At 50.6% G+C, this 230,686-nt stretch carries 201 protein-coding genes, 3 tRNA genes, 3 rRNA genes, 4 pseudogenes and 1 riboswitch (2 of these 212 cut by a window edge); of the genes and pseudogenes, 125 read left to right on the top strand and 86 right to left on the bottom strand.

Features of this window, described 5'->3' with window-relative positions; all coding sequences use genetic code 11:
* The 7 genes from rsxC to bfr form a co-directional block, all read left to right on the top strand.
* Nucleotides 1-13, top strand: partial view of an electron transport complex subunit RsxC gene (gene rsxC / locus EBA_RS18010; protein ID WP_192375984.1) — the 3' end only. It extends 1,490 nt beyond the left edge of the window; only the last 13 of its 1,503 coding nucleotides appear in the window; its start codon lies beyond the left edge, outside the window; its stop codon occupies nt 11-13.
* The gene (locus tag EBA_RS18005) at nt 10-1,071 is read left to right on the top strand and encodes an RnfABCDGE type electron transport complex subunit D (RefSeq protein ID WP_192375983.1); all 1,062 of its coding nucleotides are present in this window, start codon (nt 10-12) and stop codon (nt 1,069-1,071) included. The genes rsxC and EBA_RS18005 overlap by 4 nt, the downstream gene beginning before the upstream one ends.
* An 8-nt stretch (nt 1,072-1,079) precedes the next feature.
* The gene (gene rsxG, locus EBA_RS18000) at nt 1,080-1,832 is read left to right on the top strand and encodes an electron transport complex subunit RsxG (RefSeq protein ID WP_192375982.1); all 753 of its coding nucleotides are present in this window, start codon (nt 1,080-1,082) and stop codon (nt 1,830-1,832) included.
* 111 nt (nt 1,833-1,943) lie between these two features.
* Nucleotides 1,944-2,654 (top strand): electron transport complex subunit E, encoded by a 711-nt coding sequence (locus EBA_RS17995; RefSeq protein WP_192375981.1) that lies wholly within the window; start codon nt 1,944-1,946, stop codon nt 2,652-2,654.
* Between the two features lie 3 nt (nt 2,655-2,657).
* Nucleotides 2,658-2,921, top strand: coding sequence for an RnfH family protein (locus EBA_RS17990; protein ID WP_192375980.1), 264 nt, complete (start codon nt 2,658-2,660; stop codon nt 2,919-2,921).
* A 3-nt stretch (nt 2,922-2,924) separates the two neighbouring features.
* Nucleotides 2,925-3,146 (top strand): (2Fe-2S)-binding protein, encoded by a 222-nt coding sequence (locus EBA_RS17985; RefSeq protein WP_192375979.1) that lies wholly within the window; start codon nt 2,925-2,927, stop codon nt 3,144-3,146.
* 1 nt (nt 3,147) lies between these two features.
* Entirely contained in the window at nt 3,148-3,612 is a 465-nt protein-coding gene (gene bfr, locus EBA_RS17980) for a bacterioferritin (protein ID WP_192375978.1), read from the top strand.
* A gap of 74 nt (nt 3,613-3,686) precedes the next feature.
* On the opposite strand, the gene EBA_RS17975 is transcribed toward bfr, so the two are convergent.
* On the bottom strand, nt 3,687-4,502 hold the full coding sequence (locus tag EBA_RS17975; RefSeq protein ID WP_192375977.1) for a PEP-CTERM sorting domain-containing protein: 816 nt from the start codon (nt 4,500-4,502) through the stop codon (nt 3,687-3,689).
* A gap of 205 nt (nt 4,503-4,707) precedes the next feature.
* On the opposite strand from EBA_RS17975, the gene EBA_RS17970 reads away from it, so the two are divergent.
* Nucleotides 4,708-6,012 (top strand): sigma-54 interaction domain-containing protein, encoded by a 1,305-nt coding sequence (locus tag EBA_RS17970; protein ID WP_192375976.1) that lies wholly within the window; start codon nt 4,708-4,710, stop codon nt 6,010-6,012.
* A gap of 11 nt (nt 6,013-6,023) precedes the next feature.
* Nucleotides 6,024-6,953 (top strand): HDOD domain-containing protein, encoded by a 930-nt coding sequence (locus tag EBA_RS17965; RefSeq protein ID WP_192375975.1) that lies wholly within the window; start codon nt 6,024-6,026, stop codon nt 6,951-6,953.
* Nucleotides 6,954-7,039: 86 nt separating this feature from the next.
* On the opposite strand, the gene EBA_RS17960 is transcribed toward EBA_RS17965, so the two are convergent.
* The 5 genes from EBA_RS17960 to EBA_RS17940 form a co-directional block, all read right to left on the bottom strand.
* Complete coding sequence (locus EBA_RS17960) at nt 7,040-7,831, bottom strand: elongation factor-1 alpha (RefSeq protein ID WP_192375974.1); 792 nt, start codon at nt 7,829-7,831, stop codon at nt 7,040-7,042.
* 91 nt (nt 7,832-7,922) lie between these two features.
* A complete protein-coding gene (locus EBA_RS17955) occupies nt 7,923-8,570 on the bottom strand; it encodes a c-type cytochrome (protein WP_192375973.1) in 648 nt (215 codons plus the stop codon).
* 2 nt (nt 8,571-8,572) lie between these two features.
* Nucleotides 8,573-10,192 carry a b(o/a)3-type cytochrome-c oxidase subunit 1 gene (locus tag EBA_RS17950; protein ID WP_192375972.1) on the bottom strand — a complete coding sequence of 540 codons (1,620 nt, stop codon included), beginning with the start codon at nt 10,190-10,192 and terminating at the stop codon, nt 8,573-8,575.
* Entirely contained in the window at nt 10,185-10,709 is a 525-nt protein-coding gene (locus tag EBA_RS17945) for a cupredoxin domain-containing protein (RefSeq protein WP_192375971.1), read from the bottom strand. The genes EBA_RS17950 and EBA_RS17945 overlap by 8 nt, the downstream gene beginning before the upstream one ends.
* 10 nt (nt 10,710-10,719) lie before the next feature.
* The gene (locus tag EBA_RS17940) at nt 10,720-10,872 is read right to left on the bottom strand and encodes a hypothetical protein (RefSeq protein WP_192375970.1); all 153 of its coding nucleotides are present in this window, start codon (nt 10,870-10,872) and stop codon (nt 10,720-10,722) included.
* A gap of 443 nt (nt 10,873-11,315) precedes the next feature.
* Between EBA_RS17940 and EBA_RS17935 the strand changes: the two genes are divergently transcribed.
* A complete protein-coding gene (locus EBA_RS17935) occupies nt 11,316-11,648 on the top strand; it encodes a hypothetical protein (RefSeq protein ID WP_192375969.1) in 333 nt (110 codons plus the stop codon).
* A 127-nt stretch (nt 11,649-11,775) separates the two neighbouring features.
* Here EBA_RS17935 and EBA_RS17930 read toward each other — a convergent pair whose 3' ends face one another.
* Nucleotides 11,776-14,001: a PKD domain-containing protein gene (locus EBA_RS17930; protein WP_192375968.1), complete on the bottom strand. Its 2,226-nt coding sequence runs from the start codon at nt 13,999-14,001 to the stop codon at nt 11,776-11,778.
* A 680-nt stretch (nt 14,002-14,681) separates the two neighbouring features.
* On the opposite strand from EBA_RS17930, the gene EBA_RS17925 reads away from it, so the two are divergent.
* Nucleotides 14,682-15,164 (top strand): copper resistance protein NlpE, encoded by a 483-nt coding sequence (locus tag EBA_RS17925; RefSeq protein WP_192375967.1) that lies wholly within the window; start codon nt 14,682-14,684, stop codon nt 15,162-15,164.
* A 58-nt stretch (nt 15,165-15,222) separates the two neighbouring features.
* Here EBA_RS17925 and EBA_RS17920 read toward each other — a convergent pair whose 3' ends face one another.
* Together EBA_RS17920 and mobA are read right to left on the bottom strand one after the other, a co-directional pair.
* Nucleotides 15,223-16,164, bottom strand: coding sequence for a hypothetical protein (locus EBA_RS17920; RefSeq protein ID WP_192375966.1), 942 nt, complete (start codon nt 16,162-16,164; stop codon nt 15,223-15,225).
* 81 nt (nt 16,165-16,245) lie between these two features.
* Nucleotides 16,246-16,854 carry a molybdenum cofactor guanylyltransferase MobA gene (gene mobA / locus EBA_RS17915; protein ID WP_192375965.1) on the bottom strand — a complete coding sequence of 203 codons (609 nt, stop codon included), beginning with the start codon at nt 16,852-16,854 and terminating at the stop codon, nt 16,246-16,248.
* A 17-nt stretch (nt 16,855-16,871) separates the two neighbouring features.
* Between mobA and EBA_RS17910 the strand changes: the two genes are divergently transcribed.
* From EBA_RS17910 to EBA_RS17895, 4 genes are all read left to right on the top strand, one after another.
* Nucleotides 16,872-17,330, top strand: coding sequence for a DUF302 domain-containing protein (locus tag EBA_RS17910; RefSeq protein ID WP_192375964.1), 459 nt, complete (start codon nt 16,872-16,874; stop codon nt 17,328-17,330).
* 28 nt (nt 17,331-17,358) lie between these two features.
* On the top strand, nt 17,359-17,754 hold the full coding sequence (locus EBA_RS17905; RefSeq protein WP_192375963.1) for a hypothetical protein: 396 nt from the start codon (nt 17,359-17,361) through the stop codon (nt 17,752-17,754).
* 75 nt (nt 17,755-17,829) lie between these two features.
* Nucleotides 17,830-18,357 carry a hypothetical protein gene (locus EBA_RS17900; protein WP_192375962.1) on the top strand — a complete coding sequence of 176 codons (528 nt, stop codon included), beginning with the start codon at nt 17,830-17,832 and terminating at the stop codon, nt 18,355-18,357.
* A 31-nt stretch (nt 18,358-18,388) separates the two neighbouring features.
* Entirely contained in the window at nt 18,389-20,146 is a 1,758-nt protein-coding gene (locus tag EBA_RS17895) for an LTA synthase family protein (RefSeq protein ID WP_192375961.1), read from the top strand.
* Here the strand turns inward: EBA_RS17895 and EBA_RS17890 are convergent.
* Nucleotides 20,082-20,723: an alpha-ketoglutarate-dependent dioxygenase AlkB family protein gene (locus EBA_RS17890; RefSeq protein WP_192375960.1), complete on the bottom strand. Its 642-nt coding sequence runs from the start codon at nt 20,721-20,723 to the stop codon at nt 20,082-20,084. The genes EBA_RS17895 and EBA_RS17890 overlap by 65 nt on opposite strands.
* Nucleotides 20,724-20,793: 70 nt before the next feature.
* Nucleotides 20,794-22,455, bottom strand: a complete 1,662-nt coding sequence (locus EBA_RS17885; protein WP_192375959.1) for a putative transporter — start codon at nt 22,453-22,455, stop codon at nt 20,794-20,796.
* 135 nt (nt 22,456-22,590) lie between these two features.
* On the opposite strand from EBA_RS17885, the gene EBA_RS17880 reads away from it, so the two are divergent.
* On the top strand, nt 22,591-23,157 hold the full coding sequence (locus EBA_RS17880; RefSeq protein ID WP_192375958.1) for a c-type cytochrome: 567 nt from the start codon (nt 22,591-22,593) through the stop codon (nt 23,155-23,157).
* 282 nt (nt 23,158-23,439) lie between these two features.
* Nucleotides 23,440-26,052, top strand: a complete 2,613-nt coding sequence (locus EBA_RS24760) for an autotransporter family protein (RefSeq protein ID WP_192375957.1) — start codon at nt 23,440-23,442, stop codon at nt 26,050-26,052.
* Between the two features lie 31 nt (nt 26,053-26,083).
* On the opposite strand, the gene EBA_RS17870 is transcribed toward EBA_RS24760, so the two are convergent.
* Genes EBA_RS17870 through EBA_RS17855 form a run of 4 tightly spaced genes read right to left on the bottom strand, consistent with a single transcriptional unit; the run spans nt 26,084 to nt 29,173 of the window.
* Nucleotides 26,084-26,602, bottom strand: coding sequence for a hypothetical protein (locus EBA_RS17870; protein ID WP_324615365.1), 519 nt, complete (start codon nt 26,600-26,602; stop codon nt 26,084-26,086).
* Nucleotides 26,603-26,614: 12 nt separating this feature from the next.
* Nucleotides 26,615-27,007 carry a hypothetical protein gene (locus EBA_RS17865; RefSeq protein WP_192375956.1) on the bottom strand — a complete coding sequence of 131 codons (393 nt, stop codon included), beginning with the start codon at nt 27,005-27,007 and terminating at the stop codon, nt 26,615-26,617.
* A gap of 8 nt (nt 27,008-27,015) precedes the next feature.
* Complete coding sequence (locus EBA_RS17860) at nt 27,016-28,488, bottom strand: ATP-binding protein (protein ID WP_192375955.1); 1,473 nt, start codon at nt 28,486-28,488, stop codon at nt 27,016-27,018.
* A 1-nt stretch (nt 28,489) separates the two neighbouring features.
* Nucleotides 28,490-29,173 carry a response regulator transcription factor gene (locus EBA_RS17855; RefSeq protein WP_192375954.1) on the bottom strand — a complete coding sequence of 228 codons (684 nt, stop codon included), beginning with the start codon at nt 29,171-29,173 and terminating at the stop codon, nt 28,490-28,492.
* Between the two features lie 178 nt (nt 29,174-29,351).
* Between EBA_RS17855 and EBA_RS17850 the strand changes: the two genes are divergently transcribed.
* The 4 genes from EBA_RS17850 to greA all read left to right on the top strand — a co-directional run bounded on the left by EBA_RS17850 (nt 29,352) and on the right by greA (nt 34,912).
* Nucleotides 29,352-29,792, top strand: coding sequence for a Spy/CpxP family protein refolding chaperone (locus tag EBA_RS17850; RefSeq protein ID WP_192375953.1), 441 nt, complete (start codon nt 29,352-29,354; stop codon nt 29,790-29,792).
* Nucleotides 29,793-30,035: 243 nt separating this feature from the next.
* Nucleotides 30,036-31,169 (top strand): glutamine-hydrolyzing carbamoyl-phosphate synthase small subunit, encoded by a 1,134-nt coding sequence (gene carA / locus EBA_RS17845; protein ID WP_192375952.1) that lies wholly within the window; start codon nt 30,036-30,038, stop codon nt 31,167-31,169.
* 17 nt (nt 31,170-31,186) lie between these two features.
* Nucleotides 31,187-34,402, top strand: a complete 3,216-nt coding sequence (carB, locus tag EBA_RS17840; RefSeq protein WP_192375951.1) for a carbamoyl-phosphate synthase large subunit — start codon at nt 31,187-31,189, stop codon at nt 34,400-34,402.
* A gap of 33 nt (nt 34,403-34,435) precedes the next feature.
* Entirely contained in the window at nt 34,436-34,912 is a 477-nt protein-coding gene (gene greA / locus EBA_RS17835) for a transcription elongation factor GreA (protein ID WP_192375950.1), read from the top strand.
* 43 nt (nt 34,913-34,955) lie between these two features.
* Here the strand turns inward: greA and yhbY are convergent, their stop codons facing one another.
* Entirely contained in the window at nt 34,956-35,222 is a 267-nt protein-coding gene (gene yhbY, locus EBA_RS17830) for a ribosome assembly RNA-binding protein YhbY (RefSeq protein ID WP_192375949.1), read from the bottom strand.
* Nucleotides 35,223-35,272: 50 nt separating this feature from the next.
* On the opposite strand from yhbY, the gene rlmE reads away from it, so the two are divergent.
* The 7 genes from rlmE to hsdR all read left to right on the top strand — a co-directional run bounded on the left by rlmE (nt 35,273) and on the right by hsdR (nt 43,296).
* Complete coding sequence (gene rlmE, locus EBA_RS17825; protein ID WP_192375948.1) at nt 35,273-35,890, top strand: 23S rRNA (uridine(2552)-2'-O)-methyltransferase RlmE; 618 nt, start codon at nt 35,273-35,275, stop codon at nt 35,888-35,890.
* Nucleotides 35,891-36,010: 120 nt separating this feature from the next.
* Nucleotides 36,011-37,927, top strand: coding sequence for an ATP-dependent zinc metalloprotease FtsH (ftsH, locus tag EBA_RS17820; RefSeq protein WP_192375947.1), 1,917 nt, complete (start codon nt 36,011-36,013; stop codon nt 37,925-37,927).
* 72 nt (nt 37,928-37,999) lie between these two features.
* Complete coding sequence (glmM, locus tag EBA_RS17815) at nt 38,000-39,340, top strand: phosphoglucosamine mutase (protein WP_192375946.1); 1,341 nt, start codon at nt 38,000-38,002, stop codon at nt 39,338-39,340.
* 54 nt (nt 39,341-39,394) lie between these two features.
* The gene (tpiA, locus tag EBA_RS17810; RefSeq protein ID WP_192375945.1) at nt 39,395-40,141 is read left to right on the top strand and encodes a triose-phosphate isomerase; all 747 of its coding nucleotides are present in this window, start codon (nt 39,395-39,397) and stop codon (nt 40,139-40,141) included.
* Between the two features lie 87 nt (nt 40,142-40,228).
* Nucleotides 40,229-40,567 carry a preprotein translocase subunit SecG gene (gene secG, locus EBA_RS17805; RefSeq protein ID WP_456085609.1) on the top strand — a complete coding sequence of 113 codons (339 nt, stop codon included), beginning with the start codon at nt 40,229-40,231 and terminating at the stop codon, nt 40,565-40,567.
* Between the two features lie 16 nt (nt 40,568-40,583).
* Nucleotides 40,584-40,668: transfer RNA gene (locus EBA_RS17800), tRNA-Leu, on the top strand.
* Between the two features lie 264 nt (nt 40,669-40,932).
* The gene (hsdR, locus tag EBA_RS17795) at nt 40,933-43,296 is read left to right on the top strand and encodes an EcoAI/FtnUII family type I restriction enzme subunit R (protein ID WP_192375943.1); all 2,364 of its coding nucleotides are present in this window, start codon (nt 40,933-40,935) and stop codon (nt 43,294-43,296) included.
* Between the two features lie 60 nt (nt 43,297-43,356).
* Here the strand turns inward: hsdR and EBA_RS17790 are convergent, their stop codons facing one another.
* Nucleotides 43,357-44,394, bottom strand: coding sequence for an IS110 family RNA-guided transposase (locus EBA_RS17790; protein ID WP_192375179.1), 1,038 nt, complete (start codon nt 44,392-44,394; stop codon nt 43,357-43,359).
* Nucleotides 44,395-44,756: 362 nt separating this feature from the next.
* Here EBA_RS17790 and EBA_RS17785 point away from each other — a divergent pair.
* The 3 genes and pseudogenes from EBA_RS17785 (at nt 44,757) to EBA_RS17775 (ending at nt 48,677) form a co-directional block, all read left to right on the top strand.
* A pseudogene (locus EBA_RS17785) lies at nt 44,757-46,220 on the top strand (N-6 DNA methylase).
* Nucleotides 46,217-47,284, top strand: a complete 1,068-nt coding sequence (locus EBA_RS17780; protein WP_192375942.1) for a PDDEXK nuclease domain-containing protein — start codon at nt 46,217-46,219, stop codon at nt 47,282-47,284. Before EBA_RS17785 ends, EBA_RS17780 begins: the two are co-directional and overlap by 4 nt.
* The gene (locus EBA_RS17775) at nt 47,274-48,677 is read left to right on the top strand and encodes a restriction endonuclease subunit S (RefSeq protein WP_192375941.1); all 1,404 of its coding nucleotides are present in this window, start codon (nt 47,274-47,276) and stop codon (nt 48,675-48,677) included. Before EBA_RS17780 ends, EBA_RS17775 begins: the two co-directional genes overlap by 11 nt.
* Before the next feature lie 274 nt (nt 48,678-48,951).
* Here EBA_RS17775 and EBA_RS17770 read toward each other — a convergent pair whose 3' ends face one another.
* Entirely contained in the window at nt 48,952-49,617 is a 666-nt protein-coding gene (locus EBA_RS17770; protein WP_192375940.1) for a hypothetical protein, read from the bottom strand.
* Between the two features lie 656 nt (nt 49,618-50,273).
* A complete protein-coding gene (locus tag EBA_RS17765; RefSeq protein ID WP_192374356.1) occupies nt 50,274-51,503 on the bottom strand; it encodes an IS256 family transposase in 1,230 nt (409 codons plus the stop codon).
* Between the two features lie 870 nt (nt 51,504-52,373).
* On the opposite strand from EBA_RS17765, the gene EBA_RS17760 reads away from it, so the two are divergent.
* The gene (locus tag EBA_RS17760; protein ID WP_192375939.1) at nt 52,374-52,586 is read left to right on the top strand and encodes a hypothetical protein; all 213 of its coding nucleotides are present in this window, start codon (nt 52,374-52,376) and stop codon (nt 52,584-52,586) included.
* A gap of 127 nt (nt 52,587-52,713) precedes the next feature.
* Here the strand turns inward: EBA_RS17760 and EBA_RS17755 are convergent, their stop codons facing one another.
* Entirely contained in the window at nt 52,714-53,556 is an 843-nt protein-coding gene (locus tag EBA_RS17755; protein WP_192375938.1) for a PEP-CTERM sorting domain-containing protein, read from the bottom strand.
* A gap of 492 nt (nt 53,557-54,048) precedes the next feature.
* Here EBA_RS17755 and EBA_RS17750 point away from each other — a divergent pair, with 492 nt between their 5' ends.
* The 4 genes from EBA_RS17750 to fba all read left to right on the top strand — a co-directional run bounded on the left by EBA_RS17750 (nt 54,049) and on the right by fba (nt 59,589).
* Nucleotides 54,049-54,987, top strand: coding sequence for a cytochrome-c peroxidase (locus tag EBA_RS17750; RefSeq protein ID WP_225616362.1), 939 nt, complete (start codon nt 54,049-54,051; stop codon nt 54,985-54,987).
* Nucleotides 54,984-57,056 carry a DAHL domain-containing protein gene (locus EBA_RS17745; RefSeq protein ID WP_192375936.1) on the top strand — a complete coding sequence of 691 codons (2,073 nt, stop codon included), beginning with the start codon at nt 54,984-54,986 and terminating at the stop codon, nt 57,054-57,056. Before EBA_RS17750 ends, EBA_RS17745 begins: the two co-directional genes overlap by 4 nt.
* Entirely contained in the window at nt 57,046-58,467 is a 1,422-nt protein-coding gene (locus EBA_RS17740; protein ID WP_192375935.1) for a sigma-54-dependent transcriptional regulator, read from the top strand. Before EBA_RS17745 ends, EBA_RS17740 begins: the two co-directional genes overlap by 11 nt.
* Nucleotides 58,468-58,578: 111 nt before the next feature.
* Nucleotides 58,579-59,589 (top strand): class II fructose-bisphosphate aldolase, encoded by a 1,011-nt coding sequence (gene fba / locus EBA_RS17735; protein ID WP_192375934.1) that lies wholly within the window; start codon nt 58,579-58,581, stop codon nt 59,587-59,589.
* 7 nt (nt 59,590-59,596) lie between these two features.
* Here fba and EBA_RS17730 read toward each other — a convergent pair whose 3' ends face one another.
* Nucleotides 59,597-59,776, bottom strand: a complete 180-nt coding sequence (locus EBA_RS17730; protein WP_192375933.1) for a hypothetical protein — start codon at nt 59,774-59,776, stop codon at nt 59,597-59,599.
* Nucleotides 59,777-59,985: 209 nt separating this feature from the next.
* Between EBA_RS17730 and EBA_RS17725 the strand changes: the two genes are divergently transcribed.
* The 4 genes from EBA_RS17725 to EBA_RS17710 all read left to right on the top strand — a co-directional run bounded on the left by EBA_RS17725 (nt 59,986) and on the right by EBA_RS17710 (nt 64,749).
* On the top strand, nt 59,986-60,411 hold the full coding sequence (locus EBA_RS17725; RefSeq protein ID WP_229427849.1) for a hypothetical protein: 426 nt from the start codon (nt 59,986-59,988) through the stop codon (nt 60,409-60,411).
* Between the two features lie 247 nt (nt 60,412-60,658).
* Nucleotides 60,659-62,938 (top strand): TonB-dependent receptor family protein, encoded by a 2,280-nt coding sequence (locus EBA_RS17720; protein WP_192375932.1) that lies wholly within the window; start codon nt 60,659-60,661, stop codon nt 62,936-62,938.
* Between the two features lie 680 nt (nt 62,939-63,618).
* Nucleotides 63,619-64,182 (top strand): HupE/UreJ family protein, encoded by a 564-nt coding sequence (locus tag EBA_RS17715; RefSeq protein WP_192375931.1) that lies wholly within the window; start codon nt 63,619-63,621, stop codon nt 64,180-64,182.
* Between the two features lie 198 nt (nt 64,183-64,380).
* The gene (locus EBA_RS17710) at nt 64,381-64,749 is read left to right on the top strand and encodes a hypothetical protein (protein WP_192375930.1); all 369 of its coding nucleotides are present in this window, start codon (nt 64,381-64,383) and stop codon (nt 64,747-64,749) included.
* 118 nt (nt 64,750-64,867) lie between these two features.
* Here EBA_RS17710 and EBA_RS17705 read toward each other — a convergent pair whose 3' ends face one another.
* The 5 genes from EBA_RS17705 to EBA_RS17685 all read right to left on the bottom strand — a co-directional run bounded on the left by EBA_RS17705 (nt 64,868) and on the right by EBA_RS17685 (nt 67,528).
* Nucleotides 64,868-65,362 (bottom strand): hypothetical protein, encoded by a 495-nt coding sequence (locus tag EBA_RS17705; protein ID WP_192375929.1) that lies wholly within the window; start codon nt 65,360-65,362, stop codon nt 64,868-64,870.
* A gap of 134 nt (nt 65,363-65,496) precedes the next feature.
* The gene (locus EBA_RS17700; RefSeq protein ID WP_192375928.1) at nt 65,497-66,117 is read right to left on the bottom strand and encodes a hypothetical protein; all 621 of its coding nucleotides are present in this window, start codon (nt 66,115-66,117) and stop codon (nt 65,497-65,499) included.
* The gene (locus tag EBA_RS17695) at nt 66,114-66,509 is read right to left on the bottom strand and encodes a copper resistance CopC family protein (protein WP_192375927.1); all 396 of its coding nucleotides are present in this window, start codon (nt 66,507-66,509) and stop codon (nt 66,114-66,116) included. Before EBA_RS17695 ends, EBA_RS17700 begins: the two co-directional genes overlap by 4 nt.
* 18 nt (nt 66,510-66,527) lie before the next feature.
* Nucleotides 66,528-66,938 (bottom strand): hypothetical protein, encoded by a 411-nt coding sequence (locus EBA_RS17690; protein ID WP_192375926.1) that lies wholly within the window; start codon nt 66,936-66,938, stop codon nt 66,528-66,530.
* 11 nt (nt 66,939-66,949) lie between these two features.
* Nucleotides 66,950-67,528 carry a hypothetical protein gene (locus EBA_RS17685; RefSeq protein ID WP_192375925.1) on the bottom strand — a complete coding sequence of 193 codons (579 nt, stop codon included), beginning with the start codon at nt 67,526-67,528 and terminating at the stop codon, nt 66,950-66,952.
* Between the two features lie 143 nt (nt 67,529-67,671).
* Here EBA_RS17685 and nikR point away from each other — a divergent pair, with 143 nt between their 5' ends.
* The 4 genes from nikR (at nt 67,672) to EBA_RS17665 (ending at nt 73,469) form a co-directional block, all read left to right on the top strand.
* A complete protein-coding gene (gene nikR, locus EBA_RS17680) occupies nt 67,672-68,133 on the top strand; it encodes a nickel-responsive transcriptional regulator NikR (protein WP_192375924.1) in 462 nt (153 codons plus the stop codon).
* Nucleotides 68,134-68,704: 571 nt separating this feature from the next.
* Nucleotides 68,705-70,060 carry a HupE/UreJ family protein gene (locus EBA_RS17675; protein WP_225616361.1) on the top strand — a complete coding sequence of 452 codons (1,356 nt, stop codon included), beginning with the start codon at nt 68,705-68,707 and terminating at the stop codon, nt 70,058-70,060.
* 111 nt (nt 70,061-70,171) lie between these two features.
* Nucleotides 70,172-72,352, top strand: coding sequence for a TonB-dependent receptor (locus EBA_RS17670; protein WP_192375922.1), 2,181 nt, complete (start codon nt 70,172-70,174; stop codon nt 72,350-72,352).
* Between the two features lie 10 nt (nt 72,353-72,362).
* The gene (locus EBA_RS17665; protein WP_192375921.1) at nt 72,363-73,469 is read left to right on the top strand and encodes a HupE/UreJ family protein; all 1,107 of its coding nucleotides are present in this window, start codon (nt 72,363-72,365) and stop codon (nt 73,467-73,469) included.
* Nucleotides 73,470-74,033: 564 nt separating this feature from the next.
* Here the strand turns inward: EBA_RS17665 and EBA_RS17660 are convergent.
* The gene (locus EBA_RS17660) at nt 74,034-78,191 is read right to left on the bottom strand and encodes a tetratricopeptide repeat protein (protein WP_192375920.1); all 4,158 of its coding nucleotides are present in this window, start codon (nt 78,189-78,191) and stop codon (nt 74,034-74,036) included.
* Between the two features lie 407 nt (nt 78,192-78,598).
* On the opposite strand from EBA_RS17660, the gene EBA_RS17655 reads away from it, so the two are divergent.
* From EBA_RS17655 to dapB, 10 genes are all read left to right on the top strand, one after another.
* A complete protein-coding gene (locus EBA_RS17655; protein WP_192375919.1) occupies nt 78,599-80,269 on the top strand; it encodes a TonB-dependent receptor in 1,671 nt (556 codons plus the stop codon).
* A 419-nt stretch (nt 80,270-80,688) separates the two neighbouring features.
* Complete coding sequence (locus EBA_RS17650; protein ID WP_192375918.1) at nt 80,689-80,994, top strand: hypothetical protein; 306 nt, start codon at nt 80,689-80,691, stop codon at nt 80,992-80,994.
* A 535-nt stretch (nt 80,995-81,529) separates the two neighbouring features.
* The gene (gene hrcA / locus EBA_RS17645) at nt 81,530-82,570 is read left to right on the top strand and encodes a heat-inducible transcriptional repressor HrcA (RefSeq protein WP_192375917.1); all 1,041 of its coding nucleotides are present in this window, start codon (nt 81,530-81,532) and stop codon (nt 82,568-82,570) included.
* 50 nt (nt 82,571-82,620) lie between these two features.
* Nucleotides 82,621-83,262: a nucleotide exchange factor GrpE gene (gene grpE / locus EBA_RS17640; RefSeq protein ID WP_192375916.1), complete on the top strand. Its 642-nt coding sequence runs from the start codon at nt 82,621-82,623 to the stop codon at nt 83,260-83,262.
* Between the two features lie 71 nt (nt 83,263-83,333).
* Nucleotides 83,334-85,268, top strand: coding sequence for a molecular chaperone DnaK (gene dnaK / locus EBA_RS17635; protein ID WP_192375915.1), 1,935 nt, complete (start codon nt 83,334-83,336; stop codon nt 85,266-85,268).
* Nucleotides 85,269-85,340: 72 nt separating this feature from the next.
* The gene (locus EBA_RS17630; RefSeq protein ID WP_192375914.1) at nt 85,341-85,682 is read left to right on the top strand and encodes a GrlR family regulatory protein; all 342 of its coding nucleotides are present in this window, start codon (nt 85,341-85,343) and stop codon (nt 85,680-85,682) included.
* Between the two features lie 50 nt (nt 85,683-85,732).
* Nucleotides 85,733-85,918, top strand: a complete 186-nt coding sequence (locus tag EBA_RS17625; protein ID WP_192375913.1) for a hypothetical protein — start codon at nt 85,733-85,735, stop codon at nt 85,916-85,918.
* A 36-nt stretch (nt 85,919-85,954) separates the two neighbouring features.
* Complete coding sequence (locus EBA_RS17620) at nt 85,955-86,179, top strand: addiction module protein (RefSeq protein WP_192375912.1); 225 nt, start codon at nt 85,955-85,957, stop codon at nt 86,177-86,179.
* 332 nt (nt 86,180-86,511) lie between these two features.
* Nucleotides 86,512-87,651 carry a molecular chaperone DnaJ gene (dnaJ, locus tag EBA_RS17615; protein WP_192375911.1) on the top strand — a complete coding sequence of 380 codons (1,140 nt, stop codon included), beginning with the start codon at nt 86,512-86,514 and terminating at the stop codon, nt 87,649-87,651.
* A gap of 3 nt (nt 87,652-87,654) precedes the next feature.
* Nucleotides 87,655-88,461, top strand: coding sequence for a 4-hydroxy-tetrahydrodipicolinate reductase (dapB, locus tag EBA_RS17610; RefSeq protein ID WP_192375910.1), 807 nt, complete (start codon nt 87,655-87,657; stop codon nt 88,459-88,461).
* Nucleotides 88,462-88,505: 44 nt separating this feature from the next.
* On the opposite strand, the gene EBA_RS17605 is transcribed toward dapB, so the two are convergent.
* Nucleotides 88,506-88,943 (bottom strand): NUDIX domain-containing protein, encoded by a 438-nt coding sequence (locus tag EBA_RS17605; RefSeq protein WP_192375909.1) that lies wholly within the window; start codon nt 88,941-88,943, stop codon nt 88,506-88,508.
* 198 nt (nt 88,944-89,141) lie between these two features.
* On the opposite strand from EBA_RS17605, the gene rapA reads away from it, so the two are divergent.
* Nucleotides 89,142-91,904: an RNA polymerase-associated protein RapA gene (gene rapA / locus EBA_RS17600; protein WP_192375908.1), complete on the top strand. Its 2,763-nt coding sequence runs from the start codon at nt 89,142-89,144 to the stop codon at nt 91,902-91,904.
* 53 nt (nt 91,905-91,957) lie between these two features.
* On the opposite strand, the gene EBA_RS17595 is transcribed toward rapA, so the two are convergent.
* Nucleotides 91,958-92,320, bottom strand: coding sequence for a PilZ domain-containing protein (locus tag EBA_RS17595; RefSeq protein WP_192375907.1), 363 nt, complete (start codon nt 92,318-92,320; stop codon nt 91,958-91,960).
* A gap of 151 nt (nt 92,321-92,471) precedes the next feature.
* Between EBA_RS17595 and EBA_RS17590 the strand changes: the two genes are divergently transcribed.
* Entirely contained in the window at nt 92,472-93,755 is a 1,284-nt protein-coding gene (locus EBA_RS17590) for a DEAD/DEAH box helicase (RefSeq protein WP_192375906.1), read from the top strand.
* Between the two features lie 60 nt (nt 93,756-93,815).
* Here EBA_RS17590 and EBA_RS17585 read toward each other — a convergent pair whose 3' ends face one another.
* Nucleotides 93,816-94,091: a cupin domain-containing protein gene (locus tag EBA_RS17585; protein WP_324615364.1), complete on the bottom strand. Its 276-nt coding sequence runs from the start codon at nt 94,089-94,091 to the stop codon at nt 93,816-93,818.
* A gap of 110 nt (nt 94,092-94,201) precedes the next feature.
* Here EBA_RS17585 and EBA_RS17580 point away from each other — a divergent pair, with 110 nt between their 5' ends.
* Nucleotides 94,202-94,861, top strand: a complete 660-nt coding sequence (locus EBA_RS17580) for an HvfX family Cu-binding RiPP maturation protein (RefSeq protein ID WP_223146708.1) — start codon at nt 94,202-94,204, stop codon at nt 94,859-94,861.
* Here the strand turns inward: EBA_RS17580 and EBA_RS17575 are convergent.
* A complete protein-coding gene (locus EBA_RS17575) occupies nt 94,803-95,129 on the bottom strand; it encodes a DUF2288 domain-containing protein (protein WP_192375904.1) in 327 nt (108 codons plus the stop codon). The genes EBA_RS17580 and EBA_RS17575 overlap by 59 nt on opposite strands.
* 88 nt (nt 95,130-95,217) lie before the next feature.
* Here EBA_RS17575 and EBA_RS17570 point away from each other — a divergent pair, with 88 nt between their 5' ends.
* Nucleotides 95,218-95,919 (top strand): TPR end-of-group domain-containing protein, encoded by a 702-nt coding sequence (locus tag EBA_RS17570; protein WP_192375903.1) that lies wholly within the window; start codon nt 95,218-95,220, stop codon nt 95,917-95,919.
* A 463-nt stretch (nt 95,920-96,382) separates the two neighbouring features.
* Here the strand turns inward: EBA_RS17570 and EBA_RS17565 are convergent, their stop codons facing one another.
* The 3 genes from EBA_RS17565 to EBA_RS17555 all read right to left on the bottom strand — a co-directional run bounded on the left by EBA_RS17565 (nt 96,383) and on the right by EBA_RS17555 (nt 102,399).
* Nucleotides 96,383-97,546: a response regulator gene (locus tag EBA_RS17565; RefSeq protein ID WP_192375902.1), complete on the bottom strand. Its 1,164-nt coding sequence runs from the start codon at nt 97,544-97,546 to the stop codon at nt 96,383-96,385.
* Entirely contained in the window at nt 97,539-101,612 is a 4,074-nt protein-coding gene (locus EBA_RS17560; protein ID WP_192375901.1) for a response regulator, read from the bottom strand. Before EBA_RS17560 ends, EBA_RS17565 begins: the two co-directional genes overlap by 8 nt.
* A gap of 241 nt (nt 101,613-101,853) precedes the next feature.
* Nucleotides 101,854-102,399 (bottom strand): DUF1415 domain-containing protein, encoded by a 546-nt coding sequence (locus tag EBA_RS17555; protein WP_192375900.1) that lies wholly within the window; start codon nt 102,397-102,399, stop codon nt 101,854-101,856.
* Nucleotides 102,400-102,413: 14 nt separating this feature from the next.
* Here EBA_RS17555 and EBA_RS17550 point away from each other — a divergent pair, with 14 nt between their 5' ends.
* Complete coding sequence (locus EBA_RS17550) at nt 102,414-103,235, top strand: thermonuclease family protein (RefSeq protein WP_192375899.1); 822 nt, start codon at nt 102,414-102,416, stop codon at nt 103,233-103,235.
* Nucleotides 103,236-103,251: 16 nt separating this feature from the next.
* On the opposite strand, the gene EBA_RS17545 is transcribed toward EBA_RS17550, so the two are convergent.
* The 4 genes from EBA_RS17545 to EBA_RS17530 all read right to left on the bottom strand — a co-directional run bounded on the left by EBA_RS17545 (nt 103,252) and on the right by EBA_RS17530 (nt 108,639).
* A complete protein-coding gene (locus EBA_RS17545; RefSeq protein ID WP_192375898.1) occupies nt 103,252-103,563 on the bottom strand; it encodes a hypothetical protein in 312 nt (103 codons plus the stop codon).
* A 459-nt stretch (nt 103,564-104,022) separates the two neighbouring features.
* The gene (locus EBA_RS17540; protein WP_192375897.1) at nt 104,023-104,217 is read right to left on the bottom strand and encodes a hypothetical protein; all 195 of its coding nucleotides are present in this window, start codon (nt 104,215-104,217) and stop codon (nt 104,023-104,025) included.
* Nucleotides 104,218-104,434: 217 nt separating this feature from the next.
* Nucleotides 104,435-105,046: a response regulator transcription factor gene (locus EBA_RS17535; RefSeq protein WP_192375896.1), complete on the bottom strand. Its 612-nt coding sequence runs from the start codon at nt 105,044-105,046 to the stop codon at nt 104,435-104,437.
* The gene (locus tag EBA_RS17530) at nt 105,043-108,639 is read right to left on the bottom strand and encodes a PAS domain S-box protein (protein WP_192375895.1); all 3,597 of its coding nucleotides are present in this window, start codon (nt 108,637-108,639) and stop codon (nt 105,043-105,045) included. Before EBA_RS17530 ends, EBA_RS17535 begins: the two co-directional genes overlap by 4 nt.
* A gap of 475 nt (nt 108,640-109,114) precedes the next feature.
* On the opposite strand from EBA_RS17530, the gene EBA_RS17525 reads away from it, so the two are divergent.
* From EBA_RS17525 to EBA_RS17515, 3 genes are all read left to right on the top strand, one after another.
* On the top strand, nt 109,115-109,927 hold the full coding sequence (locus tag EBA_RS17525) for a Crp/Fnr family transcriptional regulator (RefSeq protein ID WP_192375894.1): 813 nt from the start codon (nt 109,115-109,117) through the stop codon (nt 109,925-109,927).
* A gap of 88 nt (nt 109,928-110,015) precedes the next feature.
* Complete coding sequence (locus tag EBA_RS17520; protein ID WP_192375893.1) at nt 110,016-111,854, top strand: diguanylate cyclase; 1,839 nt, start codon at nt 110,016-110,018, stop codon at nt 111,852-111,854.
* A gap of 96 nt (nt 111,855-111,950) precedes the next feature.
* A complete protein-coding gene (locus EBA_RS17515; protein ID WP_192375892.1) occupies nt 111,951-112,460 on the top strand; it encodes an aspartate carbamoyltransferase in 510 nt (169 codons plus the stop codon).
* 300 nt (nt 112,461-112,760) lie between these two features.
* Here the strand turns inward: EBA_RS17515 and EBA_RS17510 are convergent, their stop codons facing one another.
* The 5 genes from EBA_RS17510 to EBA_RS17490 all read right to left on the bottom strand — a co-directional run bounded on the left by EBA_RS17510 (nt 112,761) and on the right by EBA_RS17490 (nt 116,238).
* Entirely contained in the window at nt 112,761-113,459 is a 699-nt protein-coding gene (locus tag EBA_RS17510; RefSeq protein ID WP_192375891.1) for an RNA ligase family protein, read from the bottom strand.
* Between the two features lie 3 nt (nt 113,460-113,462).
* Nucleotides 113,463-113,993, bottom strand: a complete 531-nt coding sequence (locus EBA_RS17505; protein ID WP_192375890.1) for a hypothetical protein — start codon at nt 113,991-113,993, stop codon at nt 113,463-113,465.
* Nucleotides 113,990-114,427 (bottom strand): AAA family ATPase, encoded by a 438-nt coding sequence (locus EBA_RS24755; protein WP_324615381.1) that lies wholly within the window; start codon nt 114,425-114,427, stop codon nt 113,990-113,992. The genes EBA_RS17505 and EBA_RS24755 overlap by 4 nt, the downstream gene beginning before the upstream one ends.
* The gene (locus EBA_RS17495; protein ID WP_223146706.1) at nt 114,406-115,386 is read right to left on the bottom strand and encodes an AAA family ATPase; all 981 of its coding nucleotides are present in this window, start codon (nt 115,384-115,386) and stop codon (nt 114,406-114,408) included. The genes EBA_RS24755 and EBA_RS17495 overlap by 22 nt, the downstream gene beginning before the upstream one ends.
* 348 nt (nt 115,387-115,734) lie before the next feature.
* Nucleotides 115,735-116,238, bottom strand: coding sequence for a YkgJ family cysteine cluster protein (locus EBA_RS17490; RefSeq protein WP_192375889.1), 504 nt, complete (start codon nt 116,236-116,238; stop codon nt 115,735-115,737).
* A 169-nt stretch (nt 116,239-116,407) separates the two neighbouring features.
* Between EBA_RS17490 and EBA_RS17485 the strand changes: the two genes are divergently transcribed.
* The 3 genes from EBA_RS17485 (at nt 116,408) to EBA_RS17475 (ending at nt 117,897) form a co-directional block, all read left to right on the top strand.
* Nucleotides 116,408-116,593 carry a hypothetical protein gene (locus tag EBA_RS17485; protein ID WP_192375888.1) on the top strand — a complete coding sequence of 62 codons (186 nt, stop codon included), beginning with the start codon at nt 116,408-116,410 and terminating at the stop codon, nt 116,591-116,593.
* 196 nt (nt 116,594-116,789) lie between these two features.
* Entirely contained in the window at nt 116,790-117,179 is a 390-nt protein-coding gene (locus EBA_RS17480) for a glycine zipper family protein (protein WP_192375887.1), read from the top strand.
* Between the two features lie 163 nt (nt 117,180-117,342).
* Nucleotides 117,343-117,897 (top strand): hypothetical protein, encoded by a 555-nt coding sequence (locus tag EBA_RS17475; RefSeq protein ID WP_192375886.1) that lies wholly within the window; start codon nt 117,343-117,345, stop codon nt 117,895-117,897.
* A gap of 54 nt (nt 117,898-117,951) precedes the next feature.
* On the opposite strand, the gene tpx is transcribed toward EBA_RS17475, so the two are convergent.
* The 13 genes from tpx to queF all read right to left on the bottom strand — a co-directional run bounded on the left by tpx (nt 117,952) and on the right by queF (nt 129,500).
* Nucleotides 117,952-118,455, bottom strand: coding sequence for a thiol peroxidase (tpx, locus tag EBA_RS17470; RefSeq protein ID WP_192375885.1), 504 nt, complete (start codon nt 118,453-118,455; stop codon nt 117,952-117,954).
* A 77-nt stretch (nt 118,456-118,532) separates the two neighbouring features.
* Entirely contained in the window at nt 118,533-119,924 is a 1,392-nt protein-coding gene (gene der, locus EBA_RS17465; RefSeq protein WP_192375884.1) for a ribosome biogenesis GTPase Der, read from the bottom strand.
* 4 nt (nt 119,925-119,928) lie between these two features.
* The gene (bamB, locus tag EBA_RS17460; protein ID WP_192375883.1) at nt 119,929-121,140 is read right to left on the bottom strand and encodes an outer membrane protein assembly factor BamB; all 1,212 of its coding nucleotides are present in this window, start codon (nt 121,138-121,140) and stop codon (nt 119,929-119,931) included.
* 28 nt (nt 121,141-121,168) lie between these two features.
* Entirely contained in the window at nt 121,169-121,825 is a 657-nt protein-coding gene (locus EBA_RS17455) for a YfgM family protein (RefSeq protein WP_192375882.1), read from the bottom strand.
* A 33-nt stretch (nt 121,826-121,858) separates the two neighbouring features.
* Nucleotides 121,859-123,145, bottom strand: coding sequence for a histidine--tRNA ligase (gene hisS / locus EBA_RS17450; RefSeq protein WP_192375881.1), 1,287 nt, complete (start codon nt 123,143-123,145; stop codon nt 121,859-121,861).
* Nucleotides 123,146-123,164: 19 nt separating this feature from the next.
* On the bottom strand, nt 123,165-123,926 hold the full coding sequence (gene pilW / locus EBA_RS17445) for a type IV pilus biogenesis/stability protein PilW (protein ID WP_192375880.1): 762 nt from the start codon (nt 123,924-123,926) through the stop codon (nt 123,165-123,167).
* Entirely contained in the window at nt 123,916-125,028 is a 1,113-nt protein-coding gene (gene rlmN, locus EBA_RS17440) for a 23S rRNA (adenine(2503)-C(2))-methyltransferase RlmN (protein ID WP_192375879.1), read from the bottom strand. Before rlmN ends, pilW begins: the two co-directional genes overlap by 11 nt.
* The gene (ndk, locus tag EBA_RS17435; RefSeq protein ID WP_192375878.1) at nt 125,003-125,434 is read right to left on the bottom strand and encodes a nucleoside-diphosphate kinase; all 432 of its coding nucleotides are present in this window, start codon (nt 125,432-125,434) and stop codon (nt 125,003-125,005) included. The genes rlmN and ndk overlap by 26 nt, the downstream gene beginning before the upstream one ends.
* Nucleotides 125,435-125,580: 146 nt before the next feature.
* The gene (gene secD, locus EBA_RS17430; RefSeq protein WP_192375877.1) at nt 125,581-127,428 is read right to left on the bottom strand and encodes a protein translocase subunit SecD; all 1,848 of its coding nucleotides are present in this window, start codon (nt 127,426-127,428) and stop codon (nt 125,581-125,583) included.
* A gap of 75 nt (nt 127,429-127,503) precedes the next feature.
* Entirely contained in the window at nt 127,504-127,854 is a 351-nt protein-coding gene (gene yajC, locus EBA_RS17425; protein WP_192375876.1) for a preprotein translocase subunit YajC, read from the bottom strand.
* Nucleotides 127,855-127,962: 108 nt separating this feature from the next.
* Entirely contained in the window at nt 127,963-128,823 is an 861-nt protein-coding gene (gene asd / locus EBA_RS17420) for an archaetidylserine decarboxylase (protein ID WP_192375875.1), read from the bottom strand.
* Nucleotides 128,820-129,104 carry an EscU/YscU/HrcU family type III secretion system export apparatus switch protein gene (locus tag EBA_RS17415; RefSeq protein ID WP_026603899.1) on the bottom strand — a complete coding sequence of 95 codons (285 nt, stop codon included), beginning with the start codon at nt 129,102-129,104 and terminating at the stop codon, nt 128,820-128,822. Before EBA_RS17415 ends, asd begins: the two co-directional genes overlap by 4 nt.
* Nucleotides 129,105-129,110: 6 nt before the next feature.
* On the bottom strand, nt 129,111-129,500 hold the full coding sequence (gene queF, locus EBA_RS17410) for a preQ(1) synthase (RefSeq protein WP_192375874.1): 390 nt from the start codon (nt 129,498-129,500) through the stop codon (nt 129,111-129,113).
* Nucleotides 129,501-129,792: 292 nt separating this feature from the next.
* Here queF and EBA_RS17405 point away from each other — a divergent pair, with 292 nt between their 5' ends.
* The 11 genes from EBA_RS17405 (at nt 129,793) to EBA_RS17350 (ending at nt 142,007) form a co-directional block, all read left to right on the top strand.
* Nucleotides 129,793-130,152 carry a hypothetical protein gene (locus EBA_RS17405; RefSeq protein ID WP_192375873.1) on the top strand — a complete coding sequence of 120 codons (360 nt, stop codon included), beginning with the start codon at nt 129,793-129,795 and terminating at the stop codon, nt 130,150-130,152.
* A 632-nt stretch (nt 130,153-130,784) separates the two neighbouring features.
* Nucleotides 130,785-134,285 carry a chromosome segregation protein SMC gene (gene smc, locus EBA_RS17395; RefSeq protein WP_192375872.1) on the top strand — a complete coding sequence of 1,167 codons (3,501 nt, stop codon included), beginning with the start codon at nt 130,785-130,787 and terminating at the stop codon, nt 134,283-134,285.
* Complete coding sequence (locus EBA_RS17390; RefSeq protein ID WP_192375871.1) at nt 134,285-135,022, top strand: cell division protein ZipA C-terminal FtsZ-binding domain-containing protein; 738 nt, start codon at nt 134,285-134,287, stop codon at nt 135,020-135,022. The genes smc and EBA_RS17390 overlap by 1 nt, the downstream gene beginning before the upstream one ends.
* A 70-nt stretch (nt 135,023-135,092) precedes the next feature.
* On the top strand, nt 135,093-136,892 hold the full coding sequence (lepA, locus tag EBA_RS17385) for a translation elongation factor 4 (protein ID WP_192375870.1): 1,800 nt from the start codon (nt 135,093-135,095) through the stop codon (nt 136,890-136,892).
* Nucleotides 136,893-136,904: 12 nt separating this feature from the next.
* Nucleotides 136,905-137,681 carry a signal peptidase I gene (gene lepB, locus EBA_RS17380; RefSeq protein WP_192375869.1) on the top strand — a complete coding sequence of 259 codons (777 nt, stop codon included), beginning with the start codon at nt 136,905-136,907 and terminating at the stop codon, nt 137,679-137,681.
* Nucleotides 137,682-137,783: 102 nt separating this feature from the next.
* On the top strand, nt 137,784-138,161 hold the full coding sequence (locus EBA_RS17375; RefSeq protein ID WP_192375868.1) for a DUF4845 domain-containing protein: 378 nt from the start codon (nt 137,784-137,786) through the stop codon (nt 138,159-138,161).
* Entirely contained in the window at nt 138,158-138,841 is a 684-nt protein-coding gene (rnc, locus tag EBA_RS17370; RefSeq protein WP_192375867.1) for a ribonuclease III, read from the top strand. Before EBA_RS17375 ends, rnc begins: the two co-directional genes overlap by 4 nt.
* Nucleotides 138,838-139,728, top strand: coding sequence for a GTPase Era (gene era / locus EBA_RS17365; protein WP_192375866.1), 891 nt, complete (start codon nt 138,838-138,840; stop codon nt 139,726-139,728). The genes rnc and era overlap by 4 nt, the downstream gene beginning before the upstream one ends.
* A complete protein-coding gene (gene recO, locus EBA_RS17360; protein ID WP_192375865.1) occupies nt 139,728-140,429 on the top strand; it encodes a DNA repair protein RecO in 702 nt (233 codons plus the stop codon). Before era ends, recO begins: the two co-directional genes overlap by 1 nt.
* An 89-nt stretch (nt 140,430-140,518) precedes the next feature.
* Complete coding sequence (pdxJ, locus tag EBA_RS17355; protein ID WP_192375864.1) at nt 140,519-141,262, top strand: pyridoxine 5'-phosphate synthase; 744 nt, start codon at nt 140,519-140,521, stop codon at nt 141,260-141,262.
* A gap of 4 nt (nt 141,263-141,266) precedes the next feature.
* The gene (locus EBA_RS17350; RefSeq protein ID WP_192375863.1) at nt 141,267-142,007 is read left to right on the top strand and encodes a PP2C family protein-serine/threonine phosphatase; all 741 of its coding nucleotides are present in this window, start codon (nt 141,267-141,269) and stop codon (nt 142,005-142,007) included.
* A gap of 35 nt (nt 142,008-142,042) precedes the next feature.
* On the opposite strand, the gene EBA_RS17345 is transcribed toward EBA_RS17350, so the two are convergent.
* The 4 genes from EBA_RS17345 to EBA_RS17330 all read right to left on the bottom strand — a co-directional run bounded on the left by EBA_RS17345 (nt 142,043) and on the right by EBA_RS17330 (nt 147,024).
* A complete protein-coding gene (locus EBA_RS17345) occupies nt 142,043-142,996 on the bottom strand; it encodes a sigma-54 interaction domain-containing protein (RefSeq protein WP_192375862.1) in 954 nt (317 codons plus the stop codon).
* A gap of 11 nt (nt 142,997-143,007) precedes the next feature.
* The gene (locus EBA_RS17340; RefSeq protein WP_192377328.1) at nt 143,008-143,733 is read right to left on the bottom strand and encodes a sulfite exporter TauE/SafE family protein; all 726 of its coding nucleotides are present in this window, start codon (nt 143,731-143,733) and stop codon (nt 143,008-143,010) included.
* A gap of 89 nt (nt 143,734-143,822) precedes the next feature.
* Nucleotides 143,823-144,746, bottom strand: coding sequence for a diguanylate cyclase domain-containing protein (locus tag EBA_RS17335; RefSeq protein WP_192375861.1), 924 nt, complete (start codon nt 144,744-144,746; stop codon nt 143,823-143,825).
* Between the two features lie 4 nt (nt 144,747-144,750).
* Nucleotides 144,751-147,024 (bottom strand): PAS domain-containing hybrid sensor histidine kinase/response regulator, encoded by a 2,274-nt coding sequence (locus EBA_RS17330; protein WP_225616356.1) that lies wholly within the window; start codon nt 147,022-147,024, stop codon nt 144,751-144,753.
* Nucleotides 147,025-147,120: 96 nt separating this feature from the next.
* Here EBA_RS17330 and EBA_RS17325 point away from each other — a divergent pair, with 96 nt between their 5' ends.
* Nucleotides 147,121-148,551, top strand: a complete 1,431-nt coding sequence (locus EBA_RS17325) for an IS1182 family transposase (protein ID WP_192374158.1) — start codon at nt 147,121-147,123, stop codon at nt 148,549-148,551.
* A 157-nt stretch (nt 148,552-148,708) separates the two neighbouring features.
* Here EBA_RS17325 and EBA_RS17320 read toward each other — a convergent pair whose 3' ends face one another.
* Both EBA_RS17320 and EBA_RS17315 read right to left on the bottom strand, forming a co-directional pair.
* Complete coding sequence (locus EBA_RS17320) at nt 148,709-150,427, bottom strand: PAS domain-containing protein (RefSeq protein ID WP_225616355.1); 1,719 nt, start codon at nt 150,425-150,427, stop codon at nt 148,709-148,711.
* A 142-nt stretch (nt 150,428-150,569) separates the two neighbouring features.
* The gene (locus EBA_RS17315; protein ID WP_324615363.1) at nt 150,570-151,511 is read right to left on the bottom strand and encodes a KamA family radical SAM protein; all 942 of its coding nucleotides are present in this window, start codon (nt 151,509-151,511) and stop codon (nt 150,570-150,572) included.
* A gap of 73 nt (nt 151,512-151,584) precedes the next feature.
* On the opposite strand from EBA_RS17315, the gene efp reads away from it, so the two are divergent.
* Together efp and epmA are read left to right on the top strand one after the other, a co-directional pair.
* Nucleotides 151,585-152,154, top strand: a complete 570-nt coding sequence (gene efp, locus EBA_RS17310; protein ID WP_192375860.1) for an elongation factor P — start codon at nt 151,585-151,587, stop codon at nt 152,152-152,154.
* The gene (gene epmA, locus EBA_RS17305; protein WP_192375859.1) at nt 152,151-153,131 is read left to right on the top strand and encodes an EF-P lysine aminoacylase EpmA; all 981 of its coding nucleotides are present in this window, start codon (nt 152,151-152,153) and stop codon (nt 153,129-153,131) included. The genes efp and epmA overlap by 4 nt, the downstream gene beginning before the upstream one ends.
* 97 nt (nt 153,132-153,228) lie before the next feature.
* Here epmA and EBA_RS17300 read toward each other — a convergent pair whose 3' ends face one another.
* The 3 genes from EBA_RS17300 to EBA_RS17290 all read right to left on the bottom strand — a co-directional run bounded on the left by EBA_RS17300 (nt 153,229) and on the right by EBA_RS17290 (nt 155,941).
* Nucleotides 153,229-153,504 carry a hypothetical protein gene (locus EBA_RS17300; RefSeq protein WP_192375858.1) on the bottom strand — a complete coding sequence of 92 codons (276 nt, stop codon included), beginning with the start codon at nt 153,502-153,504 and terminating at the stop codon, nt 153,229-153,231.
* A 289-nt stretch (nt 153,505-153,793) separates the two neighbouring features.
* Nucleotides 153,794-155,584: an aspartate--tRNA ligase gene (gene aspS / locus EBA_RS17295; protein WP_192375857.1), complete on the bottom strand. Its 1,791-nt coding sequence runs from the start codon at nt 155,582-155,584 to the stop codon at nt 153,794-153,796.
* A gap of 93 nt (nt 155,585-155,677) precedes the next feature.
* Nucleotides 155,678-155,941 carry an FmdB family zinc ribbon protein gene (locus EBA_RS17290; protein WP_192375856.1) on the bottom strand — a complete coding sequence of 88 codons (264 nt, stop codon included), beginning with the start codon at nt 155,939-155,941 and terminating at the stop codon, nt 155,678-155,680.
* A 113-nt stretch (nt 155,942-156,054) separates the two neighbouring features.
* On the opposite strand from EBA_RS17290, the gene pyrC reads away from it, so the two are divergent.
* From pyrC to hemJ, 6 genes are all read left to right on the top strand, one after another.
* Nucleotides 156,055-157,092: a dihydroorotase gene (gene pyrC / locus EBA_RS17285; protein ID WP_192375855.1), complete on the top strand. Its 1,038-nt coding sequence runs from the start codon at nt 156,055-156,057 to the stop codon at nt 157,090-157,092.
* A gap of 170 nt (nt 157,093-157,262) precedes the next feature.
* Nucleotides 157,263-158,843: an ArnT family glycosyltransferase gene (locus tag EBA_RS17280; protein WP_192375854.1), complete on the top strand. Its 1,581-nt coding sequence runs from the start codon at nt 157,263-157,265 to the stop codon at nt 158,841-158,843.
* 76 nt (nt 158,844-158,919) lie between these two features.
* Nucleotides 158,920-159,645, top strand: a complete 726-nt coding sequence (locus EBA_RS17275; protein WP_192375853.1) for a glycosyltransferase family 2 protein — start codon at nt 158,920-158,922, stop codon at nt 159,643-159,645.
* A gap of 50 nt (nt 159,646-159,695) precedes the next feature.
* Nucleotides 159,696-160,064: a lipid-A-disaccharide synthase N-terminal domain-containing protein gene (locus tag EBA_RS17270; RefSeq protein ID WP_192375852.1), complete on the top strand. Its 369-nt coding sequence runs from the start codon at nt 159,696-159,698 to the stop codon at nt 160,062-160,064.
* A gap of 125 nt (nt 160,065-160,189) precedes the next feature.
* Nucleotides 160,190-160,642: a hypothetical protein gene (locus EBA_RS17265; RefSeq protein WP_192375851.1), complete on the top strand. Its 453-nt coding sequence runs from the start codon at nt 160,190-160,192 to the stop codon at nt 160,640-160,642.
* 19 nt (nt 160,643-160,661) lie between these two features.
* Nucleotides 160,662-161,087: a protoporphyrinogen oxidase HemJ gene (hemJ, locus tag EBA_RS17260; RefSeq protein WP_192375850.1), complete on the top strand. Its 426-nt coding sequence runs from the start codon at nt 160,662-160,664 to the stop codon at nt 161,085-161,087.
* On the opposite strand, the gene murU is transcribed toward hemJ, so the two are convergent.
* Nucleotides 161,084-161,791, bottom strand: coding sequence for an N-acetylmuramate alpha-1-phosphate uridylyltransferase MurU (gene murU / locus EBA_RS17255; RefSeq protein WP_192375849.1), 708 nt, complete (start codon nt 161,789-161,791; stop codon nt 161,084-161,086). The genes hemJ and murU overlap by 4 nt on opposite strands.
* Nucleotides 161,788-162,789, bottom strand: a complete 1,002-nt coding sequence (locus EBA_RS17250) for an aminoglycoside phosphotransferase family protein (protein ID WP_192375848.1) — start codon at nt 162,787-162,789, stop codon at nt 161,788-161,790. The genes murU and EBA_RS17250 overlap by 4 nt, the downstream gene beginning before the upstream one ends.
* Before the next feature lie 95 nt (nt 162,790-162,884).
* Between EBA_RS17250 and lptD the strand changes: the two genes are divergently transcribed.
* From lptD to rnd, 5 genes are all read left to right on the top strand, one after another.
* The gene (gene lptD / locus EBA_RS17245; RefSeq protein WP_192375847.1) at nt 162,885-165,713 is read left to right on the top strand and encodes an LPS assembly protein LptD; all 2,829 of its coding nucleotides are present in this window, start codon (nt 162,885-162,887) and stop codon (nt 165,711-165,713) included.
* 7 nt (nt 165,714-165,720) lie between these two features.
* Nucleotides 165,721-167,007: a peptidylprolyl isomerase gene (locus tag EBA_RS17240; protein WP_192375846.1), complete on the top strand. Its 1,287-nt coding sequence runs from the start codon at nt 165,721-165,723 to the stop codon at nt 167,005-167,007.
* A gap of 6 nt (nt 167,008-167,013) precedes the next feature.
* Nucleotides 167,014-167,550 (top strand): DbpA RNA binding domain-containing protein, encoded by a 537-nt coding sequence (locus EBA_RS17235; RefSeq protein WP_192375845.1) that lies wholly within the window; start codon nt 167,014-167,016, stop codon nt 167,548-167,550.
* A 135-nt stretch (nt 167,551-167,685) separates the two neighbouring features.
* Nucleotides 167,686-170,238, top strand: coding sequence for a TonB-dependent receptor (locus tag EBA_RS17230; RefSeq protein ID WP_192375844.1), 2,553 nt, complete (start codon nt 167,686-167,688; stop codon nt 170,236-170,238).
* A 231-nt stretch (nt 170,239-170,469) separates the two neighbouring features.
* Nucleotides 170,470-171,618: a ribonuclease D gene (gene rnd, locus EBA_RS17225; RefSeq protein ID WP_192375843.1), complete on the top strand. Its 1,149-nt coding sequence runs from the start codon at nt 170,470-170,472 to the stop codon at nt 171,616-171,618.
* A gap of 103 nt (nt 171,619-171,721) precedes the next feature.
* Here the strand turns inward: rnd and EBA_RS17220 are convergent, their stop codons facing one another.
* The 3 genes from EBA_RS17220 to EBA_RS17210 form a co-directional block, all read right to left on the bottom strand.
* On the bottom strand, nt 171,722-175,819 hold the full coding sequence (locus EBA_RS17220) for an EAL domain-containing protein (RefSeq protein WP_192375842.1): 4,098 nt from the start codon (nt 175,817-175,819) through the stop codon (nt 171,722-171,724).
* Between the two features lie 26 nt (nt 175,820-175,845).
* Nucleotides 175,846-176,502: a TMEM165/GDT1 family protein gene (locus tag EBA_RS17215; protein WP_192375841.1), complete on the bottom strand. Its 657-nt coding sequence runs from the start codon at nt 176,500-176,502 to the stop codon at nt 175,846-175,848.
* A gap of 88 nt (nt 176,503-176,590) precedes the next feature.
* Complete coding sequence (locus EBA_RS17210) at nt 176,591-177,523, bottom strand: ZIP family metal transporter (RefSeq protein ID WP_192375840.1); 933 nt, start codon at nt 177,521-177,523, stop codon at nt 176,591-176,593.
* A 275-nt stretch (nt 177,524-177,798) separates the two neighbouring features.
* On the opposite strand from EBA_RS17210, the gene EBA_RS17205 reads away from it, so the two are divergent.
* The 3 genes from EBA_RS17205 to nadA all read left to right on the top strand — a co-directional run bounded on the left by EBA_RS17205 (nt 177,799) and on the right by nadA (nt 180,000).
* Complete coding sequence (locus tag EBA_RS17205; RefSeq protein ID WP_192375839.1) at nt 177,799-178,353, top strand: DUF2780 domain-containing protein; 555 nt, start codon at nt 177,799-177,801, stop codon at nt 178,351-178,353.
* An 83-nt stretch (nt 178,354-178,436) separates the two neighbouring features.
* Nucleotides 178,437-178,826 (top strand): hypothetical protein, encoded by a 390-nt coding sequence (locus tag EBA_RS17200; protein ID WP_192375838.1) that lies wholly within the window; start codon nt 178,437-178,439, stop codon nt 178,824-178,826.
* Between the two features lie 79 nt (nt 178,827-178,905).
* Nucleotides 178,906-180,000 carry a quinolinate synthase NadA gene (gene nadA, locus EBA_RS17195; protein ID WP_192375837.1) on the top strand — a complete coding sequence of 365 codons (1,095 nt, stop codon included), beginning with the start codon at nt 178,906-178,908 and terminating at the stop codon, nt 179,998-180,000.
* A 125-nt stretch (nt 180,001-180,125) separates the two neighbouring features.
* Here the strand turns inward: nadA and EBA_RS17190 are convergent, their stop codons facing one another.
* Nucleotides 180,126-180,359, bottom strand: a complete 234-nt coding sequence (locus tag EBA_RS17190) for a hypothetical protein (RefSeq protein WP_192375836.1) — start codon at nt 180,357-180,359, stop codon at nt 180,126-180,128.
* A 1,023-nt stretch (nt 180,360-181,382) separates the two neighbouring features.
* On the opposite strand from EBA_RS17190, the gene EBA_RS17185 reads away from it, so the two are divergent.
* Nucleotides 181,383-184,256 carry a diguanylate cyclase gene (locus EBA_RS17185; RefSeq protein WP_192375835.1) on the top strand — a complete coding sequence of 958 codons (2,874 nt, stop codon included), beginning with the start codon at nt 181,383-181,385 and terminating at the stop codon, nt 184,254-184,256.
* Between the two features lie 343 nt (nt 184,257-184,599).
* Here EBA_RS17185 and EBA_RS17180 read toward each other — a convergent pair whose 3' ends face one another.
* Entirely contained in the window at nt 184,600-185,043 is a 444-nt protein-coding gene (locus EBA_RS17180; RefSeq protein ID WP_192375834.1) for a cupin domain-containing protein, read from the bottom strand.
* 357 nt (nt 185,044-185,400) lie between these two features.
* Between EBA_RS17180 and EBA_RS17175 the strand changes: the two genes are divergently transcribed.
* A complete protein-coding gene (locus tag EBA_RS17175; protein ID WP_192375833.1) occupies nt 185,401-186,057 on the top strand; it encodes a methyltransferase in 657 nt (218 codons plus the stop codon).
* Between the two features lie 84 nt (nt 186,058-186,141).
* On the opposite strand, the gene ylqF is transcribed toward EBA_RS17175, so the two are convergent.
* Nucleotides 186,142-187,062 (bottom strand): ribosome biogenesis GTPase YlqF, encoded by a 921-nt coding sequence (gene ylqF, locus EBA_RS17170; protein WP_192375832.1) that lies wholly within the window; start codon nt 187,060-187,062, stop codon nt 186,142-186,144.
* 270 nt (nt 187,063-187,332) lie between these two features.
* Here ylqF and gap point away from each other — a divergent pair, with 270 nt between their 5' ends.
* Nucleotides 187,333-188,346, top strand: coding sequence for a type I glyceraldehyde-3-phosphate dehydrogenase (gene gap / locus EBA_RS17165; RefSeq protein WP_192375831.1), 1,014 nt, complete (start codon nt 187,333-187,335; stop codon nt 188,344-188,346).
* Nucleotides 188,347-188,355: 9 nt separating this feature from the next.
* Nucleotides 188,356-189,792: a pyruvate kinase gene (gene pyk, locus EBA_RS17160; RefSeq protein WP_192375830.1), complete on the top strand. Its 1,437-nt coding sequence runs from the start codon at nt 188,356-188,358 to the stop codon at nt 189,790-189,792.
* Between the two features lie 235 nt (nt 189,793-190,027).
* Here pyk and uvrD read toward each other — a convergent pair whose 3' ends face one another.
* On the bottom strand, nt 190,028-192,193 hold the full coding sequence (uvrD, locus tag EBA_RS17155; protein ID WP_192375829.1) for a DNA helicase II: 2,166 nt from the start codon (nt 192,191-192,193) through the stop codon (nt 190,028-190,030).
* Between the two features lie 102 nt (nt 192,194-192,295).
* Between uvrD and EBA_RS17150 the strand changes: the two genes are divergently transcribed.
* Nucleotides 192,296-192,532, top strand: coding sequence for a YgaP family membrane protein (locus EBA_RS17150; protein ID WP_192375828.1), 237 nt, complete (start codon nt 192,296-192,298; stop codon nt 192,530-192,532).
* A gap of 61 nt (nt 192,533-192,593) precedes the next feature.
* Here the strand turns inward: EBA_RS17150 and EBA_RS17145 are convergent, their stop codons facing one another.
* The gene (locus EBA_RS17145; RefSeq protein WP_192375827.1) at nt 192,594-193,034 is read right to left on the bottom strand and encodes an FxsA family protein; all 441 of its coding nucleotides are present in this window, start codon (nt 193,032-193,034) and stop codon (nt 192,594-192,596) included.
* A 72-nt stretch (nt 193,035-193,106) separates the two neighbouring features.
* Here EBA_RS17145 and cutA point away from each other — a divergent pair, with 72 nt between their 5' ends.
* From cutA to EBA_RS25025, 17 genes and pseudogenes are all read left to right on the top strand, one after another.
* On the top strand, nt 193,107-193,424 hold the full coding sequence (gene cutA, locus EBA_RS17140; RefSeq protein WP_192375826.1) for a divalent-cation tolerance protein CutA: 318 nt from the start codon (nt 193,107-193,109) through the stop codon (nt 193,422-193,424).
* A complete protein-coding gene (gene dsbD / locus EBA_RS17135) occupies nt 193,406-195,622 on the top strand; it encodes a protein-disulfide reductase DsbD (RefSeq protein WP_192375825.1) in 2,217 nt (738 codons plus the stop codon). Before cutA ends, dsbD begins: the two co-directional genes overlap by 19 nt.
* Nucleotides 195,619-196,146: a TlpA family protein disulfide reductase gene (locus EBA_RS17130; protein ID WP_192375824.1), complete on the top strand. Its 528-nt coding sequence runs from the start codon at nt 195,619-195,621 to the stop codon at nt 196,144-196,146. Before dsbD ends, EBA_RS17130 begins: the two co-directional genes overlap by 4 nt.
* Nucleotides 196,147-196,260: 114 nt before the next feature.
* Nucleotides 196,261-196,722 carry a type II 3-dehydroquinate dehydratase gene (gene aroQ / locus EBA_RS17125; protein ID WP_192375823.1) on the top strand — a complete coding sequence of 154 codons (462 nt, stop codon included), beginning with the start codon at nt 196,261-196,263 and terminating at the stop codon, nt 196,720-196,722.
* Nucleotides 196,712-197,143, top strand: a complete 432-nt coding sequence (gene accB / locus EBA_RS17120; RefSeq protein WP_192375822.1) for an acetyl-CoA carboxylase biotin carboxyl carrier protein — start codon at nt 196,712-196,714, stop codon at nt 197,141-197,143. Before aroQ ends, accB begins: the two co-directional genes overlap by 11 nt.
* Before the next feature lie 20 nt (nt 197,144-197,163).
* Nucleotides 197,164-198,507 (top strand): acetyl-CoA carboxylase biotin carboxylase subunit, encoded by a 1,344-nt coding sequence (gene accC / locus EBA_RS17115; protein WP_192375821.1) that lies wholly within the window; start codon nt 197,164-197,166, stop codon nt 198,505-198,507.
* 64 nt (nt 198,508-198,571) lie between these two features.
* Complete coding sequence (prmA, locus tag EBA_RS17110; protein ID WP_192375820.1) at nt 198,572-199,456, top strand: 50S ribosomal protein L11 methyltransferase; 885 nt, start codon at nt 198,572-198,574, stop codon at nt 199,454-199,456.
* Nucleotides 199,419-200,105, top strand: a complete 687-nt coding sequence (locus EBA_RS17105; RefSeq protein ID WP_192375819.1) for a zinc-ribbon and DUF3426 domain-containing protein — start codon at nt 199,419-199,421, stop codon at nt 200,103-200,105. The genes prmA and EBA_RS17105 overlap by 38 nt, the downstream gene beginning before the upstream one ends.
* 6 nt (nt 200,106-200,111) lie before the next feature.
* Nucleotides 200,112-201,308: a class I SAM-dependent rRNA methyltransferase gene (locus EBA_RS17100; RefSeq protein ID WP_192375818.1), complete on the top strand. Its 1,197-nt coding sequence runs from the start codon at nt 200,112-200,114 to the stop codon at nt 201,306-201,308.
* A 179-nt stretch (nt 201,309-201,487) separates the two neighbouring features.
* Nucleotides 201,488-202,015: a hypothetical protein gene (locus EBA_RS17095; RefSeq protein ID WP_192375817.1), complete on the top strand. Its 528-nt coding sequence runs from the start codon at nt 201,488-201,490 to the stop codon at nt 202,013-202,015.
* 186 nt (nt 202,016-202,201) lie between these two features.
* Complete coding sequence (gene xrtD / locus EBA_RS17090) at nt 202,202-203,803, top strand: VPLPA-CTERM-specific exosortase XrtD (protein ID WP_192375816.1); 1,602 nt, start codon at nt 202,202-202,204, stop codon at nt 203,801-203,803.
* Between the two features lie 80 nt (nt 203,804-203,883).
* Nucleotides 203,884-205,005, top strand: coding sequence for a GDP-mannose 4,6-dehydratase (gene gmd, locus EBA_RS17085; protein ID WP_192375815.1), 1,122 nt, complete (start codon nt 203,884-203,886; stop codon nt 205,003-205,005).
* A gap of 4 nt (nt 205,006-205,009) precedes the next feature.
* The gene (gene fcl, locus EBA_RS17080) at nt 205,010-205,984 is read left to right on the top strand and encodes a GDP-L-fucose synthase (protein ID WP_192375814.1); all 975 of its coding nucleotides are present in this window, start codon (nt 205,010-205,012) and stop codon (nt 205,982-205,984) included.
* A gap of 123 nt (nt 205,985-206,107) precedes the next feature.
* Nucleotides 206,108-206,257 (top strand): annotated as a pseudogene (locus tag EBA_RS17075) (transposase); the annotation flags it as partial.
* A 622-nt stretch (nt 206,258-206,879) separates the two neighbouring features.
* Complete coding sequence (gene tnpA / locus EBA_RS24965) at nt 206,880-207,137, top strand: IS66 family insertion sequence element accessory protein TnpA (protein WP_407663602.1); 258 nt, start codon at nt 206,880-206,882, stop codon at nt 207,135-207,137.
* Complete coding sequence (gene tnpB, locus EBA_RS17070) at nt 207,125-207,475, top strand: IS66 family insertion sequence element accessory protein TnpB (RefSeq protein ID WP_192375813.1); 351 nt, start codon at nt 207,125-207,127, stop codon at nt 207,473-207,475. Before tnpA ends, tnpB begins: the two co-directional genes overlap by 13 nt.
* Nucleotides 207,476-207,557: 82 nt before the next feature.
* A pseudogene (locus EBA_RS25025) lies at nt 207,558-208,085 on the top strand (IS66 family transposase zinc-finger binding domain-containing protein); the annotation flags it as partial.
* Nucleotides 208,086-208,189: 104 nt separating this feature from the next.
* Here EBA_RS25025 and EBA_RS24750 read toward each other — a convergent pair.
* The 3 genes and pseudogenes from EBA_RS24750 to istA form a co-directional block, all read right to left on the bottom strand.
* Nucleotides 208,190-208,672, bottom strand: coding sequence for an ATP-binding protein (locus EBA_RS24750; RefSeq protein ID WP_324615380.1), 483 nt, complete (start codon nt 208,670-208,672; stop codon nt 208,190-208,192).
* Nucleotides 208,673-208,683: 11 nt separating this feature from the next.
* Entirely contained in the window at nt 208,684-208,944 is a 261-nt protein-coding gene (locus EBA_RS24745) for an ATP-binding protein (RefSeq protein ID WP_324615362.1), read from the bottom strand.
* Between the two features lie 106 nt (nt 208,945-209,050).
* Nucleotides 209,051-210,595 (bottom strand): annotated as a pseudogene (istA, locus tag EBA_RS17050) (IS21 family transposase).
* 676 nt (nt 210,596-211,271) lie between these two features.
* On the opposite strand from istA, the gene EBA_RS17045 reads away from it, so the two are divergent.
* The 6 genes from EBA_RS17045 (at nt 211,272) to grxD (ending at nt 217,107) form a co-directional block, all read left to right on the top strand.
* Nucleotides 211,272-212,805 (top strand): 16S ribosomal RNA (locus EBA_RS17045).
* Between the two features lie 61 nt (nt 212,806-212,866).
* Nucleotides 212,867-212,943: transfer RNA gene (locus EBA_RS17040), tRNA-Ile, on the top strand.
* Between the two features lie 114 nt (nt 212,944-213,057).
* Nucleotides 213,058-213,133 (top strand) — tRNA-Ala (locus EBA_RS17035).
* Nucleotides 213,134-213,454: 321 nt separating this feature from the next.
* Nucleotides 213,455-216,350: ribosomal RNA gene (locus EBA_RS17030) — 23S ribosomal RNA — on the top strand.
* A gap of 195 nt (nt 216,351-216,545) precedes the next feature.
* Nucleotides 216,546-216,661, top strand: a 5S ribosomal RNA gene (gene rrf, locus EBA_RS17025).
* Together the 16S, 23S and 5S rRNA genes with 2 tRNA genes alongside form the textbook arrangement of a ribosomal RNA operon.
* Nucleotides 216,662-216,786: 125 nt before the next feature.
* The gene (gene grxD, locus EBA_RS17020; protein WP_192375812.1) at nt 216,787-217,107 is read left to right on the top strand and encodes a Grx4 family monothiol glutaredoxin; all 321 of its coding nucleotides are present in this window, start codon (nt 216,787-216,789) and stop codon (nt 217,105-217,107) included.
* 154 nt (nt 217,108-217,261) lie between these two features.
* Here the strand turns inward: grxD and rnt are convergent, their stop codons facing one another.
* Complete coding sequence (rnt, locus tag EBA_RS17015) at nt 217,262-217,888, bottom strand: ribonuclease T (protein WP_192375811.1); 627 nt, start codon at nt 217,886-217,888, stop codon at nt 217,262-217,264.
* Between the two features lie 91 nt (nt 217,889-217,979).
* Here rnt and EBA_RS17010 point away from each other — a divergent pair, with 91 nt between their 5' ends.
* Nucleotides 217,980-218,762: an MlaA family lipoprotein gene (locus EBA_RS17010; protein WP_192375810.1), complete on the top strand. Its 783-nt coding sequence runs from the start codon at nt 217,980-217,982 to the stop codon at nt 218,760-218,762.
* 67 nt (nt 218,763-218,829) lie between these two features.
* Here the strand turns inward: EBA_RS17010 and mtaB are convergent, their stop codons facing one another.
* From mtaB to EBA_RS16995, 3 genes are read right to left on the bottom strand one after another with little or no spacing between them, the layout of a single operon-like run.
* On the bottom strand, nt 218,830-220,116 hold the full coding sequence (gene mtaB, locus EBA_RS17005) for a tRNA (N(6)-L-threonylcarbamoyladenosine(37)-C(2))-methylthiotransferase MtaB (protein WP_192375809.1): 1,287 nt from the start codon (nt 220,114-220,116) through the stop codon (nt 218,830-218,832).
* A 3-nt stretch (nt 220,117-220,119) separates the two neighbouring features.
* A complete protein-coding gene (locus EBA_RS17000) occupies nt 220,120-220,485 on the bottom strand; it encodes a hypothetical protein (RefSeq protein ID WP_192375808.1) in 366 nt (121 codons plus the stop codon).
* A gap of 15 nt (nt 220,486-220,500) precedes the next feature.
* Entirely contained in the window at nt 220,501-221,730 is a 1,230-nt protein-coding gene (locus EBA_RS16995; RefSeq protein WP_192375807.1) for a nucleoside recognition domain-containing protein, read from the bottom strand.
* A 455-nt stretch (nt 221,731-222,185) separates the two neighbouring features.
* Nucleotides 222,186-222,266, top strand: a riboswitch (cyclic di-GMP riboswitch).
* A gap of 90 nt (nt 222,267-222,356) precedes the next feature.
* Here EBA_RS16995 and EBA_RS16990 point away from each other — a divergent pair.
* From EBA_RS16990 to EBA_RS16980, 3 genes are all read left to right on the top strand, one after another.
* A complete protein-coding gene (locus EBA_RS16990) occupies nt 222,357-223,322 on the top strand; it encodes a VPLPA-CTERM sorting domain-containing protein (protein WP_192375806.1) in 966 nt (321 codons plus the stop codon).
* A gap of 132 nt (nt 223,323-223,454) precedes the next feature.
* Complete coding sequence (locus tag EBA_RS16985) at nt 223,455-225,479, top strand: hypothetical protein (protein ID WP_192375805.1); 2,025 nt, start codon at nt 223,455-223,457, stop codon at nt 225,477-225,479.
* A gap of 67 nt (nt 225,480-225,546) precedes the next feature.
* Nucleotides 225,547-226,152 carry a cohesin domain-containing protein gene (locus EBA_RS16980; protein ID WP_192375804.1) on the top strand — a complete coding sequence of 202 codons (606 nt, stop codon included), beginning with the start codon at nt 225,547-225,549 and terminating at the stop codon, nt 226,150-226,152.
* A gap of 130 nt (nt 226,153-226,282) precedes the next feature.
* On the opposite strand, the gene purB is transcribed toward EBA_RS16980, so the two are convergent.
* From purB to mnmA, 4 genes are all read right to left on the bottom strand, one after another.
* Complete coding sequence (gene purB / locus EBA_RS16975) at nt 226,283-227,647, bottom strand: adenylosuccinate lyase (RefSeq protein WP_192375803.1); 1,365 nt, start codon at nt 227,645-227,647, stop codon at nt 226,283-226,285.
* A gap of 142 nt (nt 227,648-227,789) precedes the next feature.
* Nucleotides 227,790-228,494: an HNH endonuclease gene (locus EBA_RS16970; protein ID WP_192375802.1), complete on the bottom strand. Its 705-nt coding sequence runs from the start codon at nt 228,492-228,494 to the stop codon at nt 227,790-227,792.
* 1 nt (nt 228,495) lies between these two features.
* The gene (locus tag EBA_RS16965; protein WP_192375801.1) at nt 228,496-229,848 is read right to left on the bottom strand and encodes an AAA family ATPase; all 1,353 of its coding nucleotides are present in this window, start codon (nt 229,846-229,848) and stop codon (nt 228,496-228,498) included.
* Nucleotides 229,838-230,686 carry the 3' portion of a tRNA 2-thiouridine(34) synthase MnmA gene (gene mnmA, locus EBA_RS16960; protein ID WP_192375800.1) on the bottom strand. It continues 249 nt past the right edge of the window, so only the last 849 of its 1,098 coding nucleotides appear in the window; the start codon falls outside the window, past its right edge — the gene reads right to left on this strand; its stop codon occupies nt 229,838-229,840. Before mnmA ends, EBA_RS16965 begins: the two co-directional genes overlap by 11 nt.

The raw sequence follows: 230,686 nt of genomic DNA, 5'->3' as shown, positions 1-230,686 counted from the left end.
GGAAACAGTATGAGCAATAAACCGATTAGCGGGCCGCACGTTGCGGCTACCCGTCGCGTCGACCAAATCATGCGCTTGGTCATTATCGCCCTGGCGCCGGCGACGGCCTGCGGCGTGTTATTGTTCGGCTGGCCGGCGTTGTATTTGTTGGCGGTGACTGTGTTATCGGCCATGGCTTTCGAAGGCTTGTGCCTGAAGATGAAAGGTGTGGCGGCGGGACCTTATTTACGTGACGGCTCGGCGATAGTTACCGGATTATTGGTGGCGATGACCTTGCCGCCTTGGGCGCCTTGGTGGATAGGCGTGGTTGGCTCGGCGCTGGCGATTGTACTGGGCAAGCATGTATACGGCGGCTTGGGGCAAAACCTGTTCAATCCGGCCATGCTGGCCAGGGTGGCTTTGTTGATTTCCTTTCCAATCGAAATGACTACGTGGGCCAACGTATCGCCGTTGTTCACCGGGCCAGGTGTGATCGATAGCTTGGCGATAACCTTTGGTGGCTTGGAAAATCCCGATGCGGTGACCGGAGCGACAACGCTGGGTTGGGTTAAAACCGAGTTTTCGCAAAACCGCTTGTTGCCTGGCAGTTTGATCGAGTATTCCGGGTTTTTGGCGTTTCTTGGTTGGGAGCGCGGCAGTCTGGGCGAAACGTCCTCATTATTGTTGTTGGGCGGCGGTATCTGGTTGATGCGGCAAGGCGTCATCAAATGGCATATTCCAGTCTCTTTGTTACTGAGTATTTTATTGCTGTCGACGGTTTTTCGGGCCTGGGATAGTCAACACTATATGGGGCCCTGGGTGCATTTGAATTCCGGTGCAGTGATGCTGGTGGCGTTTTTCATCGCCACCGATTATGTCACTTCGCCGAATACGCCTTTAGGCCAGGTGATTTTTGGTGCCGGCTGTGGCTTGTTGATTTTTGTGATTCGGTCCTGGGGCGGTTATCCGGAAGGCACCGGTTTTGCGATTTTATTGATGAACGCAGTCACGCCATTGATCGATCATTATATTCGTCCGAGAATTTATGGCCGCTACCGTAATGGCAAGCCGCTCGATATTTCCAATTCCTGAGATCGGCCATGAATTCCGAACCCGCTAAAACTCCTCCAAAAGCGAACCAATATGTCGGGTACGCAGTGCGTACCTTGAAACGCTTTAAGCAAAATTTAGCTGTGTGGCTGGAGCCGGCGCATTTGGAACAATTGCGACCGCTATTACAGTATCAGGCCGGAGTGTTGGGTGGCTTCGCACTGTTGGCTGCGATTTTATTGGGTGTTGCGGATCTAGCGACGCGTGGTGTGATTGAGCAGCGTTTGCAGGAAGATCTAAAGGCTAATCTGGAGCAAGTCGTTCCAGCAGAGCTTTACGATAACGATTTACTGAAAGACAGCGTGCAGCTGCCTTCTGCCGACGCCAATCTGGGCGCGGAACAAACCGAAGTCTATCTGGCTAAAAAGCAAGGTGCGGTTAATGCCGTTTGTTTTAAATTCGTCGCACCTGATGGTTACGCCGGGCCGATCAGCTTAGTGATGGGTGTTGATAGTAAAGGCGAAATCCTGGGCGTGCGGGTTATCGCTCATGTCGAGACGCCGGGCTTAGGCGATAAGATAGAGGTGACCAAATCCAAATGGGTTCTGTCCTTCAACGGCAAATCTTTGAATAACCTGGCCGTCGAACAATGGGCGGTAAAAAAAGATGGCGGGGTGTTCGATCAGTTTAGCGGGGCGACGATTACGCCGCGCAAGGTCGTGCAGGCCATCAAACGGGGATTGGATTTTTATAAAGTGCATCAGGCGGAGTTGCTGGGGGCTGCTGGAAATTCCAGTCCATAGTTTTGATATATGTCGCCGTGGCGACGGAAATTTAGAAGTCGGTGCTCGGTGCTGCACTCCGAGCACAACCTCGCTCGATGCCAAGTTTGCTGAGTTTTTGGAGAAACCATCATGAATCTTTCGATTCTGTTTTCAGAGCAATATAGAAAAATCGCCCGCGACGGCCTGTGGGATAACAACGTGGTGCTGACTCAGAACCTGGCGTTGTGTCCTTTGCTGGCGGTGACTGGTACAGCTACCAACGGCTTGGGTATGGGCTTGGCAACCATGGTGGTGATGGTGGCCTCCAATGCCGCAGTGTCGGTGAGCCGGCATCTGATACCTTCGGAAATTCGTATCCCCATTTTTGTGTTGTTGATTGCCGCATTGGTCACCTTAGTGGATATTTTTCTGAACGCCTGGATGCACGAACTGCATAAGGTGTTGGGCTTGTTTATTCCGCTAATCGTCACCAATTGCGTTATTCTCGGCCGTGCTGAAGCATTTGCCTCCAAGCAACCGGTGATGCCGTCGATGTGGGACGGTTTGATGATGGGCGTGGGTTTTACTGCAGCGATGGTGGTGCTGGGGGCAATGCGGGAGATTAGCTCGGCCGGCACTTTGTTTGCAAACGCGTCGGTGCTGCTGGGTGAAAGTTTCCGGTTTTTGGAAACAACCTTGATCCCGGAATACAAAGGCTTTTTGTTAATGGCTTTGCCGCCGGGCGGTTTCATCATGTTGGGTTTCATGGTGGCGCTGAAACGGTTGTTTGACCGGAAAGCCGTCGCCAAGAGTACCGAACCTAGCATGATTGATGTGATTGTCTTGGAAGAAGGAGCGTAAACCATGAATGTGGGTGTATGTTATGCGCAGGCAGATAGGCAAATCTGGTTGAGATTAGAGGTGCCGGAAGGTAGTACCATCGCCGAAGCTATTGAATTGTCCGGCGTATTGACACAGTATCCGGAGATCGATCTGGAAAGCCAAAAAGTTGGGATTTTCGGTAAACTGGCTAAGTTGGATGCGCCGGTCAAGGAAGGCGACCGAGTGGAGATTTATCGTAAAATCACCGCCGATCCCGCGCAAGTCCAGCGGAGGCGGGCGGCCTAGCCTATGTACGTTTGTGTCTGCAAAGCCGTAACCGACAGTCAGCTTGATGCAGCTATAGATAGCGGGTTATGCTCGCGAAAACAGTTGCTTCAATGTTTCGGCGTCGGTGGCGATTGCGGTAAATGCAACAAGGATATTGCGCAAATTTTGGATAGAAAAAATGCATGTCGGCTATTGCAGGCTGCCAATGACGCACAACTAATCACTAAAACCCGGGAGATTTGACATGCAAGGCGATAAAAAAGTTATCGAATTTTTAAATAAAGCACTAGAAAATGAATTAACGGCCATCAATCAATATTTTTTGCACGCCCGTATGTTCAAAAACTGGGGCTTTCAAAAGCTAAATGAAAAGGAATATCACGAATCGATTGACGAGATGAAACACGCGGATCAATTGATCGAAAGGATTTTATTTCTGGAAGGTTTGCCCAATCTGCAAAGCCTGGGCAGATTGATGATAGGCGAAAATCCCAAAGAAATGCTGGAATGCGATCTTAAATTGGAACATCTGGCTTTGCCTTTATTGAGAGAGGCGATCGCTTATTGTGAAAGCATTAACGACTACGTCACCAGGGAATTGTTCGAGCACATTTTGGAAAACGAAGAAGAGCATGTCGATTGGTTGGAAACCCAGATGGACCTGATCGAAAAAGTCGGTATTCAAAACTATCTGCAATCGCAGATGTAATTACACCTCAGTCAAAAAACTGAGCGGGGCCGATTGCCAGCCCCGTTTAGATCCAATCAGACAATAGAGATCAGTTAAGCCCTGGCGAGCAGGTAGTTGTTCCTGCGCATAGAGAGAAAGCCCAGCAAGCCGGCCGACAACAGTAGGACAGAGTTGGGTTCAGGAACGGTACTTAGTATAGGGTCAACGGCTATCGCGTCGTTGGCGCAATTCATCGTCCACTGCACGTCAAACTTTCCCGAAAATCCGCTAAATGCAATTAGTGGTATCGACGCTTCGATCACATAGTGTTTGTCATCGTTAAAAATTCCCATGTTCTTAAATGGGTTGCTGGTGTATATCAGCTGTCCAAGGTTACTGACCAGGGTGCCGGTCTTGATTGATGTTGGATGGCTGGGGTCGGGGTTGCCGGGATTGTAGTTGCCACTAGTATCCCAAAGTCCATAGTCCCAGGCACTGACTCTGTAGATACTGCCGGCTTGGCTACCTGTTGTTTCCACGCCAAATTCAAATGTTCCGTCGCCACCGAAATCGAACGCAAAATCGCCTGCACCATAGCTATTATGGGCCGGGTCGTTTACGGTATTGGGAGATAGGCCGGTAACCAGCGCTAGATACAAATTAGTCGAGTCCATTGCGATGTAAAATGCTTCCGCATCGTAAGCTTGACCGCCGTAGCCGGGAAATAAACGCGCGCCGGAATGGCCGGTTTGATCTTCCACGGTGTATTGTGAGGCGGGTACTAGCGAGGGATTGGGAAGCCAATCGGCCTTATTGCCATTTTTATGTAACCCCCAGTCGGCGAGATCGCCGTCTATGGTTATGCTGGCTGCGTTTGCATTAAAGCTAAAACAAATGCTCATTAGTATCGGTAGGTGGCGAACTTTCATGGATGTCCCTTGATGATGAATAGGTTATCCTTACCGGTATAACAAGATTGATGCCAAGCGCTATAGGCCTTGGTTTGCGCCGTTTCTAGTTAAAATGGCCTTTAAGATGCTGACAACACTGGCAATAGTCATGACGACTTTGGCATAGTGACTTACAAGGGCTGTCAGTAGACGTTTCCAACTCAGAAAACATTGATAGGAATTTATGCCGCAAAGTGCTTTTACGCTGGAATCATTGCTGGAAACCCATGATCTACCGCTGATTATAATAGGCGCCGACTTACGTATCGTGGCGGTGAATCGTGCTTGGGAAAATAGTTTTGGCGTAATCCGAGAGAATATGGTCGGTCAACCTTGTTGTGTCGACGGTCGCGATTGTCGCCACCAACGCCTGTTTCAAACCCTGGAGGCTTATGCCGGGATCTTTGCCGACAAGATCGATTCAGGTTCCCAGCGCTTATTCAGTGCGCGCGGTTTTCCGTTGCTGGATGCTGATGCGACCTTATACTTGGGCGAAACGCTAACAGTGTTGAAAAAGGCTTCGGCTAGAGGCGACGACGAACCGGCTATGATTGGTAAGTCGACGGTATTTGCTCAGTACAAAGCCCGGCTGCAACAGGCGGCCGACACGCAAGCGCCAGTGCTATTGCTCGGCGAAACCGGCACGGGCAAGGAACTGGCTGCCGAGTTTGTGCATCGCCATTCCAAGCAGGCAGAAGGTGATTTTGTGATTGTCGATTGTACGATCCTCGGCGAAGAATTATTTGAAAGCGAATTGTTTGGGCATGAAAAAGGGGCTTTCACTGGCGCTATAACCGCAAAAAAAGGCTTGTTCGAATTAGCCAATAATGGCACTTTGTTCTTCGATGAGATAGGCGATCTACCGCTATCGCAACAGCCCAAACTATTGCGAGCTTTGGAAAGCGGTCAATTTCGACGAGTAGGCGGCACGTCGATGCACAAAGCCAATGTCAGGGTGGTTTGCGCCACACATAGAAATTTGGCCGATATGGTCAAAACCGGTCGGTTTCGCGAAGATTTGTTTTACCGGCTGTCGGTGTTTCCGGTCGAAGTGCCGCCATTGCGGCAGCGTAGACAGGATCTGCCATTGTTGATAGATCATTTTTTAGAGCAGTTGAGCATTAACGCTGATAGCGGCTATACGATCACGCAATCGGCCTTGATTAAGCTTATCCAGTATGGTTGGCCGGGCAATATTCGCGAGCTGAGAAACTGTCTGCAACTGGCGGCCGGATTGTGCCAGGATAAGAGCATTCAAGAAGCCGACATTTATTTCATGCAGCGCCAGGGTAATGTTGAGCCTGCCGATGACAGTAGACCTACTGGTGACGCACATCCCTTGCCGGTTAACAGTATGGCGCAGTTCGAGGCGGAGTTCATCAATAGCTTGATTAGCAAGTACCAGGGGAATCGCAAATTGATTGCGGCGGAAATGAATATCAGCGAACGCACGCTGTATCGTAAACTTAACCGACTTAATCTGACTTAGGCGGCGGAGCAATGATGGAATCCAACCTGATAAACTGGACGCTCGATAATATTGGCAGCCGGCAGCGGAATGGTTTAACCCCGCCGCGCGATATGCGCGAAACCATTGCTCAGATTAAGGCCTTGCCGCCCTTGCCGGGTAGCGCGTTGCGCATATTAAATCTGATCGCCGACCCCAGCGCCGATGCCCGTAAATTGGCGGACATCATCGAGCTGGACCCCTTACTGACCGCGCAAATTACCCGTTGGGCGAGTTCCGCGCTCTATGGTTATCGCGGCCAGATAACGACCGTGCACGATGCGATTAACCGCGTACTGGGATTTGATTTTGTATTGGATTTGGCGTTGGGTTTAGCGGTGCTGGCGCCGCTGAAATCGCCCAAGGAAGGACAGATTGGCACGCGGATGTTTTGGACCCATGCTTTGGCCAGTACCCGTTTGATGGGGCAGTTGGCCGCTGCCATGCCAGCCGCCGCGCGGCCGGAGCCGCAAGCCTTGTTTTTAGCCGGCTTGATGCACAATATCGGTTTCCCGTTATTAGGGCATCGTTTTCCTGAGGAATTTAGCTATTTGAGCGGCTTGATCAACGCTAACCCCAGTCTGGCGATTTTCAATCTGGAAACCTTCGCCTTTGGCCTTAATCATGCGGAAATTGGTGCTTGGCTAATGAATGTGTGGTCCATGCCGCGCATGATTACCGACATAGTCTATCACCATCACAACCCGTGCTATCGCGGCGAAAACTATCAACTTAATCTGTTGACGTTTTATAGCGATTGTCTGCTGGGACGCTTAGGAATAGGCGATGCGGCGAACCAGGTTTGTCCTGAAGACGTGCCGGAACTACTGGGTTTGGATGAGACGGTTTGTTTGGAAATACTCGACAGCCAGAATGACGAGCTAGTGAAAATTCTGGCGACTGCCGAACAACTTACCGATTAAATTAAGGCAGCGGCGTTTGCCTTACCGCTGTTAGTTTCAAGCGGGCGCTTAGTTAAATTATCCAGCGCCCTTCAGTCAATTTAGTATTAGTCGCGCAATATTGCATTGCGTCGGTCCGATTGTTTCAGAATGCCCCCCAGTATCCACATCTGATACATCGATACTGTCCACATAAAAGCAAAGGAAACGCCTAACCCGGCACCGGCGACGAACACCAATAAGGCAAAGTGCGGATTAAGTTTGGTCAGCCACCACGAGGCGATGTCGATCAGTAGAAACAAATATGGCATGACGATAGCCGGGTATTTATATTTGCAAGGCACACCGGTACTGAAGCTGAAAATAATGCCGACAAACATAAAAATAAAACTGATGCCGAACAAATGGATGTGCGAGAGTCGCGTTAGCGATTGAAACGTGGCGCCTTCATTCGATTCGGTGAGTTTTTTTAGTGTTCCGAATTTAGTGAAATCGGGTAGTGAACCCGCATTAACGCCATGACAGCCCGTGCAAAATTGATCGACAATAGGTTTGATGTCCTTGTTGTAAACCACTTCGTCGGCACCATCCCTGACCCATTGAATGATTTTGAAACGCTCCTGTTCCGGCGCATTGTATTTCATCGAACCGTTTAGTTTGGATTCCAATACTGAGCCGGAGCGGTCACCGTAGTAGCTGTAGACAATATCGTCCATCGACAAACCGAATTTGCCGTCGGCCATGCCGTGGGTAAACAAGATCTGGATGAGCGCCATCAGGTATCCGGCTGCTATCGTGGTTAAATAACCGGTGAACAAGAGTTTGATCGAGAGGCCGAAACTGATCAGATTAGCGCCTTTATAGGCATATTTAACGGGTGTTTCGTTGCGATCAGACATAGATGCTATTCCGGGTTATTGAGGATGGTATCGTTTAGCGCAAGACTTTAAGCGGGAAGCAAAAGTCCTGCCTCCCGTGCCAAGCATATTACTATTTTTTGATATTTTGGTAGTAATAACCCAGTTCGCTGATTTCGTTGTCAGTCAAGGCTTGAGCAATGATGCGCATCCGGCTATAGATGTCGTTGCGCCTTGCGCCGTCCTTAAATGCATGCAGTGTGGCGGAAATGTAATCGGCATTCTGGCCGGATAGTGCTGGAATGTCGACCACTTGGCCCTTGCCAGCACCACCATGGCACACTTCGCAAGGTGGTAGCACCCGCTCGCGACTACCGTTTTTAACCAAGGCTTCGGCGTTTTCATAGACCATCACCGTTCTCGATTGGAACGCAGGCGGTTGTGAGCCAAACCATGCCGCCAAATCGACAGCATCTTGCTTGCTGAGCGTTTTAGCCAAACCCGACATCATCGCGTTATCCCGACTACCATCTGCATAATCCTGCAATTGCTTGTATAAATAAGTCGGCAATTGCCCTGCCAGCGACGGGAAGGCCGCCGAGGTACTGATGCCTTTTTCGCCGTGACAGGCACTGCAAGTCTTGGCCAATTCCGCGCCTTTTTGCGGGTTGCCGGCTTTCACGAAATTTAACTGATCGGCGGTCCAGGCGACTTGTGAGGAAGGCTGGGCAAATGCCGCGCTTGGTAGCAATAAAGCTGCGCTTAGAATGAGTTTTTTCATAATCAGACCCCCCATCTGCCTGAACCAAAGGTTTCCATCAAGAAGAATTGCAGGATTGGATAACCGAAAGCAATCAGCATGAATACGCCGATGACGATATTCCATAAGGTGAAGCTGTTCAGATAGCCGGGCAAGTCCTTGACCGCATGAATCGGTTCCGCATATTCCACCTCACCCTGATAGCTTTCGCTGCCGAGATGCGTTTTATAAAGGTTGTAAACCAGCATGCCGGCGGAAACGACCAAAATCAAACCACCAAAAATCATGGTCACTTCGTAGGGTTCCCAGGAAATGGTTAATAGATTGTTGTAATTGACGCTATCGATGCGGCGTGGTTGACCGAGCAAGCCCAATATATGCCATGGGGTGGTCATGATAATCATGCCGATGAACCAGCTCCACAGTTGGGCGATGGCCATTGACGGGCAATACAACGGTTTACCGGTCAAAATCGGCCATAAATAATAGGCGATGCCGAAGTACATGATGATGGTGGTGCCGCCGAAGATCAGATGGAAATGTCCCGAAATCCAGGCGGTGTTGTGCACCATCGCATTCATAGCGTAACTGGCGTTGACCAAGCCGCCGAAGCCGCCGAAGATTAGCATCAACAAACCCAGGATAATCGCCAACACCATTGGGTTATTCCAAGGCAAGGCCGCAATCCAGCCGAACAAGCCCTTGCCGCCGTTGAGCCGGCCGGCGATTTCCAGCGAGGCTATGACCGTAAAGCCGGTGATGAAAGTCGGTAGAGTTACCACAAAAGTGCCGACTGCATGCAGGATTTTCCAGCCGTGTGCTTGTTCCGGATCCATATACAAGTGATGGAAACCGATAGGTAAACTAAACACCACCAGCAGGATGAACGCCGCTCTGGCCATCTCGTCGCTGAACAAAAAGCCGCCGGCTTGTTTGGGGACCAACGTATAGAACGCCGTGTAGGTTGGAATTAGCCAGAAATAGACGATGGGATGCAAGGTCCAGGCAAACAATGTGCGTGCCAGGCCGGCATCGATGGTATCTATCCAGCCTAATGCCCATGGAATCAACTGAAACAACACTTCGGCAGCGACGCCGGCGCTGGTCCATAGCCATAAGATCGCATTGGCTGTGGTGGCGAACATGGCCAGCGGCACAGGTTGATCCGGATTCGCCTTTTTCCATTGCATGTACATGACAATCATCGACACGCACCAGAACCAGGAGCCCACGACCAACAAGGTCGCGCCGATGTAAAATATCGGATGTGCCATCAGCGGCGGATAAAAGGTGAACAGTACCGACGCTTGGCCAAGCAGTAATGGCAAGGCTGCCAGTATTACGCCGATCAGAGAAACGCCGAAGCCGGTCCAGGCAAAGGTCTTGTTCCAAACCGGTAACTTTAACGAGGTGTTGGCCACATAATAGCCAAAGCCCATGATGAAAAATGTCGTCAATACAAAGCCCATCAACACACCGTGGGTACTGACTGAGGCGTAATAAACTTCTCTAGATTCCAGAAAGCCAAAAAAGCCGCTACGCTCGATGACCTGATACAGGCCCATCACCGCCGCCAGCCCAAAAGCGCCGAACGCCACCCAGAAGTGAGTCAGCGCCAATTTTTTTTCCACTGCGTTATCCATGATTTGCTCCCCCTTGTTTGTTGAGCGCTTCCCATTGCGCCTTGCTAACCACTTTGATATTGCTCCACATATGCGCGTGGCCCATGCCGCAATATTCGTTGCACAGCACTGGATAATCGCCGGCATGATGAAACGCGGTGATTACCTGGGCTACGTAACCGGGTACGATCATTGTGCTCATATTGGTCATCGGCATATGCACGCCGTGGATTACGTCCAGACTAACCCAGCGAAAGGTAATTTCGGTTTCGGCCGGCAGGGTGAGTTCTTTTGGATAAAAGCCGTAACGGCCGGCCACCATGCGCACGGTGACACTACCATTCGGATTGCGCTCCACCCCAAGTTTATCTTCGGCGAATTCTGCTGATAGATGCAGTTTGGCGGAGTCTATGGTTTCGACGTTACTCGGCGCGTGAATGCCGTGAAAAAACGCCGACCCCAGAATAACGGTGACGAACAATCCGGCTATCCCAAGAGAGATACCCGCCCAGTTTTTTTCCAGTTTATCGATATGCATGCAGCCCCCTTTAACCAATATGACCGCGCGGCAAAAATATGCCGTAATACATTAACAGCCAGGCCACGACCATGCCACCGCCGACGATCAACATCAGCGCCCAAGTGCCGACTGGTGAGCTTTGCAAAATTTCTTGACGTTCTTCTTCAGAGAGATTGTTCATATCCTTCCTTCTTGTATGCGTTTTGATAGGAATTATGTTGGCAACCAACGGCATGAACAGCAGGGGCTACGTCATTCTTGCTGATGACTTTACCATCCGATTGCTGAGGTAATCATACCCCTAGCGCCCGGCTAATCGAAAGCGATAAATCTAATGTTATTAATTGTTTGTAAGAATGTTATGCGAAAGTTTGCCAAGAACGTTGGGTTGGCGTAGGGCATTTGCTCGACAATGCCTATGTTCCTTGAAGGGTAGCATCGCAAGAAATTTATTTAGCGAGTGTTGAAGCGCAAAAAATTGGAATTGATAGTGTCGGCATGTCACTATTCGGGGAAAGTGATAGTTTGATCGTCAAAAAAACTATAAGGGCTGGTATGCGAGAAGCTTGATACGGAGTGATCGCAGGAGTCCTTCGGGTATTTCAATAACGAGTGATAACCACCATGAACCAGCCGATAGATGAACTTCAAGAATCCCCGCCCCGGCGTATGCAGCATCGCTTGCTTGGGTATTCGAATACTGCCTTATTGCTGGCGGCTTGTAATTTTGTTATTTGGATATTTATTTTATTTCCTATTTACGCCGCTACCGATGGTGTGTCGAGCAGCGATGGCTTACGCTTTTTGATTGCGGTTTTTATCGTGATGGATCTGGTTGGATTAGGATTGGCTTCCGTCGCCATGTTCAAATCAAAACTCCGAAAAACCATGGCTAACTATGGATTTGTCGTCAATATCGCCATGATCGGTTTAAATCTATCGGTGTTTCCGTTTTAAAAGCTGGTGCTGATAAATCAAAAAAGCCTGTAGTTAAACGCTACAGGCTTTTTTAGCCAGCTAACTGGCAATGGAGTATCGGTCCAATGAAAAAGGCGGAGTCTCCCCCTTTTTCGGCTTTAGTGCCTTACCAAGTCATTGTGACAACCGACTTAACATTTTTGGTCGGATTGTAGGTATATCCCGCCGCAGTAACGCTGTTTAGCGTATAGGTTGCGGAACCTCCAGTCATTTTCGTTGTGGTAGCAGTTTGAATAACGGTGCCTGTAGCATCGGTTTTATTGGTAACCGTACCTGAAACCGAACCGCTAAATGTACCTGTTACAGTGGCATTCGCTACCGGCTTGCCGTTGGAATCGATCAGTTTAACCGACATTTTTGCTTGCACGTTGGTAGCCTTAACGACTGTCATACCTATTGTAGGTACCCACATGGTTGGCAGAGGTGGCGCGGTGACCGTGATCTGCACCGTTTTGGTGTCGGTTAATTGATATTGATTGGTAACCAGCAATTTAACCGTGTAGGAGCCAACTGTCGTAAAGGTATGAGCTGGATTTGAACCAGTTGCACTAGTGTTATCCCCAAATGACCATTGATAGCCAGTGATGTTGCCATTTCCGATAGTGTTATTGGCTGAGAAATTAACCGTTAATGGTGCCGGACCGGTCAAGGCAGAAGCGGAGACACTGCCGACCGGCGGTTTGGCAGGGCTGGTGGGCACATAGTTGCCGGTGATTTGGTATTGACCCAAGCTGCCGTAGACAGGGTAGCCCGCATCGCCGCTTACTGCCGTACGACCTGAGCTGGCCACTGCCAAATAATACGTGCCTGCCGGTACTGATTGGTTGATAGCTGCTGTTAAAGTTGTTTCCGGCGCATTGGCAGCCACCACTGCACCGCTGGTGTTGTATAAGGTCAGCTTAATATCCAGGTTTGGGCCAACTGCTGCTGGGCTAGCTGTCAAATTAACCGTACCACCAGCGGTGCTGATCATAAACATGTCAGTATCTGCAGATGTTTCGATTACGCCAAAGGTCTGAATATTCAGCGCAGTTGCCGTGCCGATATTTGTTAAGGAACTGGCTGTGCTTAAGCTATTACCGTAATCGTCGCTTCTAGCCAGAATGCCGTAACTGGCAAACGTCCCAATATCATCCTGCTGATTATTGGCATTTGGATAGCTACCTGGATTCCATTGCGTCAGATTTTTGTAATAGCCCACGCCCATAATCGGTGCCCAACCTGTGACGCCGGTACCATGGCCCGCGTAATAGCCAGTGCTGGGTTTTTGGCCGTCGTGTTGCAGGCCCAGGTTATGGCCGGCTTCGTGAGAGACTGCTTCGGCGATGTATTTCTCGTTATTTGCCAAACCGTCTTGAAACACCCAGGCCGGTTGGTAATATGCATTGTTAACCAAGTTGACTACGCCTACATAGGCGATGCCGCCGCAACCGCAGTTAATCACGGTTTTAGTGACTACCACGCGTATTCCGTAGTTGGTGTCCGCCGCGCTGGTGCGGAATAAGGCGTCGTTAGTCGGTAGCTGGGTGGTCACGTCGACATCGAAAGCAATATAGTCTTCTGCCACTCGGTTCCACATACTAATGATATTGCTGCGTTCGGTATCGTCGAAAACGCCCGGGTTGCCGGTCAGGTCGTAAGCTGGCGCGTTAATGGTGGAAGCGGACCAAGCGGTGCCCTGAGCAACATGACCGTCGAAATCCAGATATATGGTTTTGCTTGCACCCGGTTTGCTGTGCAATAAAAACGCGTTTGCTAGTGCCGCTTTCGAGGCTATAGGCACCGGCGGATTGGTTGTAGCCGTTGTACCGGTAACATTTTCAGGTGATGCAAGATTGCCAGCTTGCGTTTGATTTTGCTGATCGGCGTTATTGTCCACATATAAGACTCTGCCGTTGCTATCGACTCGCATCGTGTCGTCTTCTTTAAGCATCTCCGCCAGCTTATCGGCGGTTAAACCGTAGCTTTCCGCGACTTTTGACAGATCGGTGCCCAAGATGTCGATAGCGTGTTGGCCTTGATAATTAATCGGCAATTCGAGCATCGCGCCTACACTTGACGGAGTAATAGCCGAGTTGCTGGCGATGGCAAGCGGATCTGTGCCGTCGCCATTGGCGCCGGTGTCGATAACTTGTTTGATTTTTCCTTGTTCGTCAATTTGCACCGTGTAGTTACGGCCTTGCATTACGGTGGAAACCAAATCGCGGTTTTGGTCGAGATCCTTGCCTATCAGCAAGGAAGTATTAGCGGAGAACGCCATTGTGGAAAAAAATAGTCCAGCGGAAATAGCGGATGCCAGAGCTTTGGGTTTTCTGAGGATATGAGTATTCATATCGGTCACCTTTGGAGTTTAACTTCAGTAAGCACACCAACCGAGCCAACTTACTGAAGCGAGATTACCTTGCGGCGTCTCGGGGTAAAAATAGTGGTACCGTTTCGGTACAGGTAATAAACGATTAAATTTTCTAATCGGGCGGCAATGTAACAGCAAAAAAAAACTTCTGTGAACGGGAGTCTAAGTTTTAAGTGTCACGTCAAAAAACGTCTATAAAAAATCGGGGCTAGCGCACAAAAACGTCCTAATCGCTTCTGGTAAGGAGCTCTATAAGTTCAAACTTAAGGTTATTGCATTGTCTGAATCAAGCTATGTGGGGTTTCAATTGAGTGGATACCGTTTCCGCTCAGATTATTAGCGCTTGAATGCGGTTGGCTGATGCTTTAATCGGCTTGTCTATACGGCTTAGCGATATGAAAGCGGTCAATCATCCCCAGCTATGCCACAATACACCGTTGGAATTATGCGCGTTTATAAGGGTGACTTTATAAATCAATGGTGTGCGCTATTGATCGGTTAAATGGCAACCGGCAAAAAGGTACTTATTGGTGATTGTCTTTATTGACATGCCAATTTTTCTACGCCGCTTCACGCGACAGAGTTTCAGCGAATAATGAATTTTCCGCGTGGTATCTACCCAATAATTATTATTATCGATGGTTTGTCCAGGAGCAAATATGCGAACAGTTAACTTAAAATTAAAAAAAAATCTGGTTTTTTTTCTCGTCATAGCCGCGTTTTCGGCTTATAACCCGGCGCTTGCCGAACCGGCCGCGGCCGACGATAAGGATACGCACCACGAACACAAAAGCCTCGATTGGCCGGGGATTTATAACGGCCTGACACCCTGTGCCGACTGCATCGGCGTGAAAACCTCGCTGGCTTTGAACAAAAATGGCAGTTATTTGCTGATGACCCAATTTCTGGGCAAATCGGAACGGGAGTTTACTGAAAAGGGCAAGTTTGCCCCGGGCGACAAAGCCAATACTCTGGTATTGACTCCAAAGAATGGCTCAGCTTCGCAGCAATATTTGGTTGAAAAGGACGTGTTGATTCAGTTGGATAGCAACGGCAATCGCATTTCCGGCAAGCTCGCCGATCGTTATATTTTGCGTAGAACCAGCGTCACAGATAAGCAGCCTGAACATTCAGGGCATTAATTTAGGTCTTATCCGGGTGCCCTCAGCCTTCCAAGCGGACATCCGGAAACTCGCATCGTTATGACGGCTTCTTCGCGTTTTTACGCCGGAAATACACAATTGCCAAAATCACAGTCAAAGCCAGCGCGCCAAGCATGAAGCGCGGTTCCACAACCTTTACCGAGTGATTCTCGTCCTTGAATTTGAATTTGGCCAGTACGCCCAAGGCCGGATCGTTAATATCAATTGCGATCGACTTGGCGGCAAGATTTAGAAATTGCACTTCGCTGCCATCGAAAGGTTTGTTATTGCGGGTATCGTTGCTGACCATGCCCGGATATAGCGGTGTTTCAGCCAGCTGAGCGATACTTAACTGCTTGGCGATTTCTTGCTCCAGTTCGCGGGTGGTTTTGCCGTCGGTTTTGATATGGATAGGTTTTTGATCGTCTATCTTGATTTCGATTTCGCCTTGCGAAGCGGTTAGGGCTTTTTTTGAAGAAAAGCCATCCAGATATTCCACATCCGCGCTAAACACCAAGTCCAGCGCTACTTGCACGCCGTCGGCACTGAAACTTTTATCGGCAAGATCGAAACGCAAGCCTTGGTTGCTGTAATCTCTGACCGTTACCGTCGTTAACGAATAACCGTTTTTGTTGGCTATGGTCAATTCCGCTTGCTCCGGCGGTTGGGTGATAGTGATGCCGCGCCAGTTTGGGTCCAGCTGAATCATGCCGTCCTTCATTGAAGTAAGCAGCTTTTTAGTGACGGCGGATGGTGCCGCTTCATCGAATTTATGCGCGTTTAAAAAACTCAAGCCGGTGGATCGATACAGTTCACCGTCATCGATGCGCCATTCCGCGGTGTATGAAAATAGCGAGTCGCTGGTTCGTCTGGGCATGCTGGTATGCATGCGCAATTTGTCTTGATCCGCCGGTGTTGTTACTGCATCGGCCGTTTGGCAGAGGAGCAAAGACGACACTAGGGACAAAGCGAGTGCGAGCTTGTGAGTAATAGGCTTCATTGCAATTCCGCGGAAAAAGCGCCACGTTAGCATAATCGAGCGGCGATGGGGTAGGCTGCCCCGATTGTCCCAGTTGGGGCGTTAGTCAACGGGCGGATTTGCCTGGCTGTTTTCCAATGCCGCCAATTCCGCTGGCGTATTGATATTGACGAATACTTGCGGCGTATCGCTGAAATCCACCTCGACCAGCAAATGCCGGTGAAACCATCCCTGCAGTTTACGCTCGCCGCTATGCAGATAATTCTGTAAATCAGTTTGCAGATTGGTTCTGAGTGCGGCAAAAACCGGATGTAAGCGTTCGCCGTCGGATGCCACGGCGATGTCCGCGTCCCGGCTTAGTAGCGCGTTGAGCAAGCGCTGCAAATGAACGGTTTCAACCAGCGGAGAATCGCACGGGGCTATCAGCAATATCGGATGTTGCGCCGCGTCCAGCGCCGCCAAAATACCGGCCAGCGGGCCGTCGAAACTCTGTTCCGCATCGCTGATGACCGGGTAGGCGAATTGCCGGTAGCGGTCTTGATTGCGATTGGCGCTGATCAATAACTCATCGACCAACGGTGCCATGGCGGCCAGCGCATAGCTTACCAAGGGCCGGTTATTGCACAGCAACAAGCCTTTGTCCTGCTCCTGCATGCGTCGGGCCATACCGCCCGCCAGCACCACGCCGCTTACTTTGTTTTGCCCGCTCATGATGATAAGCTTTGCCGATGTTTAAAAGAGTCGTCATTTTCGCAAGCCTGCCGTTGATTGCAAGTTGTACCGCGCAGCCTCTGCATACCGAAGAAGTGACGTATTACCAGGTCGAAACCAGCAAGCCATACGACGAGGTATTGGCTGAACTGGAAGTGGCGATTGCCGAGCACAATTTTCGTATTACCGGCCATAGCCGGGTGGGGAAAGTGATCCGCGATAGAGGCGCCATGAATTTTCCGGAATACGATACGGTCCAGTTTTGTAATCTGACGCTGGCTAAGGTCGTGCTGGAGATCACCCCGCATGCGATAGGCTATATGCCCTGTAATGTGGTGACCTATCAATTTGCAGGTAAAACCATCGTCAGAACCCATCTGTTACCGGAAGATACCGACAACCCGGCCTTGAACAAATTCGCCAAGGAAATGAACCCGCAACTGCAACAGATTGTCGATTTCGCCGCCGAGCAATAAATATCCCTATAACGAAAAAACGAGCACCATGAAAAAATCACTCTTCGCTACTCTTGCTGTTATCACGCTACTAAGCGGCTGCGCCACTACCCAGGAAAATTCAAAACCGGAAGCCGCTGCCGGCGAACAGGCAGTATCGGTCAATGATTATCCTACCCGTGATCGCGTCGAATATGTGCTGGAATGTGTTGCCAAACACGGCGGTCTCACTTATATCAGCCAATACGCCTGCGGGTGCAAAGTCGATAAAATTGCCGAAAAGCTCAGTTTTGAAGAGTACGAATCGGCCAAAACCTTTACCCAAATGCAAAAAACCCCTGGCGAAGCCGGCGCCGCGTTTCGCGATCCTAAACAATCCAAGGATTTGCGCAGCAAATTGAAAGACGCCGAAGCCGAGGCTGAAAAAGCTTGTTTCGTTAAGTAATCCGCACAGCCATGATGAAGCCGGCTTGGCTTTCATTATGGTTTATGTGGTCCTCGTCAAATCATCGCTACAGATATGTCCAACGCTGAGTTTTTTCTTTCCTACCCTAAATTCAAACTGGCGATACTGGCTTTGTTGACGCTGAATATTGGCATTTACGCAGCGCTGGATACGCTGACGACTGCGGTCGATGCGCTGGTTTGGGTGATATTGTTGGTGATGTTCGAACTGGAAACCGTCAAGGCCTCGCCGTTTAACGAGACTACCTTGCACGCTATACGGAATGGTTTGATCGTCGTGATTGCCTTGGTGTTCGGCAGCTACGTCCGCGATAACGAATGGCTGGATGTGAGCAACTCCTTGCTCTGGTTTGCATTGATTGTGTTACTAGAATTGGAAGTGCGTTGGCCGTCTTTGCTAGCGCGACACCGACGGCTGTTTTGGTTGATGACCGTGGCCGTGTTTGTGGGTTTAATCGGCATGGTCGTGGCTTGGCTAACGCAGTCGGATTGGCTGGATGCTTACGATGCATTGCTTTGGATCGCGGCATTCGGTGTGATCGAAGTCGATATTTTTCATTTCCTGCAGTTGACGCGGGATTGAGCGCAAGCCTATTTTCAGCTGTTTCCCGAGCATGAGCAAAGTTGTTCTGTTGCTTGTTTTACTTGCGCCTTTACTGCTGAAAGGCTGGTATGTCGATAATTTTATTTATCACTACACCGGCACCCGATTACTGGGATTTACTCAGGTTTTATTTAACGATGCGCTGATTTATGGCGGTATTTTGATATTGCTGTATTTGTCGCTTATGCCAACTATTATGCGCTGGCTGGCTGCGTTATTACGCCTAACAGCTTTACTGTTGTTTGCAGTTTATATTATCGATTACGCAATTATCGTTAATTTTAATACCCATTTGGCTTTGGGTGACGCAATAAAATATGCGGATTACTCGTATAAATATATTCAGCAAATTTACGGCTTAAGCGATTTTGGTGTGCTTGCGCTTAGTGTATTAATCTTGGCTGTACCTTTATATTTTTCATGGGTAAGGTTTAAATCCATAAATCCTTATATCAAAAAGTGGCCCATCTTTTTAATTCTCGGCCTGCCGTTGGCCGCCGCGTTTGCCGATAATGAAAAATACGCCCATGCCTGGATCTATAAAAATGTCATCGATTATAATTTAACCATATTATCGGAGGCTGCGCCGTATAGCGCCGCTTATGTCGATGCGTTTGCTTTTCAAGAAGATATAAACTGCCAAACTCAAGCTATTCAAACCAAGAATATAATTATTTTGATGGTGGAATCGCTTTCCGCTTATCAAAGCCGGTATTTTTCGGGCATCCAGGATTGGACGCCCAATCTGGACGCAATTGCCAGCCAAAATCAGGCGTTCAAGAATTTTTACGCCAACGGATTTATCACCGAAGACGGTGAAGTGGCGCTGCTGACTGGCTTGCAGCCGCTCTATCCGCCCTCCAGTTATACCGACGACGGCGGTACGTCATTTTATAGTTTTTATAATATAAAAGACTCCCTACCCAATATCCTTAAAAAGCAAGGTTATAAAGCCGAGTTTTTAACCACTGCCGATTTGGAATTCGGTAATACCGGCGTTTGGGCAAAAAGTGTGGGTTTTGATTATGTCGAAGGCCACGATCAGCCGGAATACGATAAATGGGAACGGTTTCATTTTGAGGCTGCGCCGGATGAGGCGCTATATTTAAGAGCCTTGGACAGGATCGAGAAAAATAAAAAAAATAAGTTTTTGCTGTTTATTAAAACTGTTAGTAGTCATCATCCCTACATTAATCCTGAGACTAAGGAAAAATCCGAATCAGCGGCCATTACCTATACCGATAAGCAAATAGGCCGGTTTTATCGGGAGTTACAAAATAACGGCTTTTTCAAGAATGGCCTCTTGGTTATTGTCGGCGACCATCATTCGATGACGCCCTTAAAAAAAGCCGAAGTCGAGTTATATGGCCAGTATAAAGCTTCGGCAAAAGTGCCCTTAATAATTGCCGATGGAGATAAACCGGCAAGCGTGGAAAACAATCAATATCAACAAATCGATGTTTTTAATAGTTTGCAGGGCTTGGTCGTCGGCAAGCAATGTTCTTCGGATTGGAACGGAATATTGTTCGGCGCAGCGAAAACCTCACCCAAATACATCATTCATCGGCGTGGAGACAATCGGGATATGGTTAGCGTGTTTGGCGAGGACGAAGATTTTCTGGTGAAACTGGATGGTGACAATACCCGGGTAATCAGCAAGCTACCGGCGGAACAGACTTTTAGACAGTTGTTGGTCGATAAGATTAACGCGCTGCGGATAGCCCGGGCGAATTGGGCGTTGACACAATCCGCCGAAAAGTCAGATTGATACGGGCTTGCTTGACTTGCCGAGTTTTTGGGAGCTCGTGGCGCCAGTGGTGTTGCAACTCGCCGGCCATGATCAACAAATCGCCGTGACTTAGCTCTATTTCCACCGTCGTGCGGCTGTGAGCATGCCGAAAACGCAGCAAGCGCGTCTCGCCGAAACTTAGTGAAGCAATCAGCGGATTCGGCCCCAGCTCTTTTTCGTTGTCGGCATGGCAACCCATCGAGTCGCGGCCGTTGCGGTACAGATTGGCCAACACACTATTGAATGGCTGTTGGCAAACGGCTTCCGCGTCGCTTCGCAATGGCTGCAGATCGGTAGTCCAAGGTAGCGGTTGGTGATCTACACCGGAATAGCGGTAGTCGGCATCTGGGTCGCCATACCAGGCCATCAAACGCGGCACCGGCACCCAACGCCCGTAGAGATGGATTTGCTCGGTTTGCCAAGCCAGGTTTTGCATCAACTTTTGCAAGTATTTGTCGGCGACGACGAGTGGATAAAACGCCGGTAGCAGGAACAGCTCACCATCGCGGGGTGCCAGATTTTGGTGATTGGCAAGTAAGGCGTTTGAAGATGGCATCGCGGCGGGAGTTTCGGCGGGTTGGGCGATTTTAACCGCCTAATCCGCCCGGCAGACGAATGGATTTGTTTTAGTTAACCAACAAAATAATCAGCTGCGCGGCAATGATCCGCAGAATCATGACCAAGGGGTACACGGTTGCATAAGCCATCGATACAGCCGCCGATGGGCTGAGATTATTGGCAAACGCCAAAGCAGGTGGATCGGTCATGCTGCCGGCCAGCAGGCCGCAAAGCGTCAGGAAGTTGAGTTTATAGACTAACCGGGCAACGGCGGCGATGATCAGCAGCGGCAGTAAGGTTATCAATGTCGCGCAGGCCATCCAGTAAAAACCGTCGCCTTTCACCAGCGTCTCGACGAATTGATCCCCTGAGTGTAAGCCGACGCAGGCCAGGAATAACACGATGCCAATGTCTTTTAAAATGATGTTGGAGCTTTTCGGTAAATGCCAGGTCATCGTGCCCCAGTTGCCGATTCGGCTGAGCATAATGGCTACCAGCAATGGGCCGCCGGCCATCCCCAGTTTCACCGCCGACGGAATGCCAGGCAAGTACATCGGTAAGCTACCCAGTAACACGCCCAGGGAGATACCGATAAAGATCGGCATGATCTGCGGATGGTTGATTTCCTCCAAGGAGTTGCCCAAGGCTTTTTCGATGCTGTTCAAGGCTTCCTGACTGCCGACCACGTTCAATTCATCGCCAAAATGCACGTGCACACCGCTGGTAGGCGAAAACTCGACATCGGGACGATGAATCCGGGAAATGGTCACACCATAGAGCATGCACAGATTGCCGACAGTTTGGTTGATCGCGGTTTTATTGGTGACCAGCAGGCGTCTGCTTTGCAGTTTGGTGGCGATTTGTTTTAGATCAACATCCGATTCCGGACCGATGAGGATTTTCAGTTGTTCCAAGGGCTCGCGCTCACCCACCAGTCTGATCGTGTCGCCGATAGTCAATAGGCTATCCTGACCGGCAATATCGACTTCGCCGTTATGCAGAATTCGCGTCATCACCACGTTCATGCCATGGAAAAACGGAATTTGCCGCAGCGTCAGGCCGTTCAGATTGGGATTTTCCACCCGCAAATCTTTCCAGATCGGCACATGGGCATCTTCCTGCTGTTTATCGGCAAAGCTTTTGGCTTCAGCGGTAATATCCACTTTAAACAGACGTTTGTTTAACAGCATGGCCAGTATGATGCCGGCGATGCCGAACGGATAGGCCACCGCGTAGCCCAAGCCCGGCATTTTTAGGGTTTCGCTGCTAATGTCGGGTAAGCTGCCCAGAGCTTGCTGGGCGGCGGCCAGCGATGGCGTGTTGGTAGTGGCGCCGGAGAATAGGCCAACCGCGACCGGCATCGGAATGTCGCCGACGATGCTAATCAATACCGTAATCAATGCACCCAATATCACAATCGCCGCAGCCATGCCGTTCAGACGCAGGCCGTAACGGAAAAACGAACTGACGAAGCTGGGACCTACCTGCAAGCCGATCGCGTAGACGAACAGCACCAAACCGAATTCGCGCAAAAAATTCATCACTTCCTGATTGATACTGATCTGAAAATGCCCGAACAGCAGTCCGGAAAACAGCACGCCGGCGATACCCAATTGAATGCCTGCTAGCGATACTCTGCCCAACACCAGGCCACTGGCTACCACCAGGCTGATAATTAGTAAGGTGTGCGGTACGGAATCTTGATTAAAAAGCGATAGCAACCACGACATGGCCTATTCCTTTGGTTCGAGTGGGTTGAGGAGATTTTAGGTTTGCTTAGTCAATCTTGCCTGACTATGATGCAGAGGCCTGATAGCGCATTATGTCGCCAGGATTGTACAACAAGCCAACCAAGGGTGATCTCGATGAATAATAAATATCATAAAATGAAATATATCGTCATGCTGGGGCTGTTTGCCGTTGGTGCCAATGCGGCGGATATCGAAGCGGGCAAATCCAAAGCGGCCGCGTGTCAAGGTTGCCACGGTGCGGCCGGCGTCAGCAGCAGCCCGTTATGGCCCAGTCTGGCGGGGCAGAGCGCGGTGTATATCGAGAGCCAGCTGAATAAATTCCGCAACGGTCAGCGTGATAACGAGGTGATGAAGCCGCTGGCTTCAGGCTTGAACGACACCGACATTCAAAATATTTCCGCGTATTACGCCGGTTTGCACGGCAAATCGGCTGGTAGCAGCGACGCCAATTTGGTTAAGCTGGGTAAAGACAAAGCCGCTATGTGTCTGGGTTGCCACGGCAATAATGCACAAGGCATGGGCATGGTGCCGAAGCTGGCCGGGCAGCATCCGCAATATTTAGCTAAACAACTAACCGATTTCAAAAAAGGCGCGCGCAAGGCCCCACAAATGAATGCTTTGGCACAATCGCTCAGCGAAGAGGATATCAAGGCTTTGGCTGCTTATTTGGGGTCTTTGTAGTCATTGGGTGTTCCGCATCGTTTCCAGCATTGGAATGATGCGGTTGCTTTGCTCGAAGTTTCGACTAGTCTAATCGGGCAATTTGTCCCCATGATCCAAGAGCCTAGCAAATATAAAAGTGCGATGAAATTAAATGAACCAATACGGATTGGGATCTTGTTGGCTTGCGTCTCGGGGTCTTCGCTAGCCGATTCGTTGTCAACCGACGTAACCTGGTCGTTGGCTGGACGGAGCATTACCATTTTCCAACCGTCCTTTGCCGGTTTAGGCAGAGGCAGTTCTGTGGGTAATTCTGCAACCGTAAGCTCCGGCTCCAGTGTCAGCCTGGCTGGCAGTTATAGCATTAATGAAGGCGATGCCATCAATCATTGCCCAAACTGTATTATTCAGCTATACACAGCATGGATTGCCCCGGCTCCGGCAGGCTCGGATGGATTTTTCTCCGGAATAATTGGCTCCGGTTTTGGTAACCAAAGTGGAACGTTCCAGACGCAACTTACCGCGCCCAAAGCCCCTGGCAGTTATTTTATCGGTCTCGGCTCGACTTTTGATTATAGTTACCAACCCAATGTCGGCGGCGGGTTTGGGAAGGATCAGAGTGGCCTATCCGGTTTTGCGCCTTTTCAGGTGACTGTTACACCTATAACGCTCGCTTATATTGCTCCTAGCGACAGCTTTAGTGCTCTGCCGGGTTACTACTACAACACCGGCGGGAATTTCAGCAACAACGGCACATTGATCAATAATAGCGCCACGCTCAGCCATAGCTCGGGGATTTTCTCCAATCTTGGCGTGATCAGCAACCAAGGTGTTTTTGATAATGCCGGGCAGATAGTCAATAGCGGCAGTATCGATAACGTCACCGGCAATACCCTGACAAATGCCGGTGAACTGGTTAATCAGGGCAGTTTCGGCAATGCCGGACAACTGAGTAACCAAGGCACTTTCAGTAACCTTGCTGTCCTGAACAACACCGGAACCATCAGCAATACCGGCCAATTCAATCTGGCACAAACCGGACTCATTACCGGGGCCGGTGATTTTTACAATAGCGGGCAAGGGCGCGTGGATATCTCCGGTAACAACACGCATCGGTTTGATGGTAACGTTAGTAACGACGGCGTTTTCAGAACGGTAAATACCTCGGTAGCGTTTACCGGCAATTTTACGAATAACGGCCGCTATGAGAGCGACCCGTCGATCAATCAATTCAACAATCTTTCCATAGGTTCCAGCGGTTACTTGGTAGGCGGTGCTGGCGATGTTTTTATTGTGACCGGCGACTTCAATAATGCCAGCACGCAAAATACCCTTTGGAATACCGCGAATGCCGATTTGGTTTTCAGCGGCCCCAGCGCGACGCAGCATGCGATGAGCTTAGTGGGCAGCGATCAGGGGCAGGCCACCGCCGGTGCAGTCAATAATTTTGCCTGGGGTTCGGTAAGTGTGGCGAGCGGCAACGGTTTGCAGTTGGTCGATGGTAATAGCACGCCGGGTGCCGCATTGTATGCTAGTCGACTGGTCTTAGCTGATGGCGTGAGCCAATTAAGCAGCATCAGCAGCGATTACAACATCTACATCGATCCGACTTTGCCGGAAAACCAGTATCTATTGGGGGCGATACGCAGCTTCGGTAGCGGCAGCGGCCAATTAGCACCCTGGAGCTTACAACCTTTTACGGAAGCGACCAGTACCGCTCCGGAGTTAACGTTTAACCAGCAGACTTTTGCCCCGGCCCTAAACGAAGCATGCGCAAGCCCAAGCGGCATCTTGGCGACCCGTTGTTTACAGCTACAAGCTCTCAGCCCTGAGCAGCAAACCACTGCCGTCGCGGCATTGACGCCCGATCAAGTGCCTGGGCAGATGGCCGGGCCGGTGAAATTGGGCGCAACGCGTATGGATGGTCCTCTTACCCGATTGGCGAGTTTGCGCGGTGGCGGTGGCAGTGCGCCTTTGTCGGTTAATTTTAACGGTATCCAATTGTCCGCAAACAAGGCGGGTGCGCAGGGGCTGGGCGGGGCCGCCGGCGACGAGGAGTTGTTCCGCGATTCGCCGTTAGGCCTGTTTTTGCAAACCCGATTTAATTTTGCCAATATGCAAGGTGATGCGTGGGATCGCGGTTTTGATTCGCAAGCGCGCACCGTGACGGGCGGCGCGGATTATCGGCTTAGCGATAAATTGGTAGTCGGTGCGGCGTTTAACTACACGCATTCGGCGACTCAGTACGCGGATTCGGCCGGCAATATGAGTAGCGATACCTATCTGGGGGCGATTTACGGCAGTTATTACTTGCCCCAGGATATTTATCTGGATTGGGTGGGAAATTACGGCGGTAATGAATATGCATTCAATCGCCAATATGCCTATTCCGGATTCGCCGGCCAATCGATATCGGCAACCACCGGCAATCAATACGGTTTTGCCTTGAGCGGCGGAAAAGACTTCAATTGGCAGGAATGGGCAATCGCGCCTTATCTGCGTTTAGAGTATCTGGGAATGAACATCGCTCAATATCAGGAGCAAAGCGGTAATGGCTTCGATATCATTACCGGCGAGCAAGTCAATCATTCCTTCGTCAGCAATCTTGGTGCTCAAATCAGTTATGCGGTCAGCACGCCATGGGGCGTCATTACACCGGCAGCACGTGTGGAATGGGAGCATCAATATCTTAACGACAATCGTTTAATTCATATGCGTTTAGCCCAGGCCGAGCCAGGGTTGGGCAATTTTACGATTCAGACCGGCGAACCCGACCGCGATTATGTCAACCTCGGCGGCTCGGTCAGCGCTACCTTGGCGAATGGTGGCTCCGGGTTTGTGCGTTACGAAACCCGCTTAGGCCAAGCCAATATTGCCGATCATATCCTGGAGGCCGGCTTGCGGATGAGTTTCTAATACCGTAAGCGCTTCCAGGTTGGCCGGATTGTCACTGATACGGTGGCGGTGGTGGTAATCCGGGTGGTGGTGGCGGAATGCTAGGTTGCGATGTTCTGGGCGCTGGCGATTGGTAAGAAAACTGCCCCGATACCGGCACCCTATGGCCCTTGCCATACATGCATTGCACATAGGCGTTATCGTAGCCTTGTTGGCTGGCGTAACCGGCGCGCCTTGATTCGCCGCTACCGACGATAGTGCCGGCAGCCAAGCCCGTGCCCGCGCCGATTGCCGCTCCACCGCCCCCGCCAATTGCTGCGCCGGCTGCTGCACCGACGGCAGTACCGATCACTGCGCTGCCGATTTGGCTATCGGCGCTGGCCTGATTTGGCGAAGCGCCGACTTGTCCGGCCGCATATTGCTGACATTGATAATCGTCCTGACGGAACTGCTCAAACGATAGGCCGGTGCCGGGTAACGCCATCACGCTGGGGCCGGAGGGCATGTGGGCGCAGCCGGACAAGGCCAGCGCCGCGCAGATTCCAGCCAGTTGGCTTCTAGTGTTCATCATTGCGGTCTCCTACTAATTTTGCGGCGTGGGCTCGACTTGCCGCCAGCCCGTCGGGCAATCTTTCACATACGGATAATAGCCGGCTGGGTCGTTACAGTAATACCAATAGCCTTCGGGTAACGGACTGTTATGGGGCTGGCTGCGCTCGCGTTCGATATACACCGGGGGTTGCACCGGCACGGTGACGATTTCCGGTGGGTAATAGGGATATGGCGAGTAGTAAGGATAACCCGGATAAAATGGTCGTGGAAATACTGGCCCGCCTAGGTAAAAGCCGAAGCCGGGATGAAAATGGCCGCCAAAGTGTCCACCTCCGTGATGGTGTGGGCCGGCGTCCGCGTTAAAAGTCGCTGCCGACAATAACACTGCCAGCGGGACGGTAATCAGGTGTTTTAATTTCAGCATATGCACCTCTATATTGCTTGTCGAGTGGGAAACGGGATCTCGATCACGACCCGTAAACCGCCTTGCGGCCGGTTGCTGGCGCTGATGCTGCCGCCATGCGCATCAATGGCGCGATGCGCGATGGTGAGTCCCAGGCCGGTACTGTGAGGCTTTTTTGTTTGATCGCTACGGAAAAACGGCTGAAAAATTGCCGCTAAATCCTGATCGGGTACCCCAGAGCCCTCATCGTCCACCCGAATTCTTAAGCGCCGATTATCACTATCGAAATCGGCGTCAATTATTATGGTGCCGGCGGCCTTGCAGTGCTGCACCGCGTTTCGCAGCACGTTTTCGATAGCTCGATGCAGCAATTCGCTTTGGCATTCGATTACGACATCGATGCTGCCTTGGTAGCTAAGCTCGATGCGGTTCGGTTCCGCCTCGAAGCGCGCGTCGGCGATAATGTCGGCCAGTAGATCGCCAAGATTGATTCGGTCGATTTTCCCCGTCGCTACCCCCGCTTCCAGCTTAGATAACATTAATAGTTCGCCAACCAGGTCACTGATACGTTGCGATTCGCGTTCCACCCGTTCCAGTGTGACCGGCAATTTTTCAGGTTGCTGTTGAGCCAGGCCGATAGCCGCCTGAATACGCGCCAATGGCGAACGAATTTCGTGGGATACGTCATGTAGCAAATGCTGCTGGGCATCGACTAGCGAGCAGATTTGCCGGGCCATATGGTCGAAGTCGCGGCCTAGATCCGCCAGTTCGTCGCGGCGTCTACCCATAGCATTGCCGATCCGGGTATCCAGCCGGCCTTGGGCGACGGCGCTGAAAGCATCGCGTAGATTGCGGATCGGTTTGGCAAAATACCAGGCCAAGAGCCCGCTGAACAATAGACTGGCCAAGCAGCCGGAGACTATTGGTAAAATCGGTGCGGGCGATTCGCGGCGCGGGGGAGGGCCGTGGTCTTCCGGGTTGCCGCTGGGCGGAGGTGGTTTATCTCCAGGCATAGGGCCGTCGAAGCCAAATGGAGGCAGTCCAGGGTTACCCGGAAACGACGGCCTGAATAGGTCGCCAAAACCGTGTTCAGGCAAAGGCACGAACAATAAATAGCGGTGACCGTCGTCTGCAGAAACCATTTGGATGGCGTCCGGGTAGGCGGTTTTTAAATATAAGGCTCTAGCTTGTTGCAATACCTCCGGAGCCAGCGGCCTGTCTAGTAATTCACGGTCGGTATCGTCTACCGCATAGATAGGCGGGAAACGGGTGTTTTGCAGAGTCTGAATGAATTCGTGCAAGCCCTTAACGCCACCATGCGGCAGGGTGCTGGCGGCCAGTTTAACCAGTGAGGCGCGTCTGACATCAACGACATCGGTCTGGTCGGGCGATGAATTTTGTTGCGCCGAATGTCTGAGCCATACGGCGGTACCGACACCGACGCCGGCCGTTAACAATGCCAGCCAGAACGCAAAGAAAAATTTCCAGAACAATCGGCCCATCTTATTCCTTGATTAACTGGTAGCCTTGGCCGCGCACGGTTTGGATATAAGAGCGGCCGTCCGGCTGGTTGCCGAGTTTCTGGCGGATGCTGCTCATATGCACATCAATGCTGCGGTCGAAACGTGCCAGTGGCCGGCCCAGGGCTTTTTCGGAGAGTTCGTTTTTGCTGACGATTCGGCCGACCTGGCTGGCCAGGGTTTCCAGCAAATTGAATTCGGTGCTGGTTAGGTCCAGGTCTTGGTCAAACCAGCCGGCTTTGCGTTTTTCCGGCCACAATTTCAGCGGGCCGGTCTCAATCGGTCCTTGCGACAGAGCGGCGGAGGATTGGGTGCGGCGCAAAATGGCGCGTATTCTGGCCACCAATTCCCTTGGCGTGCAGGGCTTGGGGACATAATCGTCGGCGCCGGATTCCAAACCGATGATCCGGTCCACGTCATCGCCTTTTGCGGTAAACATCAGCACGGGTACGCGGCTTTCCAGGCGAATGCGCGTCAATATCTCGGTACCTTTTATATCCGGCAGCATGATGTCCAGAATCACCAGTTGATAAGCGCCGGATAGCGCATTTTGCAGTCCGGACGCACCGGTATGGTTTACGTCTACTGTAAAACCTTCCTGTGTCAGGTATTCCTGGAATAATCCGGCTAGCTCTATGTCGTCATCGATTATTAAAACTTTGTGCATAGTGGTCGCTCGTTGACAGTGTGGCGTTCATCATAGCGCCGGCTTCGGTTGGCAACTAGTTGGGTTTACCTGATTTTACACGGCACTAACAGCACTTAACCTCTGATTTGAAATACTGATAGCGACGAAATTACACAAGTTTTGTCCTGGCGTTTATCATCATTTTTGAGGATTTTTTATGAAAAAATTAGTATTAATACTCGGCTTGTTACCCTTAACTGCGATGGCTGAACCATCGCACGACGGGCGCCACGGCGGTGGCAAGCCACCGATGCATTTTTTCGGCGAAGCGGACGGTGAGCAGCACTTGCCGCCGATTTTAAATAAACTTGATCTTAGCGAAAAACAAGAAGCCGAGATCAAGAGTTTAATGAAGACCCGATTCAGTGATGGAGATTCTCGTGCCAAAGCAGATCATGCATCAAGAGCCGAATTGCATGCCTTGAGTTTCTCGCCCGATTACAGTGAAGAAAAGGCAAAAGCCTTGTTTGAGAAGTCTACAGCGCTACATCAGCAATTGGTCTTGGAGAAAGCAAAGCTCGATCATGAGATTTTTATGTTGTTAACGACCGATCAGCAAGAAAAACTGAAAGCCGAACTTGGAAAGTTCGATCATTGAATGAATCTGTTGTCCTTGCACAGCCCTGTGCAGTGGTTGCTGGCGTCCGGGAGGCCTGGCTAAAACGAAATGGGCAATAAATACAGTGCGTTTGTGATCTGCCGGAGTCTTGGTAATGCACCAAGTTAGAAAATTGTTAATGACCAAGCAGCCATAATTTCGTAAAATCCCCCTGTTTTTATCTATCAGGAACGGGATGAGTCGCAAGACTTATCCCGTTTTCTACATCTAAGGTGGCCAATCTTGAACAAACCCGCATTACTGGTACTAGAAGACGGAACGGTGTTTCACGGCATTTCGATCGGTGCCGATGGCTGTTCCGTGGGCGAAGTGGTTTTTAACACGGCACTGACCGGCTATCAGGAAATCCTCAGCGACCCGTCATACGCACGGCAAATCGTCACATTGACCTATCCGCATATCGGCAATGTCGGTACCAACGCTGAAGACGACGAATCTGCAAAAGTCTTTGCCAGCGGGCTGGTGATACGCGATTTACCCTTGCTGGCCAGCAGTTGGCGCATGCAGCAAACCTTGCCGGAATATCTGTGCGAGCACAAAGTGGTGGCGATTGCCGACATCGATACCCGCAAATTAACCCGCTTGCTGCGCGACAAAGGCGCGCAACGCGGTTGCATCATGGCCGGCGAAACTGTCGATTTAGACGTTGCAAAACAAGCTATCGAAGGTTTTCCCGGTCTGCAAGGTATGGACTTGGCTAAAGAAGTGACGACGGCCGCCAGCTACGAATGGACCGAAAATATCTGGAAACTCGGCGAAGGCCATGCTCAAGCGCCTAATCTGGCTAAACATGTCGTGGCTTACGATTTTGGCATCAAGCGCAATATCCTGCGCTTGCTGGCCAATCGCGGCTGTCGAGTGACGGTAGTGCCGGCCACTACGCCAGCGGAAACGGTGTTGGCCATGAATCCCGACGGCGTGTTTTTATCCAACGGTCCCGGCGATCCGGAGCCTTGCACTTATGCCATTGAGGCGATCAAAACTATTCTTGAACAAAAAGTGCCGGTATTCGGCATTTGTTTGGGACATCAGTTATTGGCTTTAGCCAGCGGCGCGAAAACCGAGAAAATGAAGTTCGGCCACCATGGTGCCAATCATCCGGTGCAAGAGCTGGCGACTGGCCGCGTAATGATCAGCAGTCAAAACCACGGTTTTGCGGCTAGTGCTGACTCCTTGCCTGCCAATTTAAAGGCTACCTATGTGTCACTGTTCGACGGTAGTTTGCAGGGCATTGCCCGCACCGACGTGCCGGCTTTCAGTTTTCAAGGTCATCCGGAAGCCAGCCCCGGTCCGCACGATGTCGAGTCCTTGTTCGACGATTTCATTGATTTGATGAACCAGCCTCGTTCCGCTTAAGTTTTATACAGAGTGATATGCCAAAAAGAACCGACATAAAATCGATTTTATTACTGGGCGCCGGGCCGATTGTCATCGGTCAGGCTTGCGAATTCGACTACTCCGGCACCCAGGCTTGCAAAGCCTTACGCGAAGAGGGTTTCCGGGTAATTCTGGTTAACTCCAATCCGGCCACCATCATGACCGATCCGGAGATGGCCGATGCGATTTACATTGAGCCTATCGACTGGCAAACCGTCGAAAAGATTATCGAAAAAGAACGTCCCGACGCAGTTCTGCCGACCATGGGCGGCCAAACCGCGCTGAACTGCGCGCTGGCGTTGGACAAGCATGGCGTATTGGAAAAATACGGCGTGGAAATGATAGGCGCGACCAAGGAAGCCATCAATATGGCCGAGGATCGCGCGCTGTTTAACGAGGCGATGGCGCGCATCGGCCTGGAAGTATCCAGAGCCAAAATCGCGCATAACATGGAAGAAGCCTTTTCCGCACAGGAAGAAGTCGGTTATCCCACGGTAGTTCGTCCGTCCTTTACGATGGGCGGCAGCGGCGGCGGTATTGCCTATAACCGCGAAGAATTCATCGAGATTTGCGAGCGTGGCCTGTATTTGTCGCCGACCAGCGAATTGTTGGTAGAAGAATCCATTCTGGGCTGGAAAGAGTTCGAAATGGAAGTGGTGCGCGACTCGAAAGACAATTGCATCATTATCTGTTCAATCGAAAATTTCGACCCGATGGGTGTGCATACCGGTGATTCGATTACCGTGGCTCCGGCGCAAACTCTGACCGATAAAGAATATCAAATTTTGCGGAACGCCTCGCTGGCCGTTTTGCGGGAAATCGGCGTCGATACCGGCGGTTCCAACGTACAGTTTGCCATCAATCCCGACACCGGTCGGCTGATTGTCATCGAGATGAACCCCAGGGTATCGCGTTCGTCGGCATTGGCTTCCAAAGCCACCGGTTTTCCGATTGCCAAAGTCGCGGCCAAATTGGCGGTGGGTTATACGCTGGATGAGTTGCGTAATGAAATCACCGGTGGTGCCACACCGGCATCGTTCGAGCCTTCCATCGACTACGTGGTTACCAAAGTGCCGCGGTTTGCGTTCGAAAAATTCCCGCAAGCCAACGATAGACTGACCACGCAAATGAAGTCGGTCGGTGAAGTGATGGCGATTGGCCGCACTTTCCAAGAGTCTTTACAAAAAGCCTTGCGCGGATTGGAAGTGGGTGTGGATGGTTTGGATGAAATTACCGATCTGAGCGATGCCAATTGCGAAGATATTATTCTCAGAGAATTGCGCTATCCCGGTCCGGAGCGCTTGTGGTATCTGGCCGATGCTTTCCGTAGCGGCTTGAGTTTCGAGGATATTTATCAGGCGTCAAAAATTGATCCGTGGTTCCTGGCACAGGTGGAGGATTTGGTCGCCACCGAAAAAACCTTGGCGACTAAAACCCTGGCGACTTTAGAGCCGGGCGAATTATTGCGGCTGAAACGCAAAGGCTTTTCCGACAGACGTCTGGCGAAATTGCTGGAAACCAAAGAATCGGAAGTTCGTAGCGTACGCCACAAGAAAGGCGTTCGCCCGGTTTACAAACGCATCGACTCTTGCGCGGCAGAGTTTGCTTCCGATACGGCTTACCTGTATTCGACTTACGAGCAAGAATGCGAGGCGCAGCCTACCGATAGAGAAAAAATCATTATTCTCGGTGGTGGTCCGAATCGGATCGGGCAGGGTATAGAGTTTGATTATTGCTGTGTACATGCTGCGCTGGCTTTGCGCGAAGACGGTTACGAGACCATCATGGTCAACTGTAATCCGGAAACCGTATCCACCGACTTTGATACTTCCGACCGCTTGTATTTCGAGCCGTTGACGCTGGAAGACGTGCTGGAAATCATAGACTTGGAAAAGCCCAAAGGCGTGATCGTGCAGTACGGCGGCCAAACGCCGCTGAAACTGGCGCGGGCCTTGGAAGCGGCGGGCGCGCCTATTATCGGCACCTCGCCTGATTCCATCGATTTGGCCGAAGACCGTGAGCGCTTTCAGAAATTGTTGGAGCGTCTGAATCTGTTGCAACCGCCCAATGCTACGGCGCGTTCGGTCGATCAAGCCGTCAATTCCGCCAGGGAGCTGGGCTATCCATTGGTGGTGCGTCCGTCTTATGTGTTGGGCGGTAGGGCGATGGAAATCGTCTTCAACGAGGAAGGCTTGCGCCGCTATATGAAAGAGGCAGTCAGCGTTTCCAACGATTCGCCGGTGCTGCTGGATCGCTTCTTGGACGATGCAGTTGAGATGGATGTCGACGCGATTTACGACGGCGAGACAGTATTGATTGGCGGCTTGATGGAGCATATTGAGCAAGCTGGCGTGCATTCCGGTGACTCGGCATGCTCGTTGCCGCCTTATGATTTGCCGGCACACTTGCAGGATCAATTGCGCGCTCAAGTGGCTAAAATGGCCGAAGCGCTGGGTGTGCGCGGATTGATGAATACTCAGTTCGCGATTCAAGGCGAAACCATTTACGTGCTGGAAGTCAATCCGCGTGCTTCACGTACCGCGCCGTTCGTGTCCAAGGCTACCGGCTACCCGCTGGCGAAAATCGCCGCGCGGGTGATGGTCGGTAAATCCTTGATAGAGCAGGGTATTACCGAAGAGCGGATTCCCGAATATTTCTCGGTCAAAGAAGCAGTGTTCCCGTTCATTAAGTTCCCCGGCGTCGATCCCTTGCTGGGGCCGGAAATGAAATCGACCGGGGAGGTGATGGGGGTTGGTAAGACTTTTGGTGAAGCATTTGCCAAATCGCAGCGCGCGTCTGGTGTGGATTTGAGTCACAGCGGTAAAGTGTTGATTAGTATCCGCGATGCCGATAAACCTAAGTTGCCGGAATTAGCCAAAATGCTGATTGCGAAAGACTATGAAATCGTGGCTACCCGTGGTACCGCCAGAGTATTGAAAGAAGCCGGTATTCCTTGCAAGGAAATCTTCAAGGTCAATGAAGGCCGGCCCAATACGGTGGATATGATTAAAAACGGTGAGGTGCAATTAATCGTCAATACCACCGAGGGCGTTAAAGCCGTAGCGGATTCGTTTACGATGCGTCGCGAAGCCTTGCAGCGCAAAGTAACCTACTACACGACAATGGCGGGTGCGCGTGCGGCGTGTTATGCCTTGGGCGAACTGGATGCCGGTGATGTCAATTGCTTGCAAGACTTGCATAAAACATTTTAACGGATGAATTTGAATTCAAGAGGAGAGCTGTAAATGCAAAAATTTCCGCTGACAGTGCTAGGCGCCAACAAATTGCGCGCTGAACTGGAGGAACTTAAATCCGTGGTTAGACCGCGCATTATTCAGGCTATCTCTGAAGCACGCGCGCACGGCGATTTAAAAGAAAATGCCGAATACCATGCGGCGCGCGACCAACAAAGCTTCGCCGAAGGGCGGATCGCCGAAATTGAAGGCAAGTTGTCGAATGCCAATATCATCGATGTCACTAAAACCGAAGCTAACGGTAAAGTAGTGTTCGGTGCGACTGTGGAAATCGAAGATATTGCTTCCGGCAAGACGGTGACCTATCAGATCGTCGGCGAGGACGAAGCCAATATCAAGGAAGGTCGAATTTCCGTGGGGTCGCCGATTGCCAGGGCATTAATCGGCAAGGAAATGGAAGATGTTGTGACGGTAAAAGCGCCGAGTGGCAATATCGAATACGAGATTATCTCGGTTAAATATATTTAGACTGTTGTTGATGGGGAGGAGGTGCGCGCCTCCCCAATCTGCTTTATTTTTTTGGGTTTGAGCGATAAATAACCGCTACTTGGCCAATGGATTGCACTAATTCGGCCTTGGTTTGTGCGCAGATTTGTTCTCTAATAGCGGCGCGCTCATCTCTTTCAGCGCGAATTTTGACTTTGATCAGTTCGTGAGCGTCCAGCGCCACATTAATTTCTTTGATAACCGCGTCGGTTAAGCCGGCCTGGCCGATAATCACCACGGGATTTAGCGGGTGAGCCTGAGCTTTCAGCTTTTTCTTTTGAATAGGGTTCACTCTGTTTCCTTAAACTTTAAAAACCCAGCAATTTTACACGAATAGAAAATATGGCACGCAGCAAAAGTAGCCAGCAATGGATGCAGGAACATTTTCACGATGAATACGTCAAGAAAGCACAGGCACTAGGTTATCGCTCCCGAGCGGTGTTCAAGCTGATAGAGATCCAAGAGAAAGACAAAATTATAAAACCTGGTATTAATATAGTAGACCTCGGCGCGGCACCGGGCGGCTGGTCGGAGTATGTCAGCAAAATCGTGGGTAAAAAAAATAAGGTGATCGCGTTGGATTTGCTGGCCATTGATCCCATTGAAGGCGTGGATTTTATTCAAGGCGATTTCCGGGAAGACGAAGTGCTTGAGCAGCTGTATAAAGTGCTTGATGGCGAACCGGTCCACTTGTTATTGTCGGACATGGCCCCCAATATGAGTGGTAGTCGGGAAATGGATCAGCCGCGCGCTATTTACTTGGGCGAGTTGGCTTTGGATGCTGCTCAACACATTTTGGCTAAGGGGGGTACGTTTTTGATCAAGATGTTCCAGGGCGCCGGCTTTGATGAATACTATAATCAAGTTCGTCAGCAGTTCAGCAGTGTGGTGATTAGAAAGCCCAAAGCTTCGCGGCCCAGAAGTAACGAAGTGTATATTTTGGCGAAAGGTTTTAAATAAATGTGCGAAAGTCGCCGATCATAGGGCTATGATGGCGATGGGATGCGAGTAGTCCTGATACAATTACTCGGTTTTTAAATTTTGAGGCCAATCCAGGCCGGAGCGCGTAACTTGAGCGATATGATTAAAAATTTAATTTTGTGGGTGGTCATCGCCGTAGTGTTGATGGCTGTATTCAACAGTTTCGGGTCGCGGGCAATTCGCAGCGACGCGACTTTTTCGTATTCGCAATTGATCGACGCTGTCAAAGCTGGACAAGTTCAGCAGGTTGCGATCTCGGATAATACGGTCAAAGGCAAAATGGTCTCCGGCGATAAGTTTAAGACTTATATGCCTAACGATCCGCATTTGATCGACGATCTGTTGGCTAACGGCGTCGAAATATCTGTTCAGCCTCCGGAAGAGCCTTCGATGCTGATGCAAATATTCGTGTCTTTCGGCCCGATTCTATTGCTGATTGCCGTTTGGGTGTTCTTTATGCGGCAGATGCAGGGCGGCGGAGTTGGTGGCCGTGGCGGCGCGATGGGCTTTGGTAAAAGCAAAGCGCGGATGCTGGATCAGGATCAAAACAAGGTGACTTTTGCCGACGTGGCGGGTTGCGATGAAGCCAAGGAAGAGGTCGAGGAAATGGTTGACTTTCTTAAAGACCCGGCGAAATACCAAAAACTGGGTGGTAAGGTGCCGCGCGGTGCATTGATGGTCGGTCCCCCAGGCACAGGTAAAACGCTGTTGGCCAGAGCAATTGCCGGCGAAGCCAAAGTACCGTTTTTCACTATTTCCGGTTCGGACTTTGTGGAAATGTTTGTCGGTGTCGGTGCATCTCGCGTTCGGGATATGTTCGAACAAGCCAAAAAACATGCGCCTTGCATCATCTTTATCGACGAGATCGATGCGGTTGGTCGTTCACGTGGCGCCGGATTAGGTGGCGGCAATGACGAACGCGAACAAACCTTGAACCAATTACTGGTTGAGATGGACGGTTTTGAAGGTCACGAAGGTATTATCGTGATTGCAGCGACCAACCGGTCCGACGTATTGGATAAAGCCTTGTTGCGTCCGGGTCGATTCGATCGTCAAGTGGTGGTTGGATTGCCTGACGTCAGAGGCCGAGAGCAGATTCTTAATGTGCATCTGAAAAAAGTACCTGCCGCAGACGATGTCAAAATTAAATACATCGCTCAAGGCACACCAGGATTTTCCGGTGCCGATTTAGCCAACTTGATTAACGAAGCTGCCTTGTTTGCCGCGCGCTTTAACAAACGTTTGGTCAGTATGGTCGATTTGGAAAAAGCCAAGGACAAACTGATTATGGGCGCGGAAAGACGCTCCATGGTGATGGACGAAAAAGAAAAGAAAATGACCGCGTATCATGAAGCCGGTCATGCTATCGTTGGTCGTTTGGTGCCTGAGCACGATCCTGTCTACAAAGTCAGCATCATGCCGCGTGGTCGTGCACTGGGTGTGACGATGTTCTTGCCGGAACGCGATCAGTACAGCGCCAGCAAACGTAAGCTTGATAGTATGATTTCCAGCTTGTATGGCGGTCGAATTGCAGAGGAATTGATTTTCGGTTGGGAACAAGTTTCCACCGGTGCTTCCAATGACATTGAGCGTGCTACCGAGTTGGCTAGAAACATGGTCACCAAATGGGGCTTGTCGCAACGTCTTGGACCATTGGCATATAGCGAAGAAGAAGGCGAGATTTTCTTGGGTCGCTCCGTTACCCAGCATAAATCGGTTGCGGAAGAAACTTCGCATACCATCGACGAAGAAATCCGGTCTATCATTGACAGGAATTATGAAAGAGCGGAAACGATTCTGAAGGAAAACGAAGATATTCTGCATGCAATGTCAGATGCCTTGATGAAATATGAAACCATCGATAAATATCAGATCGATGACTTAATGGAAAGAAAGCCTGTCAGAGAGCCCAAAGGTTGGGACGACACTCCTTCTTCCAGCGGTGGCATAAAAAGCGATCATTGGGATCAAAAAGATACCGATCCAACGATCGGAGGCGCGACCGAGCAAGGCTGATGCTTTAGCGGCAAAAGTGAGAGAGGCTCCGGCCTCTCTTTTTTTTGGGATTTAGTTAAGAGAGTTTTGAGTATGGCAAAAAAATATTTTGGCACTGACGGTATTCGGGGCAAGGTTGGAGAATATCCTATCACTGCAGACTTTATGCTAAAGCTAGGTTGGGCGACGGGCAGAGTCTTTGCAAAAGAGGGCAGTGGATTTGTGCTGGTGGGCAAGGACACCCGCATTTCCGGCTATATGTTCGAGTCCGCGCTAGAAGCCGGTTTGTCGGCGGCGGGCGTGGATACTCGCTTGCTGGGGCCTATGCCCACCCCCGGCATCGCTTATCTGACTCGGACATTGAGAGCAAGGGCAGGCATCGTGATCAGTGCCTCCCACAATCCTTACTACGACAATGGCATCAAGTTTTTTTCAGTGGATGGCGCCAAATTGCCGGACGACGTCGAGCATCAGATCGAACAGTATCTGGATGCGCCAATGACCACTGTCGAATCGGCTAAATTGGGTAAGGCCAAGCGGGTGAGCGATGCTGCTGGCCGTTACATCGAATTTTGTAAGGCTACCGTGCCGCCGCATCTGGATTTTAAAGGCATGCGGATTGTCATCGATTGTGCCAATGGCGCGACATATCATATTGCGCCGCATGTATTCAGCGAAGTGGGTGCAGAGGTAGTTGCCATCGGTGCCGATCCCGATGGTTTGAATATCAACGACGAATGCGGTGCAACCAGGCCGGAAAATCTAGCGACTAAAGTACTGGAGTTTCGCGCCGATCTGGGTATTGCGTTGGATGGTGATGGTGACCGGATTATTATGGTCGATCACAAAGGCGAGATTGTCGATGGTGACGAGTTGATTTACATCATCGCTAAATCCCGTCTGGAGGAAGGCAAGTTGTTTGGGCCTGTGATAGGTACCCTGATGTCGAACCTGGGCATGGAGCATGCTTTGAAAGCCGTCGGTGTGCAACTACTGCGTGCTAAAGTGGGAGACCGATATGTGATGGAGATGTTGTCGGAGCATAAAGGCATGCTGGGTGGCGAAGGCTCGGGGCATATTATCTGTCTGGATAAAACCACCACCGGTGACGGTATAGTGTCCGCATTGCAAGTACTGGCGGAAATGCAGCGCACCGGGAGAAGCCTGAACGAGCTTAAATCCGGCATGAGCAAGTATCCGCAAGTGCTGGTAAATGTTAAAACCGATAAAAAAGTCAAAATCGAAGAGATCGATAGCATCAAAAAAGCCGTTGAAGCGGTAGAGAAAAAACTGGGTGACCGAGGCAGGGTGTTGCTAAGATCTTCCGGCACCGAGCCTTTGATCCGCGTGATGGTGGAAGGCGTTGACGAAGACGAGGTGGTCAGGTTTGCTAATCAGCTGGCTGCCGACGTTAAGAAAGCGATTCCGGCTTGAACTAACAGGTTTAAATCGATATTATATGCGGTCTTATTTAGCTCGGAGGATGTAATGCGTCGGTCTTTGATTATGGGTAACTGGAAAATGAACGGCTCTCGGGAAGATGGGCAAAAACTTGCTCAAGCTTTAGCTGATGGTCTTGGTAGCGTTCAGCAAGAAGTAGCGGTTTGCGTTCCATTCGTCTATTTGTCAGATATTCATAGCGTATTGGCTGCATCCCCTATTGCACTGGGTGCGCAAAACGTTGCCGACCAAACTTCCGGTGCTTATACCGGTGAAGTATCAGCGGCAATGCTGAGTGAAGTTGGTTGCAAATACGCGTTGGTCGGCCATTCCGAGCGTCGCAGTTTTTACGGCGATACTAACGAATCGGTTGCCAAGCGTTTTTGCCAAGCATTGAGCAAAGGTGTCGTGCCGGTACTTTGCGTTGGCGAAACCCTGGAAGAGCGTGAACAAGACAGAACCTTCCAAGTCGTTGACGAGCAATTGGACGCAGTGATTGCTGCCGCAGGCATCGAAGCTTTTGAAACGGCTGTCATTGCCTACGAACCCGTTTGGGCTATCGGTACCGGTAAAGTGGCGACCGATGAACAAGCACAAGAAGTACATAAGTACATTCGTCAACGGATTGCCGATAGAAATTCGGTCATTGCGGAAAAAGTACAAATTTTATACGGCGGTAGCGTCAAGCCAGATAATGCAAAAGGCTTGTTTGCGATGCCGGACATTGATGGCGGTTTAGTGGGTGGCGCATCGCTGGATGCAAAAGGCTTCCTGCAAATTTGCCATTCGGTTTAGTTTCATCCGATTAAGGTCTTTATGTTGTACCAAATTATAATAATTATTCACATATTTCTGGGGATAGGCATCGTTGGCTTGGTCCTGATGCAACAAGGAAAAGGCGCCGATGCCGGGGCTACTTTCGGCGGTGGCGCATCCGGTTCGGTATTCGGCGCTCAAGGTTCCGCCTCATTTCTATCCAGAACCACTGCTATTTTTGCAACCTTGTTTTTTATCACTAGCTTAGGCTTAGCAGTATTGAGCGGTTATCAAGGCAAAAAAGCCGACGTAATGGATGCCGTTTCCGTTCCTGCTGCCGAGCCAGTAAAATCTGACGTGCCGTTAACGCAAGGCATGCCTGCAGACGGCAGCTTACCGATTCAGGACCTTACTTTACCTGAAGCGCCGGCTATCAAAGAAGTCGAAAAACCAGCGGTTAAGTAACTCAGCAACAAATAAAGCCGACGTGGTGAAATTGGTAGACACGCCATCTTGAGGGGGTGGTGACGCAAGTCGTGGCGGTTCAAGTCCGCCCGTCGGTACCAAACAAGGGTTTTAAGAAACCCAAAGAAGTACAGAAACCCGCAAGCCGCCTGGCTTAGCGGGTTTTTTTATGTCCGATTAAGCCGGCAATTTGTTGAGTTGTTGGACGCGTCAATCATTAATACGAAACCACACAGCACGTTGTTGGGCTGTTAAGATACTATTTAAGGCTTTAGCCTAACTTGAGATTTCATTTTAGGTATAGGGATATTTTCATCAGCGGCGAGACAGGATTTATTCAAGGTTTACAAGGATTTTTCCCGAAAATGAATAACAAAAAAAACCTCAGCGAACGCGACATCTGCACAAAGTTCATCACCCCGGCCCTCGTTGCGGCGGGGTGGGATTTACACAGCCAGATTCGGGAAGAAGTTAGCTTCACCAAAGGCCGCATCATCGTGCGCGGCAAGCTGCATACCCGCGGCGAACAAAAGCGCGCGGATTACATCCTCTACTACAAAGCCAATATGCCACTGGCCGTGATTGAGGCCAAGGTTAACAGCCTTAGCCTAGGCGCCGGCATGCAGCAGGCGCTCAACTATGCCGAAACCCTGGGCGTGCCATTCGTGTTCAGCTCCAATGGCGATGGCTTTCTGATGCATGACCGCACCGGACTGTCCGACAAGACCGAGCAAGCGCTGGCGTTGGACGCCTTTCCGTCACCGGCGGAGCTGTGGCAGCGTTATTGCCAATGGAAAGGTCTGGAAACAGACGCAGCACGTCACACTGTGGAAATGCCTTACTACGATGACGGCAGCGGTCGCACGCCGCGTTATTATCAAGCCAATGCCATCAACCGCACGGTTGAAGCGGTAGCGAAAGCTCAGCCGCGCATCTTGCTGGTGATGGCGACCGGCACCGGCAAAACCTACACCGCATTCCAGATCATCTGGCGCTTATGGAAATCCGGGGCGAAAAAACGCATCCTGTTTTTGGCCGACCGTAATATCCTGGTTGATCAAACCAAAAACAACGACTTCAAACCCTTCGCCGCCGCGATGACCAAAATCAGCAAGCGGCAGGTCGACAAAAGTTACGAGATCTACCTGTCTTTATATCAAGCTGTCACCGGCAGCGAAGAAGAGCAAAATATCTACAAGCAATTCTCCCCCGACTTCTTTGATCTTATTGTCATCGACGAATGCCATCGCGGCAGCGCCCCAGAAGATTCGGCCTGGCGCGAGATTCTGGCCTATTTTTCCTCGGCTACCCATATCGGCTTAACCGCCACGCCCAAAGAAACCAAAGACGTATCCAGCATTGTTTACTTTGGCGAACCGGTTTATACCTACAGCCTGAAACAAGGCATCGAAGATGGCTTTTTGGCGCCCTACAAAGTGGTGCGTATCGACATCGACAAAGACCTGCAAGGCTGGCGACCCAGCAAAGGCCAAACCGACAAAAACGGCCAGCTCATTGAAGACCGGGTTTATAACCAGATCGACATGGATCGCACTCTGGTACTCGAAAAACGCACCGAACTGGTCGCCAAGAAAATCACCGAATTTCTGACTGCCACCGATCCTTACGCCAAAACCATCGTCTTTTGCGATGACATCGACCACGCCGAACGCATGCGCCAAGCCTTGGTTAATCTGAACCCGGAGCGGGTCAAGGAACGCCGCAAATACGTCATGCGCATTACCGGCGATGAACTTGAAGGCACGGCCGAATTGGATAACTTCATCAATCCCGAAGAACGTTACCCGGTCATCGCCACCACCTCCAAACTGATGACTACCGGCGTCGATGCGCAAACCTGCAAACTGGTGGTGTTGGATCAGCATATTAAATCGATGACCGAGTTCAAGCAGATCATCGGTCGCGGCACCCGCATCAATGAGGATTACGACAAATACTGGTTCACCATCATGGACTTCAAAAAAGCCACCGAGCTGTTTGCCGACAAGGATTTCGATGGCGAGCCGGTGATGATTTACGAGCCCAAAGATGACGCATCCCCCGTGCCGCCGGACGATAATCCCGGCGCTGAAAACGATCATCCCGAGTCAGAACTTACCGGAAATACCGGCGACACCACAGCAGGCGAGGGCGGCGATGAACCACGCGGACGAGTAAAATACGTGCTCGGCGATGTCAGTGTCTATGTGATTGCCGAACGGGTTCAGTATTACGGCCCGGAAGGCAAGCTGATCACCGAATCGCTCAAGGATTACACGCGCTCCACCGTGCGCAAGGATTATGCCTCGCTCGATGAGTTCCTGCGCCGCTGGACCAAAGCCGAACGCAAAGCCGCCATCCTGCAAGAGCTGGAACAACACGGCCTGTTGCTGGAGCCACTGGCTGATGAAGTGGGCAAGGATTTCGACGCCTTCGATCTAATCTGCCACGTCGCCTTTGACCAACCGCCGCTCACCCGTCGCGAGCGCGCCGAGCAAGTCAAAAAGCGCAACTACTTTGCCAAATACGGCGAGCAGGCCCGCCAGGTACTGGAAACCCTGCTGGAAAAATACGCCGACACCGGCATAGAAAACATTGAAGACATCAAAATCCTCACCCTGGACCCGTTCAAAAACATGGGCACCGCCAGCGAACTGGTCTCAGCCTTTGGCGGCAAGCCCGCTTATATGGCCGCTTTGCAAGAATTAGAAGCACATCTGTATGCATAAATCCCGGTTTTAATAATTTTTGTAGATACTCTGTTCAAAAGCAACAAATTTCATCATCTTTTACTCAGCGATGATCGATTCAGGGATGGCATAAAACTGTGTGTTATCGAACGGCTGGTCGTGCTTCAACATGCCATGGATCGCATGCAACAATTTACGCATGACAGCGCAGACAGCTTGTAACGGTTTCTTGCCGTTGTCGATCAGATGCTGGAAATAAGCTCGCACATGTGGATCATGCTGTTTAGCACTCAAGGCCGGCATATACAACGCGGAGCGAATATGCCGGTTACCGGCTTTGGACAGCCGCATTTTCTTGTGTATGCTTTTGCCGGATTCAAAGGCCTTGGGATCGAGTCCGGCAAACTTGACCCATTCACGGTGCGACAGATTGGGCGGCAATAACAGCAGCTCGCCCATCAAGGCAATGGCGCTGGTTTGGGCAATGCCTTTGATGCCGGTCAACAGTTCGAATATGCGCTGAAGTTCCGGATGCTTGTCGATCAACGCTAGCGCCTCGCTAGCCAGGGTATTGATGCGCTTTTCCAGTTGACTAATCGCCAGCTTGGCATCGCGCAGCAAGGCCTTCGGAGTTTCCTCTGTCGCACTCAGCGCATGCAGATGATTTTTCGCGGCGGCCTTTTGACCGGTCAACGCATCGATGCGACGAGCATAATAGCGCAAGGCTAGGCTTTGATTTGACGGACGAGTCCAGGCGACGAAATTCATGCGCTCGACATATTCAGCCAGGGTATTGGCATCGACAGCATCGGTTTTACTGTTTTTCATCAATACCTTGGCGAAGTTATGCGAGGCCTTGGGATTGACCACCATCACAGGAATACCGGTGTCATGCAGCGCAATCGCCAGATCGAAATGGTAAATGCCGGTGGCTTCCAGGCACACCTTGATGCCGGGTAATTTGATCAGCTTATTGACCAACCGGGTACGGTCGCTACGGGTATTGGCATATTTTTGCGGATCGAACGGCTTGCCGTTCTTGCGGATCACCAACACCAATTCATCGGCTCCCACATCCACGCCGGCAAACAGGCGATGGACAGATTCAGCGGTAGTGTTGAGCGGGCGGTTCGTCATAATCGTTTTTGAATACAGTTAAAGGGAAGTACACTATTCATCGGTTCCCGACCCTGCACATGCACCTACCTTCCTTGTGTATGCAGGCTCTTAGCCTCGGATACTCCACGGTATGGGTGAATAGGGCGGGGGCCAATCTACACGGACAGGCTCTGGTAAACTACCAGTCCTAAGGGTGGGACGGCCTCCCAATGAACGATGACAGCTTAATCGGTTTTTCTGCGCTATCGGTTGTTAAAATTCATCATACAAGGGTGGGCAAACAGCTTTATCGTTTGCCCACACGTTGATTCGTGTGGGCAGAAAACTTGCCCACCCTACCTTTGAATATCCCTCTTAACATACATGATAAGCCCCAAATTATGAGCATTTCCTCCACCATCAAATCCATCCAGGACATCATGCGCAAAGATGTCGGTGTCGATGGCGACGCCCAGCGCCTTAGTCAGTTGGTGTGGATGCTGTTTCTAAAAATCTTTGACGACCGCGAAACCGAATGGGAAATCTTGCAAGACGACTATCAATCGCCGTTGCCGGAGCCATACCGCTGGCGCAACTGGGCCGCCAATGCCGAAGGCATGACCGGCGAAGCACTAAAACAATTTCTGGATAACGACCTGTTCCCCGCCTTGCAGCAGCTGCCAGCCAGGGGCGGTGACCAGCGCGCCTATGTGATTCGTTCGGTGTTTGAAGATGCCTACAACTACATGAAATCCGGCCAGTTGATCCGGCAGGTCATCAACAAAATTCAGGAAGGCGTTGATTTCAACAAAGCCCAGGAACGGCATTTGTTCGGCGATATGTACGAGCAATTGCTGCGCGATTTGCAGTCCGCAGGCAACGCCGGCGAATTTTACACCCCGCGCGCCGTCACCGAATTCATAGTGCGCATGGTCAACCCGCGCCTGGGTGAAAAAGTCATGGACCCGGCCTGCGGCACCGGCGGTTTTCTGTCCTGCGCCATCGAACACATCCGCAAGCAGGATGTAAAAACCGTCGATGATGAAGCGCAACTCCAAGCCAGCCTCTTCGGCATCGAGAAAAAGCCGATGCCGCATTTGCTCTGCACCACCAACATGATCCTGCACGGTATCGATGTACCCAGCAACATCCGCCACGACAACACCCTGGCTAGGCCGCTGATCAGATGGACGCCCAAAGACCGTGTCGATGTCGTCGTTACCAACCCGCCTTTCGGCGGCATGGAAGAAGACGGCATAGAAACCAACTTTCCGGCCAGCTTCCGCACCCGCGAAACCGCCGATCTGTTTTTAGTGCTGATCATGCAACTGCTTAAAACCGGTGGCCGCGCCGCACTGGTATTGCCAGACGGCTTTCTGTTTGGAGAAGGCATCAAAACCCGCATCAAGGAAAAACTGCTGGAAGATTGCAACCTGCACACCATCGTCCGCTTGCCCAACGGCGTATTTGCGCCCTAGACCGGTATCAAAACCAATTTGCTGTTTTTCAGCAAAGGCACGCCAACCCAAAACATCTGGTTTTACGAACACCCCTATCCGCCCGGCGTCAAAAGCTATAACAAAACCAAGCCGATGAAGATCGAAGAATTTGCTGCGGAAGCGGCCTGGTGGGGTAATGAAGCAGACGGTTTCAGCCAGCGGGTAGAAAATGAACAAGCCTGGAAAGTCAGCCTGGCAGACATCAAAGCCCGCAACTACAACCTGGATTGTAAAAACCCGCATGTCGGCGAACAGGAAATTCACGACCCCGAGCTGTTGCTGGCCCAATACAATGCCATGCAAGCCGACATTGCGGCGTTGCGCGGGCAATTGAAAAATATACTGGCAGAAGCACTTTTACGATGAGCAAAAATCTGAGCCTTTACGCCGCTTTACTGGACGGCATCAAAACCCGCATTCGGCAGGCGCAGATCAAGGCCACGCTTTCCGCTAATGCGGAACTGATTTTGATGTACCTTGATGTCGGGCGCATGGTATTTGAAAAACAAGGATTTGAAGGCTGGGGCGCTATGGTTATACCCCGGCTATCTCGTGATCTTCATAATGAACTAGCTGAATTGAAAGGCTTTTCTGAGCGCAATATAAAATTCATGGTTCAACTCTACAAGGAGTATGGGCTTGATGATCAAATTGGGAAACACCCCGTTTCCCAATTGGCGGATTTGCGAGCGCGGGTGACCAAAATCCCCTGTGGACATAACATCCTCCTCATGCAGCGGCTCAAGGATTTGAATACTCGCCTTTGGTACATGCAACAGATTATCGAACAAGGCTGGAGCCGCGACATCCTTGGACAAATGATTAAAAACAGTGCCCATAATTGCCAGGGAGCGGCTGTTACCAACTTTCAGCAGCAGCTAGCTTCGGCGCAATCGGATTTAGCCCATCAGCTTCTGAAAGACCCTTACATCTTCGATTTTTTCACCCTTGCAGAACCGTTCCATGAACGCGAGCTTGAAACCGGCCTGGTCCGTCATCTGGAAAAATTTCTGTTGGAACTTGGACAGGGATTCGCTTTTGTCGGACGCCAGTATCACCTTGAAGTCAGCGACAAGGATTTTTATATTGATCTGCTGTTCTATCACCTCAGGCTGCGCTGCTTTGTAGTGATCGAGTTGAAGAAAGGCGATTTTAAGCCGGAATATGCCGGAAAGATGAACTTTTACTGTTCCGTTGTCGATGACAAATTGAAACACCCATTGGACGAACCCACCATAGGCCTGATTCTTTGTCAGACCAAAGATCGTATTCTTGCTGAATATTCTCTACGCGACATTAACAAGCCCATTGGCGTTTCGGATTACGAGTTGACTAGCGCCTTACCAGCGAAAATGCAATCAGAGCTGCCGAGCATAGCGGCGATTGAAGCGGAACTACAAAGTGAACTGGGCGGTGATCATGGACGCTGAACGCCCAATCAAACACCTCCTGCTGACCGAACACCTCGACCTCTGGACCGCTGCCGACACCGCGAAAAAGTCAGGTCGGGGCCGCGGTGCCGGTAATGCGGCCAGTGTTTATGGCATCAAGAAACTGCGCGAGTTGATTTTGGAATTGGCCGTGCGCGGCAAGTTGGTGCTGCAAGATGCTAACGACGAACCGGCCAGTGAATTGCTCAAGCGCATCCAGGCGGAAAAGGCCCAGTTGATGGCTGAGGGGAAGATCAAGAAAGGCAAGCCGCTGGCGGCGATTGCTGAGGATGAAAAACCGTTTGATCTGCCGCAGGGATGGGGGTGGGTGAAAATGAACGAGATTGCAACGCAAATTACTGATGGTGCGCATCACACACCAGAATATATTTCTGAGGGAGTACCATTTTTGTCAGTGAAGAATTTGAGTTCAGCTAGGCTAGATTTTTCTGATACGCGCTTTATCTCACTATCCGCACACGAGGAACTGACAAAACGATGCAATGCCGAAAATGCAGGAGCAATTTTCGGCCAGTCCAACTGGCAGCGCATCGCCGCGTATTTCGACACCCTGTTCACCACCGAAGCCAGCATCGACGCTCTCAAACAAACCCTGCTGCAACTGGCGGTAATGGGCAAACTGGTGCCGCAAGATGCTAACGACGAACCGGTCAGCGAATTACTCAAGCGCATTCAGGCTGAAAAAGCTAAGTTGATTGCAGAAGGCAAGATCAAGAAAGACAAGCCGCTGGCAGCAATTGCTGAGGACGAAAAACCGTTTGAATTGCCAGCGGAATGGGAATGGCTGAGACTTGGTGATGCTCTCGACATTACTGGCGGCGTGACACTCGGTAGAAAAATAACTGGTGCAGATTTGGTTGAGCTGCCCTATTTGCGCGTGGCCAATGTTCAAAGAGGTCATTTGGTTCTTGATAGCATCAAGACGGTAGAAATACGTCAATCTGAACTGGGACGCTATCAACTGTTAAAGGGCGATTTACTCGTAACTGAAGGGGGCGACTGGGATAAGGTTGGAAGGACCGCTATTTGGAACTCTGAAATTGAGAGCTGTCTTCATCAAAATCATATCTTCAGAATGCGTCGATTAACGAAAGATCTGTCTAGCTCATGGATTGAGATGTATATGAATTCGATTGCAAAAGCATATTTTCAAGCAGCTTCAAAACAGACTACTAATCTCGCGTCAATCAATATGACGCAGTTGAAGAGCTGTGTGATTGCAGTTCCATCATTGCGAGAACAACACCGCATCGTCGCTAAAGTCGATGAACTCACAGCCCTCTGCGACCAACTAAAATCCCGCCTCACTGCCGCTTATCAATTGCAGCAAAAATTGGCTGATGGGGTGGTTGAGCAGGCCATCGCGCAATGATGCTTTGAGTCAACGCATCAACAGCGTTAACAGAAAAGCCGCCTTTAGGTGATATTCGAGAAAGTTTATACCCATTGGCAATGCCAAATAGGTCGTTCGCTGAGCTAACTTGCGCTGAACGGACTTGTGCTGAGCGAAGCCGAAGTAGCCGAAGTGAACGGTTGACTTCGGCTCCGCTCAGTCAACGGGGAACTGCTTGGATTGGATACATTGATTGGCATAAATCGCCCTTACACCCTGCAGGCAAAGCTGCCGGGTGTAAGGGCTGCCGGTTTTATGCTGTAACGTTGGATTTGCGACGGCCGGTGTACAAGAAACCCAGAAGAGCGCTGGTCATCAGCCAAGCGGTAGCAGGCAGAGGAACAGCTGTACCACCTGATCCTGGGAAGTCGCTTGAGGCTTGAGAAGCTTGAATATCGAAAGCGAACAATCTGTGCTCGTTATTTGCGCCTTGAATAGTAGGGTCGACAAAAGCCAAGCTCCAGGAAGTTTTGCCTAGCAAGCTGATGGCACTGCTTGAATGTTCAGTAATCCAGCCGGTTGGAGACCACCAGCCTAATTGAAAATTGCTGGAACCCAGAAGTACGCCGCTAGATATATCGGTACTCACATCTACGTCGTTACCATTGGCGGTAAAGGTGACGGTTGCCGCATCCAAGAAGCTCAATACTGGCGTTATATTCAAATCGCCGCTGGTGCTGCTCAGGGAAGCGGTATCTTCAAACAGCGCAAATTTTTCCCCGGTAGGGATGTTAAACAACAATGCGTAGAGGTTCGCAAATTGGCTATCGTTATCGGTGGGTGCCCAAACACTCGCGGAGCTTGCGTTAGACATAGCCAGCAGGCCTGCAACGACACCGGTTTTTAAAATAGTATTTACTTTCATGTTTTCCATTTCCAAAGTTAGAAGAGACGGCTGAATTGTAAATTTTGTGACCATGAGTACAATGGGACTAAAGGGCCATGACAGAAATGTCAGTAAGACACGGGTTCACCAAAATCAGGCTTAACGCAGCTCATGGGCAATATTTATCCAGGCCATGAAAGCAAATCATGCTGATATTGCCTATTCCTTGAGCTCATCCCAAGAACCTTACACACTGAGGGCTGGACTGTTATGACGCATCCGAACGCCAGCAAACCCCGCCGGCTTATAGATGAGAGCCGACAGCCGCAGTAAATATCTCGAGCACTCGGCTAAATAGCTAACTGACGGTTCTCAAACGCCGGCTATTTCACAACAAAAACCCAAGCATAGCGCTTGGAGACCGGGCTTCTCCGCTGAGAAGTGGAACGATCAAGAAAATAGTGCGGCCATTGGCCAAAATAATGCCAACGATCAAGCTCGGAGCTCGGGCGCTCTAGCTGCAAAAGCGAAAGGTCGAGAAAAAAGCGCGGAGGGTGGCTGTCAGAATCGGCGCATCGGACAAAATAGCGCCAATGTTCATGCTCTGAACTCGGTCGGTCGAGTTGCTAAGGAGAAAGGTCGATAAAAAAGCCAGACTGATGGTTCTCAAAGCTCGATTGATGGACAAACTATGCTCAGTTCCGGCAGTTGCCGGGGGGTATCCCGAATTTTGTGTAAACGGGTTTAAGTTATCGGTTAGGGATTCGGTCTTCGAACTGAATACTAAACCGGTTTAATGCGGCTTTCCAGTCATAGACGGGCATGGTCCACTTTTGGCTGATATTCTTCAATGCCAGATAGAGCAACTTGGATAATGCGTCATCGCTGGGGAAGATCGCGCGATTTTTTATGATTTTTCTCAGGCTTCGGTTCACCGATTCGATGGTATTAGTGGTGTAGATCACCTTGCGAATCTCGGGCGGATAGTCGAAAAACGGGATGATACGGTCCCAGTTTCGTCGCCAGATCGGGGCAATGGTGGGATAGGCTTCGTGCCAGTTGGCCTCGAATTCGGCCAGTTTTTGTTCGGCTTCCCTGACGGTAGCGGCTTGATAGATACGCTTGAGGTCGTCGGCGACCGACTGGCGCCTTTTGTAGCTGACGTAGTTAAGGCTGTTACGGACCAAGTGCACGATGCACAACTGCACAGTGGCTTTGGGAAACACGGTTTCGATCGCTTCCGGAAACCCCTTTAGACCGTCGACACAGGCGATAAAAACGTCGTTGACGCCACGGTTCTTGAGCTCGGTGACCACTTGCAGCCAAAATTTGGCGCCTTCGCTTTGGGCAATCCACAGCCCCAGCACCTCTTTGTGGCCGTCCAGATTGACACCAATAGCCAGATAGACCGCCTTGATCCGCACACTGCCACTGTCCCGCACTTTGGTGTGTAGGCAGTCGAGGTAGACGATGGGGTAAATCGGATCCAGCGGACGGGTTTGCCAGGCGCTCACCTCCTCAAGGACCGCGTCGGTCACCGAGGAAATCAAGGTGGGCGACACCTCCGTGTGATAGATCTCCAATAGATGGGCCTGGATTTCCCGTACCGTCAGGCCGCGGGCGTACAACGAGATGATCTTGTCGTCGAAGCCCGTCCAGCGCCGTTGATGCTTGGCGATAATCTGGGGTTCGAATTCGCCATGACGGTCACGGGGAATCTCGATGGGTAAGTCGCCGAAGTCGCCTTTGAGCGTTTTCCGGCTCTTGCCGTTACGGGCATTGCTATTGGCGTTGGTCACCGCCTCATGCTTGCCGTGGCCCAAATGCGCGGTCATTTCCGCTTCCAGGGCGCGTTCGACAATGGCTTTGGTCAACTGCTTTAACAGTCCATTGGCACCGATCAGGTCTTCGGGTGTTTGATAGTTCGACATTAAGGCATCGAGTAATTCATCAGGAATGGCTTTGGGTGATACGGTCATTTTTTCATCCTCATCAGGATCGGTAGTTTCCTACCTCATGGCCGTTTACACAAAAATTCTTACACCCTCCAGTTCGGCAGTTGCTGAGCCAATGATGGATATTTTGGACAAGACAATCGCTAGATTTTGGACGAATGCCAGGCTATCAGGCTGGCAAGTCTAGGTTTGCTGGCCTCGGTTCTGCGTTGTTGGTGAAGTCGGTCTAATCAGTAGCTGCCTACTTCTACTTTGTCAGATTACTCGAACTACATTTCTAAGTCCGTCGTTTCGGCAGGGATTCGCTAATGCGCTCTATCGGGTGCCGAAATCCAGACGCCAGGGACGGATCGAAGCTTACCCTCCATGGCACTGGCTACCTGCTTCCCAGCGGGTATGACGAAGCTTTTTTGTAATCTGACAAAGTAGAACTACTCGTCAAATTCAATTCCAACAGTCGCTGCAAGATTTCGGCGTCGGGCCGTTCCGGGGTAATCCTGTCAACCGTAAAGCCACCAAAATACTGTTCAGCAAAATATCACTGGAGAATTTATAAGTCCGCCATTGTCACGCTGTGGACTATTGCCTGGGGCTGTCGGTAATTTGCCACAGATGTGCAAGGTGGGGCGTTGTAAAGTTTTTATGCCGGCAAACAGCAGGGATTTGCGACACGACCGATAGTGAGTCGTCGCCGGTCAGATAGCAATAGGCATTGCTTTCCGGCTCAGGACAGAAAAGGGAGGAATCTGGTCAAGCGCATTAGCGATACGAGTCTGCCTGCCGAAAATGGCATGCGGATTAACGCTCCGCTTAAAACCGGATCGGTTCAAGTCGCGGATTGGAGCCACCGGTTTATCGGTGGCAATTTTTCGATTTTTTTTAGGGGCTAGTCAAATGAACGCTCAATTAGATCAAAGTTTCAGAGTTCTCGATGCTGAAGAGCTGCAAAATGTATCCGGTGCTTGGTGCGGAACGCCTTATCCCGGTTCCTGGCACGGGCCAAAACCCGGCCCTTTACCGGATCTGTTTGGTAGTGCGGTTAGCAGGCTATCCATGGTCAGCCTCAACCCACAACCATTGCCGCCTGCTGAAATCAGGCTATTCTGACAGTAAGAATATCCTGCTAAAAAGAAGCCGGCCCAATGCCGGCTTTTTGTATTTTGCTAATCCGGAATAACCATGCCGCCAGCCTGATGATCACCAACGGCACTTTAGCGGCCAAACCTTAGCTGATTTAGGCGATGGCTTTTTTGCGTTTACCCAATCCCAGTAAGCCCAGCATGCCGCTGAAGAACAGCCAGGTGGCGCCCGGCAATGGCACGGCGGTGACGCCGGATACCGAGAAGGCTTGGTTGAAGGTGGTGCCGCCGACGATGTCGGTGCCGATTCTCAGCCAGTCCGGGGCCAGATTTTCGTCGCGTATCCAGGATTGTAAGTCCGGCGTAAACGGGCCGCTGCCGCCGATGATGGGTTTAGCTGCCGACAACCAGAGGAAGTTACCGTTTTTCAACTCCACCTGCGGGATGAAAAAGTAATGATCCGCAGCCAGCGATATTACCTTGCTAAAGTCCACATCAAATTTAACCTCCTGTCCGGAAACCGGGCCTTCGCCACCGGTGGTCTGATTCGGGAGCGGGTGAATGCCGTTCAGTACGGAATTAGCCGCCGTGGCGTTAGCACTCAGCACGGTGACGTTGTAGCTAAGAGAGTTGGTGGCCGATTCTCGGGTTTCAAAGGCGATGTCTGAAGGCGAGTTGACGCGGGTAGGGACGCGGCCGGATGGCGGATTGACCGAATCTTTACCGAATACCCGATAGATTTCCACATTGACATTGGCGATGTCGCTCAGCGCGGCGCCGGCTAATAAGCCGGTGAAGGTGGCATGGTTAAGCTGGGTATTTTGCGTGAGTACGAAATCGTCGGCCGATTCTATTTCGATTTTGCCATTGCTGCTGGGGCGCGAGCCGGTGGCGATTCTAAAATCCGCATCGCCGGTACTGAATGAGAAGGCTGCGGCGTGAGCATTGGCGACGAACAGTGTCGAAATTGCCAGAAGAGGGATTAACTTGGTTTGCATGGCGATACTCCTAAAATGATTTAAGTGCTGAGAACTGGTCTCGGGTAAAGAAACTGCTGACAGCTTCCGCTTCTAATAAAGCGAGTAGTGTGCCAAAAGTGAGTTTTGTAAGTTCATCATAAAAATCAGTGTATTAAGTTTGTCTGTAATATGATTGCCATCACGAGAGGTTGCGACGAAAGTTGCAGCAAAACCGTTAGCATTTGTTACGACGCCATATAATTAGGTGACAGAGAACAGCTGTCAGAGCTGCGTATTCAGCAACTTATGTCGCAGGGTCGTTGCACTAGGCGTAATGGCAATCTGAAGTTTTCCCACATTTTTTCCGTTAAGACCTTAAACGGCGGTATGGATTAGCGATTACTCCGCGCGAAATTTCGACGTGCTGCGGTTTCAATCAGGGATAAAATGAAGATCGACTTTGTAATCCAAGTTTAGACATCAGCAAACATGAGGCAGAGACGTAATTCTTGGCGGATTTTAGTGGCATGCATGGCTATGGTCTTATCGCTTGCCGCTTGGGCCGAGACGCCGGAGCCGCTAGCACCGCTGCCGCTCACCGTGGACGCAGATGCCTCGCGCGTGATGTTGGGACAACGCTTATTTCATGATCCCAAACTTTCCGATCAGGGCAAGCGCTCTTGTGCCAGTTGTCATCCGCTGGATAAGGGCGGCATGGACGGCAAGGCCCGCGCTGAAGCGGCGGACGGTGTTTCGCTGTTACGCAATAGTCCCAGTCTGTTCAACGTGTCTTTCAACTACTTCTTTAACTGGGACGGAGTCGTGACCACGCTGGAAGCGCATACCGAAAAAGTCATGCTCAATCCCAAAATCATGAATGCCAAATGGCCTGAGTTGATCGAGCGTTTGCGGGCAGAGCCGGACTACATAGACGCGTTTAAACGGGTCTATCCGGAGGGTTTGACCAAAGCCAATGTGGTCGATGCCTTGAGCAATTTCGAACGCAGTTTGGTAACGCCCAATGCCCGCTTCGACCGCTTTTTGCGCGGTGAAACTGCTGCGCTGAACGCTGACGAACAGCAAGGTTATCGTTTGTTCACTGCCTTGGGTTGTGTGGCCTGTCACCAGGGCGTCAATCTGGGCGGTAATCTGTTCCAGAAATTTGGCATATTCGGCGCGCCGCAAGGCCAGCAAGGGCCTCTGGACGAGGGACGCTACAGCGTGACCGGCAACGATAGAGACCGGGGCGTGTTTCGGGTGCCGAGTTTACGTAATGTCGCCGTCACCGCGCCCTATTTTCACGACGGCCGCGCCGCTGATTTGGCAGCGGCGGTAGACACGATGGCCGAGCATCAATTGGGCAAGCGGCTGGCAGCGAAACAGCGCGATGCTATCGTCAAGTTTCTGCAGACATTGACCGGCGAATACTTAGGCAAGTCTTTGGTCGTCAACAACAAACCAAAGCCATGACTGCTATTTCCTGGCGGCCCAGGTTGATCGTGGTCGCGCTATTGCTGGCCTTAACCTATCTATGGATACAAAGTGCCAGTCCGGAGCTGGAACGGCGTAACCGCCTGCAAAGCACGCTGCGTGTTATCGAATTACGCAATGCGGAATTGATGCGCGATATTTTGCTGGCGCGTGCCGGCCTGCTGGCTAATTACGATGCGCTAACCAAAGCCGGCCAGGAGTTGCTGCGTCTATCGCAGAGTTTGCAAGCTGAGCTGAAACCGGCAGACGCCGATGCCGAACCAGTGCTGGGCAATTTAGCGGACAAGCTCACCGCGACGGTGCAGGATAGCTTGGTGCAAATCGAGTATCTCAAATCCGACAACGCCTTGCTGCGCAATTCGGTGATGTCCTTCGACGAGATCGGCAAAACCTTGCGTGCTGCCGCTAAGCCGGGTGATACCGCCAAGCTGGGCAATTTATGGCGACTGATGTTCAGTTTTATGGACAGCCCGAAGCCGGAATTGGCGGCGGAGATTCAGCTGGAGCTTGATCGGCTAGCCGGACTTATGCCGCTATCGGACGATTATCGGGTGCTGATTAATCACGGCCGGTTGATCATCGAGCTATCACCCCAGGTGGATAGGCTATTGCGGCAAATCATCGACCAGCCTATCGCCAGCCGGATCGACGCTTTGCAACACGCTTTGCGTCAATACAGCGATGCGGTGGAAAAGCAGGCTCAACTCTATCGCTTGTCGCTGTATTTGGTGGCCGTGGTTCTGCTGGGTTATTTGTTGTACCAATTTGCGTTGCTTAGAGCGAATACTTTGGATTTACGCCGAGCGCACGCCCATTTGCAACAAGAAACCAGCGAGCGCCTACAGGCCGAATCCTGGTTACGGGAAAGCGAAGCGCGGCTGCGCGCTATTACCGATTCGGCGCATGAAGCGATTATTTCCGCAGACTTACAAGGTAACATCGTGTCCTGGAACCAGGGCGCGCAATTAATGTTTGGTTATAAGGCCGACCGGATATTGGGCCAGCCGTTTCAGCAATTGCTGGCTAAGCCGTCGCCAGCTTTTCTGGAACAAATTAGCGAGGACCAAGCGACCAACCGAGCCAATAGCCCGATGCTGGAATCCAGGGCTCTAAGACAAGACCGGAGCGGGTTTCCGGTTGAATTGTCCTTATCCAGCTGGACGCGCGGAACCGCGCGTTATCTGACCGCCATCATCCGCGACATCAGCACCCGTAAGCATTTGGAAGAGGTCGCCCGGCAGCAAGAATTGCAGTTGATCCAGGCCAATAAGATGACGGCCCTGGGTACTTTGGTATCCGGCGTCGCGCACGAAATCAATAACCCGAATCAACTGATTTTGCTCAACTCCGGCTTACTTGCCGATATTTGGAGCGATGCGCTGGAGATTTTGGAAGATCATTATCATGCGGCCGGGGAATTCTCATTGGGCGGTTTGCCTTACACCGAAATGCGGCATAGCGCGGCGGTGCTGATCCATGATGTCAACGATGGCGCAAAACGCATAGAACGCATCGTGGCCGAGCTTAAAAACTATGCCCGCCCGCCAAACACCGATGCCCTGGTTTCTTTCGCGATCAACGACGTGGTGGAGCGGACGGTGCGCTTATTGAAACATTTGATAGACCGGAAAACCTTATACTTCAAAACCGATTTGCCCGCAGGCTTGCCCTTGTTGCGCGGCAACCCGCAACAATTGGAGCAGGTGCTGGTTAATTTATTGATCAATGCGCTGGAAGCGCTCCCCGATCCGCAGAAGTCGGTCAGTGTTGTCACTCAGTTGCTGGATGATGGTCGGCAGGTGTGCGTGGAAGTCCGCGACCAGGGTGTTGGCATAGCCGCCGAACATATCCAGCAGCTGTGCGACCCTTTTTTTACCACGAAACAGGCGAATGGCGGCACCGGGCTGGGTTTGGCGATTAGCGCGTCCTTGTTGCACGCTCAGGGCGGCCGCTTAAGTTTTTCATCCGAGCCGGGGCAAGGCACCTGCGCCCGGGTTATTTTTCCGCTTAATCAAAGTCCAGCGACGGAAGCAAATCATGCAATGTAAAGATCTCAGCAAGCTGCCTATCCTGCTGGTGGACGACGAAGCGCAATTGTTACACAGCGCCAGTCTGGTATTGCGTAGCGCCGGTTTTGCCGAGGTGCTGACCCTGGACGACAGCCGGGCGGTGTTACCCATATTGGCCAGCCGGCCCATCGGCGTAATTGTGCTGGATTTGACCATGCCGCATCTGTCCGGCAAGGCCTTATTGGAGCAGATAGCTGCCGAGTATCCGGAAATTCCGCTGATCATGATGACCGCCACCAACGATTTGCAGATTGCGGTGCAGTGCATGCGCAGCGGCGCGAGCGATTATTTGCTGAAACCAGTGGAGCAAAATTGTCTGGTGGCGTCGGTGCGGCGGGCGGTGGAAGCCAGAGTGCTGCGTGCGGAGTTTTTGTTGCTTAAAGACCGGCTGTTAACCAACAGCCCGCATGAACCCAGCGGATTTGCCGACATCGTTACGCAAAGCCCGGCCATGTTTGCGATTTTTCGTTACATCGAAGCCATTGCCGCCTCTCCGCAGCCGGTATTGATCACCGGGGAAACCGGAGCTGGCAAAGAGTTGATCGCCCGTGCCTTGCACCGAGTGTCCGGGCGCTCGGGCGAGTTGGTGGCGGTCAACGTCGCCGGCCTGGACGATACGCTGTTTTCCGATACGCTGTTCGGCCATGCCAAAGGCTCTTTTACCGGCGCCGAGCGAGCTCGCGACGGTTTGCTGGCCAGTACCGGCGATGGCACGCTGTTTCTGGATGAAATCGGCGATCTCAGTATTGCTTCGCAGGTCAAGCTGTTACGGTTACTGCAGGATGGCTCGTTTTACCCGATAGGCGCCGACCGGCCCCGGCAAAGCCGGGCGCGTATCATTGTGGCAACCCATTGCGATGTCAGACGTCAGGTCGATCTCGGCGTCTTTCGCAAGGATTTATATTTTCGCTTGCGGACCCATCATATTCAATTGCCGCCGCTGCGCGAGCGCCGGGAAGATCTGCCGCAACTGACCCTGCATTTCGTGGAAAAAGCCGCCGATAGCTTGGGGAAGCCGGCACCCAGCGTGCCGCCGGCGCTGTTTCAGTGGTTGCATAACTACTCCTTCCCCGGCAATATCCGCGAGCTGGAAGGCATGGCATTCGATGCGGTGGCCCGCAGTCAAGGCGCGGTGCTGTCCTTGCAGAGTTTTAAGGACGCTATTGCCGATGAAGTACTAACCCAAGGCGACGGTGATATCGCGAACGGGATGACCGCCTCGCCCAGCAACTTTCCGGAACGTTTGCCCACGTTGAAGGAAGCCGAAGAATCCTTGATTAGTGAAGCCTTGCAGCGCGCTCAAGGCAATCAAGGCGTCGCTGCCGGCTTGCTGGGCATCAGTCGGCAAGCGTTAAACAAGCGGCTCCGCCGCGATGCGGAAAGCTATTGAGTTGGACAAGCTTATCCCCATTTATCTGCTGCCCGGTTTGGGCTGAGCATGCCGAAGCCGCCAAATAGGCAAACCGAATTCAATCTCTAACCACGCTAAGGAGAGCCGTTCATGGCTTTAGTATCACTACGACAACTTTTGGATTACGCGGCGGAACACAGCTTTGCCGTGCCGGCCTTTAACATCAGCAACATGGAGCAAGTGCAGGCCATTATGCGAGCGGCCGATGCCTGCGACAGCCCGGTGATCATGCAAGGTTCGGCTGGGGCTAATCGCTATGCCGGCGAAGTGTTTCTGCGGCATTTGATATTGGCGGCCGTCGAGCAATATCCGCATATTCCGGTGGTTATGCACCGCGATCACGCGCCGTCGCCGGATATTTGCGCCCAGGCTATTCAATCGGGATTTAGTTCGGTGATGATGGATGGTTCTTTGCTGGAGGATATGAAAACCCCGGCGTCTTTTGCCTATAACGTCGAGGTAACCCGCACCGTCGTCAACATGGCGCATGCCTGTGGCGTGTCGGTGGAAGGCGAAATCGGTTGTTTGGGGTCGTTGGAAAATCAGCCGGATGCGGATCACAGTCGCTTGCTGACCGATCCGGATGAAGCGGTGGAATTCGTCAAGCACACCAACATTGATGCACTGGCGGTTGCCATTGGCACCAGTCATGGCGCGTATAAATTCAGCAAGCCGCCCACCGGCGAAGTGTTGGTGATCAGTCGTTTACAAACCTTGCAACAGCGCCTGCCGGATATGCATTTTGTGATGCACGGTTCCAGCTCGGTGCCGCAAGATTGGCTGCAAGTCATCAACGAATACGGTGGCGAAATTCCGCAAACCTATGGCGTGCCGGTGGCGGAAATTGTGGAAGGGATTAAATACGGCGTTCGCAAAGTCAATATCGATACCGACTTACGCATGGCTTCTACCGGCGCGATACGCCGCTTTGTCGCCCAACCGGAACATGCCGCGGAGTTGGATGCGCGCAAGATTTACCAGGCCGCCAGAGATGCAATGCAGACGCTTTGCCAGGCGCGTTACGAAGCATTCGGTTCCGCTGGGCATGCCGGTAAAATTAAAACCACGCCATTAAGCGAAATGGCGAAACGTTATCACTGAGATGGTTTTAGCCTGAGTGGGTTTTCGGCAAACTGCGGATAATCCACCTTTCACGTTTGGGCCGATAAGCGCCTTCCTCGCCATTCCCCACTTCGAGCTGCATCATTTGCACTTCTCGATCAAAGTCAGTGTCACGTCGGCACTTGTTCGCCACATACAAAAATACTAGATAGGTCGCCGGCATCACGATGCTTCCGAATCACGCCGCCAAAGGATAACGATATTGCCGGCTAAGAGGCTCAGCAAAAAGGCGGAGTTAGCAATGTTGTTAAGACAAAAATAATAAATATCTTAAAAGTGCTACAATCCGACCCGGTTTAGCTTTATGTAAAAGCGTGTCGTTTATTTTTATCTGTACTTGCGGAAGCAGGCTACAGAGTCGTGTTAGGAGATAGCGTGAGAATTTTAGCTATGGTTTTGCTTGGATTGACAATGGTTGCTTGTAGCAAGGCCAACCGGATCAATGCGCGGAGTTTACAGTCGGCGCAGAAGTCGGTGTTTTATATTAAAGAGCATTTACCGCAGGGTGAGCGCATACCGTTTGAGGTTTCATATTGGCTGTTACGCGATCAAATCAAGAATAACGAGGAGTTTTTGAAAACCATCGAGGGTAAAACCGCGAAAGAGCTGGTCGATTTGGGTAAAGACAACTTCACAAAGCGCAAAGCATCCGGCGATACGGCATATGCCCAGTACGAGAACTGGGAGCAGATGATTTCCAAATCTGCTCAACAACCTAGTGCTCAGGAGAGCGCCGATAGCGCTGATCCGCGCGATAAAAAAGGCTATCCCAGCGTTGATTACAAAATGCACTCAATGTAACGCACGCGCCAAGTAAGAATCGAGTATGCGTTTACTGCTAATAGCGGATGCCCCGATATTGTCCGGGGCGTTGATCGTTGCGTTACTTCAGGTTCAACGCGGGAAAAGCGCTCAACAAGGCCCCACTTAGCGAGCTATATCGATGGCAAAGCACCTCGTCAAAAGTGGCGTTTTCCCATATGGAAATTTGTCGAGGCCGGGAATTTATTAACCTGATTTTCAAGTTTCGAACCGATAAGAGGCGTTTATGGAGAATAAGAACGGGCTGCTACAGGCCTTGCTGTTGAGTACTGTCGCCCAAGGTGCGATGGCGGTGGAGGCCATCAATACTGCTGCTAAGGAAAGCCAAAATATCGAAGCGTTGCCCAGCGTCGAAGTGGCTGAAAGCGTCGAGAAAGCCTCGGCCTTTTCCGGCTCAACCTCGGTGATCGACAAGCAAACCCTGGAGCGCGACCAAGTCTTTACCGTCAACGAAGCGCTACGCAAGGCACCCGGCGTCTACGTGCGCGACGAGGAGGGCTTTGGTTTGCGGCCGAATATCGCCTTTCGCGGCCAGAATCCCTTTCGTTCCACCAAGGTGTTGTTTCTGGAGGATGGCATTCCGTTCAACTTCGCGCCCTATGGCGACAACGACATCTACTATCATCCGCCCATCGAACGTTACGACGGCATCGAGATTTACAAAGGCGCCGATTTGACCCAGTTCGGCCCGCAAACCATCAACGGCGCGGTCAATTACTTGACGCCTAAAGTGCCGACCACGCCCGGCGGTTTCGTTAGTTTTACCGGCGGCAACCGCGATTATTTGAACGGCCACGCCCGTTACGGCGGCATGGTCAAGAACGTTCAGGGGCTGGATGCGGTCGGCGGCGTGGCCGATTTCATTCACAAGGAAGGCATGGAAGCGCGCGACAACACCTTTGCCACGGTCGACGACGCCAATCTGAAAAGCATCATCGATTTCGATGCCCGTAACCGTTTGACCCTGCGCGGCGACTTTTACCACCAGGACGAACAAGGCGCGGCCTTTGGCATGACCGATGCAGAATACCGCAATCTGGGGGCGCGTTACAATCCGGACAAGAACGCCAGTTTCATCAACGACCGTTGGTCCACCTCGGCAACTTACGAGCATAGTTTCAACAACGACGTGACTTTGGAAACCAGCTTTTACTGGTCGGCGTACGAGCGAAATTGGTGGCGGCAGCAGAATCAGTTTCCGACAGAAAACCAATGCGCCACCCGGGGTATTTCCAGTTATGTTTCCGACCGGCAGAACGGCATTCCGGTCGATATGGATACCTGTAACTATGACGTTGGTCGTTTGCGTAATTATGAAACCTGGGGTATCGCGCCAACCTTGCACGCCAAGCATGACTTGTTCGGCGTCGAAAGCCATCTGGACGCCGGGTTTCGAGCGCATTACGAGAGCCAATACCGGCGGCAGGTACAAGGGAGTTCTCCGATCGCTCGAGACGGCCAATTACTGGAAAGCAACGAACGTTTTGCCGATGCCCATTCGGGCTTCGTACAAAACCAATTTATCTGGAATGATTGGACGTTTACGCCTGGCGTCAGAGTCGAATCCGTCAGCTATGAACGCAAGAATTTGATAAATGGCAAACAAGGCCAAAACAGTTTGACGGAAATCTTGCCGTCATTTGCGATGACCTACACACCCATCAATGAAGCGACCTTGTTTTTCGGCATTCATCGGGGTTTCGCGCCGCCGCGTGTCGAAGACAGCGTCAATAACACCACCGGCGGTTCGGTGGAAATCGGTCCGGAAATCAGCTGGAATGCCGAATTCGGCATCAGGGCCAGGCCGATGCACGGAGTCAAGACCGAGTTGACGTATTTTCACAACGACTTCGACACCTTAACGGCATTGGGCACGGTCGGTGGCGCCGATACGCCGGTAGCGCAAGGTAAGGCGTTATACGAAGGTATCGAGTTGATGGCGAGGGCCGATCTTGGCGATGTGTTCAACTGGACGCATAATCCCTATGCGCAAATTTCTTATATGTGGCTGCCGACGGCGGAAACCACGTCGCCGTTTCATTGTTTGTCCGACAGTGGTCAGACAGCCGGCTCCATGTCTGCGAACTATACGAGTTTTTGTCCAGGCGGCAACGTGTTCGGTTCAGCGGCAGGCAAGCGCGCGCCGTATGCGCCGGAAAGCCTGATGACCACAACTTTGGGTTATTCCCATCAATCGGGCTTTGATGCTCACCTGGAAGCCGTGTTCGTTAGCGAGCAATATGCGGATTTCATGAATCTGAATAGCGCCAGCGACATGCCATCTAATGTGGCTAATCGCGATGCTTTGATCAAATCCGGTCAGTTCGGCAAAATCAATGACTATGTGGTCCTCAACTTCGCAACCTCTTATAAAGTGCAGAAGGATTTGACCTTGTACGTGTCAATGAAAAACATGCTGGACAACACTTACATCGTTGATCGGGTGCGCGGTATTCAGCCGGGCGTACCGCGCTTGGTCCAAGCAGGTTTTAAATACGAATTTTGAGGCGCTTATTCACGGGATACTCGTCAGGAAAAATTAGTAAGAAAAATTATTTTAATTTCATATTAGTGCTAAAATCTCTGTGCCTTCTAAGCAGGGAAGCCGGAGATGGGTGGGCGCTGAATTTATTTTAGCGACCGAAATCTAAGAAGGTTTTTTCGCGTATGTGGCTTTATGGCGCAATAAGTGCCCCCCCCTGAGGAATTGTTAGTAATCTCGTTTCACCTGACTAATTCTCTAAAACTTATTGCGCCCCTTTTTAGAGACCGCAGTGAAAATCTTGATTCTGAAGGTTTTAGCGGCTACGCAAAGCTTGTGTTTCGATGGTAATGGGAACTGCGTGACCCTCTGTTTTGAATTATTTCAAAATCCATCAACGTGAAACTCGCAGATATACAAGCCTAATTTGCTGCCACCAAAAATGCAGGTATAGCGAATACCTTTGTCGAACAAGGTATAGCGGAAATGCAGAATAGATATAAAGGACTTAGAAACTCAGCATGCGAATCGGAGTAAGGGTCCGTCTTCGTCATAGCTTGTATTTCTATTGTCTCGACAAGCTTGGAAGTGACTTGGCGCTTTTTGTCTGTATTTATGCTGGGCGGATGCGTCAAGATTTTTTTCTTATTGGTATTAAAACCAGTTTCCGATCAAATTTTATTACCTGGAGTTGGAGGATGGCCATGATTAGCACCGCAAAATATTTTCAAATATCCGGTTTGACCTTGCTAGCGCTACCCCAGGTCGGTAACGCGCATCCATGGCATTGGCCGGATGAAACCGTTGGTTTCCTGAATGGCTTGATTCATCCGCTAGAGAGTTCAGATCATATTTTAACCATGCTGGCCGTCGGACTGTGGCTGGCTCGCTACAGCAGACTCGGCAGCTGTTTTATGGCTATGTTTTTTGTGGCATTAATGCTGCTCGGCGGTTCTCTGGGTTTTGTGTCTATCGAAATTATTCATGCCGAAATAGCTATGTATCTATCGGTATTGGTTTTGAGTGTGATGTTGGTTTTGGAACGCAAGGTTTCTTTGCCGGTTGGAGTAATTCTGGTTGGCAGCGTAGCGGTATTTCACGGTTACGAGCATGCCTACGATATGTGGCTGGATATTGACGCTATTGCCTACACCGCCGGTTTTGCCCTCGCCACTGTCAGCTTGCTGGCAATCGGAATTGCCACAAGTTGGCTGTTTGTTAGCCTAAAAGACAAGTATTCCCTCGCCATCTTCAGAGCCGAAAGATAGTAGTACTTACTGTTGGGATGCTTTTTGATTAAGCCGGAAAAACATAAATTTGGTCGCCCATTTATTTAAACACTAAATTCACTTTAACCAAATATTCACGCAAATAATAGGAGCATGCAAAAAAACTGAAATTAACGTCTGATTAGGAAAACAAATAGTTACGCTACAAATTAAATCATTTCCCGAAGAGATTTACATATGACATTTAAAAAAATATTTATCGCATTTACCCTGTTTGTTGCAATGCTGGGTTTATCTAGTTCAACATTTGCCAAAGAAGCAAAGAAAGATGTGCCAGAGATATTAAAAGAGGTGGACGCTAAAGTTCAATTAGCCCTGAATGCGCTTCCTTCAGGTAATTCTCAAGAAATAGCCACGCTAATTAAGGATATTTCTGAAAATGCCAGCGAGTTAAGCGCCAACTACAAATTTGAGTTCGAGCGTGACAAAGTCGTATTGAGATTGAAAAAAGCTAGAGATCTGGCAAAAAAATCTGATTTCGCAGGCGTGGAGCAAGAATTGAAAGATGCACGCGAGTCATTTGCAAAACTGACAAACTACCTGTAACAAACGCTAAGGACGAATATACGGCGATGGACTTTTCCTGGTTCGTATATTCTGTCTATAGTTTTCTAGTTAGGCAGAAAATCCTGCCTTCCTATCATTAAGACCCGCTACTTGACGGCTAATTACCGGTGCCAAACGCCTGATTCGCGAATGGGTTAAAGCTGGGTTGTGTCACCACATTAAAACCAAATTCGGTGCCTTGATGGCAAGCATTACAGGCGGCGGTTAGCGCATTGTAATTCTCTATAAATGTCTGCAGGTTTTTGTCCTTGATCGCTTGCTCGAGTCCCGCGAGTGGTCGGTCCATATGTTGAGCAATCAATTCCGGAATCGGCTGTTTGATTTGTTTATGGGTGGGATGATGCTTTCCGGCATCTTCAAAGCCTTCGTGTAATTCATCCACTTCGTAGGCCGCCAGCTCCCAGTTACGCGCCTGACCGGCAAACCATAATTTGGTGTGGCGCACGGCTGTTTGCGCCATTATTTCGCCCAACCCCGGAATAAAATGCGCGTTCTTTTGATGTTCGTGCTCGTGGTGGTGCAGATCCGCACAGGCGAGCAATAAACTTGTGGAGCCGATCAGTATGACGACAGGTAAGCGTGACAGTTTCATGGTGAATTCCTGAAAACGTTCTGGGTGATTAACAGATGTGGTCGATATTGCTCAAGTTGATTTGCCCCGCGTTACTCGACAAGCACATTACGGATTTAAATATTTACCGCTCGTTAAGTTTCTTACGCCGAGTTTCAAGGGGCTGCGTCAGCTGGTTTTGCGGTCAACAGGCGGGGCAGGAAATAAGCCAAACCCGCTACCAATAAGCCGATAACCAGGAAAAATATCCACAAGGGTTTTTCGCTGGCAGATTGTTCGACTACCAATGCTACGGTCAGCGGAATTTGTAATGCGCTGATTTCCGGCGCCATGTTCAAATCGGTGTCCATCACCGTTAATACCGCCTGATATTTTCCTGGTGTTTTAAAATCCACGCTGACGGAAATCACACCCTGTTTGGCAACCGCCATCGGCAGGGCGGCAATTGTCTGGCCGTCCTCACGGAGGATTTTCAGCGCGACCTGTTTTTTGCGTACATCCCTATCCAGCAAATCCAAGGTAAGCTGCGTCTTACCCACCAAGGGTATATCGATACATTCAGCGGTCGGCAGGGTTTTGGTGTCTTTGGCTTGAGTCGGGTCAAACTGGTAGGCAGCAAAGTTGACCACATAATAATCGTTACTCTGCATGCAACCGTACATATCGAAAGCGCCACCCACGCCTTTTCGATTCCCGCCCAGCGGCACTGAAGCGCTAGCTTGCCAAACGCAGCTGCACAAGAGCAGCACTACAAAACCGGATTTAAAAACAGTCATGGTTTGGGCGCCTCATTTGCGGATTTATCTGTCTTAGTGAACTTCAATATGCCGCTGACAATTAATCCGTCCTCGGTAATTACCCGGTAACGAATCGCATGTGGGCCGGGCTGCAAGGCTTGAGTGCTCGCGGTTAATCGATGACGTTCGCCGAGTACCAACCGGGTATCGGCATTGTCGACACGTTTGCCGTTAGCATCGACTACCACCACGGACGGCGAGCGTTCGCTGACATTGCCGTTAAACCACAGCTTAATAGTGCCGTCGAAGTCCGTCACTACCGCATTATCCTTGGGCTCGGATTTGAGCAGTACGCCTTCCGCATGGCCAGTCAAACTGTAGGCGAGCATGCAGAGAGTGGGGGCCAGAGATTTCAATGTGATGTTTTTCATAATATCCAGCGATGCCGGTCAGAATAAGTCCGCGATAAATAGCACGATGGGATCGGAGAGTGGATGGAAGAAACCCAGTGTGATCAGGCCTAAGGCTGTGACGAAAATCTTGGTCCAGGCATGTAAGGACAAATTTTGTTTCCGCCAGAGCAGATGGAACAGCAGCCAACTACCGAACCAGATCACTAAGGCCAGGGTTTCCTTGCCGGTGTAGGAACCGATACTTCCGTCCGGGCCGCTGCCTTGCGAACCGGGTATCCAATAGCCGAAGCTGTGTACCATTTTGTCCAGTCCGGGCGATAACCTGGAAATATGGTGGCTAACCATAAGCGTGAAAAAAGCCAGCAACACCGACAAACTGGCAGCCACGGTGGGGCCGGTATATTGCGCTTGCTGGTCGGTGGTGTCGTCGTGTTGATCTAATGCCATGCTTATCTCCTTTAAACGAAACGCAATTTGGCCAGGATCAGGCCCGCCACGAAGCCGAGCATTAAAAAAACCCAGGACACCAGGATGGTGATGCCGACGAATTTGCATAAATCCCGGCGGATTTGTATCGGCAGGCCGTAGTAGTAGAGCATCACGGTGGCGGATAGCATTAATGGAAACGGAAACAGCGAGACGAATTCCTTGAATTCCATCAACACCTTATGGAACAGCGGACTATGCGCCAAGATCCAATCGCGCGGCCCGTCTTGGCCCCGATAGCGCATGTAAATCCAATTGCCGCTGATTGCACCGCCCAGGTTTAGCAGGGTGGCGGCCAGTAGCCAGCCGCGTAAGGATTCGAAATTGACTTTCATTCCTTTAATCAACGGGAAAGCCCTATGCGTCAAAAAGGTGCCGACCACTACCGCTAAAATCGCGCTTACGCCGTGAATACCGGCTTTCAGGCTGTAGGCGGATGGAAACCAGAAGTCAGATGCCACAAGGGTGAGCAGTAGTAGGAGCGCAATCAAAACCTGGCTGCGCATCAAAATCTTGGTGAAGTTGTCGTGCGTATACTGTCCGGCGGACATGAAATGCCTCTGTGAAATTAAGCCGGAGTTCCGGCGGAATGTTATTTGTTCGTATAGCACGACGCTCGGCGCCGGAATCAGCCCGGACGGTCATTGCGCTATAATCCGGCGTTTCGTCATAACAATAACGACTGGAGCCAATTGTGGAACGTTTTACCATCTCACTTAGCGACGAACTTGCCGCGCAATTTGACCAGTGGATAGCCGCGCGTGCCTATTCGAACCGTTCCGAGGCCGTCCGCGACTTATTGCGTAAGGAAATCGAATCCAAGCGTCTGGTTCAAGATCAAGCCATTTACAGTATTGCCACCTTGTCTTATGTCTACAATCATCACGAGCGCAATCTGGCGGAACGTTTAACCAATCATCAACACGCGGCGCATGATCTGGTGGTTTCCTCGATGCATGTGCACCTGGATCACGACGACTGCCTGGAAACCTTGTTTCTACGGGGTTTGACCGCGCAAATTCGATCCCTTGCCGACAAAATGTCCGCCGAAACCGGCGTTAGGCATAGCGCGCTGAATCTCATCCCTGTGAAAATCGCAGCCTTGCAACATGCTCATCACGGCAATTCCCATGCTCACTTTCATACCCATAGTTAGAAATACCCAGTAGCCAGTCATCATTTTCCTCCGGAGCAGAGTGCTATGGTGTGCCGCTTTAAGAATGTTTTTTTTATTTTCATACGAAATTGGCTTTAGTGTCCAGCTCGGTTTTTCAAGCTGAAGCAAATCAAGTGAGGCCGGAAGCATATTTTATGAGCGATACGGGAAATTAGATTAACGTTTAGATGGCCAAACCGGCTAACGGCCTGCCTGCAAACGAATTGAGTCGAATCGTGCTGGCGGACTGGTGCGCAGCGATAAATTGCGGTGCCGATTTAGCCACATATCCGCAAAAACCGTATGTTATCGAGCCCGTCATTAAGCTCGAAATTTTTTATTTCATATTTTTGCGGTATCATCTGCGGCCTAATAACTGTCGTCATAAAGCTAGCCCTCCGTACCGATGGGTGTCGTCGCGGTTTATGACATTTGAATTTTTAATTGAATCGATATTTAAACCAGCTTTTTATACGTCCAAATAATCGCCATGAAATCCAACCTAACAAGCAAACTAGCAGATTCAGGACACCGTCCTGCTAGGATATTGCTTTCGTTTGGATTGCCGTTTTTGTTAATAGCGGCATTTTTGGGTAAGCAGTTCATCGGTTTCGATGCTATCGGTTGGAGCAGCGGTTTCAATCACCCATTGCTTGGTTTGGATCATTTACTCACCATGCTGGCGGTCGGTATCTGGGCTGCGCAATTGCGCGGACAGGCTATCTGGATGTTGCCGCTGGCGTTTGTCGGCGTGATGAGTTTGGGTGGTTTGGCGGGTGCGGCGGGTATCGCGCTGCCCAGTGTCGAGGGTATCATCCTGTTGTCCTGCGCGGTATTCAGCGTATTAATTACCCGTAAGGTGCGTTTCAGCGCCAAGGTCAACGTGCTGATCGTGTCGTTTTTCGCGTTCTTCCACGGCTACGCTCACGGCCAGGAAATATCCACCTCGGCCAGTCTGATTTCATACATCTTGGGCTTCATGCTGGCGACCTTGTTACTGCATGGCGCCGGCATATTAGTGGCCAAGTTGGTGGTGTTTTGTGTCACTTGTCTGTTGACCGCGATGTTTGCCAATGAGGCACTGGCTAAATCCACCGATTCTATCCATGACGACCATTTGAACGCGGCTAGCAAATTGGTACAGCATTCCGGGATGCCGCAAACAACGCCGTTCTGGCTGACTATGCGGATAGCGGGAGGGGCGGATAGTGATCAGCTCTCTCGGCCGCGTGCGCTGAACGCCGATACTGAACGTTGCCGCGACAAGTTAAGCCGTGTGCCGGTAGACTGGTCTTCGGGCAAATCAAGCTTATTCAGCAGCACCGAGTATTGCTGCGATAAACCACAAGACCATCAGTTGCTCGCCAAAACCAAACCTGCTCAGGGGCTGGCTATTTTTCAGGATAGAGCAATATTCGACGGCGATCATCTGGTCAAGGCCGGATTGGATTTCAAACACTATTACCGGGATGTCAACCACACGCCCGGCAAGCATCTGCTCAGCAACGGCGTCGGCCTCACTTCGCCGCCCGTTTCCACCGCTTTAGCCCCGCAAGTCGTTCAAAATCTCCGCACTACCCCGATTTCATTCATTGAAGAGTCCGATCTTCAATTGATCTTTGCCCAATCCGCTATTGGCAATCTCCATACCCAGCCGATCAAATACCTTAGGCAGGATTGCGCCGTTCGTCATCAAAGCCTCACTTGGCAATCCGCTGACAGCGGCCTTGTTTGCCACACTAATTTTTCATCGCATTTGACGACCTGCGCTAAGCCTTTCAGCGCCGCATCCGCCAACACGTCCAGACTTCATTTACTTCCGGCAAGCCACTTTTGTGCGCCGTTAGCAATGTTCGCAAAATCGCTCGACCGAGCTATTCCCGTTCCAAACATAACAATAAAAAACAACAAAGTATTCGACTTATGAGGAAACCAATGCACACCCAAACCCATTGCACCGGCAGTGCCTATGTCTTTTGTTCACTGAAGCCAGCTAACGGTCAGTAAAGGAGCTGAAATGAATCCGTATAACGCAATTATGAAAAAGAAACCCTTGATCGTTGCCCTCGAAATTATTTTGGGCCTAAGCTGCGCGACCTTGCAGGCCGCACCAGGTGCCGAGCCGGTTGAGCAGGAGACACAATCCGAGCCTGCTGAACAGGTTAAACAGCCGACGAAAACCAAGCGTGCCGCGAAGGCCGAAAAAGCTGAAGAACTGGAAGCGGTAGCGGTTGAGGAAGATGGTAGAGGCAAAAATCTGCTCGGTATTGCCGGTTCGGCGTCGCAAGGCGAAGTCAGCCAAAAGCAGTTTGAACACCGGCCATTCTCTAGAAATGGCGAACTGATTGAAGTCGTGCCGGGGGCTGTGGCTACTCAGCACAGTGGTTCCGGCAAGGCTAACCAGTATTTTTTGCGCGGCTTTAATCTGGATCACGGTACCGACTTTACTACCTATGTCGACGGTATCCCGATGAACATGACCACGCATGCGCACGGCCAAGGCTATATGGACATCAACAGCATCATTCCTGAGCTGGTGAAAAAAGTCGAGTACGGCAAAGGCCCTTATTACGCGGAAGTTGGTGACTTTTCGGCGGCGGGTTACGCCAAAATGTTTACGGTAGACAAGCTGGATAAGGGGATCGCCAAATTTACCGCTGGCTCGTTCGATTACTACCGGACGCTGGTTGCCAATTCCTCCAAAGTGGGCGACGGCGATTTGTTGTATGCCGGCGAATTCAATCTCTACAACGGCGTTTGGCAAGTGCCGGAAGATTCCAAAAAATTTAACGGCCAGATGCGATATACGCTGGATCGCGGCGACTGGGGTATGTCGATCAACGGTAAGGCTTATACCAATAGCTGGACCGCTACCAATCAGATTCCACAAGCAGCTGTCGACAACGGCAGCATCGGTTTATACGGCAGTATGGACCCCACGGATGGCGGCGAGTCCAACCGCTACAGTGTCTCCAGTAGTTTTTGGAATCAAGGCGGTAACTGGAAGAACGATGCTAACTTGTATGCGCTGTATACCGATTTGCAGTTGTTTTCCAATTTCAGCGGCTTTACCCGCGGTCCCGAAGGCGACCAAATTCTGCAATCCGAACGCCGCGTACAAACCGGCGGCCATTTCGAGCATACCCGTTACAACAAATGGTTTGGATTTGAAATGGATAACAGCGTCGGTTTGCAATTTCGCAACGACCAGATTCTGGACTTGGGACTGTACGAAACTCAAGCCCGGCAAATCCTCAATACTGTCAGCAAAAGCAATGTCGGCGTGACCACAGTAGGAACCTACTTTAAAAACACCACGCATTGGCATGACAAGGTGCGCACTGTTGCGGGCTTACGGGGTGATTTCATCAATAACGAAGTGGATGTACTGGACAACAAAAACCACGATCCCAGCGTCAGCGCTGCTAATTCCGGTAGCCGCGGCAAAGCCATGGTTAGTCCGAAGTTAAGCTTGGTGGTTGGTCCTTGGTACGACACCGAATATTTCTTCAATGTTGGCTATGGCTATCATTCCAATGACGCGCGCGGCACCACGCTGCAAGCCAATCCGAATGACGGCAGCCCCGTCGATTCGGCCGCCGCGAGAATCAGGCCGGCTGCCTGGTCGCGTGGCGGCGAGGCGGGTATCCGCAGCAATTACATTCCCGGCTTGAGCAGTACTTTTGCCTTGTGGTGGTTGGAGTCCAGTCAGGAGTTGGTATTCGTTGGCGACGAGGGCACCACCGATGTGACCGGTAAATCGCATCGTTATGGCGTGGAGTTTACCAACTATTACAAACCCTTTGAGTGGCTGACTTTGGACGCCGATTTTGCCTTAACCACCGCCAAGTACGCCGCTGATAACACCTACATCCCCAATTCGGTAGGCCGCGTCGTTTCCACCGGCGCCACCATCGAAGCACCGAATGGACTGTTCGGCACCATTCGTTTGCGCCACTTCGGACGGGTTTATCTGGGGCCGGATGACAATGGCACCGATCAATGGTCCGGCGACACCAATATCGTCAACCTGGGTGCCGGCTATAAGCAAAAGCAATACAAGTTCGAAATCGACATATTTAATATCCTGGGTTCGCAAAGCAACGACATCGCCTATGCCTACGGCTATGAATATCCGCAAGGCTCGGCCGGCTCTGGCATCCTGAAGCATCCTGTCGAACCCCGTATGGTGCGCGGCACCATTACAGTTAATTTTTAAGGATGGGCCGATGAGATTTCGCACCATGAACTACGGAAGCTGGTTGTTTTCAGCGCTATTGATGTTGCAGTCGGCGGGAGCTTATGCCCATCCGCCGGGCCTCAGCTCGCTGGATGTGTCGATAAAACCTGCCAGGATCGATGCCAAAGTGACTTTCGCCGTGCAAGACATCGAAGCTTTTGCGCCTATGGATAGCGATCTGGATGCGGAAGTGACCGATGCCGAGCGCGAGGCCGCTAAGCCGGCTATCGCCACATTGCTGGCAGGGCAGTTGCGTGTTGGCGTGGATGGCCAAGATGCCGTGCTGGCGGAGCCGGGGCAAGTTAGCTTTGATGAGCAGAACAATGCCCATGTTGAGCTGCGCTATGCGGCTATGCCGAAACAGGAGCTGTTGGTGCAATCCAAGTTCTTGGCGCTATTGCCCGAGGCTCATCAGCAATATCTAACGATCAAAGATGGCGATGGCACGACGCTTACCGAGAAGATGCTTGGCAAACACGACGATGAGGTCAAGCTGCCGCTTGCAAACGCCGCCGGAATAGCCGCAACGCACTCAGTGTTTGCGGCGTTCGGCGATTTTTTTAAGCTGGGTATCGAGCATATCCTCACCGGTTACGATCATTTGCTGTTTTTGTTCGCGCTGTTGGCGGTCACGCACAGCTTTTGGCCTGCGCTGAAGATCATCACTTTTTTCACGATAGCCCATTCCATCACGCTGGCTTGCGCCGGACTTAATCTGATTGAGCTGCCCAGCAGTTTCGTAGAGCCGTTCATTGCCGCGACGATTATTTATGTTGGCGTGGAAAACATCATTCGCGGCGATCATCCCAAGGGCAGGCATTGGCTGACTTTTGGTTTTGGTTTGATTCACGGCTTTGGTTTTGCCGGCGTGTTGCAGGAAATGGACATTTCCTCCGGCGACACCGGCATCCTGCTGCCCTTGTTGTCGTTCAACTTGGGCATAGAAACCGGGCAAATCGCCGTGGCTGCTATTGTGTTGCCGATGATCTGGTGGTTGAACAATCAGGTCGAGGCCTCTGCGAAATTTTTGAGAGGCGGCTCGGTCGCGGTCAGCCTGATGGGTGTGTTTTGGTTGGTGGAGCGGACCATGTTGTAAATATAACCGAACGGCGGATTTACGGACCGGCCTCGACACTCCGGCTAAATCCCACCGGTTGCAATTCCAAGCCAAAAAATAGTTTTTCGAGTCGAGGCCAGTTATTGCTGTCAATGTCTGAAGACGACTGCACGAGTATCAAAAGTCAACTGCGCTACTTGAGAGGGTAGGTTTGCTAGAAATGTCTTACGGGGATAGATCGCAAGGATCGTTTCCTCCCAAACCAGCGCATCGGTCGGCGCCTGGCGGATAGCAAGAAGCCCAATGCTGACGCGGTACTCAACAATGCAAGAGTGAAAGGATGGGGTTTATGGGTGCCGTCAAACTGTGTGACAACATCACTAATTGGGTTTACCCGACAGTTCGGAAAACCTCAAGTCCGGTGGTGTGGTAGAGGTGACGGGCGTAATGCCCGTCATCCCGTGCCGATCATCATCTTAACTTAACGGCATTGCCCTTGCCGGACTGGATATTTATCCCGTTCGTAACGGGTTATTCACTTGGATTGCCAACTTAAAACGTTGAGGATGGATCTACAAAAACCGTCTCGCTCAGGGCGGTAAGTTAGTCCAAACTGGTTGACTGGGGCCATGAAAAGTCCAATCGCGCCGCCACGGTTTCCAGCCATTTCGGTAAGCGACCTTGGCGTTGCCGGGTAAACTGTTGCCAGACATCCAGCCAGTTTTGCTCAGGCAGTGCATCGGCGTCGTATTGAGCTAACCAAGCACAAACACATAAAAACTCGGCGCGATTATTTTGCTGATCTGTCTTGGTCAGTTGCGACCAGAGGGCGATGGCTTGCTGAAACTGCTGAGCGGCATTTTGGCTTAAACAGCCTTGCACAAAACGCGCATAAAACAGACAGGCGGGTTGTTTGTGTGTGGCAATAAAATCCGGCAATTCAGCAATATGCCCAAATTCTAAGCTCACCGAAGCAGGCGATAAGCTCAGCCATTCAGCAAATAGCCAATAACATTGAACAGTAAAGTGGTTGTTGTTAAATCGTTGCGGAGTTTTCAGTGCCAAGCGTTCGTATATTGCCAGCGCCTGCTGGGCATAGTCTGCCGCCTCATCGTTCCGGCCTAAATCACTTAGGCGATTCGCATAAATGTTCAGCGACAGAGCGTAATCCGGCTCAAATCGATCCGGTCTTTGTTGCGCCCAGCGTTCGCGGATTGCCAGCGCCTGCTGGGCATGTCCTGCCGCCTCATCGTTCCGGCCTAAATCACTCAGGTGACTCGCATAGTTGCTCAGAGAAGTGGCGTAATCCGGCTCAAATCGATCCGGTCTTTGTTGCGCCAAGCGTTCGCGGATTGCCAGCGCCTGCTGGGCATAGTCTGCCGCCTCATTGTTCCGGCCTAAATAACTCAGGTGACTCGCATAGTTGTTCAGCGACACAGCATAATCCGGCTCAAATCGATCCGGTCTTTGTTGCGCCAAGCGTTCATAGATTGCCAGCGCCTGCTGGGGATAGTTTGTCGCCTCATCGTCACGGCCTAAATTAATCAGATGACTCGCATAGTTGCTGAGCGACATGGCGTAATCCGGCTCAAATCGATCCGGTCTTTGTTGCGCCAATCGTTCACGGATCGCCAGAGCCCGCTGAGTATAATCTGCGGCCTCCTCGTTGCGGCCTAACTTACCAAGATGGTGTGCATAGTTGTGGAGAGACTTGGCGTAATCTGGCTCAAACTGATCCGGTTTTTGCTGCGCTAAGCGCTCGTATATTTCTAGCGCCAGTTTGGTATAGTCTGCTGCCTCGTCGTTACGCCCTAAATTACTTAGGGGAAGCGCATAAGTGTCGAGAGACCACGCGTAATCTGGCTCAAATTGGACTCGGTGCTGATGACAAAGTTGTTTGAAAATTTGTAAGGCTTGTTGAGCAAAATTAACTGCCTCATCGTCTTTACCTAACCGAAGGGCATCTACCGTTAGATTAAGTAAATCAGTAGCATGCTTCGACAATAGCTGAATGTCTCTTCGGTTTTTTTTAAGTTTTTGAGCCGATTTTTTTGTTTTAAAAAATGTCACCTCATACGCCAATTCAGCTAAACAAATTGATTCGTACTCGAAACGGTTTTCCAATAACCCCGCCGTTTGGCTTTTTTGTTGTGGCGTTAATTGTTGGAAAGCTTGCTGTGCCAAATTAGGCAAACGACTTTGCGTTTGCACGGCCACATCCACGAGTTCCAAACAGCAGGCGACGAAGTTGTTTTGTATGGCTTTGATTAACACGCTATCCAATTCCGGTGCATGCAGACTCAATCGCGCCAAAACTGTCAACGCATGATGTTGAACGGCTTTATCGGCGGAGCTACTCAAAATCACGTCCAGCAAATCCAGGCCGGTTGTTGGTTGCAGGCTTTGCGCAACCAGCGCTTCGCCGAATATGTCGGGCTGGATGCCTTGTAAGCCTTGCGTACCGGGATACAGTGGCTCTAGTTGCTTGAATAGCGGGCTAAAAACGGACTGGGTAATCAAGCCCGGTTTGGCTTTGGCGTAATACTCGTAAGCCTGTTTCGGGGTTTTGAAGCCGTTGCTTAATGTGGTTAGCGCCAGCAAGTCCTGGGCGTGTTGTTGTGGATTGACTAAGTCCAACGCCTTGAGCGTTTCCAGCCAATAACGCCGTTCGTGATTCAGCAGCGATTGGGTTAAGCCGATTGCGGTGGTGGGGCGTTCACCGTACAGCGCCAACAGCGCCGCCATTTGTAGATACAGCGGCTTAGCAAAATGTTCGCCGCCGAGATCAGGGATGCCCGCCGGGATTTGCCGATCGGTGGCTGTTGCGTAAGCTGCTAGCGCGTTTTGATAGGCTTGTTGGCGGCTGTTTTGATCCAGATAGAGCTCTGGCAACACGTATGGCCCGGAGGTGGCATAACCGTTTAATAGTGCTTCGCATTCGGCGTCTTTGCCGGGCAGCTGATCCCACCACTCGCCGCCGCCACGCGCCAGTAATAACAAGCGAACCGGATGTGGGTAGTCCGCTTTGAGCCGGGCTTTGAGCAGGTTTAATAAGGTTTCCTGACGGGTTTCCGCGTAATCGATCACGATAAGCAGCGGTTTTTGTGCGGTTTGCAACTTGGCCCAGCTTTGTGCCGAATCTTCGCGATTGAGAAAGCCGCAATGCCAGCCGCTGTTCATGCGTTGTTGGCACAATTCAATCGCCAAGCGGGTTTTGCCCAAGCCGCCGGCGCCCGTCAGCAAGCGAGTTTTGATGAGATAATCGTTGCCGTCTTGGTTATCCAGCCATGCGTTGAGCGTATTCAACTCGGTTTGGCGGCCTGGATCAAACGGAACCAAAGCAAAATCGGCGCGGAGCATCTGGCTTTCGGCATAGCCTAAATCGGCGCGCCATTGTTTGACGGGCAGTGTCAGTGGCGAATCGTCGAGTGGTTGTTGTGGGTTAGTGAGTTGTGGTAGTTGCGCAGTCGCTGTCTCTAGCTTGGGGCTGCCTTTTTCGATGTGCCACTTAAAACATTCTTTTGCAACTTCTTCCACACAGGCCGACCAGGTGTGGGCTGCTAAATCGGTTTTCAGCTTGTGGGCTTTTTGCTTGGCGGCGTCAACGTTGGTTGCAATATGGATTAGCGCTTTTGCAACTTTGGCAAGGTCGTCATCGTGGAAAAAGGGGCTTTCGGTTTTGCCACGAACCTGTATGGGATAAACAAATCCTTCAAGCCCTTGCTGTTTAAGCAGTTGGTAGACACCGCTTTGCATACTGACAATTAACGGTACACAGGCGGCAATCGCTTCCCAGGCCACCAAACCAAAACCTTCGTGCCAGGAAGGCATCATAGCCGCGCTGGCAGACTTTAAGTCGTTGTATAGCTCCGTTCGATCTTGGGTATACGGTAGTGCGTGTAAGGTGATGACTTGATCAGCGTAGCTTTCAGCAAATTGCAGTAACTCTTGTTCAGGGTTGGTGGATTGGCTTTGGTTGTAATCAAGGCGTGATTCAAAATCGACGCCGCGTAAAGTCAGTTTTGGCTGATTAATCAGTTTTTCTGGAGCTTGGTTGTTTTGCGCTTGTTTTATGGCGTTAGCAAATGCGGCAATTCCGAGTTGCGCTTGTTTAATGCGGGCAGCATCGTCACTCAAACGGCCACTGATAAAGGCGCTGAATTTTTGTGGGGTGTTATTACGCGGGTCAATATTGGCTAAGCCAGGAATGATTAGATGTATTTGTTCGGACTTGACATCAATCAAGTCGCAAAGCGCCTCGTGTAAGCCTGGGCCAACCGCTAAACGCAGGTCGGCTTGCTTAAATAATTCTTCTTGGTCAGTTTTTTTACTGTGCGCTGAGTGTGAGTCTTCGGCGTACGCTTCGTAGGCTGCATAGCTCATGTGGTGAATCAGCGCAGAGCGACCGCCGAATTGCTTAGCGGCTTGGAGTGCTGCACGGCCACTGATTCGGTCATGACCGAGCCAGATGGTAAATTCTGGGGTTAGCGGGATGCCTTGTTTGGCGAGTTCGTCGATGGCGGCGTTGGCTTGCTGCACTGTGAATAGCTTGTCACTCGGAGGGTAAGGAAGCGTTACCAGGGTGACATTGTCATTTTTGGCATCGGCAATTTCTGTCTCTGTGGCACTGGAAACAATGCAAATGACCTGAAGCTGTGTGGGATAGGCGACGCCGAAGTGACTTAGAAAGTCGGTGTTAAAGGCGTTGATTCCACCGAATTTACTGCCCCATTGAGTGGCAAAAGCAATTAGTGAGTGCATTGTGTTTTCGTGACAGTCCTTAGTCTGGCTAGTATACAACGCTAGACTTCCCCAGCGGGACGGGGTTTGCAACCACATACCAAACGTTTCAAAGTGTCTCGCCGCTACTTTGCCCCCTGAATCAAATGATTCGCTTCAATTAAAGCACTCCCAAACATTTCACTCGAGGAAAACTCTCCGTCCGGTTTTGAGGGTTGCCGTGAAGCCACGATTCGGAAATCGGCGGAAGTCTGGGTCAGGTCTTACGATCAAGCATATATAGCTAAACTCTCAGACAGCAAACCATCCAATTTCCGCACTGATGGTCGAAACGCAGCAGTCCGCTGCTAGCCGTTATCAGAAGTCCCCCCGCCTTTTATGTAACGATCAACAGGGGTAACGCTGCGATCAACGGTAGTTCGATTCCCGTGCGGCGTGCCATTCCGACTACCAACAATACCGGCCAAACCCAGCAATATATTATCGGTGACAAAGGCCGGCGGCCTTGGGAGCAAAACAATGCTTCATTACACCTTTACTACGATTTGAGTCCGAACACTCAAATTGACGGCGGCATGGGGTGGAGTCGAGGCGAAACCAATGATAACGGTGCATATAACAGCTATTTAACCCGGCTTGATGGTACGCCCGTTGCTATTGGCAGTGGCAGCAGTAATCTCAATATCGATGGCAGAAGATACTCGGTATCCGAAAACGCCTTTATGCACTTTCTTCCGGCTATCGAAGATACGCGGCGTTATTTTGCCCATATGAAACACGACTTTGGCGGTGATATAAAACTCAACGTCGATTTTCAATATATGCAAACCGAAACATCCTCGACCAGTCCTGGCGCCACGGCAACACTAAATGGCGGTACCGGTACGCTGACGCAGACGCCCAGCAACCGAATAGACGGCAATGTCTCGTTGCGATTTCCTTTCTTGTGGGATGAACGAAACTTTGTGACCGTGGGCTTTGGCTCCAGTCAAACCACGCTTGAAGGCCAGTCGCGTTACAATCTGGGTTACTGGCGAAATTCCGATTCGACCAGCTCGCTGGCCGCACTCAGTAAAGGTGAGTCAAGTATTTACTCGGCGTATATCCAAGACGAGCTGTGGATAATGAAAAATTTGATTGCTCATTTGGGCGTGCGCTACGACGACTGGACTACTTCCGGTTCCAATCTAAACGTGTCGCCTGCGTTCAACAAAACTTATACCGAGCATTCGGTGAATCAATTCAATCCGAAATTCAGTTTGACCTGGTTGCCGGTTGATGGTTACAAATTGTTTGCGTCAACGGGTTGGGCATTCCGTCCGCCTACAAATTTTGAACTTTATGGCAGCAGCATCACATCGTCGACGCTTACCGAACCCAATGCGAATTTAAACCCCGAAACAATGTATTCCTGGGAAGTCGGTGGCGAGGCCAATCCGGTTAAGGGCACCACGATTGCTGCCAGCTACTTCCATCATTACATCTCTGACTTGATCTACAACAAAACCATCGGCACCAATGCAAACAACCAGACCTTGTCGGAAAAACAAAATGCCGGAGAGGCCGAAGTTGAAGGTGTAGAAGTCAAAGTCAGGCAGCAGTTGTATTGGGATTGGTTGCACTTTAACGGCACGTATACGCTTAACGACTCGATCATTACCAAAAATTCGGCGAATGCGGCGATTGTTGGCAAGCAAATGCAACAGCTGCCACAGACCATGTTTAGCGGCGGTCTGGATGTTAAATACGATAAATGGGCCGGCGGCATCATTGGTCGCTATGTCAGTCAGCCATCGTTTAATGACTTAAACTCCGACTCATTTACAGGTCGAGCAGGCAGTTACGACCCTTATTTTCTGCTTGATACCCGCATTGCCTACCAAGCGACGAAAAATATCGATCTGTCGTTTTCAGTGAACAACCTCCTGGATCGAGAGTATCAAGAGCGCCAGCATTTTTCGGTAAAGCTGAAATGGGTCCCATCCGATTTCAGCGCGAAAAATTTGCTGGCAGTTTATGCCTTCGGCGGCCCCGATTCGTCCGCGTCACCTCGTTTCGACCCAACAGGGGGTCGAAACATCGGCTCTCGCATGACTTGACGCCGTGTCGCGATGCCTTGCAGGTTTTCTCCGCTTCGCTGCGAAAACCCGCCTGGCGCTACGGCTATCGGGGACTAAAAATCGTCACTTCGCTATCGCTCCGTTTCCAAGATTTTCAGCGTCAGTGTTTTACCAACAAGCCGGCCGAACTGTATATGGGGAAGTGTCTTATAGCTTCTAATGCGAGTGACTGCCACGCCTTGCTTAACCTGCTCCGGATATTCGCAAACCGAGTATCCGGAGTAATGGCTATTTACGGTTTCTAACGCTCACCTTGCGTGCATGGGTCACAAAAATAGGCAATATACGCACTGATTTCGCCGACTTCATCTGTTCTTAATCTGTTCCTCATCAAGACTTAAACAATGCCTTCTAGAATCAATTCGTAACTGAATTATTCTCCGGAGAAGGCGTTTTTTATGTTCAGACTGACAAGTATTGTTGCAATGAGTTTGCTGGTTTCGCCATTGGCCTTGGCTGATGGTCACGGGCACGGGCACGGTCATCACAAACATCACGCTCATTATGGCGAGGTTGAGCGGGCGTATGTCCAGACACCACAGCCCGCACCGCGTTACAACAGTTACGATCAGCGATCCACCCAGGGCTTGTTAGGTGGTGCCTTAGGCAGTGCGGCAGGTTATGAGATGAGCAGGGGAGATCCGCTAGGTGCAGGTATCGGCGCCGCAGCTGGCGCCTGGATCGGTAATGGCATGAGTCGTTAAACGATTACCGGGCAACTATTACGAGTAATTTAGTGACAGGTTCTGAGTTTAGGGTGTCTCATTAGACAGGAGGACAAAATGAGAATAAAAGGTGGTAAAAAATATCAACAAGAGCAATACACTAGAGTGGAAAAGCTTTTGAATGTATTGTTGTTTTTTGTCGTCGTCTACTACAGCTACTATGTTTTGTCTTTCTCCCAAATAGGGGCTTGAGTTCACAAGCGCTAGCGATTTATGGTCACTTTGTGCTTCAAATCGGTTTTTGTCATAGAGTTCGTATAACTAAACGCGAGATCGCCTAAAACCCTGCAAGTCGCAAGACTTGCAGGGTTTTTTATTGCCAGCGGTCAGCTTTTGGGCGATTTTGAAGATAGGTGGTCGGGTTTCCAGGGATTTGGCCTTAAGCCCCTGAGTAGACTGGTGGAGCTTAGTTTATTGATCGCCTGTTAGTGCCGTTGACAACGCTGGACCCAGCTGATAGCTTTGCTCTCTGGCACTCACCAATATCGAGTGCTAACGAAATTTGGGGGATGAAGTGGCTGGCGGACAAGATTTAAACGAAAGATCGCTGTATTTATTGAAAACCTTGGTTGAGCGTTATATCCAGGACGGCCAGCCTGTTGGTTCGCGTATATTGTCTAAAGATCCGCAACTCAAGCTCAGCCCCGCTAGTATTCGTAATGTGATGGCGGATCTGGAAGAGATGGGCTTGATACATTCCCCGCATACTTCGGCCGGCCGAGTACCGACGGTGAGTGGCTATCGTTTGTTCGTCGACAGTTTGTTAACGGTCAAACCTTTGGCATCCAGCGAATTGGACCATTTGCAGCACGGCTTGCAAGGCGACGCGGATAAAGCCAGCGATGTGCTGAGCAAGGCCTCTAAATTATTGTCTGATGTGACGCGGATGGCCGGCGTAGTGACATTGCCGCGTCGGGAAAGCGTTACATTGCGGCATATCGAATTCCTGCCCATGTCCAATACTCGGGTGTTGGTTATTTTCGTCACCGACGATCAAGAAGTACATAACAAAATTATCCACACCCATAAGCAGTTTAGCCCCGCCGAATTGCAACAGGCTGCCAACTATTTGAATTCAGTCTATTCCGGTCGTAGCTTGGCGAAAATCCGTGATCTGATACTTCAGGAAATGGAGCAGGATCAGCGGCAGGTTAATCAGGGCATGATAGACGCTGTCAACATGGCGCAGCTTACCTTCACCGAACAGCCTAACGACGATTATGTGTTGAGTGGCGAAACCAATTTAATGGGCTTTTCCGAGCTGTCGGATATGGAGCGACTGAAACAGTTGTTCGAAGCGTTTAGTCAAAAGCGTGGCGTGATCCATTTATTGGATCAATGTTTGCAGACGGAAGGCGTGCAGATATTTATCGGCCAAGAGTCCGGCTATAGCGCATTCGATCATTGCAGTCTGGTGACGGCGCCTTATTCGGTCAATGACGAAGTGGTGGGCGTGTTGGGCGTGATAGGGCCGACGCGAATGGCCTATGAGAAAGTCATTCCGTTTGTAGACGTGACCGCAAAATTATTGGGCGCGGCCTTGAATCCCAAATAAATGGCCCTATCGTTAGGCGAACTAAAGAATTTAGAACCATGGAGTAAGTAATGAGTCATCAGCAGTCAAGCCACGAACAACAGTCGGATAGCGATTTAATCGCCGAAGTGTTGGAACAAACTAATCCGGCTAACGCCGAAGAACAGTCTAACGAAGCGCCTGCTACGGGTGAAGGTTTGACTGTGGAAGCCTTGCAACAGCAGTTGGAACAAGCTCAACAACAAGCCGCCGCCAATCTGGATAAAGCGATTCGCACCATGGCGGAAATGGAGAACCTGAAAAAACGCGTACAAAAAGACTTGGATGACGAACGTAAATACGGGCTGGCGAAATTCGCCAAGGAATTGCTAAGTGTATTGGATAGTCTGGAATTAGGCCTACAAGCGGCGACCGGCGATAGCCCGGAAATTGTGAGACTGCGCGAAGGCAGTGAATTGACCATCAAACAATTCGAGTCGGTATTCGCCAAATTCAATATCGAGACCGTAGATCCCACCGGCCAACCGTTCAACCCGGAAATGCACCAGGCCATGGTGATGCAACCAAGCGCCACTGCCCAACCCAATACCGTGTTAAACGTTTTCCAAAAAGGTTATGTATTGAACGGTCGTTTGCTGCGTCCGGCCATGGTGGTAGTCGCCAAAGCCGACGACAAGCCTGCCGATAGCGCAAAAATTGATGAGCAGGCTTGAAATTAATTCGATCAACCACATATCACTAACAACTTTTTAATTTATTACCTATTCAAGTCTGGAGAATATCAATGGGCAAAATGATCGGCATCGATTTGGGAACCACCAACTCCTGCGTCGCAGTACTGGAAAACGGCACCGCGCGGGTCATCGAAAACAGCGAAGGCGCGCGTACGACGCCCTCCATCATCGCCTTCACAGGCGACAACGAAGTGTTGGTCGGCCAGTCCGCCAAACGTCAGGCGGTAACCAACCCTGAAAACACTTTGTTCGCGATCAAACGTTTGATCGGCCGCCGCTTCAAAGAAGATGCGGTACAAAAAGACATCAAAATGGTGCCTTACAAAATCATGGAAGCCAACAACGGCGACGCCTGGGTAGAATGCCACGGTAAAAAAATGGCGCCACCTGAAGTGTCATCACGCGTGTTGATGAAGCTGAAAAAAGACGCCGAAGCGTTTTTGGGTGAAGAAGTGACCGAAGCGGTCATTACCGTGCCGGCTTACTTCAATGACTCGCAACGTCAAGCGACCAAAGATGCCGGCCGGATTGCCGGCCTGGACGTAAAACGTATCATCAACGAACCGACCGCAGCAGCGTTGGCCTTTGGTATGGACAAGCCTAAAGGCGATACCACCATCGCGGTTTACGATTTGGGCGGCGGTACCTTCGATATTTCAATCATCGAAATCGCTGAAATCGAAGGCGAGCACCAGTTCGAAGTATTGGCCACCAATGGCGATACCTTCCTGGGCGGTGAAGACTTTGACTTGCGCATTATCGAATTTTTGGCAGGTGAATTTAAACGTGATACCGGCATTGATCTGCACAACGATCCTTTGGCGTTGCAACGGTTGAAAGAATCAGCGGAAAAAGCCAAAATCGAGTTGTCTTCAGCCGAGCAAACCGACATCAATCTGCCTTACATCACCGCGGATGCGGCTGGCCCTAAACATTTGAACGTCAAACTGACCCGTGCCAAGCTGGAGTCGCTGGTTGACGAGTTGGTCGAAAGAACCAAAGGCCCTTGCTTGCAAGCGATTAAAGACGCGGGGATCTCCACATCTAAAATCAACGATGTGATTTTGGTCGGTGGTCAAAGCCGTATGCCTAAAGTACAGGCTTTTGTTAAAGAATTGTTTGGTAAAGAACCGCGCAAAGACGTCAACCCTGACGAGGCAGTGGCCTTGGGTGCGGCGATTCAGGCTGGTGTATTAGGTGGCGACGTTAAAGACGTGCTGCTGTTGGATGTAACACCACTGTCTTTGGGTATCGAAACCCTGGGTGGCGTGATGACCAAGCTGATCGAGAAAAACACCACGATCCCAACCAATGCATCGCAAACCTTCTCGACTGCGGACGACAATCAAACTGCAGTGACCGTGCATGTATTGCAAGGTGAGCGTGAAGTGGCGGCCGGTAACAAGTCACTGGGTCGTTTTGATTTGCAGGACATTCCACCCGCACCGCGCGGCATCCCGCAAATCGAAGTGTCGTTCGACATCGATGCCAACGGTATCTTGAATGTTTCCGCTAAAGACAAAGCCACTGGCAAGAAACAATCCATCGTGATTAAAGCTTCCAGCGGCTTATCCGATGACGAAGTCGAACGCATGGTAAGAGATGCGGAATTGCACGCCGACGAAGATCGCAAACTGAAAGAGTTGGTGTCTGCGCGTAATTCGGCGGAAGGCATGATACACGCCACCGAAAAGTCGATGAAAGAGCTGGGCGACCAAGTCGGTAGCGACGAAAAATCGGCCATCGAATCGGCGATCAAGGACTTGCATGCCGTGCTGAAAAGCGACGACAAAGACGCCATCGAAGCTAAAACCCACGCCTTGACCGAATTGTCCGGCAAGTTGGCCGAACGAGTCTATGCGCAAAAAGGCGCGGAAGGCGGCGCCGAGGCTGGGCATGCAGCTGGCGCGGCAGAAGCTGCTGCGGAGGAAGATCACAATGTGGTCGATGCGGAGTTTGAAGAGGTTAAGGACGATAAGAAGTAATAACGTAGGACGGGCGGCGAAAGCCGTCCGTTTTCCGTCTTATGTGTTAAATATTAGGAACAAGGACTAAATATGTTGGAAGCTCTATGGTCGGTTGAATTTAGCTCGAATTTCAATATTTCTGGAAATGGTGTCGTAGTATTTGAAACTGGCCGTGTTTTTGGTGGTGATAGCAGCATGATTTATGTTGGTAGTTACCAGGTCGAAAACGGTGATATTTATGCAGAAATTAATGTGCGCAAATATGCCAATGTTCCTGGAATGGTTTCTTCCGTCGGTTTAGACAGTTTTACCCTCAAAGTTACTGGCAAGCCAGATAGTCAGGAGTTGATATTGTCTGGTTTTGTCGTAGAAGACAGCTCGAGGAAAATTACTATTAGAGCCTATCGCCAAGCGGAACTTCCAAATCCATGAGCCATGTAGGGTACGCATCGCGTACCTTTTTGTTTGTGTGAAGGATGGGTATGCAAACCGCTGTATCGGAAGTCAAAGAATTGCTGAATAAATTGCCTGAAGAAAGCAGTTATGAGGATATTCAATATCACCTTTATGTCATTGCTAAAATTCAGCAAGGAATCGCTAGGGCAGAAACCGAAGGGACTGTTTCCCACGAGGAAGTCGAAAAACATTTTGATCGCGTGTTTGATTGAGTACAAACTTCCAAGGTATTTTTCGAGGTGAGAATTATGGATAGCACAGTAATCGAACGCGAAGCCCTTCATCTTCCTGCGGCGGAACGCGCTAAACTTGCTCATAATTTATTGTTAAGCTTAGAAAACCTCACCGATACTGAATTGCATGAAGCTTGGCTGGATGAGGCTCAACGACGTGCCGATGAAATAGATCAAGGTTTTGTCGAATTGATTTCAGCGGAGGACGTCAGCGCTAAAGCGCGGTTGTTGTTGAAATGAACTATCGATTTCACCCCGGCGCTCAGCATGAACATTTAGAAATTATCGGATTTTACGAATCAAGGCAGCCAGGTTTAGGTGCGGTATATTTGGCGGAGTTTGAGAGTTTTATGATTAGCGTTGCCGATATGCCGGGACGTTATCGAATTGAGCGAAAGCCTAATATCCGAGTGGTTTCCCTGCTTAAATTTCCTTAGAGAATTATCTTTAGGGATAATCATGCCGGTGTACAAGTTTTGGCGGTTTCGCATAAAAAAAGAAGGCCCGATTATTGGTTGGGTCGGTTATAACTGAATATATCAATACTGAATAATAATACCGAAGACATTTAAATGGCCGCAAAAGAAGATTTTTACAAACTGCTGGAATTGGATCGCAACGCGAGCGAAGCCGAGATTAAGAAGAGCTATCGCAAGATGGCGATGAAGTTTCATCCCGATAGAAATAACGATAATCCGGAAGAGGCCGAGAAAAAATTCAAGCTGGTCAAGGAAGCTTACGAGATTTTGTCCGACCCTAAAAAACGCGCGGCCTATGACCAATTCGGTCATGCCGGCGTCGATTCTTCAATGGGGGGCGGTCGCGGCGGCTTTAGCGGCGCGGAGAACTTTAGCGATATTTTCGGCGATGTTTTTGGCGATATTTTTGGTGGTGGCCGCCAGCAGCGTAGCAGCGTGCAGCGCGGTGCCGACTTACGCTATAACCTGGAATTAACCCTGGAAGAAGCGGTCGGCGGCACTGAAGCGACCGTTAAAGTGCCGGTATTGGTCGCTTGCGTCGAGTGTAATGGCAGTGGCGCCAAAAAAGGCAGCAGTCCGGTAACGTGCTCTACCTGTCATGGTCACGGTCAGGTTAGGATGCAGCAAGGCTTTTTCTCGGTGCAACAAACCTGTCCTACCTGCCGCGGTACTGGCAAGCAAATCAAGGATCCTTGCCCGAAATGCTATGGACAAGGTCGAACCCAGGAAACCAAAACCCTCAATGTCAAAGTACCGGCCGGTGTCGATACAGGCGACCGGATTCGTTTGGCAGGAGAGGGTGAAGCGGGGGCGAACGGTGGTCCGGCAGGGGACTTGTATGTGCAAGTGCAGGTTAAGGATCACCCGATCTTTACCCGCGACGGCGCCAATCTATACTGCGAAGTGCCAATCAGTTTTTCGATGGCATGCTTGGGCGGCGAACTGCAAGTTCCTACCCTGGACGGTAAGGTCATGTTGAAAATTCCGCCGGAAACCCAGACCGGCAGAATGTTCCGTTTGCGCGGTAAAGGCGTTAAACCGGTTAGAGGCGGTTTGGTAGGCGATTTGTTATGTAAGGTGCAACTGGAAACCCCGGTACATCTGACTAAGGAACAGAAATCCATGATCGAAAAGCTCGGTGAATCCCTGTCCGGTGGCGGCAAGCATCACAGTCCGCAAGAGCATGGCTGGATGGATGGCGTTAAAAGCTTTTTCGACAAGTTAACAGGATAAACCATGGTACGGGTCGCGGTAGTAGGCGCTTCCGGGCGTATGGGTTTGTGTTTGCTGAAAGCCGCGTTGGCTGCGGAAAACGCCGAATTGACAGTAGCGGTATCGCGCGCGGATAGCTTGGCGATAGGCAAGGATGCCGGCGAACTGGCCGGTGTGTCGGCGGCCGGAATTAAAGTTGGTGGCGACCTGGCAGCGTTAACTGATCGGTTTGACATATTGATCGACTTCACCCGCCCCGATGCGTCGATGGATTACATCGAAATTTGCCGCCAAGCTAGGAAAAAGGTGGTGATTGGCACCACCGGTTACAATGAGGCGCAAAAAGCCGCGATTGCCGAAGCCGCCAAGGATGTGGCGATAGTCATCGCTCCCAACTTCAGCGTGGGCGTCAATTTGTCCTTAAAGCTGTTGGAAATGACCGCAAAAGTGATGGGCGATTACACTGACATCGAAGTGATAGAAGCTCATCACCGGCATAAGGTCGATGCGCCGTCCGGTACCGCATTACGGATGGGCGAAGTGGTCGCCGCTGCGTTGGGGCGCGATCTGAAAGACTGTGCCATCTACGGCCGCGAAGGCGATACCGGTGCGCGCGATCGCAAAACCATCGGCTTTTCTACCATTCGGGCCGGCGATATAGTCGGTGAGCATACTGTGATGTTTGCCGACGAAGGTGAGCGCGTGGAAATCACTCACAAAGCCACCAGCCGTATGACTTTCGCTAATGGTGCGGTTAGAGCCGCAGCGTGGTTGGCAGACAAGCAAAACGGTCTGTTCGATATGCAGGACGTGTTGGGTCTGAAAGGCTGATCAGGTCTTAAACCTTGTCTGCACGCCGCTGAATCAGCTAAGGCTTATATTCGTAGAGGCGTTACCTCGCCAGTCAGTTTATAATGGCGGTAGTCCGCTATTACTTGCGCGTGATCGAAAGCCAACAAGCTTGGTAGATTGTCAAAGCCGAAGAGTCCATAGTTCTTAGCATCGTCTGCCGCCATTGGCGTACCGTGAGCCTGCGCCAGATACACGGCAGTGACAGTGTGATTGCGCGGGTCGCGTTGCGGATTGGAGTAAAGGCCCAGCAAGACGATGAGTTCTACATCCAGGCAGGTTTCTTCCTTGGCTTCGCGGATTGCCGCGTGCTCGAGCGTTTCGCCGACGTCGACAAACCCGCCGGGCACAGCCCAGCCGAAGGGTGGATATTTCCGTTCTATCAACACGAAAGGGCGCTGCGGATGATCGATCAATTCGATCAAAATATCGGCGGCTAACAACGGTGTGATTGGCTTGGCCATGCTATTCCTGATAATGATGAGTTTTAGAGCATTGAAGATATGAGCATTCTGCTAAATTTAAACATGTTTTCAAGCATTGCTGAAATTCTCGATTCTTTTTCCCCGACAAATTAATCATGAATTAATCCGCTTTTTATATCATCCCGGCTGCTTTAAGCAGCGCTTTTAAAGTCGAATTAAATTTCCAAGAAGTAACACATGAATGAGTTTATCCCCGGCCAACGCTGGATTAGTAATACCGAATCGGAACTCGGTTTGGGTATGGTGGTGGATGCGGAATTTAACCGCGTCACCGTACTGTTTTTAGCGACTGGCGACAGACGGGTGTACGCCAGAGATAACGCGCCTTTGACCCGTGTCCAGTTCAACGAAGGCGATGTGATCGAGTCTGCGGACTATGCAAAGCTTAGCGTGCAGCAGGTGCAAACGCACGATGGTTTATTGACCTATATTGGTATCGATGCAGACGGTCAGTTGCAGCAAATCGACGAGATGGAGCTTAACCATCATATTCAATTTAACAAACCGCAAGACCGTTTGTTTACCGGCCAATTCGATCCGACAGCCTGGTTTTTATTACGCTACGAAACCTGGCTGCGTCAGCAACAGCACCAACAGGCGGCTACCAAAGGCTTGCAGGGCGCGCGGGCTTCGCTGATTCCACATCAGTTATACATTGCCCATCAAGCCGCCAGTCGAGCCTTACCGCGCATTATGTTGGCCGACGAAGTGGGTTTGGGTAAAACCATAGAAGCGGGTTTGATCATTCAGCATCGCTTGATCAATGGCTTAAGCAATCGTGTGTTGATTTTGGTGCCGGAAAGCTTGCTGCATCAATGGTTGGTGGAGATGCTGCGCCGCTTCAATCTGCGCTTTAGTATTTTTGACGAAAGCCGCTGCTTTGCCAGTCCGGACGAGAACCCGTTTCTCAGCGAGCAATTGGTATTGTGCAGCCAGCGCTTCTTTGCCGATTCCGTGCATCGCCAGCAACAAGCCTTGGATGCCGGTTGGGATCTGGTAGTGGTCGATGAAGCGCATCATCTGGAATGGAGCGAAGAGGCACCCAGCGCCGATTATCTATTTGTCGAGCAATTAGCCTTGGCGTCTCCCGGTCTGATTTTGTTGACCGCGACGCCCGAGCAATTGGGTAAGGAAAGCCATTTTGCGCGTTTGCGCTTGCTCGATCCCGACCGCTTTTACCGATTCGAGCAGTTTTTGCGGGAAGAAAGTCAGTTTGAACCGGTGGCCAGACTGGCCAATTGGCTGATTTCCGGCGAAGCGCTGGATGCCGAACAGCAAGGCCAACTGAAAAACTTATTAAAGCAGGATAATGTTGATAAGTTGCTGCAACAGGTCAACGACGTTGAAGCCAATGCTCGGGAAGAATTGATCAAATTGTTGCTTGATCACCATGGCACCGGCCGAATTTTATTTAGAAACTCTCGGCAAACCGTACAGGGTTTTCCGGATCGGCAACGCTATGCTTATCCGCTGCAAGGTGATGAGGCTGCGGATTTGGCTAACAGTCCGTATCTGCAGTGGTTGATTGGGCAGCTGAAAGCCTTAGGCAACGAAAAAGCGCTGTTGATCTGTAAGCGCGCTGAAACCGCGATTCAGCTGGAGCAATGTTTGCGGCAGCATGTCGGACACACTGCAGCGGTGTTTCATGAAGGTATGAGTATCGTCGAGCGCGACCGGGCGGCGGCGTTTTTTGCCGATGAAGAGAGCCGGGCGCAAGTACTGATTTGTTCCGAGATCGGCAGTGAAGGTCGCAATTTTCAATTCGTGCGTCATCTGTTTCTGTTCGACCTACCGGAAAATCCGGATTTGCTGCAGCAACGGATAGGTCGTTTGGACCGGATCGGCCAGAAGCATGTGATTCAAATTCATATTCCGTATCTGCTTGATAGTGCTCAGCAGGTGTTATTCCGCTGGTACGATGAAGGTTTGGATGCATTTCGCCATAATTGTTCCGGCGCCGCGCAAGTCTTGAAATTACTGGGTGATGCTCGCGATAGCGCATTGGTCAGTCGCGATCCGGCGGCAGTCGAGGCCTTGATCGCCCATACAAAAGCTTTGAACAGCCAAGTGGAAGACGAGCTGCATAAGGGCCGCGACTTGCTGTTAGAGCTGAATTCTTGCCGGCCGCAAGAAGCCGCGCGGTTGGTGGAAGAGATCAGTGCCGGCGAATGCGATGGTCGTTTGTGGCCTTTTATGGAAGCCATGTTCGACTGTTATGGTGTCGATGTTGAAGATCACTCGCGCGATTGCCATATTCTGTGGCCCAGCGAAAATCTGCGTATTGCCCATTTCCCTATGCTGCAGGACGACGGTTTGACGGTAACCATCAATCGCGACATTGCGCTGGCCAGGGAAGACATGCAATTTCTGACCGCCGAACATCCTATGGTTTTGTCAGCTATGGATTTGGTGTTGTCTAGCGAGACCGGCAATGCTGCGGTTAGTGTAGTCAAACATCCGCAACTGAAAGCCGGCCAATTCCTGTTGGAGCTACTGTTTGTTGCGGAATGCAGTGCACCTGCCGAGCTGCAAATTGGCCGATTTTTACCGCATACACCGCTGCGCGTTTTAGTCGATCAACATAAAAAAGATCTAACGTCCGTGATTGGCCACGACAGCTTGGTCGAGACCGGCGATAGTTTCGATAAGGCGCAAATCAGCCAGTTTTTGAACAGCCAGCGTCAGCATATTCAGGACATGATCAAAGTTGCGGAACAGCTGGCAGACGCGCAAATGCAGAAATTGATAGCGGAAAGCAGTAATCAGATGATTGCGACACTAACCGGCGAAATCAAACGTCTGGTGCGGCTGAAAAAGATCAATCCAGGTATCAAGGAGCAGGAAATCGAGCAGCTCAAAGAAATGACCATGCTATCGCACGAAAGCATACAGGAAACCCAGTTGCGGCTGGATGCGGTGCGGTTTGTGATTACCAGCTAACTTGCCGACAGCGATTTACGGCGAGCAGGCGCCGTTTTTTGCCGGGATGACGATTAAGCGGTTTTGATCAGCACGGTGGTGTCGTCCAGTTCCACGCATTCAAACATCAGGTCGTCGATAGAGCCTTCGACGTGGTCGATATAGTGCAGACCGCACTCTGAGTCGACATGTTGATGTTTCAGAATGCCGTGTACACTGAAAGGCGTTCCGGATTCAGGCAATACCATGGTGATTTTAACTTTGCCGGCAACATCGGGACTGATGGGGTTTTGGAGTTTAACCCGGATGCCGCTGTAGCTGATATCCAGAATTTCCGCATTCAGCGAAATCTCCCGGGATGTTCTGCTATTGAAAATAATGCCTGCTTGCAGGCCTCTAGGTTTTACTCTACGGTGAATTCGTTTCTCGAAACTCATGTGATTTGACCTCTGCTGAAGGATCGTGGTTACGCTATCGAGGGTTTAGTGTAGGCGCAAAGTCAGTTTTTGCTACTGTTGGTGTGTTTATCATGCCATATCTTTTCTTTTCATACACCCGTTAATTACGGGCACAACATAAGGTTTTTGCATGTTATTTTCAGAATTGGGTTTGTCCGAGCAGCTTCTCAAAGCTGTTGCCGAGCAAGGCTATGAAACCCCGACACCGATTCAGGCGCAGGCCATTCCGGTCATTTTGCAAGGCCGCGATGTCCTCGCCGGCGCCCAAACCGGCACTGGCAAAACCGCTGGATTTACCTTGCCTTTACTGCAGTTGTTGCAGGAACAACCGCTTCCGCAAAAGCCGCGTCCGGTTCGGGTATTGATTTTAACGCCGACTCGCGAATTGGCGATGCAGGTTTTTGAAAGCGTCAGAACCTACGGCAAGCATTTACCGTTTTTTGCAGAAGCCATTTTCGGTGGCGTCAGTATTAATCCACAGATTCAAAAAATACAGCGCGGTACCGATATTATCGTTGCTACGCCTGGTCGATTGCTGGACTTGATTCAGCAACAGCATCTGGATTTGTCTAAGGTTGAACATTTTGTACTCGATGAAGCTGATCGCATGCTGGACATGGGCTTTATTCGCGATATTCGCAGAATCATTGCTTTGCTGCCCAGTAGACGCCAGAATCTGATGTTTTCGGCAACGTATGCCCCGGAAATTAGCGCGCTAGCGGAACAAATTCTCAACGATCCTGTAGAAATCTCGGTCGCGAAGCGCAATGCTGCGGCTGATACTGTCTCCCAGTTGGTCTACGGCATTCAGCGCGAATATAAACGCGAATTGCTGTCCTATCTGATAGGCAATGGCAATTGGCAGCAAGTGTTGGTGTTCGTCCGTACCAAACACGGCGCGGATCGTTTGGCCAAGCAGTTGATCAAGGATGGCATACGTTGCGCGGCCTTGCATGGTGACAAGAGCCAGGGCGCTCGGGTGCGAGCCTTGGAGGAGTTTAAAAACGGTTCTATTACCGCGCTGATTGCCACCGACATCGCTGCGCGCGGCTTGGACATTGATCAATTGCCGCATGTGGTGAATTTCGATTTACCACAAGTGGCGGAAGATTATGTGCATCGAATCGGCCGTACCGGTCGCGCTGGCGCCGAAGGTCAGGCAGTTTCGTTAGTCGATCCGGAAGAGGCCTATCTATTGGCCGCTATCGAAAAATTGTTGAAAAGGCCGATCCCGCGAGTCGATGATACCGGCTATCCCAACGTGTCTTTGGAGGTTACCAATAGCAAGCCGAAACCGCAAACGACACAGCCGAGCAAGCCGGCAAGACGGCCGCAGAACGGCCGGTCGGCGGAACAGGGTAAACGTGCGCCAAGTTCTCGTAAACCACGTCAGCAAGTGGCTAAACCTCGCTGATCAGTTTGGCTCGTCGTGCCCGGCCATGGGTGCGACAGTCGTCTCTCGCCGAATGTCCGTTTATTCCGCAACCGGCTCCGCGAAAATATGGATTGCCAGCCATATAGATTCAATGTCCGGATGGGTCCAATCCACCCTATGCCGGCAATGCGCCGGAATCAGCAAATAGTCGCCCGGCTTCAGGTCGACAGGCGCGGATAGGGCGAATGTCAGCCGTGCTTCGCCTTGTAACAACATCACCCACTCGTCCTGATTTTGATCGTACCATTCGTCTTTGGCGCTGCTATGGCCCTTGGAAACGATGCGCTCGATGCGAATATTAGGTTTGCTAAACAAGGTTTGGCATAATTCTATTGGCAACTGAGCTGGAATGTCTGTAAAAATGCACGAACTGCTGATCTTCATAAAAGCGGGCACATAATAATAAATTGGGGGAGGGGAATGAAATGAATAATACGTCTTTTGCTTCGTTAATGGCGGTGGTTATCGATAAGCTACCGGGGATTATGCAACTGTCCCAACGCAGTTGCGATACCGCTAAATGTGTGGATTTTTTGGCGCCGCTGTTACTGCGGCTTTATTTGGCGCCGGTATTTTGGATGGCGGGCACTAAAAAATTCGCAAACTTTTCCGACACGGCTGAATGGTTTGGTAACGCCGAATGGGGTTTGGGTTTGCCGGCGCCTTATGTGTTGGTGTTTCTGGTGGCGTTATTTGAAATTGTCGGGGCCTTGTTTTTGTTATTCGGCTTCGCCACGCGACCGATTACCATGCCCTTGATAGTTATCATGGTGGTAGCAGCCGTTAGCGCGCACCTCAAAAATGGTTGGCTGGCCATTGCAGCCGGCAGCGGTATTTTCGCCACCGAACGCACGATAGGTGCGATAGAGCGTTTGGAGCGGGCCAAGGAAATTTTACAGGTTCAAGGCGACTATCAATGGCTTAGCGAGAATGGCGTCTTGGTGATATTGAATAACGGGATTGAATTTGCCGCCACCTATTTCGTGATGTTGCTGGCGCTATTTTTTCTGGGCGGCGGCAGGTTCGTCAGTGTTGATTATTGGCTGGCGCGCAAATACTTGCCTGAACTAGCACCCAGGGTCTAACCACAACAGCCCAGACTGAGCTGTTGGCGCTGATCCATTCGCCGGCCTGTCGATCCGAAACATGACCGATTTGGCCGGCAGTCAGCCACTGTTCGACTTGGGTTTTATTGTCCTGGGAGAACTGATAAGCCACTTCGACCAGATCCAGTCCCTCCGCTACCGAGATCGCCAGCCCGGCCGCGAAAAATCTTTGCAACTCGGCCCAGGGAATGGACGAAGTCTCTAAATTCACCTTGGCTTTTTCCAGGTTTGGGAGCGCGTCGGTCATTAACATTTTCCGGTTGTTATAGGATGTTGTAGTATGCCCAGCTATTTTATCGTAACCCGGTTTACAAAACAGAAGTGAGGATTCATCCATGTCGCTATTGAGTTCATTTAAAAAGCGTTCCACCCTGGACGCGGCGATTAAGCAAGTTGCCCAGGCCCGTAAAAGCGAAGGCAGCAAAGCCGAGCAACTATACAAGGGTGCGTATCAAGGCTTTGCCAATGTGATTGCTGATCATTTGATTGTTTCCGAAGCGCTGTATCATTGGGGATTTGCTTTATTGCACGAAGCCCGGACTCAAGAGCCGAAATTGGCTATTGAAATATACGAAGATGCTATTTCCAAGTTTTCTTTTTGTTTGCTGATTTCGCCAAATTATTTGGGGGCCGCGATAGACGGCGGGGTGGCGTTTATGGAATTGGCCCGCATCAGTTCCGACGCGGCGAAGCCTGACCTTTACGATTTGGCGGAAGATTTTTTCGAGAAGGCCTGTGGTATTCAAAAAGGCAGCGCGGCTTACAATCTGGCCTGCGTTTATGCTTTGCGCGGCGATAACGACGCCTGTTTGGCCGCGTTGCAAACTGCCAGGGACTTTGGCAGCTTACCCGACGAACAAAATATATTGCAAGACGAAGACATGGCTGACGTTATCAACGCCAATTGGTTTAAGGAGTTTATGGATGAGGTTCGCGCCACGCCTGCACCGGAAAAAACTAGAATCAAGGATATTGAAATCAATGTGGAGCCGGGCTTCAAACTGGAGAAAAAAGAGGATTTCGATTATTACTCTTAATTTGCTGTCCACGCCGCTTTAGGCAGTTCAAGCTTTAATACCCTGCGGGAACCAAGATTTAGCGGGGTTTTAGGTCTGAAGTATTCAGACTATCCATCTGCACTGGTTTCAACCTGGTCAACCCGTTTTTTGTCCTCGGACGAGGTATGAAAAGCAAACCAATTGCATAGAAAATTCAAGGCGTCGTCGGCGCTGATGCTGTTCGATTGTAGTTGATACATTAAACAATCGACTGAGGGGGCACAAGCAACTGAAGCTAGCCGGCAAATCTTGGCCAAAACCCCATCTGGTCGTTCACGGTGCCAGAGAGATGAACTTTGCCAGTGGTGCGGCGAGCACAGCATTTTTTTACGCTGAAGCTCCGGGTATTTTTTTTCATTAAAATCATGAAGATGTTATTGCTGAATATGATGATTAAGCTATTGATTTATAATGATTGTTTCGATATTTTTGCCTCTGTCTTTCAGGATTTAGCTGATAGTGAATGCTCTTCGGTTTCCATGGCAGGCTTTGCGTCGCCGACATCCTTGTAGTGCTGAGCGGTTTCATCGAATGCTTCGGCGATAGCCAAAAAGGCATCGGTGATATCCGGATCGAAGTGAGTTCCCCGGCCTTTAGCGATCAGCCGTACAGCTTCTTCGTGGGGATACGCTTCTTTATAAACGCGTTTGCTGATCAGAGCGTCGTAAACGTCGGCGACTGCCATCAACCGGGCGCTAAGCGGGATTTGCTCTCCCGAAAGCCCTTGCGGATAACCGGCGCCATCCCATCTTTCATGGTGGCAATAAGCAATCTCCACCGCGTAATTCAAAAATGACCAGTCGCCGTCACCAAAATCCCGTGCCGCCGACAAGATGGCAGACCTTCCCTCCTCGCAGTGGGTTTTCATAATCTGCCATTCATCCGGCGATAGTTTTCCCGGCTTTAGAAGTATCGCATCGGGAATGGCAACCTTGCCGATGTCGTGCAGAGGCGCGGATTTAAACAACAGTTCGATGGCGCCATCGGAGAGACTATAGCGAGCATTGGTGCGCAACCGTTCGGCCAACAGCTTTACGTATCGTTGGGTACGGCGTATATGGTTGCCGGTCTCGTTGTCCCTGACCTCCGCCAACGCACAAAAAGCCGCGATGATGGAGCTTTGCGCGGCGATCAGCTGCCTATCTTTGCGGAACAACTCTTCCGTGCGCTCGGCCACTAATTGCTCAAGATTTTCGTTATGCTGTTTCAGCTCGCGCCTGGTGGTGGCCAGGGTCAGATGATTACGGACCCGGGCCAACACCACCGGTGCGGATGCCGGTTTGTGAATAAAATCCTCGGCGCCCAGCGAGAGGCCACACTCCTCGTCCACGGCGCTATCCAAGCTGGTCAGAAAAATCACCGGAATATCGCGAGTCGCGAGGTTGGCTTTAAGTTGCTTACAAACCTCGAAGCCGTCGATGCCCGGCATGACGACATCCAGCAATATCAGGTCCGGCGCGTCCCGGCTAATCAGCGCCAAAGCCTCGGAGCCATCGCTGGCAAAGCGGGTGCTGTATCCCTTGCCCAAGATGTTGCTCAACACCTCGATATTATTTAAGGAGTCGTCTACGATCAGGATTTTTGGTCGTTTATCTTGGTTATTCATGGTCTGTCCAGCTATTGCGTTCTAAGAGTTTCTCTAATGCAATTAATGCTGCATCGTAGCGCAATTCGTGTGTCGCTTGCGCAATTTCCGCAAATTCCAAGGCTAGTTCGTGATCGCCTATCTTGCGGACGAGATCGGTGACCGAATATCGGGCATCCAGATTCTTAGCTTTCAGCTGGCGCAGCAATTTCTTTAGGTCGGGAATCAGGCTAGCATTTTTAAACAGTTCTTCCGGATTGATCGATGAGGCAAGCAGTCTATCGTTAGCATTTGCTTCAGGCTGACTTAATAAAAGCAGTGCTGCCTCGCATTTCTGTACAAGGACTTCCGTTTGCTCCATCAAATTCTTCTCCTCACCGCTTTTGAGCATCCGGCAAAGTTGGTCAGCCGAGGATTGTAGAGCGCCGAAACCTAAATTGCCGGCCTCGCCTTTCAGGCTGTGAGCGACGAAAAACAGTTGCTCCAAATCGCCATCGGCAAGCCGTTGGCGCAATAGCGTTGCAGCGTTCTGATGCTGTTCGGCAAACGCGAGCAATAGGCGCCGGTAAAGGGCGATATTGCCTCCCAGCCGGGCCAAAGCCGCTTGCACCGCCACGCCTGGCAGATTGCTCTCGAGTTTGGCAATTGCCTTGGTATCCGTGGTAATGTCGGCAGCTTTTTCCTGTTGCGCCGCAGCGGTTTTGGGTTTGATCCACCTCGCCAGCGCATTGGCAAGTTCTTCCGGTTCGACCGGCTTGGCGATGTGGTCATTCATGCCGGCCGCTACGCAGGCCTCTTTATCCTGATTCATCGCCGCAGCAGTCATCGCGATGATGGGCAATTCCTTAAACGCTGCCGATTGGCGTATCCTGCGGGCAGCCTCCAGGCCGTCCAGCACCGGCATATGCAGGTCCATCAACACCGCATCGAAACTGGATTTCTCCAGCCAATCCAAGGCCTCCAGGCCATTGTTGGCAGTCGTGACCTCCAGACCGCCTTTAATCAGAAATTCCTGCGCCACCTGTTGATTGAGTTGATTATCCTCGACCAGCAAGATCCGAGCGCCGCGGATGGCTGCCAGCGTGGTGCGGGTGGCGTTGAATACTTCGGCGACGGGAACAGGCTGGTTGGTTTTGTTTCGTTGCAGTTGGATCAGGGTGTTGAGCAGGCTGGAGGGCGTGACCGGCTTGGCGATGATCGCATCCACTCGTATGTTGCCGGCCGACTTGGCCAGCGCCTCGCGCTCATAAGCCGTGATCATGATGGATATTGGCGGCCGGCTGTTATGCTCGCTATGGGCTATGGTCTCGGCCAGCTCCAGACCGTTCATGCCGGGCATTTTCCAATCCAATAACAACAGCTCGAAGGGTTTGCCGCATCGCGCCGCTTCGGTAAACAAGCGCAAACCTGTTTCGCCCGAACCGGCCGTCATCACCTCGAATTGCCAACTTTCCAGAATCGAGCGCAGTATCGTCAGCGAGGTTTCCTGGTCGTCGACCACCAGGGTGCGCATGGGGCATAAACCCTGTAAACGCCGGTCCTGTGTCTGCTCGCTTGACGAAATGCCGGCTGGCAGGCCTAGTCGAACCGTAAAGGCAAAGATACTGCCGGATTCGGGTTCGCTCTCCAGGGTGATTTCTCCCTCCATCAATTCCACCAGGCGTTTCGAGATCGTCAGCCCCAAGCCGGTGCCGCCGAATTTGCGGGTGATACTGGCGTCGGCCTGCGCGAAAGGCTGAAACAGTTGGCCGGCTTGTTCGGTCGTGATGCCGATGCCGGTATCTCTCACCGCAAAACGCAGGCGTATGGCATCGTCGGTCCTTTCCTGCGTCTCGACGCGAAGGTGGACTTCGCCATGTTGGGTGAATTTAATGGCGTTACCGACCAGGTTGTTAATGATCTGGCTGAGGCGGAGCGGGTCGCCCTGCAGCTGATCGGGCACATCCAGCGCCATATCGATGAACAGCTCAAGACCTTTTTCATCGGCACGTATGGAGAATAAGTCTGCCGTCGCCCGTAGTATTTCTTCCAAACTGAAATCGATGGCCTCGATGTCTATGCGCCCGGCTTCGATTTTCGAGTAATCGAGAATGTCGTTGAGAATATCCAGCAAGGCTCGCGACGAATTCAATACCTTGCTGAGGTAATCGTGTTGCTTCCGGTTCAGTTCGGTATCCAGTGCCAGTTGCGTCAGGCCGATGATGGCGTTCATTGGTGTGCGTATTTCGTGGCTCATGTTCGCCAAGAAATCGGATTTGGCCAGGTTGGCATTGTCGGCTTGTTTTCTGGCGTCCAACAACTCCGTCGTGCGCTCGTTTACCAGGTGTTCGAGATGGTTTTTGTAGTGCTCCAATTCGACTTCGTAGTGTTTACGGTCGGTGATGTCCATGCGTATGCCCAGGATGCGGGTGACCATGTCGTCTTCGCCGCGTTGCACGCAGAACGCTTTAACACTTATCCAACGATAGCTGCCGTTGGCATGGCGCATCCTGGCTTCGTAACTATAGGCATTGGCCCGTTTCGACAATACGGCAGCAATTTTTTCGGCGATGCCGGCCCTGTCGTCCGGATGGAGGCGCTCCAGCCATTCGTTACGATCACCCGAACCGGGTTTTGCTTGATAGCCCAGCATCGTGAAATAAATCGGTGACATCTCGAAACTGTCCTTTTTGACATCCCAATCGAAAACGCCGATTTGTGCCACATCCATCGTCAAACGCAGACGCTCTTCCGATGTTTTGAGCTGCTCTTCGACTTGCTTGCGCTCGGTAATGTCGAGCGTAAAACCGTTGATCTGTCCGCTTTCTTCATCCAGGTAGGCGGACATCGAGAACCATTTGGTTTGTCCGGATATGAGCACCGCTTGCGCTTCAAAGCCGCGCACCTCTTTATCTGTCTGCAGCAACTGATAAAACAACTTCAATTGATTGAGATCGACCCATAGCTTCTCGGCCGGAACATAACGTTGCAGAAAGGCGTCGACGGAATCGCATTCCAATTGGCGTGCCAAAGTGAGATTCAGAAAGCTATAGTGTCCTGCAAAATCTCTCTGAAAAATGCCGACAGGTGCATTCTCGATGATGTAGCGGTAATTTCTTTCGTTGTTCTGCCATTTCAAACGGCTGTGTCGCGCAACCAAGGCTAACACTAACGAAGCGATCAAGATGACGAGTCCGGCCGCGCCGTACCAAACTAAATGTTTCCACCACTCGGCCAGATAATCCTGTTCGGCGATGGCGGCCAGCACGTACAAGGGATAATCGCCGACCCGCCGAAAACTATAGAGGCGTTTGACGCCATCGGCCGGGCTGGCCTGTAGATAGAAACCGTGGGTCATGCCCTGGGCAATGTATTGGTGCAGGGGGTGGTTAGGCATGGTTTTGCCTAGATTGGCTTCCAGATGCGGATGGCGAGCCCAAAGCCTCATCTGTTCGTCGCGGAGTAAAACCGCGCCGTGCTCGCCAAGGTTCAGCGTCGCGTAAAAATTTTCGAACGAACTCAATTGCACAATGACGTTAACGTATCCGGCAAAGCCGCCATCGGGAAAATCGACACGCCGGGTCAGGGAGATATGCCAGATGCCCAGGGTACGGGATATTTCCGGCGGGGAAATGTGTAAGCCAGTCTGGCGATGATCCCTATGAAATTGAAAGCTTTCTTTGTCGGCGACATTGATGGCTGGCTGAGCATCGATGGAGCTGTAGATACAATCGCCGTTGGTATTGAATATCTGGATTCCGCCGATTTCGATCACCGCCGCTTGCTGAATATCGTCGGCCTTTTCCTTCAGCAAGGCTTGCATAGCATGGTTTTCAATGGCGTTATCGAACTGGCTGCTGCGCATGTCGTCGAGTCGAATATGCCGCTGAAGATCTTTCAGAATCAGATCGATTTTTTGTATCGTGGCCAGCGCATGCCCCTCCAGAACCAGAGCGATATTTGCCGTTTCGATACGCGCGTGTTCTATGTGGTTATCGCGCTCTTGCTGCAGGCTCAAGCCCATCAGCGCGGCAAATCCTAAGACACCGACCAAACTCGCAGCGATCACCAAACCAAAAGCGGATATTCTTGGAAAACGTTGTTTCATGTGCCACTCCCGGCTATAAATTATCACCTAAATTCGGCAATTGTTAAAAAGCCAAGGACTCAAAGTGAGCCGATGAGATGGCCGCGCATAAACTGGCGCGAGACGAATTCCATAGTGAACGGCCTTATTCAATCCCACCGTAAGAACAATTCGACAGGCTTATTTTGCGCCGTCGCCTTGCTATCAGAACTCGGCTAATCTTGAAACGAGAAAACCGAACGCATACGGGCAAATGTTTCCGCTACTGTTGGTAGCAGGCATTTACAATCGCCCGCAATTTTTCCAGGCCCAATTCACGGGTAAGCGCTATATTGCGCTCTGGGATACCCTCCGGGTCGGGATGACTGGCGACGGCTTTTTCAATGCTGTCTTCGCGAATCAGATGCAGCATCGGGTAGGGGGAGCGGTTGGTATAATTGCTGGGGTCGTTTTCCGGCGTTTGCGCGAAGCAATAGTCCGGGTGAAAACTGGCCAATTGATAGATGCCTTCGTAACCTTGATCGATCAGCAATTGCTCGGCGATAGCCAGTAAATCCAGGAAATCCTCAAAGTCGGCAAACGCGTCGGTAAAAATTAACAAGGTGGTCTCGGTGTCGGGCTCGGAATCGAGATGCACGCACTCGGTAATTACCGCTTCCAGGCTATCCTCAATGCTGTTGCTCGGCACGACCTGATAGCGAATACTGTTTTTCTCCTGCTCGCGGCGGGCAAACGGGCAGATATTGTATTCAATAACAAAAGTTTTTAGCCAAGCCTGCGTAGCGGCGATAATTTGTTGGTTAGTCATGGTGATCGAAAAAAATGATGAAAAGTACTAAGCACGGCCTTTGGCTGTTGGCGTTATTGCCGGCTCTACTGCATGCGGACGTGTACCAATGGACCGACCAGCAAGGTCGCCACCATTATGCCGATCATGGCAATGAAAACGCCAAAGTCCTAAATATCGATCCCGGTGTTGCTTTCTTTCGGGTAGAAAAGGTATTCGATGGCGATACTATCTTATTAAGCGACGGCCAGAAAGTCCGTTTTTTGGGGATCAATACGCCGGAGGTTGCCGGCCGCAACAAGTCTGCCGAAGTTGGCGGCGAGCAAGCCAAAGCCTGGTTGAAGGATAAGTTGGAACATCGCAAGGTTTTTCTGCAGGGTGACGTGGAAAAGCAGGACAAATATCAGCGTACCCTGGCCTATGTCTTCACCGAAGACAAGGAACAAATTAACGTGGAGTTGGTCAAGCGCGGTTTGGCCACAGTCAATATCTATCCGCCCAATCTGAAATATCTCGAGCCATTGCTTGCAGCTCAACATATTGCCGAACTAGCCAAGCTAGGGATTTGGGCCGATGAGGCTTATGCACCGCTGGCCGCCGAACTACTCGACGAGAATAACTACCAGGGTTGGAAGCGCATAACCGGACACATCCGTGCGGTAAAAAGGACGGCCAAACACAGCTATCTGCAATTCTCCGATACGGTATCCATTAGCGTAGAACCCATGTCCGTGGATTTATTTCCGCCGCTGGAAACCTATGTCGGCAAAGACGTGGAAGTTAGGGGCTGGGTTAAACGCTCGAAACAGCGTTTCGCCGTGCAGGTCAGGCATCCGGCCGACATTGTGTTGCGTTGACGCTATTCGTTCCAGGCTAGTCTTCTTCCGCGAATAAAGCTCGAATCATTTGCTTTTCTTCGTCGTTGAGAATTTTTTCCGCTGAAAACCACCGGGTTCGTTGAAAGGGCATTTCCTGTTCCCCGTCGCGCAACGCTGCCCGACGGTCTATCTCGCGCCGCTCGGCCCGCCGACGATCCAAAACCCGCCGGTCTTGTTTTGGCCACAACACATATTGTTGCTGAACGAAAGCGATCCACTCCGCAGAGTTGAAGGCGAACGGATTAGTCCGGCGTTCTTGCTGACGGCGCGCCCCTCGGCGGCGTGCCGAATCATCGCTAGTCATCATAGTGGCTACCATTGACCTATGCCGCCGCATACACGAATGCTGTAGAGGACAACCGGCGAATTGAAGTTGAAAAAATAGTTCCTAAATAACATTCGGCCAAAATAATAAACTTCCCAAGAAAATCTGAGTATGTAGGTAGGGATTTTAAATGTACCCGCCCAAATGCTCAATCAAACTTAATCCTCGGATGTCATTTTACTGGACAAAGTTCCGGGTAATCGCGGCAGTTGATCAGTCATCACCCGCAATTTGGGTGGCGATCTAAAAATCCGCCTGCTATTGAACTGCGGTTTTTGGTTTTGAAATCAGTGGTTGGTCGGACGACAAGCCGCTTATGCCAGCAAAACGGCTTTGACAGCGCTGATGGCAGCCCGGGAGAAATTGTTGGCTATGCCTTTTTCGCCGAATAAGGCAGGCCAGCAAGCACTTTTTATGGCAAAGCGTTTGCTGTTTTGGCAGCTATGGCGCTATGCGCCATTCGCATCTGGAGAGCTCCGGAAACAATGTATTGATTAATAGCCGCGAATCGACCAAGCCTTTTTTCATCAGCGCAATCAATGTTTTATTAGTGGACCCAACCGGTAAGATAGCCCATTCCTTAGGGCATTTATTCAGCAGATTTTTTTGAGCAGTAGTAAGTTTTTCTCTAGCCATCGTTACACCTATTTTCGGATTTGGTATTGCTAACGGGTCTTGTATATGGGGTTTTACTTGACGTTGGCATACGGTAAGTCAAAAAACAGGATTTGTTAAATTAGTAATATTCATCAGGTCTATTAATAGCGTGCATTTGGGGCTATTTATGGCTATTGAACTCCAGCCTGAGTGGGAACAAGGATAGTGAAGGGCCGGGTTAATGGAATAGATAAACTCACTGTCGGCAGGCTTCATAGACGCGGACGAGTTCCAGTAGATTGGTGGCCCCGGTTTTTTCCATTACCCTGGCGCGATGAATTTCAACAGTACGGTGACTAATGCCCAAGCGCCGCGCTATTTCTTTATTGGCAAGGCCGGCCACTACCATACCCATGATCTCCAGTTCGCGTGAAGTCAGGCCATTTAGCCGGTCACATGCTGCTTGCCCCTGCATTGCTTGCGCGAGAGTGTTGATTTCAAGCTGCTGCAACGCTGCTTGCACCCGTTCGATCAACAGTGCCGTGCTCACCGGCTTGGTCAGAAAGTCGACAGCTCCGGCCTTCATGGCTCGAACAGTCATTGGAATATCGCCATATGCGGTCAGAAAAATAATGGGTAGCCGGATGTGGCGGCAGTTGAGTTCGGCTTGCAGTTCGTGACCATCCAGACCCGGCATGTTGACATCTAGCACCAGACAGCCAGGCTGGCCAGGGCAATAGCTTTCCAGAAAGGATTCAGCGCTGGCAAATGTTTGGTACGCAAGGCCGGCTATTTCAAACACCAAGCCCAGGCTATCGCGGACTGCATCATCGTCATCCACCACAAACACGCAGGGTTGAGTACTCATTTCGCAAACGGCAAGATAAACAGCATGGTTAGGCCATCGCCAACATTTCGCTCTGCCCACATATTCCCGCCGTGAGCTTGAATCAGGGCGCGGCTAATGGCCAAGCCCATACCCAGTCCGGCTGGTTTGGTCGAGTAGAAGGGTTGAAACAGGGTTTTCAGGGCAATGGCATCCGTCAGGCCTTTTCCGCTGTCACAGACTGTCACTAAAGCCATATCCGGGTCATCAGGGTAGCGACCGGTTTTTATGCGCAGGATTTCCGCGTGTTTACCCTGTTCCTGCATGGCTTCCAGAGCATTGCAGATCAGATTGACCAACACCTTTTGAATTTGTAGTGCATTGACCGTGATCCGCGGCAAGTCGGCAGCGAGGTCCAGTTCTAATTTAAAGCTGCTTAAGGTTCTGTCGTTTTTGACGAATACGCACGCCTCATGCACCAAAAAATTAATATCGATCAGTTCACTGATGGCTTCTGTTTTATTCAAATGGCTAAATAATTGCCTTATTACTTCGCCGGCACGCTGTGCTTGTTGAACACAAGCTTCCAGCACATGGCTGAGCTTTTGCGAGTCAGGTTTGTCCGATTGATACAAGCGCAGCGCCACATCGGCGTACGAGGAAATGGCGGCCAGGGGTTGATTTAGTTCGTGGGCTATTGCCGCTATCGTCTGGGTGGCCAGCGATACCCGAAAAGACTGCTCCATCTTATTGCGGCGTTCGCTCAATTCTTTGTTCAGTTTGTAGTCGGTGATGTCGAAATTGATGCCTAACAATCGATAAGGCCGCTTGCTTTTGTCATGCAATAGGCTGCCGCGAGCATGGATCCAACGATACGAGCCATTCTTGTGACGCAAGCGGAATTCCAGTTCGTAGGTTGGCAGATGCCCGGACAGATAGTCCTCGGTGCTTGCCAAGACCATGGCCCGATCATCGGGATGCAAGCGGGATTCCCATTCTTCCCATTGGTTAAGCAACTCTTGGTCGTCAAAACCGATTTGTCGCTTCCATTCCGGCGAGAGAAATAATGTTTGAGACACTAAATCCCAATCCCAATAACCGGCATTCACTTCGCCGATGATCAACGCCAGGCGGGTTTCAGTGTGTTGCAGTTCAGCATGGGTACGCTTCAGTTCGGTAATGTCTACATGGGTGATAATCATGCCTTGCAAACCTTGGGTAATGCGCTTGGCATGCATCATAAACCAGAGTTCGCCAAGCTTGGTGTGACACGGATATTCCAGCATAAACTCCTGTTGATGTCCCGCTATTAAGGCTTCGAGACCTGCCAAGGCTTTATGCGCATCCCGGTCGCCGGTCGCCGCCGAGCGACGACAAACCTCAAGGTAATTGGCGCCCTCCGATAGTTGGCTGGGCGAACCGCCATTCTCGATGGCAAAGCTATCCCAAGGTGCGTTAACGGTAGTTACCACGCCTAGTTCATCCAGAACCGCCACGTGGGCGGGTAGCGAATTCAGAATGCAACGTACGAATGCCTCGCTACGACGCAGGGCGTCGTCCGCCACTTTGAGCGGCGTAATGTCCAGGAATGCACCCACGGCCCCACGAGGCCGACCGGCATCGTCCAGCAAGGGTGAGGCATTCGACACGACGGTGATCACTTTACCGTCCGTGCGGACGATATCCAGACGTTCATCGCTCACTACTTCTCCACGACATGCGCGCTGTATAGGCAGATCATCTGCGGCTAGCGGCAAGCCGTTTAACAGCACCGTTATGGGCGGCGGGTTCTCGTTGGACAAAGAAAGCTCGGCAGTAGGGGGTAAGCCGAGCATCTGCTCATTGGCCAAATTTCCACGAATATGCTGCCCGCTGTTGTCATCGGCGATCGAGAGTCCAATAGGCACAGTGTTGAAAATAACCTGCATTTCCTGCAGTCGGCGCTGCAAGCGTTGGTTCAATAGTGAAATTTTTTGCTCTGATAGTTTTCGCTCTTCGATATCGATGACATGTACCACAATACCCTTCAGCGTACCGGCGGCATCAGTATTGGGAATATAGGTCGCGTGCACCCAGCGGGGTTTGGCCTCGCCATACGGGATTTGCTGATCAAAGCTAACCTGCTCGCCCGCCAGTGTGCGTTCCAGATACGGCCGGACGATGCCCCAGGCCGCATTACCCATAATTTCCTGCACCGTCCGACCAATAACGTGTTCGGGGGCAATGCCAAACCAGAGTCCGTAATTCGCATTTACGCGCAAGTACTTAAAATTAACATCCAAGTAGGCGATAAGCGCGGGCGTGGCATCTATGATCAGTTGCAGTTCTTTATCCTGATCGCGGTATACCGTTTCGGCCTGTTTTCGCGCGGTAATATCTTGCAGATAACCATGCCAGAGAATGCCGCCATCCTGTTCCAGCATAGGCATGGAATGACCTTCTATCCATATTTCGCCTTTACTGGGATGTTGGTAGCGGAAGGTGGCTTGCCAGGGTTCGAGGCTAAGAGCGGATTTATTGATGGTTTCATTGATCTGCTCAATATCATCGGGATGGACTCTTGCAAACACCGGACTAAAGTCGTCGGCCACCGCAGCGGGAGGCAGTCCATATAAGGATTCAAGCGCCTGGCTGGCGTACGGCATGCTTGTCGAGCCATCCGCCGCCAAACGGAACGAACAAATAACCCCCGGTACGGATGCCGCTACTTTGGAAAGCTGATCCTGCAAATGCCGTTCTGCTTGCAGGAGGCTATCCGCATGGCTACGCGCGCTCACATCGCGCAGGATAAGCGTGTACAAGATTTGCTCGTCGGTTCCGATTTCGGAAATGCCGGCTTCTAGGGGGAACGCCTCGCCGTTGGCACGCATACCGGTGATTACGCGAAGCTCACGCGATTGATGGACAGTATTATCAGCGGGCGCTGGCGCGGTACACAGAGTACGGAAATCGACTGGAATATAAGCTGCGATAGCAGTGCCGATGGCTTGATCCGTAATACAGCCGAACATGTTTCCCGCCGCGGCATTGAATAGCACGATACGGTAATCGGCGTCGATGCAGATAATGGCATCCATTGCCGATTCTACAATCCCCGCGAGGAGCTGCCGGCTGTCAGAGTGTGTTTGCTCTGCTTGCTTTTGTTGGGTTATGTCGGTGAGGGCGATGCGTAATTCCGGCTGCTGGCACGTATCGGCGAGCAGCAGACAGTCGAGTTTGGCATGGAACAATGAGTCATCACTGCGGCGCAGTTGTAATTCGCAGGATTGATTTTCGCCGCTCTGCTGAATATGCAGCATATACCGCTCCCAAAAGTCACGGCTCTGATCGGCAAGCAAGGTCGGAAAATGCCGACCGATTAAGAACTGGCTATCAACACCAAGTAAGTTGGCCGCGGTAAGGTTTATTTCAGATATGAAATGGTCCGGATTGAGCGTGAGATAAGCGAATGGGGCGCAATCATAAAGATGCTGGAAGTGATCTCGCGACGCTTGAATGGCTTGTTGCGCCTGTCTTAATGCTTCATTTTGGATTTCCAATTCAATCTGACGTATTTGCAGTTCATGCAAAGTTTTCTCGGCTTGTTGTCGAAAAGGGCTTTCAGTGTATGCAGACTTGTAACGCTCGTCAGTCATCGGACATCTTCCATTTTGGACAGAATTGAGACAGTTTTAGGCTTTTCTTGGATGTGCGCAAACCAAGCCGAATGGTTTGGATTTGGGTAGCCGGGAAGCTCTGTTCTAGCAAAGCTGGCAAAAGTTGCATTCAGCAACGGGTTTTTAACACCTGGTATCCCGTCCCCTGTTCGCCAAAAGTATGCTGGCGAAAAAATAACCCTGTCAAATTAATCTGCAATGCAGTCAGGCTTTTGCTGTTTAACGCATATCAATGGGCAACGTGAAGCGCTCGGGTTGGCACTGATAAGCATGAGATCCAACCGAATAGGCTGTCGCCTTGCCTAAAAGCTTACTAATCATACTTTTGCCTAAGTAGCAGCACGTATTTTTAGCTAATAGCGGCTGTGTTAAAAAGTACCAAACTTGTAGGTTTTACCGTTTTAGCCAACTGAAAACGTGATTCAACTGTTACCCAACAATCCAAAAATAACTGATGAGTGAAATGGACGATCCAAGACAAAACCAGCTTCTAGCCATGCTGCCAGAACATAATTTTGCGTATATTTCAAACCTGTTGGAACGGGTTGAGCTGTGCGGCGGTGATGTCCTGAGCGAACCGGAGGTGGCATTACGCTATGTCTATTTCCCCATCACCGGCGTGATATGCAAGCTTAACTATACGGAGAATGGCGCTTTTAGTGAATTGGGGTTGATCGGCAACGAAGGCATGCTGGGCATCGGGTTGTACATGGGGGTCGAAACCATGCCCCATCAATCTGTGGTCGTGATACCAGGCTATGCCTATCGGTTGCGCAGGAGTCGATTCGAGGAGGAAATCAACCGCATAGGTGGACTGCATAGTGGGGCGCTACATGGCATTTTACTTCGCTATACCCAGACCTTGATGACGTATATGGCGCAAATAGCAGCCTGCAGCAGGCATCATTCAATTGAACAGCAACTCTGTCGTTGGTTGCTGATGATCCTAGACCGGCAGAGCGCTAGCGAGATAGCGATAACTCAACAATCAATCGCCACCATGTTGGGCGTACGTCGCGAAGGCATCACCGAGGCTGCTGGGAAATTACAGCAAGCCGGTTTGATTCGTTATTACCGTGGACACATCAGCGTGCTGGAGCGCGCCGGCCTGGAAGCGCAAAGTTGCGAGTGTTACCAAGTCATTAAAACCGAGTTTGATCGTTTACTTGCTATGCGCGCTTATCCGTCGCCGTTTTCAAAACCGATTACCGCAATCACTACTAATGGGTATGTCAAAGATACAAGGAGGCGCTTCGCGTTTGGTTGATAAAACCAACCGGCTGTGACACTCACCCTGCAGCTTTGTCTGGTTATTCCGGCGATTGAACCCCAGTTACAGATAAGAAGGCGAATTTATGAATACTGCATCTACGAAATCCAATCGCTGTTTTCTATTTATGGATGATGATTTGGAGTTTTTCGAAGGAGAAGCTGATCGTTATGCTCTTAAACATGCCGGTGCCCGTCAACCTGAGTGTCCAATGTTAGACCTGTATCTGCCGGAAATGAACGATGCCGGGTGTGTCACCAAACCGGGGAAACATAGCAGAACACGGACATTGCCTACCCTTATGCGGACAGAATTGGAGGATACACTATCCTTGCCGGCCAAACTGAAGAACGACATTAGCCCTGCGATCAACCCTGCGAACGCCGAATTGTCAGGCGAAGCGCTGCGTGAACAGCGTGAGCAGCAAATAATGCTGGAGAAGACCGAAGCCTTGGGTCAACTGCGTGAGGCGGAGGCAAAGTACCGAACCTTGGTTGAACAAATGCCGGTCATCACCTATATCGCCTCGCTAGAAACACTGGTAAAGCTTTTGTATGTCAGCCCGCAGATTTCTCAACTGGGTTTTTCAGAGAAAGATTGGCTTGATGATCCGCAAGGTTTGCTTAAACGCGTCCATCCGGACGATTTGGCCGTGACCATAGAAGCCTATGCCTATACCTATGAGCATCATGTCCCTTTGCGATGCGAATACCGCTTAACCAAAAATGACGGACATTGCCGCTGGTTTCTGGACGAAGCCAATGTGGTGCGTAATGACGCGGGTGAAAGTTTGTTTCTGCAAGGTGTCTTGGTCGATATTACCAAAGACAAAGAAACCGAGCAGGAGCTAAGTTATTACCGGCAACGCCTCGAAGAGCTGGTGTGTAAGCGCACGGAGCAACTGGAAAAACAATGCGCGATCCTCAAGTCCGCCAATGCGAGTCTTGACGCGACCTTGGTCAAGCTGAAGCAAGCAAATACCGCAGTACGGAACAGCGAGAGGCGTTTCCGCCTGCTGCTTGACTCGGCAGGCGAAGGTATCGTTGGTCTTGATGCGAACGGCTGCTGCAGCTTCGTCAACCGGGCCGCACTCGACATGTTGGAATACGCCGAAAAAGATGCTCTGGGGAACGACATCGTTTCCATGATAGGTCCATCCGATACAGACGATTTAGCATTAGCGCTGGCAGCTTTTGGAGCGCCTAACCTCGGCCGCGAGATAATTCCGCAGCGCAGTACTGCTAATTTTAAGCGCAAGGACGGCCATTCTTTTCCGGTTGAATATTCATTTTATCCTGTCGCATTGGATGGGCTGGTCGACAGTGTGGTGTTGGTGTTTTGGGACATGTCGGCATCTCACGCCAAAATTCAGAGTTTGGCCTATCAGGCCAGTCATGATCCTCTGACCGGGCTTGTCAATCGGACAGCGTTCGAGCAACGCGTGGCCAGAGTGCTGGCCAGCGCCCGCCCCGGCTATTTTCAACATGCGGTCTGTTATCTGGATTTAGATCATTTCAAGCATGTCAACGATACCTGTGGACACGCGGCTGGGGACGAATTACTACGAAAGCTAGGTGCCGTGTTGAGCTCCAAACTGCGTCAACGCGATACCCTGGCTAGGCTGGGTGGCGACGAATTCGCATTATTGCTGGAACACACCACACTTGATCAAGCGCGAAACATCGCCCATGAACTGTGCGACAGCCTGCGTAACTTCAAGTTTAACTGGGGGGATGCCGACTTTTCGGTTAGTGCAAGTATCGGGGTGGCCGCAGTGACCTGTAGCGTTCGGGATGTCGGCGAATTTTTAAATAATGCAGACGCCGCGTGTTACAGCGCCAAGAAAAAAGGCCGTAACCAGGTACATGTCTTTATACCCGACAATGTCGAGCGCCTTAATCAAGTCGCCAAATGGGACGCTTAAGGATTTTGCGAAAACGAATAGTGTTTGTAGCAGAGCTACGCCTGTGAATTACTAAGCTAAACAACAGTGACTGTTAACCCACCGCAGAGTATCGTTATGAAACATTATCTACTAATAGTATTAGGCCTGCTGCAGTGCCTTATCGCCGTGCAGGCCATTGAGGAAGCACCGGTTACGTCCATTAGTCCCGAGCAATTGCAGAAAGTGGTGCCCTTTGCAGTGCAAGGGACGCTACAAACCTTCACCAAAACAGTTCACGGCGGCGTCCAGCATGTGGTAATCAAATTAGCGGAAAATGCCTCGCAAATAAAATTGATCCAGGCGCATTTGCAAAAAAGGGCCGAACAATACCAAGCAGGCGATTATTCGGTCACGGAGCGTCTGCACGGTGCTGAAATGCCGGGGCTTGCCCAGTTAAAAATGGCAAAAACCGACGATATTAAAGTTAAATATCAAGCTTTGGATAATGGCGGACAAATTCATTTTTCAAGTGAATACCCGCAATTTGTTCAGGCGCTGCACGAGTGGTTCGACGCCCAAGCGCAGGATCACGGCAATCCGGAAATACCCGGTCATAATCGCCATCATTCACAGCCTGCGGAATGAGGTAGCGCAATCGATTGTTGGTTGTAGAGGCGGTTTATCATCAACCAGGTTGCTGACGGCCATTCCTGCGAAAACGGGAGTTTTACTATCCGTACCCGCAGACGGATTCTCGGCTAGCTTTACAGTTATTTCGTTCAACACCGGGGCGACGCCTTTAACTTCATTGTTCGGCCCTAGTGGCTACCGCATAGGCGATTGTGAAAGATGAAAGGCGCTGTGTTTCGATTTTGTAAGTTCAAATTCGGCAGAGTACTGCCAGCCAGTCGGACCCACTATCGTTGTCGGTGCGTTTTAGCGCATTCATTCCACAGGTTCTGGAGAATAATCAATGAGGTTCCATTCAATCAAGCGCTTTCGCCAGTGCGTGTCGATGGTCTGGGTAAAGTCAGCTCGTACCAACTTGGCGCGAGCTTCACACCATTCTGACGATTCACGGCGAATCACCAGCCCTTCCAGGGGGCCAGGTCGATAATTACTGGAGGCGGCCACGACTAGCCGTTTCAGTGCGGAAATCGAGGTCTTACCATGAAACACTTGCGGCACTGTTACCAAACCGGCTTCGTTTGCCCACTTATTACGGTGCGAGGAGCTCCAGAATCGGCCAGCGCTGTTGTCATACACATCAAACAGCAGTAACCAATCCGGCAACGCAGTATAGTCTAGCGAATGGCGCGCCGCACACCACTCGCCAAATAAGATCAAGTGCGGTTTTAGCACCGCGTGCAATGCCTCGCTATGTTGTGTTAGCCACGCGGGCAAGCGCGTAAACTGGCCCGCATGAGGCTTAGCGCGATACTGGCCCCGATTTTGCGCTTGCAGTTGACCGTCGCCATCAAGCGACAACCCCAGATTGGCGCCATCCAGCTTCTCTTCGACCGTGACTACACCTGCAAGCAATGATTTAACCTCAGTGGGGGACAACACCTTGTCATTGCGTGGTGCATCTTCACCCAGCCAAGCAAGGTGCGGAGTATGGGGGAAGCGGAAGAATTTGGTCACGACTCAGACCGGCAGCGCAGGCAACGGATTGTCAGGAAACTTCTTGCGATAAAACCCGCAAGCGTCTTCCGGACACAAAAAATCGACTTTAACTCCCTTGTTCTGCAGGCTAGGCCACCAGTCCAACCATGTACAGTCGGCTGCTCGCCAGATGGGTGGCTTATCTGGGTGGGCATTGGCCGCAGCCACGAATTTACGATCAAGCGGATCGAATGCGGGTTGCAAGGCGTGATCTGGACATTCATCAAATTCATTTTCGGCTGATTCTGTGAGGCGGACCTGTTCTACTCGCGCCGGGTTTCCCGCATTACGCAGCAGAGATTTCAAGAACAAATCACCAACGCCTTTGGGTGGATTTAGTTTGGTTTTATGCAGATATTCGCCAAGAACCCGGAAACCATCATCAATGACGGTAATTCCTGATTTTTCCATGGTTAACAAACGACGAACACACTCCTCAATGCATTCAGGTGAAACGTCCGGATGTTGCCCGTTCGCCACCAATAACACATTAGGATCAACCACTGCCTTCATTGCGTGCTGCCCTGCTGATTGAGTTCTTTTTTGCGCTGCATCGCTGCCAAGGTACGGCCGGCAATATCCGCCATTTCGTCACCAAAAAAATTGTCCGGCCAGTTTTCGATTTCTCCAAATATGTTCAAGCGCAATGGTTCCAATTCGGTTGCGGCACCAGCGCGACGGCAAAAATACACCGCCACATCGTTAGGTGAAACCGAACCCTCTGCCACTCGCCGTTGCAGGCGATTGAGAAAATGCTCTGAATGGCTTTCCACGATCAGTTGAACGTTGCGTTCCTTACCGTTTTCACGGGCTTGCGTTGCGGATATAAATACGTCAGCCAGTTCAGCCTGCACCTGTGGATGCAAATGAATTTCCGGCTGCTCCATCCAGATCGTGGAATTGGGTGGGCAATAAAATGCTTGGACTAGAGCTGGTAAAACTGTGATACACCAAACCCCACATCAGTAATTTTGACTTCACTGGCAGTGGCATGGGTTTTGACCAGCACCTCATATTCTTTTCGACCTTCCGCCACAGCCTTGACCGAAAAACTTTCAATGACCCCTAAGTCTTTAAGCCATAGAGCGATAAATTCATCAAAGCGAGTCAGATGCTTCTTAGGGCCACGGTTAATTTTTCTATCTTGCGCGCTGGCAGCTAAAATGGCAGCAATCGCAAACTCACCTTTTTGTCCCACGCTCTCAGGCGTTTCTCCAGACCATGAATAGATGCGTTTTGGATGATCACGTAAGGGCCCTAGGTAGTAAACGCTATTCAACGCCGCTTCTGTACTCAAGGCAAAATCTGACAAAAATTCGGCATTTTGGAAGCGGGCGCGGCTTTGATCGGAAATCCGATAAAATTTGTCTGGGTCATCCAGCGGCCAACTTCTTCCTGTATTGCGCACGAACTTATAGTCGCTCGAAGAAATATCGAGTTTGTTTTTTTCGTCGCGCCAGTAATCAACTGTCAACTGATTTTCTGTGTTACGTAAGAGTTGATAAGTCAACTTGTCAACTCTGGGTTGTTCTTTCGCAGCGGCCGAAAGCGTGACGGCTAACCGCAGTTCATCCCCTCCAAATATTTTTTTGCTGAGCGGATCACGAGCACCCTGCTCTTTGCCTGAGATTTTCCATCCCAATTCAAATGCCAATGCATTCTTTAAGTCATGGTTATGTAGGCATTCTGCAAACGTACCCAGGTCAATCAGGGCATTTTCATCGCCCAAGTGAAGAGGCCGTTTGCGGTCGGCCGATAGCGTGGTTTGCTTGAGCGCTAGCAATAAATGACCCAAACTACTCTTGCCCGCGCTGTTCGCGCCAAAAATCACTGTTAATGGTGCAAGACGAATGGGGCCAGTATCCTTCCAGGCTTTGAAGTTCTTGATGTGCAAATGGGTTAGCATTTGTGTGATTCTCCTGTTTTTAATTTGTCCCTAACTTCCAAAGCGATAAGGTGAGTGTTGGCTTCGAAACGTGTGATTACGCAAGCTAATCTCATTTTGAATGACAGCATATTTGCCCTTTCTTATCATTTCAAATTAATCTTATCTGGCAGCGGAGGGTCGATACTTGTCTATCAACCTCAAATTGCCTAAATCCGCTATTCCGCCCAGCGTAGGGGAAAGAAGAAGGCTACCAAACCTCGGATTGCGCTTCGCTTCATCCAGGCTACGCAAGTTGGTCTATGTAGGTCAACTTGCCGTCATTGAATCAGATGGATTAATCGACCGCAATGGCTCGATAGCCCCAATTCAATCGGTATCCCGCTGCCAGTGCGCAAACCATTCCGGCAATTCGCGGGATTCGCCCAGAGCACGGAGACGATTATCGATGCCGTCATCGTTGCCCCACACTACTTCGGTCAGCATTCCATCGCTTACGCGCGTTTCTATGTCCTTGCAGTAAAGCCCGAGGTCGCGCTGGACATAGAAGCCGTAGGTTCGGCAAGCGATCGGGCGGTGTGCATAAATTAGGCAGGCGCCTTTTGCTTTGTCCAGCAGTGGGCAGATGACCGGGCGCGATATTTGACCGGCCAGCGTGGAAATCTCCCGGCCGATTTCCCGAAGTTGCGCCGGGGGTAAGGCCATCAGGCCTTCTTGCAGACAATTCCATTCCTCCGCAGTGATTCTAGGTATTTCGGCAAGCCGTCGACAACAGCCGTCGCAGCCCTGCCGGCAGAGCCAATCGGGATGGCCGTCACGGATGGTTTTTACGCGGGTGTCTATATCTGCATGGATTTGGGCGATGGTATTCACTTGGCTATACTGCCTTTTTAACCGTGTTTTGAAAAGCCTTGACGTCAAAAATGCCGGTTCGGGTATCGTCTGGCTGGCTGTTTTTTAACTAAGTCCTAATTAAAGCTTAAGTAGATTTTAAGCCGCCATCTCTAAAATTTTCTGCAAGTGAATAACTTATGGAGTGATTATGAGCGACTTGAATACTGTAATGAAGCAATACCTGGGCGAAAGACGCATTGGCGGCGGCACTTATGTCGCAATTGACGGCCTCTTAAAATATTGCATGACAGCGCCCCTACTTGAATTGCCGATAGATTTTAAGGAATGGTACAAAACAGCCAGCAGTATTATCCCGCAGCTTTATCAAATCTAATGTTTCCAGATGTGTTCCTCCGGCTGTGCCGACTCTTATGTATTGGAACCAGACCAAACTTGCAATGTCAGTGGTGCACATTCTCACCATAAAGATTTGCCCCCATGAACGGGGCCGTGGCGTCCGCTCAGCATCCCCAGCGTAAGTGTTAAAACTTTATTTAACGATTTAAACATGTCTTTTTTGGAGAAAAAAAATGAAACTAAAATATTTGCCAACTATGTTGGTACTTTCCGCATTAGCTAACGGCTGTGCATCCATGAGTGGCTGGCGGCCCATCGTTGATCCTCGCTTGGATCAACATCCGGAGACCATGCAGCGCGACATGGTCGAGTGTAAGTTACTGGCGGAACAAGCGTCGGATATCACGAAAGAAATCGGTATGGGCGCGGGTGTTGGTGCTGTTACCGGTGCGGCGGGTGGCGCAGCAGTCGGTGCTATAGCGGGCAGTGCGGCAACGGGTGCCGCCGGTGGCGCTATTTTGGCCATTCCGGCCGGGCTGTGGGAAGGTTATCAAGCCAACGAAGGCTTTAAACGAGCATTTAAAACCTGCATGCGTCAACGCGGGCATACTCTGGTCAACTAAAGCTCCATTCTAAAAACGGCTATTTTTAACGAAGTAGCCGTGCTTGTAAAACTGAAATGTTTGCGACGGGTCTGGGGCGGTTGGTATCAACAATTATCTGTTATCCGGTATTGGCTTGATAATATATCGCCTGAATATTTGTTGAACTTCTATAGACATTACGATGCGTGAGTTAACCGACCGAGAGTTGTATCAGGCGCTGCAATACGCCAAAAGCCAGGATGAAAATGCTGGTCGTGCGATCCTGCAGCAATTTCAGACCGAGCAGGGTGCTTTGGCGCAAACCATCTTTGGCGTATTTTCGGCGTTGATTGCCGACAAAGATCGGAATCTGGCGAACTTATTCATGGATCTTTGCTTCGATGTACTTTGCGTGTTCAGGCATGCTTTTGGCGGTTTGCCGGATCAGAGCGTATTGAACATGGAATGGTTAGAAAATACGGCTGCCTTACTTGATGCAGAGTTGCAGGCATTCCTGCCGGGTAACCAGATGGATACGAAGTTCCGCGACAAATTTCAGAACCGATTTGCCGACCGCCTGATCGAAAGCAACTCGCAAACCGGCTTGGTTAAATTTATGGACGAGTCCATCAGCGAATATGTTGCCGGTAGTCAGGCGGATGCCGAAGCGGTTCGCACCACCCGGACCATGATATATGTCGTTATTCAGCTATTTTGTGCGATGTACGAACAGGCGGAATGCCAGTCCAAGTCATAAAGATCTTTAGCCTGTTGTTTGCGCTGAGCTTGATTTTCAGCTCAGCGCTCCGGGTTATGCTTGATGCAGTGCTGCCAAGGCCGAGACATAATCCGGTTCGTCGGCAATTTCACTGACTAGCTGGGTGTAGATCACTTGGTCGTTTTCGTCGATGATGACGATAGCGCGGGCGGTTAGGCCGGCCAGAATGCTGTCCAATAATTCGACGCCATAGTCGTGGGCAAATTTAGAACGGAAGGTGGATAGAGGCACGACGTGTTTAACGCCTTCGACTTCGCAAAACCGTACTTGCGCGAAGGGCAAGTCGGCGGAAACCACCAACACGACGGTATTGTCCAGGTGCGCAGCCTTTTCGTTGAATTTGCGCGTCGAGGTGGCGCAGGTGGGCGTATCCAGGCTGGGGACAATGTTTAGCACTTTGCGCTTGCCGGCGAACTCAGCCAAACCAACGTCCTGCATTTTACGATTGCTTAGCAGAAAGTCCGGCGCCTGAGTACCTACTGCCGGTAAATCGCCGATAGTGTTGATTGGTTTGCCTTGGAAAGTGATGATTGCCATAGGGTTGTTCTCGTAGGTTTAGTAGGGGCGATTAGGCCGGGCGCATGCTTACAGATGGCCGGCCACGATTCCCGTGGTTATTTTTTCCGTTTGCTGAAATCGATCAAGCGTTTGCGTTTTTTCACCTGGCGATCGGTCAACGGGTTTTTCTGGCCCTGAAACGGATTTTCCGGCGACTTGAACACCAAGCGTATCGGTGTACCTGTCAGTTTTAGCTGGTCGCGGAAATAATTCATCAGATAGCGTTTGTATGCGGCAGGTAAGGAATCAGTCTGCGTACCGTGTAATACTACTACAGGCGGGTTACGGCCACCTTGGTGAGCGTATTTCAATTTGATCCGGCGGCCGCCGACCAGTGGCGGTTGATGCGCGGCCAAGGCGTCAGTCAAAATCCGGGTCAGTAACGGCGTTGACATGTCGGTCATTGCCGAGTCGTACAAGGTATGCACTACGTCGAACAATTTACCCACGCCGCTGCCGTGCAAGGCGGAGATCGGATGCTTTTCGGCGAATTCCAGAAACGACAATTTCATTTCGATCTGTTTTTTCACAAAATCGCGGTGTTCAGCGTTCAGGCCATCCCATTTGTTCAGGCCGATGATCAAGGCCCGGCCGGCTTCCAGCACCAAGCCTAAAATATGCGCATCCTGGTCGGTGATGCCTTCGCGAGCATCGATCAAATAAATGACCACATGAGCTTTTTCGATGGCTTGCAGTGATTTGATGATGCTGAATTTTTCCACCGTCAGCGATACGCGCGAACGGCGACGCATGCCGGCGGTGTCGATCAAGGTAAATTTCTGGCCGTTGCGCTCAAAGGGAATGTAAATACTGTCGCGGGTGGTGCCGGCTTCGTCGAATACCACCACGCGTTCTTCACCGAGCAGGCGATTCACCAAAGTTGACTTGCCGACATTCGGCCGGCCGACGATGGCAATGGCGATACCCGGATCTTGCTCTTCGAATTCATCCTCGACTACCGGCAGTAGCTCGTCGATACGATCCAGCAAGTCGTGGACATTGCGGCCGTGGGTGGCGGCAATCCCGATGGGTTCGCCAAGTGCCAGGCTATAGAAATCGTTGGTCACGGTGTTGCTGTCTATACCGTCGACTTTATTGACCACGAGCACCACCGGTTTGCCCAGCTTGCGCAGCATGTTGGCAATCGCTTCGTCGGTGGCGTTGAGGCCGTCGCGGGCGTCGACCATGAAAAACACCACGTCGGCTTCCTGCAAGGCAATTTCCACCTGCTTTTTGGCGAAGACATCTATGCCTTCCTGCTCGTCGGTGATGCCGCCGGTATCGACCAGCAAACAGTCGCGTTCGCCGCGTTTGATGCGGCCGTATTGCCGGTCGCGGGTCAGTCCGGGATAGTCCGCGACTAGCGCTTCGCGGCTGCGCGTCAGGTAATTAAACAGCGTGGATTTGCCCACATTGGGGCGGCCCACTAGGGCTATAACGGGTAACATAGATTTATTTTGCTCTCAAGGCGGCCAAGGTGCCGTCTTTGGCGTAAATGTAAACAGTGTCGTCCACGACTACCGGCTTGGCTTCTATCGCCGCTTTACTGACCTGAATGCGGCCCAATTGGCGGCCGTCGCTATTGGACAGCCAATGTACATAGCCTTCGAAATCGCCGGCTACGACGTAATTTTGATAAACCACTGCTGCGGTCAATTGGCGGTTGTGCAGATCTTTTTGTTTCCACAGCGAGGCACCGCTGCGTTGATCGAGTTGCCAGACTTCGCTTTGGGTATCGCTGACATAAAGGTAACGATAATCCAGGCTTAGACCGGTGTAGGAAGACACCGCTTCGTTGCGCCACAGTACGTCGCCGTCGACTTCGGAAACCGAGGTGGCGCCGCCGGTGAAGCCGGCAATATAAATTGCACCGCGTGCCGCGACCGGGTCGACATCCAGATCGACTAGGCGTTCGACTTCGGAACGACCGCTCGGAATCGCGATAGTCGCTTCCCAGATGGATTTGCCATCTTTCAATTGCAGGGCTTGCAGCTTGCCGTTGGCCGAGCCGGCGATTACGTTGTCGTCGATAATGATGGGCGCGCCGGTACCACGGATACTCAAGGCCGGTACGCTGTGTTCGAAAGTCCAGAGTTGCGCGCCACTATCTTCTTTTAGGCCGATGATTTTGCCGTCGGTGGTGCGAATGATGACGACACCGCGACTCACCACGGGGGCGGCCAATACTTCGCTGGGCACATCGATTTTCCAGCGTTGTTCGCCGTTAGCTTTATCAAAACCTATTACTTCGCCGGTGCTGGTACCCATAATCACCGTGTGTACCCCTAAACCGGGACCGGCCGAGAAGCTGTAATCGGTGTTGTTTTCCCAGGTCAGACTGCCGTTGACGGCGCCACGCGCTTGCAAATGGCCTTTGTTGTCGCCGACATAGACAGTGCTTTCGGCGACCGCAGGTATCAGTTTCAGATACTTTTCATCCGCGCCATTACCGATTGATTCCTTCCACAGCACCTCGACTTGCACTTCCGGCGTATATTCCTGCAGGGTGGCCGGCGGATCGGCGTTGTCATCGTCGCCGGTGATATATTCCGTTAAGCCAGAGACAAAGTCGCGTCCGGCATCCAGTCCCGCACAACCTGTCAGCATAGATAGGCAAGCAAGCAGCGGGAAAAGTGAGCGGTATCTGATGTTCCTGATTAACATGCTAAAGCGTGTGTCCGTTGGGGTGAACTCAATTGGCCGTCGCCGGGGCAGCGTTGGTTGGGGTCGCGACATCGTCCAGTTTGAACTGTGTCAGTGGGGTGGCTTGACCGGTTCTGATCGCGCTTTGGTAAGCACTACGGGCTTCGTCCAAACGGTCCAAGGCCACGTATAAATCGCCTTGCAATTCGTCATAACTGGCGGCGAAGCCTTCGGATTTGGCCGGATCGACCGCGGCGATCAGTTGCAAGCCTTGTTCGTATTGACCGGTAGCCAGCATTAACTGAATCAGACGCAGACGAGCTACATGTCTTAATTCGTCGCTGTCGGCTTCCTTGATCGATTTTTCCAGAATCGCTTTAGCGCCTTCCATATCGCCTTTTTGTACTTTGCTTTTGGCCAATTGCAGGTCGGCATAGTGGGCGTAAGCGGTGCCCGGAAATTCAATAGGCAAGCGTTCCGCCAGTTTTTCGGTGGATTCACTATTGTCCTTGGCTGCGCTGTCCAACAATTGTTGGTACATTTGCGAGGCTTGGCTGCGTTTTTCCAGCTGATGGTTTTGCCAGAGATTCCAGCCGCTCACCAATACTATTGCGGTGACGACGCCGGCGATCAATGAAGTCTGATTGGCTTCCCACCATTTTTTCAACTGTTCCAGCTGTTCTTCTTCGGTATCGTAAATTGCCACGGTAGTTCTCTTCTATTGTCAGGTTACAAGGGTTTATTGGTTGCGCCAGTCTTGCAGGGTTTGCAGGAGCTGGTCGTGATTAAGCGTGCTTTGTTCAGCGTCGATGCGCAAGGGTTTCAAGGCCACTTCGCCGCGCTGGGCTTCGTCGTCGCCGATGATGATGGCATACTCGGCGCCGGATTTATCGGCCTTTTTAAACTGACTTTTGAAGCTGCCGCCGCCGCAATTGACTTGCAATTTCAAGCCTGGAATCGCATCGCGAATTTGTTCAGCCAGACACATGCCGGCAGCTTCGGCGCTGCTGCCTACGCGTATCATATAGACATTCGTGGTCGTTGCGACCGGGACATTATCCAGTAACTCCAGCAAGGCCAGGATGCGCTCCATACCCATCGCAAAGCCGATGGCATAATTGGCTTTGCCGCCCAATTGTTCGATCAAACCGTCGTAGCGGCCGCCGGCACAGATGGTGCCTTGCGAGCCCAAGTGCTCGGTGACCCATTCGAATACGGTCTTGCCGTAATAATCCAGGCCGCGTACCAATCGGGTATTCAACTGGTAGGCGATGCCCAGGTCGTCCAGCGTGGCTTTCAGACTGTTGAAATGTGCCAGGCTTTCTGCGCCCAGATGCTCAAGCAACACCGGAGCTTGTTGCAGCATGGCCTGCATGTCGGGGTTTTTGCTATCCAGAATGCGTAGCGGGTTAGTTTCCAAACGGCGCAGACTGTCTTCGTCCAGAACGGCTAAATGCTGTTGGAAATAGTCGACCAGTTTGCTGCGGTAGGCCAGGCGTTCTTCGCTGGTGCCCAGGGAATTGATTTGCAACTCGACTTTATCGCGAATCCCCAATTGCTTCCAGAGCCGGTCGGTTAGGGCGATGATTTCCGCGTCGATATCCGGACCCGGCATGCCATAGGTTTCCACGCCCAGTTGGTAGAACTGCCGGTAACGGCCTTTCTGCGGGCGCTCGTGCCGGAACATCGGGCCGTAATACCATAGCCGGTGAGTTTGGTTATGCAGCAGACCGTGTTCCAGGCAGGCGCGCAAACAACCGGCGGTGCCTTCCGGACGTAGCGTTAACGAGTCGCCGTTGCGGTCGTCGAAGGTGTACATTTCTTTTTCGACGATGTCGGTGACTTCACCTATCGAGCGTTTGAACAGCTCGGTTTTTTCGACGATGGGCAGTCTGATTTCCTGATAGCCGTAGGCGCCTAGTACTTGTCTGGCTTGGCCTTCCAGCCATTGCCAATAAGGCGATTGCTCGGGAAGAATGTCGTGCATGCCGCGGATGGCTTGGATAGCCTGTTGTTGTTTTGCCATGATCTTGTTTGTTGCCGGATTATTTGCTGATCGCGGTTCTTACTTGTTGAGCCTCTTTGGAAGCAGGAAATGAGCTAATCAATTGCTCGCGGTATTCTTCCGATATTTTGCTGTTACCCAGCGCCCGTTCGGTTTGAAACGCTATCCACAGCGTTTCCGGGGTATGTTTGGCAACGCCCAGATAGCGCTCAAGAAACGCTCTGGCCGACATGAATTGTCCGTTCTGATAGCTGATGCGTTGCATCTCCTGCAAGGCAGGCGAATAGTCGGATTGAGATTGGAGAGCCTGACGAAAATACTCTTCGGCACCCTGCATGTCGTTTTGCTTTACATGGCAAACGCCCAAATTGGTCAGCGCAAACCAGGGTCGGCTATTCATTGGCGAGCCCATGGATTCTTGCAGCAAGGCTATGCCTTTCTCGAATTTACCTTGTTCGCATAAGAAACGGCCATAGTTGTTCTTGATGCTGAAGTTATCCGGGTCCTTGCTCAGTGCGGTTTGATAGCTGTCGCTGGCTGCCTCGGTCTGCTTGATGCGCTCGTAAAATACCGCCAGCGTGTTATGCGTTTCCGGGTTGCTGGAGTCCAGTCGTACTGCGGTTTCCAACTTTTCCTTGGCTATTTCGAGCATACCCATATCCAGGTAGCGAGCGCCCATCTGTAAATTTAGCTTGGCTTTTTCAGAATTACTCATTGTGTCGCGGGTGTCCGGCAGCAGTCCGCAGCCGCCCAGCAATAAACCGATCAGCACTAATCCGCACGAGCTCCGTTTACCCGGCATGCGCGGTTCCTTGCGCTTGCAGTTTTAAATGTCTGCGACTTTTGTCCTGCACCTGGCCGACCAATTGCCCGCAGGCCGCGTCTATGTCTTCGCCGCGCGTCTTGCGGACGGTAGTGACAATGCCGGCGTTATGCAGAATATCGCGAAACTTCAGAATCGCGGCATTGCTTGAGCAGCGGTAGTGTGATTGCGGAAACGGATTGAAAGGGATCAAATTCAGTTTGGACGGTACGGTTTTCAATAGTTTGACCAAGGTTCGCGCATCTTCCGGACTGTCGTTGATGCCATCCAGCATCACATATTCAAACGTAATATGCTTGCGCGGGCCGGTTTTCGCATATTCGCGGCAAGCTTCCATTAGCTCTTTCAGCGGATACTTGATGTTGATCGGCACCAGTTGGTCGCGCAATTCGTCATGAGGGGCGTGCAGGGAGACGGCGACACTGACGTCGCAGACTTCATTCAGACGCTTCATGGCCGGCACAATGCCGGAGGTGCTGATGGTGACGCGGCGTTTGGACAGACCGTAACAAAAATCATCCATCATTAAATTCATTGCCGCCACGACATTGTCGAAGTTCAGCAGAGGCTCACCCATGCCCATCATCACCACATTGGTAATGCGGCGCTCCGGTCCCATTCTTTGTTGTGCCAGATAGAGCTGGCCAATAATTTCGGCGGTGGACAGATTGCGGTTGAAGCCTTGTTTGGCGGTCGAACAAAAGGTGCAGGCCAGCGCGCAGCCCACTTGCGAGGACACGCATAAGGTGGCGCGGCGTTCTTCAGGGATGTAAACAGTTTCCACCCGATTGCCGCAATGCATCTGTACCGCCCATTTGCAAGTACCGTCGGACGCCAATTGTTCGGCGACGATTTCCGGGACTTTGATCTGGCAGTGTTCTTTTAAATGACTGCGTAGCGATTTGCTCAGGTTGGTCATCTCGTCGAAATCCGAGATGCCTTCCTGATAAATCCATTTCAACACCTGGGTGGCGCGAAACGGCTTTTCGCCGAGCTCGACAAAAAAGGCTTGCAGGCCTTTTCTGTCGAAATCCAGCAGATTAATCAATGCTGGCTTAGCGGATACGGTCGCAGAGTTCATCAGCAGAGAAGAAGTAAGCGATTTCTCTTGCAGCAGATTCTGCCGCATCGGAGCCGTGAACGGCATTTTCGTCGATGCTGACCGCGAAGTCGGCGCGAATGGTGCCAGCCGCAGCTTCTTTAGGATTGGTGGCGCCCATCAGGTCACGGTTTTTCAGTACCGCATTTTCGCCTTCCAACACTTGGACAACAACCGGGCCGGAGATCATGAAGCTGACCAAGTCTTTGAAAAAGCCGCGTTCTTTATGCTCGGCATAAAAGCCTTCGGCTTGTTCTTGGCTTAATTGCAGCATTTTTGATGCGACGATGCGCAGGCCGTTTTTTTCGAAGCGGCTGACAATTTCCCCAATCACATTTTTAGCGACTGCATCAGGCTTGATGATTGAGAAAGTACGTTCGATTGCCATTGTTTAACTCCAGTGAGGATAGTGATTGAAAAATTAGTTGCGCATTATATCGCGTCCGGCAGGGTGATGAGAAACACCCTGCGCATAATGCATTGATTGTAGAACCAAAAAGCAGCGAAAAGGCAGGGGTTGCCTGCTTGATGAGTCTAGATGGACAGTTTTTCGACTTTACGGTCACCGCCGTAGAACCAGTTGACCAGCATGCGGGTGCCGGTAATCGCGGTGAATAATGAAGTTAGGATGCCTATGGTCAATACCAGTGCAAAGCCCTTAACCGGTCCGGTGCCGAAACCGAATAGTAATACCGCGACAATCAAGTGAGTGACGTTGGAATCGAGAATGGTGGCAAACGCTTTTTCGTAACCCACGTAAATGCTAGCCTGCAGGCTAAGGCCGTGGCGTAGTTCTTCACGGATCCGTTCGTTGATCAGGACGTTGGCGTCAACCGCCATACCCACCGTCAGCACGATACCGGCCATGCCTGGCAGGGTCAAGGTGGCTTGCAATACGGACATGATGGCAATCAACAGCACGACGTTGAACAACAAAGCGAAGTTGGCGATCAGGCCGAACGCGCGGTAATAGACGATCATGAAAAATACCACCAGCAGGAAACCGGCGGTAATAGATGTCATGCCTTGGTCGATATTTTCCTGGCCCAAGCTGGGGCCAACGGTGCGTTCTTCAACGATTTCAACCGGAGCGGCCAGTGCGCCGGCTCTTAGCAATAAGGCCAAGGTGCGAGCTTCTTCAGGGCTATCCAGGCCGGTGGTTTGGAAGCGTTTGCTGAAACTGTCGCGAATGGTGGCGACGCTGATGACTTTTTCGACTTTTTCTTTGTGTTGGACTTTTTCGCCGTTAACGACTTTGGTCTCGGATTTGTATTCGATGAACACCACCGCCATTGGCTTGCCGATATTTTCCTGGGTCATCTTGCCCATTTTCTTGGCGCCGACACCATCCAGCGTGATGAATACAGCTGGTGAACCATCTTGGTCCAAGCCGGATGATGCATCGGTGATCTGGTCGCCGGTGACGATAACCGCGCGTTTTAACAGTACCGGCGCGCCGTTTTTATCTTTATATAACCGGCTGCCAATCGGCTCGTGACCGCCCAGGGCCGATTGCACATCATGCTCCACGTCCACCAAACGGTATTCCAGTGTGGCGGTGGTGCCTAACAATTCTTTCGCGCGGGTAGTGTCTTGCACGCCGGGCAATTGCACGACGATGCGGCTATCACCTTGTTGCTGAATGATAGGTTCGGCTACACCCAGTTCGTTGACCCGGTTACGCAGCGTGGTGATGTTTTGGCCCAGAGCCGCTTTTTTAATTTCGCGCAGGTTGCGCTCGGGAATGTTCAGCGTAAATTCGTTTGGACCGCTTTCCACTAAATCCAGTCCGCGGAAGTCTTTGTTCAATACGCCTGTGGCGGCAGCGCTAGCCTCTTCGTTAGGCAGCACGATTTTGATGCCGCTGGCTTCTTTGGCAACCGATTGATAACGGATTTTTGCATCTCGGAAGGCGGAGCGAATATCGTTGGTATAGCGCTCTTCAGCCTGTTTCAGTGCGCTATCCATGTCCACTTCCAGCAGGAAGTGCACGCCGCCGCGCAAATCAAGGCCTAGATGCATGGGGTTTGCACCCAGCGTCCGCAGCCAGTCTGGTGTGGCCGGTGCCAAATTCAAGGCGACGGTGGCTTTGCCGGACATTTGCTCGCGCAACAAATCCGCGGACTTCATTTGCTCGTCGGTATTGTTGAAGCGCGCCAGAATTTTGCCGTTGGTAAATTCAAAGCTTTTAAGCGCAAAGCCGGCATTTTTGATGCTGGCTGCGACTTCGTCAGCCTGAGACTGCTGCAATGGCGTCGCGTTGGACGAAGCCAGTTGCACTGCCGGGTCGTTGCCATAAAGATTAGGCAGCGCGTAAATCGTACCGATCAGTAAAATGATCAGCACCAGAATGTTTTTCCAGACAGGGAAATGATTTTGCATGGTTATTCCATTAAAAGCAGTGACAGCCAGGCTGTTGCGAATAAAAGCGGGGTATATCGCAGGGTTAAAGCAAGCTTATTCTTTGGTTTTTTTGCTGTTCAAGGTTTTGTAAGTGCCTTTGGGCATCATGTTGGCGATGGCGTGGCGCTGTACTTGAATAAAGCTGTTATCGGAAACTTCCAATTTGACGAAGTTGTCGTCCAGTTCGGCCACTTTACCCAGAATGCCGCCGGTGGTAACGACTTCCGCGCCTTTGCCCAGTGCTGCCAGCATTTGTTTCTGTTCTTTGGTGCGCTTTGATTGTGGGCGGATGAACAGAAAATAGAAAAATATCAAAATGCCCAATGGGAACAGCATGCCTTCAAAACCAGGTTGTACGGCGGTGGGCGCGGTTTGAGCCAGCGCGTCAGAAATCAAGAAACTCATGGTAATCCTCTTATTGTTATCGTCGTTTTAATGGTCCGGCCGGGCGGACAGGCGCGCATTATGCCACACTCGTTGTGCTTATCGCATTACGCTATCGATTTGCCAGGTTTATGCTAGCGTCCGGCCGATAGCCTCTCCGAGTTGTACCGCTTTGCCGGCGGTCAAATCCTCATTCCAGGCCGTTTTATCCTTACCGAACAATACGATAATGGTTGAGCCCATATTGAACCTACCCATTTCCACGCCTTGTTCAAGCGTCGGCGCGTCTTTTTCATAACGCCAGGTTCTGGGCGTGCTGATGCTCGGTGGCGTTACCACACCATGCCAGACGGTTTCGACGCTGGACACGAAAATTGCGCCGACCAGAATCAAAGCCATTGGCCCGGCGGCCGTATCAAAAATACAGGCTACCCGTTCGTTGCGCGCGAACAGATTCGGCACGGCGCCAACCGTGGTGTTATTCACGCTAAACAGCCGGCCGGGAATGTGCACCATTTCTTTCAAAGTACCGGTTAGCGGCATATGCAGACGGTGATAATCCTTGGGCGATAAGTAAATGGTGGCGAAGGAGCCATTTTCAAAGGCCTGTGCCCGTTCGGTATCGCCGCCCAGCAATTCCAGCGCGCTGTAGTCGTGGCCCTTGGCTTGGAAAATTCGACCGTTGCTGATCGGTCCGGTTTGGCTGATCGCGCCGTCCGCCGGACAGGTTAGGGCGTCTTTAGCGGCGGTCAGTGGGCGGGCGCCGTCCCGCAATTCGCGGGTAAAAAAGTCATTAAAGCTAGAGTAGTGATCCAGGTCTTGAAACTTGGCTTCCTGCATATTTACCCCGTACATTTGCACGATGGATTTGATAAACAGGTTTTTCCAGGTTTTGTTTTGGCAGTGAGTCAGTTTGGACATCACGCCGGAAAGAGCGTGATGCGGCAACGCGTATTGCGGCAGCACGGTAAATATTTCTTTTAAATTCATGATTCGGAATCGGGAGTTTTGCCGCTGATGAAATACGCAAAGGCGATGACTTCGGCGACGGCAATATAGAGTTGTTGGGGAATTTCCTCGCCGAGCGGCACTTGCGCCAAAATTCGCGCCAGTTCCGGTTCGTTTTGCAGCGGTACGCCGTGTTTTTCGGCGATGGCCAGAATTTGTTGAGCGGTAAAGCCTTCGCCCTTTGCAGTAACTTTGGGCGCGTTCTTGCCGTCATACTGCAGGGCGACGGCAATGTCGCTGTTGTAAAAGGTTCGGCCGCTCACGCTGTGTTAGGGTAGATTGACTAGCTCGGGTGCTTGCCAGTTTGGGTTGCGGTGTTCGGCAATCACCGTTGTATAGATGCCGCCGCGTACATTGAATTCAGCACGCAGGCGCATGAAGTTCGGTGAAATGGCCGCGACGATGTGGTCGAGTATTTCGTTGGTCACTGCTTCGTGAAAGGCACCGCGTTCGCGGAATGTCCACATGTACAGCTTTAGCGATTTAAGTTCTACGCAGAGCTGGTTGGGCACGTACTCCAAAACCAATTTGGCGAAGTCGGGTTGGCCGGTCATCGGGCACAGACAGGTGAACTCCGGAATGTCGATGCGAATGGTGAAGTCGTGCGCCGGCCTGGGGTTTTCGAAAGTGGTGAGGTCTGCGCTGGGTTTTGTAGTCATTGCTGTTCTTGGTTACTGAGGATTCTGGAGTGGCGGATTCGGCATCCGCCGGTTAAGTCTGGCGATATTTTAGCAGCTAAGATGCGATAAAGTTTTAAGCATTTAAACTCAATAACTTATCCTGCGGTTTGCGGCGCGGGGTTTGTCGAGTTTCGGATTAGTTCGTGCAAATCCAGTCGCAACGATTGGTTGTTAGAATTGTCAACAACTTGCACTAAATGATGTAAAATTATTGTCAAGGCGAATTGTAAAAACCGCTAGAATGTAAGTTCAATTTGAAGGGGAGTCGACGATGGAAATCAACACTACATACCCAAACCAAAACACCTTGGCCAGCCAAAGCGTATCGCGGGACCAAAAATCCGGCGGGATTGAAGAATCGGCGGAACGCAGAAAGGCCAATAACCCACAGAGTCAGGTCGAGAGAACCGAGCAAGGCTTGAGTGATACTGTTAACTTGTCTCAGGAGTCTCTAAAGTTGGCGCAGGCTGCCAATGGACAGAATAACGACAATCAGGCCAGAATCAATAGCCCGCAGCAGGCGCAACAAGTGGTTGGAAAGTTGATTTCGGACATTCAAAGTAATCCTGGTCAAGCCCAATTTGCTATTGCCAACCGGTCGCACGCCAGCTTAGGCGTTTTGTTGAATTAGATCCGCTAGGTGCTTTCTATGCTGCTTCCGTAGACGGGAGCCAGTCTTGCGGCTGGCTCCGTTAATGTTCGTATCATCCTTCGAATACCTCTCGATCAGCCGGTGGCATGAATTAGTCGCTGGTGATCAAAAAGCGACGCCATCTTCAAATCGGCTATCAAGCTTTCCGCCCGCAAATATGCACGGTTCGGTGCAGACAGGGTCCTCTTAAAATCGCAAATTAGTTGTCATCAATCGCCAAACGATAGCCCACGCCGACTTCGGTAAAAAAATAACGCGGACGTGCCGGATTGATTTCCAGCTTGTGGCGCAATTGCCCCATGTAAAGCAGCGGCGGTTCGATGATAAATTCCGCGCCTTAAACTATACGGCTTGCGAGTATGAGCACACCGAGCAAATAAGCCATCAGAATACTAGGTAGTGCAAAAGCCAATCGATCAGTATGTAAAGAAGGGTGCGGCTACGCCCCGACCGGCGGGATAATCGCTCGTTATTTCGTGAAGTCTGTGTGGAGCCGAAAACTTCAGATCTAGGGCGCAATGTTAAGCCGATTTAAATTCCATTCGAATCAAGGCGGCATTTCGAAGATAATAGCCGGCTTTGTAAACGGTCTTGAGCGTCTTAAATCAGCTATGAAGCTGGAAAAAATCAAACTTTCGGGTTTCAAATCCTTTGTCGATCCCACCACGATACCGATCAGCGGCAACTTGACCGCGATCGTCGGCCCCAATGGCTGCGGCAAATCCAATATCATCGACGCAGTGCGTTGGGTGATGGGCGAGAGCTCGGCCAAGCATTTGCGCGGCGGCAATATGGCGGACGTGATTTTCAACGGTTCGTCGGGCCGCAAGCCGGTGAGCATGGCCTCCGTAGAATTGGTGTTTGACAACAGCGAAGGTAAGGCCGGCGGCGAGTATTCTCAGTACGCCACTATCTCCATCAAGCGCCAGGTCAGTCGCGACGGCCAGTCGCTGTTTATGCTCAATGGCTCCAAGTGCCGGCGTAAGGACATCACCGATCTGTTTTTGGGCACCGGCCTGGGTTCGCGCAGTTATGCGATTATCGAGCAAGGCACGATTTCCAGGATGGTGGAAGCCAAGCCGGAAGATCTGCGGGTGCATATCGAGGAGGCGGCGGGTGTTTCCAAATATAAGGAACGGCGTTCGGAAACCGAAACCCGCATGCGTCATACCCGCGAAAATTTGGAACGCTTGAATGACTTGCGCGACGAAGTCGAAAAGCAGATCAAGAATCTGGCCAAGCAGGCGGAAAAGGCTGAGAAATACACCGAGCTAAAAAAGCAGGAACGTCAATACAAACAAGAGTTGCTGGCGATGCGCTGGCAAAACTTTCAACGTTCAGCGCAAAAACTGGAAGAAAAACTGCAAAGTATCGCCGCCGAGCACAACCGTTTGTTCGTGTTGCTGCGCGATACTGAAAAAGCCATGGAGCTGAAACGCGGTGAGCAAAAAGCCCAGCAGCAACATCTGGACAGCACCCAAGCCGAATATTATGCGGTGGTCGCCGAAGTCAGTCGGTTGGAACAGACCATCAAGCACAATCAAAAAAGCCACGAAGAAACCCTGGTCGAAATCAATCGTATGAAATTGCAGGCTGAGCAGGCGCAGTCCGAATGCGAGCAAGATAGGCAACAATTGGAAGAAATCCGCCAGACCTTGTTGGAAGCGGAAGAAACTATGATCGTCGCTCGCGAGCGCGAGGAAGATTTGCTGGATATTCAGCACGACGCGCATCTGCAAAAGCAGCAATGGCAGCAGCAATGGGAAGCCTTTCTGGCCGAGAACGCCGGCTATCGCGAACAAGCCGAAGTACAGCGGACCAAGCTGGTGCAGCTGGAAAATCAAAATCGGCAGTTGCAGGCTAGGTTGGACAAGTTAAGCGGCGAACGCGGTGGCTTGGCCGATACCCAATTGCAGTTGGAGCTGGAAACGCTGGATAGCAGTATTGAGTTAATCGAAGCCGAGCGCGAGCAATTGCAGCAGCAGCTGGACGTGGTGCTGCAGCGCATAGCCGAGTTGCGGCCGGCGATCAAGCAACTGCACGATAATTTGCACGCCGGTCGCGCCGAGTTGCAGAAGGTCAACGGCAAGATCAGTTCCTTGGAATTGCTGCAGCAGCATGCGATGGGTAAGGATAAAAAGGAGCTGGGTGTTTGGCTGGAGCAGATGGGTCTGGCGCAGCAACCCAGATTAGCCGAGTTTCTGGAGGCCGAAGAAGGCTGGGAAACCGCGGTGGAAACGGTGTTGGGCAGCTATCTGGAAGCGATCTGTGTGGATAGTGCGGACTCGATATTGGCCGAGTTGCAGGACTTGACCAAGCAATCCCTAGTGGTGTTTGAAACGCATGCGAGTGCGTCCGCTGCTGCTGATGGCCTGACAGTTTTGGCGAGTAAGCTACGCAGCCGTTGGGATTTGTCCGGTTTATTGAGTGGAATTTACTGTGCCGAGACGATGCAACAGGCGCGGCAAATGAGTTTGCAGCCGCATGAGTCGGTGGTGCTAGCGGACGGCACTTGGCTAGGCAGGGACTGGATCAAAATCAGCCGCGGCAGCGACAGCAAGGCCGGGGTGTTGCACCGCGAAAAGGAATTACGCGAACTGAAGCAACGGCAAAGCGAATTGCAGATGACTATTGCCGAGGACGAAGAACAGTTGGCGAACTCCGAACACGAGTTGAAGGTTGCCGAGGGTAATCGCGAGCAATATCAACAAAAAGAAAAGCTGCTTAGTGCCGAATTTTCCGCGAAAAGCGCGGAATACAGCGCGCAATCGGCGCGTTTTGAGCAGCAAAAACGCCGTTTGGAGCAACTCGATCATGAGATCGAAGAGATTAGTCAGCATCTGGCGGAAAACGCCGAAAGCATTTCCGAAGCGGAAATGATCAAGCAGGATGCCGAGCAAGCCTTGGGTGATTTGGGTGATAAGAAAACCGAATTGGAGCAGCTGAATCAACAGATTCAGGCCCAACAGCAAAACACCGATGCGTCGGTCGATGAAGCGCGCCGGCATTTGCATAGGCTGCATGCGCAAATCGAATCGCTGAAATCTTCGGAAGTGTTGACTGCGAAACAGATCGAGCGCTTGCAATTGCAGCATCAACAATCGGCTGATCGTCTCGATGAATTGGAAAACAAGTTGCACTTTTCATTGGCGCCGCTCGACGACGAGAAAATGCAGTTGGAAGAGTTGGTGGAACGTAAAGCCGAATTCGAGGATAACTTGCAGTCCGAGCGTCAGGCGCAACAAGCCAGCGAACAGACTGTCACTCAATTAGCCGAGCAATACTCGCAAACCCAACGCGCCTTGGAAAAACAAAAAGAAGCCTTGGATCAAGTCCGTTTCGAGCAGCAAGACAGCCGGGTGCGTCAGCAAACCATCGCCGAGCAGCTGACCGAGGTTGATGCCGACCCTGAGGCAATACTGGCCAATTTGTCGGAAGGCGCTGGCGAAGCCAAGTGGAAAAATGCCGTCGACGAGTTGACTGATCAAATCGAACGGCTGGGTTCGATCAATTTGACGGCGATCGAGGAATTTAAAACCCAATCCGAACGGATGAAGTTTTTAAACGAACAGCATGACGATCTGGTCGATGCCTTAAATACCTTGGATCAGGCCATCAGCAAGATCGACAAGGAAAGCCGCCAGCGTTTCAAAGAGACTTTCGACAAGATCAATAACGGCTTGAAAGAAAAGTTTCCGCGTTTGTTCGGCGGTGGGCAGGCTTACCTGGAGCTGACCGAGGATGATTTGCTTGAAGCTGGCGTGAACATCATTGCCCGTCCGCCTGGTAAACGGAATAGTTCGATACATTTGTTATCGGGCGGCGAAAAGGCCTTGACGGCGGTGGCCTTGGTTTTTTCTATTTTTGAATTGAATCCGGCGCCGTTTTGTTTGCTGGACGAAGTGGACGCTCCGCTTGACGATGCCAACGTCGTGCGGTTTTCGCAGATGGTGGAAGACATGTCGTCAACCGTACAGTTTTTGTATATTTCGCACAACAAAGTCACAATGGAAATTGCAAAACATCTGGCAGGTGTTACCATGAAGGAGCCTGGAGTATCCAGAATGGTGGCGGTTGATATTGATGAAGCAGTGAGCATGGCAGAAAGCTAATGGATAAAGAATTATTAAGAGTCGTGATTATTTTGATCGGCGTGCTGGTGATGATCGGCATGGTGTTGTGGCATTTCGTCAAATCGTTGCGGGAAAGACGCGTGCCCGACGATTATTACGATGAGGATTCTTACGACGACCGAGTGGTTGACGAGTTTTCAGTCGAAGAAGATGACGACGAGATGGATGTGTTTGCCTTGGGTTCCGAGTTGGTTGATGGAGATGCTCTGTTAGACGATCAAGCTATCAAACCTAGCCCGAAAGTGTCTGCCGATGGTTCGCGGCGGGAAACCGAGAAAAAACAAGCAGCCACTTTGGCTAATTCGCGGCGGTTGGAGTTGCCGGCCTTGATCGAATTTAGCATCGTTGCGCGTGCCGACCAAGGCTTTAACGGCGAGGATTTGTTCGAGGCTTTCGAACGTGTGGGTTTGCGCTATGGTAGTGTGCGGGTGTTCGAGCGGGTGGATGCCAATCGCATGGTCGATTTTGCCGTCGCCAGCATGGTCGACCCCGGTACTTTTCCCGACACCGGGCTAGAAGATTTTTATTGCCCCGGCATCGTGTTTTTCATGCAGCCGCGTGAAGTCGATGCGCCATTGGCGGTATTCGACGACTTCATGGAAACCATCGACATTTTAGCCGACGAACTGGACGGCGTGGTTTGGGACAATCAGCGCCAGCCGTTGACCGCAGAGACCGTAGCCCAATTTAGACAAATACTGGCTAAGGCCGTCTAAAACAGTTCCCCGCGGAGGCAGGACGCCGGCGCATTTATTCTGTAAACCTAACGAATTAACTAGAAGCTAAGTGGATCAAAAAAATATCAGAAATTTCTCCATCATTGCCCATATCGATCACGGGAAATCGACATTGGCAGACCGATTCATTCAAATTTGTGGCGGATTAAGCGACCGGGAGATGGAGGCGCAAGTACTCGATTCCATGGATCTGGAACGGGAGCGCGGTATCACCATCAAGGCGCAAAGCGTAACCCTGGATTACAAGGCCAGCGACGGCATAACTTATCAACTCAATTTTATCGACACGCCGGGCCATGTGGATTTTTCCTACGAAGTCTCGCGTTCATTGGCGGCCTGCGAAGGTGCGTTGTTGGTGGTCGATGCCGCACAAGGCGTCGAAGCACAGAGCGTGGCCAACTGTTACACCGCGCTCGAACAAGGTTTGGAAGTGGTGCCGGTGTTGAACAAGATCGATCTGCCCTCCGCTGAGCCGGAGCGGGTGATGGAAGAGATCGAGAATGTCATCGGTATTCCGGCCGATGAAGCGTTGAAAATAAGCGCGAAGACCGGCATCGGCGTCGAAGCGGTGCTGGATCAACTGATTCAAAAAATTCCACCGCCGGCCGGCGATGAAAATGCGCCATTACAGGCCTTGATCATCGATTCCTGGTTTGACAACTACTTGGGCGTGGTCTCCTTGGTGCGTATTGTCAACGGTAGTCTGCGCAAAAAACAAAAAATTACCGTGATGTCGACGGGTAAGTCGTTTTTAGTCGATAAGCTGGGTGTCTACACGCCAAAGCAATTGGAAAAACAACAGCTCAATACCGGTGAAGTGGGTTTCATCGTCGCCGGCATCAAGGATATTTTCGGAGCGCCGGTCGGCGATACGATTACCGCCACCGACAATCCCGCAGCCGAGGTGTTACCCGGATTCGAGAAAGTCCAGCCACGGGTATTTGCCGGCTTATATCCGGTCAGTTCCGACGATTTCGGTGCGATGCGCGAAGCCTTGGATAAACTGCGGTTGAACGACTCGGCCTTGAATTACGAACCGGAAACCTCGCAAGCCTTGGGCTTTGGCTTTCGTTGTGGCTTTCTCGGCATGCTGCATATGGAAATCGTCCAAGAACGGCTGGAGCGCGAATACAATATCGATTTGATTACCACCGCGCCGACCGTGATTTACGAAGTCGAAACCCATGGCGGAGAGGTCGTGATGGTTGATAACCCGGCTAAATTGCCGGATGTCGGCACCATTACCGAAGTTCGCGAACCTATTATTTTGGCAAATATCCTGGTGCCACAAACCTATTTGGGTAACGTGATCAATCTGTGTGTCGAAAAACGCGGCGTACAGAAAAACATGCAATATGCCGGAAGCCAAGTATCGCTAAGCTACGAATTGCCGATGAGCGAAGTGGTGTTGGACTTTTTTGATCGGTTGAAGTCGGTCAGTCGCGGTTATGCGTCGTTTGATTATGAGTTCTTGCGTTTTGAACCGGCACCGCTGGTGAAACTGGACGTGTTGATCAACGGCGATAAAGTTGATGCGTTATCGATTATCGTGCATCGCGACTTAAGTTTAAATCGTGGCCGGGATCTGGTCGATAAAATGAAAGATCTGATTCCACGGCAGATGTACGAAGTGGCAATTCAGGCGGCTATCGGCGCTAAAGTTATCGCCCGCTCTACCGTAAAAGCCATGCGCAAAAATGTCACAGCCAAGTGTTATGGTGGTGACATCACGCGTAAGAAAAAGCTGTTGGAAAAGCAGAAAGCGGGTAAGAAGCGGATGAAACAAGTGGGTAGTATCGAGATTCCGCAGGAAGCCTTCCTGGCGGTGTTGCAGGTTAATAAAGAATAATAACGATCAATTATGGATTACGATTTTTCATTTTTTCTGGTGGTAGCCAGCTTTGTAACCGGCGTCGTTTGGGGAGGGTATTACTTGTACCTGAAGCGAGCCAATCTGCCTTATCCGACCGAGAAAGAACCGTTACTGGTCGAATATGCCCGCTCGTTTTTTCCGGTGGTATTGATCGTGTTGTTGTTGCGCTCGTTTCTGTTCGAGCCGTTCCGGATTCCATCGGGATCGATGATGCCGACATTATTGGTCGGCGATTTTATTTTGGTGAATAAATTCAGCTACGGTGTGCGTTTGCCGGTTCTGAATTCCAAGATTCTCGAGATGGGCGAGCCCTCGCGCGGCGACATTGTGGTGTTTAGGTTTCCGAAACAACCAGAGGTCGATTACATCAAACGGGTGATTGGTTTGCCTGGCGACCGCATTGCGTACTTCGACAAAAAACTTTACGTTAACGGTATTCCGGCAAAGCAAGTGTCACTGGGGCGCTATCAGGGCGTTGGGCAAGGCAGCAATATGAGCGGTGCCGAGCGACTGGAAGAGGATTTGTTGGGGATTGAACATTCCATCCTGGTTAGTCGCGGAGCCTCCTCGGTAGAGGATGTGTTCGTGGTGCCACAGGGTCAGTATTTTGTGATGGGTGATAACCGCGATAACAGCAATGACAGTCGCTATTGGGGCACAGTACCCGAAGCCAATCTGGTGGGTAGAGCCTTTTTTATCTGGATGAATTGGGACTGGCAAAATAACGGTATTGCTTTCGACCGTCTTGGTACGGTGCTGCGTTGAGTGATTTAGTATCAGATAATTGCCGTGTCGAAAAAGCGATATTTATTGCGCTGGGTATTCGATAGTTGCTGATTTATTTCCAATTTTCTCGGGGGTAGTGTTATGCCGGCATCATTAAAAAAACAACGCGGTTTAACCTTTTTGTCTATTGCCTTTATCTTGGCGCTAATCGGTTTTTTTACGTTATTGATTCTAAAAATTGCGCCGATTTACATCAATCACAGTCGCGTAGTTAACGCCTTAAAAGCAGTTGAAAACACTACTGATATTGTGTCTAAAACCAAAGGCGATATAAAAAGTAGTCTGGAGAAACGCTTCGATATGAACTATGTGGAGCACGTTACGAATGACAATATCAAGATTGTTGCGCAACCCGGCTATGTACGGGTTGACATCGACTATGAGCGAGTAGAGCCCATCATGGGAAATTTGAGTGTGTTGGTTGAATTCCATGAGGGATTCGAAGCTGGCAACAAGTGATTAAAAGACCCGAGACTCTTGCTGGCAAGTTGGGTTTGACTTTTAACGATCCCAACTTATTTGCGATGGCTTTGACCCATCGTAGTATGGGGGCCAGAAACAACGAGCGTCTCGAATACCTGGGCGACTCCGTGCTGGGTTTCGTGATAGCCCAAAGACTATATGAACTGTTTCCCGACGCCGGAGAGGGCGCTTTAAGTCGGTTGCGAGCCAGTTTAGTCAACCAGAATTCGCTGGCGGAAGTCGCTCGCGAGCACAATATTGGCGATTATCTGATATTGGGTTCCGGCGAATTGAAAAGCGGCGGTTTTCGTAGGGACTCGATTCTGTCGGATGCATTGGAAGCTATCATGGGAGCCTTGCTGAAGGACCAAGGGGTCGACGCCTGTCAGCAGTGGATATTGCGATTATTCGATGACAAGTTGGCCGCGTTGAAAGTGGACGATTGGACCAAAGACCCTAAAACCCGTTTGCAGGAATTAATGCAAGCCAGCCGTAAACCCTTGCCTATCTACGAATTGGTCAGTATGTCCGGCGCTGATCATGCCCAAACTTTTGAAGTGAAATGTACCATCGCACTAACGCCGGAAACCCGGAATGGCGTTGGTATTTCCAGAAAAAAGGCCGAGCAGGCAGCTGCCGAAAATATGTTAAATTTTTTACAATCCAGGGATAAATGAACTGCGGATATGTTGCTTTAATCGGTAGGCCCAATGTAGGCAAATCGACGTTGATGAATCACCTGCTGGGTCAGAAACTCAGCATCACCTCAAGAAAACCGCAAACTACCCGGCATCGAATTCTGGGTATCAAAACTACTGCCGCCGGGCAAGCTATCTTTATGGATACGCCGGGCATGCATAGTGATGAAAAAAAGGTGTTAAATCGTTATCTGAATAAAACCGCGGACAGCACCTTGCTTGGCGTCGATGTGGTGATTTGGCTGCTGGACGGTTTGTATTGGCACGAGTACGACGAGAAAATTTTCAAGAAACTCGAGCGAGCCGGACTGCCGGTTATCTTGGCGATCAATAAGGTCGATAAAATCAAGGATAAGGATGCTGTGCTAAAGTTCTTTGCCGAGGCTCAGCAAAAATATCCATTCCAGCACATCGTGCCGGTTTCCGCATTAAAACGGACGAATCTTGAGCTGCTGGAGCAACATATCATGGCGTTGTTACCGGAAACGGAGCTGATATACCCGGAAGATCAAATCACCGATAGGCCGGAACGTTTTTTTGTCGCCGAAATTATTCGCGAAAAACTGACCCGGCGTTTGGGCGACGAATTACCGTATGCGTTGACTGTGGAAATCGAGCGTTACGAGGAATTTCCGGAGCTTTGCAAAATATATGCGGCGATTTTGGTCGAGCGGGATAGTCAAAAAAGTATTGTGATCGGTCAACAAGGCGAAATGCTGAAAAAAATCGGCAGCGAGGCTCGGGTCGATATTGAAAAGTTGATCGGCCAAAAAGTGTATCTGGAACTGTGGGCCAAAGTGAAAAAGGGCTGGTCTGATAACGAGCGCGCCTTACAGAGTTTAGGTTTTATCGATTTCGGCAATTAATGAATGGATCGGTCGTTTATTTGCAGCCGGCGTTTGTTCTGCAGCATCGGCCGTATCGGGAAACCAGCTTATTGTTAGATGTGTTTACCAGGGATTTTGGCGTGGTTTCCATGCTCGCCAAGGGGGTGCGTAAGGAAAAGTCGAAAATCGCCGGCTTATTGTTGCCTTTCAGTGCATTACGACTGTCTTTTGTTGACAAAAATGAGTTAAAAGTCCTTTCCCAAGTGGAATACGTTGATAGTTACCCTTTAGAGCGTTTGGCTTTGTATTGTGGTTTTTATGTCAATGAGCTGGTGCAAATATTCGTGCACAAATACGATCCTCAACCAGAGATATTTAGCTGCTACGAGCGCTGTTTGCAGGATTTATTGCTTGCTGATCGTATTGAGCAGGCACTACGCTATTTTGAACTGGATTTATTGCAGGAGGCCGGTTACGCGGTCGCGATGCACTCGGAAGGCAACGGCACTCCAATTCAGGAGGGGCAACGCTATAATTTTTTGGCTGATTTTGGCCTGGTCGCCGATAAGGATGGTTTAATCGGCGGTGAAACCTTATCGATGCTGGCCGGACGAACTCCGCTAGAAGGCCAGGCTTTGGTTGAAACCAAACTGCTGTGTAGAAAAATGCTGGATGGGCATTTGCAGGGCAGGCAGCTGAAAAGCCGGGATGTACTGGCAAAAATTATTAAATATTTGTAGGCGAAAGACAAAAAGTCAGGGTTGGTTTTTCCGGCTTTTGTTTTCTGTCTTTCATCCATCTTACTCATCCGCTTGCGGAACCATATTCAATGGAAAAACAAATCATCTTATTAGGTGTCAACATCGATCATGTTGCGACCTTACGTCAAGCTAGAGGCACTCGCTACCCCGAGCCCATTCAGGCCGCGCTGTTAGCCGAACAAGCCGGTGCCAACGGCATTACAGCGCATTTGCGCGAAGACAGGCGGCATATTCAAGACAGAGATATTTATTTGCTGAAGGATATGTTGCATACCCGTTTGAATCTGGAGATGGCTGTAACCGAGTTTATGCTGGCTTTTGCGGTTAAGGTCGAACCGCAAACTTGTTGTTTGGTACCGGAGCGCCGAGAGGAATTAACGACCGAAGGCGGTCTGGATGTGGCAAGTGCCTTAGATAAAATGCGTTCTGCCTGCCAACAATTGGCGGATGCCAATATAGAAGTCTCCTTATTTATCGATCCGGATTGTCGGCAAATCGACGCGGCGGTCGCGGCCGGCGCACCGGTGGTGGAATTGCATACCGGTCGTTATGCCGATGCACTAACCAAGGGTGAGCAAGAGCAGGAGTTGCAAAGGTTAAGCGCGGCCGCGGTCTACGCACACCAAGCGGGACTGCAAGTCAATGCCGGTCACGGATTGAATATCGCTAATGTCGAGGCGATTTGCCGTATCGAGCAGATTGTCGAATTAAATATTGGTCATTCCTTGATTGCGCAGGCTTTGTTCTCCGGTTTGGAAGACGCGGTTAGGGATATGAAGCGGGTGATGCGGGAGTCGCGTTTACACGGTTAATTGCATGCGGACAGAACTCGAGTTTTATCAATTAACCTCGATCGGTAATCGCGAGGTCAATCAGGATTGTATGGCTCACCGGGTGTGCGCTGATTATGCGGTATTTGTCGTCGCTGACGGCTTGGGCGGACATTACTCCGGCGAAAAGGCCTCGCAATTTTTTTGCCGTAGCTTTATTGCCTTGGCGGAAAAATATCATACCCACGTATCAGTGAACGCCGAGGCGGTTATGGCGGCTTGGATCGCGGAATCTGTCAGGAATATGAACGAGCTTTTTGCCGCTGATCCATTTGCAACCGATGCGCACACTACCTGTGCGATTTTGTATTTGGACCAAGAGCGCGCGATAGTGGCGCACTGTGGAGACTCGCGAGTTTATCGTATCAATCCCGAGCAAGTTTTATGGCGCACCAAGGATCATTCGGTGCCCCAACAACTATTTAACGAAGGCAAAATAAGCGAATGGGAAATGGGTGTGCATCCCGATCAACATAAGTTGACTCGCAGCATTAATGTGCTGAGTACGCCGACCGCCGATATAACTAGTTTCCCTCCCATGAAAAGCGGAGAAACCTTTGTGCTCTGTAGCGATGGTTTTTGGGAGTTTGTAAAGGAACAGGAGTTGTTGGCTTTATCGCAAGACAGTAGCGGAAAGCCGGAGTTGCAAAAGATGGCAAAGATGGCCGTCTTACGCGCGCAAGGCAAAAGCGACAATGTTACCGTACAGTGGGTGAGACGACATTAGCGCTTGAGGAGAAAATGCCGGGGCGTAGCCCCGATTCAGTGTGTTGCCAAACCGTGTTTTTGAATGCGGTAAAGCAAAGTGTCTCTGGAGATGCCTAACAGACGCGCCGATTTGCTGCGATTGCCCTTGGTTCGATTTAGGGCTTGCAGAATCATGTCCGCTTCTAGGGCGTCAAGTTGTAATCCCAACTCAGGCAACGTAAAGTCAGAACTGGCCGTTATCGCACAGCGGTTGAATTCGTGGGGCAGATTTTCCGGCTCGATCACTTTGCCGGACAACAGAATGCTTAGCCTTTCGCAAAGATTTCTCAATTCACGCACATTGCCGGGCCATTTGTAGCTGCGTAATGCTTTTACGGTTTGCCGGCTGAAAGAGGGGGGTTCCAGTGAGTGCGCGGCTGAGAAATGCGTGAAAAAATGTTTGGCCAGTACTTCGATATCTTCGGTGCGTTGGTGCAATGCCGGTAATTCCAGGGGTACGACATTTAAGCGAAAATACAAATCCTGACGAAATTGCCCGTTATCTATCAGTTTGCTTAGGTCGGCATTAGAAGCCGCAATAACACGCACGTTAACCGTGTAGGGTTTGGTGGCGCCAACCGGCAGACACTCCCCCGATTCCAAGAATCGTAAAAGCTTCGCTTGAATTCCTAAGGGTAAGGAGTTGATTTCGTCGAGAAATAAGGTACCGCCATCGGCGGCCTGAAATAGTCCTTGCTTATCCGATACTGCACCGGTAAATGCACCTTTTTTATGGCCGAATATTTCCGATTCAACCAAGCCTTCCGGGAGTGCGGCACAGTTCAGGGCAATGAATGGTTTATTGGTACGCGGGCTGTCCCTTTGAATTGCCGTTGCCAATACTTCTTTTCCTGTACCGGTTTCACCTTTAATCAGTACGGTAACGTCGGTCGCCGCAACGATACGAGCACTACGAATCAATGCTTCGATTGCGGGAGATTGTCCAATAATAGGATCGAAGTTATCCACTGTAAAACCTCTCAAAACGTCATGATGTGTTCAACACGCATCGGGTTAAGCCATGGGAAGGCCGCCAATAGTGCGAAGATAATAAACAAGGCTGCTACTGCGTGTTTAAAATGTCGGCTTTTCGAAAGCCCCGCCAGCAACGAGGTCATTATACCGACTCCCATCACAGCAGGTAAAGTCCCCAGTCCAAAACTTAACATCGTGAGTGCGCTATGGGTAATGCTGCCGGTGGTGGCCGCTAGTGCCAATGCCGTATAAATCAGTCCACAAGGTAGCCAGCCCCATACCATGCCAAACAACAACGCTTGGGTGCGGTTTTGTACCGGAATCAACCGCCGGCCGAAGGGTTCGATCATTTTCCAGAAACGTGCGCCCATTTTTTCTATGTAGGCAAAGTACGGAAACCAGCCTCCAAGGTACAGTCCAGCACCTGCCATCACGACAGCTGAGAAGAGTTGCAGAAATCTGTGCGCTTGGCCCTGGGTAAAAGGTAGCGTTAAGAATGTCTCCAGGATTCCGACTAAGGCACCGGCCGTCGCGTAGCTGAGAACCCGGCCGAGGTTGTAATTCAACACGATACCGAACAACCGGCGTTTATTATTGCGGAGTTCGGGTTTCAGGCTGTAAGTTAGGGTGCCGATAATGGAACCGCACATGCCAATGCAATGCAGGCTACTGAATAAACCCATTGCAAACGCGGCAAGATAGGAAGCATTAAAGTCTAGGTAAAGATGCATAAACAAGAAGCCGGGGCAATAAGGTATTAATTGAAGTGGGGAGGATTATAGACGGTTTCTGAAATGGTAACGACGCGTAGATATGCAAATCAACTGCTACCGGATAAGTTATTAGCGCAGATGCGATTGCGCCCTTGATGTTTTGCCTGATAGAGCGCGTCGTCCGCTGCTTTCAGTAAACTGGCAACATTGTCGAAGGTGTGGGCCTGCAGGGTGGCAACGCCGACGGATATGGTCACGAAAGTGTTAGGGTTGCTCTGCGTATGGCGTATCTTTAGATCCTCTATGGTTTCGCGGTATTGTTCGGCACGCAGTAAGGCACCGGTGCTGTCGGTGTTGGGAAGCAAGATGGAGAACTCCTCGCCGCCCAGTCTTGCGACTAAGTCTTCGGGTCTATGGGTAATATGTTGCAAGGCGCGGGCTACCCGTTTCAGGCATTCATCGCCCATGGGATGCCCAAAGTAATCGTTAAATTGTTTAAAGTTATCGATATCGGCAATTAATAAGGAAAGTGGCATGCCCGTGCGCTTGGATTGATTCCATTGGCGCTCCAGGGCGGCGTCGAATGCTCGGCGATTCGGGATTTCCGTCAGTCCGTCCAACGACGCGAGTTTTTCCAATAAATCGGATTTGGTCTTTAGCTGGATTTGAGTGCGTACTCGCGCTAAAACGATGGATGGCGAAAACGGTTTGGTTATGTAGTCGCTGCCGCCGATTCTAAAGCCGTGTACCTCATCTTCTTCCGAATGTTTGGCGGTCAAGAAGATAACCGGAATATTGCGGGTTTTATCGGACGACTTTAGCTGATGGCATATTTCATAGCCATCCATGTCGTCTAACATGATGTCCAGCAGGATGAGGTCGGGAAGTTGGCTGGTGGCGATCTGTAAAGCCAGTTCGCTATGCACGGCTACTTTTACCGTGTAATGAGGCTCGAGAATATTCTTGATCAGATCCAGATTTTCCGGGCTGTCATCCACTGCGAGAATGGTATGCGTGTTTCTATTTTCCATTTTCCTACATCCCATGTTCCAGTATGTGATTGAGGGCTTGCGCGGCATCGACAAACTGGTAATTGGCAATTTGTTTTTTGATGGGCAATAAGCTTTGAGTTAGTGTTTTTTCATCGATACGGGCCAAAATTCGATCAAGCTGCAGGTCAGCATCGGAATCGAAGGTTTGCAGTTTATTGATCAATATGGCCAATTGTTGCCGAGTTTCCAGTATCGAAAAGTTTGGCTGACCATTGCCGACTTGCTCATTGTTTACCAAAGTGCTGTTGATACTATTGATAACTTTGGTCATCTCCAGTGTCGTCGCGGCAATATTGCTATCTATATGCGGAACATTGGCAATATTGGGTCGATAATCGACTAGCGACTCTTCCAGACGCACTAAGTGGCTTTGCAGTGGTAGCGCGCCGAGTGATCCGACCAAACCTTTCAAAGTATGGACTAATTGATACGCCTTGTCGTAATCGTTGTATGCAAAGGCTTGGTCGATATCGTTAATTGTGTCGGCGTGATTTTCGGCAAACTTTAGTAAGACTTTCCGATAAACGGTTCGATTGCCGGCGGTGTGTTGCAATCCTACGGTAGTGTCTATGCCGTAAAGATAAGGCAGCAGACGTGTTTCCGGCTCGTCGCCGTTCAGGTTGGTCTGAGTGTTCTCGCCGGCTCGAGGTAGAATCCACTTCGCCAACGCTGCATAAAGCGTTTCCGGTAATATTGGTTTACTGACAAAATCGTCCATATCGGCTTGCAAGCATTTGTTGCGATCATTGCTCATCGCATTGGCGGTCATCGCTATCACCGGCAAGGTTTGGCAGCCGGGTATCGCTCTTAAACGCTGGGTAGTTTGATAGCCGTCCATCACCGGCATTTGCACATCCATTAACACACAGTCATAGGTGCTTTGTTGCAATTTGTTCAGCGCAATTTCGCCGTTCTCGGCCACGTCGACTTGTAAATGCGCTTGTTCCAACAACTCGATGGCCACAATTCGGTTCACTTCGTTGTCCTCCACCAGCAGGACTCGGGCGCCGCTGAGATGTTGCAATTTACTGGTATCGATAGGGTGTTTTTGTTGGTATTGCGCGTTGCGTATTGACGCGAGGCTGGCAATACCGAGTTTGACGCTGAAGGTAAAGGTCGAGCCGAGGTTTTCTTGGCTGGAGACGCTTATCGTGCCCCCCATTTGCTCTACCAATTGTTTGGAAATGATCAGACCCAAGCCCGTGCCACCGTAATTCCGCGTAACGCTACTGTCGCCCTGGCTGAATGCTTGGAATAGCTTGGCTTGTTTTTCCGTGTTCATGCCAATACCTGTGTCGCTGATACTAAATTGCAAGCAGGTGTGTTGGGCGGAGCGCCTAAGCTCGGTGAGCGTGACTTTTACTTCGCCATGCTCGGTAAATTTAATCGCATTTCCAATCAGATTGATAAAAATTTGTCGTAGACGTTGTGGGTCACCAACCACAGCGTGAAAAGGTTGATGCTCTGGCGGGTGAATCAGTGCTATGCCTTTACTGGCACAGAGTTCGGACATTGTGGAAAACACGTTATCCAGCATTTGCTCCAATAAAAAAGGTACGGATTCCAGATGCATTTTCCCGGCTTCCATTTTGGAAAAGTCCAGAATGTCGTCGATGATGGTCATTAACGAGTGCGACGCCGTTTCCACTCTTTCCAGATAATCGCGCTGTTTTGCGGTCATCCCGCCGTTTAGGCATAGTTCAACCAAGCCGATAATGGCGTTCATCGGCGTGCGGATTTCGTGGCTCATATTGGCGAGAAATTCGGATTTTACTCTTGTTGCCTGTTCCGCTTGCTGCTTCGCTTCCAACAGCCGTTGCTCGGTTTGCAGTCGGTCGGTGATGTCTTGCATGGTGCCCTGAACGCCAGTGATCTTGTCATTAGCATCTCGAACGGCTTTGCCGCGCTGATGCACATGGCGAATTTGGTCGTTGCCGAGAACTATTCGATGCCTGAAATCGATAGTTCCGCTATTGATAGCGTTTTGCATCGCCGATTTAAAAAAGCTTTGGTCGTCCGGGTGGATCAGTGTGCTTAAAATGCTGGAAAAGCGGGGGGTAAACACCGTTTTACTGGTTGCGGTGATCCGATACATTTCGTCCGACCAGCTGAAGTGATTATCGGGTAAATGCCAATGCCAATCGCCGATATGGGAAATACTTTGTGCATCCAGTAAACGCTGTTTTTGGTCTTGAAGCGCGTCGATTGCACGGCTGCGTTCCAACTCGGCGGTAATTTGCAGCGCAAATAATTTCAAGGTATCGGTAGCAAAGTTAATGTCGGGAATTGGCCCAGACTGTGTCAAAACGCCTAACTTGATATAATAGGCTCAGGTTATTGATGAGGTCAGCCGATGAAACGTTTCATTGAAGGTGAATGCCGAACACAAACAACGTTATTGCCGGAAAGTATCGACGACTACATCACCGATACCAATCCAGTGCGCGTCGTTGATGTTTTTGTCGACGAACTGGACCTGGGCAAGCTTGGATTTGACGGCGTTGAACCGGCGATCACCGGTAGGCCGGCCTATCATCCCGCCATTCTCTTGAAGATTTACATCTACGGTTACCTCAATCGCATTCAATCCAGTCGGCGTCTTGAGAAAGAGACACAACGTAATGTCGAACTGATGTGGCTGGTTGGACGACTGACGCCCGACTTCAAGACCATTGCCAATTTCCGTAAAGACAACGGCAAAGCGATTCAAAGCGTCTGCCGTCAGTTTATCGTGTTGTGCCAGCAACTGGGTTTGTTCTCGGAAGCTTTAGTGGCCATCGATGGTAGCAAATTCAAGGCGGTCAATAACCGGGATCGGAATTTCACCAGCGCCAAGTTGCAAAGGCGAATGGAAGAAATCGAGTCAAGCATCAATCGCTATCTGACAGCACTCGACACTGCCGACCGGCAAGAGCCAGCCATTGCCAAGGCCAAGTCCGAACGCCTGCAAGATAAGATTGCTGCCCTGAAAGCGCAGATGAAAGCGCTCAAGGACATCGAAGTCGAGCTCAATAAGACACCCGACAAACAGATTTCCCTGACCGATCCGGATGCCCGTTCCATGAAGACGCGTGGCACCGGCATCGTTGGCTACAATGTTCAGACGGCCGTCGATACCCAGCATCACCTGATTGTTACCCATGAGGTGACCAATGTCGGCATTGACCGAGACCAGCTGACCTCAATGGCTAAGCAAGCCCGCACAGCCATGGGTGTCCAAGACCTAACGGCCATTGCTGATCGCGGCTATTTCAAGAGTGAAGAAATTCTGGCCTGCCATGAAGCCGGTATCACACCCCTCGTCCCCAAATGCAAAACCTCTTCAGCCAAAGCTGCTGGAAGATTTGATAAGGCAGATTTTATTTACGACGCCGAGAACAACGAGTACCGATGTCCGGCCGGCCAACGCCTCATCTGGCGATACAGTACTGTTGAGCGAGAAATGAAAGTACACCGTTATTGGAGTTCATGCTGCCAACAATGTGAACTCAAAGCCAAGTGCACCCCAGGCGAACAGCGACGGATTACACGTTGGGAGCATGAAGATGTTCTGGATGCCATGCAAACGCGTTTAGACCAAGCACCAGACAGCATGCGTATTCGGCGCCAGACGGTGGAGCATCCCTTCGGCACCCTCAAGGCATGGATGGGTGCAACCCATTTTCTGACCAAGACACTTGATCGCGTCAGCACCGAGATGAGCCTACATGTACTGGCCTACAACCTTAAAAGGGTGATGAATCTACTGGGAACCACTGCATTGATGGAAGCAATGGTGGCCTGACGGCCATTTATTGCTCTTTTTTAGCCTATTACCGATGGCTATCAGCATCAATTTGGTCAAATCAAGTCGATAAACCAGTTAACGCCATTCAGAAACGTTAGCCGCTCAGGACCGCGCGATTTCAACAGAATTGGTCGATACGGGCTGGGTATTTCATCTATTCAACGTTTTTACACAGTCTGGGCCGACAGTAGGATACCGAAATGAACCCAAAACTATTTTGTTGTTTATCCAGTAACGGAATGCCCAAATAGCCCTCCACCTGCTTGAGCCTTAGCCAACTGGCAGCCGGAAATTGTGCGGCAACGTCGCGTTCGTAGTAGCGAATAGTCCCACTGGCAAGCTCTTGGCACGGCGAGTCTTGCAAGCTAAATTCGCGATTGGCTATGATTTTGCCGTTTGCACACAGCGACAGACTGCGCGCGCGCTTATCGTCCAGCACCTCTGCAATCATCGCATAGTCGGCACCCAAGGTTTCCAAAGTTAATAATGTCAGATTATCCAGTAGAGATGTGGCGTTTTGCGGCAGGTTGCTGGAGACGATATTTCTGATCACGCTGCTTTGCTGGCGCTGCTGAGTAATATCGGTAACCAAGCCCTGATAATCGATAATTCTGCCTTGCTCGTTGCGAACCACCATTTTTCGGTCTTGTACCCATTTGATGCCGCCGTTTTGGGTGACGATGCGATAAGGCTGATGCACTATTTCGCAACAGTCCGGATCGTTGCGGCAGGTGCCGATTTCACGAAGGAAAACTCCGCTATCGTCGGGATGGACTAGATTGAGATAAAACAGATTGCCGGTAATCAGTTGTTCAACGCTGTAGCCGAACAGCTGGCGGGCATTCTCAGTGGCGAACTCGATGGGTAAACCATCGGAATTATTCCATTTCAGCACCACCGCGGCGCTCTGGCTAATGATTTGATAAGCGCGTTGCAGATTATGCTCCGATTGCTTGCGTACGCTGATGTCTTGGTGGGTGCCGCATAGTCGACTTGGTTTGCCGCTGATCGGATCGTGAGCCACGACGGCTCCGGACCCTTGTATCCATACCCAATGGCCGAGTTTATGACGCATGCGAAATTCCACGACATAGGGGCGGCCGGATTCTATATGTTTGGTCACCAGCTCTTGAACTCGCTGTCTGTCATCGGGATGCACACGTTTGTCCCAGTCGCTGACAGTCTGATCCAGATCGTCTTGGCTGAGGCCAAGCATTTCCAGCCAGCGCTGATTCACGGAGTGTTTGCCGCTTAAATAATGCCAATCCCAATAACCCAGTTCGGCACCGTTTATTACCAAGGCTAATTGCTCTTCGAGCTCCTTGCGGGGCGTGATGTCGATATGAAACTGAATTAATGGGCTGTCGTTATGCGTAGAAAGACGGGTAAGCGAAATTTGCTGCCATGTTTGGTTTGGAAAGGCGAAGTCAGTAGCCGGCATAGCCTTGCCAGCTTTGATGTGTTGGCATATCGGACATTCGGTGTCGTCATGGTTGGTTGGATGAAACCAGGTATGAATAGCTTGTCCCACTAATTCCGCAGGAGTCTTGCTCACCGATAAAACCGCAGCCATATTGGCGTTACGAATGATGCACCGATTATCGACCACGATGGCGGACTGCTCGAGATGGTCGTTAAAGTTGCCGATTGATGTTAGTCCTGATAAATGCTGTTGCCGATTCGATATCAGTTCGCTAAAAATCAGTAAGACAGCCAGTCCGGGCAGTAACAGCTCGAGTATTTGCGGCAGTGGTCCGGCGCCGTTGATATTTTTATAAAGTGTAACGGTAATGTCGCACAGCAACAGTAAACACACTGCGACCAGCACGATGCGACGTATCTGTCTGGCGGTGTTTGTGAGTTTATCTGTCATATTGTGCCGGCGCGGAGAATGAAACCTGATGGGACCGGAAAATCTTAGACTGGGTACAGGTAAATGTGAAACAGCATAACCGGAAAAATGTCTCTTGCTCAGCAAATTCGGATTTTATAAGCGGCTCCGGCCTGTTCTTTAACTAATTTAGGCACCAAATAGCCGGGTAGATGGCTTTGCATATGCTCAAGTAACTGCAGGGCAGCGGTTTCGGGTACTTCAAAATGGCTGGTGCCGCTGGCGTGGTCCAATACATGCAGGTAATAAGGCAAAATACCCAATTCAAATAGTTTTTCGCTGAGTTCACAGAGCGTGTCCCCCTATCGTTAACACCTTTCAGTAGCACGCTTTGATTCAACAAGGTGACCCCTTGCTGCCGCAAAGTGTTGCAAATTATTCCAACGGCAGAACTCAGCTCGTTGGCGTGATTGGCGTGTAACACCATGATAACTTGCTGGGGCAGGCTGGTTAGGGTGTTGAGCAGTTGTTCGGTGATTCGCGTAGGTAGCACGATAGGTACGCGGCTGTGGATACGGATGCGACGGATGTGTTTAATCTCGCCCAGATGTCTTAATAACTGACCCAGTTTATTGTCATTTAGCAGCAAGGGGTCGCCGCCGCTAAGAATCACTTCGCTGATTTCTGGACGATTGGCAATATAGCTAACGGCTTGTTGAAGTTTTTGCGTTGATAATTGCAGTTCGGCGTAAGGGAAATTACGGCGAAAACAATAACGGCAATGCACAGCGCAAGCGCCGGTACTGATTAACAATACCCTGCCATGATACTTATGAATGATGCCGGCTTCGGCAACGGCAGTAAGGTCGCCCACCGGGTCATGGCTATAACCCGGATAGTCGATCAATTCGTCTTGAATTGGCAGTACTTGTTTCAACAAGGGGTCATTCGCATCGCCTGGGCGCATGCAATCAGCAAAACCGCGCGGCACACGGAGCGGAAAGGCTTTGAAATCCGGTAGCAATGCCAAGCTGTCTGTTGGAATATTCAGATATTCGCAGAGCGCGTCGACACTGGTAAATGCGTCGGCCAGCGCCTGTTGCCAACCGGCGGTTTGGGTATTCAATGTTGCTCCAGTTTCCGATTAAAAATCTTATCCATTATAATCGCCCGACTATTATTTGTTTCACGAGGAAAAAATGGCGACTTTTAGCACCAACGAGTTCAAGGGCGGCTTGAAAATCATGCTGGACAATGACCCTTGTTCGATTATCGAAAACGAGTTTGTTAAGCCGGGTAAGGGGCAGGCGTTCAACCGAGTCAGGATCAGAAATCTGAAAACCGGCCGGGTGATCGAGCGTACTTTCAAATCCGGTGATACCGTCGAGGGTGCGGATGTCGTTGATAAGGAAATGCAATATTTATATAGCGACGGCGAATTCTGGCATTTCATGGTGCCCGACACTTTCGAGCAATATCAGGCCGACAAAAATGCCGTGTCTGACGCTGTCAAATGGTTGAAAGAACAAGATGTTTGTACTATGACCTTGTGGAACGACTCGCCGTTGTCGGTAACGCCGCCCAATTTTGTGGAGTTGACCATCACCGAAACTGATCCGGGTTTAAAGGGCGATACTTCCGGCGGCGGCGGCAAACCGGCTACGCTGGAATCCGGTGCGGTGGTGCGGGTGCCATTGTTTGTGCAAATCGGCGAAATGATTAAAGTCGATACGCGTACCGGCGAATACGTTTCCCGCGTTAAAGAGTGACAGTAGGCTGGCAGCCGAGCTGCCCGCTTGAGCATTTGCGCATTCGCGCGCAAATGCTGGCGGCGATACGGCGTTTTTTCGACGCGCGCGATGTGCTGGAAGTCGAAACACCGCTGCTGTGCCGGGCCACCGGCACCGACCCACAGCTGGATTTTTTTAGCAGTCAATTTAACATTCCGCCAAACCAACAAACCTTATTTCTGCAAACTTCGCCGGAATTTGCGATGAAGCGCTTGTTGGCCGCCGGTAGTGGCAGTATTTACCAAATCTGTAAAGCGTTTAGGAACGGCGAAGCCGGGCGCCACCACAATCCGGAATTCACCATTCTGGAATGGTATCGGGTTGCTTACTCTATGGGGCAACTAATGACGGAAGTCGCCGACTTATTGCAGCAACTGTTACAGCCTTTCCTTCCGGTCTTGCCGATTATTCGAGTCAGCTACCAGCAGTTTTTTCAAGAATCCACAGGTTTGGACCCCTTGCACTTTTCCGTCGATGACTATCGGACTTATGCGGTTTCTAACGCATTGGCGGAAGCCGTGGATTTATGCGGTGAGGACCATGCCTTATGGTTGGATTTTATTTTTAGTCACCGTGTACAGCTGGCGATGCGCCGGAATACGATTTATTTGCTGCACGCTTATCCGGCGATACAGTCGTCGTTGGCGCGCCTCAATGTGGACGATCCGCGCATCAGCGAGCGTTTCGAAGTATTCATCAACGGCGTGGAACTAGGCAACGGCTTTTTTGAATTGGCCGATCCGCGTGAGCAAGAGGCGCGTTTCGATAAGGAAATCGCCTACCGATTGAACCATGATTTGCCGGCAGTTAGTAAAGATGAAGCCTTTTTGGATGCGCTGAAATTCGGTTTGCCGGATTGTAGCGGCGTGGCGGTTGGCTTGGACAGGTTGTTGATGATTGCCACTGGTAGCGCGGCGATTGGTGATGTGCTGGCTTTTCCGGTACACCATGCGTGATGCGATATAAGCTGGTTTGGTGACGAAAAACTCCCCCTTCGCCGAAGGGGGATAGTCTAGGTAGCTTATTTTCCTAATAGATGATTAATTGGGTTGATCAGTAGGGCCAGCTAAGCGAGCTTTTTTGATGTACCGAGTGATCCGCCGCGTCTAGCTCGGCTTGAACATCGTTGACGAAAAAGCGTCTGAGACCGCGACCAAGGCGGTGGGTCAACATCGGTAGCGCTTGGTCTTTATTCAGGTAAGCCACGGGTTCGCGACCTTGACGGTATTTACTTAATGCTCGTCTGACCGCATTGCAAAGATAGCATTCTGTGCCTTCGGGCAGAGTGTTATTTAAGTCGCGAAGTAGATGTGGGGTTATTTTGTTCATAGCAACCTCCTCCCGCAAAGGGGAGTTTTGGACGCTAATCCCTGTGCCATGCAAAGATCCGAAACCTGGATCTGTTATTTGCAAAAATAACGTGATTAACTTATCAATTCGGTAAAAAAAGTCAACAGCTATTTGTGGGGGATTTTTTGATGTTTATCAACGCAGTAACCGGCAAATTATGCGGTTTCTAGTTGATTGATGCGAAGGGTGGTGATGGGGTTATTTGCGGCAAGCCTTATTGCCACGGAAAAGGGTGGACAAATCACTTGTCCACCCTTTGATGGGGTGCTTATTCCGGTTTTTCGTCCTTGCCGGCAGGCTTACGCAGTCTGATACCGAGTTCCTTCAATTGCTCTTCGCTGACCTCGGCCGGCGCGTTGAATAGCGGGCAGGCAGCAGTTTGGGTTTTCGGGAAAGCAATCACATCGCGGATCGAGCTGGCGCCGGTCATCAGCATCACCAAACGGTCCAAGCCAAAGGCGATACCACCGTGCGGCGGTGCGCCGTATTTCAAGGCGTCCAGTAAGAAGCCGAATTTCTCCCGCGCTTCTTCGTGGCCGATGCCGAGAATGTCGAATACGGTTTGTTGCATCGCGGTGCGGTTGATCCTGATCGAGCCACCGCCGACCTCGGTGCCGTTCAATACCAAGTCGTAAGCGCGCGACAGCGCGGTGCCGGGATTGGCGACCAATTCTTCCACCGAGCAGCTCGGTGCGGTAAACGGATGGTGAATCGCGGTGAAACGTTGGGCTTTTTCATCCCAGGCGAACATCGGGAAGTCCACGACCCACAACGGTTTCCAGGGACCAGTCAATAAGTTGCGGTCCAAGCCTAATTTAACCCGTAATGCACCCATTGCCTCGTTGACGATGCCCGTTTTGTCGGCACCGAAGAAAATCAAGTCGCCGTTCTGTGCGCCGACTTTTTCCATTACCTTGGCCCAGACGTCAGCCGGAGCGAATTTGACGATAGGCGATTGCAAGCCTTCGACGCCGGCGGCCAGATCGTTGACTTTGATGTACGCCAAGCCTTTCGCACCATAAATGCCCACGAACTTGGTCAGTTCGTCGATCACGCTGCGGCTCAAGTCGCCACCTTCCGGCAATTTCATCGCGACCACGCGGCCGTTCGGATCGTTAGCTGGGCCGGAGAAGACTTTGAAATCCACGCCTTTCATTTCCTCGGCAATGTCTAGCAGTTCCAGCGGGATACGCAGGTCCGGGCGGTCCGAACCGTAACGATTCATGGCTTCGGCATAACTCATGACCGGGAATTTGTCGCCCAAATCGACATCAATAATGTCTTTGAACAAGCGGCGGATCATTTCTTCCATGATTACCATGATTTGCTGCTCGTTCATGAACGAGGTCTCGATATCCAACTGGGTAAATTCCGGCTGGCGGTCGGCGCGTAAGTCTTCGTCGCGGAAACAGCGCACCACTTGATAATAGCGATCCATGCCTGCAATCATCAGTAACTGTTTGTACAGCTGCGGTGACTGCGGCAAGGCAAAAAACGAATTTTGGTGGGTGCGGCTAGGGACGATGTAGTCGCGCGCACCTTCCGGAGTGGCTTTGGTAAGATACGGCGTTTCGATTTCGAAAAATTCGTGATCGTCTAGATATTGGCGCAGATTGCGGGTAACGTCGCGGCGCACCTTCATTTTTTGCTGCATCACAGTGCGGCGCAGGTCTATGTAACGGAAGCGTAGACGGGTTTCTTCGTTGACTTCGATGTCGCTTTCCAATGGGAACGGCGGGGTTTCCGATTCGTTCAGTACTTCGATGTGTTTGCCCAATACTTCGATTTGGCCGGTAGACATGTTGGGGTTATGCGTGCCTTCCGGGCGGTCGCGCACGACACCTTCGATACGCAATACATATTCGCTGCGCACACTTTCGGCAATCGCAAAGCTTTCGGCCATATCGGGATCGAACACCACTTGCACCAGGCCGGCGCGGTCTCTCAAGTCGATAAAAATAACGCCGCCGTGGTCACGACGACGATGTACCCAGCCGCACAGGGCAACGGTTTGACCTAAATGTTGGGTGTTCAAATCTCCACACTTGTGGCTACGCATAGTTGTTCTCGGGTTAATCAAAATACGGGGGGATAGGTAAAAATGGGGGAATGCTCGTCTTTTCGGAAAAACTTGGCATTTACCATGGATTTCCTAGTGGTTGTGGTTAGTGCAGCCACTGCAACTGCTGGCTTTTTCCGGTGCTTTGTTTTCGCCGGCGACATTTTTCTTAGCGCCGCTTTTAAAATCGGTTTCGTACCAGCCGCCACCTTTCAGACGAAATCCCGCTGCGGAGATTTTCTTTCTTAATTCCGCTTCGTTGCAGGCGGGGCAAACGACTAAGGGCTCGGCGCTCAGTTTTTGCAGTGCTTCGTGTTCATGTCCGCAAGCATTGCATTGGTATTCGTAAATAGGCATCTGCTTCTCCAGTTGAAAGTGTCTAAATCGGCTTACTAAGGGCAGGGTTTTAAATTTTCAAGGCCCTTAATGTTAGAATAACGGGCTATTTTAAATGAAAACGCCCGGAGATTATGGATAAATTGACCATACGCCAACCTGACGATAGTCATTTGCACGTCAGGACCGGCAGTATTTTAAAAACGGTGATAGCGCATACGGCTAGGCAATTCGGTCGGGCTATTATCATGCCCAATCTGAAACCGCCGGTAACAACGGTGGCGCAGGCTTTGGGCTACCGGCAAGAAATTTTGGCTGCTTTGCCGCCAGGCTCGGCATTTCAGCCGTTGATGACCTTATATCTCACGGCAAATACGCCGGTGGATGAAATCAAAAAACTGGCGGATGCCGAACATGTGCATGCGTTCAAATTGTATCCCGCCGGCGCGACCACTAATTCCGATGCCGGCGTCGCCGATATTGAAGCGGCTTATTCCTTGTTCGCGGCGATGGAAAAATACGGTGTGCCGTTATTGATTCATGGCGAAGTCACCGATGCCGAATACGATATTTTCGATCGCGAAAAAATCTTTATCGATAGCTCGTTAAGCAAGCTTACCCAGCACTTTCCGGCGCTACGCATTGTAGTTGAGCATCTGACGACTCAGGAAGCGGTACAGTTTGTCGAAGCTGCAGCCGAGAACGTCGCCGCGACTATTACGCCTCAGCATTTGCTGTACAACCGCAATGCGATTTTGGCTGGCGGTATTCGTCCGCACTATTATTGTTTGCCTATCCTGAAACGCGAACATCATCGCCAAGCCTTATTAAAGGCGGCGACAAGCGGTAATCCCAAGTTTTTCCTCGGCACCGACAGTGCGCCGCATTTAACGGCACTGAAGGAAAATAGCTGTGGATGTGCCGGTTGTTACAGTGCGCATGCGGCATTGGAGTTGTACGCAGAAGCCTTTGAGCAGGCTGGCGCATTGGATAAGCTGGAAGGCTTTGCCAGTTTTTACGGCGCGGATTTTTACGGCTTGCCGCGCAATAGTGCAAGCGTCACCTTAGAAAAACGAACCTGGACCGTCCCTGATGCGTACACCGACACTGACGTGGCTATTACTCCATTGCGTGCCGGTGAGCAAATGTCATGGCGCTTAGTTGTCCAATAATGCCTAATGCAAAGTGGGACAATTCAGTCTGTGTGGCGGCTGGTATCAACCGATTTCGTCTTGCATAGGGCTTTGCCGCCTGTGTCATCACTGGCGTGAAATTAGCTGAATTCTTTTATGATAGCGCTGGCGTTATCCTGTTTTATCCAGTACCGATATTCCTTCTAACAATGACGATATCCGATAATCTGATCTACCGCTGGGGCATTCTGCCGCTCTGGCTGTTGTTGACCGCGACCGTTTATTTTCGCTCGGCAATACCCATAGACGAAACTCGTTATCTCAGCGTGGCTTGGGACATGTGGCTGCGCGGCGATTTTCTGGTACCGTATTTGAATGGCCAAACCTATAGCCATAAGCCGCCCTTGCTATTTTGGCTGATTCAGGCCGGTTGGTCGGTATTTGGCGTCAACGAATGGTGGCCAAGTTTGGTAGGGCCGTTGGCGGCATTGGCAAATCTACTGCTGACGCGAAAATTGGCTGAAAAGCTTTGGACTGAGCAGGCCGCCGCGGCATTATTGGCGCCGTGGATATTGATTGCGACCTTGCTGTGGACCTTGTTCGCCACGTCGACCATGTTTGATGTTCTGCTGACTAGCTGGGTGCTGTTGGGAATGCTCGGCATGCTGGAAGTCATACAAGGTGCGGAGCGCAAGGGCTGGGTGCTGGTCGCGGTAGCGGTGGGCTTGGGCATTTTGAGCAAAGGGCCGGTGGTTTTTCTGCATTTAATACCCACAGCGATGTTAGTGTTTGTCTGGGCTCAGCGCCCTGTTGTCTATTTCCGCTGGTTTGGCGGTTTGTTAATCGCCGTTTTGCTCGGAGCTGCTATAGCCTTAGCCTGGGCGATTCCGGCCGCCATTGCCGGTGGGGAGGAGTATGCCAATGCGATACTTTGGCATCAGACCGCTGATCGTGCGGTAGGCACCAAAATCCATACCCGCTCGATGTTTTGGTACCTGCCTTTTTTACCGATGTTTCTGTTCCCTTGGTTATTCTGGCCGTGTTTCTGGGGCAGTCTGCGCGGTAGCCGATTTTTTAACGATGGCGGCCTGCGATTTTGTCTGGTCTGGCTGGCAACGACTTTTGTGGTGTTTTCTTTGTTGCCCAGCAAGCAGATTCATTATTTGATTCCGATGTTGCCGGCATTCGCCTTACTGGTGGCCAGGGTAGTAGGGCAAAACGCCGAAAAGCCGAGGTTTGGTGGAGAGTTATTATTGCCGGTGCTATTCGCCGCAATCGGAATATTTTTAGTGTGTCTGCCCAAGGTGCCGGGCTTGTCGAAATTGAATTGGGTGCAGACTGTGCAGCCGACATGGGGATTGAGTGTGTTGGCTATTGCCGTCGTTTTGGCAATATCGGTGTGGATTAAGCGCAAATTGACAATAGTGGCGGCATCGACGGCTTTGGTGGCGGCGATTTTTGTCGGATTTATATTCTTCTTCCGCTACGCCGGTTCCGCATATAACCTGGAGCCAGCGGCGTCGCAGGTTAAGCGTTTAAACGAACAGCACATCCCTTATGTGTATGTAGGGAATTACCAAGGGCAATTCAATTTCTTAGGGCGATTAACTCAGCCTCTGCCGGTTTTGCCGGCGGAACAGCTTGCTGATTGGGCGGCAAAACATGCCGATGGCTATCTGATTTCTCTGGAAAAAGACCAGCCTACCGAAGCCGCATATCTACAACAGCATCGGGAGTATTGGCTGATATTTCGGCGCGCGGGGCAGGCCGCTCAAGTCAAGCCGCTGTAATTCAAACGCGTACAAAATTCTTATTTTGATATAAGCGTTTGATACAATTCACAACTTTTTAAGCTTTCAACAAGATATGAAGATTTCTGTAGTAGTCCCCGTTCACAATGAAACGGACAATGTCGAATTGCTGATCGAGGAAATTCATCGTGCTCTGGGCGATCGGGAAGCCTATGAAATGATTTTTGTCGACGACGGTAGCACCGACGATACCAGCGTTAAGCTACAACGCGCAATGCAGCAATATCCGACCTTGCGAGTGTTGACACACCAACGTAGTTGCGGACAAAGCCGCGCGGTGCATACCGGCGTTTCTGCGGCTCGGTATCCGTGGATCGCTACCTTGGACGGCGACGGTCAGAATGATCCGGCTGATATTCCCAGCTTGGTCGCGGCCTGGCACGAACAGCAAGACAGCCAATTGTGGATGCTGGCCGGCTTTCGTCATCAGCGCAACGACACTGGCTGGCGGAAGTTTTCCTCCAAATTTGCCAACGCCGTTCGGCAGTCAATTTTGCATGACGCTACCCCGGATACCGGTTGCGGGTTGAAGTTATTCCTGCGGGATAAGTTTTTGGCTTTGCCGTATTTCGATCATATTCATCGTTTCTTGCCGGCTTTAATCAGGATGGCTGGCGGGCATGTCATTTCCGTGAAGGTGAATCATAGACCCAGAAATTTCGGACAGTCTAAATACGGTACACTGGATAGGGCGTTGGTCGGTATCGTCGACTTGCTAGGCGTGGTTTGGTTGAAAAAACGCCATAGTCTGCCCGTCGTTAGTGAGGTCGGTCGTGGTTGATCAGCAGGCTCAACTCATCCGTATCGCCCTCATTTTCAGGAGTCTCGTGCATGGATAGCGTTGTTTATTTCTTTACCCATCTTTTGGAAAAATGGCAGCACCATTTGTCCGGGATGGACTCGAACGACATTATTTGGCTCAGTATTGGCCTGGTGGGACAGACTCTGTTTATGATGCGTTTTATCGTGCAATGGATTCATAGCGAACGCCACCAGAAAAGCATGATTCCGGTCAGTTTTTGGTACTTCAGTTTGTCGGGCGGCGTTATCGTGTTGGCTTATGGGATTCACCGAGTTGATCCGGTGATTATCCTGGGTCAATTACCAGGCACTTTTGTTTATGCCAGAAATTTGATACTAATTCGTCGTGAACATCGCGACGCGTTAGCGGAAATAACCGATGAAGACCTGGGTGCCTAAACAGTTTGGCCATTATGGAAATTGCGTGTCCAGCTTTGGGGAGAGGATTTTTCCGAACTATTGAAAACAGGCCGGGTTTTTACCCTAAACTGTGCTGAGCAAATGGCGTTTTGGCGAGGTGTGCGATGAGGGGGTTGATTTTGATAGCGATGGTTCTGAGTTATCACTCGGCCAGTGCCGAAATATTTAAATGTATTGGTAAGGACAGTAAAACTGTTTATCAAGCCAAGCCTTGCCAAACGAGTGATAAAGCCGTGCAGTTGGACATTCAAGCCAATGAAGGGCAAGAGTCTGCAGCCAAGGCTAGGCTACAAGCCTTAGAAAGCGAACAGGACGCCGCCAAAGTAGCCAGGCAGGAAGCGGAAAGACGCGATGCGATGTTGAAAAATCAAACCGAATCGACGAATGCCCTAAAACAAAGCGCGATTGCACAGCAGCAGCAAGTTGAAGCGGAGCAACGCCAAGCGGCAGCCTTGGAAAGACAGGCGCAGCAAAACAATAATCGGGTCATGATTGTCGCCCCTCCCACCGCCTTGCCCGTCATGCCTGCACCGGTGACTACCCAAATTTTACGTTAGCTAATCTCTCGGGATCATCATGCTCTGGTTAAAAGCCCTACATTTGATTTTTATGGTGACCTGGTTTGCGGGTTTGTTTTATTTGCCCAGGCTATTTGTTTATCACGCGATGAGCGACGACAGTATTAGTCACGAGCGCTTCAAAGTGATGGAGCGCAAACTCTATTACGGCATCATGACGCCGGGCATGATTTGCACCTTTATCTTTGGCGTTTGGATGTTGGGCGATTACGCCTGGATGCTTTATTCCGCTAGCGGTTGGCTGCATCTAAAGCTGGCGTTATTGGGCTTGCTGGTGGTTTACCATCTGTTTTGCGGCAAGTGGCTGCTGGATTTTAAGTATGACCGAAACCAGCATTCGCATGTGTATTTTCGCTGGATCAACGAGATTCCGGTGTTGTTTTTATTCGCCATCGTGCTGCTAGCGGTTATTAAGCCGTTCTAATTGGCGACATCCTCGGAATGCCTGCTCGTTTCGCGTGGATGATGCTTGTCCAGTGCACCCACGGTTTGCAGGCGTTCCGGCGTGCCTATGTCCATCCACAGGCCCGAAAATTTCTCGCCGCTAATGCGCTGCAGTTGCATTGCAGCGTTCAACACCGGTCTAAGTTTTAATGGCGCGACCGGAATGTTTTCAAACAGCTTGGGGTGATAGACGCCGATACCGCTGAAGGTCAGCTTGTTCGAACCTTGTTCCGACAGTAAACCGCTGGCGTTTAGCGAAAAATCGCCTTCAGGATGATGCGGCGGATTATTTATCATCACCAGATGAGCGAGGTCGATGGCTTTGGTCCGCAAACCGGCTAAGGAATAATCGCAAACTATATCCGCGTTCAGCACTAGAAAAGGTTTGTCGCCCAGCAAAGGCAGCGCCTTGGCAATGCCGCCGGCCGTTTCCAGTGCTGTTTCGCCTTCATCAGAATACACAATCGATACGTTCCAGCGTTTGCCGTTTCCGCAATAATCTTTAATCTGTTCGCCTAGATGGGCGATGTTGATGACGATTTCCCCAAAGCCCGCAGCGGCCAGATTTTCTATGGTGTATTCGATCAAGGCCTTGCCGGCCGCTTTTAGTAAGGGTTTAGGGGTATAGTCGGTCAACGGCCGCATTCTTTCGCCGCGTCCGGCGGCTAAAATCATCGCTTTCATACGGACGCTCGGTAAGCCGGTAGGACTTGTGCTTGCAGAAACTGGCGCATCGCGGCCAGCTCCGGATAGTGCTCGCAAACCGTCGAGATGTAGGCCAAGGTGCGCGGGATGTCGGCCAAATAATTGGACTTTCCGTCGCGTAGATGCAGTCTGGCGAAAATGCCGACCGCTTTCAGGTGGCGCTGCATGCCCATCAGGTCGAGCCAGCGTCTAAATTGATTAAAATCGGCTTGAAGCAGCCCCGCCACACAAAGACGTTGGTGATAATCCTGCGCCCAACTAATGACCTGCTGTTCCGGCCAGGCGATGTAACAGTCGCGCAGCAATGAAATCAAATCGTAGCTGATTGGACCTATCACCGCATCCTGAAAGTCGATAATGCCCGGCGAGGCGTGCTCCAGAAACATCAGGTTTCGGGAGTGATAATCGCGGTGTACGCAGACTTGCGGTTGCTCAAGCGCTGACTGGATTAGAATGTTGTTGAGTGGTGTCGCAACTGTATCGGGAATCGCAATGCCCAGTAGTTTTTCCAGAAACCACTCGTAAAAAATACCCAGTTCTCTCAGCAGCAGGGCACGGTCATAAGCCGGCAGGCCGCAATTGTCTGTGTTGACGCCGATCTGCAGCTTCAGCAAGCTGTCTAAGGCTTGGCGATAAAGCGTTTCGGCGTTATCCATTTGCAGATGGTCGAGGTAGCTCGTAGAGCCTAAATCCTCCAGCAGCAGAAAACCTTGCCGGCTATTTTGCCAAAAAATGTTCGGTACGTGAATGTCGGTGGGCTTTAACAATCCGGCGATGCGCACGAACGGCTCGGTATTTTCCTTGTCCGGTGGCGCGTCCATAGCAATATGGCTGCCGCCACGGTGTTCGACTCTAAAATACCGTCTGAAACTGGCATCACTGGAGGCCGGGGAAATCTGCTGAATATCAAGCGCGAGGTCGTTATTTAGCCAATCGACAAGCTCCGCCAAGCGGCGGTCTAAGCTGGAAACATACATTTTTGTTAATTGCGGGTCAACCTAAGGTAAAATGCCGGAAAGCATTTTATTCGATTTCCATTCCGCTAAGTCAATTTAGCTGCATTCGCCAAGACATGAATTATCGGTTTTATACAATTTCTTCAGCATTATTGTTTTTTACGGGCGTTGCCTCTGCTGCCAATAATGCGGCGTGGAATTGTGAGCAAACCAAAAACGGTGAGTGGACCTGTCTAAATCAAACGCCAGCAGGTACTGAGCCGGCCCAGCCGCAAGTCATAAAACCCAGTCCCGCCGTAGAATCGGCACCCAAACAACCGGAAACCATCGCTCAGCCGCCGGCTATCGTGCCTGTTATCCCGGCGCCAGTACAGCAAGCGGTGAAACCGGTGCAAGAACTCGAAAAGATCAACGCGGTAGAAAAGGTAGCCGAGAAAGCCGTGGCTGAACCGCAAAAGCTGCGGATTAAAGTCACTGAAAATCAAAAACCGGTACTGGAAAAAGTTGAGCCCAAGACTGAAACTGCCAGTGTCTCCTCGGGTAAAGTCCCGGGTTGGACATGTAAAACCGAGGACAACAAGAACGGTTGGAATTGTAATCTAATGGGTGCCGATCCTAAGGGTGAAGCGCATGTGGTGGCTGATGGCGGTAGCAGTGAGGCGGCCGGTTCATCCTGGTTGACACCTACCTTTGATCGTAAGCAAGAACGGGACTTTCAAACCCTACGCGCCGAATTCGACAGAGATCCTTGGCAAAGCTGTGAAGTATGGGGCGGCAAAAAGCGCAAGATCAAGACCACCTCCTCTGAAGTTCGCGACGCGGCTGTCACCGATATAAACGCTGACTTTTCGGAAGTGTTCGATGGCGAAGTGCTTAATTTTGCCGGTAACGTCGATATGGTGCGCGCCGATCAGCATTTGATCGCAGACAAGGCCAGTTACGATACAGTCGCCGAGACGCTGGATGCGCAAGGTAGCGTGCTATACAGCGAAGATCAAATGGCGTTTTCCAGTGAGACTGCATCCTTGAGTCTAGGTAAAGACGAAGCGCGCTTGCGGAAGGCCCAATTTATAGTCGCGGAGGCGCCGTTTCGCGGTAACGCCGAAGTGGTCTATCGCGAGAGCAAAGGTTTGTCGCGTTATAACGATGCCGCTTTTACCAGTTGTGCGCCGGGCAATCAGGACTGGATCGTGCATGCTTCGCGGATGAAAATTAATCGGGATAGCGGACAAGGCTCGGCAAAAAATGCTTGGCTGGAGTTTAAAGGCGTGCCTGTGCTCTACACACCGTATATTTCCTTCCCTACCGACAATCGCCGCTTGTCGGGCCTATTGGCCCCCACCTGGGGTAGTACGCAGCGGAACGGTTTTGACGTGTCTGTTCCGTTTTATTGGAACATCGCCCCCAACTTCGACGATATAGTTACCCCGCGTTACATGAGTAAGCGTGGCGAGCAATTGCGCAATAAATTCCGCTATTTGACCGATATGTCCAGAGGCACGTTTGCTGCGGAATATATGCCCAACGATCAATTGGTCAACAAGGCCCGTTACTCGGCAAGCTGGAAAGACCAAACCAGCTTGTTGCCGGGTTTAAGTTCCTTGTTGGATTTGAACTATGTGTCCGATAAAACCTATTTCAACGACTTAAATAATGCTTTGGGTTTCCAAAATACCAGCTATTTGCCCAGTACCGCATTGATAAGTTACGGTGGGGCCGTGGCCGGAACAGGCGTAGGTTTATCCGTTGGCGCCTACCATTATCAATCGGTGGATAAAACCATCACGGATGCGGCAATGCCATACGATATGCTGCCTCGCGTCAATTTCAACCTGGCTCATGCGTTTGAAGGCTTGCCGGTTACATTGGCAATGAATAACGAGTTTACCCACTTCTACCACTCCGAGTTGGTAAACGGTCAGCGCTTTAATATCGCCCCATCGCTTAGCGTGCCGCTGGAAAGTAGCGCCGGTTACATCATTCCGAGAATCACGGGCCAATATACGCAGTATCAATTAAGCAACCAAACTTTGGCCAGCCAACCCAGCACTATCAGCCGTACTTTGCCGATCTTCTCGGTTAGTAGCGGTATGAATTTCGAAAGAGACCTTAACTTCGGTGGTTCCCAGTATCTGCATACTTTGGAGCCGCAGGCTTTTTACTTGTATATACCGCGCAAAGATCAAAGTAATATTCCGGTCTTCGATACCGCTCTGTACGATACTAATTTTTACAGCTTGTTCCGGGAAAATCGCTTTGCCGGCGGGGATAGGGTCCAGGATGCCAATCAGGTCACGCTGGCGACTGTTTCCCGGTTTATCGATTCCAATACTGGTTTGGAACCTTTAAAAGTCAGTCTGGGACAGATTATGTATTTCCAGGACAGAACGGTGACGATGCCTGGGCAGTCCATCGAGACCAGTAATACGTCTAATTTTGTCGGCGAACTTAGCGGCCAATTCAGCAAGCACTGGTCTTATATGACGGGAACTCAGTGGGACCCGGAAGCTAACGGCTTTGCCCGCGGTCAAGTGGCATTAAAATATAATATGCAACCGAACCAGATTTTTAACCTCGGCTATCGTTACCGCCGAAACCCACTGGATAGTTTGCAAACCATTTCTCAAACCGATGTGTCGTTCCGTTTACCCTTGTTCGGCGAATGGTATGGCTTCGGACGCTGGCAGTACTCTTTGAATTTCGACAAAACCACGGAAAGTTTCATAGGCCTGGAAAAGGAAAACTGTTGTTGGCGCTTCCGTATTCTGGGTAGGCGCTTTATCAACGGTGCCAATACCACGGCCTATATCGATCCAACCACCAAGCCGGAAACCGCGTTTTTCGTACAGTTGGAACTGAAAGGTCTGTCCAGCTTCGGCGATAATGTCGATACCTTTCTGCAAACCAACCTGAAAGGCTATCGCAAAGCCAGCTATTTTGAGTAAGCAACGCATGATAAAAAAATGGTTAGTGATTTTCTGTTTGCTACTGGGTGTATACATCGCTCCTGGTCAGGCCCAAGTATTGGACCGGATAGTGGCGGTGGTCGAAGAGGATGTGGTGCTGGAACGCGAACTCAATAACGAAGTTGCCGTGATCACCAACAAATTGAGCAGTAACAACGTGACGATGCCGCCCGAATTCGTATTGCGGAAACAGGTGTTGGAGCGGATGGTGGTCGATAAGCTACAAAGGCAATTGGCTGCTAAGTCGGGTGTGCAAGTCAGTGATGAAATGCTCAGCGCCTCGGTGGCCGATATTGCCAGTCGCAATGGCTTGTCGGTGGAGAGCTTTCGTCAGGAACTGTCCAAGCAAGGCATGGAATACAAAGCGTTCGAGGATAATCTGCGCAACGAAATCATCATTAACCAGTTGCGTGGTCGCGAGATCGGTTCGCGGGTGAAGGTCACCGATGCCGAAGTGCTGCATTATATGGAAACCCAAAGCAAAGCCGGCCTGAGCAACTCCCAATATCATTTAGGGCATATTCTGATCGCGGTGTCGGAAGCGGCTTCGGCTACGGCGATTCAAAAGGCCAAGGACAAAGCCGACCAAGTCATCGCCGATTTACGCGGAGGAAAAGATTTTAAACAAGTCGCGGTCAGTGTCTCCGACGACGATAATGCCTTGAAGGGTGGCGACTTGGGTTGGCGCAGTATCGGGCAGATTCCGTCCCTGTTCTCGGAACTGGTCACGACGATGAGTCAAGGTGATGTGTCCGAAGTGATCCGTAGTCCTAGCGGTTTTCACATCATTAAAATGCTGGAAACCGAGGGCGCCGGGCAGCATATTGTTACTAAAACCAAGGTCAGACATATTCTGATAAAGACTAATGAGTTAGTGGACGATGCAGAAGCGAAAAAACGCTTGCTGGCGCTTAGAGACAGGATCAGCGACGGTGACGATTTTGCCAACTTGGCGCGCGCGCATTCCGACGACAAAGGTTCCGCGATTAACGGGGGCTCGCTGGATTGGGTAAGTCCGGGGGCGTTGGTGCCGCCATTTGAAGAGGCGATGAACAAACTGGCGATTAACGAGATTAGTCAGCCGGTGCAAACCCAGTTCGGTTGGCATATGATCCAAGTGTTGGGCCGTGAAAACCAGGACAATAGCGAACAATTCAAAAAAGACAAGATTCGCGAGGAAATCCGCAAGCGTAAAATCGAGGAAGAAACCGAATTATGGTTGCGACGTTTACGCGATGAGGCGTTCGTGGAAATCGATCTGGATCGACTGTAAGGGAATATGAACGCTTTCTCTGTCGAAAGTCGTAAGGAAGACAAGTTTAAAAGACGTTTGCAGCGCATCGTCATAGAAGAAGATTTGGCGATGCAACGCGATTTGATTCAACGTACCGCCGCCGAATTGGATATTGATCTACTCAGTTGCGCTGCGGCCTTGGTTTATTTGAGTCAGCCAAACTTGTATCCCGCACTGAAACAACAGCCCAAGTTGTTGGTGCCCCTGCCGCAGAGTCGTGGTTCGCATCCTGGCTTCAAAATGGTGCGTTATCGTTTGGCTGTTGGTAGTCAGCATCAGATTAGCCGCGAAGATATTCAAGCGGTGTTGATCGAAGAGTCCGGCGTTGACAAAAAACGCATCGGGCGGATCGACATTCGCGATACGCATACGTTGGTAGAGTTGCCGGATGGGATGCCGGCCGATATTTTTCAATTGTTGACGGAAGTGGCTATAGGTCCGCATCGGCTCAATATCAAACGCGTCAAGCCGAATAAATTCAGGCAGACGACCCGCACGATTCAAGAGGAAGAGAGCGAATAGCTCGGGCAGCGCTGTTTTTCGGAATTGTTTGCGGTTGCTAAGCTATGAAAAGGGAATTATTCCTATAGGTATTAAGGGAAACGGAACTTAAAATCATCGGTATCCGATACAAGTTTTCGTTAACCAGACGTCACTATGAAATTTACCTTTACCAATTCGCTTTACGCCATTCCCGTGGCTTTTATGATAAGCCCGGCTTTTGCTGCGGAGCAGACAGCTCCGGATGAACTCGCCGATGTCGAGGTGATTGAAACCACACCACTGGATGGTGTGGGTAAAACCAAAGACCAGATTCCCGCGCCCGTACAAACGGCAACTGATAAGGATATTAGTAAAACCAATGCGATCAATATCAGCGACTTTATGAATCGGTCTTTGGGTAGCGTTTATGTCAACGACACCCAGGGCAATGGTTTTCAGCCGGATATCAACTATCGGGGCTTCACCGCATCGCCATTGGCAGGCACGCCGCAAGGTTTGTCGGTTTATATGGATGGCGTGCGCCTCAATCAGCCATTTGGTGACGTGATGAGTTGGGATTTGATTCCCCGGTCAGCGATTAAATCAATGACCATGATGCCCGGTTCCAATCCACTGTTTGGCCGAAACACCTTGGGTGGCGCGTTATCGCTGGAAACCAAGGATGGTAAAAGTAATCCGGGTACATCAGTTCAAGGATTGGGTGGCTCATATGGCCGTAATGCCTATGAGTTTGAACACGGCGGATACGATAAGCAGCACGGCCTAAACTGGTTCGTTACCGGTAACTATTATCAGGATCAAGGCTGGCGCCAGCAATCACCTTCCAATGTACGGCAGATATTTGGCAAAGCCGGTTGGGAAGGCGAAAAAACCGACCTTAAACTGACCACGGCATATAACGACAATAGCTTGATCGGTAACGGTTTACAAACGGTTGATGGCTTGAAGCAGGACTATACCAGTGTCTATACCACGCCGGATATTACGGAAAACCGTTCGCTGTTTTTGAATTTGGAAGGCAAATATCAGCTCAATAGTAAAGTTTTGTTCGCTGGGAATACTTATTATCGGAATATCAAAACCGGTAGCCTGAATGGAGATATTAACAATGATGCAGGTACCGCCGCATATTTGCCGCTAGGCTCGACCGGTTCTACTGGCCGAAATAGAAGTTATTTAACCTCGCAAGGATATACACTTCTAAATACTGCTGAAAACTCCTCAAATACAGCTTTCCCGTACCTAAGGTGTATTGCCCAAGCCGCAGCTACGCCGGGCGGCGGTGGTGATGAGCCGTCGGAAAAGTGTAACGGCATTATTAATCAAAGCACTACCCAGCAACAAAACTGGGGTACGCAAGGTCAGGGGATCATTAGTGATAAATTGTTTGGCATGGACAACCAGTTTTTGTTTGGTGGTGCATATGACCAAAGCGTTATTGGTTACAACCAATATAGTCAGTACGGGTATTTAAACCCAAATGGTAGTGTAACTGCGGTTAGTGGTGCTGCGGCAACGGCAACTAATAACGGCCTATATTTCAACGATGCCAGTGATGGTGGTTCCCAAGTCGATAACCGCGTGTCCTTGAGTGGCGATACGGTGACCTGGAGTTTCTTTACTGAAGATACGTTCTCCCCGACTAAAAACCTACATATTACTGCCTCAGGCCGATACAACTATACCTCCGTCAGTAACAAGGATAGTTTGGCAAGTCAGCATTTTCTAAACCATGAGTTGGGTGCTGATAACTATGATTCGGGTGCCGCCATTGATCCAAGCGCTTCATTGACCGGCAAGCATGTGTTCGATCGCTTTAATCCGGCGGTGGGATTGACCTATAACCCTTACGAGGCCATCGGTTTTTACGCAGGTTATAACGAAGGTACGCGTGCGCCGACGACCATCGAGTTAGGTTGCGCCAACCCTAATCAACCTTGCCGAATGCCGAATGCCATGGCGGGTGATCCGGCGTTAAAACAAGTCATCACCCAAAACTGGGAAACCGGTTTCAGGGGGTTATTGCCCGGTAAAGTAAACTGGAGTTTGGGCTACTTTAATATCCTTAACACCAATGATATTCAATTTATTGCAGCACCCGATACCATTGCCAACGGCTACGGCTATTTTAAAAACTTCGGTAAAACTCAGCGACAGGGGATAGAGGCCAGTCTGGATCGTAAGGTTGAAGACTGGAGTATCGGTGCCAACTATACCTACCTGGATGCGACTTATCAGTCTACTGAAGTGCTGAATAGCCAATACAATCTGGCAGGAAGTGACCCTGGGCAGGATGGCAGCACCATTACAGTAAGGCCGGGCGATCATATACCGTTGGTTCCCAAGCATACCTTTAAAACCTATGTCGATTATCAAGTCACCAAGGAATGGGGAACCAATTTAAATATTATCGGCTTCTCCCAGTCCTTTGTCAGAGGCAACGAAAATAATAACCAGCAGGCGAATGGAACCCTTCCTGGGTATGTTGTCGTCAATTACGGCGTGCGTTATACGCCGGATATGGTTAAAGGCTTACAGGTATTTGGCCAGGTTAATAATCTTCTCGACGAACATTATTATACGGCCGGGCAGTTTGGCGCGGCAGGTATAGCAAATGGCAGTTATCAAGGTAATCCAGCCGGAACAACGTTTTATGGTCCTGGCGCGCCGAGAACTTGGTGGTTGGGCATGCGTTACTCGTTCTAATAGTCAGCTCTAATCGGTATTACGCCATTTTTGGGGGCTGCTAGCTGCTTTAGGCGTCAACTTGCTTGGATAGGCTAGAGTTGCTGTTTCACGATAGTAACTCCCCTTGCCGAACTACTCGCAGGGCAAATTGCCCAATTCGCGGAATATTTACGTCGTTCTGTTAGGGGAGCGGGTAAAATAGGCGGCCAAGCCTCTTAGCGGCTGCGCCGTTCATTTACCATAGCGACTATGACTATTCAATACATCGACCGCCCCGATCAACTCGACAGCCTTTGCCAACAAATCAGTCAGGAGCCATGGATAGCCCTGGACACCGAGTTCCTCCGCGAAAAGACCTATTATCCCAAATTCTGCTTGTTGCAAATTGCCGCGCCGGGTTGGGTGGTTTGTGTCGATCCTTTGGCTATAGCCGATTTAACCCCGTTGCTAGACGCAATTTACAATCCTAATATCATCAAAGTGTTGCATTCTTGCCGGCAGGACCTGGAAATTTTTTACCAGATTACCGGCAAAATTCCCGGCCCGATTTTCGATACCCAGATTGCCGCGCCATTGCTAGGTTTTCAAGAAAATCCCGGCTACGCAATGCTGGTATCCAGCTTTTTAAACGTCAATCTTAGCAAGGCACATACCCGTACCGATTGGTCGGAGCGGCCCTTGAGTCAGGATCAAATTCAATACGCTGCCGACGATGTGATTTATCTGTGCAAAATCTACAAGCTAATGTGCGAGCAACTGGATAAATTGGGCCGGCTGAATTGGTTGGAGAGCGATTTTGCGTTGTTGAACGATCCGGAACTGTACCAACTGTCGCCGGAAAATGCCTGGTTAAAAATCCGGGGCAAAAACAAGTTGACCGGCAAGCAATTGTCTATCATGCAAAGTCTTACCGAATGGCGCGAACGTGCTGCTCAGCAAGAAAACAAACCTCGCAGTTGGTTGGTGCAGGACGATTTGCTGCTGGAGTTGGGCAAACTGCAGCCCGTAACCTTGGCCGAGCTAGCTAAGATTCGCAACATCAACGACCGTACAGTCAATCGCTACGGTAAAGTGATTTGCGAATTGATCGATAGTGCCAGACAACGGCTACCTAAACCCTTGGCCGAAAAAGACCAAGCTGGCAAGAAAACCCAGCAGCATGAAGCGATACTGGATGTGCTGAGTGCGGTAGTCAGAATCCGCGCTGAAGAAAACTCCCTTAATCCCATCATCTTGGCCACTCGTAAGGATTTGGAGCAGTTGTTGTCCGGTGATGAGGAATGCCTGTTATTGCACGGTTGGCGCTATAACATGGCGGGCCGGGAGTTACAGGGCTTGTTGCACGGCGACTATACCTTGAGCCTGAAGCCGGATGGCGTGGTAATTAGCGCCGTATAGGATAGGATTCTCGCTCTGGTGGTTTGATATTAAGGGATTGCTAAAGCTGTAAGCGTAGGGATGGCGGTGCTAATGTTCGCATGGCGCGAGTTGTGAACGTCCTCTATCCCGATTTACCGAATTGCTGGACAAATAACTCGGCTGGCAGTGGTTTGGCAAACAAATAACCCTGACCGTAATCGCAACCTATAGCGGTCAGTAAGTCGCGTTGCTGCGCGGTTTCCACACCTTCCGCAATTACTTTTAAGCCCAATTTATGCGCCATCACGATGATGGCCTCGCATAGCACGAAGTCGTTTGAATCGACCGACAAATTGCGGACGAACGATTGGTCTATCTTCAGGAAATCGATATCGAACTTTTTCAGATAGGACAGGGCTGAATACCCTGTGCCGAAGTCGTCAATCGCCACTTGCATGCCGGCATCGCGGAACGCCATTAAGTGATTATGCACGGCAATGTTGGCGTCCAAAAGCAAGCCTTCGGTTATTTCCACCACAATACTTTGGCCGGATAATCCTAGTTTATTCAGATGGGTAAACCAGTCTGCGGGGGCGTGCTCCGGGCTTTGAAATTGCACCGGCGATTTGTTGACGCTGATTTGGAAGTCGGGATGGATATCGGTTCGCCAGTTTTTGACTTGTTGCGCCGCAGTTTCAAACACCCAGTCGCCTATTTCTCTGATTAAACCGGTTTCTTCCGCCAGCGGTATGAATTCGGCCGGATTGATCAAACCGCGCTGCGGATGATGCCAGCGCAGCAAGGCTTCGGCTTTGTGGATTTCGCCGCTCAGCAAATCGACAATTGGCTGATAGCACAGCGCAAATTGATTGTTCGCCAGCGCATTGCGCAGGTCGGCAAGTAGCGCCGCACGGGCTTCCAGTGCGTCCTGTAAGGCTTTGGTAAAGAAACGGTAACTGTTGCGGCCCTGGTTTTTGGCGGCGTACATGGCCTGGTCGGCGTTTTTTAGCAACTGGCTTAAATCGGTGCTGTCGTTCGGATAAAACGTGATGCCGATACTCGCGGAGACATAAGCCAACTCGTTGTTCAGGCTGAACGGTGTACTGAGCTTTTGCAATAGATTTTTGGCAATAGGTTCGGAGCGGTCGATGCTGTCCAGCTCGCTCAAAATAATCGTGAATTCATCTCCGCCCAAACGGGCAACGGTATCCGATTCACGCACGCAGGTCTGTAAGCGCCGCGCGGTTTCCTTGAGTAAGTTATCCCCAATGTCGTGGCCTAGCGTATCGTTGATTTCCTTGAAGCGGTCCAGGTCGATAAACAACAACGCAAATAATTGCCCCATCCGGTGGGCTTTTTTAATTTCCTGCTCCAGTCGGTCGCGGAACATGCGCCGATTGGGTAAGTCGGTTAGGGGATCGAAGTTGGCTTGTCGCCAGATCTGCTCCTCGGATTGTTTGCGTTGGGTGATGTCGGAAAATAGCGCAACCCGGCGTTGTGCTTCGCCCTCTGCGTTATAAATGGTGTTGATTGCCATCTCTTCTACCAATAGGCGGCCGTCTTTACACCGATTTTTTATTTCCCCGCGCCAAACGCCGGTTGCGTCCAAGGTGGCCCATAGCTCTCGGTAGAAAGTTGCATCGTGCTCGCCGGAACTGAGCATATGCGGGTTTTTACCGACCACGTCCTCCATCGTATAGCCGGTCATCGTGGAAAAAGCAGGATTGACGCTCAGGATGGTGTTATCGCTATCTACCACTATCATCGCTTCGCTGCTGTTTTGGTAAACCAGGGCTGCCAATCTTAGATTTTCTTCGGTTTTGCGCAGCTCGCTAATGTCGCGGGCAAAACCGACTGTCCCCAGCAATTGGCCTTGCTCATCCATCACTGGGGCTTTATAGGTTTCAAACCATTTAAGTACGCCGCGATCAACAATCTCTTCTTCGACTATCAATTTATCGCGCGAAGCCAGCACGCGGCAGTCATCGGCGATATAACGTTTTGCCAGTTCCGCAGAGGCAATGTCGAAATCGTTTTTACCGACCAGCGCTTCCGGATTTTCCGCTGAAAATACATTGGCAAACTCCTGGTTGACTGCCAACAGTCGGCTATCGGTATCTTTTAGCCAAATTGCGTGCGGAATGTTATCCAGCAATGCGCGCTGGTAGTATTCTTTTTGTTGTAATGCTTGTTCCACACTATGTTGATTACTTACATCGCGAAAGCTCCAAACCCTGCCAATAATCACGTTGGCGATGCGCTGCGGACGAGAATAGCGCTCAAAAGTCCTGCCATCTTTAAACTCGACTAGATCGTAACTCTCCATTTCGGGATAAGCGTAGAGTTCCAAGACTCGGTGCAGAAAGTCTTCGGGGTTTCTAAGCTGTTCATAGGCCAATTTCAGTAAATGCTGATCGTCATTTTCTTCGCCGATCAAGGTGTCGGATAGTTGCCATAATTCCAAAAAGCGGCGGTTGTATGTTCTAATTTGGCCTTGCAAACTAACCACAAGAATACCGTCAGCAGTCGCTTCCAGAGTAGCTTGCAGTAAAGAAACCGATTGTGCCAAAGCCTCCTCGTTACGCTTGCGTTCGGTAATATCCTCGTAAATTCCCAAAACCCCGATGATTTGTTGATCAGCGTTCCGTAAAGGCAGTTTGGATGTGCGTAGCCAAATTAATTTTCCGTCCGGCGTAGTTTGCTGTTCTTCATACCCCACTTTGCTTTGGCCGGATACCATCACATCCCTGTCGTCGGCTTGATATAAGGGCGCCTGTTTCCGCCAGTTGAGTTGGTTATCGTCCTTGCCTAACAGATCGATGGCATTGTTTTTACCCGCATCGCCGGCAAATAGGCCGTTGCAGCCTAAATAGCGCGAATTCAGGTCTTTCCAGAATACCCGTATCGGCAAGGTTTCCAGGATGGTTTGCATTAATAAGTTAGATTCCAATAGCGCTTTTTCGGAGCTTAGTTTGTCGGTAATATCGAAAAGAGTCTTCAAATGATTGCCAATGTAGGCTTCGCCCAGCGCCACCGAACCCGCTCGCACGCTGCGTATCTCACCGTTTTTGCAGCAAACGCTGCCTTCCATGGTTTCAAAGTTTTGTGTGTTGCCGGGTTTGCTTTCTAAGGTTTGCCAGTTGTCCTTGATCATTTGCCGGTAGGCAGGATCGGGGTAGGCTTTTTGCCACCACTCTTCTAGTGTAGGGATGTCGCCCAAGTTGTAGCCAAAGGCCTTATGAAAAGCGGGATTGATCAGGGTGATTTTACCTTGGTAATCATAAACGGCTTGAGGAACCGGTGACGCGTCGATGATTGCTCTCAGCCTGCGTTCGCTCGCCAATAAGTCTTGCGTTACCTGGCGATTTTTATGCAGTGTTAACGCCAGGATGATGCCGCTGGACGACAGGGCAGCCATATAAAGCCAGAAATTAAATAAATCGCTTTGTTCCAGGTCGAAAGCGAAGCGGCCCGTGTGATGAGCGGCACCAAATAGTGCTTGGAACGCGGTAATTGCCAATACCAGGGTCACGCCATGCCGACCGAAACGCGTCGCCCCCCAAAACACAAAGAAAAAAGTCGAATAAGTATAAGGAACAAAGCTTAGTTGGGGTAAAAACCAATCGGAGAAAACTATTTGGCCGCTGAGGATGGTAAAACCCAGGAAGAGCGCCACTTCCGGCAAACGATTTTTTCGGAACCAGCTATTGGGCCAGCTTTGCCAAATCAGTAGCAAGGGGGTCGTGAAGATAATGCCGAACACATCCGCCATCCACCAATGTAGTACTGATTCAGCAATGTCCCCGGTGTTAATAAGCCCGGCCAGCCATAAGGACCAAGGCCCGATGCTGGCGCTAAAGGTGGACCAAATTATGCCCATTAATGCTAGCCAGAGTAAATGCTGAGGCTCTGAAAGACTTGCGGAGAAGCGCGGATTGCGCTTTAGCAGATAGGCAGTGCAGACTGTTTCCACGGTGTTGCCCACAGCAATGGACGCCGAAAGCCAAATTGCGTCACTAACCATTAATCCGGCTGCGAATGCACCTAGGAATACTCCCGGCCAATAACGCAGCCCCTTTTGCAGCAATACCGCTAAGCCCAATCCTCCGGAAAACCATATTAAGGTGACGTTGCCCGATGTGGAAAAGTACGTCAGTACGACTTTAGCCAATAAACCATAAGCCCCGGCCAGACCGAATATCACCGGTAAGTCCTGCCAGCGGTAATTTAGAAAAAGCATTGAGCGTTTCAAATTCGGATACAGGCTTAGAGTGGGGGAAGTAAACCCGCGATAAGCAAGCTTTCGTAGGCTTTATAAGCGGCTACTGCCGATAAAATCAGGAAAAACAAGCCACTGGCTTTATGTAACATCGATAGTGGTATTTTTTGCAAGACAGTGCGCCCGGCCAGAACGCCGAGTGCCGAGGTAAATGCCAGCGCCAGTGTCGAGCCTAGCCAAACTGAAAGCGGTTGCGCGGTACTGCTGAATGCTACGACAGCCAATTGGGTTTTATCGCCAAATTCGGCGACGGTAATTAAGAAAAAAGTCGTAAAAAAAATACCGTGGCCGCTTTTTTCTACCACGTCCTCGTCATCGTCTGCATCGTCGTGGTGGAGCAGGGCATGTAAACCGAATGCGGCGAATAGCACTGCTACGGTGGCCGCGACCAGATACTCCGGTAGCCATTTCGCGATTGCCGCGCCAAAAACCACGGCCAAGGTATTCAGTAAAGCAAAAGCGGAGATGGCCCCCCAAAGCACCGGCGCCGGTCTATGGCGGGAAGCCAGCGTCATGCAAACCAATTGGCTTTTATCGCCAATTTCTGCGGCGGCTATCAGCGCAAAGCTGGTGCCGCCGGTCGCCAGCATTTCGGTAAAATTTAAAGCGCTTAATTGTGCCAGTAGTGGTGCGAGGTGTTCCATTGTCTTATTGGGTATCAGAGGAAAAATTCCGAATCAGACGCTGGCGGATTAGTCTATCGACTGCGCGCCAGCGGCTCACTATCGGCTACTAATAGGTCAGTACTTTGTCCAGGATCATCATAACGATAAAACCCACCATCAATGAAAAGGTGGCGACGCGCGAGCGACCCTTGGAATGCGTCTCCGGGATGATCTCTTCGCTAATTACAAACAGCATGGCGCCCGCGGCAAAACCCATTGCAATCGGCAATATCGAGGCAAACGCCGTCACCATGGTAATGCCCAACAAGCCTCCCACCGGTTCCACCAAGCCGGTAAGCGTGGCGATGGCAACGGCTTTCCATTTGTTGTAACCCAAACCAACCAGCGGCAGCGCCACCGCCAGACCTTCCGGCAAATTTTGCAAGGCAATTGCAATCGACAACACCAGGCCGTTTTTCATGTCGCCGGAGCCGAAGCTGACGCCGACCGACATACCTTCCGGGAAGTTGTGGATGGTGATGGCGACAATGAATAAGGAGATTTTTTGTAGCGAATCTAAAGAGTGGTCACTGACCGTGTCAAAATGTAGATGCGGCAGACGGCTGTCGGCATAGTGCAGAAACAGTGCGCCGATTAGCATACCTGCCGACACGATCCATAAGCCTTTTCCGGGCCAGATTTGCTCGCCGTAATCCAGGCCGGGCACCAACAAGGAAAACGCGGTGGCCGCCAACATCACGCCAGCCGCGGCCCCCAGCAAGCCGTTGAACAGCTTGTCGGAAATGTTTTTAAAGAACAGGGCCGGCAAGGCGCCGACGCCGGTAGCCAGGCCCGCCAGGATGCTGGCCAGGAAACCAATGACCACCACCTTGTCGAATATAATGTAGAGACTGCCGAATACCAGGATTTGCGACAGTAAAAATAGGCCGATAAAGACGCCCCAGCGCTGCAACAACGGCAAAGTCATCACATTAAGATATTGGGGATGGGCTTGTAGACGAAGGTAATAATCTTCGAGTGTTTTTTGAATATTTAGCATATTTTTACCTGATTATTCTTGTGGCTAAAGCTGGGATTATACTGAATTCGTCCGAATAGCCGATGTTTACCCACAATGTTTTGGAGAGGGTATCCGTCAATGCCTGAGAATCCTAATTTTTGGATGGATAACACGGTGCCGATCACATCTGGCGTGTTGGATTTATAAAAGGGTCTCGGCTTGTATCCATGGCCGGTTTCGATTTACAGTGCCGGTTTCGGCAGCCATGATGTGGCTCGATCCGGTGTTTGGGGTTTTTTTAGGAGTTCGACAGAATGAAGTATTTACACGGTTTGACAGCGCTTAGCGCTATTGCCATCATCAGTGCGTGTGCACCGGTTCAACAACAGTTTTCAGATCAGACTTTTGCCTTGGGTTCGCCGCAACCCGGCTACAGTGCCGGCGCTGCCCGTCCTGTTGCCGGCGCGCTGGGTCAAGCTGACGAACTTGGGTTGATAAATATATTAGTGGGGCAGTTGGGCATTAGCCCTCAGCAAGCGCTGGGCGGCGTGGGCTCAATTTTTTCCGTGGCGCAGCAACGGATGAATCCCGGCGATTTTTCGCAATTGAGCTCTAGTGTACCCGGCATGGACCGCTATTTATCCTCTGTGCCGCAACAAGCTTCGGCAGCCGGTTCGCAATCTTTACTGGGTGCTGCCGGCGGATTAATGGGCGGCCAGTTCGGCAGTTTGGCGAATTTAGCCGGATCGTTTCAATCATTGGGTATGAATCCTTCCATAGTCAGCCAATTTGTACCGGTGGTCTTGCAATATGTGCAAAATCAAAGTGGCGCCAGCGCGATGAGTTTGCTTCAACACGCTCTATATTAAAATTAGCTCCAGCTTCTCCGGCTTGAGTCCGCCTAAATTGATCCGGATTCCAGCCTAATCTTTACAATTACAAACTAAAAAACATGGAAATATTATTGATCGGCGCAGTATTAATGATCTTTGCCATTTTACTGTCCGCATGGCTGATGACTTTTGCCAAATGGTTTCCGATAAAAGGCATCGACGGCGAGTTTTTGAAAGACTACAAAACCCTGATTCGGGCGCATGTGGACTTTGCGTTGATGGCGCTGTTTTGCTTGGGCTTTTACGGCACAAAAGTGCCGTTGCCGGTCGCCGCTTGTTGGTTGGTCGTGATAGGCGGTCTGACCAATCCCGGCGTGTTTGTGGTGGCGGCATTCGATCCGGATTTTTGGTCCAAGCCGATATGGCGAATCTATTCGGCTTTGAGCTTTGTGGTGACCACGCTGGGCTTCGGTTGGATCGGCATCACTTTGCTGCAATATGCCTGGTAAACCGATAGGCTATGGAACCGATTTTTAAAAAAACCGCCCAAAGCTTTACAATTCTTTATTTTTGTTCCCAGGTTAAAAAATGACTGCAGCCTTACCCATACATGATTACGCTTTGCTTGATGACGCGGAATGCGATGCCCGCATTGCTGCCGCGAAAGCCAAACTAGGCAAACGCTGTATCGTGCTTGGTCATCATTACCAACGCGACGAAGTGTTCAAACATGCCGATATTTATGGCGATTCATTGAAGTTATCTCGCGAGGCTGCGCAATCCGAGGCTGAATACATCGTATTTTGCGGCGTGCATTTTATGGCCGAGGTGGCGGATATTCTGTCGCGGCCGGAACAGATCGCGATTCTACCGGACATGGCCGCCGGTTGTTCGATGGCCGACATGGCCAATAAGGTCAAAGTCCAACAATGTTGGGACGAGTTGGCGAAAATTATTGATGTGGAAAACGCCGTGACACCGGTGACTTACATCAACTCCGCCGCCGATTTAAAAGCGTTTTGCGGCCAGCATGAGGGCATCGTTTGTACCTCGTCTAATGCCGAAAAAATTCTGAACTGGAGTTTTGCGAAACGCGAAAAAGTATTGTTTTTCCCCGATCAGCATTTGGGCCGCAACACCGGTTACCGGATGGGTATCCCGCTGGAACAGATGGTGACCTGGGATTTCAACAAGCCGCAGGGCGGCTTGACCGAACAGCAAATCCGCGATGCCAAGATTATTCTGTGGAAGGGTTATTGTTCCGTGCATCAGGCCTTCCAGCCCGAACAGATCGATAATTTTAAGGAAAAATACCCGGAAACCATTGTCATTTCCCATCCCGAAGCCTGTTTTGAAGTCTGTGAAAAATCCGATTACATCGGTTCCACTGAAATGATTTTAAAAATCGTCCGTGAAGCCGAAGCCAATACCCGTTGGTTGGTGGCGACCGAATTGAATCTGGTCAATCGCTTGAACCAGGAATGTAAAGCCCAGGGTAAAAGCGTGCATTTCATGGCGCCAACTTTAAGCATGTGCTCGACTATGTTCCGCACCGACCCGCAACATTTGGCCTGGGTGTTGGAAAACCTGGCGGCCGGGCATGTGGTTAACCAAGTTTCCGTGCCTGCTGAGCAGGCGCTGCTGGCGAAAAAGACCTTGGATAATATGCTATTGGCGTCGTAACCCGGCCTGAGCGGATTCCCGCTAGTTGTGCAGGCGAGTATCGAGCGGGTTTAAATACCGCCACGATAGTCCGCCTGCTTTTAGCCATCTAGTTACTTACCGGCGCACGTCAAACTTCAGGTCCATCAATGCCGAAGCTTGCCCCAATCCATTAGCATTAGTTCGGATAGGGTTTGTTGGGCGACGCTTTCGGCATGTTTGGCGGCGATAATCTTTGCATAAAGCTCGTTTCTATCTGTTTTGAGTTCTAGCAAATCGGCTTCAGTCACGCCATGTTCCGGTTTGGCACGGGCGATAAAATTATCAAGCCAGGCGAGAAGTTCTTCATCTCCGGAAGGGAGAAAATCAGAGTCAGACATATCGCAGCCCTCGGGAATTTAAATGGGTAGAATCGACTTCTTGGCATTTTTGCTTGTGTTCAAAGATGTTCAAGGAATAGTCACGGTTTAAGCGAGCCGTCCTTTCCCTCTGGGAGCGGGGCAATCTACGGCTAGATGGATTATCAGCAGAATCACGGCGCGCAATTGATGACCAGATCGTTGCTGAACTGCCTTCCTTTGGCATGTTTTTATACTTCAAACTGTTATTTTGACTATCAAAGTGCGCGTATCAGGCATTCATTGCCACGTAGCCTGCCTTCCGTAAAAACCGATGCTCTGTAAGTTACGTCGGCTCTAGCTTGCAGCAGTTTGCCCCCAGTCTTGGATACGCACTATTGGAAGGCTCAAATTGGCGTATCCAAAGCGCCTGCGGGTCTGGCCACTTCTAGCCACGCAGCAGATGATTCGTCATTTAAGGATCTAGCTTTTATTGTCCGCCGATAGGGTCTGGCGACAGCCTTGCCGGTTCTGCCAAACTATAGCCGATAATCGTTAGTCAGCATAGTGTGCGCGTTAACTTTTTGTAGGGAATGATTGCCTGGCTTATGGTGGCGTGCGTTGTGGGGTAACATCTTGGCAATTGGTCAAAAATGGCGAGTTACAATCCTAAGCTGCTAATATGAATTAATTTACAACGCCAGAGAAGGGTAAATAAGCTGTCATCCAAAATATGTGATTAGCTTGCGTGCTCGCATATTTCGACGCCAACATTCCACCGATTACGCTATCACAAAGTGGTGTGGACTTTTCTAATCACTCGCTACTTAAACTAGAAGTCGCTTTCCGAGATTAACCCACCATATTCATCTAAAATCTGTAATAGACAGGTATTTGAGCGTAGTAGTCGAAGCTATAAGACAATCCCCAACGCTGGGGCGGGATTAGAGACGGAAAATCTATCTGATTTGTTATTAGCAACAATTGAGAACCGATAGAAATCCTAAAGTGCCGCAACATTCTCGTACTAATGTGTAGGCCGTTTCAACGAAGGTAGTGAACACTATGAATGAGCAAAATGGAAACGGCCAGATGAATGGACCGGGCGGATGGCTAGATTTCTTGATGGTACGCTTCGGCTTAGGGCTACAACCTCGACCGGTAATTCAGCAAATCGATACGCTGCTTTCCGAGCAGGTGCGCCTTCTGTATGCCAATCTGCCCGTTTCCCTCGTTATCAGTGCCTTGCTCGCTGTGATCCTAGTCTGTGTCCAATATTCGGTGATTGCTCCCGATCGGCTGTTTGCCTGGTCAGCCGTATTTGCCGCGTTTTTGCTTGGACGGGCTATTCTATATGCCGCTTGGAATAGATATGCTTGCTCAGCCAATCAGGCCGACACGCACCGTTGGCTGCGCTGGTTCCGCATTGGTGCTATTGCCACCGGCATTGTTTGGGGTATTGCTGGTGTATTACTCGCGCCCTCCGGCGACCCCGGCCATAAAGTCTATGTCTCATTCGTGCTGGCTGGCCTGTGTGCAGGGGCTGCCACGACGCTCGCCACCGATAGTATCTCGGCCGTTGGCTTTTTGCTTTCGGTTCTGTTACCGAACGTCGTCTTTCTTGTCACCGAAGCCGACACGGTCTCCCTCGGCATGAGCGCAATGATTATGCTGTTTCTTTTCTTCCTGCTGGCTAGTGCCCGGCAAATGGGTATCCAGCTGCAGGAGAACTTTCATTTGCGATTGAAGGCGAAAGAAAACGAATCGTGGTTGCGCCAGATGTTGGAAAGCAGTCCTATTGCGACACGCATTGTTGATGTCGCCGATAACCAAGTGGTATTTGCCAATAACAGCTATATCGCATTGATCGACTCAAGCCCGGAGGAGATTATCGGTATCGTCCCGAGCCAATATTACGCTCATCCGGAAGCGTATGCGGACGTGATGGAACAGCTCCGGCAAGGCGGGCAGGTTATCAACAAGTTGATTGAACTTCATTTGCTCGGAGAGGAGGTTAGGAGCAAATGGGCACTGGCCTCCTATTTTCCGGTTGAATTTCGGGACAAACCGGCGACTCTGGGCTGGTTTTACGATATTACCGACCGGAAGGTCATGGAAGAAGCCTTGCGCGACAACCAGGCACAATTGCAGGCCATTTTGGATTCCTCGCCGGTCGGCATTGGCTGGTCGGATCTCGACGGCAAGGTAGAGTACATTAACGAGAAATTCACCGAGCTGTTTGGCTACACCCTGGAAGACATCCCTACTATCCAAGACTGGTATCGGCTGGCCTATCCGAACGAGACTTTTCGCAATGAGGTCGTCGGCGAATGGGCGCGCAAAGTGGCTATCGCCAGGGATGTCGGTGCCAAACCGCCGGCGCTTGAAGTCCCTGTCGTCTGTAAGAACGGCTCGGTTCGTCATATCATCATTTCCGTGTCTTGGGTCGGCAGTCACCGGCTGGTCAATTTCAGCGACATCAGTGATCGCTGGCTCGCCGATCAACGGGACCGCGCGCGCAATGCCACATTGGAGATGATTGCCACAGGTTCGACGCTGCAGCAGATTTTGAATGCCATTGTTCGTAGCGTGGAAGCGGAAGGCGATGGGATGATCTGCTCCATTCTGTTGCTTGATAGAGACGGTCGACACCTGAGGGTTGGCGCGGCGCCCAGCCTGCCGGCATTCTATAATCAAGCCGTCGACGGCCTTGAAATAGGCGGCGGCATCGGTTCCTGCGGCACCGCAGCCTTCACGATGCGACGGGTCGTGGTCGCCGACATCCAGAGTCATCCCTACTGGGCGAATTTTAAGGCTATTGCGGCCCGCGCGGAGTTGGCATCGTGCTGGTCGGAACCTATTCTGTCGTCGAAAGGCCGGTTGCTCGGCACGTTTGCGATCTACCATCGTCAACCGCGCTTGCCCGATGATGCGGCACTGGAACTGATCGGCTACGCCGCCAATCTTGCCAGCATCGCCATCGAGCACTATCAGGCCAGCGAGGAGCTTGAGCGCCAGGCGCACACCGACTTCCTCACCGAACTCAACAACCGGAGATATTTCATGGAACTGGCGGAAACCGAATTAGCTCGCGCACTACGTTACCGCAAAGCCTTATCCCTGTTCATGTTCGACATCGATCATTTCAAGGCCGTCAACGACACCCATGGCCATAAGAGCGGCGATATGGTGCTGCAAAAACTGGCCGAAACGATGAGGCAGACTTTGCGCGATGTGGATATCGTCGGCCGTTTGGGTGGCGAGGAGTTTGCCGCGATACTGCCGGAAACCAACGCAGATGAGGCATGGGAAGCCGCTGAACGGTTGCGGCTGGCAGTCGCAGGTACCGAAATGCAGACCGAAGCAGGCGTGCCGCTACACATCACCCTCTCGATTGGCGTCGCTACGCTACTTGATGAGTCCATTAACCTCGAAACGCTACTGAAACAAGCCGACGAAGCACTTTACGTCGCCAAGAATAGCGGCCGTAATCAAGTCCGAATGGCGGCCGTAACGCCGAGGGGAGGGGGCGAAAATGTCTTGGCGGATTTCGTCAAGCTTTCCTGGCATACGGTTTACGAATGCGGTCATCCGTTGATTGACGATCAGCACCGAGCGCTGTTTCGACAGGTCAATGACTTTCTCGCGTCTATACTCGCAGGATGTCCGTCGGATCAGGTGCTAAAGGTGATCGAGTCGGTGATAGACGATATAGTCCAACATTTTCAATGCGAGGAAGCTATTTTCGCGGAGATTGGCTTTCCCGGCGCATTGGAACATAGCGTTATCCATCGGAAGCTTGTGGAACGGGCAATCGAACTGACTAATGGCTTTCGGACTGATAGCATCACTGTTGGCGAACTGTTCCAATATTTAGCTCATGATTTAATTGCCAAGCACATGCTGAAAGAGGATAGAGAATTTTTTCCTTATCTGTAGACTGGGCATATTATGGGTGTTGACGTGCAATTTTTCCTGATTCTGTGTTGAAGTCTATTACGAGGTCTGCGGTAACACCAAGGTCACGGCGTTGATTAGTCAGATGTCGCCAACAGCAGGGCAGCACATCCTGGTGAATGGATAATACATATTCCAAATCACGAGCCCATTATGAGGCCCGGTTCCCCCTTGTTATGAATGAGCGGTTTCTGTCATAAACCAGCTATTCCAGACAGTGTCTCCATTGGCAGAAAATGGCCGGCACCAGGCCAATTACCCAGCAATCGGGTGAAAAGGGCTGCCGCAATCGCACCAATTCGGTATTACGAGCATCGTGCGATTTTTATCCTATTTGTCCGGACTGTGCTTGATGCAATGCCACGAAGTCGGACATTGCCAGGCTGCAGATAACTTTGGTGTTGTCGTCTAGGATGTCGTACAGCCCGTCGGTGCCGCCGCGGATGCTGAACAACAGTATGACGTCGATGTCGCCACCGCCTTCCCGGTGAGGTACGTCGCTGGCCGGGCTGAGGGTATAGCTGCCGACCGGCCTGATTTCCTTCAATGCGCCGTCGGCCTGATAGATTCTGTGTTCGCCTTGAATGACGAAAATATGGTTTGGGGCTTTGTGTCGGTGCAGCACGATTTGTTGGCCGGCGGCGAATTTGAACAAGACGTCGATAATGTTTGAGTTGGCGTCGATGTTCAGAATGAAATACCGTAAATGCTCGAATCCCTCCAGGGTTTGCCAATCGATACGGCGGTCGTCGAAAAGATATGTGTTCATGGCGATGCTCTCTGCTTGATAGTGGCTGGGTGTGCGACTGATACACACGCTGATGCTTGGGCTGTCAATATCGCGGACTGTTGCAGCTTAAGTGAGTCCTGGGTCTGAGTAAGCTGATATTTGCCCGAAAAAGTCGGGCAAATTGCCCGTTGCTGTCTCACATTCCGACCGAGTGGCGGGGTCAAAGGCAGTCAGTTGGCCGAAGTTGCCGCCGCCGCAGGGTTAGCGATAACTGCATAGGGCTTGGTTGCTAGCGGTTGTTTGCTGTACGATTCAAGCATGAACTGGCCAGCCGTTCACGGCAGGCTCCTAAAACAAAGGCGTCCAAAAGCATGGCGCAACTCAACATCGTAAATTATGAAACAGCCGGATATGAGCATCGATGCTCGCAAGCAGGAATTGGCCCACTATTTGGATAAACAACCTTATATGACGGAATTGGATGGCATAAACTTGAAAATTGCCAAAAATGTGTTTCCGTCCGACTTTGGACTGACCAGCTCTTTTTTCGGAAATTTCATTCTGCAACAGCCGCCCGCTGAAATGGCTTTGGACATGGGGTGCGGCAGCGGCTATTTCGCGTTTTTGTTAAAAAAGATAGGCTGTGAAAGCGTGATGGGTGTGGACTTTAATCAGGACGCGGTGCATTGCACCTTGGAAAATACGCACCTGAATCCTGAATTGGCGCCTATTGATTTTCTGCACAGCGATTTATTTGCCGATGTGCCGCACGCGCTATTCGACCTGATTGTTTTTAATTTCAATTATTACCCGTCCGACGGTACCTTCGGGCTGAACGAAGACGGCGGGCGCGATATATTGAAACGGTTTTTCCATCAAGTTAAAGACTACATTACCGAGCACACGCGGATTTATATTCCCTATTCGGAATTTGTCGGCGAGGAGCACGATCCGAAAAACATCGGCCCGGATTTCGGTTTTTCGGTTACCGTGGAAGAAAGCACCGTTAATCATGCCGGCGCGCATCATATATATAAAGTGATGAAGGCCTAATAGTTTATTCGTCCGGGGCTGGGGCGCGGTGAACTGATAAGTTGCGGCTAAGTTCCTGCCGGAGCACAGCTAGTTTGGCGACTTTTAACTCTGCGGGTTGTTACCGCGCCGCCTTGCTGCTTGCTTGGCGGCTTTTTGCTCGCGAATGGCTGTCAGTTCCACCATTTCCGCTTCTATCATTTCCGGGGTTTCCAGGGTAATTTGACCCAGGGTGCCGGCTCTAAATTCGTTCATTAGTAGTTTGGCGGCTTTATCCAGTTCGACGATGCCGCCGCTACGCAAACAGCCGCGTTTGGCGCCGATAGCTTCTAGTAGTGCGAGCGGTTCCTCGGGCAAAGGATCCAAACGATAGCGCTGGCTTAGGCGCTCCGGGTAGGCTTTGCGCAGATATTCCAAGGCATACAGCGCGATGTCATCGTGTTGAAACGCGGTGTCCTTGATCGCGCCGGTGACCGCCAATCGATAGCCGCTGTGGCGGTTTTCCACGTTGGGCCAGAGTACACCGGGGGTGTCGGAGAGGACTATGTTATTGCCTAAATTGATGCGTTGCTGGTGTTTGGTGACGGCCGGTTCGTTGCCGGTTTTGGCGATGGTGCGCCCGGCCAGCACATTGATGATTGTGGATTTGCCGACGTTGGGGATGCCCATGATCATGGTGCGGATTACCTTGTTGGCGGCGGTTTTCTCCGGCAGCATCTTCGCGCACAAGTCGATAATCTGTTTGATCTTCTCCGGTTGTTGGGTGGTGACAGCCAGGGTTTTGACAGCTTGTTCCCGTTCTAAATAGGTTTGCCACTCTTTTGTCAATTCAGGATCGGCTAAATCAGTTTTGCTGAGCACGCGGATGGTGGGTTTGTCGCCTCGCAGGCTTGCCAGCATCGGGTTTTGGCTGCTGTAAGGAATGCGCGCGTCGAGAATTTCGATTAGCAAATCGATGTCGGGCAAGGCGTACTTGATCTCCTTACTGGCCTTGTGCATGTGGCCGGGGAACCATTGGATTTGCATGTTTTGTGTCTCTTTAAAAGCGGGAACAGTGGGCCATTGTACAGCACTCGGGTTCGGTCATTTTTCCGCACAGCTGAGATAAATTGCGAGTAAGGGATTCGTCAAGTCTGTCGTGGTGTGGGCTTTTCTTGATTTATTAGCAATTGGAGGCGCCTAAGCGCATGGCGACGGTAGACGTAGATTGCTGGTTTTTGCTACAATCCAGTCTATTTTTGGTGCTTTCGGCACATCTCGACGCAAGTCTTTCACACTCATCCCGGAGAAAACTCTATGGCAATTAAAGTTGCAATTAACGGTTATGGTCGTATCGGTCGCAATGTCATGCGCGCTTTGTACGAATCAGGTCGCACCAACGAGATCCAAGTCGTCGCAATTAATGATTTGGGCGATTCCAAAACCAACGCACACTTGACCAAGTACGACACCGTACACGGTAAATTCCAGTTTGATGTGTCTGTCGACGGCGATTACATCGTGATCAACGGCGACAAAATTCGCGTATTAGCTGAAAGAGACCCTGCTAAATTGCCGTGGGGGGAACTAGGTGTCGACGTTGTGCTGGAGTCTACTGGTTTTTTCACCAGCAAAGCTAAAGCTTCAGCTCACATTACCGCTGGTGCGAAAAAAGTCATCATCTCCGCCCCCGGTGGCAGCGATGTCGATGCAACGATTGTTTATGGTGTTAACCATCACACCTTGAAAGCGTCCGACACTGTCATCTCCAATGCTTCTTGCACCACCAACTGCTTGGCGCCGCTGGTTAAACCTTTGATGGACACTATCGGTGTCGATCACGGTTTGATGACCACCATCCATTCTTACACCAACGATCAAGTGTTAACCGACGTGTATCACAGCGACTTGCACCGTGCCCGTTCCGCCACGCAATCCATGATCCCAACCAAAACCGGTGCTGCTGCCGCGGTAGGATTGGTGTTGCCGGAAATGAAAGGCAAGCTGGACGGTTTCGCCATGCGCGTGCCAACCATCAACGTCTCTGTGGTCGATTTGTGCTTCCAAGCTTCCAGAAACACCACCAAAGAAGAAATCGACAGCATTTTGCGCGAAGCGGCGGCGGGTCCATTGAAAGGCATTTTGGCGATCAACGATGAGCCATTGGTGTCCATGGACTTCAACCACAACCCACATTCTTCAATCTACGAAGCAGGCCTGACCAAAGTCACCGGCGGCAACTTCGTGAAAGTTCTGTCCTGGTACGACAACGAATGGGGTTTCTCAAACCGTATGCTCGATACCACGGTTGCTTTGTTCAACGCCAAATAAAGGGTTTACATGCTGTTACGAAGAACGAAAATCCTGGCGACGCTGGGACCTGCCACGGATAAACCCGGTGTACTTGAAGAGTTGTTCGAGGCCGGAATCGATGTTGTGCGTTTGAATTTCTCGCACGGTTCGGCGCAGGATCATATTGAGCGCGCCAATCGGGTCAGAGCACTTAGCAAAAAAACCGGTCGCCGCGTAGGTATTTTGGCCGATTTGCAAGGTCCGAAAATCCGCATCGAGCGCTTTAAAGAAAATAAAGTCCGGCTGGAAGAAGGTCAGGCTTTTGCGCTGGATATTAACCTGGGTAAACTCGATGGCGACAATACCCAAGTCGGCATCAGCTACGAACCTTTGGCTCGCGAAGTTAAACCCGGTACCCGTCTGTTATTGGATGATGGTCGGGTGGTGCTGGATGTGGTTAACGTCATCGACAATACCCGCGTTAACACCACCGTAGTGGTGGGCGGCGATTTGTCCAATAACAAAGGCATCAACTTGTTGGGTGGCGGTTTGTCGGCGGCAGCTTTGACTGACAAAGACAAAGAAGACATCAAAACGATTGGTGTCATCGGTGCCGATTACGTGGCTATTTCATTTCCACGCACTGCCGACGATATGCACGAAGCTCGTGCGTTGCTGGAAGCGGTAGGTTGCTATGCCGGTTTGGTTGCTAAAGTCGAAAGGGCTGAAGCGATGGAAGTTATCGACGAAATCATTCTGGCTTCCGATGCAATCATGGTCGCGCGTGGCGATTTGGGTGTGGAAATTGGTGATGCTAATTTGCCTGCGGCTCAAAAGCTTTTGATCAAACGCTCCAGAGAGTTGAACAGGGTGGTTATCACGGCGACGCAAATGATGGAGTCGATGATCGAAAATCCGATCCCAACGCGTGCTGAAGTATTTGACGTGGCTAACGCTATCGTCGACGGTACCGATGCGATCATGTTGTCGGCGGAAACGGCATCAGGCAAGCATCCGGTGAAAACCGTGCAAGCCATGGTACGGATTTGCGTGGAAACCGAGAAACAGCCTAGCGTAACCCATTCGCATCACCGCATGACCGATAGCTTTTCGACTATTGATGAAGCGATCGCGATGTCTGCCATGTATTTGGCGAACCATACCAAAATCGCCGGTATCGCCTCTTTGACCGAGTCGGGTTCGACGCCGCTGTGGATGTCACGGATCAGCTCCGAAATTCCTATCTTTGCATTCAGCAGTCAGGAACGCACCTTGGGCCGAGTGACCCTATACAAGGGCGTGTTCCCAATTCCGTTTGCCAAAGAAAAAATGGAATCGGCCAGCGTGACGCAAAGCCTGATTAAGGCCTTGAAAACGCGTGGTGTTGTGAAACCGGGCGATGCATTGATTCGAACCAAAGGCGATTTAACCGGCGCCAGCGGTGGAACCAATTCGATGAAAGTCATCAACGTGACCGAAGATTAATTTCTAAAAGTCGGTTGATCTGCAAAGGGGGGTGTCGTGCAAGCGACGCCCCCTTTTTTATATCCGGGATTTAACAATTAGCCTAAGTGTAATGACCTGTAATCAGCGCTAAATGCGTCGGGTAAGCATCCGACTGATATAGCGCTGTGTTATTGGCAACCATAGATGCTAATTGAGCATTCAGATGCTCATGCGTGAGGCAGCCCCAAGTGCTCGGCGTCTCCGTGGGAAATGATTAAACCGTCGCTAACTTGGCGTATGCCAGCATCAGCCATTTGATACCGGCGTTGCGGAAATTGATCTGCACCCGTTCCTGTTCGCCTTCGCCTTCCATTTGCAGTACCACTCCTTCGCCAAATTTTTCGTGCCTGACTGGCTGGCCCAGTTTGTAAGTACCTTTGCTGCCCAAGCTTTTCGTTTGCGGTGCGCTGCCGACGGCCGGTCTGCTCACATTCGCGCGTAGGCGGATTTCTTGAATTGACTCCTGCGGCAATTCGCGTAAAAACCGCGAGGCTCGCGGATAACTGTCCTTGCCGTACAGGCGCCGCGATTCTGCATGGGTTAGATACAGCTGTTGCATGGCGCGGGTGATGCCAACGTAGCAGAGGCGGCGCTCTTCCTGCAAACGGCCAGCGTCGTCTAGCGCTTGCTGAGAAGGGAATAAGCCTTCTTCCAAACCGACCAGAAATACCAACTTGAATTCCAAGCCCTTGGCGGAATGTAGTGTCATTAGTTGCACGCAATCTTCATCGACTTCGCCTTGCATTTCGCCGGCTTCCAGCGCCGCATGCGCTAAAAACATGTCCAATTCGCCCATGTTTTCCGCATTTTCGCTATCGTAATCGAACAAGCGGGCGGCATTGACCAGCTCCTCCAGGTTTTCCACCCGCGCTTCGCCTTTGTCTTGTTTTTCTTTTTTATACAGCTCGATCAGGCCGCTGGTTTCGACGACTTGTTTGACCGTTTCATGTAGGCTCAAGTCTTTAGTGGTTTCGCCCAGCGCAATAATAAGGTTTAAAAAGCCGCGCAAGGCATTGGCGGCGCGCGCCGATAATTGATTTTGTTCCAGCATCGCCAAGGCTGCTTGCCAGAGCGATAACTGCAGTTCACGGGCTAGAATGCGCATGTCGTCCAGGGTTTTGGCGCCGATGCCGCGCGTCGGAGTATTCACCACTCGCTCGAAGGAAGGGTCGTCGTGCGGATTGGTGGATAGGCGCAAGTAGGCGAGGGCGTTCTTGATTTCCATCCGCTCGAAAAAGCGCAGGCCGCCGTAAACCCGATAAGGGGTGGCGGTGGTCATCAGACGTTCTTCAAATTGCCGCGATTGGGCGTTGGAACGATACAGAATCGCGGTATCGCTGCGCAAACCGCCGTCTTTAACCCATTGCCGAATTTTCTCGACCACGAAATACGCTTCGTCTTGCTCGTTAAATGCCGAGTACAGAGAAATGGCCTGACCTTCACCGGCGTCGGTCCATAATTCCTTGCCCATCCGGTTGTCGTTATTGGCGATCAGGGTATTAGCGGCTTTCAGGATGTGGCCGGTGGAGCGGTAGTTTTGCTCCAGGCGGACAATGTCGTGCTCGGGATAGTGCTTTTGGAAATTAAAAATATTTTCGATTTTGGCGCCGCGCCAGCCATAGATCGATTGATCGTCATCGCCGACCACGAACAGATTGTTGTTGCCCTCGGTGAGCAGTCGCAGCCAGGCGTATTGTATGGTGTTGGTGTCCTGAAACTCGTCGACGTGGACTTGCTGAAAGCGTTGCTTGTAAAAAGCCAGCAAATCGTCGTTATCGCGCAGCAGTTCGTGAGCGCGCAGCAGTAACTCGGCAAAATCGACCAGACCGGAGCGCTGGCATACTTCCTCGTAAGCCAGATAAACCTGCTTCATCTGCCGGTTATAAAAATCGCCGTTGTCCTGCATATGCTTGGCGCGGATACCTTCGTCTTTTTGCGCGTTGATAAACCATTGCGCCTGTTTCGGCGGCCATTTGCTATCGTCCAGATTCAGGTTTTTCATCAGACGTTTGATGATGCGCAATTGGTCGTCGCTATCCATTACCTGAAAGGTGTCCGGCAGCTTGGCTTGCTTGGCGTGTTGCCGCAACAAGCGGTGGGCCAAGCCGTGGAAAGTGCCTATCCACATCGCGCGGGTTGGGGTCTCGAGTAAGTCCTCGATGCGGTTGCGCATTTCGTTGGCGGCCTTGTTGGTAAACGTCACCGCCAGAATGTTGTAGGGCGAAATCTGGTTGATCTGGATATGCCAAGCGATGCGATGCACCAGTACCCGGGTTTTGCCGCTGCCGGCACCGGCTAGCACCAACATGGCTTGCATCGGCGCAGAAACGGCCAAGCGCTGGTCGTCGTTTAAAGAGGCAATAATAGAAGAGACATCCATTTTTTATAACTTGCAGATTTTGATGAGCTGTGTATATTTGCTTGCCTTTTAAAGGAAAGCTTTGCGTCGGGACTAATAACTACAACACAGAGAGGATTGGAAATGAGCTTCGATTATAAACGTTTGATTAAGTTTGAGCACAACATCGGCGAGAAAGATAAGAAAGTCCGTATGGTTTCAGGGGTGGTATTGCTGAGTGCTTCGCTGTTTACCGCTAGTATCTTGATGTTGTTGGTGGGCTTGGTATTGGTTGCCACCAGTTATTCCGGATGGTGTCCTGCGTATTCCAGTCTGGACAAAAATACCTTGGGAAGCACTGCGGCATCCGATAGTCAATAAGCTGTCCTTGCTAGCGCCGAATCCGCGGCTCAGGCGCGGATTCGGATTCAAGAATGCTTCGTTATTCTTTTTTGTGGTATTCGCCTTCAATAATGGTCTGCGAGTTTCGCGCTTGCTGAAATATTGAGCCCACTTGGGTTTGCAGCAAATGATGCTCGATAATGTACTGCGCAATTTTTCTGCGTAAAGTCGGAATTAGACAAGCGAAACCCAACATGTCGGTGAAAAACCCCGGCGTCAATAGCAACGCTCCGCCTACCAGCAATATCGGTCCCTCGATCATTTCATACGCCGGCAGCTCGCCTTGCGCCAATGCCGATTGGAAGCGCTGCCAGGTTGCGAAGCCTTGGCGACGTAGCAGCCAAGCGCCCAAAACCGCGGTAAACACCACCAATAAAATAGTCGGGAAAGCGCCGATTAATCCTCCGACTTGCAATAGTACGTAAATTTCCACAAACGGCACGATCAAAAAAGCGATAAACAGAATTTGCATGGTTTTCATGGTGAGCTCGGTTGCGGTAAAAAGCCGCTAATACTAAGAGCATCTTGGTGCAAATTCCAGGATAATATCGCGATGTATCAATTGATTCTTTGTACCTGTCCGGACGCCGAGTTTGCCGATAAGCTTGCCGGCGCTCTAATAAGCCAAAAACTGGCAGCCTGCGTGAATATATTGCCCGGTGTTCGTTCTGTTTACGAATGGCAGGGTAAAGTTGAAATAGCACAGGAACATTTACTGCTCATCAAAAGTCATCAAGACCGCTATGCGGCAATTGAAGCAGCGTTGAAAGATCTGCACCCTTACCAACTCCCGGAAATTATTGCGGTCGCGATAGAACGCGGCTCGCTGAATTATTTGAAATGGATAGACTCATGCCTTGGCATCGACTGATTTTATTATGTTTGTTGGCTGTTTTTTTGCGTACTGCGGCGGCGCTGGATGCCCAGGATTTTTTGCCGCCTGAGCAAGCGTTTAAGTTAACGGCCACTGCCGAAGCCGCCGATAAAGTCGAGCTGCACTGGCAGATTGCTGAGGGTTATCATCTTTATAGGGATAAAACCAAATTTCAGTCGCAAACCGAATCGATTCAACTCGGTCAGGCCTCCATGCCGGAAGGGATTAGTGAGCATGATCCAAGTTTGGGGGACATGGTCGTGTACCGGAGCGCGCTCGATGTGGTGTTGCCGCTGATTAATCAAAATCATGAAACCCAGTTAAAGCTGTTGGTCAAGTATCAAGGTTGCGCGGACGCCGGCGTTTGTTACCCACCGCAAAAGGTGGTGTTGGATGTGGTGTTACCCACTGCGCCGCCAAGCGCAAGCGGCGATGCGCTTAACCAATTTGTGAAAGGTTTGAAGGGGTTGACGCCCGGTTTGTTTTCCAGCGAGTTATTGCCGCCGGATCAAGCGTTTCAGTTTTTTGCCGGTCTGAAAGACCCGCATACCGTGCAAGCCAGCTGGCAAATTGCCGAAGGTTATTATCTTTATAAGGATAAGCTGGTTTTAAAGTTGGAAGATTCGACACAAACGCGCCTGACGCCTCTGCAGCTGCCGGAAGGTGCGGCGTACCACGACGCAGAATTCGGGCAGGTGCAAATCTACCGAAACCGGATTAGTGTCGACATTCCACTGCTGCGTGCAGGTTCGGCAGCCGAAACCATCAAATTGTTGGCAAAATTTCAGGGTTGCGCCGACCGCGGGGTTTGCTATCCGCCGATGCAATCCGAGATAAGTCTTGATTTGCCGCCAACGGATACTTCGCCGCAACCCAAGCCGGCTGTGATGGCCGAGTTATCGGAGCAGGACAAAATCGTCAACGCCTTGCGGCATGACAGTTTGGCGCTGACCTTATTCAGTTTTTTTGGATTTGGTTTGTTGCTGGCTTTTACGCCTTGTGTGTTTCCGATGATTCCGATCTTATCCGGTATTATCGTTGGGCATGGTGATCAAATCGGTACTCGCAAAGCCTTTTTGCTGTCCTTGAGCTATGTGTTTGCGTCGGCCTTGATGTACACCGTATTTGGGGTATTGGCCGCTTTGTTCGGCAGCAATCTGCAAGCGACCTTTCAAGAGCCTTGGGTAATTGCAGTGTTTTCGGGCTTGTTCGTGGTGTTATCGCTGTCGATGTTTGGTTTTTACCACTTGGAGCTGCCGAAGTCGCTGCAATCAGCACTGCATCATTCTAGCGATAAGCATCGTGACGGTTCTTATTTGGGGGCCGGTATTATGGGGGCGCTATCGTCGCTGATTGTCGGGCCTTGCGTGGCTGCGCCGCTAGCTGCGGCGTTAATCTATATCGGTCAAACCGGCGATGTGGTGTTGGGTGGTTCGGCATTATTTGTGATGGCGATGGGGATGGGCGCACCGTTATTGTTGTTGGGTGCGTCGGCTGGGAAGCTGTTGCCTAGGGCTGGCGATTGGCTTAACGCCACTAAGGCGGTATTCGGCGTGGCGATGTTGGCCGTGGCGGTGTGGATGCTGTCGCGGATTCTGCCGGTAGCCGTGACGATGTTTTTGTGGTCTTTATTATTGGTGACTTCGGCCATATTTCTCGGCGCCATCGACGGGCTGCCGGAAGCGGCATCAGGTTGGCGCAAGCTTTGGAAGGGTCTGGGCATTATCATGCTGGTGTTTGGGATATTGCAGTTGATTGGTCTGAGTGCCGGCAATGGTAATCCGCTGCAGCCGCTGCAGGGTATGAGTTTGGGTGTCCAAGCGCAGCCTGTTCAAGGCCTAGACTTTCAGCGGGTGGCGTCGGTAACGGAATTGGAGCAACGCGTCGAGCAAGCATCTGTCAGCGGAAAGTCGGTGATGTTGGATTTCTACGCCGAGTGGTGTGTTTCCTGTAAGGAGATGGAGGCTTATACCTTCACCGATCCGCAGGTAAAGCAGCAGCTAGCGAATTTCGTGGTGTTGCAAGCGGACGTCACCGCTAACAATGAGGCGGACAAAGCCTTGTTAAAACGCTTCGAGCTGATTGGGCCGCCAGGCATTATATTTTTCGGTACAGATGGGCGGGAGCGGGCTGCTCAGCGCGTGATTGGCTATCAGGATGCCGCTACTTTTCTAAAAACCTTGCAGCAACTATGAATAAAAAAATCATACTGATCGTTACCTGTGTTGCCGTTATTGCGATAGCGAGTGGTCTATTTGCCAGGCAATACTTTGCAGCCGTTGGAGACCGGCAACCGGCTTCACAATTGAATTTCAGCTTGCCCGATCTGGCGGATAAGCCGCAGTCGGTCACGCAATGGCAAGGCAAGATATTGATTATCAATTTCTGGGCAACCTGGTGTCCGCCTTGTTTGAGGGAAATTCCCGAGTTTATAAAACTTCAGGAAGAGTATAAAGATAAAGGGCTGCAATTTGTCGGCATAGCCATCGATGATAAACAAGCAGTAGAAGAATATTTAAAGCGTATCAAGATCAATTACCCCGTGTTAATTGGTGGCGACGGTGCAACGCTGCTGGCGCAGCAGTTGGGTAATGTGATCAATACCTTGCCGTTCACAGTCATCGTTAATCAACAAGGACAAATCGTGCATCATCAATTGGGCGAACTGACGCGAGAGAAAGTATTGGAAGTGATTGTGCCGTTGTTGACGGCAAAATAACTGAAAAGTCGGTAAAACGATGCCTAATGAGGTGAAAAACGGTTTATCTGGACAAAAACCTACAAATTAGGGAGAATTCCCTTTTTATATAGTATTTTTTGTTCAGCACCGGCAATGGCAAACCTCACTGTTCTTAATGGACCGAATTTAAACCTGTTAGGTGTTCGAGAGCCAGGCTTATACGGCAGTAAAACATTGCAGAGCATTCAGCAAGGAATGGAACAATTGGCTCGGTCGCTTGGACATCAATTGAGTTTTCTGCAAAGTAATGCCGAGCACGAAATTATTGAACAAATACATCAAGCCTATCGGCAGGGAGTTGATTTTATCATTATCAACCCCGCCGCATTTACTCATACCAGCGTGGCGATTCGCGATGCCTTGCTGGCAACCAAGATTGCATTCATAGAAGTACATTTATCGAACGTGCATGCCCGTGAGCCTTTCAGGAAGCATTCGTATTTTTCGGATATCGCCGTCGGCGTTATCTGTGGATTGGGGGCGAACGGTTACGAATTGGCTTTGCAAGCCGCTCATCAGATATTACTAGAGAGAATTCAGAACAATGGATATTAGAAAAATAAAAAAACTGATTGATCTTATCGAGGAATCCGATATTGCTGAAATAGAGATTCGTGAAGGCGAAGAATCAGTGAAAATCAGCCGTTATTCGGCGGCGGCACCCGTGCAATATGCCGCGCCTATTGCTGCACCCGTAGCCGCAGCAGCGGTTGCTACAGCTCCAGTTGAAGAAAAAATCAGCGGTCATGTCGTTAAATCACCGATGGTCGGTACCTTTTACCGTTCGGCGTCGCCTGGTTCGGCATCATTTGTCGAGATCGGCCAGTCGGTTAGCAACGGGCAAACGTTGTGCATTATCGAGGCCATGAAAATTTTGAACCAGATCGAGGCGGATAAAAGCGGCAAAATCAAACAAATTCTGGTTGAAAACGGCCATCCGGTCGAATACGGCCAACCTTTGTTCATCATCGAATAACCGACAAAGGGGCTCGACTAATGTTTGAGAAAATTGTTATCGCCAATCGCGGCGAGATTGCTTTGCGCATTTTGCGGGCCTGTCGCGAATTGGGCATTAAAACGGTGGCGGTCTATTCAGAAGCAGACCGCGATTTAAAACATGTAAGACTGGCTGATGAAGCCGTCTGTATCGGGCCGGCCGCATCGGCTGGTAGCTATTTGAATATACCGGCAATTATCAGTGCGGCCGAAGTGACGGATGCCGAAGCCATCCATCCCGGCTATGGTTTTTTATCCGAAAATGCGGACTTTTCCGAGAAAGTCAGCCAAAGCGGTTTTGTATTTATTGGTCCGAGGCCTGAAACCATTCGCATGATGGGAGACAAAATTTCCGCAAAGAAAGCCATGCATGCTGCGGGTATTCCTTGTGTGCCTGGGAATGGCGATCCATTGGGTGAGGACGAGGAAACTAATCTGAATATGGCCCGGGAAATCGGTTATCCCGTGATCATCAAAGCGGCTGGTGGCGGCGGCGGTCGCGGCATGCGTACAGTGCACACCGAAAGCGCGTTGCTGAATGCAATTGCAATGACCAAAGCGGAAGCCGGTACCGCATTCGGGAACAGTACCGTTTACATGGAAAAATTTTTGGAAGATCCTCGCCATATCGAATTTCAGGTTTTAGCGGATTCGTTCGGCAACGCAATACATTTGGGCGAGCGCGATTGCTCTATGCAGCGTCGCCATCAAAAAGTCGTCGAAGAAGCGCCGGCGCCGGGTATTACCGAAGAGCAACGTAAACAAATGGGCGAACGTTGCGCGCTGGCTTGTCGAGAAATTGGCTATTTGGGCGCCGGTACTTTCGAGTTTCTCTATGAGAAAGGCGAATTTTATTTCATTGAAATGAACACGCGAGTGCAGGTTGAGCATCCGGTGACCGAGATGATTACCGGTTTCGATATTGTGAAGGAACAGCTGCGCATCGCTGCCGGCGAGCCTTTATCGATCACGCAAGAGCAGGTGAAGTTTACCGGTCATGCCATCGAATGCCGTTTGAATGCGGAAGACCCGAAAACCTTTATGCCCAGCCCAGGAGTGATCGATCAATTCCATATGCCGGGTGGCCCTGGTATCCGTTGCGAGACGCACATCTATAATGGCTATAAAGTGCCGCCGTATTACGATTCTATGATTGGCAAGCTAATCGCGCACGGCGACGATAGGGCCAGCGCGATTGCCCGGATGAAGACCGCGCTGAGCGAAATGGTGATAGACGGCATCAAAACCAACATCCCTTTGCAACAAAGCATTATGGCTGACGCGGCCTTCGCCCTGGGGGGGCAAAATATCCATTATCTGGAAAAGAAATTGGGTATCCATTAATCAGTTTGGGGATGAGTATTGTGGAAATGACGTGTTTATCCCCAGCTAAAAGCTCTTTATAACTATGGCCTGGCATCAGCTTTCCATCATTACCGACGAAACCACCGCTCCTGACGTATCGGAGTTTTTCAGCGAATTGGGCGCGGTTTCGGTGACTTACAGCGATGCCGATGATGAGCCGGTTTACGAGCCTGCCATCGATCAAACTAAAATCTGGACTCGTACTCGGGTCACTGCCTTGTTCGAGCTCGATACCGATCCGGATATTGTTCGCAACTTGCTGTTCAATCAATTCATCGGTCAGCCCTTGCAGGAATGGGTGGCCGAGGTTTTGCAGGATCAGGCCTGGGAGCGGGCGTGGATGGAGCATTTCCAGGCAATGAAATTTGCCAATCGTTTGTGGATTTGTCCCAGCGGTCAGGAAAGGCATGAGCCAGGCACGGTTTGTATGACCTTGGATCCGGGTTTGGCTTTCGGTACTGGAACGCATCCGACTACGGCATTGTGTTTAGAATGGTTGGCGGATAACGATATTAAAGACAAAGTATTAATCGACTACGGTTGTGGCTCGGGTATTCTTGCCGTGGCAGCGCTGTTACTAGGCGCCAAGCAAGCGCATGCGGTCGATATTGATCCGCAAGCCTTGACTGCCAGTCAATACAACGCCGAAAAAAACCAGGTGGAACAACGTATCAATTATTATCTACCTGAACAGTTTTCCGCGTTTGCCGCGGATTTGGTACTTGCCAATATTCTCGCCAAGCCGCTAATCGAGCTGGCATCAACCATTGGCGCGTTGGTCAGGCCAGGTGGGCAGTTGGTTTTGTCGGGGATTTTAAACGAACAGGCTGAGTCTGTAGCGGCAGCTTATCGCGAATGCGGTTTCATTGTCGAACCGCCGGTTAGCCAGGATGACTGGTGTCGATTGGATGCCTATAAACCTGACTAAATCGATGTATAGTCGATGTCCGCATTGCGATAAGCAACACGAAATTACTGTCGAGCATTTACGGCAACGGCGTGGATTGTTGAATTGTTCGGCATGCGGCAAATCTTTCGATACGCTACGATTTCTTAGTGAACAGGAAGACGCAGTATTAGCCGACGATTTGCATTATCAGGATAAGCAAATTTCAGACAGGCGGCCGCAGACTCCGGCGGTTTGGCTTGTCGCAACCAGCTTAATGTCGGTACTGTTACTGGCGCAAGTACTCTATTTCGAAGGCTATCGTTTAACTATGCAGCCACAGATCAGGGTAGGTTTGGATAAAATCTGTTCCGCGATCGCTTGCCGGTTACCGCCTTATAGAAATCGTGAGGAGTGGAGTGTTTCGCATAGCAACTTGCAGGTTCAGACTGATGGCAGCTATTTGTTTAGCGCTGCAGTTAGCAATCAAGCGTTATTTACGCAAATAGTGCCCGATTTAAAATTGACCTTGTTGAATTTTAATGGACAGGCAATTGCCGGGCGTATGTTTAGCGCATCCGAGTATCTGCCCAAACTAACAAGTCTGGCCACCGAACAAACGGTTGAAATTCGGTTGGCTGTTGTGGCACCTACCGCTCCAATAGGCGGTTATACCTTTAACTTACTTTAGGGCAACATGAGCTACCCGCAACTCTTTCTGAAAAAAAACGAAGACAAACGCCTGCGACAAGGGCATTTATGGGTGTTCAGTAACGAGGTCGATAGCCAGCGCAGTCCGTTGGAGCAATTTACGGCTGGCGACCTGGTTCTTGTTCATGATGCTGGCGGTAAGGCTTTGGGCGTAGCTTATCTGAATCCTCATGCATTAATTTGTGCGCGATTGCTGACGCGTAAAACCAATATCAAAATCAGCGAAAACTTTTTTAAAGCGCGTTTGACCCAAGCTTTGGATTTGCGTGAGCGCTTGTTCGACAAACCTTACTATCGCTTGGTGTTTGGCGAGAGCGATGGTCTACCGGGCTTGGTGATTGATCGCTTCGGTGCTGTGCTTTCCGTGCAAATCACCACGGCGGGAATGGAGAGACATAAGGATGTGTTGGTCAAGATTTTGCTTGAGCTACTGGAGCCAACGGCTATTCTGCTGAAAAACGATAATAGTCAACGCCAATTGGAAAATCTGTCATTGGAGCCGGAGTTGGTTTACGGCGTGCTGCCCGAGCAGTTACTGATCGAAGAAAACAAGGTGCGCTTTATCGTTAATGTCGCGGAAGGCCAGAAAACCGGTTGGTTTTACGATCACCGCAATAGCAGAGCGCAGTTGGCGAAATCCTGTCGTGGTTTAAAAGTGCTGGATTTATTCAGTTATGCCGGCGCTTGGGGTATTCCTGCGGCGGTTGCAGGTGCTGCTGAAGTGTTTTGTGTCGATAGCTCCGAAAGCGCGTTGGCGTTGGCCTCGGCTAGTGCGGAATTGAATCAGGTGCAAGATAAAATGCAATTCGTGCGTAGTGACGTATTTGAGTTTTTGAAGCAAGCGCGTGAACAGCAACAGCATTACGATGTGATCGTGCTAGATCCGCCGGCGCTGATTAAGCGAAAAAAGGATTTCAAAGCGGGTTACGAAGCCTATCGCCGATTGAATCATTTGGCGTTACAAGTTTTGTCGAATAATGGTATTTTGGTATCGGCATCGTGCTCGCATCATTTAAGTAGAGATAATCTACATGAGATTTTGCGTTCTTCGGCGCGGCATATTGATCGGCATCTGGTGTTTTTTGGCAGCGGTAGTCAGGGCCCGGATCATCCGATTCATCCAGCTTTGCCCGAGACCGATTATTTGAAAACATTTTTCTGTGCGGTATCCAGCCGGTTATAGCAAATCATGGCGGATTCTAAGCCCAAGTGCGGTCTATGCAGTCAGCGGGTGTTGATTCCCGGATTTGAGCTCAATACCGTGCTAGGCCAAAAAAAATTCTGTTGCGAAGGTTGTCGCAGCATTTTTCAACTGCTCAATAGCGAGCAAATAATAATAACGACTCCAGAGGAGAAACCAACATGAAAGCCTGCGAATCTTGTGCGGACCGTGTCAATATTGGCTGCCATCATAAACAGATGCCGGTTATATCGAGGGCTATCGGCTTGCTGTTTATCTATTTGCCGATCTTGACCTTGCCGTTTGTGATTGCCAGCGCTTATTTGACTTATTGGAGTCTGAAATTGGTGGGTGCTCAAAATGTTAAAAAATGGGGCGATTTTTTACCGGCTAGGGCGAGTCACCGTTATGATTTAAAAAACCAGATTACGATGGACGGGTCATTTAAATACAGTATGGCGCAATCGAAATTATTTTGGATTTTGAATTGCACCTGGTATTGCCCGGTAAGTGTTGGTTTGTTCGAGTGGCATGCTTATTTGGTGAAAGTAGTGGAAAACTGGTGGTGTCCATTTACACACGAGCGCAAAAACAGCTATACCGACGGCGCAATCGATCAATCTTTTTGGCATATTTATCCAGAAGAGAAAGCCAAATTGAATGAAGAAGACAAAAAAAATCCGATTTTCACAGTGGATACCGAAGCTTAACAGAGGGATTCGGCTTGTGATGAGGTGTCACCTGGCTTTAATAAAGCCTGGAGATAATGGTTGGATTTACCGGTTGGCGCTATTGCGATTGGGCGGTTTAGTAAGCTGGACGAATTGTCGATACTGCATCACGAATAGTGTCGGTATGGGACAAATTTAAACATCAATTCTTATTTTCGACACGGAATGAATACAGAGAATACGAAACCGACCATTATCTGGTCATTATGGGGTGCGGCTTTATTGCTGCTTTGCGTGGTGTTCAGGGATAGCCTTATTGAAATGGCGACGACATGGACTAACGTCGAGGAATACAGTCACGGCTTTTTTATACCTGTTATCACCATTTACTTGTTGTGGGCACGGCGCGGCGAGTTGGTTCTAGTTCAAGCGTTTAAAGCATCGCTTCCAGGCCTCATTGTTATTGGCATAGGCTTAATTCTTTTTATCCTGGGTGGATTGGCAACCATAAAAACCATGGAGCAATATGCTTTTTTGGTCGTTTTGACGGGGATGTTTGCCTGCGCATTCGGTATGCGCGGGTTGCGGGTTGGTGCTATCCCTTTGTTGTTTTTAATCTTCATGGTGCCTTTTCCCTCATTCATCCTGAATAATCTTTCGTCGAAACTGCAATTAATTTCATCCTGGCTGGGCGTGGAATTCATTCGTGCTTGCGACATCATGGTTTACCTGGAAGGGAATGTTATCGATTTGGGTAGTTATAAGTTACAAGTGGTCGACGCTTGTAGCGGTTTGCGATACTTGTTTCCGTTGGCTAGTCTGGCTTTCTTGTGCGCTTATCTGTTTAAAGGGCCGTTCTGGCAGAAGTTGTTGATTTTCCTATCGTCGATGCCGTTAACTATTTTTATGAATAGTTTTCGGATAGGTGTCATCGGTGTGCTGGTCGATAATTGGGGCACGGAGATGGCCGAAGGCTTTCTGCATGATTTTGAAGGCTGGGCAGTGTTTTTACTGTGCATGCTGCTGCTATTTATTGAAATGTGGGTTTTTAGCCGAATTAGCGGCAGAAAACTGGCGATGGGTGAATTGGTGCAGATTCCGGAAGAATGGAGTCATACAGCACGTCGAGAAATCGTCGTGGTGTTGAACAAATCGGTGTTTGCCGTATTGCTCTTGCTTTGTATAGGAGCGGGTGCTTCAGAGATATTTAAAGGGCGGGAAGACATTATTCCGGAGCGTAAAGCGTTTTTAACGTTTCCCACTAAATTGGGAAGTTGGCAAGGGCGTAATGACTATTTGACGCAGTTTTACCTAAACGAGTTGAAATTGACCGATTATGTTATTGTCAATTTCATGCAGCCCGAAACCCGTAATAGTGTCAATTTTTATAGCGCTTATTACCAGTCGCAACGCAAGGGCGCAGCAGTGCATTCACCGCGCAGTTGCATTCCCGGTGATGGTTGGCAAATCAGCAGTTTCGAGCAGCGCGAGTTCGCTGATTTGCAACTGGATGGGCAGGCGTTACAGGTAAATCGAGCCATTATCCAAAAAGGCGAAAGTAGACAGTTAGTGTATTTTTGGTTTCAGCAGCGTGGTCGGATGATTACCAATGAATATATGGTGAAATGGTACCTATTCTATGATGCCATTACTATGAATCGTACCGATGGAGCGCTAATTCGCCTGGTTACGCCCGTGGACAAGGTCGAAGATATTGCTGTCGCCGATCAACGATTACATCTGTTTTTAAAAGATTTGCTACCAGAGTTACCGGCTTATTTGCCGGGTAAAGTAATTGTGCCTGTTTATACGGCTTTGCCGGGCTAACAAAATATGGTGGTGGTTTAATTGCTTTCCGGCTTGGAAACGTTTATGTCGAATTTGACTCAGAAGAAAAGGAGCTGTAAATGAGTAGTAAAAAAGCGTTGATTACTGGCATAACCGGTCAAGATGGATCCTATCTTGCTGAGTTTTTGCTGGAGAAAGGCTATGAAGTGCATGGTATTAAACGGCGTTCGTCTTTATTTAATACCGAGCGAGTAGATCATATTTATCAAGATCCGCATATCAAGGACCCCAAGTTTTTCCTACATTATGGCGATTTGACCGATAGCTCGAATCTGACGCGGATTCTCAGTGAAATCGGTCCCGATGAAGTCTATAACTTGGGGGCTATGAGCCATGTCGCTGTATCGTTCGAATCTCCGGAATATACCGCAGACGTTGATGGCATGGGTACATTACGGCTTTTGGAAGCCATTCGTTTTCTCGGCATGGAGAAAACCACACGTTTTTACCAGGCATCAACTTCTGAATTGTACGGGTTGGTCCAGGAAATTCCGCAAAAAGAGACTACGCCGTTTTATCCAAGATCTCCCTATGCGGTAGCCAAACTCTACGCGTATTGGATCACCGTTAATTATCGTGAAGCTTATGGTATGTATGCGTGTAACGGTATTTTGTTCAATCACGAATCGCCGCGTAGAGGTGAAACTTTCGTGACGAGAAAAATTACTCGCGGCCTCAGCAATATCGCTATTGGTCTGGATAAGTGCCTATACATGGGAAATATGGATTCTCTTCGAGACTGGGGGCATGCTAAGGATTATGTGCGCATGCAATGGATGATGTTGCAGCAAGATCACCCCGAGGATTTTGTAATCGCCACGGGTGTGCAGTATTCGGTAAGACAATTTATCGAAATGTCAGCTAAAGAATTGGGTGTATCTATTCGTTGGGAAGGCTCTGGAGTAGACGAAAAAGGGTATATTGTTGCTATTGTCGGTGACAAAGCGTCTGGTATGGTGGTTGGTCAAAACATCGTCGCTATTGATCCGCGCTATTTTAGACCTGCCGAAGTGGAAACGCTGTTGGGTGATCCTAGTAATGCCAAGAACAAATTAGGTTGGGTGCCGCAGATTACGTTACAGGAAATGGTAGCCGAAATGGTGGCTTATGATCATGAGCAAGCGCAAAAACATGCTTTACTGAAAAAACAGGGTTATAACGTGGCGGTTAGCCGGGAGTAGCAGCATGGTTGAGAAGCAAGATAAGATTTATCTGGCGGGCCACCGAGGTATGGTGGGTTCGGCTATTTATCGGCAATTGGTTGAGGCCGGTTATCAAAATATTGTGGTGCGTACGCATGCTGAATTGGATTTGACCGATCAAACGGCTGTGCGGGTCTTCATGGAACAAGAGCGTCCAGATCAGGTGATTTTGGCTGCTGCCAAAGTAGGCGGTATCCATGCCAACAATGAGTATCCGGCGGAGTTTATCTATCAAAACTTGATGATGGAAGCCAATGTGGTTCATCAGGCTTGGCTGGTTGGATGTAAACTACTGTTGTTTTTGGGGAGTTCTTGTATATATCCAAAATTCGCTGAACAGCCGATGCGAGAGGGTGCTCTGTTGACGGGGGGGTTGGAATCAACCAATGAACCCTATGCAATTGCCAAGATTACCGGTATAAAATTGTGCGAGTCTTACAATCGCCAATATGGCGTGGAGTATCGCTCAGTAATGCCGACTAATTTGTACGGTGAAAACGATAATTTTCATTTGGAAAATAGTCATGTTATCCCCGCGTTGATAAGAAAGTTTCACGATGCCAAGGTTAGCAATTCGCCAACTGTCAGTGTATGGGGAACCGGTAAAGCTATGCGCGAGTTTTTGCACGTCGAGGATATGGCTGCTGCTTGTCTACACGTAATCGCTTTGGACAAAGAGCAATATCAATCTTGTACTGAGCCCATGCTGTCGCATTTAAATGTTGGGACTGGTGAAGATGTAACGGTTCGTGAATTGGCTGAAACCATCCAAGATGTCGTTGGTTATCAGGGGCAAATTAGTTGGGACAGTACCAAGCTGGATGGTACTCCGCGAAAATTGATGGATATCTCAAAGCTTAAGTCTCTGGGTTGGCAGCCGAAAATTGCGTTAAAAGAAGGGCTTGATCGCACCTATCAATGGTTTGTCGAGCATCAAGGCCAGTTTAAAGCGCAATAGTTAACCAAAATTGAGAAATCCCCCGACTCCTCTGCCGGGGAGACAGCAAGAGTTTGACATTTAGAAGATCCATCAGGAAGCTCGAGAGCGTGAGCCGTCAAGCAAGCGCAAGAGGAGAACCTGATGAACGAGAACGAGAGCTTAAGCCACTCGAAATGGGAGTGCAAATATCACGTTGTGTTTATTCCGAAGTGCCGTCGTCGAACGCTGTATAGGGCGTTGCGCAGGCATTTGGGCGAGGATTTCCGAAAGCTCGCAAGCCAGAAAGAAAGCTGAATACAAGAGCGCCAGCATTTTTCGGTAAAGCTGAAATGGGTCCCATCCGATTTCAGCGCGAAAAATTGCTGGCAGTTTATGCCTTCGGCGGCCCCGATTCGTCCGCGTCACCTCGTTTCGACCCAACTGGGGGTCGAAACATCGGCTCTCGCATGACTTGACGCCGTGTCGCGATGCCTTGCAGGTTGTCTCCGCTTCGCTGCGAAAACCCGCCCGGCGCTAAGGCTTCCAGGGACTACTCAACCTTCACTCGCTAGCGCATCGTTGGTGAGTAAACCACAGGCATGCATTGGCTTTCAGCAACTCAAATGCGCGCATTACTTGCCATTTTGAAATGACAAATGGCTTTGTCTCGCTCACATCATCCTCCTGCCATTCGACAGTTGTGACATCAACAAAAGTTGCCTGATGCTGCCCCTTCGCTCCAGGTTCATTACAAACGCTTCTTTGCTACTACGAGGAACTCCGCCCCAGTATCATGCATCGGTATTCTCATACTCATCAATTTAGTAATGTAAGCAACCATCCGTTCTACATGTAAAAAATATTTGTCCTGCGGCATCCTGTGATTATTTGACCAGGAGAAGTAATGGCGATTACATCGAAATGGCGTTAGTATATTGAAGCGTGGCAACGCAGTGGTCTATCGCAAGCAGGGTATTGCGCTGAGCAGCATATTGACCTCCGCACGTTCACGGTGCGGCTGAGCGACTATCGCAAATTATCGGCGACCGTATCGTCTGCCCTGATACCGGTGCAGGTTGAGCCTGCGCCAAGTGGGGCGATTGTGTTTACGCATGCTCAAGGCCATCGCTTGGAATTACCGGCTTCCGTGTCAGCGAACTGGGTCGCGGAGTTGTTGCGATGCTTGGCTTGATCGATACCCCATCGCAAGTTTGGTTGGCAGTAGCGCCGGTCGATATGCGGCGGGGCCTGGATGGTTTGTCGATCATCGTTCAGCAGAACCTGGGGCATTCGCCTTGTGCCGGATCTGCGTTTATCTTTCGCAACCGAGCTGGCAACCGATTGCGGCTGTTGCTGTGGGATGGTAGTGGCATGTGGTTATGCCAACGGCGTTTGCATCAGGGCAGTTTTGTCTGGCCGAGGGCTGACGATGTTGTTTTTGCGATCAGTCAGGCGCAGTGGCAATGGTTGGTTGCCGGTGTCGACTGGCAGCGGCTATCGGCAAAATGTCAACCCGATTGGCATGTCTAACTCGGTGAAAAGACTCGCTTCAATCCTATGCAACTCCAGTAATATCAAGGTTAATAGGGCTTGTTACGGTATAATAGCCGTTATGAATTCGCTTTCTAAACTCGATCAATTGAACCTGGATCCTGCTGCCAAAACCGAGGTGGCGGCATTGATTCAATCGCTGATCGAGCAGGCGGAACGGGATGCTAAGATCATCCAAGCCAAAGGGGCCATCATTAATGCCAAAGACGTCAAAATCGCTGCGCTGACGCACGAACTGGCTTATTACAAGCGCATCCCGATTTAGTACTAAAAGCGAAGCCTTGGCCCCGTTGCTGCGAGATGTGTTCGAGGAAACCTGGATACCGACATGTCGGCCATCGAAGCTGAAGTCGAACAACTCCAAGACACGAACCCTTGTGAAACGGTAGTCCGCCCGAAACGCCCACGCGCCGGTCTTCAACCCTTTCCACCTCATTTGCCGCGCGTCGAACATCGTCACGAACCGGCATCTTGCACCTGCGGCCAATGCGGGCGCGATTTGATCAAGATCGGCGAAGACATCAGCAAACAACTGGATGTCGAGCCGGCCAAATTTTTCGTGCATCGGCACATTCGTCCGCAATATGCAGGATAAAGCCCCCGACTTTGCTGGTGCGTATTCTGATTAATTTGAACAGTGATTCTGGCCGAACTTGAACACCTAAAACCTAACGCATCGGTGGAAGTGAATTTTTACTCTAGGTGTTCAACTTGGGTCAAGGAATTCATTATTTTTCGCATCGATTCCCCTTTCAAATTTATCCGGTGCGAGTTGTGAATCAGTCGATCTAAAATAGCGTCGGCCAAGGTATTATCCCCAATGGATTGATACCACTGTTCTGTTGGCAATTGACTGATCATGAGGGTTGCCGATTGCTGATAGCGGTCATCCATAATTTCCATCAAGTCATTTCGGGTGGCGGCGTTTAAAGGTTCTAGGCCCCAGTCGTCAATGATGAGCAAGTCCAGGCCGGCGATGGCTTTGAGCAATTTAGGGTAGCTGCCATCGGCTTTGGCTTGCGTCAAGGCTAGGATGAGGCGCGAAAGCCTGTAATATTTGACGCTGTAGCCTTTCAAGCACGCTTGAGAACCCAGTGCGCAGGCAATATAGGTTTTGCCGCTGCCGCAAGGACCGGTCAGTAACAGGTTCTGGGCTTTGTTGATCCAGTCACACAGCAGTAACGAGGCTATTTGTGACTGCTGTAGGCCCCTGGTGTGTTGATAATCAATGTCTTTGGCCGGCCCTTGAGTTTAAATTGCGCGGCCCGTATCAAGCGATCCTGCTTGCGCTGGTTTCGGTCCTGGTCTTCATGATCCACTAAAAATTGCAAGCGTTCGGCAAAGGCCAAGCCTTCATAGGTGCCGGGCTGTTCGAGTTGAGTTTGAAGTGCAGAAGCCATGCCGCTGAGTTTGAGATGCCGTAGTTGTTGGAGTGTACTTTCAATCATGGTGTGAACCTGTTTGTTGCTAGGAATAAACACCGGGCTTCGGAGCATGCCCTTGAAAATAATCAAGGATTGGCCGCCCCTATGCCCGATGGGATGGGTTTAATGATTAGTGAAAACTGTGGGCTCCGCGAATGTTTTCATGGTCTTGAGGCAGCAAGGAAATTTGCACCGGCACGGATTCGGTAGCTTGTCCAGGTTGCTTTGCAAAATGGCTTTGACGTTTTTCAATTTGAACAGTGAGTCTTTATTGCCCAGCGCACAGGCTTGATTCAAACGTTCGGCGGGATAGCTGCGGCTCAGGCTCAATAAACCGAGACAGACCCGGTAGGCTTGCTCGGGGTGTTCTTTACGCCGTAACTGCGCTTTGACCCAGTCAAGTACCTCGGGCCCGATAGATTGTGCCCAGCTCATTAACCTGCCTGGCGTCCATTGCTGATGCCTGGCGTGGCGTTCCGGCATGTGCCCTGGTTCCGTGGTGGTGCCGGGATAGAACCTCCTGACATGGCTGGCGATGCGTTTACCGTGAAAATAGACTTCAATCAGCTGGTCGCCGGCATGCAGTTCAACCGGTTCGCCGACACAATGATGGGGGCACCGAGTAAAGATGTGCATCCTAGATAATGTGGTAATCGATATTGACGCGGGCGGTTTTGATGTCAGTGTACTGATAAGCGTACCTGGGTAATGGTGACAGCGCCGGCCGGTCCAGTTGTTCGAACCACTGCCGACGGTTGCCCGGCCATTGCTTGAACGGCTTTTGATTCAACGCCGTCAATAAGCCACGAATACATTGGTTCAGCTCAGCCAGGGAGAAAAAGGTTTGATGCCGGAGTTTGGCCATGATCCAGCGTTCCACAATCTGAACACCGACTTCGGCCTTGGCCTTATCCTTGGGTTTATAGGGCCTGGCAGGCACCACGGCGACCGCATAATGGGCCGCCAGTTGTTGATAACTGGGATTGAGTTCGGGTTCGTAACGGCAAGCTTTATTGACCCCGCTCTTTAAATTGTCCGGAATCAACATCACCGGTGTACCGCCGAAAAACTCAAAGGCGCGAACGTGACTACTCAACCAATCCGGCAGGCTCTGGCTCCAGGTGGTCTCGGCGAAGGTGTAATTGGATGCGCCCAACACCGCCACAAAGATTTGCGCGCTACGGATTTCGCCGCTGGATGCGCACACCACCGGTATCGTGGGCCCGGCATAATCGATAAACAACTTCTCGTCGGCGCGATGCGCTTGGCGCATGGAGCGTTTTTGCTTCTTCAGTCAATCGGCATAGCGGGCGCAGAACTGTGAGTAGCTATAGCAACGGTTCGGATAGTGTTGGGCATACTCTTCCCACAGCAATTGCTTGGTGACGCCTTTTTTCTTCAACTCCAAGTGGGCTTCTGTCCAGACCGGCTCCTGGTATTTGGCTGAAGGCCGGGCATCCGAACGGGGATAAAACTTCAGGGCTAAGGTTTGATCATCCCAATCGTCCGGTATCGGCCAGGAAAGGTTTAAAGCTTCGGCCCGTTTCAACAGGTTTTGAATGCTGCCGACGCTGATCTTGGTGCTGACACTGATTTTCCGGATGCTCAATCCGGCGCTGAAACTCAGCCTAAGAACTTCTCTTAAATTTCGCATGGTTGTTCTCTTTGCTAGCATATCCTTTCCAAAAAAAGGCGGAAAGAATAGTCTGGTTGGATAAACAATGCGTTAGGTGGGATTCTGGCAACCTGAACAGCGATTCTGGCATGTTGAACACCGATTCTGGAAAATCCAAAAAAGTGTTCAGCTTGAAACCAGAATCAGTGTTCAAATTAAATCAGAATCGGTGTTCAGATTGGACCAGAATGAGTGTTCAGGTTGAGCCAGAATACGCTGGGCGATATTTACTCCAGGCTCGCATCCGCGCTCGCGTAAAGGCTTAAGGGTGCTGAATAAAATAGTGCTTGACGCCTAGAGTTTGTATGACTAGAATGGACGGCTCTTCACTGCTAAAGCAACTTGGTTTTGGTGGTAAAGCGGTCGGCTTGGTTCGGCGGGTTTGAGGCTGTTGATTGGTGGATTCGTTTTTTTTTTTTTGGTGTTTCGGTTTTTTGAAATGACTTAAAAATAAATTTGACAGAAACTGAAAACGCTGTAGAATACGTCGGCTCAACAGGGCAAAGTGCTCTGGCTCTTTAACAAACTAAATCGAAATAATTTGTGTGGGTATGTGTGATGGCGATGCTCTGTTATAGAGATAGTCGACACAGAAACCACGTCAATTCGCAAGAAAAGATGTTCTGTAGTCGAGCCAAGATTGGTTACTAATCTTGTTTAGTAACAAGTTAAAATTAAACTGAAGAGTTTGATCATGGCTCAGATTGAACGCTGGCGGTATGCTTAACACATGCAAGTCGAACGGTAGCAGGCCTTCGGGCGCTGACGAGTGGCGGACGGGTGAGTAATGCATAGGAATCTGCCTATTAGTGGGGGACAACGTGGGGAAACTCACGCTAATACCGCATACGCCCTACGGGGGAAAGCTGGGGATCTTCGGACCTGGCGCTAATAGATGAGCCTATGTTGGATTAGCTAGTTGGTAGGGTAATGGCCTACCAAGGCGACGATCCATAGCTGGTCTGAGAGGATGATCAGCCACACTGGGACTGAGACACGGCCCAGACTCCTACGGGAGGCAGCAGTGGGGAATATTGGACAATGGGCGAAAGCCTGATCCAGCAATACCGCGTGTGTGAAGAAGGCCTGAGGGTTGTAAAGCACTTTCAATAGGAAGGAATACCTATCGGTTAATACCCGGTAGACTGACATTACCTATACAAGAAGCACCGGCTAACTCCGTGCCAGCAGCCGCGGTAATACGGAGGGTGCAAGCGTTAATCGGAATTACTGGGCGTAAAGCGTGCGTAGGCGGCTTGTTCAGTCAGATGTGAAAGCCCTGGGCTTAACCTGGGAACTGCATTTGATACTGGCAGGCTAGAGTTTAGTAGAGGGGAGTGGAATTTCAGGTGTAGCGGTGAAATGCGTAGAGATCTGAAGGAACACCAGTGGCGAAGGCGGCTCCCTGGACTAAAACTGACGCTGAGGTACGAAAGCGTGGGTAGCAAACAGGATTAGATACCCTGGTAGTCCACGCCGTAAACGATGTCAACTAACTGTTGGGTTCTTAAAGAACTTAGTAGTGGAGCTAACGTATTAAGTTGACCGCCTGGGGAGTACGGCCGCAAGGCTAAAACTCAAATGAATTGACGGGGGCCCGCACAAGCGGTGGAGCATGTGGTTTAATTCGATGCAACGCGAAGAACCTTACCTACCCTTGACATGTCGAGAATCTTTCAGAGATGAGAGAGTGCCTTCGGGAACTCGAACACAGGTGCTGCATGGCTGTCGTCAGCTCGTGTCGTGAGATGTTGGGTTAAGTCCCGTAACGAGCGCAACCCTTATCCTTAGTTGCCAGCGCGTAATGGCGGGAACTCTAGGGAGACTGCCGGTGATAAACCGGAGGAAGGTGGGGACGACGTCAAGTCATCATGGCCCTTATGGGTAGGGCTACACACGTGCTACAATGGCCGGTACAGAGGGCTGCGAACTCGCGAGAGTAAGCGAATCCCAAAAAGCCGGTCCCAGTCCGGATCGCAGTCTGCAACTCGACTGCGTGAAGTCGGAATCGCTAGTAATCGCGGATCAGAATGCCGCGGTGAATACGTTCCCGGGCCTTGTACACACCGCCCGTCACACCATGGGAGTGGGTTGCAAAAGAAGTAGGTAGTTTAACCTTCGGGAGGGCGCTTACCACTTTGTGATTCATGACTGGGGTGAAGTCGTAACAAGGTAGCCCTAGGGGAACCTGGGGCTGGATCACCTCCTTACAAAGACAGAGTAACTGTCATACGTACTCACAACAAATTATTTCGATTGAAAGACGCACCTGGGTCTGTAGCTCAGTTGGTTAGAGCGCACCCCTGATAAGGGTGAGGTCGGAGGTTCAACTCCTCCCAGACCCACCAACGCATAAAAGGCGAAAGCGACAAGGCGAATACGAACAGACAATGATTCTGGCTAGAGTGGAACATTGGGCGAAGTCGGATTTTGGCTTGAGTCTTGGTCTTTAGTCTGTTTTAGGGGCCATAGCTCAGCTGGGAGAGCGCCTGCCTTGCACGCAGGAGGTCGGGAGTTCGATCCTCCCTGGCTCCACCATCATGCTGAACGCTGAGGGTAAACCAGTTCGTCATAAGTAGATAGTCGATGTTAGGACGTCAGCGCTATAAGGTTTTATCTCAATGAGTAGATAAAGACTTTATAGCATTGGTATTCGTACCGATAGCTCTTTAACAATATGGAAATCTGTAACTATAGTAACGATCAGCAATGATCGAACTAAAACGAGTTGCGGTTTGAATGACGTCATTCTCGAAAGAGAACGGCAGAGGTCAGGCAGCATGTCGTTCTCAAGCAGAAAAAATCAGCGAAAATGTCAGCTGACAGTATAACCAAAGTACAGACGTATTCGGGTTATATGGTCAAGTGAATAAGCGCATACGGTGAATGCCTAGGCAGTAAGAGGCGATGAAGGACGTTGTAGCATGCGAAAAGCTTTGGGGAGCCTGCAAACTGGCTGTGATCCAGAGATGTCCGAATGGGGAAACCCGGCGTGCATAAGCACGTCATCTTTGAGTGAATACATAGCTCACTGAAGCGAACCCGGAGAACTGAAACATCTAAGTACCCGGAGGAAAAGAAATCAACCGAGATTCCCTAAGTAGTGGCGAGCGAACGGGGACTAGCCCTTAAGCTAGGATAAGGTTAGTGGAACGGTCTGGAAAGTCCGGCGATACAGGGTGATAGCCCCGTACACGAAAACCTTTTTCTAGTGAAATCGAGTAGGTCGGAGCACGTGAAACTTTGACTGAATATGGGGGGACCATCCTCCAAGGCTAAATACTCCTTACTGACCGATAGTGAACTAGTACCGTGAGGGAAAGGCGAAAAGAACCGCGGAGAGCGGAGTGAAATAGAACCTGAAACCGTATGCGTACAAGCAGTGGGAGCCCCTTCGTGGGGTGACTGCGTACCTTTTGTATAATGGGTCAGCGACTTACATTTTGTGGCAAGCTTAACCGAATAGGGGAGGCGTAGCGAAAGCGAGTCTTAATAGGGCGTTTAGTCGCAAGGTGTAGACCCGAAACCGGGCGATCTATCCATGACCAGGCTGAAGGTTGGGTAATACTAACTGGAGGGCCGAACCCACGTCTGTTGAAAAATACGGGGATGAGTTGTGGATCGGAGTGAAAGGCTAATCAAGCTCGGAGATAGCTGGTTCTCCTCGAAAGCTATTTAGGTAGCGCCTCGTGTATCACTGCTGGGGGTAGAGCACTGTTTCGGCTAGGGGGTCATCCCGACTTACCAACCCGATGCAAACTCCGAATACCAGCAAGTGCAAGCACGGGAGACACACGGCGGGTGATAAGGTCCGTCGTGAAAAGGGAAACAGCCCAGACCGTCAGCTAAGGTCCCCAAATCTATGCTCAGTGGGAAACGATGTGGAAAGGCACAGACAGCCAGGAGGTTGGCTTAGAAGCAGCCATCCTTTAAAGAAAGCGTAATAGCTCACTGGTCGAGTCGGTCTGCGCGGAAGATTTACCGGGGCTAAGCATAGTACCGAAGCTACGGATTTGCGCGTTAAGCGTGAGTGGTAGAGGAGCGTTCCGTACGCCTGCGAAGGTCGATTGAGAAGTCGGCTGGAGGTATCGGAAGTGCGAATGCTGACATAAGTAACGATAAAGGGGGTGAAAAACCCCCTCGCCGAAAACCCAAGGTTTCCTGCGCAACGTTAATCGACGCAGGGTTAGTCGGCACCTAAGGCGAGGCTGAAAAGCGTAGTCGATGGAAAACAGGTTAATATTCCTGTACCAGTAGTAACTGCGATGGGGTGACGGAGAAGGCTATATCAGCGGTCGGTTGGAAGTGGCCGTTTAAGCAGGTAGGCATGCATCTTAGGCAAATCCGGGGTGCTTTATGCTGAGACGTGATGACGAGCGGTTCGAAAGAGCAGCGAAGTGATAGATGCCCTGCTTCCAGGAAAAACCTCTAAGCTTCAGGTTACTAGTGGCCGTACCCCAAACCGACACAGGTGGGTGGGATGAAAATTCTAAGGCGCTTGAGAGAACCCAGGTGAAGGAACTAGGCAAAATGATACCGTAACTTCGGGAGAAGGTATGCCCTCATTACGTGAAGTGACTTGCTCACGGAGCGGAAGGGGGTTGCAAAAAATCGGTGGCTGCGACTGTTTAGCAAAAACATAGCACTCTGCAAACACGAAAGTGGACGTATAGGGTGTGACGCCTGCCCGGTGCTGGAAGGTTAATTGATGGGGTTATCTTCGGAGAAGCTCTTGATCGAAGCCCCAGTAAACGGCGGCCGTAACTATAACGGTCCTAAGGTAGCGAAATTCCTTGTCGGGTAAGTTCCGACCTGCACGAATGGCGTAACGATGGCCACACTGTCTCCACCTGGGACTCAGTGAAATTGAAATCGCTGTGAAGATGCAGTGTACCCGCGGCTAGACGGAAAGACCCCGTGCACCTTTACTATAGCTTGACACTGGACTTTGAACCTACTTGTGTAGGATAGGTGGGAGGCTTTGAAGCGGGAACGCTAGTTCTCGTGGAGCCAACCTTGAAATACCACCCTGGTATGTTTGGAGTTCTAACCTCGACCCGTTATCCGGGTTAGGGACAGTGTCTGGTGGGTAGTTTGACTGGGGCGGTCTCCTCCTAAAGAGTAACGGAGGAGCACGAAGGTACCCTCAGCCTGGTCGGAAATCAGGCAATGAGTGCAATGGCATAAGGGTGCTTGACTGCGAGACGGACAAGTCGAGCAGGTACGAAAGTAGGTCATAGTGATCCGGTGGTTCTGTATGGAAGGGCCATCGCTCAACGGATAAAAGGTACGCCGGGGATAACAGGCTGATACCGCCCAAGAGTTCATATCGACGGCGGTGTTTGGCACCTCGATGTCGGCTCATCACATCCTGGGGCTGAAGCAGGTCCCAAGGGTATGGCTGTTCGCCATTTAAAGTGGTACGCGAGCTGGGTTCAGAACGTCGTGAGACAGTTCGGTCCCTATCTGCCGTGGGCGTTTGAGATTTGAGGGAAGCTGCTCCTAGTACGAGAGGACCGGAGTGGACGAACCTCTGGTGTTCCGGTTGTCATGCCAATGGCATTGCCGGGTAGCCACGTTCGGACAGGATAACCGCTGAAAGCATCTAAGCGGGAAGCCCCTCCCAAGATGAGATCTCACTGGGACTTTAAGTCCCCTGAAGGGCCGTCGGAGACTACGACGTTGATAGGCACGGTGTGGAAGTCCAGTAATGGGCGTAGCTAACGTGTACTAATTGCCCGTGAGGCTTGACCATATAACACCCAATGCGTTTGGGTAACAGTTGACAAGCTGATAACTAACTGAGAACGACAAGCTCGATACAGATTTCCATGAACAACAGGTCAGAGGCAAACTCTACGCTAAGCGTGAAAGCGGAAAGCAAGATCAGCCTAACAGCGAAAGCTTATAACCTGTGCATGATGGCTGCAACAACAGCCAAACCAGTTTGCTTGGTGAACATAGCGAGCGTGAACCACCCGATCCCATCCCGAACTCGGAAGTGAAACCGCTTAGCGCCGATGATAGTGTGGCAGGTTGCCATGTGAAAGTAGGTCATCGCCAAGCTCTTATACCAAAAGCCCCTCTAATACTAGTGGGGCTTTTTTTTGGCCTGACTACCTGCAATAGCTTCAAAATTACTACAGCGGTTGCTAGAATCAGGTTACGATAATTATTCAGTGAGTATAGTCATGAGTGTAGTAGACAGAATCCAAGCCCAATTAGCCAGTAACCCGGTAGTGTTGTACATGAAAGGTACGCCCGATTTTCCACAATGCGGGTTTTCCAGTCGGGTTGTGCAGGCATTGGAAGCCTGCAACGCCAATTACGCGCACGTTAATATATTTGAAGATCCGGAGTTGCGTGACGCGCTAAAAGAATACTCTCATTGGCCGACCTATCCGCAGCTGTATATCAAAGGCGAATTGGTGGGCGGCTGCGATATCGTCATGGATTTGTATAGCAAAGGTGAGCTAACCAATATGCTCGCTAATAGCGGAAATAAACTCTAAGTGCTAAAGGTCTACAGCAGGGTCTCTCCTAGCCTAAAAATCGCGATGGGCCTAGCGTCATGGTTCGCCCTCTACTTAACATGCTCTCAATTAAGTTTAGTGATTGGAGCTCAGTCAATAATGTAATGTGCGATATATCGCTAATTGAGTAGATTTATGTCGCTTCGTACTCGCTTAATTTTTTCCATCGGTTGATAATCAGGCAAAACAACTCGGCGGTTTGTTCGGCGTCGTAGAGTGCTGAATGTGCTCTCTCGTTATCCCAGGTAAATCCGGCGGCTTGAGCAATTTTTGCTAGGACTGTTTGACCGTACATTAACCCTCCCAGTGTTGCAGTGTCGAAGCTACTGAATGGGTGAAATGGACTCCGTTTATGGTTTGTACGCTCTATAGCAGCGTTTAAAAAGTTGATATCGAAAGCAGGGTTGTGACCAACCAAAATCGCCCGTTTGCATTCGTTACGCTTTACCGCGGCTTTTATGGGGGTAAACAGTTTAGTTAGCGCATCCTTCTCTTCTATAGCCATACGGAAAGGATGGTACGGGTCGATACCGGTAAATTTGAGAGCCGCGTCATCCAGTTCGGAGTTTTTGAAGGGGATAATATTGCAGTGATGTTTTTCGGTGATATGTAACCAACCATCGGTGTCTGGTTCAACTATAACTGCGGCGATTTCCAAGAGTGGGTTTTTTTTCGAATTAAAGCCGGCGGTCTCTATATCGACAATAACAGGAAGGTAACCTCTAAAACGGTTGCCTAACGGATTTAGGTTTATTTCCATTGAGTTGTGCTTGGATAGAAGAGTCGATTGTACTGTATGTTACGTGAGTTTTGGATCGGTATAAACAATATTCATTTGGTGAGGTGAAGTTATGCAAGACGGGAAAAAAGGTTGGTTGATCGTAGGGCTACTGACTATGTTAAGCGGTTGTGCCACAACTGGTGGTGTCGACCCTAAAGATCCTTGGGAAGGTTGGAACAGAGATGTGCAATCGTTTAACGATGGCGTAGATGATTATGTCATGAAACCGGTGGCAAAAGGCTACGATTGGGTTATGCCGGATTTTGCGGACCAAGCCGTTACCAATTTCTTCAGTAATGTCGACGATATAGGTGTTTGTACCAACGACGTTTTACAAGGTAAGCTTGTTCAATCCGGTCAAGATGGTGCGCGTTTCTTGGTGAATACCACAATCGGTGTTGCGGGTCTGATCGATGTCGGAACGATGATCGATTTGCCCAAGCATAATGAAGACTTTGATCAAACCTTAGGCTATTGGGGAGTCCCGACCGGTCCTTACTTGGTCCTGCCGTTTTTCGGACCTAGTTCACCGCGTGGTGTATTTGGCTTGGTTGGAGATGCGGCTATGAATCCGTTTACTTATGCCGGCATATATATAAATCCAAATTGGATTGGTGCGGCTGTTTCGATTGGCCCTGGTGCATTGAAAGTAATCGACGCGCGTTCAGATCTGCTGGGCATGGAAAAAGTCGCCACCGAAGCTGCGCTTGATCGTTACGAGTTTTTTAAAAATGCCTATCTTTCCAGGCGTAATTACTTGGTTCACGATGGCAAGGTTCCGGACGAAGATGTGTTGAAGTTCGAAGAGATGCAGGGTGGTGGCCATGGCCCCCTCGATCCGAATCCTTATTAATTAGAGACAGCTAGCTCTGCTGTAAAAAGGCCGCAAAGCAATCCGCTTTGCGGCCTTTTTTATTGAGTTAAATCAAGCGTACAAGCACGAAATCCTGGTCAGCTTTAAGCAATTCCCCTGCAACCATCTTATTTTCCAGGATGAGGTCAGGCGCCACATCGCAGGCCACCCGCAGATAATTTGGCGTGTAGCCAAAATGGCGGATCGTGCCATCGTTCTGCGGTTCTTTTTGCCCTTCCCACAAAATGTTGGCCTGCGCGCCAAGGTTTTCGGCAATAAACGCGTGTTTCATTGTGTCGGCTAATTCATGCAATTGCTTGCTGCGCTGTTTCTTTGTGTTCTGATCGATTTGATCAGGTAAACCCGCCGCTTTGGTGCCTTCACGAGGTGAATAGCTAAAAATGTGAATATGCCCAAAGCCAAGGCTTTTGATGTAATCAAAACTTTCCTGCCATTCCAGTTCGGTTTCGCCTGGAAAGCCAACGATGATGTCGGTGGTGATATTGAAATGTGGAATCGCCGCTCTGGCCAATTTGACGATCTGGGCGAATTCTTCTGTTTTACAACGTCTGGCCATGCGCCGTAATACGCTGTCACTGCCGCTTTGCAAAGGTAGATGCAGATGGGGCATTAGCCGTGGGTTCTTGAACAGCTCGAAGAAACCATCGGGTAATTCCCAAGGTTCCAGCGAACCGAGACGAAGGCGCGGAATGGCGGTTTTATCGAGTATTTCTGTAATTAACTCGACCAGATTGCTGGAAATGTCACTGCCGTAACCGCCCAGATGTACGCCGGTGATGATGGCCTCGTTGATGCCTTGGCTGTGCAGCGCGTTGATTTCGTCTATGACAGCTTGAATGGGGCGGCTGCTTTCCTCGCCACGGGCGACGGTGACGATGCAGAAGGTGCAACGGTAACGGCAACCGTCTTGTACTTTGACAAATGCCCGTTGTCGGCCGCGGCTGAATAGCGAGACTTCGCCGGGTTCGGTTGACATGGCAGGCATGCTGTCCAGGTTCAATTCAGCCAGGGTTTTTTCCACCAACTGGTTTTTGTCCTGGTTGCCGACGATTAAATCCACGCCCATCAGTTGCGCGGCTTCTTCTTCATTCAACGTTGCATAACAGCCGCTGACCACCAGTTTAGCCTCCGGATTGTCGCGGTGGATGCGGCGGATCATTTGCTTGGATTTTTTCACCGCGTCCTGGGTTACCGCGCAGGAATTGATGATCACCAATTGCGCGTCGCTCAAGGTGCGGGTGATGGAGTGGCCTTTGGCTTGAAAGGCTTGCGCCCAGGTTTCGAGTTCCGCTTCGTTGAGGCGGCAGCCCAGGGTTTTGAGATGTATCTGCATGTTTTAAAAAATTGCTGTAATCCAAATTCTGAAAGAATTAAACCAACGACGTGCCAATCTACACACAATCATCAAAAGCCAAGCTTGAGTTAAGACGGCGGGAAATGCACCAACAAAATAAGCTATACGACCGTCCATGAATGGCTCTGAGATATGCATTAGAAAGGTTCCCGCAGAACTGGCCAATGGAATGAATGGAAATGTTATGAGGATTCCTAACAACACAAAAAAGTTATTGCTTAAAGGCAAACTGTTTTCATATAAAAGTGTTGTGGCGCTGATTAGCGGGTAAATTAACGAATAGGCAACAATTACTAGCGCCTGCTTATTTGTGAACAAAAATAAATTTTGTTGTAGAGAATGTTTCATTGTTTGGTGGCGAAATTAACCAAAAAACCAATAAGTTACCAAAATCGCGGAAACTATCCCACCGAGGTCGGCGACGATGCCGCAGGCGGCGGCATGACGAATCTGCTTGATGTTGACCGCGCCGAAATACACCGCCAGAACATAAAAGGTCGTTTCCGTACTGCCTTGCACCACCGACACCAAGCGTCCAGCGAAAGAGTCGGCGCCGCGGGTTTGCATGGTGTCTATCATCATCGCCCGCGCCCCGCTGCCGCTGAATGGCTTCATCAACGCGGTCGGCAGGCCGTCTATGAAGCGGTTGTCGATGCCTGCAACATTGACCAATAGCCTGATGCCATCGGTGATCAATTCCAGCGCACCGCTGGCCCGAAACACCCCGAAAGCCACCAGCATCGCCACCAGATAGGGAATGACGGTGATCGCGGTTTGAAAACCGTGCTTGGCGCCTTCGACGAACAATTCGTAAGCATTGAGACCTTTGAGGGCCGCAGCGGCGATGAACGACACAACCAGACTGAACAAAATTACCTGGCTGACTAAGGCAGATTGTTTCAGCATCTCGGCCTGATCGAGTCCTGCAAAATAGGCCAGTATGCCGCCGACCAATGCGGTGATGCCGCCGAGATAACTCAACACCACCTTGTCCAGCAGATTGATCTTCTGCACGGTGGCGACGGCCAGCAAGCCGGTCAGCGTCGACATATAGGTCGCGATCAGGATCGGGATGAACACGTCGGTCGGATTGGCGGCGCCGAGCTGAGCCCGGTAAGCGAAGATCGTCACCGGAAACAGCGTTACCGACGAAGTGTTGATCACCAAAAACATGATCTGCGCGTCGCTGGCGCGCTCGGGATGCGGATTCAAAGTTTGCATTTCCTGCATCGCCTTGATGCCCATCGGCGTTGCGGCATTGTCCAGGCCCAGCATGTTGGCGGCGATATTCATCACCATCGCACCCAGCGCCGGGTGATCTTTCGGTATCTCCGGCATCAAGCGGCTGAACAGCGGATTGAGCGCCTTGGTCAATAGATTGATGAAGCCGCTATGTTCACCGATTCTCATGATGCCCAACCACAAGGCCAATACGCCGCTCAAGCCCAACGAAATCTCGAACGCAGTTTTCGACAGGCTGAACATCGCCGTCATCAACTCAGCAAATACCTTGGTATCGCCCAGCACCCATAACTTAAACGCCGCGACGATAAATGCGGACAGGAAAAAAAACACCCAGATTAAGTTAAGCACAATGACGGACGACAGTGGGGTGGCAACAACTGATCGCATTTTACCAACAAAGCAGGGAGGCGATTGAAAATCAGCCGTTGCTGATTTGAATGAAATAATTCAAGTCGAGATGCTGCTGGAAAATGGCTCCGCTGACTGAATATTGGTTTTTGAAACATACCAATATTGCTGATTGAAACTGGTTGGTTTATTAAATTGTGTCATATCACATAAATGGCATATCTGATTGCGTGATAAGGCTGACTATTATGGATTTATAATATGCTAACTAATTGATTTTTGGGAAAGTTTATTTTGGCGCACAATTTGATTGCCTTTTATCGCGGTCGAGGTGGCCGTGTCGGCAATAGCCGGCTAAAACCAAATGCATCGGTGTTTTTTGCGGAATGGATAAAGCGGCATCGTAAGGTTAATGGATTTGGTCACGGATTGATCATTGAACGGGATATTCAAAAAACCAATAAAGCTACACCCGCTGTGAAGCGGGGTCGGAAAACCATGGGTCTCGCAGGATGCGAGACGGCCGGGTTGCCTGTGATGAAACGGAGCTTTTCATACCACTACAGGTTAGAGAGCGACAAATTCATCATGGTTAGTGCTGATCTAATAAAAATTATGGGCCTATTATGAGATTCAAACCTTCCCGTTTAACCCTGGCAATTGCCACAACCTTGGCTGGCGGCGCTTTGTCATTCAACGCGGCTGCTAGTACCACGATGTACAACACCTTTATAGCCGCCAACGATGCCGCAACAGACGGCTGGGTATACGGTTTTTGTACTAGCTGCACCAACTCAACGCGTGCAATCAATTACGTTGCTGGCCAAGCTTATACTGGCGGCGGTCAAACTGGCGGCGGATTTTACGGAACCAACGAGAGTAATCCTACTCAGTACACTTCGGCTACCCCATTTAACTACGGCGGTACTTCGCAGTTGAACTGGGGGGCCCATCTGACTTCCACCGGAGACAGCGCGGAGATTTCCCAGGCCGATGCGCAAGCGCGTTACGGTTACGCTGCGAATATCGACACCGGCGGTGGTGCCTGGCGTGACACGGGTGGTAGCACCGGCGGTGTGACGACCGGTTGGAAACATCAAACCGACATCGGCTTGATCGAGTCGGATGTAACGCAAAATGTGACCTTGAATCTAACTAACCTCGAGGTGTTGACAGCGGGACTGGGATATTCGCGTTTCGGTATCACGGTTTTCGACGGTATGGATAGTCAAACCGCTGCCTATGTACATCACGGTGGTTGGAATAATTACGGTACCTATTCACCTGGAGGAACGACCCTTCATCCTTACGACATGAACAATCCGTTTGGCACGATTGGCTTAACCAATATTGGTTATAGCGATTACGTTGATAGTACTGTGGCTCACGCATTTACATTCACTGCGCAAGCGGGACATGTTTACAGTATTTATCTGGGGGGTGTTGACTTTAGCACCTGGAAAGCTGGTGTGGCGGATTATCAGTTGAATATAACCACTTCAGCCGTGCCTGTTCCCGGCGCCGTCTGGTTATTCGGTAGTGCCTTAGCCGGCCTGGGTGTCACGGGAAGACGAAAAAAAACCCTTTCTTAAGCACTACACCGCACTACCAGCGCGGCGCAAGTCGCCGCGCTTTGGTCTTGAACCCGATACATCGGCAACCGGCTGTGATTGGGCGGATGAATTCGGCTCAAGGAAATCTAAAAAAATAATAAAGGATAGGATATGACTCGATCCATTTTGCCAGCCCCGGGACGGACGCCCTGGCTGATTTTTCTGGTTGTGCTTTTCAATAGTAGCAACCTGTTCGCGTTCGAGAACTTGCCCGCCAGTAGCGGCAATCCATCGTTTTACTTGCCATCCATCAGCGGTGGCATTGCCCACTTCATGGGTTCGGCCAACTGTGGTTCCTGCCATGACAGTACCACCGCCCAATGTCGCTACGTCAATTCTCCAGTCGGTTGTACCGGTAACGGTAGCCCGCTGGCTTATTTCGATAACAACGGCAAGGACGTTTCCATTCGCGAAGCCTGGAGTGCCACCATGATGGCCAACTCGTCACGCGATCCATTGTGGCGTGCCAAAGTCAAAAGCGAACTGAAAAAGCATCCCGCGCTGTCTGCGGAAATCAACGACACCTGTACCAAATGTCACGCACCGATGGTCAATGCCGATGCCAAAGCGGTTAGCCAGAGTTTTAATATCTTCGACACCGTGGATGTCAATAACACGGTACTGCCGGGCATTTTGAGTCCTACGAATTCGCGTCATGATTTAGCTGCGGATGGTGTGAGCTGTAGTTTGTGTCATCAGGTCAAAGATGATCCTACGCTGGGAACCCTAGATGGCTCCACAGGCGGTTATAAAATCGATATGACGCTCAGCGGCGCCAATCGGATCATGTACGGCCCTTATTCGACTATATTTCCGGGGCCTATGCAAAACAACGCCGCTCTGGGTGGTGCACTCAAAGCCAAGCCGCAATATAGCGCGCATATTTCAGGTTCCAAGCTTTGCGGTACTTGCCATGACTTGAAAACTCCGACGGTCTATGAAAACGATAACATCCTGACCCCAACCCTGGAATCGCGTTTCCCGGAACAAATGCCTTATTCGGAATGGGTGCATAGTGCTTATAACAACGATCTGGCACCAGCCGGCCCATTGGCGAAAAGTTGCCAGCAATGTCATATGTCGCGTACAGACGGTGTTTATATTTCCACTCAGCCATCGGGTAACATGGCTGCTTTAACTAAGAAAAACAATTTCGCCATTCACGAATTCGTCGGCGGTAACAAGCTGATGCTGGATATTTTTAATACCAATAAAACTCAGTTGGGTGTGTTGTCGAACAATTTTGCCGCGACCATGGCAGCCACCGACACCATGCTGCAAAGTGCAGCTACCTTGCTGAATACTCAGCAAAGCGGAGCGAAAGGCAAACTGGAGTTTGTGTTACGCGTCAACAGTACCACCGGCCACAAACTGCCGTCTGCTTATCCTTCCCGTCGCGCGCTGTTGCACGTGGCCGTCAAAAACAGCCAGGGCAATGTGGTTTGGGAGTCGGGTAAGGTTAATGCTAACGGCAGCGTGGTCGGTGTCGATGCCGACAGTAATCCCGCCGGCTTCGAGCCACATTACGACCTGATCACTGCGCCGGACCAAGTCCAGGTTTACGAGTCGATCATGGGCGACAATAACGGTGAGGTGACCTACACCTTGCTGAGAGGCCATCATTATCTGAAGGATAACCGTTTGTTGCCAAGTGGTTTTAACAAGGCAACAGCCTCCGACGATGTCAAAGTGGTTGGCGGCGCGTTGACCGACGATGATTTTGTCGACGGCAGCGACGATGTCACTTATCGGGTTGCCAATCTGCCTGCGGGTTCCTACAGCGTGCAAGCGGAGTTGATATATCAAACCGTGGCCTACGGCTATGCGCAGAATCTGTTCGCCGATAGCGATATCAGCGAGGTTAACGATTTCAAAACCATGTTCGATGCCTCCGGACAGAAAACGCAAACCATTGCGCAAGGCGACGAGATCTTGGTGAATGTGCAAAAACTCGGCGATATCGACGGCGATGGCGACGTTGACCTCAACGATGTCAACCTGATCTTGGCCGCCAAAAACACGGCGGCTAATGGCAGCACTGACGCCCGAGACGTTAACAACGATCTGAAAATCGATGTGCTCGATTCGCGTCAGGCAACCTTGTTGTGCAGCCGTCCGCGCTGTGCCGTGCAGTAAATCCTAAGTTGGTCGGGGGCGCCGGTCGCCCCCGATTCTGCAAACCTTCTTACTGAGTATCCGTGTTATGAAATCTTTAAAATCTTTATTGCTCGTGGCTGCGCTGCAATTGGTATCAGCGAGCGGCCAAGCCGCCACTTTGAGCGTGCAGCCGCAAGCCGCTAGCGTTGCAGTTGGCGCTTCGTTCGACGTCGATCTTTACATCAATTTGGACCAAAGCGAATCGCTTAATTACCTAGGTGCCTTTGATGTCGACTTAGGCTTCAATGCCGATAAAATGACCTTAACCAGCCTTACCTTTGGTGGCAAATTAGGCGATACTTCTGTTGGGGAATCGCTGGCTGATTACACTGTAGGCGGTGGCGTTGTTAACCTTTATGAAGCCAGTCTGTTGGAAAGCGACAGTACGAATTGCGTTTTTTGTTTGGCGCCTTATCTCGCCGATTTGCAGAGCTCGGCGTCATTTAAACTGGCAACTCTGCAATTTTCCGCATTGGCGTCTGGAAGCAGTGATTTCGCGTTGACGGTGAATGCCTTGGCGGACGGTTTTGGCGACAACGTCGTAGCTACGGAGCTGACGATAAACGATGCGCAACTAACGGCGGTACCCTTGCCGGCGGCGGTTTGGTTGTTTGCAAGCATGTTGCCGTTGATCGGCTTTCGTAAAAGCTGATGAGCGATTAGGGCCAACCGGCGCACTTGTGTATAAAGCGCGCCGGTTACTGTTTGCCTTGGCTTGTGCCAAGGGTATACAAAAAGAGCAAGCACTTCGTTCGCTGGATTATGTGTCAGACGTCAGCGAATCAGATCTGTTTGGCGAGTTGCCCGGCGTAACCAGTGTAACTATGTGGCGTCAGTTTCAGTAATTCCGCTTTAGCCTCGGCAGGAATTTCCAGTTTTTCGACGAAGGCGCGCATACCTTCGCCGGTGACGCGTTGGCCTCGGGTCAGTTCTTTCAATTTCTCGTAAGGCTTTTCGATGCCGTAACGGCGCATCACGGTTTGGATGGGTTCGGCCAGCACTTCCCAGTTTTGATCAAGGTCCTGATCAATCAAGGCCGGGTTGATTTCCAATTTGGAAATGCCTTTCAAGGTCGATTGGATGGCGATGCTGGTGTGGGCGATGCCGACGCCGATGTTGCGCAGCACCGTGGAGTCGGTCAGGTCGCGCTGCCAGCGGGATACCGGTAATTTGTCGGCCAGGAAGCCGAAGATGGCATTCGCCAGCCCCAGATTGCCTTCGGAGTTTTCGAAGTCGATCGGGTTGACCTTGTGTGGCATGGTCGACGAGCCGACTTCGCCGGCCACGGTTTTTTGCTTGAAATAACCCAGCGAGATGTAGCCCCAAACGTCGCGGTCAAAATCCAGCAAGATGGTGTTGAAGCGCGACAGGGCGTGGAAGAATTCGGCCATGTAATCGTGCGGTTCGATCTGAATGGTGTAAGGGTTGAAAGTCAGGCCCAGCGATTCGACGAAATTTTGCGCGAAAGCCGCCCAATCGACATCCGGATAGGCGACGCTGTGCGCGTTGTAATTGCCGACCGCGCCGTTGATCTTGCCGAGCAATTCCACGTTGGCAAGTTGCTGGCGCTGGCGCTGCATGCGGGCGACGACGTTGGCGAATTCCTTGCCTACCGTGGTTGGCGTCGCCGACTGGCCATGGGTGCGCGACAGCATGGCCTGATCGGCGCTGGCTAAGGCCAGTTGTTTGATTGCGGCAATGGTGGCGTCGATTTCCGCCAGGATCAAACCGCGGCCTTCCTTCTGCATCAAGGCATAAGACAGATTGTTGATGTCTTCCGAAGTGCAGGCGAAATGGATAAATTCGTTGACGGCATGCAGTTCGGCGTTGTCCTTGATTTTTGCTTTCAGGAAATACTCGACCGCCTTGACGTCGTGGTTGGTGGTTTTCTCGATGTCCTTGACGGCTTGAGCGTCGGCTTCGGAGAAATCGCTGACAATGTCTTTCAATACGGCATTGGCTGTACTCGACAGCGTCGGCACTTCAACGATATTCGCTTCCGCAGCCAAGGCTTGCAGCCAGCGCACTTCCACTTCGACCCGATAACGGATCAAGCCGTATTCGCTAAAAATGGGGCGCAAGGCGTCGACTTTATTGGCATAACGGCCGTCGATGGGGGAGATGGAGGTGAGGGCGGAGTGGCTCATTGCTGGTTAGTCCTGGGTTTTTAAGTTTTGCGAGTTTATGGAATATTGCGAATTCGTAGGCCGGATAAGCGAAGCGCATCCGGCATTATAGATTGATTGATTTTTTGGTGGATGCGCGTTGCTTATCCACCCTACATTTGGGTTAAATCTGTCCACCAGGCCGTTGAATAGTTTGGGTGGTACTGTCGAAACAGCTTGGGCAAGTGTTGGGGAAAGCTTCTATCAAAAGGCTGCGCATGTCGATGTCGTCCACGAAGACCGTCATCCAGACTGACCAAAAACCAGTGCTGGTGGCGGTATCGATGATTTGTCGACGCATTAAATCCGTGGGTTGTTGATCGAGATTGTTTTTTGCTGTCTCGGCTTTCATCCATGCTTCGTTACGCTTTATCCAGCGTCTGTCTTTCTTGGTCAGAAATGGGTGCGATGGTTCCCTATCTAGTCCAGTGAGTCCAAGGGTTTCGCATGCGATTTGCTGTTGAGCATGAGTTAATGATGGATCGATTTGCGGTGATCGATCTTTTTCATAAATAAAGGCGCGAAAAGTATTATCGGCATCCGCCCAGAAATAACTATGAAAATTAGCTGTATTAATGGGTTTATCTTTCTTGACGCTATTGCAGAAAGTGCAGGCTAACAAGAAATTATTCCAATCTTTTTCCAGGGCTGGTTCCTTACTTTTGGGTTGAATATGTTCAACGGCAGGGGCCAGCAATGGGCTTTCGCAATAAGAACAATAATCGCCGATACGGCTAATTAAAGCGTCGCGAGCATCGCTATATTCTGTAAATATAATGGGTGCTTCATTATTGTCTTTTGGAATGTCTCCGCGATTAACAGGTCGCATGTTACAAGCCCTGGCTACCTTCCACTGTTTGGCGTTCCATTTTCAAAAATGCCTGAAAAGCCGGGTCATCGCTAAACGGCAATAATAATTCGTCGAGACGTTGTTTTAAATGCTGCTTTTCGTCGTCGCTTGCCGGTGGAATTTGTTTCAATACCCGGTAATATTCCTCGGCGGCTTTTTCCATATCCAAGAAACGTTGGCTTTGCTGGGGAATCTCTACACCTTGCTGATTTTCAGCAATATCCTCGATACTTTTACTTTCGATGGTCAACGGCTGGGCTTTTTCCAAATCCCACAACAAACAATCTTCGCGCCCATATAACGATTGAATGATAAACGGTGAATGGCTGCTGGCGACAAACTGTACTTTGGGAAAGGTATTCAATAACCGACCGACCACTTCCCGCTGCCATTTCGGATGCAAATGCAGATCGATTTCGTCGATCAACACGATGCCTTCGGTTTGTTTGATGACGTCGGCTTCCAATTGCGGATTCAACGTCGCCATGCGGTAGGCGATGTCGGCGACCATGCCTATCATGTTGCGGTAGCCGTCACTGAGCATGGAAAATTGGATGTTTTTCTGAGTCTGTTGAATGATATATCTAATCATTAATTCATCCTGCTCAAAATCCCACCATATTTGTTGAGCATCTGGAATCATCGAAACAATGGATTCACGCACAGCTTCCAGTGCATGACGGCGCTCTTGTTTTTGTAGGGTTATTAGCTCTTGTTTTTTGAACCAATTAAAGAAATGATGCTGATTGGTAGCAGGATTTAAACAGTTTTGGTAGCCCTCAGTGCGAGAGCCAATACCTTTTATTTTTTTATCTTTCGCCTTTAATTGTTGCCATAAACGACCTGTGCCGTAATATGCAACTACTGGAAATAATGTGTCGAGGCTCGCTGTTCTTCTAGACAAGTCTTTTATCTTGTCGACATAGTCATATAAAGGTCTAACAAGCTCATCTAATTCTTCTATTCCATCGAGGTCGTGCTTGCTTAAGCAATAAAATTTCTTCTGACCCCTGCCATTTATCCAATGAATTGGGGTGTTTAAAAAAAAACCATCAAAAACAATAAAGGTGTCTTTTGAAATATTCTTTATTGGTTCCTGGCCCATTTGTATTTCTACATAACGCATGTCGTTGAGAGATATTCTGCGTTTGTCGTAAGCAGTTATGGCGCTTATTTCAAATAATAAATCTGCTATAGCAATGACCAATGCATCCAAGATTCCAGTTTTACCGCTGCCATTATCGCCAATTAATAGAGTAAAACGCTTGGAAAGCTCTATCTCATATTTGTTGAAGCAGCGAAAATCAAGTAATTCCAATTTATTAATTTTCATTGTACTTCGATTCGATTATCCCACCACCCAAACAAACCTCCCCCAGATAAAACACCACCGACTGCCCCGGCGTGATCGCGCGTTGAGCTTGATCGAAGCGGACTTTGACTCGGCTGCCGCCATCTATCGGTTCGACGACACAATCCTGGTCCGCTTGGCGGTAGCGGGTCTTGGCAGCGCAGCGCAGGGTTTCAGTCAAAGGCTGGCTGCCGCACCAATCGAGTTGGCCTGCTTCCAGCGTGTTGTGCAGCATCAGCGGGTGGTCGTGTCCCTGGCCGACAATCAGCACATTGTTATCCAGGTCTTTTTCCAACACGAACCACGGTTCGTCCGGTGCGTCTTTGACGCCGCCTATGCCTAAACCCTGGCGTTGGCCCAGCGTGTAATACATCAGGCCGTAGTGCTTGCCGATATATTGCCCCTCGGGGGTGCGCATTTCACCAGGTTGGTGCGGCAGATAGCGTTGCAGAAACTCCTTGAATTTACGTTCGCCGATGAAGCAGATGCCAGTGCTGTCTTTCTTACGGCTGTTGGCGAAGCCGGCTCTGTCGGCCATGGCCCGGATTTCCGGTTTGTGCAGATGGCCGATGGGAAACAGCGTTTTCGACAGGGCTTTTTGGCCCATCGCATATAGAAAGTAGCTTTGCTCTTTGTTGGGATCCAAACCTTTTAACAATTGGAATTCACCGTTCTGTTCGCGAACGCGAGCATAGTGGCCAGTGGCAATATATTCAGCGCCCAGGTCTTCGGTTGAGTAATCCAAAAAGGCTTTGAATTTGACGTGTTTGTTACAAAGTATGTCGGGATTGGGGGTTCGGCCGGCTTTAAACTCCGACAA

This window comes from Methylomonas albis (assembly GCF_014850955.1).
Lineage (GTDB): Bacteria > Pseudomonadota > Gammaproteobacteria > Methylococcales > Methylomonadaceae > Methylomonas > Methylomonas albis.
This window is presented reverse-complemented; position numbering and strand designations above follow the sequence as displayed.

Bases quoted from the DNA above. Each gene is read 5' to 3' on its own strand.
- EBA_RS18005 (WP_192375983.1), top strand. From the start codon at position 10: ATGAGCAATAAACCGATTAGCGGGCCGCACGTTGCGGCTACCCGTCGC.
- rsxG (WP_192375982.1), top strand. From the start codon at position 1,080: ATGAATTCCGAACCCGCTAAAACTCCTCCAAAAGCGAACCAATATGTC.
- EBA_RS17995 (WP_192375981.1), top strand. From the start codon at position 1,944: ATGAATCTTTCGATTCTGTTTTCAGAGCAATATAGAAAAATCGCCCGC.
- EBA_RS17990 (WP_192375980.1), top strand. From the start codon at position 2,658: ATGAATGTGGGTGTATGTTATGCGCAGGCAGATAGGCAAATCTGGTTG.
- EBA_RS17985 (WP_192375979.1), top strand. From the start codon at position 2,925: ATGTACGTTTGTGTCTGCAAAGCCGTAACCGACAGTCAGCTTGATGCA.
- bfr (WP_192375978.1), top strand. From the start codon at position 3,148: ATGCAAGGCGATAAAAAAGTTATCGAATTTTTAAATAAAGCACTAGAA.
- EBA_RS17975 (WP_192375977.1), bottom strand. From the start codon at position 4,502: ATGAAAGTTCGCCACCTACCGATACTAATGAGCATTTGTTTTAGCTTT.
- EBA_RS17970 (WP_192375976.1), top strand. From the start codon at position 4,708: ATGCCGCAAAGTGCTTTTACGCTGGAATCATTGCTGGAAACCCATGAT.
- EBA_RS17965 (WP_192375975.1), top strand. From the start codon at position 6,024: ATGATGGAATCCAACCTGATAAACTGGACGCTCGATAATATTGGCAGC.
- EBA_RS17960 (WP_192375974.1), bottom strand. From the start codon at position 7,831: ATGTCTGATCGCAACGAAACACCCGTTAAATATGCCTATAAAGGCGCT.
- EBA_RS17955 (WP_192375973.1), bottom strand. From the start codon at position 8,570: ATGAAAAAACTCATTCTAAGCGCAGCTTTATTGCTACCAAGCGCGGCA.
- EBA_RS17950 (WP_192375972.1), bottom strand. From the start codon at position 10,192: ATGGATAACGCAGTGGAAAAAAAATTGGCGCTGACTCACTTCTGGGTG.
- EBA_RS17945 (WP_192375971.1), bottom strand. From the start codon at position 10,709: ATGCATATCGATAAACTGGAAAAAAACTGGGCGGGTATCTCTCTTGGG.
- EBA_RS17940 (WP_192375970.1), bottom strand. From the start codon at position 10,872: ATGAACAATCTCTCTGAAGAAGAACGTCAAGAAATTTTGCAAAGCTCA.
- EBA_RS17935 (WP_192375969.1), top strand. From the start codon at position 11,316: ATGAACCAGCCGATAGATGAACTTCAAGAATCCCCGCCCCGGCGTATG.
- EBA_RS17930 (WP_192375968.1), bottom strand. From the start codon at position 14,001: ATGAATACTCATATCCTCAGAAAACCCAAAGCTCTGGCATCCGCTATT.
- EBA_RS17925 (WP_192375967.1), top strand. From the start codon at position 14,682: ATGCGAACAGTTAACTTAAAATTAAAAAAAAATCTGGTTTTTTTTCTC.
- EBA_RS17920 (WP_192375966.1), bottom strand. From the start codon at position 16,164: ATGAAGCCTATTACTCACAAGCTCGCACTCGCTTTGTCCCTAGTGTCG.
- mobA (WP_192375965.1), bottom strand. From the start codon at position 16,854: ATGAGCGGGCAAAACAAAGTAAGCGGCGTGGTGCTGGCGGGCGGTATG.
- EBA_RS17910 (WP_192375964.1), top strand. From the start codon at position 16,872: ATGTTTAAAAGAGTCGTCATTTTCGCAAGCCTGCCGTTGATTGCAAGT.
- EBA_RS17905 (WP_192375963.1), top strand. From the start codon at position 17,359: ATGAAAAAATCACTCTTCGCTACTCTTGCTGTTATCACGCTACTAAGC.
- EBA_RS17900 (WP_192375962.1), top strand. From the start codon at position 17,830: ATGTCCAACGCTGAGTTTTTTCTTTCCTACCCTAAATTCAAACTGGCG.
- EBA_RS17895 (WP_192375961.1), top strand. From the start codon at position 18,389: ATGAGCAAAGTTGTTCTGTTGCTTGTTTTACTTGCGCCTTTACTGCTG.
- EBA_RS17890 (WP_192375960.1), bottom strand. From the start codon at position 20,723: ATGCCATCTTCAAACGCCTTACTTGCCAATCACCAAAATCTGGCACCC.
- EBA_RS17885 (WP_192375959.1), bottom strand. From the start codon at position 22,455: ATGTCGTGGTTGCTATCGCTTTTTAATCAAGATTCCGTACCGCACACC.
- EBA_RS17880 (WP_192375958.1), top strand. From the start codon at position 22,591: ATGAATAATAAATATCATAAAATGAAATATATCGTCATGCTGGGGCTG.
- EBA_RS17870 (WP_324615365.1), bottom strand. From the start codon at position 26,602: ATGATGAACACTAGAAGCCAACTGGCTGGAATCTGCGCGGCGCTGGCC.
- EBA_RS17865 (WP_192375956.1), bottom strand. From the start codon at position 27,007: ATGCTGAAATTAAAACACCTGATTACCGTCCCGCTGGCAGTGTTATTG.
- EBA_RS17860 (WP_192375955.1), bottom strand. From the start codon at position 28,488: ATGGGCCGATTGTTCTGGAAATTTTTCTTTGCGTTCTGGCTGGCATTG.
- EBA_RS17855 (WP_192375954.1), bottom strand. From the start codon at position 29,173: ATGCACAAAGTTTTAATAATCGATGACGACATAGAGCTAGCCGGATTA.
- EBA_RS17850 (WP_192375953.1), top strand. From the start codon at position 29,352: ATGAAAAAATTAGTATTAATACTCGGCTTGTTACCCTTAACTGCGATG.
- carB (WP_192375951.1), top strand. From the start codon at position 31,187: ATGCCAAAAAGAACCGACATAAAATCGATTTTATTACTGGGCGCCGGG.
- greA (WP_192375950.1), top strand. From the start codon at position 34,436: ATGCAAAAATTTCCGCTGACAGTGCTAGGCGCCAACAAATTGCGCGCT.
- rlmE (WP_192375948.1), top strand. From the start codon at position 35,273: ATGGCACGCAGCAAAAGTAGCCAGCAATGGATGCAGGAACATTTTCAC.
- ftsH (WP_192375947.1), top strand. From the start codon at position 36,011: ATGATTAAAAATTTAATTTTGTGGGTGGTCATCGCCGTAGTGTTGATG.
- glmM (WP_192375946.1), top strand. From the start codon at position 38,000: ATGGCAAAAAAATATTTTGGCACTGACGGTATTCGGGGCAAGGTTGGA.
- tpiA (WP_192375945.1), top strand. From the start codon at position 39,395: ATGCGTCGGTCTTTGATTATGGGTAACTGGAAAATGAACGGCTCTCGG.
- secG (WP_456085609.1), top strand. From the start codon at position 40,229: ATGCAACAAGGAAAAGGCGCCGATGCCGGGGCTACTTTCGGCGGTGGC.
- hsdR (WP_192375943.1), top strand. From the start codon at position 40,933: ATGAATAACAAAAAAAACCTCAGCGAACGCGACATCTGCACAAAGTTC.
- EBA_RS17790 (WP_192375179.1), bottom strand. From the start codon at position 44,394: ATGACGAACCGCCCGCTCAACACTACCGCTGAATCTGTCCATCGCCTG.
- EBA_RS17780 (WP_192375942.1), top strand. From the start codon at position 46,217: ATGAGCAAAAATCTGAGCCTTTACGCCGCTTTACTGGACGGCATCAAA.
- EBA_RS17775 (WP_192375941.1), top strand. From the start codon at position 47,274: ATGGACGCTGAACGCCCAATCAAACACCTCCTGCTGACCGAACACCTC.
- EBA_RS17770 (WP_192375940.1), bottom strand. From the start codon at position 49,617: ATGGTCACAAAATTTACAATTCAGCCGTCTCTTCTAACTTTGGAAATG.
- EBA_RS17765 (WP_192374356.1), bottom strand. From the start codon at position 51,503: ATGACCGTATCACCCAAAGCCATTCCTGATGAATTACTCGATGCCTTA.
- EBA_RS17760 (WP_192375939.1), top strand. From the start codon at position 52,374: ATGAACGCTCAATTAGATCAAAGTTTCAGAGTTCTCGATGCTGAAGAG.
- EBA_RS17755 (WP_192375938.1), bottom strand. From the start codon at position 53,556: ATGCAAACCAAGTTAATCCCTCTTCTGGCAATTTCGACACTGTTCGTC.
- EBA_RS17750 (WP_225616362.1), top strand. From the start codon at position 54,049: ATGGCTATGGTCTTATCGCTTGCCGCTTGGGCCGAGACGCCGGAGCCG.
- EBA_RS17745 (WP_192375936.1), top strand. From the start codon at position 54,984: ATGACTGCTATTTCCTGGCGGCCCAGGTTGATCGTGGTCGCGCTATTG.
- EBA_RS17740 (WP_192375935.1), top strand. From the start codon at position 57,046: ATGCAATGTAAAGATCTCAGCAAGCTGCCTATCCTGCTGGTGGACGAC.
- fba (WP_192375934.1), top strand. From the start codon at position 58,579: ATGGCTTTAGTATCACTACGACAACTTTTGGATTACGCGGCGGAACAC.
- EBA_RS17720 (WP_192375932.1), top strand. From the start codon at position 60,659: ATGGAGAATAAGAACGGGCTGCTACAGGCCTTGCTGTTGAGTACTGTC.
- EBA_RS17715 (WP_192375931.1), top strand. From the start codon at position 63,619: ATGATTAGCACCGCAAAATATTTTCAAATATCCGGTTTGACCTTGCTA.
- EBA_RS17710 (WP_192375930.1), top strand. From the start codon at position 64,381: ATGACATTTAAAAAAATATTTATCGCATTTACCCTGTTTGTTGCAATG.
- EBA_RS17705 (WP_192375929.1), bottom strand. From the start codon at position 65,362: ATGAAACTGTCACGCTTACCTGTCGTCATACTGATCGGCTCCACAAGT.
- EBA_RS17700 (WP_192375928.1), bottom strand. From the start codon at position 66,117: ATGACTGTTTTTAAATCCGGTTTTGTAGTGCTGCTCTTGTGCAGCTGC.
- EBA_RS17695 (WP_192375927.1), bottom strand. From the start codon at position 66,509: ATGAAAAACATCACATTGAAATCTCTGGCCCCCACTCTCTGCATGCTC.
- EBA_RS17690 (WP_192375926.1), bottom strand. From the start codon at position 66,938: ATGGCATTAGATCAACACGACGACACCACCGACCAGCAAGCGCAATAT.
- EBA_RS17685 (WP_192375925.1), bottom strand. From the start codon at position 67,528: ATGTCCGCCGGACAGTATACGCACGACAACTTCACCAAGATTTTGATG.
- EBA_RS17670 (WP_192375922.1), top strand. From the start codon at position 70,172: ATGAAAAAGAAACCCTTGATCGTTGCCCTCGAAATTATTTTGGGCCTA.
- EBA_RS17665 (WP_192375921.1), top strand. From the start codon at position 72,363: ATGAGATTTCGCACCATGAACTACGGAAGCTGGTTGTTTTCAGCGCTA.
- EBA_RS17660 (WP_192375920.1), bottom strand. From the start codon at position 78,191: ATGCACTCACTAATTGCTTTTGCCACTCAATGGGGCAGTAAATTCGGT.
- EBA_RS17650 (WP_192375918.1), top strand. From the start codon at position 80,689: ATGTTCAGACTGACAAGTATTGTTGCAATGAGTTTGCTGGTTTCGCCA.
- grpE (WP_192375916.1), top strand. From the start codon at position 82,621: ATGAGTCATCAGCAGTCAAGCCACGAACAACAGTCGGATAGCGATTTA.
- dnaK (WP_192375915.1), top strand. From the start codon at position 83,334: ATGGGCAAAATGATCGGCATCGATTTGGGAACCACCAACTCCTGCGTC.
- EBA_RS17630 (WP_192375914.1), top strand. From the start codon at position 85,341: ATGTTGGAAGCTCTATGGTCGGTTGAATTTAGCTCGAATTTCAATATT.
- EBA_RS17625 (WP_192375913.1), top strand. From the start codon at position 85,733: ATGCAAACCGCTGTATCGGAAGTCAAAGAATTGCTGAATAAATTGCCT.
- EBA_RS17620 (WP_192375912.1), top strand. From the start codon at position 85,955: ATGGATAGCACAGTAATCGAACGCGAAGCCCTTCATCTTCCTGCGGCG.
- dnaJ (WP_192375911.1), top strand. From the start codon at position 86,512: ATGGCCGCAAAAGAAGATTTTTACAAACTGCTGGAATTGGATCGCAAC.
- dapB (WP_192375910.1), top strand. From the start codon at position 87,655: ATGGTACGGGTCGCGGTAGTAGGCGCTTCCGGGCGTATGGGTTTGTGT.
- EBA_RS17605 (WP_192375909.1), bottom strand. From the start codon at position 88,943: ATGGCCAAGCCAATCACACCGTTGTTAGCCGCCGATATTTTGATCGAA.
- rapA (WP_192375908.1), top strand. From the start codon at position 89,142: ATGAATGAGTTTATCCCCGGCCAACGCTGGATTAGTAATACCGAATCG.
- EBA_RS17595 (WP_192375907.1), bottom strand. From the start codon at position 92,320: ATGAGTTTCGAGAAACGAATTCACCGTAGAGTAAAACCTAGAGGCCTG.
- EBA_RS17590 (WP_192375906.1), top strand. From the start codon at position 92,472: ATGTTATTTTCAGAATTGGGTTTGTCCGAGCAGCTTCTCAAAGCTGTT.
- EBA_RS17580 (WP_223146708.1), top strand. From the start codon at position 94,202: ATGAATAATACGTCTTTTGCTTCGTTAATGGCGGTGGTTATCGATAAG.
- EBA_RS17575 (WP_192375904.1), bottom strand. From the start codon at position 95,129: ATGACCGACGCGCTCCCAAACCTGGAAAAAGCCAAGGTGAATTTAGAG.
- EBA_RS17570 (WP_192375903.1), top strand. From the start codon at position 95,218: ATGTCGCTATTGAGTTCATTTAAAAAGCGTTCCACCCTGGACGCGGCG.
- EBA_RS17565 (WP_192375902.1), bottom strand. From the start codon at position 97,546: ATGAATAACCAAGATAAACGACCAAAAATCCTGATCGTAGACGACTCC.
- EBA_RS17560 (WP_192375901.1), bottom strand. From the start codon at position 101,612: ATGAAACAACGTTTTCCAAGAATATCCGCTTTTGGTTTGGTGATCGCT.
- EBA_RS17555 (WP_192375900.1), bottom strand. From the start codon at position 102,399: ATGACTAACCAACAAATTATCGCCGCTACGCAGGCTTGGCTAAAAACT.
- EBA_RS17550 (WP_192375899.1), top strand. From the start codon at position 102,414: ATGATGAAAAGTACTAAGCACGGCCTTTGGCTGTTGGCGTTATTGCCG.
- EBA_RS17545 (WP_192375898.1), bottom strand. From the start codon at position 103,563: ATGATGACTAGCGATGATTCGGCACGCCGCCGAGGGGCGCGCCGTCAG.
- EBA_RS17540 (WP_192375897.1), bottom strand. From the start codon at position 104,217: ATGGCTAGAGAAAAACTTACTACTGCTCAAAAAAATCTGCTGAATAAA.
- EBA_RS17535 (WP_192375896.1), bottom strand. From the start codon at position 105,046: ATGAGTACTCAACCCTGCGTGTTTGTGGTGGATGACGATGATGCAGTC.
- EBA_RS17530 (WP_192375895.1), bottom strand. From the start codon at position 108,639: ATGACTGACGAGCGTTACAAGTCTGCATACACTGAAAGCCCTTTTCGA.
- EBA_RS17525 (WP_192375894.1), top strand. From the start codon at position 109,115: ATGAGTGAAATGGACGATCCAAGACAAAACCAGCTTCTAGCCATGCTG.
- EBA_RS17520 (WP_192375893.1), top strand. From the start codon at position 110,016: ATGAATACTGCATCTACGAAATCCAATCGCTGTTTTCTATTTATGGAT.
- EBA_RS17515 (WP_192375892.1), top strand. From the start codon at position 111,951: ATGAAACATTATCTACTAATAGTATTAGGCCTGCTGCAGTGCCTTATC.
- EBA_RS17505 (WP_192375890.1), bottom strand. From the start codon at position 113,993: ATGAAGGCAGTGGTTGATCCTAATGTGTTATTGGTGGCGAACGGGCAA.
- EBA_RS17495 (WP_223146706.1), bottom strand. From the start codon at position 115,386: ATGCTAACCCATTTGCACATCAAGAACTTCAAAGCCTGGAAGGATACT.
- EBA_RS17485 (WP_192375888.1), top strand. From the start codon at position 116,408: ATGAGCGACTTGAATACTGTAATGAAGCAATACCTGGGCGAAAGACGC.
- EBA_RS17480 (WP_192375887.1), top strand. From the start codon at position 116,790: ATGAAACTAAAATATTTGCCAACTATGTTGGTACTTTCCGCATTAGCT.
- EBA_RS17475 (WP_192375886.1), top strand. From the start codon at position 117,343: ATGCGTGAGTTAACCGACCGAGAGTTGTATCAGGCGCTGCAATACGCC.
- tpx (WP_192375885.1), bottom strand. From the start codon at position 118,455: ATGGCAATCATCACTTTCCAAGGCAAACCAATCAACACTATCGGCGAT.
- der (WP_192375884.1), bottom strand. From the start codon at position 119,924: ATGTTACCCGTTATAGCCCTAGTGGGCCGCCCCAATGTGGGCAAATCC.
- bamB (WP_192375883.1), bottom strand. From the start codon at position 121,140: ATGTTAATCAGGAACATCAGATACCGCTCACTTTTCCCGCTGCTTGCT.
- hisS (WP_192375881.1), bottom strand. From the start codon at position 123,145: ATGGCAAAACAACAACAGGCTATCCAAGCCATCCGCGGCATGCACGAC.
- pilW (WP_192375880.1), bottom strand. From the start codon at position 123,926: ATGCCGGGTAAACGGAGCTCGTGCGGATTAGTGCTGATCGGTTTATTG.
- rlmN (WP_192375879.1), bottom strand. From the start codon at position 125,028: ATGAACTCTGCGACCGTATCCGCTAAGCCAGCATTGATTAATCTGCTG.
- ndk (WP_192375878.1), bottom strand. From the start codon at position 125,434: ATGGCAATCGAACGTACTTTCTCAATCATCAAGCCTGATGCAGTCGCT.
- secD (WP_192375877.1), bottom strand. From the start codon at position 127,428: ATGCAAAATCATTTCCCTGTCTGGAAAAACATTCTGGTGCTGATCATT.
- yajC (WP_192375876.1), bottom strand. From the start codon at position 127,854: ATGAGTTTCTTGATTTCTGACGCGCTGGCTCAAACCGCGCCCACCGCC.
- asd (WP_192375875.1), bottom strand. From the start codon at position 128,823: ATGAATTTAAAAGAAATATTTACCGTGCTGCCGCAATACGCGTTGCCG.
- queF (WP_192375874.1), bottom strand. From the start codon at position 129,500: ATGACTACAAAACCCAGCGCAGACCTCACCACTTTCGAAAACCCCAGG.
- EBA_RS17405 (WP_192375873.1), top strand. From the start codon at position 129,793: ATGGAAATCAACACTACATACCCAAACCAAAACACCTTGGCCAGCCAA.
- smc (WP_192375872.1), top strand. From the start codon at position 130,785: ATGAAGCTGGAAAAAATCAAACTTTCGGGTTTCAAATCCTTTGTCGAT.
- EBA_RS17390 (WP_192375871.1), top strand. From the start codon at position 134,285: ATGGATAAAGAATTATTAAGAGTCGTGATTATTTTGATCGGCGTGCTG.
- lepB (WP_192375869.1), top strand. From the start codon at position 136,905: ATGGATTACGATTTTTCATTTTTTCTGGTGGTAGCCAGCTTTGTAACC.
- EBA_RS17375 (WP_192375868.1), top strand. From the start codon at position 137,784: ATGCCGGCATCATTAAAAAAACAACGCGGTTTAACCTTTTTGTCTATT.
- era (WP_192375866.1), top strand. From the start codon at position 138,838: ATGAACTGCGGATATGTTGCTTTAATCGGTAGGCCCAATGTAGGCAAA.
- recO (WP_192375865.1), top strand. From the start codon at position 139,728: ATGAATGGATCGGTCGTTTATTTGCAGCCGGCGTTTGTTCTGCAGCAT.
- pdxJ (WP_192375864.1), top strand. From the start codon at position 140,519: ATGGAAAAACAAATCATCTTATTAGGTGTCAACATCGATCATGTTGCG.
- EBA_RS17350 (WP_192375863.1), top strand. From the start codon at position 141,267: ATGCGGACAGAACTCGAGTTTTATCAATTAACCTCGATCGGTAATCGC.
- EBA_RS17340 (WP_192377328.1), bottom strand. From the start codon at position 143,733: ATGCATCTTTACCTAGACTTTAATGCTTCCTATCTTGCCGCGTTTGCA.
- EBA_RS17335 (WP_192375861.1), bottom strand. From the start codon at position 144,746: ATGGAAAATAGAAACACGCATACCATTCTCGCAGTGGATGACAGCCCG.
- EBA_RS17325 (WP_192374158.1), top strand. From the start codon at position 147,121: ATGAAACGTTTCATTGAAGGTGAATGCCGAACACAAACAACGTTATTG.
- EBA_RS17320 (WP_225616355.1), bottom strand. From the start codon at position 150,427: ATGACAGATAAACTCACAAACACCGCCAGACAGATACGTCGCATCGTG.
- efp (WP_192375860.1), top strand. From the start codon at position 151,585: ATGGCGACTTTTAGCACCAACGAGTTCAAGGGCGGCTTGAAAATCATG.
- EBA_RS17300 (WP_192375858.1), bottom strand. From the start codon at position 153,504: ATGAACAAAATAACCCCACATCTACTTCGCGACTTAAATAACACTCTG.
- aspS (WP_192375857.1), bottom strand. From the start codon at position 155,584: ATGCGTAGCCACAAGTGTGGAGATTTGAACACCCAACATTTAGGTCAA.
- EBA_RS17290 (WP_192375856.1), bottom strand. From the start codon at position 155,941: ATGCCTATTTACGAATACCAATGCAATGCTTGCGGACATGAACACGAA.
- pyrC (WP_192375855.1), top strand. From the start codon at position 156,055: ATGGATAAATTGACCATACGCCAACCTGACGATAGTCATTTGCACGTC.
- EBA_RS17280 (WP_192375854.1), top strand. From the start codon at position 157,263: ATGACGATATCCGATAATCTGATCTACCGCTGGGGCATTCTGCCGCTC.
- EBA_RS17275 (WP_192375853.1), top strand. From the start codon at position 158,920: ATGAAGATTTCTGTAGTAGTCCCCGTTCACAATGAAACGGACAATGTC.
- EBA_RS17270 (WP_192375852.1), top strand. From the start codon at position 159,696: ATGGATAGCGTTGTTTATTTCTTTACCCATCTTTTGGAAAAATGGCAG.
- EBA_RS17265 (WP_192375851.1), top strand. From the start codon at position 160,190: ATGAGGGGGTTGATTTTGATAGCGATGGTTCTGAGTTATCACTCGGCC.
- hemJ (WP_192375850.1), top strand. From the start codon at position 160,662: ATGCTCTGGTTAAAAGCCCTACATTTGATTTTTATGGTGACCTGGTTT.
- murU (WP_192375849.1), bottom strand. From the start codon at position 161,791: ATGAAAGCGATGATTTTAGCCGCCGGACGCGGCGAAAGAATGCGGCCG.
- EBA_RS17250 (WP_192375848.1), bottom strand. From the start codon at position 162,789: ATGTATGTTTCCAGCTTAGACCGCCGCTTGGCGGAGCTTGTCGATTGG.
- lptD (WP_192375847.1), top strand. From the start codon at position 162,885: ATGAATTATCGGTTTTATACAATTTCTTCAGCATTATTGTTTTTTACG.
- EBA_RS17240 (WP_192375846.1), top strand. From the start codon at position 165,721: ATGATAAAAAAATGGTTAGTGATTTTCTGTTTGCTACTGGGTGTATAC.
- EBA_RS17235 (WP_192375845.1), top strand. From the start codon at position 167,014: ATGAACGCTTTCTCTGTCGAAAGTCGTAAGGAAGACAAGTTTAAAAGA.
- EBA_RS17230 (WP_192375844.1), top strand. From the start codon at position 167,686: ATGAAATTTACCTTTACCAATTCGCTTTACGCCATTCCCGTGGCTTTT.
- rnd (WP_192375843.1), top strand. From the start codon at position 170,470: ATGACTATTCAATACATCGACCGCCCCGATCAACTCGACAGCCTTTGC.
- EBA_RS17220 (WP_192375842.1), bottom strand. From the start codon at position 175,819: ATGCTTTTTCTAAATTACCGCTGGCAGGACTTACCGGTGATATTCGGT.
- EBA_RS17215 (WP_192375841.1), bottom strand. From the start codon at position 176,502: ATGGAACACCTCGCACCACTACTGGCACAATTAAGCGCTTTAAATTTT.
- EBA_RS17210 (WP_192375840.1), bottom strand. From the start codon at position 177,523: ATGCTAAATATTCAAAAAACACTCGAAGATTATTACCTTCGTCTACAA.
- EBA_RS17205 (WP_192375839.1), top strand. From the start codon at position 177,799: ATGAAGTATTTACACGGTTTGACAGCGCTTAGCGCTATTGCCATCATC.
- EBA_RS17200 (WP_192375838.1), top strand. From the start codon at position 178,437: ATGGAAATATTATTGATCGGCGCAGTATTAATGATCTTTGCCATTTTA.
- nadA (WP_192375837.1), top strand. From the start codon at position 178,906: ATGACTGCAGCCTTACCCATACATGATTACGCTTTGCTTGATGACGCG.
- EBA_RS17190 (WP_192375836.1), bottom strand. From the start codon at position 180,359: ATGTCTGACTCTGATTTTCTCCCTTCCGGAGATGAAGAACTTCTCGCC.
- EBA_RS17185 (WP_192375835.1), top strand. From the start codon at position 181,383: ATGAATGAGCAAAATGGAAACGGCCAGATGAATGGACCGGGCGGATGG.
- EBA_RS17180 (WP_192375834.1), bottom strand. From the start codon at position 185,043: ATGAACACATATCTTTTCGACGACCGCCGTATCGATTGGCAAACCCTG.
- EBA_RS17175 (WP_192375833.1), top strand. From the start codon at position 185,401: ATGAAACAGCCGGATATGAGCATCGATGCTCGCAAGCAGGAATTGGCC.
- ylqF (WP_192375832.1), bottom strand. From the start codon at position 187,062: ATGCAAATCCAATGGTTCCCCGGCCACATGCACAAGGCCAGTAAGGAG.
- gap (WP_192375831.1), top strand. From the start codon at position 187,333: ATGGCAATTAAAGTTGCAATTAACGGTTATGGTCGTATCGGTCGCAAT.
- pyk (WP_192375830.1), top strand. From the start codon at position 188,356: ATGCTGTTACGAAGAACGAAAATCCTGGCGACGCTGGGACCTGCCACG.
- uvrD (WP_192375829.1), bottom strand. From the start codon at position 192,193: ATGGATGTCTCTTCTATTATTGCCTCTTTAAACGACGACCAGCGCTTG.
- EBA_RS17150 (WP_192375828.1), top strand. From the start codon at position 192,296: ATGAGCTTCGATTATAAACGTTTGATTAAGTTTGAGCACAACATCGGC.
- EBA_RS17145 (WP_192375827.1), bottom strand. From the start codon at position 193,034: ATGAAAACCATGCAAATTCTGTTTATCGCTTTTTTGATCGTGCCGTTT.
- cutA (WP_192375826.1), top strand. From the start codon at position 193,107: ATGTATCAATTGATTCTTTGTACCTGTCCGGACGCCGAGTTTGCCGAT.
- dsbD (WP_192375825.1), top strand. From the start codon at position 193,406: ATGCCTTGGCATCGACTGATTTTATTATGTTTGTTGGCTGTTTTTTTG.
- EBA_RS17130 (WP_192375824.1), top strand. From the start codon at position 195,619: ATGAATAAAAAAATCATACTGATCGTTACCTGTGTTGCCGTTATTGCG.
- aroQ (WP_192375823.1), top strand. From the start codon at position 196,261: ATGGCAAACCTCACTGTTCTTAATGGACCGAATTTAAACCTGTTAGGT.
- accB (WP_192375822.1), top strand. From the start codon at position 196,712: ATGGATATTAGAAAAATAAAAAAACTGATTGATCTTATCGAGGAATCC.
- accC (WP_192375821.1), top strand. From the start codon at position 197,164: ATGTTTGAGAAAATTGTTATCGCCAATCGCGGCGAGATTGCTTTGCGC.
- prmA (WP_192375820.1), top strand. From the start codon at position 198,572: ATGGCCTGGCATCAGCTTTCCATCATTACCGACGAAACCACCGCTCCT.
- EBA_RS17105 (WP_192375819.1), top strand. From the start codon at position 199,419: ATGACTGGTGTCGATTGGATGCCTATAAACCTGACTAAATCGATGTAT.
- EBA_RS17100 (WP_192375818.1), top strand. From the start codon at position 200,112: ATGAGCTACCCGCAACTCTTTCTGAAAAAAAACGAAGACAAACGCCTG.
- EBA_RS17095 (WP_192375817.1), top strand. From the start codon at position 201,488: ATGAAAGCCTGCGAATCTTGTGCGGACCGTGTCAATATTGGCTGCCAT.
- xrtD (WP_192375816.1), top strand. From the start codon at position 202,202: ATGAATACAGAGAATACGAAACCGACCATTATCTGGTCATTATGGGGT.
- gmd (WP_192375815.1), top strand. From the start codon at position 203,884: ATGAGTAGTAAAAAAGCGTTGATTACTGGCATAACCGGTCAAGATGGA.
- fcl (WP_192375814.1), top strand. From the start codon at position 205,010: ATGGTTGAGAAGCAAGATAAGATTTATCTGGCGGGCCACCGAGGTATG.
- tnpB (WP_192375813.1), top strand. From the start codon at position 207,125: ATGCTTGGCTTGATCGATACCCCATCGCAAGTTTGGTTGGCAGTAGCG.
- EBA_RS24745 (WP_324615362.1), bottom strand. From the start codon at position 208,944: ATGATTGAAAGTACACTCCAACAACTACGGCATCTCAAACTCAGCGGC.
- grxD (WP_192375812.1), top strand. From the start codon at position 216,787: ATGAGTGTAGTAGACAGAATCCAAGCCCAATTAGCCAGTAACCCGGTA.
- rnt (WP_192375811.1), bottom strand. From the start codon at position 217,888: ATGGAAATAAACCTAAATCCGTTAGGCAACCGTTTTAGAGGTTACCTT.
- EBA_RS17010 (WP_192375810.1), top strand. From the start codon at position 217,980: ATGCAAGACGGGAAAAAAGGTTGGTTGATCGTAGGGCTACTGACTATG.
- mtaB (WP_192375809.1), bottom strand. From the start codon at position 220,116: ATGCAGATACATCTCAAAACCCTGGGCTGCCGCCTCAACGAAGCGGAA.
- EBA_RS17000 (WP_192375808.1), bottom strand. From the start codon at position 220,485: ATGAAACATTCTCTACAACAAAATTTATTTTTGTTCACAAATAAGCAG.
- EBA_RS16990 (WP_192375806.1), top strand. From the start codon at position 222,357: ATGAGATTCAAACCTTCCCGTTTAACCCTGGCAATTGCCACAACCTTG.
- EBA_RS16985 (WP_192375805.1), top strand. From the start codon at position 223,455: ATGACTCGATCCATTTTGCCAGCCCCGGGACGGACGCCCTGGCTGATT.
- EBA_RS16980 (WP_192375804.1), top strand. From the start codon at position 225,547: ATGAAATCTTTAAAATCTTTATTGCTCGTGGCTGCGCTGCAATTGGTA.
- purB (WP_192375803.1), bottom strand. From the start codon at position 227,647: ATGAGCCACTCCGCCCTCACCTCCATCTCCCCCATCGACGGCCGTTAT.
- EBA_RS16970 (WP_192375802.1), bottom strand. From the start codon at position 228,494: ATGCGACCTGTTAATCGCGGAGACATTCCAAAAGACAATAATGAAGCA.
- EBA_RS16965 (WP_192375801.1), bottom strand. From the start codon at position 229,848: ATGAAAATTAATAAATTGGAATTACTTGATTTTCGCTGCTTCAACAAA.